Source organism: Streptomyces sp. NRRL B-1347 (assembly GCF_000720325.1).
Classification (GTDB): domain Bacteria; phylum Actinomycetota; class Actinomycetes; order Streptomycetales; family Streptomycetaceae; genus Streptomyces.
Genome location: NZ_JOJM01000004.1, coordinates 1 through 223,075, shown reverse-complemented (window position 1 = coordinate 223,075; position 223,075 = coordinate 1). Strand labels below are relative to the sequence as shown.

Below are 223,075 nucleotides of genomic sequence, written 5' to 3'. Positions count from 1 at the left end.
CGGCGAACGCCACGCCGCCGCCGAACGCACACAGGGCGGCCGCCGCCACACCCACTGCCACACGCTTGATCACGAAATCCTCCATGGTCCCGATGGGGTCGACGCACGCAGTGAACCGGCCAGTGATCAACGGGTGCTCTACACCGGCTCTACGAAGTGCCGCCCGCGATGTGCAGCCCTGGGCGAGGCCGTGGGACGAAGGGCGCGACGGCGTCCGGACGCGCGGCGCCTAGATCGGCGGGTAGCCGGCGCAGCCGGCGTCGGCGAGGCGCCGTACCGAAGAGATCTTGTCTCCGAAGGACAGCCACTGCACGTGGAGGTCGTGGACGCGCTTGTTGGGGTAGAGGCAGTAGGCACGCCCCCGGTGGTTCTTGTGCTCGAAGATCACCCAGGCGTATCCGCTGTCGTTCCACACCGAGCTCGCCTTGTCCTCGGCGCGACCGACCGAGGTCTCCGTCTTGTCGAAGTACCACTTCGCGCCGCCGAGGTTCTGGTGCTCCCCCAGGTACAGGCCGATGGCCTTGGTGTCGGCCGCCGCCTGAGGTGCGGTGACGAGCGCGGTCGCGGCGATGGCCACGGCCGCCAGCACGATGCTTCTCGCTCCAGGTCGCACAGGTACCTCCCGAGCCGGGATGTCCGATGGGGCCGCCATCGTGCCGTGGAGGTGCCGGGTCCGTGGATGGCGGAGCCAGCCATTCCCTCCGGGGACGTGGCCAGTTCGGGGCATGCCGGCCGGGACCTCGCGGTTCGGCGCGGTCGTGGCAGGCGGTCCTCGCGCGGGTGCCGTCAGGGCCGGATCGCGCCCGGTGTCACGCCGAAGTAGCGCTTGCAGACGCGGGTCAGATGGGCCTGGTCGGCGAAGCCGGTGGCGGCGGCGACCTCGGCGGGGCGGCGGCCGGTCAGGAGCAGGCGGCGGGCGCGGTTGGCGCGCAGGCGCAGCAGGTAGGCGTGCGGCGGCAGTCCGTACGCCTGGCGGAAGGCGGCGATGAGGGAGGCGCGCGGCATGCCCGACGCGGCGCTGAGTTCGGCGATGGTGACGGGCTCGGTCCAGCGGTCGTGGAGCAGCTGCCGGGCCAGGTCGGGGCCCCGGCGCGGGTCCCGTCGGGGCCCGGGGGCGATCGTCCGGCCGGTGCTCGCGTGTCGGCGCAGCACCGTCGTCAACGCCCCGAGCAGCAGGGACTCGGCGGTGAGGGGGTCGCCGGCGCGTTCCTGTTCGCGGTGCACGCGGCGCAGCCCGGCGAAGAGCTCGGGGTCGGGCACCGCCGTCTGCCCGAACCAGACGTCCCGGACGCCCAAGTGCTCCTCGGCGAGTTCGTCGACCATGGCGGTGTCGAAGTAGAACATCCGGTACCGCCAGCCGGACTCCTCGGCGGCGAAGCCGGTGTGCACCTGCCCGGGGTTGAGGATCACCAGCTGCCCGGCGGGGACCACGACCTTGCCCCCGGCCAGGTGCAGTCCCTCCGCGCCTTCCTCGATGACGCCGACGGAGAGCTGTTCGTGGCTGTGCCGGTCGAAGGCGAAGCGCTCGAAGCGCGCGGACAGCAGCTCCACCTGCGCGCTGCCGGGCGCGGCCCAGAGCCGTGCGTGTTCGCCTTCCTCAGCCATCGGCGCATGCTCGCAGACGGGGCCGCGCGGGCCTAGGGCCTTGATCACAGTCGGCCCGGCGGGCCTCGGACCGCGGGTGGCCGTGGCCTCCGTGCCGTCGTCCGGGAATGAACCTGGACCTCCGTTTCGTTGCAGAACACCAGTACAGATACCCCCACCCGTATTTTTTCATACCCCTGGGGGTATGGTGAGAGTGATCGTGCCAGGAGGAAACATGAAGGTCGTCATCGTCGGTGGCGTCGCGGGCGGGATGTCGGCCGCGACGCGGCTGCGACGGCTGGAGGAGGACGCGGAGATCGTGGTCGTCGAGCGCGGCGCCCACGTCAGCTACGCCAACTGCGGGCTGCCCTACTACCTGGGCGGCGTCATCGAGGAGCGCGACGCGCTCCTGCTGCAGACGCCGGAGGCCCTGCGCGCCCGGTTCGGCCTGGACGTGCGCGTACGCAGCGAGGCCGTCGCGATCGACCTCGCGGCCCGCACCGTACGCGTACGCGACCTGGTCGGCGGCGGCGAGTACGAGGAGGCGTACGACCGGCTCGTCCTCAGCCCCGGCGCCCGGCCCTTCGTGCCCGACCTGCCCGGTATCGAGCGGGCCCGCACCCTGCGGGACGTGGCCGACGTGGACCGCGTCGCCGCTGATCTCGACGCGGGCGCCCGTACCGCCGTGGTGGTCGGGGCAGGCTTCATCGGTGTGGAGGCCGCGGAGAACCTGCGCGAGCGCGGGCTGACGGTGACGCTGGTCGAGCTGGCCGACCAGGTGCTGCCGCCGCTCGACGCGGAGATGGCCGCGCCGCTCACCACCGAGCTGCGCGCCCACGGCGTACGGGTCGAACTCGGCGCCCAGCTGGCCGCCGTGGGGCCGGACCGCGTCACGCTGGCCGACGGCCGCACCCTGGCCGCCGATCTCGTGGTGCTCGCGATCGGCGTACGCCCCGAGACGGCGCTGGCCCGGGCCGCGGGTCTGGCCGTCGGGCCGCGCGGCGGCATCGCCGTCGACGCGTACCAGCGCACCAGCGACCCGCAGGTGTACGCGGTCGGCGACGCGGCGGAGAAGCGCGACGCGCTGACCGGCGAGCCGGCCCTGGTCCCGCTGGCCAACCTGGCCAATAGACACGGACGCCTGGTAGCCGACGTGATCGCCGGGCGGCCGGTGCGGGCCCGGGAAGCGACCGGTACGGCCGTCGTGAAGGTCTTCGGCCGCACCGCCGCCGCCACCGGCTGGAACGAGAAGCGACTGCGCGCCGCAGGCCGTCCGCACCAGGCCGTGCACCTGCACCCCGGCTCCCACGCCGGCTACTACCCGGGGGCCTCCCCGATCGCCCTCAAGGTCCTGTACGACCCCGACGACCTGCGGATCCTGGGTGCCCAGGCGGTCGGCACCGAGGGCGTGGAGAAGCGCATCGACGTGATCGCCACCGCGATGGCGGGCGGTCTCACCGCCCCGGACCTGGCCGATCTGGAGCTCGCCTACGCCCCGCCCTACGGCTCGGCCAAGGACCCGGTGAACATGGCCGGGATGATCGCCGAGAACCTGGCCACCGGGACCGGCCGGGCGGTGCAGTGGCACGAGCTGGACGCCGCGCTCGCCGACGGCGCCGCCCTGATCGACGTCCGCACCGCGGCCGAGCACGCCCGCGGCGCGATCCCCGGCGCGCTCAACATCCCGGTCGACCAGCTGCGCGCCCGCCTTGACGAGATCCCCGCGGGACAGCAGCTGATCGTCCACTGCCAGGTCGGACTGCGCGGCCACACCGCGGCCCGCCTCCTGACCCAGCTCACCGGCCGCCTCACCGCCAACCTCGACGGCGGCTACGCCACCTGGGCCGCCGCACGGACCACCTGTCCGGACGCGGCCGACCCGGGGCGCTCCACTCCCCTGGCCGCCTGATCCACGACCCCTCCGACCAGCCCCGGAACGAAGAAGGAACCCCTGTGAACACCCCTCTCACCCCGCCCCAGCTGGAGTCCCGCATCGCCGACGGCGTCCTCGTCGTGGATGTCCGCTCCGCCTGCGAGTACGCCCAGGGCCACGTCCCCGGCGCCGTCAACGTCCCCCTCGACTCCGTGCGCGAGCTGCTGCCCGACCTGCGCGAGACGGCGCGACGCCGTGGACTGGCCGTCGTCTGCGCCTCGGGAGCCCGTTCCCGTACGGCCTGCGCACGGCTGGAGCAGGCCGGGATCGAGGCGGCCGAACTGGCGGGCGGCACCGACGCCTGGCGGTCCGCCGGTCTGCCCCTCGCCGTCTCCGACCGGCCCGAGCAGCGCCAGGTCTGGGCGATGGACCGGCAGGTGCGCTTCACCGCCGGCGCCCTCGTCCTGACCGGCCTCGCCGTGGGCCTGCGCGTCCCCCGCGCCCGGCTGCTGTCCGCCGGGATCGCCGCGGGCCTGGTCTACTCGGGTGTCAGCGGCACCTGCGGCATGGCCGCGGTCCTGGCCAAGCTGCCGCACAACCAGCCGCGCCCGCAGACCCTCGACGCCGCACGCGCGGGCCTGCGCGGCTGATCCACCCCGGGCGGGCGGCACCGCGACCGCCGCCCGCCCACCCCTACGACAGAACGGAAGCGGCCCCCATGACCGCCCACAACGAAGAGACGATGACCGCCGTCCTGAACCGGCTGCGCCGCGCCCAGGGCCAGCTCTCCGGCGTCATCGCGATGATCGAGGCAGGCCGCGACTGCAAGGACGTGGTCACCCAGCTCGCCGCGGTCTCCCGCGCCCTCGACCGGGCCGGATTCAAGATCATCGCCAGTGGGATGCGCGAGTGTCTCGCCGCCACCGACGGCGAGCGCCCGCCGCTGACCGAGGAGGAACTGGAGAAGCTGTTCCTGAGCCTGGCCTGACGCTCGCGGGCACCCGGCCCCGCCAGGGCCTGATGCTCGCGGGCACCCGGCACCGCCGGGGGCCGGGTGTCTCAGACTCCGATCAGGGTCAGCGAGAGCCGCGAGGGGGCGAGTGCCTCGACGGCGTGCGGCTCCGAGGCCGGCAGGTACAGGAGCCCGCCCGGACGCAGGTCGGCGCTCCGATCGCCCGCGGTCACGCGCAGCTGCCCGTCGATCGCCTGGAGCAGCACGGGGCACGGCGCGCGGTGCTCCTTGAGCACGTGCCCGGCCTCGAAGGCCAGCACGACCACCCGCGCACCGCCCGCGTTGAGCAGGGTGTGGTGACCGAGCTTTCCCTCCTCGACCGGCGCCAGCTCCCGCAGGTCCTCGAACAGCGTGATCTCGTCATCGCTCATGGTCAGACATTCTTCCCCGTAACCAACGATCTTGCCCCGCGTTGGTCCGCCCGGGAGTCCGTGGCAGCTGGTCACGGGCGCTGCGATTCATGTGAGGGCGGCTCACCATGCTCGACATCACCAGGAAGATCGCCGCGGGGATCGGTGCGGCGGCGGCCGCGCTCGGCTGCGTCGTCGCCACCGGGCCCTCGGCGGTCGCCGACGGCAAGTGGTGCAACCACTCGGTCTGCATCGAGACGTACGACACCGGGACCTACCTGGGCCGCGTCGAGGTGTCGGTGACCAACACCAACCAGCCGAACCGCATCAGCGCGCGCGTGTGGACCACCAACGGCTGGAGCGCGCACACGAAGGTGGAGGACGTCGCCAAGTTCCGCACCTACCGGGACCAGGCCTACCCCCAGCGGCACTTCCCCGCGGGCACGCGGCTGTGCGCGGAGGGCTTCCGCGGCGGTGCGAGCGTCGGTCTGCCCTGTGTGACCATCACGAACTGACCGCGCCCGACCCGAGAAGACACCGGCTCACGCCGGCCCCTGCCCGGACCTGCTCGTCCATGCGAGCAGGTCCTCGGCGTTCCAGGTGGTGACGGTGCGTTCGGCCGGTACCCCGCACTCCTCGGCGCGGGCGCAGCCGATGCCCTGCCAGTCGAGCTGACCGGGCGCGTGGGCGTCGGTGTCGATGGCGAACAGGACCCCGGCGTCGACCGCGCGGCGCAGCAGGCGTCTGGGCGGGTCCTTGCGCTCGGGCCTGCTGTTGATCTCCACGGCGGTGCCGGACTCGGCGCAGGCGGCGAAGACCGCGTCGGCGTCGAAGGTGGATTCGGGGCGGCCGCGCCCGGTGACGAGACGGCCGGTGCAGTGGCCGAGGACGTCCGCGTGCGGATTGCGTACGGCCTTCACCATGCGGCGGGTCATCGCCGCCGCGTCCATGCGCAGCTTGGAGTGCACGGAGACGACCACGACGTCGAGCTCGGCGAGGAGTTCGGGCTCCTGGTCGAGGCCGCCGTCCTCCAGGATGTCGCACTCGATTCCGGTGAGCAGGCGGAACGGGGCCCACTTCTCGTTGAGCCCGGCCACCACCCGCAGTTGTTCGCGCAGCCGGTCGGGCGACAGACCGCGCGCGATGGTCAGCCGGGGCGAGTGGTCGGTGAGGACGGCCCACTCGTGGCCGAGCGCGGCGGCGGCCCGGCCCATCTCCTCGATGGGGCTGCCGCCGTCGGACCAGTCGGAGTGCAGATGGCAGTCGCCGCGCAGCAGGGACCGCAGCTCGGCGCCGCCTGAGACCAACGGCTCGTCCGCCTCCTGCTCCAGGCGGGCGAGGTAGCCGGGCACCTCGCCGTCGAGCGCCTCGCGCACGACCGCGCCCGTCTTGGGTCCGATGCCCTTGAGGGCTTCCAGGGTGCCCGTGCGGACCCGCTCGGCCAGCTCCTGCTCCGACAGGGCGGCGACGGTGGCCGCGGCGGTGCGGAAGGCGCGTACCCGGTAGGTGGGCGCCTGGCCGCGTTCGAGCAGGAAGGCGATGCGGTTCAGTGCCTCGACGGGCTCCATCGGTGCCACCTGCCGGTCCCCCGGACGCTCACGCCCCGTGCCACACGGTGGTGGCGTTGCAGAACTCCTTGATGCCGTGGCCCGACAGCTCGCGGCCGTACCCGGAGCGTTTGACGCCGCCGAAGGGGAAGGCCGGGTGCGAGGCGGTCATCCCGTTGAAGTAGACGCCACCCGCCCGCAGATCGCGTACGAAGCGCTCCTGCTCGGCCGGGTCGGTGGTCCAGGCGTTGGAGCTGAGGCCGAACGAGGTGTCGTTGGCCACGGAGACGGCCTCCTCCAGGTCGGCCACGCGATAGACCGTGGCGACCGGGCCGAAGGTCTCCTCCTGGTGGATGCGCATCTCGGGGGTGATGCCGGTCAGGACGGTCGGCTCGTAGTAGAAGCCCCGTTCCAGGTCCTTGGGCCGCCCGCCGCCGCAGACGGCGGTGGCGCCCCGGCGTACGGCGTCGTCGACGAGTTCCTCCAGGTCGGCGCGGCCCTGCTCGCTGGCGAGCGGGCCGACGTCGGTGGCGTCGTCCGTCGGATCGCCGACGGTCAGCTCCCGCATGCCCGCGGCGAACCGCTCCAGGAAGGCGTCGTACACGTCGGCGTGCACGACGAACCGTTTGGCGGCGATGCAGGACTGGCCCGCGTTCTGCGTCCGCGCGGTGACGGCGGTGCGGGCGGCGGCGTCCACGTCGGCCGACGGCATCACGACGAAGGGGTCGCTGCCGCCCAGTTCGAGGACCGTCTTCTTGATCTCGTCCCCGGCGATCGCGGCGACCGAGCGGCCCGCGCCCTCGCTGCCGGTGAGCGTGGCGGCCGCCACCCGGGGGTCGCGCAGGATCCCCTCGATGGCGCCGGAGCCGACGAGCAGCGTCTGGAAGCAGCCTTCGTCGAAGCCCGCGCGGAGGAAGAGGTCCTCCAGGTACAGGGCGGTCTGCGGCACGTTCGACGCGTGCTTGAGCAGCCCCACGTTGCCCGCCATCAGGGCGGGCGCGGCGAACCGCACCACCTGCCACAGCGGGAAGTTCCACGGCATCACGGCGAGCACCGCCCCCAGGGGGCGGTAGCGGACGTAGGCCCGGGACGCACCGGAGTCGCGTACGTCGCCGTCGTCGGGCCGCTCGTCGGCGAGCAGGGCCTCGGCGTGCTCGGCGTACCAGCGCATGGTCTTGGCGCACTTGGCGGCCTCCGCGCGGGCCGCCTTCACCGGCTTGCCCATCTCGGAGGTCATGGTGAGCGCGATGTCGGGCGTGTCCTCGTCGAGGAGGTCGGCGGCGCGGCGCAGCAGGTCCGCGCGGTCGGCGAAGCCGGTGGTGCGGTAGCGGTCGAAGGCCGCCGCGGCGCGCCTGAGCCGCTCCTCGATCTCCTCGGCGCCGAGCGGCTCGAAGGTCAGCTCGGTCCAGCCGGTCGCCGGGTTCACCGTTGCGATGGGCATGTCTGTGGCCTCCTAGTACGCCTTCCTCGACCTTGGCGCGTCCCCCGCCGGGGCGCAACGCAGGACCGCCGCGTACCCGGCCGGGGCGGACCCATGCTCGTCGGGGCCGACGCCGGGGGCTCCGCCGCGCCCGGCGCACTGGCGCGCGCCATCTCGACCGAAGGGAACGCATTCGTACACTTCCGGCAAGCCCTGCCGGGAACGGACTGACCGGTCAGCCGGGGCCCGCCGGGGTGTGGCGCAGATAGGCGAGGACGGCGCTGACCCGGCGGTGGAGTTGCGGTATTTCGGCGAGGCCGAGCTTGGCGAAGGTGGAGTTGACGTGCTTCTCGATGGTCGACTCCGAGAGCATCAGGGAGTCGGCGATCGCCCGGTTGGTCTTGCCCTCGGCCATCTGTCTGAGGACGTCCAGCTCCCTGCGGGTGAGGTGTGACAGGGGCGCGTCGGCGGCCCGTGCGTGGCTCCCTATGAGGACTTCCACGATGCGGGGGTCGACGACGGAACGCCCGGCGGTCACCTCCCGCAGGGCGCGCAGGAGTTCGTCGACCTCGCCGATGCGTTCCTTGAGGAGGTAGGCGAGGCCGTCGGTGCCGCGCCGGAAGAGGTCGAAGGCGTAGTTCTCGTTGGCGTGCTGGGACAGGACGACGACGCCGATGCCGGGGTGGGCGGCGCGGATGGCGTGCGCGGCGGTGATGCCCTCGGTGTGGTGGCCGGGCGGCATCCGGATGTCGGCGATGACGACGTCCGGCAGCAGCCGTCCGACCGCGTCGAGGAGCTCGGTGGCGGTGCCGACGGCGGCGAGGACGTCCACCTCGCCGGTGTCCTCCAGGAGCCGCCGGGTGCCCTCGCGCACCAGGTAGTGGTCCTCGGCGATGACGACGCGCAGCGGTGCGGTGCCCGGCGGCTCAGGCACGGGCCTCCTCCCGTACGCGTTCCGGGAGGCGGGCGCGGATGACGGTGCCGGTGCCGACGCGGCTGGTGACGGTGAGCTCGCCGCCCACGGCCTCGGTGCGGTCGCGCATGCCCGTGAGGCCGGAGCCGCGGGTGGTGGCGGTGGGGAAGCCGGTGCCGTCGTCGGCCACCTCGACCTGGAGGCGGCCGCCCCCGCGCGTGATGCGGACGGTGACGTGTCCGGCGGCCGCGTGCTTGAGGACGTTGGTCAGCGCTTCGGAGACCAGGTAGAAGGCGGACTCCTCGATGTCGAGGGCGAAGCGCACGCCGGTCAGCGCCTCCTCGCTGTGGACGGTGACCGGGACGGGCATGCGGCGGGCGCAGGAGGTGACGGCGGCGACCAGGCCCTGGTCGGTGAGGACGGGCGGGTGGATGCCGTGGGCGAGCTCCCGCAGGTCGTCGATGACGCGGTAGGCGTCGTCCTGCATCTCGGTGAGGGCGGCGTCGATGTCGCCGCCGCGGTGCAGACGGTTGCGGGCGAGGGCCAGTTTGGCGACGAGCACCACGAGTTCCTGCTGGATGCCGTCGTGCAGACGGCGCTCGATGCGGCGGCGCTCGGTGTCCTGGGCGTGCACGATGCGGGCGCGGGACGCGGCCAGTTCGGTGGCCTGGCGCTGGGTCTCGCGGGCGTGCGCGGACAGTTCGGCGGCCAGGCGTACGTTGTGCACGGCCAGGGCCGCGGACCGGGCGAGGGTCTGGCCGATGTCGTGGTCCTCGGGGGCGCAGCGGCCCTCGGCCTTGGGGCCGTACTCGATCAGGCCGAGGACGTCGTCCCCGTACAGGAGCGGGAATCTGACGAGGGACCGCTCGCCGGGCGGCGGTTCGCCCGCCTCCGCAGTCGAGAGGGGCAGCCCCACTCCCCCGAGCCGGACCCGGACCCAGCGCAGGTCGAGGCCTTCGCGCAGCCCCGTGGCGAGCTGCGGGGCGAGCCGGTCGAGGTCGTAGGCGTGCTCCAGGGTGGTGCCGAACTGGACGAGGAGCTCGAACCTGCTCAGCCTCTTGCCGAACACGCGGCGCTCCACCAGGGCGTTGAGCTGGGCGCGCAGCGGCTGGAAGAGGGCGGTGACGACGACCGCGACCAGCAGGGACAGGCCGAGTGGGAAGACCAGGCCCGCGGTGAGCCCGAGGGTCAGGGCCATGCCGACGTACCAGCTGTTGATGATGAGCCACAGGGAGCCGTACACGGCGGAGCGGCGCAGCGCGATGTCGACTCCGAACAGCCGGTGGCGGAAGGCGGCGTAGAGCAGGGTCACGGAGATCGACACGTACGGCAGGGCGCCGAGGAGGGAGCCGATGAGGTAGAGGGCGCCCTGCTCGGCCTGCCAGGCGCGGAAGAGCCGGGAGGAGCCGCGGGCCAGGAAGACGACGGCGGCCACGGCGGCGAAGGGCAGCAGCGCGGCCACGTCGCGCAGCCCGGCGGCCCGGGCGCGCAGACAGCGCAGCACGAGCAGGGCGGCGCCGACGCCGGGCAGGAAGGCCTCGGGGTGGTAGAAGACGATGTAGTAGACGGTGTGGTCCGACAGGCCGGTGAGGGGCAGCAGGACCGGCAGCGCGAGCAGGCCCCACAGGGCGTCCAGGACGCGGCGTTCGTAGCGGAAGCGGTAGCCACCGTCGGGGAGCAGGGCCAGCAGGCGGACGACGAGGATGCTCACCACCAGGTGGCACAGCTGGCTGGCGGTCTGGAGACCGCGCTCAAGGGGCAGCAGCACGCCGACGGCCTCGGGGCGCAGGTACCATCCGAGTTCGCGGCTCAGCATCGAGGTCGTGTGGCGGACGGCGACGGAGACGCATAGCCAGGTGCCGAGCAGCAACAGGCGCCGGGCCACGGGGCTTGCCGGGGCGTGCCACCAGGTGAAGAGACCGGCGAAATAGCACGGGAGTACGGAACCCAGGATCCAGGGAAGAACGTAGCGGTTCTCCAACTGCGTTGTCCCGATGAGCGTTGCCCAGAGCAAGCACGCTCCGCCGCACGCGGCGACGAGGTGCATCCCCCCGCTTCTGCCTGCCACGGGCGACATTATCGGGGCCGGTCGTGACGGTCGTCCAGAGAAGAAATCCACCGACCGCGCCTGGCGGAAAACCTCCAAGGATTTTGGGGGGTGCCCTGGTGCCCCCCAATGCCGTCCGTGAGAACACTCGAAGGGAATCGCGAGGGCGGATTCAGAGGGTCCGACGCCGCGCAGGGACGAGAGAACGGGTGGCTGTCATGAGTCGTTGTTCCGGTCCGGAAGTCGTCGTCTGGGACACTACGTACGCCTGCCCCTTGCGTTGCTCGCACTGCTATTCGGAATCGGGCAGACGGCCCTCGCGACAGCTCGGCCCCGAGGCCATGCTGCGGGTCGCCGACGCGCTGAGCGCGCTCGGTCCCCGGGTCGTGGCCCTCTCCGGAGGCGAACCGCTCGTCGTGCGGGGCGTGTTCGAGGTCGCCCAGCGGCTGCGTGCCGGCGGGGCGAAGCTGTCGATCAACACCAGCGGGTGGGTGATGAACCGGACCCTGGCCGAGCGGCTCGCGGACCACTTCGACGAGGTGGTCGTGAGCCTGGACGGGGCGACGCCCGAGGTGCACGACCGCATCCGGGGGCGCGAGGGCTCCTTCGAGCGGGTGCTCGCGGCCCTCACCCTGCTCGACGAGGTGGCGGGCGAGCGGCGCGCGGCCGGCCGGGGGCGGCTGCGCTTCGGCATCGACTGCGTGGTGGTCCGCAGCAACTTCGGGCAGCTGGAGGACATCGCGGGCGACATCGCCCACCGCTTCCCGCGCCTGACCACGCTGGGGTTCAACGTCGCCGTGCCGCAAGGCCTCGCCAGCCGCCCCGAGTTCGAGGAGCACGAGCTCCTCGGCGACGACCAGGTCGCGCGCCTCACGAGTGCGGCCTTCCGCTCCCGCCTGCGCGAGCTGACGCCGCCGTCGGTGGCCGTCTTCACCACGGACAACTTCAACCTGGCGATGAAGCCGCAGCGGGTGGCCCAGGACATCGACACCAAGGTCATGCAGGTGGAGCCGGACGGCCTGGTGCGGGCGTTCCCCGTGTACGAGGGGACGGTCGGCAACCTCCTGGAGGAGCCGGCGGCGGTGCTGTGGGACCGCGCGCTGGCCCGGCTCCAGGACCCCTTCGTCGTGCAGACGCTGTCCGCCGTGGACTCCATGCGGACGTGGGCGGAGGCCGCCCGGCGCATGGACCGGCGCTTCGGCTCCGCCGACGACATCGCGCGCATCGACCGGCGTTCGGTGCGTACGCGGCCGCCGGAGTTCGTCGCGGTGGCGGACGCCGGGCGGCCGGAGCTCCACCGGTCCGCTTGACGGTGGCGGGCCGCATCCGCTTGACGGTGGTGGGCCGGGCCGCGCATCCGCTTGACAGTGGGGGCCGCGCCCACGCCCGCGCCGCTTGATGAGGCCGGGTCGCCGCCCCCGACTGCCCCGGGTGTTCGGCTCCGGCCGCCCCACCCCACGACCGCCGCCCCTTCTCTCGCACCACATTCCGCGGACACGAATTCCGCCGGAAGGCGTTCGTTCGAATGCCGCGCGATTCCCTGTCGGGGTTCCGCTCGATTCCCCGGAATCCCTTTCTGCCCGGTTCTCATCGGAGAGGCCGCACCGTGATGAAACTCCAGGACTACGACCGCTTCTACCGCGCGGACGCGGTCTTGTTCGAATTCCCGGAGCGCCTTGCCGACACCGCGGAAAGGCTCACGGCGGCCCTGCGGCCCCTGCCCCGGGGCTGGGAGCGCACCGATTGCGGATGGTGGACGCGGCTGCGGCCGTCGTCCGCGTGGCGGGCGGGCCAGGGCTGGCGGATCCACGTCTCCGTGACGCCGCCCCAGCTGGAGCGCGCGGCGGAGACCGTCGTGGAGTACTGCCTCCGGCAGGGCATCCCCGTGGACGTGGTACGCGGTACGGCCGCCGCCCGGGCCCTCGGCGACCTCCGCGCCGACCGGCTCACCAGCGCCGATCTGCTGGTCCTGCACCCGGCGGACGAGACCGTGCTCGGCACCGCGCTCGGTGACCTCACCGCGCTGCTCGAACCGCTGCCGGGCCCGTACGTGCCGGGCTGTCTGCGCCACCGCTCGGGCCCGCTGTACGTGCGCTACGCCGCGGCGGAGGACCGGCGATGTCCCGCCGCCGGGCACCTGGCCGCCCCCGGCGACGAGGACGCCCTGGTCCCTGCGCTCGAACGGCCCGACGGCACCCTCGTGCCCGAGGACCGCCGCCCGGTGTTCCGCTGCCCGGAGTGGGTCGCGCTGCCCGACGTCCTGCGCGCCGACCTCAAGGCCCTGCGCGCCCCGCCGGAGGCCCCCTTCCCCTTCCGCGGGGTGCGCGCCCTGCGCCTGACCACCGGCGGCGGCACCTATCTGGCCACCGACACCGCCACGGACACGCCCGTCCTGCTGCACGAGGCCCGGCCCCACGCCGGGCTCGACGCGCACGGCACGGACGCCGTCACCCGGCTCACGCGCGAACGAGCGGTCCTGGAGCGGCTCGCGGACCTGGACTGCGTGCCCCGCGTCGTGCGCCACCACGTCCAGGCGGGACACCACTTCCTGGCCGTCGAACTGCCCGAGGGCCGGAGCCTGGCCGAGGCGGCGGCCGCCGCCTTCCCGCTGGCCACCGAGGACCGCGCGGAGAAGGAGGCCCCGGGCTACGCGGAGTGGGCCCTCGGCGTCGTCGGCCGGGTCGCCGCAGCCCTGGACGCGCTCCGGCACCGCGGGTTCCGCCTCGGCGAACTCAACCCGGAGCACCTCGTCCTCGGCCCGGACGACCGCGTCGTGCTCAGCCGTCTGGACACGGTCACGGACCTCACGGACGACCGGGCCCCGGCCGTCGGCGAGGAGGGCTTCACGGCACCGGCCGGGCTGAGCGGCCGGGCCGCCACCGCCCATCTGCTCGACGTGCTGCGGCTGTGGCTGCTGCTTCCGGTGCCGCACCGCGACCGGACGACCCTGCGCGTCCTCACCCGCGCCGTCGACCAGCACTACCCCGTCCCGCCGGGCTTCGGCGCCACCCTCCTGTCCCGCCTGTCCCGGGCGACAGGGCCGGAGACGGAGGCGGCCGACCACGCCGGGCGGCTCGCCGCGGAGCGCCCCGACTGGCCCGCCCTGCGCGACTCCCTGGTGGCGGGCCTGCACGCGATGGCCACGCCCGAGCGCGCCGACCGGCTCTTCCCCGGCACCCCCTTCGGGCCCGCGGCCCTCGGCGGACCGTCGTTCGCCCACGGCGCCGCCGGGGTCCTGTACGCCCTGCACCGGGTGGGCGCGGCCGTCCCCGCCGACTACGTCACGTGGCTCGCGGACGCCGCCGAGCGCGACCCGGACCCACGGCCGGGCCTGTACGACGGGCTGCACGGCGTGGCCCTCACGCTCGATCTGCTCGGCCACCGCGACCGCGCCCTCGCCGTCCTCGACCGCGCCCGGCCCCTTGACGCCCGCGTGATCCGCCCGGACCTGGCGGGCGGCAGCGCCGGAATCGCCCTGAACCAGCTGCGGTTCGCCCGCGCCACCGGGGACACCGCGCTCCACGACGCGGCCCTGCGCACCGCCGTCGACCTGGCCGGGCTCGTCACGCGGGGACCGGCCGCGCCGCGCCCCGGCACTCCCCCGCCGTACGGCCTGCTGCACGGCGGATCCGGCATCGCGCTGCTGTTCCTGCACCTGTACGAGGAGACCGGGGTCGCCCGCTACCTGGGGCTCGCCGAGCGCGCGCTCGGCTTCGACATCGCGCGGTGCAGCACCGCGGCGGACGGCTCCCTCACGCTCTTCGACGGCACCCACCAGCTGCCCTACCTGCACGGCGGGAGCTGCGGACTCGCCTTCCCCCTGCGGGCGTTGCTGCGGCACCGGCCCGAGGAGGGCAGGGCCGCGCTGCTCGCCGCCGTCCGGCACACCTGCGGCGCGCTGTACGTGCGCAACGCCGGGCTGCTGCGCGGCCGGGCGGGCGCGATCGCGGTGCTCGCCGCGCTCGAAGGACCCGGGGACCGCGAGGCCCTGCGCACCCAGGTGCGCCGGATGGCCTGGTACGCGCACTCCTACCGCGGCCACCTGGCCTTCCCGGGCTTCCGGATGCTGCGGCTCTCCGCCGACCTGGCCACCGGCGCCGCGGGCGTACTGCTCGCTCTGGACTCCGCGTTCGGGGGTGGCGGGCCCGTCCTGCCGTACCTCGACCCGCGGCCCTCGTACCCACAAGTCCGCGAAGGGAGGTGATTCACATGGCGGAGATCCTCGAACTGCAGGAGCTGGAGGAGGAGACCCCCTCCCTGTGGCCCTGCGCCAACAGCTACCACAGCACCTTCACCATGAGCTGATCCGGGACGCCCGTACCCGCTCCTTCTTTGCCACCGAGAACCGCACGAAGGAGGTGACACACATGGCGGAGATCCTCGAACTGCAGGAGCTGGAGGAGGAGACCCTCTCCCTCTGGCCCTGCGTCAACAGCTACCACAGCACGTTCGGGATGGGCTGACGCCCTGTCTCATTCCGTGACGCCTGCCGGCCGTGGCCACCCACGGCCGGCAGGCCTCGACCACCGACCGGGACCGGCACCAGGAGACTCACACCATGCTCGCTCAGGGCCATCTCGTCGCGGACCCCTGCTTCATGGACGCGCTCGACCGCGTGGACGACGCCGGGAGCCGCTTCGCCCGCACGGCAAGCCCGCCGCCCTCGGGCTGGCTGCGCGCGGAGCGCGGCGGCTGGGTCAACCTGCGCCGCCGTGACACCTTGCTGCCCCGCCAGGGCTGGAAGATCCACATCTCGGCCACGGAGGACCGGGCCGAGCACGTCGTCGACACCGCCTGGGACTACTGCGTCGAGCACGGCGCCACCTTCAAGTTCCTGCGCAGCGCGGTCGTGCACCGCCAGGTCAACGCCAAGCAGGCGCCGCGCCCCGCGGGCGGCAAGCTCGTGACCGTCTACCCCGTCGACGAGCCGGACCTGGAGCGCGTCCTGACCGGCCTCGCGGCGCGGCTTCACGGCGTCGAGGGGCCGTACGTGCTCAGCGACCTGCGGTGGGGCGAAGGCCCGCTGTACGTGCGCTACGGCGGGTTCGACCCGGTGTACTGCTTCGCGCCCGACGGCGAGTACGTCCCGGCGGTCGCGGGCCCCGGCGGCGCCCTGGTGCCCGACGTGCGCAGCGCGTCGTTCCGGGTGCCGCCGTGGGTGGAGCCGCCGGGTTTCCTCGCCCCGCACATCGCCGCGTTCCGCTCGGCCGCGCCGGGCGGCTTCCCCTACCGGGTGGAGAAGGCGCTGCACTTCTCCAACGGCGGCGGGGTCTACCGGGCCGTGGAGAAGGACACCGGCCGCCGCGTGGTCCTGCGCGAGGCGCGCCCCCACGCGGGCCTCGACGACCGGGGCACGGACGCCGTGGCCCGCCTGGCCAACGAGGAGGCGATGCTGGCGCGGCTCGCCGGGCTCGACTGCGTGCCGCGCCTCCACGGCCGCACCCGCCACTGGGAACACCAGTTCCTCGTCCAGGAGTTGATCCCCGGCGAGACCCTGCAGGAGGCGATCGGGCGCCGCCATCCGCTGTTCCGCGTCGGCGCGGACGCGGCGGAGCTCGACGCGTACGCCCGCTGGGCGTGCGACGTCCTCGACCGGATCGAGCGGGCCGTGGCGGAACTGCACGCCCGTGGCGTCGTCTTCGGTGACCTCCAGCCCGGCAACGTCATGGTGCGCCCGGACGGCAGCGTGTGCCTGGTCGACTTCGAGACGGCGCACGCGGACGGCGACGCGGGTGCGCCCGCGCTCGGCACGCCCGGGTTCACCGCGCGGTGGGCACGGTCGGGGCGCTCCGTGGACACGTACGGGCTCGCGGCCCTGGCCCTCGCGCTGTTCTGCCCGCTGACGCCGCTCCTGCGCTTCGACCCGGACAAGCTCGCCCAGCTGACCGCCTGGAGCGAGCTGCGCTTCCCGGTGCCGCCGGGGTTCGGCGCGCGGCTGCGGCAGCGGCTCTCCCCGCCGCCCGGCCGGCTGCCGCCGGTCGAGGACGCCGACGAGCCGGACGGCTCCCGCTGGCCCGAGGACCCGGAGGCCGACGGTGTGGCCGCCCTCGATTCGATGACCGAGGCAATCCTGCTCAGCGCGACGCCGGAGCGCGACGACCGGCTCTTCCCCGGTGACGTGCGGCAGTTCGACAACCAGGGCGCGGCCCTCGCCTTCGGCGCGGCGGGCGTCCTGTACGCCCTGCACGCCACCGGCCGCTCGGGGCACCCGGCCTTCGCCGACCACGTCGAGTGGCTGGTGCGGGCGGCGCGGCGGACCCGCTGGCCGCGGCCCGGACTGTACGACGGCCTCGCCGGAGTCGCGTACGTCCTGGACGTGTTGGGGCGCGGTGACGAGGCCCGCGAGACGCTCGACCGGCTCGACGGCGTCGACCTCGGCGGCTGCGGGGCGGGTCTGTTCGGCGGACTCGCGGGCATCGGCCTCGCCCGGCTGCACTTCGCCACCGGCACCGGCCGCGACGAGGACGTCAGTGCGGCCGAGGCCCTGGGCGAGCGGCTCGCCCGCGTCATCGAGGACGGCGGCCGGCTGCGGGGCCCCGCGGATGCCGTGGGCCTCATGCACGGCTGGTCGGGCCCGGCCCTGCTGTTCACCCGGCTGCACGGGACGACCGGTGACGACCGGTGGCTGCGCCTCGCCCAGCTCGCGCTGGCCCGTGACCTCGGCCGCTGCGGGGAGCCGCGCGCAGGCCTCCTCCAGGTCAGGGACGGGCAGCGGTGGCTGCCGACCCTCGACCGGGGCGGCGCGGGGATCGGCCTCGCCCTGGACGCGTACCTCCGGCACCACGACGACCCGCACTACGCGCGCGTACGCGATCGCTTGCGCGCGGGCCTGGGGACGGAACTCCTCCTGTCCCCCGGCCTCCTCGACGGTCAGGCGGGCTTGCTCCACGCCGCCTCCCGCCTGGCCGGCCCGGGCTCCGCAGCGGCTGTACACCTGCGGAGCCTGGGCCTCCACTGCGTGCGCTTCCGGGGACGGCGGGCCTTCGCGCTCGACGGCCTCCTGAAGCTCTCCATGGACCTGGCCACCGGCACGGCCGGAGTGCTGCTGGCCGTGCACGGCGCGCTGACCGGCGGGCCGGGCGCACCGCTGCCCCTGTTTGAGGCCGCGCCCGTGGGATCACCGGCGTGAAGCGCGGGGCGCCCGCGACGGACAGCCTGCGCCGCAACCGGGACTTCCAGCTCCTGTGCGCCGGGCAGGGCCTGTCCATGCTCGGCTCGGGCGCCGCCGCCGTGGCCCTGCCCCTGCTCGTCCTCCAGGTCACCGGTTCGCCGCTGCGCGTCGGCCTGGTGGAGGCGGTGTGGACGGGCTCGCTCGCCCTCGCCTGTCTGCCGTCGGGCCCGCTCGCCGACCGGTTCGACCGCCGCGCGGTGCTCCTCGTGTGCGAGGCGGGCCGCGCGGCGGCGAGCGCGGCCCTCGCGGCGGCGGTCGTCGCCGGTCTCGCGTCGCTCCCGGTGCTGCTGGCCGCGGGCGCGGTGCTGGGCTTCCTCACCGCGCCGTTCAACGCCGCCGCCCTGCCCCTGGTGCGCGAGGTCGTGCCGGAGGCCAAGCTGGCCACGGCGCTCACCGTCAACCAGGTGCGCGGGCAGGCCGCGTACCTCCTGGGCCCGGTGGTCGGGGGCGCGTTGTTCGGCGCGGGGGCGAGCCTTCCGTTCTGGCTCGACTGCGCGTCCTACACGGTGTCGGCCTGCTGTCTGCTCGCCCTCGGCGTGCGCCCCGGCGTCCCCGCCGGGCCGCGCGAGGGCTGGTGGCCGTCCTTCACGACCGGGCTCCGCTTCCTGTGGCGGGAGCGGCTGCTGCGTCGGCTGACCCTGGTGGCGTCGGCGCAGAACTTAGCCCTCGACGGGGTGTACCTGGCGGTCGTGGTCACCGTCGCGCGCGAGGGCGCGTCCGGCCTGTCCGTCGGGATGGTCACGGCGACGTCGGCGGCGGGCGCCATGGTGGGCGTCGTCCTCGTACCGCTGGCGAGCCGGCATCTCGACTCGTCGACGATCGTGCTGTCCACCGGCGTGGTGTGCGCGGCCCTGGTGGGCGCGATGGCCCTGGCACCTGAGTCGGCGGTACTCGCGGCCCTGCTCGCGGGGTGCGCCCTCGCGGTGGCCGTGTCGGGCTCCGTGATGACGCTGGCGCGCCTGCTGCACACGCCCGCGCGGCTGCAGGGCCGCGTGAACAGTGCGATCGGGCTGCTGTTCATGGCCACGCCGCCCCTGGGAGCGACGCTCGCCGGGGCGCTCCTGGACGAACTCCCCGCCGCCACGGTCTTCCTGGTCTTCGCCGCGCTCCTCGCGGCGTGCGCGGCGGCGTCGCCGGGCCGGGGGGTGTTCCGGCCACCGGGGCCCGGCGACGCCGAGGCGGACCGCACGCCCGAGACGGGACGCGCGGAGGTGTCGGCGGCGGACTGAGGGCCCGTCACAGCACGCGCCCACGGCTGCGGCGCGGGCCGGGGCCGTCCAGGTCGACGTGGCGCAGCAGGGCGAGCAGGAGCAGTGTGACGGCGGCACCGGCTCCGGCGGCCAGGGCGTGTCCGGACTCGTAGGCCAGCCGGGGCACGGCGGGGTCGCGGGCGTCCAGCCGGAACATGGAGTCGAGCAGCAGGATCGTGCCGGTCACCAGGCCGGTGAGGGCGAAGAAGGTCAGGGGGAGGACGACGAGCAGGGCGCGCAGGGGGAAGCGGCGCCCACCCGCCCGGCGTACCCGGCCGGTGCGGGCGAGGGCTGCGGTGAGGCCGCAGACGACGGCCAGGACGAGCAGGTCGGCGCCGAGCATGTCGCTGGGCCGGTGCCAGCCCGCGGCCACGGTGTAGGCGCCGACGAAGGCCGCCCACAGGTAGCAGATTCCGGCGGCCAGGCCGCGCAGCCGGTAGGGCACGACGAGGATCAGGCCGAACATCACGCTCATCGCGATGGTGGTGTGCCCGCTGGGGAAGCTGTTGTGCGTGAGGCCGTCCGGCGCGTCGACGAGGTCGGGCCGGGGCAGGACGTACCGCTTGAGGATCTCGGCGGCCAGCAGCGACCCGCACACCGTGCCGACGGCCGCCGCGGTGAGCGCGTACCGCCTGCGCAGCAGCCCGATCGCGGCCAGCACCAGGACGGCCGCGGCCAGCGAGGAGACCGTGATGTGGTCCAGGAGGCGGCTCGCGTCGTGGGCCGCGGCGAGGGATTCGTCGAGGTGCCGTCCGGCCAGCGCGGCGTTCTCCCACCGCTGGCCGGTCCCGGTCAGGACGAAGGCGGCGTAGACGGCCGCCAGGAGCAGCACGGCGGCGGCCGTCGCGCAGCGCAGTCGCTTCCGTACGCGCTCCCCGAACGCGTCCCGCGCTCCCCCGACGGCATCGAGCTCGATCCTTGGATCCATGATCCGATTCGGACCCGCCGCGTGCCCGCCGGCCCGCCGGGAGGTCCGAACGCCCGAAGGGGGCCGCCGGGCCCGCACCGCGCGGCGGGCGTTCCCGCCGGTTCCCCGTGCCTGTCCGGTTCGGCGTCCGTCGCGCTCGGCCTCTCGCGCGTCAGTCCGGCAGCCAGTGCTGCTCGTGCGCCAGGGTTTTGGCGGCGGCACGGACGCGGCGGTGCAGCGGCGACTGCTCGCGCGGGAGGACCAGGTGGATCGTCATGCTGGGCGCGCCTCGTAGCGGTCGCCAGGTGAGACCGGCCGGTTGTGCCGTGGCCGCGGCTTCTCCGGCCGGGGCGAGGGTGACCCCGTCGCGCAGGTCGCGCTGAGACATGTCGAAAGAGACTGCGGGCGTGTGGAACCGGGGGTGGGGTCGGGTGTCCCGGAACAGTGCGGACAGCTGATCGTGGATCACGGGGTTGGCCGCACGGTCCGGGAGTCGCAGCGGATACGCGGCCGCGTCGGCGATCTCGATCTCCGGGTGTTCGGCCAGCGGATGGTGCCGCGCCAGCTGGACCCCGATGCGCGCACGCCGCAGCAGGAACCGGCGCACGCCACGGCCCGGCTGTTCACCGCGGGTGATCCCGGCATCGATGCGGCCGTCGGCGACCGCCGGGGAGATCTCCGGTGTCGCCATCGGGACCGCGCCGACCTCGAGTCCGCTGTTGCCGCGCATCAGCCTGTCCACCAGGGCCGGTGTCGTCTCGGCCCCGGTGCTGAGGCTGTATCCGATGCGCAGCGTGCCCAGTTCACCGGCCGCCGCGCTCCGGGCGGTGTCCCATGCCCGGTCCAGCGCCGCCAGCGCGGGCGGCGCGGACTCCGCCAAAGCCGCACCGGCCGTGGTCAGTACGACGCTACGCGTGTTGCGGACCAGCAGGGCCGTACCGAGTTCCGCCTCCAGTCGGCGCATCCGGGCGCTGAGTGCGGGCTGTGCGATACCGATCCGTGCGGCCGCGCGGGTGAAGTTCAACTCCTGCGCCAGCACCAGGAAGTACCGCAGGCTCACCGTATCCGGCGCCACGCGCCCTCCCCGCCGATTGATAACGATCCGTTCTGAGTCTATCCCGTACCGGTCTTTCCCTCGGCCGCAGATCAAGCTCTAACCTGCGCATATGAAGTGCCCATTCGAAGTCGGACCCGTCCGGCCGGACACAGGAGGTTTCCATGCCTAAGGGCTACTGGGTCAGTGTCTACCCCGCCCTTTCCGACCCCGAGGGGCTGGCCGCCTACGACAAGCTGGCCGGTCCGGCTGTCCAGGCCGGGGGCGGGCGCACCCTGTCCCGGATTCCGTCCCGTGGCGGTCGAGTCGTCGCCCACGAGGCCGGAATCACGCAGCGCGTCGTTCTGATCGAGTTCGACAGCTTTGAACAGGCCGTCGCGGCATACGAGAGCGAGGCGTACCAGAAGGCGCTGGTGGCCCTCCCCGACGGCGTCGAGCGCGACTTCCGCATCATCGACGGCATCGACTGACCGGCGAGGCCCAGCCGGCGCTGGGCATCCGCAGGCCTCCCACGTGCGAAACGACTCCCGCAGTCACCGCTGCAACCAGTCAGGCGCGGGTCAGTTCGGCGGCGCCGAAGGACACGTCGAAGCGGTCGCACCAGATGGAGACGCTGCGGTACCGGTTCAGGTCGAGGTCGGCGGGCAGCGGGTAGTTCTGGTCGCCCTTGTTGCCCTTGAGCGCGCCCAGGCTGACGTGTCGGCCGTCGTCGAACACGTGCCAGCCGTCCTTGCCCGGCTTCACTTCCGCGTCGGTGAGCCAGACCCGCAGGGCGGGTCCGTTGCTCGTGTCCAGGTCCGTGAGGCGGAGGACGCGGGTGCCGTCCGCGAGGCGCAGGACCCGGATCGAGCCGCTGGTCTCGTGCTCGTGGCTGATCAGCTCCCCGTCGGCCAGGCCCTCGGGCGCGTCGTCCCCGGCCGCCGCCACGGGCAGCGGGTCCCGTACGGTCTCGTCCACCCACAGCTTCCACGGCTGGAACCAGTACAGCCCCGCTCCCACCAGCACGACCCCGGTGACCAGCACCGTGATGAACCACGGCCTGCCGAGCGTGCGCCGTACGCGTCCCATGTCATGCCTCCGCGAAGTGATCGGGTGTGCTCCTGCCCAGTACGACGTGCGCGGGGTCCCCGACACTCCCTGAATCTCATGACGAAAGTCTTACGTGCCCCCGCTGACGCGTCGCGCCGCCCGGGGCGGGTCCGTGCCAGGCTGGGCGGGCCGCGGCGCCCGCACTCCAGGAGGACAGCTGCATGTCGAGGGAATCCGACGACCGGCGCATGCTGCGCACCGCTCTTGAGGAGGCGCGCGCCGGTCTGGCCGAGGGCGGCATCCCGATCGGCGCCGCCCTGTACGCGCCGGACGGAACCACCCTGCTCGGCCGCGGCCACAACCGCCGCGTCCAGGACGGCGATCCGTCGGCCCACGCGGAGACCGCCGCGTTCCGCGCGGCGGGACGGCAGCGCTCGTACCGCGGTACGACGATGGTCACGACGCTCTCGCCCTGCTGGTACTGCAGCGGCCTGGTCCGGCAGTTCGGCATCTCCCGCGTCGTCGTCGGGGAGGCCCGGACGTTCCACGGCGGGCACGACTGGCTGGCCGAGCACGGCGTGGAGGTCGTGGTCCTGGACGACCCCGATTGCGTCACCCTGATGACCGCCTTCACGAAGGCCCACCCGGAGCTGTGGAACGAGGACATCGGGGCGTAGCCGACCACCCGTCCGCCCGCGACCGCGGCGCTCGGGGTCACGCCGGACGCGCCTTCGAGGCCGACCGCTACCGCGCTATCCCGCGGTGGGGGGCGGCAGCCGCCGTGTGACGCGGTCGAGCAGGTCCGTCAGGGACTCACCGATGTCCTGGCCGAACTCGGTCAGCCCGTAGGTGACTTGGGGCGGTGTCGTCGGCTCGACCTCCCGCCGGACCAGGCCGTCCCGCACCAGGGCGCGCAGGGTCTGGGCGAGCATCTTCTCGCTGACGCCCTGGATGCTGTCGCGCAGCTCGTAGAACCGAAGGTCGTTGCTGCGCAAGGAGATCAGCACCCAGACGCCCCACCTGCTGGTCACGTGGTCGACCACGTCACGCGCGGGGCAGTCGGTGTGAAACACCTCATACCGCCGACCCGCCTCGGCCCGTCTCAGCTGCGCGCCTTCCTTCATGTCCGGAGCTTACCTCTGGGTACGTCCTTACGGAGAGTAAGCCCGACTTCTAGCGTCAAGGGCCGTAGCGCAAACGGACTAGGAGCTGAACATGATCGTGGTGACCGGAGCCACCGGGAACATCGGGCGGCCTTTGACGCAGGCCCTGGCGAAGGCGGGCGAGCAGGTGACGGCGGTGTCGCGGCACGCGGCGCCGATGCCGGACGGGGTCCGGCACGTGACGGCCGACCTGGCCGAGCCGGCGAGCCTCGCGCCCGCGCTTGAGGGGGCGAAGGCGCTGTTCCTTTTGCTCTCCGGCGACCTGCACGCCCCCGAAGCCAGGCCGGCCGACCTCATCGACCTGGCCGCGGCCAGCGGGATCAGCCGGGTCGTCCTGCTCTCCTCGCAGGGCGTGTCGACCAGGCCGCTCGGCCCGACGCGGGTCGCGATGCGTGCGCTGGAGGACGCGTTGCGGGAGTCCGGCCTCGGCTGGGCCGTGCTGCGCCCGGGCGGCTTCGCCTCCAACGCCCTGGCCTGGGCGGAGTCCGTCCGTACCCAGGGGATGGTTGCCGCACCCTTCGGCGACGCGGGGGTGCCGGTCATCGACCCGGCGGACATCGCCGAGGTCGCGGCGGCCTGCCTGCTGGACGACCGTCACAACGGCGGAGTGTACGAGCTGACCGGGCCGCAGGTGATCACACCGCGCCAGCAGGCGGAGGTCATCGCCACCGCGCTCGGCTCGCCGGTGCGGTTCCACGAACTCACCCGCGCCGAGGCCAAGTCCATGATGACCCGGTTCGTACCGTCCGAACTCGCCGACGACACCCTGGACATCATCTCCGCCCCGAACCCGGCCGAACTACGGATCAGCCCGGACGTGGAACGGGTGCTCGGCCGCGCCCCGCGCCCCTTCCACGACTGGGTCGCCCGCAATGTCGCCGCCTTCCGCTGAGGCCGGGTCCTCGCTCCTGACAGGATGTCGGCTCCAGTGTCTGACCTGGTGGAACCTTCCGCACCGGCCCCACGTCTTCCCGTGCGACCGTCAGCACATGCACTATGCACACAGCCGGGAGAACAGACCGTGGTCGACAAGGACGTTGAGCGCACCGACGAGCGGGGTTACGCCCCGGAGCCCTGGTGGGCGGACCTCGGGACGTGGGGGGCCGTCGCACTGATGGTCTTCGGGGGTCTCGCGGCGCTGGTCCTCTTCCGACTGCCCGGCACCCCGCAGGAGCTGGCGTCCGGCTACCACGGCGCCGCGAAGGTCATTGCCATCGGCGTGGTGATCGTGGGGTCCACCTTGCTGAGCCGCCGCACCCGCACCGCGGCCACCGAGGAGACCAACTAGCCGGTACGCGCCCGGACTTCAGGGCGCGACCGGCGTCTACGGCTCGCATCCGGTGCCCGGCTCCGCGCACTCCTCGCTCGGGTGGCCTTGTCTGTTGAGCGCGTGGGCCGCGCGCAGCAGGCGGTGGGCGAGCCTTTCCAGGTGAGGGGCGAGTTCGGGGGTGCCGTGGATGGTGTGGCTGGGGCCGAGGTCGGTGCCGAGGAGCTGTCCGGCGATGTGGTGAGGGTCGTCGGCGGCGAGGTCGAGGGTGCTGGTCGTCTCGTCGACGCGGCGTACGCGGTCGGGGAGGGCGTGGGTGCGGGCGCGGACCGTGGCGGGGTCGGCGGGGACGACGGCGTGGAAGGCGTAGCGGGCGGGGGCGGCGGCCAGGCGGGCGGCGACGTAGGCGGCCGCGTCGGTGGCGGGCAGTTCGCGGGCGGCGGCTCGGTGGCCGGTGGGGGTGGGGTCGGTGAGGCGGTCGATGCGGAAGAGCCGCCATTCGTCGTGTTCGGTGTCGTAGGCGACGAGGTACCAGACGGGGGCGGCGGCGACCAGGGCGTGCGGTTCGGCCCGGCGCCGGCCGGTGACCCCTTTGCCGGTCCGGTAGGTGAAGGTGACGGTCTCGTGGTCGCGGCAGGCCGTGGCCAGGGTGGCGAGGACGGTGGGGTCGGCCTCGGGTCCTGTGCTCCAGGGCACGGGGAGCGGGGCGGCGGTGGCCTGGATCGCGGTCACTTGGCGGCGCAGCCGTTGCGGTAGCACTTGCTCGAGTTTGGCCAGGGCGCGCACCGCGGTCTCCTCGATGCCGGTGACGCCGCTGGTGGCGGTGCGCAGGGCGACGGCGATGGCGACGGCTTCCTCGTCGTCCAGGAGCAGCGGGGGCAGGTCGGTTCCGGCGGCCAGGCGGTAGCCGCCCGCGGTGCCGGTGGTGCCCTGGACCGGGTAGCCGAGATCGCGGAGCCGGTCGATGTCACGGCGGACGGTGCGCAGGGTGACACCGAGCCGCTCGGCGAGTTCGGTGCCGGACCAGGTGCGGCGCGTCTGGAGCAGGGAGAGCAGGCGCAGCATCCGGGCGGGCAGGTCCTGGGTCATGCCTTCCAGACTGCCAGGCATTAGTGACGTGAGCTGTCCTAAAGGGCCCCTAGCGTGGGAATCGTCCGCAAGCTCCGCACAGACAGGAAAGATCATGATTACTGGAGTGAACACGGCCGTCGTCTGGGTGCTGGACCAGGACGCGGCCAAGACGTTCTTCACCGACAAGCTCGGCCTGCGGCCGCGCACCGACGTGCCGTTCGGGGACGGCATGCGCTGGGTCACCGTGGGGGCCGAGGCCCAGCCGGAGGTGCAGGTCTCCCTGATGGTCCCGGGGCCGCAGGTGATGGACCCCGAGTCCGCCGGGCAACTCACCGCGCTGCTCGCCAAGGGCGTCCTGATCGGCTGCACGTTCACCGTCGAGGACTGCCACGCCGCTTTCGCCGACCTGTCCGCGCGGGGCGTGACCTTCGTCCAGGAGCCGCAGCCCAGGCCGTGGGGCATCTCCGCGACCCTGCGCGACGACTCCGGAACCGTGCACGAGCTCCTCCAGCCGCACCACCAGGGCCGGTGAGCAGCCGGTCGGTCGGCACGGCAGGGCACCGCCCTGCCCACGGGTGGCCGCACCCACGCCCGACGGAAACGATGACCACAGCACGCCCTCCCGGGCCGTCCGACGACGAGGTGGAGTCATGGCTTACGACGAAGTGCTCGCGGAACGCATCAGGGAACGGCTGGAGCCGGAGGGGGTGGCCGCGAAGAGGATGTTCAGCGGCCTGACCTTCCTCCTCCAGGGAAACGCGCTGGCCAACCTGTACGACGAGGGCCTCATGGTCCGCGTCGGCAAGGACAGGACCGCCGAAGCCCTGGCGCGCCCCGGCGCCGCACCCCTGGTGATCCGGGGCAAGGACCAGAAGGGCTGGGTCCTGCTGGCGGAGGAGACCCTCGACGACGACGTCCTGGACGAGTGGCTGGCCTGGGCCATGGACGTCACCGCCGAGCTCCCGCCCAAGTAGCGACCCCGATGGGTCCTCTGGCTCCTCAGCGTCCGACCGGTGTCACATGGGGGTGCTCGCCCTGCGGGCCGACCAGGACGAGCACTTCCGCGGGCCGGCTCTCGGCGCTGCCGATCCAGTGCGGTACGCGGGCGTCGAACTCCACGGCCTCGCCCGCGCCGAGGAGGTACTCCTCCTCGGCGAGTACGAACCTGACGTGTCCGTCGAGGACGTAGAACCACCCGTAGCCCTCGTGGGTCTGCCGCTTCGTGGTGGATACCTGCCCCGCGGGCGGATAGATGACCTTGTAGGCCTGGATGCCGCCCGGCCGCCTGGTCAGGGGCACCAGCACGAGCCCGGACCGCCGCACCGGCCGCAGGTGCACGCGCGGGTCGCCGGTGGGTGGCGCGGCGACGAGGTCGTCGAGCGGGACGCCGTGCGCACGGGCCAGGGGCAGCAACTGCTCAAGGGTGGGGCGCAGCTTGCCGTTCTCCAGGCGGGAGAGGGTGCTCGCGGTGAGGCCGGTCTCCGTCGCCAGGGCGGCGAGCGTGGCGTTGCGCGCCCGGCGCAGGGCGCGCAGCCTCGGCCCGACTCCGGCCAGCACGTCTTCAGCGGGGGTGTCCATGCCGCTCGATTTTGCGTATCCGCAACTTTCCTTGCAAGTGCGGAACGGCCGTGACGATCCTGTCGGCACATCGACGGATCCGAGTCGAGCCGGGGCCCACCCAGCGGAGCAGCCTCGCCCCAAGGCGGTGGCGCACGGCCGCACCCCCTCCGGCGCGGCGGCGACCGGCGAAGACCAAGACGAACACGAAGGGCACCCCAGATGCGTCCCACCGACCAGTCACAGCCCACCGACGAGACCGTAAGCGAGCACGGCGCGGCGGAGGAGGAGAGCGCCGCCCAGTTCTGGGAGCGGATCCACCGCGCCCGCGGCGGCTGGGGCACGCGCGTCAACCCGCTGCTCGCCGAGGTCGCCGCGCCGCTGCGCCCCGGCGCCGCCCTGGACCTGGGCTGCGGCCCCGGCGGCGACTCGATCTGGCTGGCCCAGCAGGGCTGGCACGTGACCGCCGTGGACATCTCCGCCACCGCCGTCCAGCGGGTACGGGCGCGCGCCCGCGAGCTCGGCGTCGGGGAGCTGGTGAACGCCGAGCGGCACGACCTGGCCGACAGCTTCCCGGCGGGTCGATTCGACCTGGTCTCCGCCCAGTACTTCCAGACGCCGTTCGAGCTGCCCCGCGCCGACATCCTGCGCACCGCCGCACGGGCCCTGCGGCCCGGTGGTCTGCTGCTGGTCGTCGACCACGGCTCCACCGCGCCCTGGTCGTGGAACCAGGACCCCGACATCCACTACCCCACGCCCGACGAGACCGCCGCCGAGCTCGCTCTCGACCCGGCGCGCTGGTCCGTCCTGCGCGCCGACATGCCCCGCCGCCGGGCCACCGGACCCGCCGGTGAGACCGCGACCGTCGTCGACAACGTCCTACTCGTCCAGCGGGCCGCCGTATGACCGCGGACACGGGCAACGACGAGAAGGCGACCCTGCTGGGCATCCTCGATCAGCTGCGTGACTCGGTCGCGGGCAAGGTGAGCGGAGTGCCGGAGCCGCACGTCCGGAGGGGCGGCGTGCCCTCGGGCACGAGCCTCCTCGGGCTGCTCAGGCATCTGGCGATCGTCGAGCGGTTCTACTTCCTCGGTGAGGAGGTCGGCCCCTGGCACGCGACCATGCGGCCGTCGGCCGAGGACACCGTCGACAGCCTGCTCGCCGACTACCGCAGGACCGTCGAGCGGGCGAACCAAGTCATCGACGCCTGCCCCGATCTGGCGCTTCCCGCCCCGCGGCCCCCGCGCCGGGGGGCGGGCCCCTCGATGCGATGGGTCCTGGCGCACATGATCGAAGAGACCGGCCGGCACGCGGGCCACGCCGACATCCTGCGCGAGCAGATCGACGGATCCACCGGCCGCTGACGGGCCGTCCGCCGCTGCGGACCTGAGCGCACGCCGGTACGGGCCTCGGCACCTCCCGGCACGGGCCTCAGCACCTGTCGGCTCGGGTGCGCCGCGCGTAGGCGCGGGCCGCCCGGGCCCGGTCGCCGCAGCGGGTGGAGCACCAGTGGCGGCGGCCGTGGCGCAGCAGGTAGCGGTTGCAGGGCGTGGAGCCGCAGGCGGTGAGGCGGTCGGCGTCGGGCCCGGTCAGGAGGTCGGCGGCGTCGGCAGCGAGGGCCGCGAGGGCGTGCTCGACGATCTGGGTGGTGGGGTGCGAGGCGGCCCGGTACAGGCCGCGGGTGGGGTCCCAGTGCAGCAGGGAGGCCGCGGGCGCCCGGGTCAGGGCCTCGTTGACCGCCGCGAGCGCGCTCGCGGGTGCGGGGTGGCCGTCGACGTGGGCGGCGAGCAGGGCCCTGATCTGTTCGCGCAGCGCCCGCAGTTGCGCGGCGCACATCTCCTGGAGTCCGGCGTCGACGGGGGCGAGCCCGCGTGCGACGAGCCATCGGTTCGTCGCCGCGGGGCTGCCGAGCAGATCGAGGAACTGGCCGCCGGGCAGCGCGATCGCGCTGTTGGCGAAGTCGAGGGCGGGGTGCTCGTCGGCGCCCGGCGCGGGCGGCAGATCCGGCTCGGCGGTCGCGCTGTCCTTCATGACTCTCATGTTATGGCTTGCGTTCATCCATGAGAAACAACTAGCTTCCTCTCACGGATACACCCCTACTCATCCGTGAGGTGTTCTTCTCGTGACCTCCCCGCTGCCCTCTTCCGGCGAACCCCGGCCCCCGTCCGGCACACCCGGCGAGCAGATTCCCGTACGCGTCTTCGGCGGACCGACCGCGCTCTTCGAGTACGGCGGTCTGACGTTCCTCACCGACCCCACCTTCGACACCCCCCGCACCTACCAGGTGCCGGGCGGCGAGCTGGTCAAGACGGCGCCCGCCGCGGCCGCGCCCGCCGACCTCGGCCGCGTCGACGTCGTGCTGCTCTCGCACGACGAGCACCCCGACAACCTCGACGTCTCGGGCCGGGCCCTGCTCGCCGAGATACCGCTCACCCTCACCACTCCCAGCGGTGCCCGCCGTCTGGGCGGTGCCGCGCAGGGCCTGGCGCCGTGGGCGTCGGTCGACCTTGACCGCCCCGACGGCAGGACGGTGACCGTGACCGGCGTGCCCGCGCTGCACGGCCCGGAGGAGCTCGGCGTCGAGGAGGTCGAGGCGACCATCGGCGAGGTCGTCGGCTTCGTCCTGACGTCGTCCGACCTGCCCACGGTGTACGTGAGCGGGGACAACGCCTCGCTCGACCGGGTCCGCGAGATCGCCGCGCGCTTCGGCCCCGTCGACACCGCCGTCCTCTTCGCCGGAGCGCCCCGCGTGCCCGTCTTCGACGGTGCCCTCCTCGTCCTCGACAGCGCCCAGGCCGCCCAGGCCGCCGTGATCCTCGGGGCGCGCCGGGTCGTGCCCGTCCACTGCGACAGCTGGGCGCACTTCACCGAGGGCCACGACGACCTCGTGGCCGCCTTCAAGGCCGCGGGGCTCGACGACCGCCTCCAGGCGCGCTGAACGACCGCCCGGACCCGGGCCGTTCCGCCCGATGAGACGCAGGTGAGGCGCAGCCGCGACGCAGTCGTCCGCGCCTGCGTCACCAAATCTCTCCAACTCCAGCACGGCACGGGTAAATTGACCTTGCCGCCCACAGCGGGCGCGCCTCGTCGGGGGGTTGGGGTAGGAAATGCGCGGCACGGTCCTGGACGGGCGGTACACGCTCACGGAGCGAATAGGCGCGGGAGGCATGGGCGCCGTCTGGCGGGCCCGCGACGCGCGCCTCGACCGGGACGTGGCCGTGAAGCTGCTCGGCCTGCCCCGGCACACGTCGGGACCCGAGCGGGAGCGGATGCTCGCGCTCTTCGTACGGGAGGCGCGGGCCGCCGCGGCCCTCGACAGCTCGTACATCGTGCCGGTCTTCGACCACGGCGCGGACGGCGACGTCCCGTACCTCGTCATGCCGCTCCTGACGGGCCGTACGGTGAACGCGCTGCTCGCCGACGGGAACGGGCTCGCGCCGGAGCGGGTGGCGGACATCGCGGGGCAGGTGTGCCGGGCGCTCGACGTCGCCCACCGGGCGGGCATCGTGCACCGGGACATCAAGCCCGCCAACGTGATCGTCACCGACGAGGGCACGGTGAAGGTCCTCGACTTCGGCATCGCCAAGTTCCTCGACGCGACCGGGGCGACCGGCGGCTACCTCACCCGCACCTCCGACTCCCCCATCGGCACGCTGCACTACATGGCCCCCGAGCGGTTCACGCGCGGGCCCGCCGACGGCCGCACCGACGTGTACTCGCTGGGCTGCATGGTCCACGAGATGCTCACCGGCTCACCGCCCTTCGACGCACCGTCGGAGGCCGCCCTGATGCACTGCCACGTGTACGAGACCCCGGTCGCGCCGTCCGTACGGCGTCCGGGCCTCGCGCCCGGGTGGGACGAGCTGGTCGGCAGGCTGCTGGCGAAGGACCCCGCGGGCCGGCCGAACGCCGACGGGGCGCGCGTGGCCCTGGAGGGCTTGGCGCGCACGGCCGCCGCCCGGCCCGAACCGGTGCCTCCGGCCGCGCCGCCGGAGCCGGTCGGCGCGACCTCCTACCCGCTCGCCCCACCCAGACCCCAGGGCCCGCCGACGCCGTGGCCCGCGCCCCAGCCGCTGGTCCTGGCGGGCAACGGCCCGCGTCCGTGGTGGCGCAGATGGTGGCTTCCCGCCGGGGCGGCCGTCGCCGTCGCCGCGATCGTCGCCACGTTCACCATCGTCCAGCCCTTCGGCAAGGGCGGCGGTGACGACGACTCCGGCAAGCGGCGGACGGACAGCTCCGAGCGGCCCGTGACCGGCGGCAAGTCCGGCGCCGTGGCCGAGGTGGCCAAGACCGAGACGCTGACCACCGGCACGGCGGCGGACTCGAAGGGGCCCGCGCCCGCCGTCGCCGGGGCCACCAAAGGCGGCACGGTCACCGTCGTCGAACCCGGCGACATCACCACCGTCGACCCCGGCAAGATGTGGTCGGGCACCGACCGGCTCGTCTCCCGCCTGGTCTACCGCAGCCTGACGGGCCTCAAGACGCAGTCCGACGGCTCCGTCAAGCTGGTCGGCGACCTGGCCACCGACACGGGGCGCCTCTCGTCCGGCGGCCGGACCTGGACGTTCACCCTCAAGGAAGGGCTGACGTACAACGACGGCTCCCGAGTGCGGGCCCAGGACTTCGCCTACGCCGTCGAGCGCACGCTCGACCCGGCGTTCGCCTCCGGCGACAGGACCGTACGCAACTGGATCATGGGCCCGGGCAACACCGGCGACCGCACGCTGGCTCCGGGCACCATCGAGACCCCCGACGACCGCACCGTCGTCTTCCACCTCGACCGCGCCCACCCGGACTTCAACGTCGCCCTCGCCGGGCCCTCCGGCGCCCCCGTGCCCAGGGGCGCGAAGGAGGCCAGCTCCGGGGCCACGCCGTCGACCGGCCCGTACCAGATCACCACCTACACGGGCGCGAAGAACGTCACCCTGGCCCGCAACCCCGAGTGGAAGCCGGACACCGACCCGCTGCGCACCGCGTACCCGGACCTCTACCGCGTCGAGGGCGGTCTCACCGTCGACGAGATCAAGTCCCGTACGACGGCGGCGGGTCCGGGCGACGCCGTGATGTCCTTCACCGGTTCGGTGCGCCAGGACTCCCTCGGCAAGGCCTCCGGCACCGGGCGGCTCTCGGCGCCCGCCTCGTACGTGCACGCGTACGTCGTCAACACCGCCCGGGTGAAGGACCGCAAGGTCCGCAAGGCCATCGCCACCGCACTGCCCGCGGGCGACATCCTCGCGGCGAGCGGCGAGGACGGCACCGTGCAGCACAGTCTGCTGCCGCCCGGCATCCGCGGGGCCGACACCTTCGACCTGTACGGCGCCGGGGAGCGCGGCGACCCGGCCAAGGCGCGGAAGCTCCTGAAGGAGGCGGACGAGAGCGGCTACCGGATCACCCTCGGGTACGGCTCGGACACGGACGCCAAGCGGGCCGACGTGATCGAGGCCGCCCTGGAGCGGGCCGGTTTCCGGGTCAAGGTCGAGCGGGCCGACATCTCCGCCTATTACAAGAACGCGGGCGACGGCAAGTACGACCTGTTCCGCTTCCCCGTGGGCGGTGGGCTGCCCGTCGCCTCCACGTTCATGCCGGACTACTTCGACGGCGAGTTCACCTACCCCGCCTCGTCGAACTACTCGCGCCTGAAGAGCGCCGACGTCGACGCGGCGATCGAGGCGGCCGACTCCGCGAGCTCCCTGCCCGCCGCGGGCGAGCTGTGGTCCAAGGTGGACCGGCGCGTGATGGAGGAGGCGGCGGTCGTGCCGGTGTACGTGCCGGTGCGCACGTTCCTGTACTCGAAGGCGCTGCGCGGGCTCCAGGTCGACCTGGACGGGGTGTCACCGCTCAACGCGTACGTGCACCGCTGACCCGGCCCGGCGCTCTCGGACCTCGGACGTAGGTCCGCTGCCCCATGCGCGCTCCCCCGGCACTGGCTACGGTCGGTCACCATGCAGAACACTGACAACACGCGCCGCGACCTGCGCGAACGCGTCCGCGACACGCTTTCGCGGCTCGGCCGCGAACGGGACGTCTGGGTGTCCACCGCGCACCCGGACCGCGGCCCGCACCAAGTACCACTGTGGTTCTGGTGGGACGGGCGGGCGCTGTGGCTGTGCACCGGCGAGGCCACGGCGACCGCGCGCAACCTGCGGGCGGATCCCCGCGTACGCCTGTCCCTGCCGGACACGTTCGACGTGGTACAGCTGCGCGGCCGCGCGGACTGCTTCCCGGCGAGCGAGGTGCCCGGGGAGGGCGCGGCCGGATTCGCGACGAAGTTCGGCTGGGACCCGCGGGCGGACGAGGGCGCCTTCGTCTACGTGCGGGTGACCCCGGAGAGCGTCCTTGCCTGGCGCGGTGAGCCTGAACTGACCGGCCGCGTGCTCATGCGCAAGGGGGCGTGGCTCGGCTAGCGGCCCCGCCCCGCGACGGCGCTGGGGAAGCCCGCCTCCCCCGCGCCGCCAACGCCGCGTGCGCGGAGGCCCGCCCCGGTCATGCGTGCCCGAGCGCCGTGCAAGCGAGGCGGGCGAGTTTGTCGGGCAGGTCCTGCGGGTCGAGGCGCAGGGTGTGCAGCCAGGAAAGGGCCGTGCCGCCGAGCAGGGCGTGGAGCAGGTCGAGGTCGGGCAGCTCCGCCAGTTCGCCGCGGTCCACGGCGCGTTCGACGAGCATGGTGATCACGGCTCGCTGCGAGTCGATGAAGGCGGGGGTGAACCGCTCGACGAGGGCGGGGTTGTTGGACGCCTCGGCCATCAGGTTGAGCACCACGCTGGCTCCTGCCGGGTCCGCCAGCTGGCCGACGACAACGTGCGCCAGGGCGGTCAGATCACCTCTCAGGGAGCCGGTGTCGGGCAGGGTCGCCGCGGGGGTGTCGTGCACGACTGCCGCGAAGAGCATCTCCTGCTTGGTCGCGTACCGCCGGTAGATCGCTGCCTTGCCCACCCCGGCACGGGCGGCCACCGCGTCCACCGTCACCCGTCCATACCCCACCTCGGCCAGCAGCTCGCGGACGGCGGCGGCGACCGCCAGATCCACACGGCTCTCACGAGGGCGCCCAGTTGGTTGCGCTGCTTTCTCCACTGTGACAGCATACGGCACTAGCAGTTCCGATAATCTTCGTTCCGTAAGTCCTTCTTCGTTCGAACAAAGGGCGCCATGCGAAAGCTCAAGAAGTACATCGCCGCACTGGGCGTGACTGCGGCAGCCGTCATCGGATCCGCTCCCACTGCCGGTGCGGCGGACTACCCCTGGTACCCCTTCGACGGGATAAAGAGCAACTGGCACTGCTCCACGACGGAGAAACAAGGAAGCGCCTACATCCAGCAGTGCGTGATCGTCAATGGGATCGCCTACCAGGGGGCGACCATCATCACCACCAACACCTCGGTGAACGCGCAGTCCTATACCTCCGCGATCCGGAATCGCGTATCGGACGGCCGCGTTGCCTGCGCCGGAGCCATTTCAGACGAAACGGTTCTGTGCCTCAGTGAAACGCTCCGCGCCGCCCGCGGGTCCTACGTCCAAGGGGCGGCAGAAGTCATCGTCGGCGCTACGGTCCCCACATGGCACATGTCGCCCACGGTGCCCATCAAGTAGGCGCCTCCCGCCCCACCTTGCTCGCACGACCGTCAGAAAGATCAGGCCCGCACTACCTACGAGGGGATCGCCATGCCCATTTTCAAGAGGTCCGTCGCCGTGCTCGGCGCGACTGCGGCAGCAGTCATCGGATTCAGCTCGAATGCCAGTGCCGCCGACAACCCCTGGTTCAAGTTCACGGGAATCAAGGACAACTGGCACTGCTCCGACACGGTGAAGCAGGACCGTGTCTACGTCCAGCAGTGCGTCATCATCAACGGCAGGGCTTTCCAAGGCGCGACCATCGTGAAAGTCAACGCCCCGGCGGACCTGTCAGCGCAGGCCTCCGTTGTCGAAGACCGCTACCAACGCGGTTTCCAGGCGTGCTACGACGGGATTCAGGAAAATACGACCGTGCTGTGCCTGAGCAAGACGGAGCAAGCGAACCCTGGAGCATATGTACAAGGAGTTGGCTCGGTCCACACTTCGGGAGTCGGCAGTAAGGTGCACTTCTCCCCCACGAAGCGCATCAGCTAGAAGAAACGTCGCCCTCTTTCCCGGTGACGCAGGAACTCACCGACGGCTCTGAGAGGGTGCGCGTATGGATGTCCGGCAGTTGGAGTACTTCCTCGCGATCGTCGACCGGGGCGGGTTCAACCGGGCGGCTGCGGCGCTCTACGTGTCGCAGCCGTCGCTCTCGCAGGCCGTCCGGGCCCTGGAGCGTGACTTCGGCACGGAGCTCTTCCACCGCATCGGGCGCCGGGCGGTCCTCACCGAGGCGGGCAAGGCGCTCATCGAACCGGCGCGCGCGGCCGTGCGGAGCCTGGAGACCGCGCGGGCGAGCGTCGCGGCCGTGCACGAGCTGCGCGAGGGCCGCCTCGACATCGCCTCCATGCCGTCGCAGGCGGTGGAGCCGCTCACCACGCTGATCCGGGCGTTCAGCGACGACCATCCGGGCGTCTCGGTGGCCGTCAAGGCGGCCTTCACCGCGCGGGACGTGATCGACATGGTGCGTACCGGCGCGGTCGAGCTGGGGCTGCTCGCGACCGCCGGAGCCGTGTCCGAGAAGGAGGTCGCCGCGCACGTGCTCGGGCGGCAGCGGTTCGTGCTCGTGGTGCCGCCCGGCGGTCCCTTCGCCGGGCGGTCCGCGCTGGCCTGCGAGGAGCTGGCCGGGCAGCGCCTCATCGTCGGACAGCCGGGCACCGGCATGCGCGCCTACGTCGACGCGCTGCGCGAGCGGGGCGTCGACTTCACCGTGGCCGCGGAGACCGAGCACCGGGTGGCCCTCCTTCCGCTCGTCCTGGCCGGGGTCGGGCTCGCCGTCGTCACGGACTCCTGGCGGGAGTTCGCACAGCAGGCGGGCACCCGCGTCCTGGACATCGAGCCCGCGACCACGCTGGACATCGCCCTGGTCAGCAGGCGGGGCGTGCTGTCCCCTGCGGCCGGTGCGTTCGCCGCGGCCGCCGTCGAATCGCGCGAGCCGGGCAAGGCCCTGTGACAGGCCGCTGATAAGGCCTGCCTATAAGGCAGATCCAGTTTGCGTCTTGGACGCCGCCGCCGGCGCGTTGCTGGAATCGACGGCATGACGAACCACCGCATCGCCCTGATCCCCGGCGACGGCATCGGCACCGAAGTGCTGCCCGCCGCGCAGCAGGTCCTCGACGTCCTCGGCCGTCGGCACGGCTTCGGTCTCACCTACACCTCGTACGACGACTGGTCCTGCGAGCGCTATCTGCGCGAGGGCGCGATGATGCCCGCCGACGGCCTGGACCAGCTGCGCGACAAGGACGCCATCCTGCTCGGCGCGGTGGGCCACCCCGAGGTGCCCGACCACGTCTCGCTGTGGGGTCTCCTCATCCCGATCCGGCGGGGCTTTCGCCAGTACGTCAACCTGCGGCCCATCCGCGTCTTCGAGGGCATCGAGAGCCCGGTGCGGGCCGCGCGCGCGGGCGACGTCGACTTCGTGGTCGTCCGCGAGAACGTGGAGGGCGAGTACAGCCAGGTCGGCGGCCGCTTCAACACCGGCTTCCCCGACGAACTCGCCGTCCAGGAGGCCGTGTTCACCCGGGCCGGTGTCAGCCGCGTCCTGGACTACGCCTTCGGCCTCGCGGCGCGGCGCGGCGGCCGGCTGACGTCGGCCACGAAGTCGAACGGCATCGTGCACACCATGCCGTTCTGGGACGAGCTCGTCGCCGAGCGCGCGACCGACTTCCCTCAGGTGACCTGGGACCAGGAGCACATCGACGCGCTCGCGGCGAAGTTCGTCCTCGCCCCGGGCCGGTTCGACGTGGTGGTCGCCTCCAACCTCTTCGGCGACATCCTCAGCGACCTCGCGGCCGCGATCGCCGGGTCCATCGGCATCGCACCGGCCGCCAACCTCAACCCCGAGCGGGAGTTCCCCTCGATGTTCGAGCCGGTGCACGGTTCGGCGCCCGACATCGCGGGCCGGGGCGTCGCCAACCCGCTGGGCGCGATCTGGTCGGCCGCCATGATGCTCGACCACCTGGGCCATCCGGCGGCGGCCAAGGACGTCACCGACGCCGTCGCGGGCCTCCTCGCCAAGACCGACGTGCGCACCCGCGACCTGGGCGGCACCGCCACGACCGCCGAGTTCACCGACAAGGTCCTCGAACTCCTCTGACCCCCGCCCCGTGAGCCGCCCGCGGCCGCCGCGAGCAGCCCACAGGCCGGTTGCGCCCGTTCCCCGACGAGGAGAAACGCCATGGCAGCACCCGCGTCCTCCGCACCGGCGCCCGCCCCCGCGCCCAAGCGGCCCTGGTACCGGCAGCTCTACTTCTGGGTCCTGACCGCCATCGTCACCGGGGTGCTCACCGGCTGGCTGTGGCCCTCGGTCGGCACCGCCCTGGAGCCGGTGGGCACCACGTTCGTCTCCGCCATCAAGATGCTCATCGCGCCGATCGTCTTCCTGACGGTCGTGGCGGGCATCGGCGGCGTCGACAGCCTCGGCCGCGTCGGCCGCGTCGGCCTGAAGTCACTGCTCTACTTCCAGGCGGGAACGCTCGCCGCCCTGCTCGTGGGCCTGCTCGCCGTCAACGTCTTCCAGCCGGGGGCGGGCGTCCACGCCGACCCGGGCGCGCTCCGCCTTGAAGGCGACGCGCGTCAGTACGTCAAGGACGGGGAGGACCAGGACTGGTGGCACTTCCTCACCGACATCGTGCCCAACAGCGCCGTCGGCGCCTTCGCCGAGGGCAACATCCTCCAGGTCATCTTCCTCTCGGTGCTCTTCGGCGTCGCCCTCAAGGCCGTCGGGCCGGTCGGCGAACCGCTCGTCGAGGGCATCCACCGTCTCAGCGCCGTCGCCTTCAAGATCCTGCACTACGTGATGCTGGCCGCTCCGGTGGGTGCCTTCGGCGCGATGGCCTACACCATCGGCGCGTACGGGATCTCCACGCTCACCAGCCTCGGACAGCTCATCGGGCTCTTCTACGGCACGTCCGCGTTCTTCGTGATCGTGGTGCTCGGCACGGTCACCGCCGCGCTCCGGATCAACATCTTCCGGCTGCTCCGCCATCTGCGCGAGGAGTTCGTCCTCGTCCTCGGCACCTCGTCGTCCGAGAGCGCCCTGCCGCGTCTGATGCAGAAGCTCGAAGGACTCGGCATCCGGCGTGACATCGTCGGCCTGACGGTGCCCACGGGGTACTCCTTCAACCTGGACGGCAGCTCCATCTACCTCTCCCTGGCCGCCGTGTACATCGCCCAGGCGACCGACACCCCCTTGAGCCTCGGCCAGCAGCTCGGTCTGCTCGCCGTCATGATCCTGACGTCGAAGGGGTCCGGCGGGATCACCGGGGCCGGGTTCATCGCCCTGGCCGCGACGCTGTCCACGGTGGGCACCGTCCCGGCGGCGGGCATCATGCTCATCTTCGGCATCGACAAGTTCATGTCCGAGTGCCGTGCCCTGACCAACCTCGCGGGCAACAGCGTGGCCACGCTCGTCGTCGCCCGCTGGGAGAACGACCTCGATGCGGAGCGCGTCAACAAGGTACTGAGAGCCCGTGGCCCGCATCCCGCCCCGGCCGAGGGCGCCGATGACCAGGGCGAGGTCCCGGTGGAGGTGCCGACCAAGGCCTGAGCCGCCTGGCGGCGGGCGCCATCAGGCCTTCCTCTAGAGTGCTTGCGTCCCCTGTGACGCGCGCGGCCCCGGCCGACGGCGCGTGCCGCCCCCGACCGAGGAACGACCGTGACCGACTTGGCGCCCATATCCCTGCAGCAGGAGATCGCCCGCGACCTCCAGGTGAGCCCGTCCTTCGAGGTGGAGCAGGAGATCGAGCGCCGGGTGGCGTTCCTCGCCGACCAGCTGACCTCCACGGGGCTTCGCTCGCTGGTGCTCGGCATCAGCGGCGGCGTGGACTCCACGACGGCGGGCCGGCTGTGCCAGCTCGCGGTCGAGCGGGTCCGCGCCACCGGGCGCGACGCCACCTTCTTCGCGATGCGGCTGCCGTACGGCACCCAGGCCGACGAGCACGACGCGCAGCTGGCGCTCGACTTCATCCGGCCCGACCAGGTCCTGACCGTCGACGTGCGGCCCGCGAGCGACGCCGCCCTCGACGCCGTCCTCGCCGCGGGCACGGCCTTCCGCGACGCGCACCACCAGGACTTCGTCCACGGCAACATCAAGGCCCGGCAGCGCATGATGGCCCAGTACGCGGTCGCGGGCGCGCAGGAGGGCCTGGTCGTGGGCACCGACCACGCCGCCGAGGCGGTCTCCGGCTTCTTCACCAAGTTCGGCGACGGCGCGGCCGACGTGGTGCCGCTCACCGGCCTCACCAAGCGGCGCGTCCGCGCCCTGGCCGACGCCTTGGGAGCGCCGGCCGCACTCGTGTGGAAGACCCCGACCGCGGACCTGGAGACGCTGAGCCCGGGCAAGCCCGACGAGGACGCGCTCGGCGTGACGTACGACGACATCGACGACCTCCTCGAAGGCAAGCCGGTCGACGAGCCCGCCTTCACGGCCATCGTCCGCCGCTACCGCCTCACCGAACACAAGCGCCAGCTCCCGATCGCCCCCTGAGCCGCTGCCGCGGCGGTCGCCCGCTGCCTCCCCTGCGAGCGGGCGGCTCCGGCGGAATCCGGTCATGAGCATGGCGGGTTCCGTCGTGTTGCTGTGCGGGAAGTTTCCACAGTCTTGCCTGAGCGGCAAGGACTTCGTGGCCGCACCACCGACAGCAGGAGGGGACCATGCGACTCAGACAGCTGCGTCCGGTACTCGGACGCCTCACCACGGGCACGGCCGCGCTCGCGCTCGTGGCGACCTCGACCCTGGTCGGCGTGACGGCCCTCGCGGGCCCCGCCGCCGCGGCGGGTGGCCCGCAGGCCGGTGAGGCCTGTACCTCCGCCGATCTGGGCAAGCGGTACCCGTTCATCAAGAGCGTCAAGGTCGAGCCGACCATCACGCACTTCAAGAGCTACTTCGTCACGGCGGGCTCGACGGGCAGCCAGTCGGTCAAGCTCAGCACGCAGACGCAGGTCACGGTGGAGGTCGGCACGTCCACCACCGTGACCGTCGGGTTCGCCCACGCGGTGCTGGTCAAGGCCGAGACCGCGGTGAACCGGACCGTCAAGAAGACCACCGCCACCACCAGCGCCGAAGAACAGACGATCACCTGGAACTTCACGCAGCCCGGCTACTACGGTCTCTACCAGGGCACGCGCAAGGTCACCGGCGAGTACGGCAGCCTGAACTGCGACCGGGTCGACCGCGGTGACGGCACGTACGCCACGCAGTGGACCGAGCGGCCCGGCGGGCAGTACACGACCTTCTCCACGATCGAGGAGGGCGCGATCCGCTGCGAGGACCACGTGCCCGCCGGCACCATCATGAAGAAGGCGCAGGAGATCCTCGGCTGCGAGGGCACGGCGGCGAAGAAGCAGACCGGCAAGGCCCCCGCGCCGGACACGGCGCACAAGGGCCGGAAGGCGTCCGTGAACAGCGAGCGCGGGACCAGCTCCGTGCCGCCCGGCTTCACCTGCCTGCCGGGCAAGTACCGCATCGGCACCCCGGACCGCAAACTCTTCTGGGTGACCTTCGGCGCCGGTGACTACTTCCGCCTGCGGCCCGGGCCCCGGCTGCCCGAGGGCGGAACGTGGAGCATGTGCGAGGGGCCGCAGAGCAACGGCAAGACCGAGTACGCCCTGGTCAACAGCTACAAGGGCCGGTGCGCGACGATGACGGACCACAGCAACGCCGAAGGCGCGCAGTTCCGCATGGACCCCTGCCGCACCGCCGATGACTTCCAGCGCTTCTACCTCTACCGGGACGTCCCCGGCAGCGACCTGGTCGGCATCCAGCTCAAGGCCAACGGATACATGGTCGGCCAGGAGCGCGTGGTGGACGACACGGCGATGCGCCAGTACAGCCAAGGCAATGCCGACGGCACCGGAACCTACGTACTGGAAAAGATCTGACCTTCCGCCGGGCAACTGCGCCCGGGCAGAGCCCCCGTACCGCTGCGGACACGCCCGGCCCCTTCCTGCGGGCCGGGCGTGGTCCGGCTAGGTGGTGAGCGGGTCCGGCTGCGGCACCGCCATGGGTGCGGTGCGCAGGGCCACCCCGTCGGCGCCGAGGTGGAAGCTGAGCCGGGACAGGTCCGTCGCCAGCAGGTCCGCGGTGAGGCTGTCGGGGGCGTCGTCGTGGGTCAGGCCCAGGGTGGTGCAGCCCGCCGCGCGGGCCGAGGCGAGTCCCGTGGCCGAGTCCTCGACGGCGAGGCAGCGGGCGGGGTCGAGGCCCAGGCGTTCGGCGGCGAGGAGGTAGGGGTCGGGGGCGGGTTTGCCGCGGGCGCTGTCCTCGGCGGTGATCATCAGGTCGGGCTCGTCAAGACCGGCCGCCGCGAGCCGGGCCCGTGCCACGGCGCGGGTGGAGGAGGTGACGATCGCGGTGCGGGGGCGGGCCGAGGCGAGCGCGTCCCCCGCGCCGGGCAGGACGGCGACGCCCTCCACGTCGCTGGAGGCGATGCGCAGATAGGCGGCGAGGGACTCCTGGACCCGGTCGGCGGGCACCAGGTCGGCGACGATCTCCTTGGCGGGGCGGCCGGTGGAGCGGCTGACCAGTTCGGGCGGTACGCCTTCGGAGACGGCCCACTGGCGCCAGGCACGCACCACGGCGGCGCGCGAGTCGAGGAGGGTGCCGTCCATGTCGAACAGGACCGCGTCGAAGTGCCGTTCGGTGGGCGGAAGTGAAGGCGCGGCCGTCCGCGAGGTGGTGCCTGCCGTGCTCGCCATGTTCGTGTCCTCTCTCTGTCCTGTGTCCTGTCCTGTGTCCTGTCGTGCGATCTGCCGCAGGCCCTCGCGTTCGCCCTGTCGGGGGCGGCGGCGTGCGACGAGCGCGGCCACGAATGCCGTGGCGATCACGGCGAGCGCGGCGCCGAGGAGCACGACCGCGCTGAGCCCGCCGGTGTCGAGCGCGACGCCGCCGAGCCCTGCGCCCGCGACGATGCCCACGTTGAACCCGGAGATGGCGAACGACACGGCCAGGTCACCGCCGGGTCCGGCGGCCTGGTAGAGCACCGACTGCACGGCCGGCACGAAGGACCAGGCGGCGAGCTGCCAGACGGCGATCAGCGCGATCGCGGCCGCGGGCGTCGTCGTGGCCGGGAGGGCGGCGAACAGCGCGAGCGTGGTCACTCCCGTGGTGACGATCAGCGTGCGGCGCGGCTGGGCGTCCGCGCTGCGGCCGCCGATCAGGTTGCCTCCCACCGCGCCGAGCCCGGCCAGGAAGAGGGTCAGGGTCACCAGCGCGCCGTGGATGCCCGCGCGGTCCTCGAGCAGCGGCACCACGTACGTGTACACGGTGAAGGACGCGGCCCAGAACGTCATGATCGCGCCGAGGCCGACGAGGACCGTGCGGTTGCGCAGGGCCGTGAACCTGACCCGGAGCGAAGGCCCGTCGTCCGTACCGGACTTCGTGACGGCGGTGGCGACGAGGCCCAGGGCGAGCAGGGCGAGCGCGCTGATGCCGAGCATGGGCACGCGCCATCCGGCACCGTGGCCGAGGACCGTGCTCACCGGGACGCCGAGCGCCGTCGCGGTGCTCACGCCCGCCACGATGGTGGCCATGGAGCGGGCCCGTCGCTCGGGGGCCGCGAGGCGGGCGGCGACCGTGAGCGCGGTGGCGAGGTAGAGGCCCATCATGGCGCCGGAGAGCACCCGGGAGAGCATCAGGACGGCGAAGTTCGGCGCGAGGCCCGCCATGAGGTGGCTGACCGCGAACAGGCTGAGCGTGGCGAGCAGCACGCGGCGGCGGTCCGTCTTGGCGAAGACGGCGGCCAGCAGCGGCGCGCCGATGGCGAACGCGATGGCGTTGGTGGTGACCAGCTGGCCCGCGGCGGACTCGGAGACCGACAGGTCGTCCGCGATCTGCGGGAGCAGCCCGACCGGGACGAACTCGGTGCAGGACACCGCGAAGGCGCCCGTGAACAGCGCGATCAGCCAGGACGCCGTCGCGCGTGGCGGGCGTGGCGCGTCCGGCGCGGCTCCGGGCGGGTGCGCCCGCGCCTCGAAGGCCCTCCCCGCCTCCGTCGACTCATCGGTAGCCATGGGATTCCTCTCACTAGCTGCTGCGGATCGATCGGTGCCGGGGACGGCGGAAGCCGCCGGATCCCCCATCCGTAACCATCATAGAGCTGATGCCGGTTACCTACCAGCCATAGCCAATAGTTGGTTACAGTGACCTGAACGTTCCGACCGCAGGGGAAAGGGTGGTGGCCATGGCCGGACATGGCGCACAGGCGGCCTCGTTCGTCGAGGAGGCGGGCACCGCTCCCCTCCCGCTGCGCTGGGTCGAGGAGCTGATCAACACCCACAGCCTGGTGTACCGGGTCGATCTGCTGCGCACCCCGGACGACCTGCTGGACTGGCTCCGGGCCCGGGACCTCGTACCGGCCGGTGCGAACTGCGCTCCGACCGAGTTCGACCAGGTCATCCGCGCACGCGAGGGGCTGAGGGCCCTGGTCGCCGCCAACAACGCGGCCGCCGCGCCCGCGCCCGTCCGTCTGGCCGATGACACCCCGGACGGCGTCGTCACGCAGATGCGCGACGAGCTCGCGGACATCGCCCGCGCGGCCCCGCTCGTCCTGGACGTGGCCAGTACGCCGCCGCGCCTCGTGCCCCTGGCACCCGCGACCGTCGGCGGCGCCGTCGCCGCGCTGCTCGGCATGGTCGCCGAGTCCGTGGCGAGCGGGACGTGGAGCCGCCTCAAGGTGTGCCGCAAGCCCGGCTGCCGCTGGGCCTACTACGACCACTCGCGCAACCGGGCCCGCACCTGGTGCTCCATGGAGACCTGCGGCAACCAGGCCAAGGCACACGCCTTCCGCCAGCGCCGCACGGTCGGCTGACACCGCCGCCGCGGGGCCGTTCTCCGCACTCAGCCGCCAGCGCGGCGGCGCGGGCCCCTACCGCCGCACGCCTCCCACCAGCGGCAGCGGATCCCGTGCCCGCGGCGCCGCGAGCATCGCGAGCACCGCGGCCGTGATGGCCGCGGCCTGCCCGCGGATCTCGGGGACCGCGCTGCTCTCGAAGAGCGTGCCGCGACGCAGTGCCCCGAGCGCGAACAGCGCCCGGCTCGCGGCGTGGGCGCCGACGACCCGTCCGTCCCCCGTGGTGTCGATGCCCAGGCGCGTGGCGTCGGGGCGGACCACGTCGTCGGCGAGCATCTGCTGGAGCAGCGGATTGCGCTGGTCCACCAGACGCCGGGAGAAGCCCGCGGCGTTGACGATCCAGTCGGCCCGCACGGTGCGCGGACAGCCGTCGATCACCGCGTCGACGAGGTAGCCCGCCGGTCCGTCGCCACGGACGCCGCGTACGTGTCCCGCGTCGACGCGCAGCCGCTCGGAGCGGATCAGCCGGTCGAGGTCCCGGCCCGCCTCGGGTGCGATGCGGTGGCGGTGCACGTTCCACAGCGGGTTCACATGGGCGAGGAACCGGCGTCGTGCGTCCAGGTCCAACTGCTGCCACAGCTCGGCGACATGGGGGCGCAGGTCGTCGACGTACTCGCGCCAGTGGCCCGGGTTGTCGGTGCGGTGCCGGCGGGCGTGGCGCAGCAGGTCGCCGACGGACCGGGCCCGGGGCGGTGCGGTGGGCGGCGTGGCGCGTGCGGCGGCCGGGCGGTGCGCGTGCGGCACGAGGCCGTGCCGGGACAGCGCGTGCACCGTCAGGCGGGGGTGGTGCCTGCTGAGCGAGAGGGCCACGTCCACCATGGTCAGTCCGGTGCCGAGGACCAGGACCCGCTGGCCGTCCTCGATGCGGTGCAGCGCCCCGTCGCTCCACGGGTTCGCGAGATAGCGGTCCGGTGCGGCGGGCATCAGGGCTGCCAGCGGGTCGTCCGTCCCCACGCCGAGGGCCAGGATCACCGCGTCGGCCCGCAGCGGTGCGCCGTCGGCGAAGGTCAGGTGCACGCCGGTGCTGTCCGGCCGGACCTCGTCGACCGCGTCCGTCAGGTGCTCGACGGTGACGAGCCCGGCCGCGCGGTCCTCCTCGGCGAGCAGCGTCCCGGTGAGGTAGCGGCCGTAGTCGTCGCGCGGCAGGAACGTGCCGGGCGTGACGTCGCGGCCCTGGGCCGCCGCCCACCGGACGAAGTGGTCCGGGTCGTCGGCGAGCGCGCTCATGGCTCTGGCGGGCGCGTTGAGCAGGTGGTGGGGGTCGCGGGTGCGGTAGGCGACGCCCGGGCCGAACTCGCCGGTGCGGTCGATCAGGAGCAGGTGCAGACGGCGTCCGCCGTCCGTGCACCGGCGCAGCAGCTGCACGGCGGCGAGGGTGCCGCTCGCGCCCGCCCCGATCACGGCGACGACGGGCGCGCGCGGCGGGCGGTCCCCCGCGCCCGGGGTCGTGTCGAAGGTCGAAGTCCAGGTCGTGTCGCCGGTCATGGGGTCACCGGCTCGGGCCGCGCGGACGGCGTCGCCAGACCGACGAACGCCGACATCGGGTCGCCGATCAGGCCCGCCCCGACCGTGTTGCCGTCGGAGCGGTTGATCAGGATGAAGGTGCCGGTGGAGCGGCACTCGGTGTAGCCGTCCACCGGCAGGCCCTTGGCGACCTGCACACGGACCCGCCCGGTGTCGTTCAGGTTCAGAGCCGAGGGGCGGGCCACGACGCTCAGACTCTGTTCGTCGAACCGGGAGATCAGCTCGGTGACCTGGGCGGCGGTGGTACGGGTGCCGTGCTTGAGCAGCAGCCGCGCACCGGCCTCCAGGGGGGTGTCGCCCAGCCAGCACACCGTCGCGTCGAGCTGGTCGGTGACCTCGGGAGGCCGGGCGACCGAGGCGATCAGATCGCCTCGCCCGATGTCCACCTGGTCGCGCAGCACCAGACTCACCGTGCTGCCCGCGGCCGCCTCGGGCACGTCGCCGTCGGGTGTGTCGACCCGGTCGACGACGGTGCGTACGCCGTCGGGCAGGACGACGACCTCGTCGCCCGCGCGCACGGACCCGGCGGCGATCCGGCCCGCGTAGCCGCGGTAGCCGTCGCGCTGGTCGCGCAGCACGTACTGCACGGGCATCCGTAAGGCTGCCCCGGCCGCCGGGCGGTCCACCTCGACGGTCTCCAGGCGCTCCAGGAGCGTCGGTCCCTCGTACCAGGGCGTGCGCGGTGACGTGGTGACCACGTTGTCGCCGGTGAGCGCGGACACGGGGACCGCAAGGACGCGGTCGGCGGCGTAGCCGAGGTCGAGGGCCTGGCGTACGAACGCGTCGCGGATCTCCAGGAAGGTGTCCTCGGCGAAGTCGACCAGGTCCATCTTGTTGACGGCGAGGGTCAGGCCCGGCACGTCGAGCATCGCCATCACCGCGAGGTGCCTGCGGGTCTGCGGCAGCATCCCCTTGCTCGCGTCGCACAGCAGCGCGGCGTGGTCGGCGGTGGACGCGCCGGTCACGGTGTTGCGCGTGTACTGCACGTGGCCCGGCGTGTCGGCGAGGATGAACGTGCGGCGCGCGGTGCTGAAGTAGCGGTAGGCGACGTCGATGGTGATGCCCTGTTCGCGTTCGGCCCGCAGCCCGTCGACGAGCAGGGCCAGGTCCGGGGTGTCGAGCCCGCGCTGGACGCTGGCGCGCAGCACCGCGTCGATCTGGTCGCCGAGCACCGACTTGGTGTCGTACAGCAGACGGCCGACCACCGTGGACTTGCCGTCGTCCACGCTGCCCGCCGTCACCAGTCGCAGCAGATCCCGTGTCATCAGAAGTACCCCTCCCGCTTGCGGTCCTCCATGGCGGCCTCGGACATCTGGTCGTCGGCCCTGCTGGCGCCCCGCTCGCTGAGCCGGGAGGCCTGGATCTCCCGGATGATGTCCGTGGTGGTGCGCGCCGCGGACTCCACGGCGCCGGTGCACGAGCCGTCGCCGACGGTGCGGTAGCGGACCAGTCGCTCGGTGAGCGGCTCGTCGGGCCGCGGTCCGCCCCACGGGCCCGGCGTCAGGAGCATGCCGTCGCGCCGGTACACGGGGCGCGTGTGGGCGTAGTACAGGGATGGCAGCGGCACGTCGTGCCGGTCGATGTAGCGCCATACGTCGAGTTCGGTCCAGTTGGACAGGGGGAAGACCCGCACGTGCTCGCCGGGGCGGTGCCGCCCGTTGTAGAGGTTCCACAGCTCGACGCGCTGACGGCGCGGGTCCCAGTGGCCGAACGCGTTGCGGACGCTGAAGACGCGTTCCTTGGCCCGCGCGCGTTCCTCGTCGCGGCGTCCCCCGCCGATGGCGGCGTCGTAGCGCCCGTTCTCGATGGTCTTGAGCAGCGGCACGGTCTGCAGCGGGTTGCGCAGCCCGTCGGGCCGCTCTTCGAGCTCGCCGCTGTCGATCCAGTCCTGCACGGCGGCCACCGTCATCCGCAGCCCGTGCTCGCGCGCCAACCGGTCGCGGAAGGAGAGGACTTCGGGGAAGTTGTGCCCGGTGTCCACGTGCAGCAGCTCGAAGGGGACCGGCGCGGGGGCGAACGCCCGGACGGCGAGGTGGACGAGGACGGTCGAGTCCTTGCCGCCGGAGAACAGCACGACGGGCCGGTCGAACTCCCCGGCCACCTCGCGCAGGATGTGGATGGCCTCGGCTTCCAGCGCCGTCGTACTCGTGTCGGCGGCGACCAGGGTGGTCACGCTCATACCAGTGCCTCCTTGCCTCGCCGCTCGGTGGCGGCGAGGGCCTGTTCGATGGTCAGCACGCACTCCTCGACGCCGCGCTCGGCCGTGCGCACCTGGACGTCCGGTGCGCTGGGCACCTCGTAGACGTCGCCCGCCCCGGTGAGCCCGGACAGCGCGCCGCTCGCGGCCCGCGCGTACAGGCCCTTGACGTCGCGGGCGGCGCACACCGTCTGCGGCGCGTGCACGTGCACCTCGACGAAGTGCAGGCCCTGCGCGCGGTGGGCTGCGCGCACGGCGTCACGCGCCTGCTGGTACGGCGCGATGACGGAGACGACGACCAGCACGTCGTGGCGGGCGAGGAGCACCGCCAGGTCTCCGATGCGCCGGATGTTCTCCATCCGGTCGTCCCTGCTGAAGCCGAGCTCGGGGAACATCTCACGGCGCAGGACGTCGCCGTCGAGGTGTTCCACGGCCCGCCGCGCGGACTGGCGCGCCGTCAGTTCGCGGGCCAGTGTGGTCTTCCCGGAGCTGGGCAGTCCGGTCAGCCATATCGTCGTCACTTCTCACTCCTCACCCTGAGCACCTCACCGTGAGCACCTCACCCTGAGCTTCGGCACGCGCACGCGGCCCGGTGGCTTTCACGGCGCGTACGCGCGGCCGAGGAGCTCCCGCGCGACCGCCAGCTTGGTGGCGTTGGCCGTGCCGTCCGCCAGCTGGAGTCCGATGGCGTCCCGCAGCCGGCGCTCCATCGGGCGGTCCACCGACCAGCCCAGGTGCCCGAGCGTGAGCAGCGCCTGGTGGATGGCGTCCACGGCCGCCTTGGGCGCCCACGACTTGACCATGTTGGCCTCGACGCGGTGTTCGAGGCCCTGGTCCTTGCGCCACAGCGCCTCGTACGCCAGCAGCCGGGCCGCCTTGAGATAGGTGGCGTGCTCGACCAGCGGGAACGTGACGCCCTGGAAGGTGCCGAGCGGCTTGCCGAAGGCGTGGCGCTCGCGGGCGTGGGCGAACGCCTCGTCGAGGGCGACCTGCGCGGCGGCGATCGCGTTGAGGGCGATGAGCGCCCGCGAGTAGCTGAACCCGGAGAGGACCTTGGCCAGGCCCTCGCCTGCGGCGCCGATCCGGTGCTCCGGGCCGACGGCGACGTCGTCGAAGACGAGGGTGGCGCGGCCCCCGGCCCGGTGCCCGAGGTCACGCAGCCGCTCGCGTCGGACGCCCGGCTGGTCCAGGGGCACGAAGAAGGCCGTGATGCCCCGGCTGCCCGTGTCCTCGGTGCGGGCGAAGACCAGGCCGTGGGTGGCGTACGCGCCGACCATGATGGACGTCTTCGTGCCCGAGAGGCGCCAGCCGTCCCCGTCGGGGGCGGCCTCGAACTCGATGCCCCCGGCGTCCGTGCCGTGGTCGGGCTCGGTGAGGCACAGCGCGACGATGGCCTCGCCGCGGGCGATGAGCGGCAGGTACGCGGCCTGCTGGGCCTCCGTGCCGTTCTGGCTCAGGATCGAGCCGATCAGGGTGGCGTTCAGGACGGGGTGGCAGGCCGCGGGCTCGCCGCGGGCGACCTCTTCGAGAGCCACGCCGACGCTCACCGCGTCCAGGCCCTGTCCGTCGTACTCGACCGGGATGCCCAGGCCGAACAGGCCCTCGTCGGCGAAGCGGGCGAAGTAGCCCGCGGGGAAGGTCTCGGTCCGGTCGTGCTCGGTGGCGAAGGGCGCCACCTGGCCGGAGATGAAGGCACGCACCCGCTTGGCGAGGGCGTGTTGGTCGTCGGAGAACTGAAAGTGCATGGCTACACCCCTCATGAGTGGGCGAGTTGCGCCCTGAGCTTGAACTTCTGCACCTTGCCTGTGGGGGTCTTGGGCAGCGCCGCGCTGCGTTCGACGCGCTCGGGCCAGTACTGCTTGGCCATGCCCAGGACCCGCAGGTGCTCTTGCAGCGCGGCAAGGGCGGGCGGTTCGCCGTCCTCGGGGACGATGACGGCGCAGGCCCGCTCGCCGAGCCGGTCGTCGGGGTAGCCGACGACGGCGACGTCCTTGACCTCCGGGTGGCGCAGGAGGGCGGCCTCGACCTCGACCACCGGGATCTTCTCGCCGCCGCGGGAGATCAGGTCCTTGTCCCGGCCGACGATCCGGATGCCGCCGTGGCCGTCGTCGCGGGCGAGGTCGCCGGTGTCGAACCAGCCGTCGTCGCTCAGCGACTCGCGGTAGGTGTCGGGGCGGCGGTAGTAGCCCAGGCACTGGTGGGCGCCGCGCACCTGGAGGCGGCCGGTGGCGCCCGGCACCACCGGGGAGCCGTTCGGCGCGTCGACGACGCGGATCTCCATGCCCGTGAGGACCGTGCCGTCGCTCTCGGCGGCGCGCATCAGGGGATCCGTGGGACGGGTCACCGTCACGCAGCCGTTCTCGGTCATGCCCCACAGCGCGTAGAGGCGGCACCCCAGCACGTCGTGCGCCTGCTCCACCAGGACCGGCGGGATCGGCGCGCTGCCCGTGGCGAAGGTCCTGAGCCTGCTGAGGTCGCGGCGGTCGGCCCGCTGCTGGGCGACGAGGTCGACGATGAACGGCGGGGCGCCCATGAAGAAGGTGACCTGTTCCTCCTCCAGGGCGCGCAGCATCACCGCCGGATCCCAGTGGTCGATGTGCACACAGGTGGCGCCGTGCAGCAGCGGCATCACGAAGTTCCAGGTGTAGCCCGCGTTGTGGGTGGTCGGCGACCCCATCGCGGTGACGTCCTCGCCCGTCACCCCGAGCGCCTCGGCCTGCGTGCGGTTGGTGGCGTAGAGCGTGTTGTGGCTGTGCACCACGCCCTTGGGCTCGCCGGTGGTGCCCGAGGTGAACATGATGTACGCGATGTCGTCGGGCCCGGCCTCGCGCATCGGCACGTCGCCCGCGGCGCCGGGGCCGGTGGCGCCGAGGAGGGTGTCGTCGAAGTCGAGCGCGCCCCGCAGGCCGGGCCCGTCCGGGTCCAGGTCCGCGGCGCCGAGCAGCACCCGGTGGCGCAGCGTGGGGGTCCGCTCGGCCAGGTCTCCGCTCATCTCGGCGAAGGAGAAGCCCCGGTGCGTCGCGGGGGCGATGTAGACGGGGGACTCCGTGAGTTCCAGGATGAAGCCCACCTCGCGCCGCCGCATGATCGGCAGCACGGGCCCGGCCACCGCGCCGATGCGCGCACAGGCCAGGGACAGGGCCATGAGCTGCCAGGAGTTGGGCAGTTGGAGCGTGACGACGTCGCCGTGGCGCACGCCGAGCCCGGCGAGTCCGGCGGCGAGCCGCTCGACGGCCGCGACGAGCTGCGCGTACGTCAGGCTCTCGGTGGGGCGGCCGTCGGTGTGCCGGCAGACGATCGCCTTGCGCTGGGGGTGGGCCAGGGCGTGCCGGCGCACGTCGTCCAGGAGGGTCGCGTCGCGACGCCACCATCCTTCGGCTCGGAACTTCTCGGCGAGGTCGGCCGGGACGCGCCCGGCGAGGTCTTCGGTCTGGGGCATGCTTCACTTCCGTGTGCCGTGGTCTGCGGGGAGTGGAGGGGCCGGGCAGGGCTACACCGGCGCGCGCGTGTTGCCGCCGTCGACCAGCAGCTGGGCGCCGGTGACGAACGCGGCCCGCGCGCTGACGAGGAAGGCGGCGAGCGCCCCGAAGTCGTCGGGGTCGCCCACCCGGCCGAGGGGCACCTCGCGGGCGGCCCGGTCCGGGTCCGTGCCGCCGGGCCCGCGCAGTGCCGGGGTGCGGTGGTAGCCGGGCACGAGCACGTTGACCGTGACGCCGGTGCGCCCGAAGTCGTCCGCGAGGTTGCGGGCGTAGGCGTGCAGTCCGGTGCGGGCCACGCCGGAGAGCACGTTGTGGGGCATGGGCTGGTGCACCGACTCCGAGGTGATCAGCACGAGCCGGCCCCAGCCGTTCTCCTTCAGGTACGGGGTGGCCGCGACGACCAGGGCCATGTGCGGCAGCATGGTCGTGCCGACGGCGGTGCGGTAGTCGTCGACGCCGAACTCCCCCACCGTGCCCTGCTGGACGCCGCCGGTGTGGCTGATCACGATGTCGACGGCGCCGAACTCCTCGCGGGTGTTCTCCACCCATCGCGCGACCGCCGCGGAATCGCTCATGTCCACGCTCTCGCTGCGGACTTTTCCCTGTCCGAGGGAGTCGAGCTCACGGTGTGCCGCGGCGAGGCGTTCGCCCCCGCGGGCGCAGATCGACACGTGCGCGCCTTCCGCCGCGAGGGCGCGGGCGACGCCGAGGCCGAGGCCGCTGCTGGCGCAGGCGACGAGGGCGGCCTTGCCTTGAATCCCTAAGTCCATTGTTCTTTCCCTGTCTCCGCGGTCGGTACGGTGGTTGCGCGTCGGCCGGGTCGCGGGCTAGCGGATCCCGGCGTAGCCGTAGCGGTACATCTGCAGTCCGGCTCCGGCCACGGCGCAGGCCCGGGGCCAGAAGTCCAGTTCGGTGCGCCAGCGGTCGCTGGCGGTGATGGTGACCTGGCCGCGGTTGAGACGGTCGGGGTTGCCGGTGACGGTGTGGTTGTCGCCGAGGGTGACGCGGCCCTTCTCGTCGAGCGGGTTGGGCTCGGTCAGGCCCGCGAAGCGCATCACCTCGCCGAGGACGTGCTGCGGGCGGCGCGCGAAGTCCTCGTGGCGCACGCGCAGATAGCGGTCTCCGGCGGCGACGCCGATGAGGTCCGACGCGGCGTTGATCGCGGACCAGTACCCGGTGCTGCGCACGGGGTCCATCTCGGCGACGTAGCTCTTGCCCCGCTGGTACGAGTACGCCGTCGCCCGCGGGTCGCGCACCATGTGCAGGACGCGTACGTCGAGGTCGCGGCGGCCGAGCAGGGCGGCGGCCTCCGCCGGGTACTTGGAGCTGTCGACGACGAGCCGGACGCCGAGCTGCCTGCCGAGCTCCTGGTAGAGCGACCGGATGGCGCCGGTCGCCTCGGTGACGGGGGCGGGGGGCGTGCGCAGCCCGCGTGCCTCGGCGAGGCGCAGCGCGGTGTGCCGGGCCCGCAGGTAGCCGGACTGCACGGCGATCATCAGGCGGGCGTAGTCGGCGGTGTCGGGCACGTTGCCGGAGCCGAGCACCGCGGACCACAGCGGGCAGGCGGTGATCTCCTCGCCGCAGCCGCAGGTGGAGTTGGTCCCCGAGCGCAGCAGCCCGTTGCGCCACAGGTAGTACAGCTCGCCGACGTGGACGACGCCGGGCACCTCGTTGAGGACGTTGCCCAGCATGGTGCTGCCGCAGCGCATCATGCCGGTGATGTAGAGAACCCTGGGGCGCGTCTCGCTCATGCCGTCGCCGTCCCCGGGCCGACGAGCACGAAGTGCTGCGGGAGGTGCACGGCGAGGGCCAGGCGGCAGCGGGCCTCGATGAGGTCCGCGCCGTCGCGTCCTGCGCCCCGGCGCAGGGTCAGGGTCGAGTCCTGCGGGTCGAGGAGGGTGGCGGCCGCGCGGAAGTCCGCGAGCAGCATGTGGTCGCGGGGCATCATCCGGGTGCGGGCGATGCGCAGGCCCGCGGTGGCGACCCGGTCCAGGAGGCCGGATTCGACGGCTTTCCAGTACAGCGAGGGGTGGGCGACGACGCCGTCGCAGGAACCGCCGGTCTCCTCGACGAGGGCCGCGGCCTCGGTCAGCTGGCCGAGCAGGTCGTGGTCGGTGCTGACGCGGCGCAGTCCGGGCAGGTTGAGCAGGCCCGGGACGACGCCGTCGGCGCTGCCGTGCAGCAGCGTCTGGTTCTCGCGGACGCCGACGCGCACCAGCAGGCGCCGGTCGATGAAGGCGGCGAGCAGCCGGGGGTGGGCGAGCAGGCCGTCGGGGACGGGCAGGGACACGGTCAGGTCGGTGAAGTCCGTCGCGGCGAGGCCCGGGCCGAACGCCGCCTCCAGGGTCGCTTCGTAGCTGGTGCCGGAGGCGGCGTGGGCCACGGCGTTCGGGCGGGTCTCTTCTATGTAGGGCACGGCCTTGCCGCGGTCGCGGACCGTCGCCGCGTTGAGCAGTTGGCGCACGGTGTAGCGGGGCCGCTCGGCGAACAGGGGGAACGCGGTGGGGAGATAGCTCCGGAAGGAGAGCGCGAAGTCGTCGCCGCCGCCGTCGAGCGAGGCGGCCTGGGCGAACTCCTCTCCGGGCGAGTGTGCGTGCAGCGAGGGATCGTCGAGCAGCTGACGGGTGTCTCGGGCGGCGGCCATGCTCTGGGCGGTCCTCATGGCGAGTCCTTCCGTGGAGCCGGTGGTTCGCGGGCGGGGTGCGCGGGCCGGCGTGGCGTCGTGCCGGACCCGGCGTCGGCAGCGGCGGCGCGGTCGCGGGGAGCAGCGGCGCGGCGTCGCGAGGGGACGGGGCGGCGCGAGGAGGCGGGGCGGCGCGGGGCGCCTCAGCCCGCGGAGAGCGTGCTGCTCAGCGCCGGGATGATCGCGGGGCGTTCGTGCACGCGCGCGGCGATCTGCCGGGCGAGCACGCCGGGCCGGGGCGCCTGGAAGACGTTGCGGCCCATGGCGACTCCGGCCGCGCCGGCGCGCATCGTCGACGCCACGTGCTCCAGGAGTTCGCCGGTGTCGCTGCGGGCCGGGCCGCCCGCCACGACGACGGGGATGGGGCAGCAGCCGACGAGCTCGGCCATGAGTTCCTCGGTGCCCGGGTGCGGGACCTTCACGATGTCGGCGCCCAGGTCGGCGGCGAGGGTCGCGACGTGTCGGAGCAGGACCGGGTCGAGGGGGTTCTCGACGAACGGGCCGCGGGCGTACATCATCGCGAGCAGCGGGACGTTCCAGCGGCCGCAGGCCTCGGCGACGCGGGCGAGGTCGGCGACCTGTTCGCGTTCGGTGGTCGAGCCGACGTTGACGTGCACGCTCACCGCGTCGGCGCCGAGCCGCAGCGCGTCCTCGACGCTGGCGACCAGGTACTTCGCGTCCGGGTCCGGGGCGTGCGCGGTGCTGGCACTGAGGTGGACGATCAGTGAGGTCTTCGCGAACCAGCGCGGATCCAGGTGCCGGGCGGTGCCCTTGTGGACGACGATGCCGTCGACGCCGTTCGCGGACAGTTCACCGACGAGCTCGTCGAGGGAGGTCTCGACGGCGATCGTGCGGGGAGGTGCCGGGGGATGCGGGGGGCACCGGATTCAGGCGACGGCCAGCTCTTCGGTGTGCTCGTCGTTGCCGTCCAGGCCGAAGCGGCGGTGGAGGATCACCACGGCTTCCTTCACGCGGTCCTCGGGCACCAGCAGGGACACGCGCATGGGCGTGCAGAACACGCCCGCGCTGAGGATGCCGTGCCGGGTGAGTTCGCTGATCGCGGTGGCCGCGGTGCTCGGGTCGCTGAGCAGGCCGACGCCGACCACGGAGACCTTCCCGAGCGGCTGGTGCACGCGCAGTGTGCCGCTGCCGAGGCCGACGATCGAGGTCAGTGCCGTACGTACCTGGTCGAGTTCCTGAAGGGGGACGCAGAAGCTCATGAGCACGCCGTCGTCGGCCGGCGACCACCGCCCGACCGAGTCGATGGCGATGTGGTGTCCGGCGAGCGCCGTGAAGACGTCGGCTTCCGAAAGCGGCGGCAGACCCGATTCGCAGTCCGCGCGCAGGACGACCTGGGCGGCTCCGGCTTCGTGCGTGATGGCCGTGATGGTGGCCTTTCCGTCGTGTGTCGGCACACGTGGCACTTCGCTGCTCCTTCCGATGATGAGGCTTCCCTTTCCCTGGCCGTGGGCGTGCCGGACCACGATGTCCATGCCGTGGGTGGCGGCCAGTTCGACGGCGCGGGAGTGCATGACGCGGGCGCCCGAGGCCGCCATCTCGATCATCACGGCGGCCTCGACGGCGGGCAGGACCCCGGCCGCGGCGACGAGCCGGGGGTCGGCGCTGTGGATGCCGTTGACGTCCGTGTAGATCTCGCAGACTTCCGCTCCGTGGGCGACGGCGAGCGCCACCGCCGAGGTGTCGGAACCGCCGCGGCCGAGCGTGATCACACCGCCGTCGGCGCCGCGGGCCTGGAATCCGGCGACCACCACGACGTGCTGGCGGTGCAGCAGGTCCCGTACCGCCCCGGTGTCGACCGCGGTGACGGTGCCCGCGCCGGGCCGGCCGTCGGCCCGCAGTCCGGCCTCCGGGCCGGACAGGGAGACGCTGGGCACGCCTCGTTCGCGCAGCGCGATGGCGAGCAGGGCGGCCGACGCCAGCTCGCCCGTGGCGAGGAGTTTGTCGGTCTCCTTCGGGCAGGGGCGGGAGCTGACCGCGCCCGCCGTGCGGATCAGGGCGTCCGTGGTGTCCCCGCGTGCGGACACCACGACGATCACGGACCGGCCCTGCCGGTGGCTCCGGGCGACCCGGTCGGCAACGGCGCACACGTGCTCATCCGTTGCCAGTGAACTTCCACCGAACTTCTGAATGGTGATATTCATGCGGCTTCCTGACGTCTCAACGCTCTGGTCGAAGCAATCACCGTTACCAGGTGCATTGAATCCCGGATCGCCCTGCCGAATCATCCCGTGAATACGGGGTCTGCGGGACCCGGAAACCAATCGGCCCGACATCACATGGATACGTGATGGACACCGGCCTGACCTGCGGCTTGCCACTCCGGGAGTCGGGCCGCCCCACCGTCGGGGCGGTAGCGGTGATCCGCGCGCAAGAGATCGGTTCCGAGCCCATGAAAAAGGCCGGGGCCGCCCTCCCACAAGGGAGAGGGCAGCCCCGGCCGAAATCACCGCGGAATTCTACGCAATGCGCACGATGTGACCTTTGCGTTCAGCCAGTGGGCGTCAGGTCGTGGCGCAATTCGCCGCCTTTGACGATCCTGCTGCCGGGGCAGACGCCGGAGACGATGTCGCAGACCGTCCGCACGAGGACGCGGCCGATCATGGGGTCGATGGCACCGGCCAGATGCGCCACGCTCGTGCCGTACGAGACCTGGAAGCGCACGAGGGACGCGCTGCTGCTGCGGGCCTCCACCCGCCACGATCCGGCGAGGGTGACGAAGTCGCCATCGGTCTGCTCGAATTCCCTGGTGCGCTGGTGCAGCAGCCCCTGGTCGGCCTGGGTCCAGGAGACCCTGTTGCCGCGGAAGGCGAGCACCCAGTGGCTGCGGTCCTTCTCCACCTCGACGGAGATCAGGTCCGGCGCGTACCGCGGGAACTCCTCGTACCGGCACAGCGCCGCGTAGACGTCCCCGGCACTGCGCGTTGTTTCGATCTCGACGGTCTGGAATGACATCGGCGGAACTCCTCTTCGGTCAGCTGGGCGTGTGACCGCTGGGGCGGACGAAGTCGACGCCCTGGAGGCGTGAGGTGCGCAGCATCAGGTAGTTGGCCTCGCCGAAGGCGCCGCCGGTGAGGCCCGTGCCTCCGTGGGTGGGCAGGAAGGGCAGGAAGCCGGAGTGCGAGTCGTTCAGGTTGAGCACGCCGCAGTTGGTCACCGTGCTGGCGGCGCGCTCCAGCACGCTCAGGTCGTCGGACCACAGCGAGTTGCGCAGTCCGTACTTGTTCTCGTTCACGAAGGCCAGGACGTCGTCGAGCAGTTGGTCGTCGGGGCCGGGGGCGGGGACGACGACCGGCAGCAGGGGGGAGAAGGTCTCGTCGCGGACGGCCGTCAGGCTCCGCGCGTGGTGCAGGCCGTCCACCCGGAGCACGGTCGGCTCCAGGAAGAACCCGGTGTCCGACGCCGTCCCGTCGACCTCCAGGCGCCGTCCGCCGTGCACCAGGACCGCGCCCTTGGACACGGCGTCGCTGATGTTGGCGAAGAACGCGTCCGCCATCAGCGCGGGCGTGAGGACCACGCCGGGCTCGTCGGGGTAGCCGGGCCGTACCTCCCGTGCGGCCCGGACGAGCCGGTCCAGGAGCTCGTCGGCGATGGCGGGGTGCGCGACGACCTGGTTGGGGATGTTGCAGATCTGACCGGACTGGCGGAAGGTCTCGGTCAGCGCGCGGACCGCGCCGTCCAGGTCGGCGTCCCGCCACACGACGCAGCAGTCGTTCCCGGCGAGTTCGAGGATGGGCTTCTTCCCCGCGGCGATCGCCTGCTGCTCGAAGGCCAGGCCCTTGGTCGTGCTGCCCACGTACACGATGTCGTTGACGTGCGGGCTGGCGAGCCAGGTGTCCATGGTGGGCGGCGCGCACAGGACGTTGAGGGTGCCGGGCGGCGCCTGGAACTCGTCGAGGACCGGGACCACGATCTCGCGCAGGACGTAGGTGGTGGCCAGCGGCACGCTGCGCGGGGTGCGGACCACGACGGTGTTGCCGGCCAGCATCGCCGTGATCCCGAACAGGGCGTTGGGCGTCGAGGCGTTCTGCGGCGGGTTCACGCACACGACGCCGTCGGGGACCCGCCGGACGATGGATCTGCGGCGGCCGTCGTCGCGCTCGAAGTGCATCTGCTCGGCGCACCACGTCAGCGTCTCGTCGCTGAAGTCGGCGATCCAGTACTCGTCGATGCAGGGGCCCGCGAGCGAGCGCGGCTGGCCCTCGGCGACGAGCACCTCGACGATCTCTTCCCGGTGCGCGCGCAGGCGCTTGCCGATCTGACGGCCCATCTCCACGCGCGTGTCGAGCGGGGTGCGGGCCCAGGCGGGCGCGGCGGCGGCGGCCGCTGCCAGCGCCTGCTCCATCATCTCCTCGTCGGCCAGCGTGCAGCCGCCCGCCACCCGGTCGGCGGCGGAGCGCGGATCCACCACTCCGTCGTCCAGGTCACGCTTGAGACGGAGGCTCGCGAACGTGTCTTCCAGAATTGCGCGGGCCGTCACCGTATGGACATAGCGGCCCGTCGGATGCTCCACGTCCTTTCCGCCGATGTAGGCCGGGTACATCAGGAGGCCGGATTCTTTCGCAGTGGGTAATTCCAGCTCCTCGACAGACCTCTCCCCGTCGTCCACTCAGCACCATCTCCCTACTTGCCCCGTAGCTAAACCCACGTCGGTTGTGGCATAGTCGCATCTTGTACGAGTTAACCAGCGTACGACTAACGATAGTTACAGTAACCGCTGAGAGTCAATAGGTGGTTGCGGCGGCAGGAGGTGGTGCGGCAGCCGGTCCGGCCCAGGTGGGCGCTGTGCCGACTGTCCAGCGTACGCACAACTCCCCCGTACTCAGCGCCAGTTGGGACTGGATGGACCGCTGTGACGCCAGGGGCCACGCCCGGCGGATGTCGGGAATTCACAGGAGGAAGAGCCACGTTCCCCCCACGGGAGAACCTCGTCCCTGAGATTCCGAAACCACTCCGAACTATGCGTACGTCCACGACTGCCCACACCGGGAACCGCACCGGCCGTGGGCCATTCCGACATGAGCAGAACGCCCTGCGGCGGTAAAAAGAAAAGAGGGTTCTTCATGGTGAACGAGTTAGGATTACTGGCGCCCACCCGTCGATCTCTCGTCGGCCGAGGGGAAATACTGGGCGAGTTGGAGAAGGCCGTCGAAGCCCTCGCCGACGGGACCGGCGGCGTCCACGTGTACGAGGGCTCCGCGGGTGTGGGCAAGACGAGCGTGCTGGCCTACGCCGCCGCCGCGGCCACGCAGCACGGCATCCACGTCGCCGCCGGCGGCGCCACCGAGCTGGACCGCCTGGTCCCGCTCTCCAGCCTGCTCGCCTGCCTCGACCGCGGCCGAGCACATCTGCCCCAACTCCGGGACCTGCCGGAGGACATCGGCAAACGGCATCTGCTCGAGGACGTCGCAAGCCACCTGGACCAGACCCTGCGCACCCGCCGCCTGCTGATCAGCATCGACGACGCCCATCACCTGGACGAGCTCAGCGCGCTCGCGCTGCGCACCCTCGTCCCGGCCTTCGCCACGAGACCCGTGCTGTGGCTGCTGGCCCGGCGCCCCTGTTTCGCCCCGAACCCGGCGCACAACGCCGTCGACTCCCTGCTGGCCCACGGCGCCCTCGCCTGCGAACTCGGCACCCTGCACGACGACGACGTCGAGCGGCTGTGCACCGAGGTCCTGGGCACCCGCCCGGCCCCCGACCTGCTCGCCCTGGTGGTCCGCACCGGCGGCAACCCGTTCCTGTGCGACACGCTGCTCCGGTCCCTGCGGGACGCGGGGCGGCTGCGCGTGGCCGACGGACGGGTCCGGCTGGTCACCACGCCCGGCGACCGCGTCGGCACACCGCTGCGCGACGGCTACTTCCGCATGCTCAGCCGGTTGCTCAGCGACGTGTCGGAGGACACCCACCGCCTCTTGCAGGCGGGCGCCGTCCTCGGACGCCCCTTCACCGTGCACGAGGCGGCAGGCCTCACCGGCAGGCCCGCCGCCGAACTCGTCCACGCCGCCACCGAAGCGGTCGCCTCCGGCACGCTGCGCGGCGGCGACTCGACACTCTCGTTCCGCTACGAGGTCATCCAGGACGCGGTCTACGCCCGGCTCAGCGAACCCGTGCGCCTCGCCCTGCACCGCGAGGCCGCCGCCGTCGTCCAGGCCGAGGGCGGCGACCCGAGCGAGGTCGCCGACCACCTGCTGCGCAGCGGACACCACGGCGAGGCCGAAGCGGTCGAGGTGCTGCGCGACGCCGTGCGCCAGCGGGCCGCCTCGGCGCCGGAGGAGGCGGCCGACCTGGCGCTCCAACTCCTCGACCTGCTCGACGACGACACTCCCCCGGTGCACGAGCTCACCGTCGAGGCCATGCACCTGCTCGCCGTCTCCGGCCGCGCCCGGGAAGCCCGCGCGCTCGGCGAACGGGCACTGCACCGGGGGGTGGACGCCGCCACGGAGACCCAGCTGCTGAGTTCGCTGGCCGACGTGCTGCTCCGGCTCGGCGACAACGAGGCGGCGAACGAGTACTCCCGCCGCGCCCTGGCCCGTACCGACCTGCCCCGGTCCGCCCGGGCCGAACTCCTCGCCATGCACGCCTACAGCCTCGCCAGCAGCGGCGACATGGACGAGGCCGACCGCGTGGGCGCGGCGGCCGTCGAGTTCGGCGAGCAGTCCTTCCGGAGCGGGCCGCAGGTCCTCGGCCTGATATCGCGCAGCATCGTGGCCCTCAACCAGGGTGACCTCGGCCAGTCCCTGACGATGGCCCGCTCCGCGGTGCGGACCGCGGACGCGGCGGGCCCCGACGTCCGGCGCTACCACCCCCGGCTGTGGCTCACCGCGGCCCACATGGCGCTCGACCGGTTCGACGAGGCCGAGGCCGTCCTCGCGCTGTACGAGCGGGAGGCCGAGGGGCTCGGCGTCGACTGGGCCAAGCCGCTGTGGCACTACCAGCGCGCCCGCCTGCGGCTTTCGACAGGCCGCATCAAGGAGGCGGAAGCCGAGGCCATGGAAGGCATCCGGCGGGCCGACGAGCCGTCCACGCGCTGGCTCGCCTCTTCCCTGCTCACCCTGTGCAGCGAGGTCGAGCTGCGCAGCGGCGACCTCGACACGGCCCGGCAGACGCTGGCGCGGGCGGAGCAGCTCGCCGGGGTGAGCGGGACGCCCCGGGCCGCGCTCGTCTGGCGCAAGGTCCTCCTCCAGGAGGCCGGCGGCGAGGCGCAGCAGGCCCTGCACACCGTCACCGGGGTGTACGGAAGTCCCCGGCGCATGCGGGCGTTCCTCACCCGGTGCCCGGTGATCGGGCCGACGCTCGTACGACTGGCTCTACGCGCGGGGACGACGGCACAGGTCCCGGAGATCATCACGATGATGGACGAGCTCGTGACGGCCAACCCCGGCGTCACCTCGCTGGCCGCAGCGGCCACGCACGCCCGCGGCCTGGCGGCCAACGACACGTCCCGCCTGGCGGCAGCGGTCCAGCTGTACCGCTGGACGCTCCGTCCCATCGCCCTGGCCATGGCCCTGGAGGACGCGGCCGCGGCCGAACAGCGCGCCGGGAACCTGCCGTCGGCCCAGATCATGCTCGAGGAGGCGGCCCATACATGGACCACGTGCGGTGCCCACCGCGACGCCGACCGGGCCCACGACGCGCTGCGCGCCTGCCGCGCCCGAGGGGGGCACGCCGAGGAATCCCCCAGGACACCGCCCCCGCCGGAGCGGAGCATCACGGTGAAGGGCGACGACCGCTGGTCCAGCCTGACCATGTCCGAGCGCAGGGTGACCCGTCTGGTGGCCCAGGGACTGACCAACCGCAAGATCGCGTCCCGGCTCCACGTGTCCCCGCACACGGTGGACACCCACCTGCGGCGCAGCTTCATGAAGCTCAACGTCAGCAATCGCGTGGAACTCACGCTCAAGGTGATGGCCTACGAGGAGACGCGGCCGTCGGACCTGACGCATACGTGACGCGCACGGGCGCATGGCCGGTCCGGCCCTGTCCGGGGCGCCGCACGATGGTCCCCTCAGCGGAGGGGACCATCGACCGGATCGGGCGGTGTGGCGGAGCCGTCAGCTCCGCGTGCGCGGAGTGACGATCGGGAACCTCGGGTCCGGCAGCGTCAGCGTGCCGAACACGGCGTCCGTCGCCGCCTGGGCGTCCGCGCCCTCCAGCGTGATCTTCTTGTCGTCGACGGCCTGGTTGAAGTTGTTCTTGTAGCCGGGCTTCTCAGCCAGCTCGTTGAGCGCCTCGCGGCTCAGCCTGATGGTGGCGTCCGGCGTCACGACGAAGCGGTCGCCGCCCTCCACGAAGACCAGCACGCCGTTGCGGAGCGTCGTGGTGCACTTCTCCCCCGTCTCGGCTCCGGTTCCGGCGTCGACGAAGACCCAGTCGAGCACGATCGGGGTGCGGTGCCGCTCGGCCGCCGTCGGCCCGTCCACGCTGCGTGCGAGCGCGGAGAAGTACTGCTCCAGCGTCGTGCTGCGGATCAGGTCCACGGAGGACTGGCTGGTGATCAGCGGCTGCGGGCCGTGCACGACCTCCTGGGCGCCGGTGAGGTAGGCGTTGCGCCAGGTGGCGTTCTCCCGGCCGTAGCCGAGCTGGGTGAAGACCTTGGCCTGGAGCTCCTTGGCCCGCGTGACCTGCGGCTCGGCGAGGGGGCTGCCGTTCTCCGCGGCCGCCGCGAAGATGACGTGGTTGAGCAGCTCGGCCGCCCAGCGGAAGCCGTCCGCGGTGTCGCTGTCGTAGGCGTGCTGCGCCTTGTCGACGACGGCCTCGGCGCCGCCCATCGCCTCCACGTAGGCCGCGCCCGCCTGGACCGGCGGGAGCTCCCACAGGTGGGCCGGGTTGCCGTCGTACCAGCCCATGTAGCGCTGGTAGACCGCCTTGAGGTTGTGGCTCATCGAGCCGTAGTAGCCCCGGTTGTACCAGTGGTCGCCCAGGCCCGGGGGGAGTTCCTTGAGCTGTTCGGCGATCTCGATGCCCGTGTGGCCGGAGTTGATGAGCCGCAGGGACTGGTCGTTGAGGTAGCCGTACATGTCGCGCTGCTTGTTGAGGAATTCGAGGATGCGCGCGTTGGACAGCTGCTCGCCCGGCTCCTCGTTCTCGACCTCGGCCCACATCGGCCAGTGGTGCGAGGCGAAGAGGACGTCGGTGTCCTTGCCGAATATCTGGATCGCCTCGGTGAGGTACTTCGACCAGGCGTGCGCGTCCCGCACCTGAGCGCCGCGCAGGCTGAGGATGTTGTGCATGGTGTGCGTGGCGTTCTCCGCGACGCACAGCGTCCGGGCGTCCGGGAGGTAGATGTTCATCTCCGCCGGGGCCTCGGTGCCCGGCGTCAGCTGGAAGACCAGCGGGAAGCCGGAGTCCTTGAACTCGTACACGTACAGCCCCTGCCGCCACGGGATCACGTACGAGCTCTGCCAGTTCTTCTTCTCGACCGGCTGGTGGTCGGGGCCGCCGATGTAGGCGGTCGGCGGGATCAGCGTCACCTCGCCGGTGGAGATCGTGAGGCCCAGGCCCGAACCGCACTGCCCCGTGGGGCTCTTGTCCAGCTGCGCCGCGTACATGTACTGCGCGCGCCGGGCCATAGCCGGGCCCGCGTAGACGTTCTCGCTGACCGCGTGCTCCAGGAAGCCCGCGGGTGCGACGACGGGCACGCCCGGCTCCAGGGGGTCGCCGAGCTCGGCGAAGATGCCGCGGGCGCCGCCGAAGTGGTCGACGTGACAGTGGGTGTAGAGGAGGCCCTTGACCGGCCGCTGCTCCTTGGTGAGCTCCGTCTTGTCACGGAACAGCTTCAGGGCGGCCTGCGCGGTCTCGTAGCAGGCCAGCGGGTCGATGATGATCAGACCCTGGTCGTACTCGATGATGGTCATGTTCGACAGGTCGTAGCCGCGCACCTGGTAGACGCGGTACTCGCGACAGGAGGTGACCTGGAACAGCCCGGAGACGGCCGTCAACTCGCCCTGCCGGTGCAGGCTGCCGTTGATCGTCCGCGCCTGCGACCGCCCGTCCGGCTCGAGGAACTCGTACCCGGCGAAGTCCCAGACCACCTTCTCCGGGTCCTTGCGGGACGTGATGACGGGGACGTCGGGCGGGGCGATCTGGAACCTGCTGGCGTCGGCGAAGTCCTTGCCGTCCTTCTCGTCGGCGGCGTTGGCCGCCTCTGCGGCCTTGCGGTTCGCCTCGGCGACTGCGGCCGAGGGCTCGATCGGCTCGGTGTACTCGGGCTCTACGGGCATGACGACATCCCCTCCACGATGGTGTGCGGAAACCGTTCTGCAAACGATCGTGACGCTAGGTGCATGGACCATCACTCACAAGAGAGGTGATCGGGCCAGCGGGACCGGAGGGGCGGTTGACACACCAGGTGCCCCCCTGAGAACGCGCGGGCGGGCGCGGCCCGGGCGCGGGGTCACTCCGCGTCCGAGCCACGCCCGCCCTGTCACGGCGGGAGCTGTTCCGTCAGATGCCCGTGCGCCGGGTCAGTGCCGCGCTCCCGCGGTCTCCTTGCGCTCGTGGCCGTCCTGGCACTCCGCGGGTTCCTGGGACTCCGTGGGTTCCCGGGACTCCTCGGCTTCCTGGGACTCCTTGGGTTCCTGATGATCCGTCACGCCCGCTATGAGGGGCGTGTCGTCCTCGGACGCCGTCACCTTCGCGTGCCGCTCGGCCCATATGGTGAGCGCCGTCGAGCAGGCGTGGTCCAGGTGGCGCAGGCCGGACAGGTCCAGTTCGGTCCTGCGGTCGGCCGGCAGCGCCTCCAGCTGGTCGAGGATCTTGGGAAGCCGCAGGAACGTGGCGTTGCCGACCACGCGGACGCGGATCGTGCCGGTGCCTTCGAGCCCTTCGACCTCCAGGTGCACGTGGGAGGTGTCCCAGGCCGTCTTCACGATGGCGAGCGCCAGGCCGATGAGGACGCCCTCGAACATGTTGGTCGCCACGATCGCGAGCGCGGTGACCGCGAGGACCAGGGCCTCGCCGCGGTGCTCGCGCCACAGCGGCCCGAACGCCTTGACGGGGATCAGCTTCCAGCCCGCGTGGATCAGGACCCCGGCGAGCGCCGCCACCGGTATGACGCCGAGCGCGGCGGGGAAGGCCGCGGCGAAGGCCAGGAGCCACACGCCGTGCAGCACCCGGGACGCCTTGGTCCTGGCACCGGCCTGGACGTTGGCGGCGCTGCGCACGATCACCGCGGTCATCGGCAGCGCGCCGAGCGCCCCGCACACCGCGTTGCCCGCGCCCTGGGCCATCAGCTCCTTGTCGTAGTCGGTGCGCGGACCGTCGTGCATGCGGTCCACGGCCGCCGCGCTGAACAGCGACTCGGCGGACGCGATCAGGGTGAAGGCGAGCACGGTGCCGAGCGCGCCCGCGAGGGCGCCGCCCTCCACCAGCGCGGAGAACGCGTCTCCGCCGGGCGGCTGCACCGCGTCCACCAAGCCCTGCACCTCGACCTTCGCCACCGGCAGGTCCAGGGCGAAGACGGTGAGCGTGGCCAGGGCGACCGCCGCGAGCGGCGCGGGCAGCACCCGGGCGGCCCGCCGCCACCGCGGCCACAGCACCAGGACGGCGATGGTGCCGGTGCCGACGGCGAACGCGGCCAGGGCGTCGCTGGAGCCGACCGTGTCGGCGGCGAGCCGGGGCAGTTCGGCCAGCTTGTCCAGGCCGGAGGCGGGCGCCTCGGCGTCGACGAGCGCGTACAGCTGCCCGGCGATGAGGACGAGGCCGATGCCCGCGAGCATCCCCTGCACCACCGCCACGGATATCGCCCGGAACCAGCGGCCGAGCCGCAGGGCTCCCATGGCCAGCTGGAGGAGCCCGGCGACCAGCACCAGGGCGCCGAGCGCCGCGATGCCGTACTCCTGCACGGCCTCGTACACGAGGACGGTCAGACCGGCGGCAGGGCCGCTGACCTGGAGGCTGCTGCCGGGCAGCAGACCGGTCAGGAGGCCGCCGACGATGCCGGTGACCAGACCGAGCTCGGCCGGTACGCCGGAGGCGACGGCCACCCCGACGCACAGGGGGACGGCGACGAGGAAGACCACGATCGACGCGGTGAAGTCCGCGCGCAGTGTGGAGAGGTCACGCACTGAGGGCCTTTTCATGGTCGGTACGTCAGCTTTCATGGGTTTCACCGGATTCCCCCGCGCTCACAGCGGGAGGAACAGGTCGGTCGCGGCGTGATGGGCCGCCACCAGGCCGGTGTGGACCTCGTAGTACCAGCCGTGCAGGCGTACGTCGCCGCTCTCCAGGCGGTCGCGGACGCACGGGTACTCGCGCAGGCGTGCCAGCTGTTCGCGCACGTGGCGCTGGACGGCGCCGGCGACCGCGGGCCCGTCGTCGGCGGGCAGTTCGCTGGACAGCTGGCGGTCCAGCCAGTCGCGTACGGCGGGCAGCTCGGCGAGGTCCTCGCCGCGGGCCTTGGCGCCGACGGCGCCGCAGTGCGAGTGCCCGCAGACGACGATGTCGGCGACGCCAAGGACGCACATCGCGTACTCGATGGTGGCGCTCTCCGAGCTGGCCGGGCGGCCCGCTTCGTAGGGGGGCACCGCGTTGCCCGCGGTGCGCAGTTCGAAGAGGTCGCCGGGGCGGGCGCCGGTGATCAGGGAGGGCACAACCCGGGAGTCGGAGCAGGTGATGAAGAGGGCGAGGGGGGACTGCCCGGCGGCGAGCCGTCCGAACGTCTCCTGTTCCTCGCGGCGTTCGGCGATGCGGGCGGTCATGCCGCGGGCATGCGTGATGAAGGTCTCCATGGCGAAGACGTCTCCTGGGGGGTGTCGGTGTGGGGTGTGCGGTCGGCGGGCGGGGCCCGGCTTTCCGCTCAGGAGCGCGAAACGCAGTGCAGGAGGAGCAGTTGGGCGCCCGGTCTGGCGGGCGCGGCCGCGGCGGGCCGGGGACCGGTGGGTCTGCGGGCCGTGCGGGTGTCGGCGGGGTCGGCCGTGTCGGAGCGGGCCCGCGCGGCGGTGGCCCGGAGGGGTGCCGGGGTGGTGTGCGCGCGGCCGCGGACGAAGTGAGGGGGTGGGTAGGGGACTTCGCCGTCCCTGAGCGTGCGTTCCCGCGTGTCCGTGGTGGCCGGGGGCAGATCCGGCGCGGCGAGCCTGGACGGGGCCGCCGTGTGGGAGGCCGCGCCCGCGGCGGCGGGCGCGGTGCCGCCGCACAGCAGGGACAGCAGGACGATCATGGTGGTGACGGCCCAGCGGCGCGCTCGCGCTGCCGGGCCCGCGCGGCCGAGCGGGCGGCCGGTCGTGTGGTGCTTCATCGTCGTCAGGAGGTGTCGGGCGCGTGCGTGCGCGCGGGACGGCAGCTCACGCGGGTCGCGGCCGTGCCGGCGCGCCTGTGCCCGTTCAACTGCCGCCCGCTTCCTGAGGTGCCGCCGCCGGGGCCAGCTCGCTGATCTCGGAAAGGTCCATGCCGAGCTGCTCGTGCAGGAAGCGCACGATCGTCCAGTGCGGCAGCGCGCCCCCGTCGAAGGGGCCGAACTCCCGTACGTACAGCGGGATCCAGCGCAGTGCCTCCTCGATGGCCCGCTCCCTGCCCGGCTCGCGCTGGTAGTCCTCGTACGCGATGCTGCGGTGCTCGATGAAGAACCCGCCGGGCAGCCGCTGGGCGCACAGGGCGCGGTACTCGCGGGTCTGCAGGATCAGGTAGTGCCAGATCTCGTCGATCTCCTGCTCGACGGGGAGGAAGAGACCGCTGAGCCGGTCCGGGTGGCGGGAGACGAGGTAGAGGTAGCGCAGACACTCGGTGACCTGGCGCTCGACGTACTCCCGCGGCGCGTCGGTCGCCGCGGCGAAGTGCGCCACCACTTCGGCGTGCAGGGCGTCGCCGAGGAGGGACGCGAGGTCTGCGGCGGACACGTGGTCGACGGCGGGCGCGAGGGGGGTGGCGGACGCGATCGGCTGCGTGGTCATGGTGCTCCCGGGAGGCGTGGCGTAGCGGAGTGCGGGGGTCAGGTGTCCTTGGCGAGCCAGGTGTACTTGCCCGATCCGCCGATGGGGATGTGGTCCTGGTGTTCCAGGGCGGCGTCCCGTCCGGTGAGCGCGGCGACGCCGTGGCGCAGCGCGTCGGCCTCGACGGGCGCGAGCGGGGCGCCGTCGAAGGTCGTGTAGCGCAGCAGCGCGCGGGACGGGTCGCGGGCGTCGAGCTGGTGGACGAAGACGCGGGGCGAAGCGGCGGTGACCACGTCGTCGAGGTCGCCCTGTGCCACGGGCCCGTGCGGGGTCTTCAGGAGTTCCTTCTCGCGGCCACAGAACCGGGTGATGCGGGCCGGGTCCGGCGAGCCGTCGGCGGTGCGCACGCAGTCGCCTGAGCGGTAGCGCACCAGGGGCATGTGCGGGTTGCGCACGCTGGTCACGATGAGGTGGTGGATGCGGCTGCCCGGCTCCACGGGGATCAGCTCGACGCTCATCCGGTCCAGGTACGGCCGGTAGCGGCCGGTCCGGTCGCTGTAGAAGAGGTAGCCGAGCTCGGTGCTGCCGAACAGGTCGACGACCGGGCAGGAGAAGTGGTGCTGGAGGTAGCGCCGCACGTTGAGCGGCGCGTACTCGTAGGCGTGCACGATGCTCGCGGGCCGGGGGAAGGAGGCCCACAGGCCCCAGTCGACGGCCTTGCGCACCAGGTGTGCGAGATGGGGTCCCGAGCAGTCCAGGTGGTAGCGGCCGCGGGGGTGGGCGGCCTGTGCGGTACGGATCTCCTCGATCATGCGCTCGACGTCCGCGCGGTCCCACAGGGCCGGGTCGCGGCGCAGGTTGACGTAGAACGTCCGCTCGTCCAGGCGCCGTTGCTCCAGGTCCGGCAGCGGGTCGGGCTCGGCCGTCGGCCCGCCGCGCTTGCGGGCGTTGACGCGGGCGACGTGCTCGGTGGCGAGGACGGTGGTGAGGGAGACCCGTCGGCACCCCTCGTGCCAGGTGTCGGCGATGTCGGGGTGCTCGCTCCACAGCCGGTAGTAGGAGTTGAGCAGGAAGTAAGGGGGCCGGATGATCTGCATCCGCGCGTGGTTGGTGCCCGTGGAGAGCACGAACTCCGCTTCGCCCGCCGCGAGGGCGGCCGCCAGGGTGGGGGTCATCCAGTTGTCGGGAAAGCCACGGGCGATCTCCGGCTTCTCCAGAATGGGGAAGTGGCCACGCTCGACGTACGGCCGGTAGATCGGGATGTCCTTGATCTGGGCGATGACGTCGGCACTGGGCTGACCGTTCATGACCACCCTTCGGGGCTGCGGAGGTATGTGGGGGGCTGGCCCGGCACGCCTGGGGCGTGCCGGGCCGGTAGTAGCAGGGGCAACTAACGGGTGTTCAGGAAATACAGCCGGACTTCGCCGACGCGCTGATGCAGCCGGACTTGTCGGCGCTGATGCAGCCTTCCTTTCCGGACACCTTCGGCGAGTTCAGGGCGGTCCACTGGTTCCAGACATCGTCCTTGGCCATCTTCGCGATGAGCTTTTCCACGTCGTACCTCCAGGGAAGGGTGGGGTGGCGCGGCGGGGCCGATGCCCGTTCGCCGCCGCAATCGAAGGTAAAAGAAAGACCAAGTCGAAGTCAAAGGTGAGCAATGCGCCATGGCTCAAAAACCGTCCGGAGCACCGACTTTGGCTTGATCCTTTGGGGCGCGCGGGGCGCTATTCACCTTCTCTTCACCAACGAGACAGGAAATGTGCACGAGTTGAGACAGGACCCAAAAGGGATCAATCAACTGGAGGGAGTCGAACGACTCGATAGAGGGATGATCGACTTGAAGAGCCGCTTCGACGGACTTCATGGGCCGCCCCTACGGCGAGGAATGCACGGCCGAAGAGGGGCGAGCCCTGGCCCTATCGTCCGGCGGGCGCCGTACGCCAGAGGAAGATTTCGGTACTCGGGCGGCGCTCGGCGAAGCGGCCCGCCGGGGAGGACGTCCGCAGCAGGTCGCGCAGGTCCGACTCGAAGGCGTCTCGGCGCGGCCCGAACAGGTGCGGGGCCGAGAACGACATCGAGAACACCCCGGCGACGACGTCGTCGTACGTGCGCTCCAGCACCTGCCCACCAGGAACGACGAGGCGCTCAGGACCGGAGAACCCCGCCCGGGCGAAGACCGCGGCCTCGCCTCCCGGCGTCCCCTGCGGCAGCAGGCCGCGCCCCGCCCGCCTGACCGGCCCCAGATAGCGTCTGACCAGCTCGTCCAGCGCGGCGTAGGGCACCGGCGGATGCGGCAGGCCGACGACGGACCGGTCTTCCGTCTTCAGGTCGGAGAGGTGCGCGAGGGCACCGCCCGGGCGCAGCATGCCCCGCACCGTGCGCGCCACCAGGTCGCGGTCCATCCAGTGGAAGGACTGGGCGAAGGCCGCCACGGTGAAGGTGCCGAGCCCTGCGGGCAGGTCTTCGGCCCGGGCCTGCACCCAGGTGGCCTTTTCGGCCACTCCCTGCTCGGCCGCCCCACGGCGGGCCTCGGCGATCATCTCGCCGTCGGGGTCCAGCCCCACGATCTCGCCGAAGGCGTGCGCGAGCCGCAGCGCGATGCTGCCCGGGCCGCACCCCACGTCGAGCAGGCGCCCCCGCCCGTCGAGCCCCAGCGCCTCGGTGAGCGCGTCCGCGAGTCCGGGAGCGTACGGGAGCCGCCCGCGCTCGTAGTACGCGGCCGTACCGGCGAACAAGGTGTCGTCCCACTGCCATCCAGCAGCCAAGCCGGCGCACCGCCCTTCGCGGGAGATCCGAGCGCGGAGCGGTCGATGATTCCACGGCAGGGGACGGGCGGCGACCTCATTTCCGCGTAGCGCGTGCCCGGCGTTTTTCGTGTGGCGCGCGCCCGGCGTTGCCGTATGGCGTGCGCCCGGCCGCGGGCGATGCCCGCGGCCGGGCCCTGAGCGGTCACACGAAGGGCGTGATCCGCTCCTCGACGCCGAGGAGCAGCTTGCCGTAGATCTCCATGCCCACCGCGGGCGTGGCGACCGCGTGGCGTCCGGCGGTGCTGGCGTCCCGCCAGATCCGCTGGAGCGGGTTCGAGTCGGCGAAGGAGCCGCCGCCGTGCACGTTGAGCAGGGTGTTGATGGCCTCCAGGACGTTCTTGATGGCGTGCCCGCTGTCCGCGCGGACCCGGGCGCGGATCAGCACGTCGAGGTCGGCCCCGCGGGCGGCGGCCTCGTCGATGTCCGCGGCCGCGCGGTGCACGTGCAGCTGCGCCGTGTCGATCTTCGTGGCGGCCTCCGCGACCTCCAGCTGCACGGCCACCGAGTCCGCCTGCGTCTCGTAGTACGTGTACGAGATCGGTTTGGTCGCGGCCTTCTCGGTGACGAGCTTCAACGCGGCGCGCCCCAGGCCGATCTGGGGCCCGGCGAGGCCCAGGGCGAGCAGCGGCGAGAGCGAGGAGCGGAACAGGCCCGTGTCCCCGTGCACCGTCGGCAGCTCGCCCTCGATCGCCCTCGGCACGGAGATGACGCGGTGCTCGGGTATGAAGACGTCCTCGGCGATCAGGCAGTTGCTCCCGGTGCCGCGCATCCCGGCGACGTGCCAGACGTCCTGGATCTCCACGTCCGCGCTCGGCACCAGGGCCATCGCCTGGTCGACCACCTCGCCGTGCTCATCGGTCAGCGGCAGGGCGAGGACGGCCCAGGTGGAGTGCCAGGCGCCGGAGTTGTAGTACCAGCGGCCGGACACCCGCCAGCCGCCCTCGGTCTTGCGGCTGGTGGCGGTGGGGCCGAAGACGCCGGTGACCCGGGCGTCGGGGTCGGCGCCGAAGACCTCCTCCTGGGCCCGGAGGGGGAAGAGGGCGGCCAGCCAGTTGCAGGTGTTGACCACGGCCACCACCCAGGAGGTGGAGCCGTCGCCCTCGGCGAGTTCGGCCGACACGTCCACCAGGGTGCGCATGTCGGTCTCGTAGCCGCCGAAGCGCCGCGGCACGGTCAGTTTGAAGAGTCCCGCGGCCGTCAGCGCGTCGATCACCTCGTCGGTGACCTTGCGCTCCGCCTCGATCCTGGGGGCGTGCTCGCGCAGCAGGGGTCGCAGGGCGGCGGCCCGCGCGAGGATCTCGGCGGTGGTCGGGGTGTCGGTGGTGGTGGTCATGTCTGTCTCCATGGCTTGAACACGCGAGAAGGAAGCGGGGGAAGAAGGCGGGGGTCAGGCGACCGGGGCGAACGCGGAGTGCGTGCCGAAGGTCCGGTGGCCGTAGACCAGCGGCGGCGCCGTGGCCGTGCGGGCGTGGACGACCGTCCCGAGCAGCAGTTGGTGGTCGCCGCCCGCGACGGCCGACGTCAGCTCGCACACGAGCCAGCCCGGCGCGTCCGGCAGCCGGGGCAGTCCGTGGTCGTCCTCCCAGCGGACCTCGGCGAAGCGGTCGGCGGACCGGCCCGCGAAGCGACGCGCCAGCGCTTCCTGGTCCGCGCCGAGCACGTTCACACCGAAGCGCCGGGTCGTCAGGATGCGGGCGAGCAGGCCCGACCCGCGGTCCAGGGCCACGGACACCATCGGCGGGCGCAGCGACAGCGAGGCGAAGGCGCTGACGGTCGATCCGTACGGCGCCCCGCCCTCGGCTGCGGTCACGACGGTCACCGGGGCGCAGACCCCGGCCATCAGATCCCGGAAGTCCTGTTCGGTCATCATGGCGTCCCCTCCAATCCATCATGATGATTACGGTGATCATGATGGAGGCTTTCAAAGAGCGTCAAGGGGTGCGATGCTATTGGCCATAATCAATTCGTTCTGAGGATCGTCGCGAGGATGGGGAGGGCCTGTGGGAGCCGCAGACGACGCCAGAGGGGGCATGGAGCCGCCCGCCCTTCGGCGCGGCGAGTGGGAGCGCCCCGCGGCCTCCCGCGCCGAGGTCGCCGCCCAGCGCATCGCGGCCATGGTCGCGGACGCGGAACCGGGCGAGCGCCTGGGCACCAAGGAGGAGCTCCGCGCCACCTGCGGGGTGTCGGTCGGCACCTTCAACGAGACCCTGCGGCTGCTCCAGTCACGCGGGCTCGTCACCGTCCGCCCCGGCCCGGGCGGCGGCCTCTTCGCCGCCGAGCAGTCCGCCCTGCGGCGCCTGGGCAACTCCGTGCTCGCCCTCGACACCGGCACCGACACCGGCCAGGCGGACGGCAAGCGCGCGGAGGAGGCCCGGCGCATCCGGGACGCGCTGGTTCCGCTCCTGGTCGAGGACGCCCTCTGGCACGCCTCACCGGCCGATGTCGCCGCGCTCCGGCAGGAGTTGGCGGAGCTGGCCGGGGCCGCGCGGCAGGCCGACGCGGTCGCGTTCGCCGCCGCCGATCACCGGCTGCGCACCCGGCTCGCGGCCGTCAGCCCCAACTCGCTGCTGCGCTCGCTGTACGCGACCCTGCTGCCGGTCGCCGAGCCCGACGCCGCCGAGCGGCTCCAGGGCCGGTACGAGCACCACGTCGCGCTCGTCGACGCCCTCGAAGCCCGTGACCGCGCCCGGGCGCTCGACCTGGCGCGCTCCACCTGAGGAAGACTCACAGAGCCCACTCGTCCTGGGCACAGGTCTTTCACATTTTCCGGTCATTGAGGGACGGCAAACCGCCAACCCCACGCGGAGCCGATCCTTCCGCAACCTCGTCGGTGCCAGAGTCCCGGTGCGGCGCCCAACAGGGCGCCCGTGGCTGAACTACCTGACACCAAGGAGTTCTCTTCGTGGGGAAGAAAACCGCGACGCTGCTCGCCACCGCCGCTCTGGCCACCCTCACCCTCGTCGGCCAGGCGAACGCCGCCCCCGCACACCACGCCTCAGCCCCTTCCGCCGGCGCGACCACGCCGGGGCCGCTCGCGAACCAGGTCCGGTACGCACCGTTCACCCTCAACCACAACGAATCCGTGAGCTCCGACACGGCCCGCCTCGTCATGCAGTCCGACGGAAACCTCGTCATCTACGACGAGTTCAACCGGGCCAGATGGGCCACCCGGACCGTCGGCCAGGGCTGGACCACCCGCTTCCAGGAGGACGGCAACCTCGTCGTCTACACCCGCAGCGGCCGCGCCGTCTGGGCGTCCAACACCGCGGGTCACCCCGGCTCCCGCCTCGTCGTGCAGGACGACGGCAACGTCGTCATCTACGACGGCAGCCGGGCCATCTGGGCCTCCGGCACCAACCACTAGCTCCTCCGCGCACCGCCACCAGCACGTCTGGCGGCTGGCGGCTGGCGGCGTCACCGGCCGGGCCCTCGCGGGTCCGGCCGGTTCCGTGCGGGGGCCGCGCCGGGTCCGTGCAGGGGCCCGCGCCGGGTGGCGGCGGTCACCGGTCCTCATCGGCGCCGGTGCCCATGGGCTCCTGGGCTCCTGGGCTCCTGGGTGATCCAGCCCCCGTAGGAGACGGGCAGGCGACCTCCCATCGAACACCCCGCATACGCGCCATGCACTCTCCGCGCCGCCTACAACCACAGCCGCCGCTCCCCGCGTCGAACTCCGTGCCGGTGCGCCGGTCCCGCCGGTGACACCGATCCCGCACCCACCGAACCCACGGAGTTCACGTGCACTCGCGTTCCCACTTCACGGTCGTCCGGCTGGCCGCCACCGCCGCGCTCGCACTGGCCACCCTCACCGTCGGCGTGCCCTCCGCCCAGGCCGCGGACACCGCCCCGGCGTCGCGCCAGGCGCCGGACGACCCCTTCGTAGTGACCCTCTCCTCCAACGTCTCCACGACCGACTTCACCCACCGCAAGGTCAAGCTCAGCGGCACCGTGACCCGCGCCGACGGCACCCCGGTGGCGGGCGCGCCGGTCAAGCTGCTCAAGACCGTCCTGTACAACACCTGGAACCCGTGGGGCGACCCCATCGACCCCATCGAGCGGGAGACCCTACCGCTGGGCACCCTCCGCACCGACGCCGAGGGGAAGTTCGCGGTCTCCAACGTCCCGGCGGACCGTTGGCTGGACCGCCCCAGCGTCCATCTGTTCCCGCGCCACCAGGTCGAGTTCCAGGCCTCGTACGACCCGGGCGACCCCTCCGACGGCCACTTCTACTTCGCCGACACCACGGTCAACGTCAAGGCGGTCGCCAGCACCCTCACCTACAAGGTCAACAAGACCAAGGTGCGCGCCGGTGACACCCTCGTCGTCACCGGCAAGGTCACCTGGCCCGCCGGACACGGCCCGGTCAAGGGCACCCGCGTCCTGCTCCGGACCTACTACGAGTCCGCGTACGACGCGAAGACCACCACCGACGCGCGGGGCAACTTCACCGTCCGCGCCAAGATCCGGGGCTACGACCGCGACTTCGCGCTCTTCTCCGCGCCCAAGGACTACTACGTCGCGGGCGCGAGCAAGAAGCTGCCGGTCAAGAACATCACGCCGCGCCCGACGCCCGCGCCCTGAGGCACGGGACCGGGCCGGGGCCCACCGCCGTGGACACGGTGGCGGGCCCCGCACCACCCTCTCCGAACCGTGAGCCCGTGTCAGGGTTTGACATGGATCACACGGATCCGTACGGGCGGATTCCGATTGCCGACGGCGGCAGAGAGCAGGAGAAAGGACGAGGAGAGACCGAGAACGAGACCCACAAGCGTCAGGAGCGGCCGCGTGCCGCACCCCTGCCCCGAGAACGTACGGAGGTCACATGACCCGCGCCATCGCCGTCGGAGTGGACGGATCCGCCGAGAGCCTGGCCGCAGCCGACTGGGCGGCGGCCGAAGCCGCGCTGCGCGGCGCGCCCCTGCGGATCGTGCACGCCTGGCTCCTGCAGTCGACCGACGTGACCATCGCTCAGAGCAGGGACGAGCAGGCCACCGCCGCCGACGCCTTCGTGCGGGAGGCCGTGACGCGTGTGTCCGGGCGCCACCCGAACCTCACGATCACCTCCGAGGTCGTCCAGGCCACCCCCGTCGACACGCTCCTGGCGGAGGCCGAGCGTTCCGAGATGCTGGTGCTCGGCTCGCGCGGGCACGGGGCGCTGCTCGGCTTCCTGCTCGGCTCGTACGGGCAACAGGTGATCGCCGACGCGGCAGGGCCCGTGGTGTCCGTGCGCGCCGGTACGGGGACAGGGGCGGCCCGGCCCGACGGCGCGAGTGAGGTCGTCGTGGGGCAGCACGGGGAGCCCGAGGACAGCGAGGCCGTGCTGCGGTTCGCCTTCGAGGCCGCGGCCGCCCGCGGCGCGTCCGTGCGCGCGGTGCGGGCTTGGACCCTGCCGCCGCTGTACGCCTACAACACCGGCGTACTGGACGTCGCGGACCAGGCCGGCGGCCTCGAACCCCTCGAACAGCAGGCGCTGACGCGGGCGCTCGCCCCGTGGCGCGAGCGCTACCCCGACGTGCCCGTGACCGAGCACGTCGAGATCGGCAGTGCGGGCCAGGTCCTCCTCGCGGCCACCGCCGACGCCGGCCTCCTCGTGGTCGGCCGCAAGACGCACCGCTCCCCCATCGGCACCCGCATCGGCTCCGTGGCCCACGCGGCACTGCACCACGCGGGCTGCCCGGTCGCGGTCGTTCCCCCGGCCTGAGCTGCGGCCGGACGCGGCCCGGCGGGCCGCGCATGCTCAGCAGGTCGTGCCGTCAGGCACCTCGCGCAGGCCGACCAGGTAGTCGTCCACGCGCTGGGTGACGCACGCGCCGCCCCGGCCGTAGGCGGTGTGCCCCGGGGCCTCGTACGTCAGGAGCATGCCGCCGGGGAACTGGTCCGCCAGGCTCTCGGCCTCCTCGTACGGGGTGGCCGGGTCGCCGGTGGTGCCGATCACGAGGACCGGCGGCACCCCCTCCGCCTCCACCCGGCGCGGCTGCTGCGTGCCCGACGGCAGGTCCTTGCACGCCAGGACGCTCACCACGCTCGACACGCCGTACAGGCCCGCCTTCCTCTCCGCTCGCTCCAGGGCGTCCCAGTACGGCTCGGCGGTGCGGGGGTAGGCGGTGTCGGCACAGGAGACGGCGAGGATGGCGGCGTCGCTGTTGTCGACGGGGGCCTTGGACGCGCGGTTGTCGACGGGGGCCTTGGACGCGCGCTTGCCCTTGCCGCGGGAGCGGGCCGCGGGCTCCGGCGCATCGGCCTCCGAGAGCTCTGCCAGTTTCGTGCCGTCGCCGCGGGCCGCCGCGCGCAGCGCCGCGGAGAGCGGCTTCCACTCGTCCTCGGGCGTGTACATCGCCAGGGAGACCGCGTCGACGACGTCCGTCGTGCCGAGGCCCTCCTCGTCGCCGTCGACGGGCAGCGGGTCGTGCTCCGTGCTCTCGTACAGGCCCTGGATCAATCGGCGGATCTCGCCGGGGCTGTCACCGGGGCAGCCCCGGCCGACGACGTCCGCGCACCGCGTCGCGTAGTCGTCGACGGCCCTGCGGAAGCCGGTCGCCTCGCTGAGGGCGCGCCGCTCCCAGCCGAGGGAGGGGTCCACCGCGCCGTCGAGGACCATGGCGCGCACCCGGCGCGGGAACTGCTCGGCGTACCGCGTACCCAAGTGCGTGCCGTACGACCAGCCGACATAGGTCAGCTTTCGCTCGCCGAGAGCCGCGCGCAGCACGTCCAGGTCACGGGCCACGTCCTGGGTGCCGACGTGGCGCAGGAGGCCGTGGCTGCCCTTGCGGCACGCGGTGGCCTCGGCGCGGGCGTCGGCGAGCGCGCGGGCTCGCGCGGCGGCGGTGCGCGGAACGGGAGGCTGTTCTCCCGAACCCGACCCGGCACCGTCCCCGGCGGTGTCTTCCTCTTCCTCCGGGCAGTCGAGCGCAGGCCGGCTGCCCGCGACACCTCTCGGGTCGAAGGAGACGATGTCGAAGCGGGCCCGCGCCTTCGCACCGAACGACTCGACCCCGCCCTCCTTCAGGTCGGCCACACCGGACTCGCCCGGGCCGCCCGGGTTGTACACGAGGGTGCCGACGCGCCGCTCCTCGTCGTCGGTCACGGCCCTGGCCACCGGCAGGACGAAGGTCTTCCCGTCACCCGGGTGCGCGTAGTCCCTGGGCACGGTGAGCCGGGCGCACTGGACGTCGCCACAGTCCCTCCACTTCAGCCGCTGTCCGTAGAAGCGCTGGAGTTCGGGCCGGGTGGCGGGGTCGGCGTCCGCCCGCTGCTGCGCACGACCGTCCTCCGTGGTGCAGCCCGCGAGGGACAGGGCCGTGAGAACCGCGAGGGGCAGGGCGAGCACGCGCATCCGCGCGGTGTGCCGCAAGGACTTCGGGGACTTCAAGGGGGTGCTCCTGTGTTTCGGTACACCACAGGGTCCCTGATCACGGCTGACGGTGCCGCATCCGGGCCGGGCTGCGTCAGGGTCAGCGGCCACTCCTTGTCGTCCTCGGGCAGTGTCGTCCTCGGTCAGCGGCCACAGAGCTCCCCGCGCACCGCCGCGTCCTCCAGGGCCTGCTCGCCCCAGTCGCCGTTCCTGTTCATGGTCATCGCGTGCCGTCCGTCGGCCGACACCACCGTCCGGGTGGCGGAGCCCGGGATCATGCCGCCGTGGCCCCAGGCCCAGCAGCCCGGCGCGAGCTTGAAGTGCCGGATGCCGAGGCCGTAGACGTCCTCCGGGCCGCCGTGCCCCTTGTCGCCGTCGACGGGCACGGCGTCGAGCAACTCGCGCCGCTGGGCGGCCGGGAGCAGTTCGCCGCCCAGCAGCTCGGCCATGAAGGTGTTGACGTCCCCGACGGTCGATATCAGCTGTCCTGCCGAGAACGCCACCGTGGGGCTGAACTCGGTGACGTCGCGCACCCTCGCCTGCGGCCCGTCCTCGAACAGCGTGGAGTAGTGCGTCGCGTGCGGGGCGGGCAGCCGGGGCGAGGTGCCGGGCACGCTGGTGTCGCGCAGGCCGAGCGGCTCGATCACGAACCGCTCGACCGCCTTCTTGTACGAGAGTCCGGAGGCCCTCTCGACGATCATTCCGGCGAGGACGTAGTTGGTGTCCGAGTAGTCCCACTTCCCAGGCCTGCCGGGGCTGCTGCCCTGCTCCGGCTGGAAGTTGGGCCGGTGGGCGAGTGCGATGTCCACCAGTTGCTCGGGCGTCCACGTCCGGTAGCGGTTCCGGTCGAACGCGTCGCCCGCGTACCGGGCGCGGAAGGCTGTGTCCATGTTGTAGTCGAAGATGCCGCTCGTGTGGTTGAGCAGGTGCCGGACGGTGATGTGCCGGGGGCGGTAGCCCTTGCCGCGCACCACCTTCGGCAGCCACCGCTCGACGCTGTCGTCGAGCGAGAGCCGCCCTCGCGCCGCGAGCTTGAGCAGGACCACGGCGGTGAACGGCTTGGTCACGCTGGCGACGCGGAACTTGTCGTGGACGCTCCGCGGCCGCCCCGTCGCGATGTCGCCCACGCCCGCCCGGCCGCTCCACCCGCCGTGCGCATCTCTGACCTGGGCCACGACACCCGGCGTGCCCTCCTCGACGATCCGGTCGAGGGCTGCCTGGAGCCGGGCGTGGGTGCGCGAGGGCGGAGGGCGCTCGTCGGCGAGGGCCGGGGGTGCCGCCGCGAGGCAGAGCAGCCCCACGAGGACCCCAAGTGCGGTCAGCGCACACGGAGATGGCGAACACAGTGGGATTCGGCGCATGGCTCAAGCTCATCACCGGCCCGGCCGCCCCGGCATCGGGGTTGCCCCTGAAATGCCTCAGGGACAACCCCGGAAGCCCCTCAGGACAGACAGCCCTCAGCTCCCGCTCAGCATCGGCAGCAGCACGGCCGCCGACCAGCTGAAGTTGGGCGAGTTGAGCGGCGCCCCGGTCAGCGGGTCGTAGTTCTCCATCACCGGGCCCCGGTCCGAGAGGCCACCCGCCTGGGCGAGCAGCCGGTCGGTCAGGGCGCGGGCCTCGGCGGTGTGCCCGTACCGCCGCAGTCCGGCCTCGGCGAAGTACGCCTGGTCCAGCCAGACCGGGCCGCGCCAGTAGCGCTGCGGGGCGAAGTGGGGCGAGCTGCGGGCCACCGTCGGGAAGGGCACGGGCGTGGCGAACTCGCCCGGGTCCGTCAGCTTGTCGCGCACGGCCGCGGCCTGCGCGGGTGACGCCGTGCCGGTCCACAGCGGGACGGCGCCCTCGATGCCCCGCCCGCGCGCGGTGAGCAGGGAGCCGTCGGCCAGGTCCGTGTCGTGGAACCAGCCGCTCTTGGGATCGTACATCCGCTCGCGCACCGCCGCGTGCGTGGCCCGGGCGCGGGCCCGCCAGTGCCGCGCCCCCGCCCGGTCCCCCAACTCGCGCGCGATGGCGGCGAGATGGGTCTGGTCGGCGGCGAGGTACGCGTTGAGGTCGACGGACTCCTGGGTGAGCGAGTAGCCGGTCACGCGGCCCGAGGCATCTCGGTTGGTGACGACGGAGGTGCCCAGGGCGGCGTCGAAGCGCGGCGCGTTGTCCATGCCGCTCTCCCAGGCGGCGGCGAGCCTGCGCTGCTCCGCGCTGTCGTTGGCGGGGTCGACGGTCGCCCCGTACTCGGCGAGGCCGTCGCGGTCGTGGTCGCGGTTGCGGTACCACCACGCCTGGTACGCGGCCAGCTTCGGGTACATCTCGCGCAGGAAGGCCCGGTCGCCGCTGTGCCGGTAGACCTCCCGCACCGCCCACGCGGCCAGCGGGGGCTTGCTGTTGCGCTCGTTCCAGTTGCCGCCGCCGTCGGCGGGGTCGTTGTAGAAGACGGCGTCCGGGATCATCCCGGCGTCCTGCGCCCTGCTCGCGGAGCCGGGGCGTATCTGGTGGTCGAACATGGCGCGGATCTGCGACTGGGCGAGCCGGGGGGCGAACCGCGCGGTGCCGACGGCCTGCTTCCAGGTGTCCCAGGCCCAGACGCCGCCGGCGAACCACTTGTACGACAGCGAGGGGCTGATGGCGTCGTGCCGGATCTTCCCGGCGGCCGAACGCCAGTTGGTGACCAGGGTCTGCAGCGCCTTCACGGCGAGGCGGCGGCGCGCGGGCGGGACGGGCCCCGTGACGTCGGCGACGTAGCGGCGCCAGCGCGCGTCCCCGGCCGCCGCGACGGCGGCTGGGCGGGCCAGGGCGCGGCGCGCGGCGGCGCCTTCGCGCGCCCGCTCGGGCCCGGTGAAGGTGTAGCTCTCCGTCCAGTCCAGGGTGCGGGCCGCGCCGGGGGCGAGGCGGAGCGGCGCGGCCAGTTCGGTGCGGTAGGTGTCGTGGGCGAGCGTGGAGCGGACGGGCTCGCGGTGGGTGATCTGGAAGCGCTCGGTGCCGTCGGTGAGGTAGTCCCACTTCTCGCGCACGCGCGCGAAGTCGACGGCGACCCCGCGCGCGGTGGTGGTCAGCGACGGCGCGTCGCGCTGCGGTTCTTCCTCGGGCCGCAGCAGGCTGCCGGACCAGTCGGCGGCGAGCGTGCGCGTCGTTCGGCCGCTGTTGTGGACACGGGCGCGGACCAGCGCGGTGCGGTCGGTGGCGAACCGCAGCTCCAGGGTGAGATCGAGGCCGTCGAGGCGGTAGCGCTGGCGCAGCAGCCCCGGCAGCGACGTGAAGCGCGGCGCGCCTCCGGCGGCGAGGTCGAGCGTTCTCCCCGCCTCCTTCAGGCGCATCCTGCTGAAGGATCTGCTCAGCCACCAGGGGTACTCCTGGGCTATGTAGAGCGGCCCGCTGAAGCCTCCGTACGTCGTCGGGTCGTCCGCCTCCGGCAGGGCGTACGCGTGCCACGCGCCCCGGTCGGCGAACACGTTGACCGGGTTGAACTCCCCCGGGGATGCGGACTTGGGGACACCTTCAAGGTCGAGGACGTTCTCGTAGGCGGCCGGGCCGCCGGTCGTGCGGGCGGCGTTCGCGGTGTCGTACGACGCCGGGGAGTCGTCGGCTCCTGAGGGGGACGTCGTGCCCACGGCGAGGCCGAGGGCGAGGGCGAGCACGGGCAGGGCGCGGGTGGGAGAGCGCATCGTGGCCTCCGGAGGTGTGGATTCTGCGGGTGCGTCGGAACGGCTGTGGCATCAGGACGGCGAAAGTGATCGACCTTCAGCGGTCTAGCCGGACAGGCGCGAACCCAAACACCTCACGTGTAACCGCAGTTCACCCAGCTCACCGTGGGCTCACCAGCATGGGGATGTCGTCGGCCGCCCACAGCACGAAGCGTTCGATCGGCGTGACCTGATGGCCGGGCACCGGCCGGAACGTGAGGCGTTTGAGGAGAACGGCCAGGACCAGCTGCGCCTCGACGGTGGCCAGTTGGGCGCCCTCGCAGCTGCGGGGGCCGAGGCCGAAAGGGATGTAGGCGAACCGCGGCCGCTTGGCCGCCTCCTCCGGGGTGAATCGCTCGGGGAGGAACTTCTCGGGATCGGGCCAGTGGTCGGGGTTCAGATGGACGGCCCAGAAGGGGTAGAAGACGGTCGTCCCCGCGGGGATCTCGTATTCCCCCAGGACAAGGGGCTCGGTCGTCTCCCGCGCGCCGTACGGGCCCGGCGGGTAGAGCCGCATCGCCTCCTTCAGGGTCATGTCCAGGTACGTCAGTCGACGCAGGTCCGCGTAGGTGGGCGCGGGGCGCTCCCCGAGCACCCGGTCCAGTTCCTCGGTGACGCGTGCGGCCGCCTCGGGGTGGCGGCCCAGCAGGTGCAGGGTCCAGGAGACGGCCACGCCGGTGGTGTGGTGGGCGGCGAGCAGCGTCACCATGACGGTGTCGCGGATCCGTGCCGGGCTCTGACCGGCCTCGACGAGCGCGCCGATCAGATCGCTGCGATCCGCGCGGCCGCCGGAGCGGTGTGCCGCGACCACCTGGTCGACCGTCGCCCGAAGGTAGGCGAGGGCCTCGTCCGCCCGTCGGGCACGCTCGTCCTCGGAGCCCGGGACGGGCACCTGGTAGAGCCGTCCCAGGTATTCGGTGAGGACCGTCTCGAACGCGTGGGTCACCCGGTCCGGGGCGGCCGCGTCGCCGCCCAAGGAGTACTCGCAGATCATCCGCAGCGTCAGTGCGGTGAGGTCCTTCTGCAGCTCGACGGGGCCGCCCCCGGACCGCGCCGCCCAGCGGTCCGCGAGACCCGTCGCGAGCTCGGTGAACCGTGCGAAGTGCCGTTCGTGGGAGGGGCGTCCGGCGAAGACGGAGAGCAGCAGCCGTCGCCACGGGGCGTGCTGGTCGGCCGCGAGGACCTGGAGGTTGTCCGCCTCGCACAGCGGGGCCAGGAACTCGAAGAGCCGCTCCGGCCGTTTGTCGATATGGGCCGTGGCTTCCAGGAGCACGGGGTCGGCGACCGAAACGGCCTCCTCCGCCCCGGGGAGCTGGAACCGCACGACGGGTCCGTAGTCGGCGTGCAGCCGCAGTTGATAGGTGTGCAGTCCGCCCGCATCGGCGATGGCGCCCACGCCGCCGTCCGGTCGGGGCTCGGGGCCCGGGATCTCCATGGCCGCGCTCTTTCCCGGTCGGCGGGCCGGACACACACTGGTGTACGAGTTTTCCTCGGGGCGGCGGCGGTCCGCGCCACCCCGAGGCCCCGAGCCGCCGGGCGTGCTGAACTACCGCTTCCGGTCCGGTAGTTGGACGTCGCGCGCGTCGCGCAGCAGGTCGGGGGCCAGGCTCCGGTGCTTCTTCGCCAGCGGCGGCCACACGCGTGCCGCCAAGGGGCGGTCGTAGCGCAGGAACGTGGCGAGGGACACGCGGTCGCCGTCGGCCTGGACGACGAGGTGACCGGTCAGGAACCACGACCTGGCCTCCAGCCTGATCCAGTCCGCGCCCCGGTCGCCTATCTCCCATCCGGCCACGCACCCCGGTGCCGACTTGAGCCGCAGCCCGAGCAGCACCCGCCAGACGAACTGCCCCATGCGGCCCGCTGTGTCCTCGAACAGGGCCTTCGCCCACTGCTCCGGCGACCGTCCGGGCACCCCTCCGGTCAGCGTGAACAGGTCCACGTAGTCGGGCTCCGCCATCGTGCTCAGGGCCAGGATCCGCGCGGGCACCGGCTGCTCCTGGCGGACCTCACCGGCTGTTCCTGGTGCGACGTCCATACGTGCTCCCCCTTCAGGTCAGTCCACGGAGTGGCATGCCACGGGTAAAGTAACCTACATACATGTCTGTATGTAACTGGGGACGGCAATGACACGGCAGAAGACAGCGGACGGCCGGCGCAGCCAGGCCGACCGGCGCGCACAGACCCGCAGCGCCTTGCTGGAGGCGGCGGCCCGCGGCCTCTCGACGTACGGGTACGCCAACTTGGCGCTGGAGCGCGTGGCGGCCGAAGCCGGGTACACACGCGGTGCGCTCTATCACCTCTTCGCCAACAAGGAGGCCCTGGCGCTCGCCGTGGTCGAGTGGGTCGAGGAGACCTGGAACGCCGAGGTCGGCCGGGCGGCCATGGAGGAGCCCGACCCCGTCGACGCGCTCGTCGCGCTCGCGCGGGGGCACGCCGTCTACTGCCGCCGCGACGTCGCCCAGGTCATGACGGTGCTGCGCGTGGAGTTCGCCGGGCAGGACCACCCCGTCGGCCGGGCCCTCACGGAGATCCTCGAACGGCTCGGCGCCGACTGCGCGGGACTGGTCGCCGCCGGACGCGCCAGTGGCGCCATCCCTCCCGGGCCGCCGCCCGAGGTGATGGCCTCCGTCTTCCTGGGGGTCGTGGAAGCGGTCGGGATCGAACTGGCCGGACAGGTCCCATACGACACGCAACTCGCCGAGCGGGCGGTCCGGGGCGTGCTCGGACTGCCGCCCCGGACGGAGGCTGCCCGGTAGATCATGCTTTGTCACCTGGCGGCCGTACCGGTGGTGCGGACTACGATCCGGTATGCGAGCCTCCGGAACCTTCAAAGTCGCCGACTTCACCCCGGTCTCCGTGCCGAGCCCGGGGATCGAGACCGCCGTGCCAGTGGCCGTCGCCACGATGGCCAAGCAGTACGAGGGCGAGGTCGTCGGCCACTCCACGACCTTGTTCACCGCCGCGGCCGACCAGTCCACCGGCACCGGCACCTACGTCGCCCTCGAGTCCTTCGAGGGGACCCTCCACGCACGCAGCGGCACGTTCAACTTCGCGCACTCCGGGACCACCGTCGACAGCCGCAAGGAGGGCGAGTTCTTCGTCATCGTCCCGGGCAGCGGGACGGGCGACCTGGCGGGGATCAGCGGGACCGGAGGCATCGCGGTCGACGAGGACGGCACGCACCGGCTCTGGTTCGACTACGAACTCGCCCCGTAGGGCGGGCGGATCACCGGCCCCGGCTCAGACCTTTCGCCACCGAGCGCTCGCCCACGAAAAGGCACCGAAGGCCATCAGCGCCAGGGCGAGCGCGATGAGCAGCCACGGTCCCGCCGCGGTGTGGCTGAAGGAGCGCAGGGTGTCGTCCATCCCCTTGGCCTCGCCGGGCTCGTGCCGCACGGCGGCCACGACGAGGAACGCGCCGGCCGCCGCGAAGGCGCATCCCCGGCCGCAGCCGCCGACCACCCCGAGCACGTCCACGACCCGGCGCACCGGGGCGGGCATCTCCCCCATCCGCAACCGGCGGCGGTACTTGCGCAGCGCGGCCCTGCCGATCATCCACAGCCCGGCCGCCACCACGCCGAGCCCCACGGCGCCGACGATCCACTGCCCGCCCCGCCAGTCGAGGACGGTCGCGGTGACGTCGTCGACCTGACGGTCGGACGAGCCGCTGCCGCTGCCCTTGTCGCCCGTGACGTAGGCCAGGACCAGATAGCTGACCACTCCGTAGAACACGAACCGGCCCGCTGACAGGAGGCGTTTGCCCGGCTTGCGCCCCTCGGGGCCGACCTGCCCGAACAGCGCCTCCGAAAGCCGCCACAGCGCCATCCCCACGAGGCCGAGCCCGAGGAGCCACAACAGGGCCTCCCCGAAGGGCTTCTGGGCGAGTTCTGTCAGCGCCCCGCCCCGGTCGGCCTGCTTCCCGTCGTCGTCGGAGAGCGCGATGCGCAGCGCCACCACGCCGACCAGCACATAGATCGCGCCGCGCGCCACGAATCCGGCCCGCGCCGCGACCTCCACCACACGGCCACGAGCCATCTGTCGCGCCCGGCCTGCCCCATTTCGCACTGCCCCATCAAAGCCCATGGTGGCCGAATCCCCCGGGACGTCCCGCTCATGCCCCGGTCGCGTCAGAGAGGGACGCGGGTCACCAAGGAGCAGGGCGACCTTTCACCACAGAATGGTCCAGACCAGCAGATTTCGCTTGACTATGCATGCGCTCGCAATTCTACGCGAGTAGCCATGCCCCGCCTCTTGCGACGGTCATGACCCATCTGCCAGATTCACCACAGCCTTTGATGGCATGCACGCGACAGGATTACCCACCTGTCGCGTGTACTCGTAGTCGCATACCTATGCGGCTCAGTCCTCGTGAAGGACGCCCAACCCCCACACAATGGAGACGAACGTGCGAATATCCAGACTTCTCCCCGCACTCGCGGCCGTCGCACTGACCGTACTGGGGCTCGCCCCCACCGCCGCCGCGCACGCCTCGGCGGCCGAGCGCGCACCCGCCGCCCCGTCCACCACGTCGGTCCAGCCGATCATCGGCGGCGGCTACGCGAGCAACGCCCCCTGGGCGGCCCGGCTCTTCTCCAACGGGCGGCAGACGTGCACCGCCACGATCATCGCCCCGACCTGGATCCTCACCGCCAAGCACTGCGTCAGCGGCGGCGGCCTCTCCTTCCGCATCGGCAGCCTCGACCAGACCACCGGCGGCACCACGGCCAACGGCGTCAGCGTCACGAACCACTCGTCGTCGGACCTGTCCCTGGTCAAGCTCGACCGCTCCGTGTCGGCCACCTACTCGCCGCTCGGCCAGCCGGGTTCGGTGACCGTGGGCCAGTCCGTGCAGGTATACGGCTGGGGCGCGACCTCCCAGTGCGGCCAGGAGATCAACTGCCAGTCCCGGCTCCTGAAGGTCGCCAACGTCACCGTCACCGGCGGCTGCCGCGACGCCTACCAGGGCCAGGCCATCTGCGCCCGCCGGGGCAACGGCATCACCGCGGGCGGCGACTCGGGCGGCCCCATGATGGCGGGCGGCGTCCAGGTCGGCGTGGCCTCCACGAGTGACCGCCAGACCACCACCGCGTACACGAACGTGACGGCGTACCGCTCCTGGATCCAGAGCGTGGCCGGCGTCTGAGCGAACCCTCCCCTCCGCGCGGCGCCCGCGCGGAGGGGGCACGGGCCCGTCACCGACCCGGGTCAGCGACGGAAGTAGAGGCGTACGACCGAGCCGTCCGGGCCGAGCCGCTCCGTCATCAGATCGCTCAACTGCCGTACGACCCACAGGCCGTGGCCGCTGACCGTGCGCGGGGCAGGGGGCAGATGCCCAGGGAAGGCGGGCACCCGCGGGAGGCGGCCGTAGCCCACGTCGGCGATCTCGCAGATCAGGTACTCGGGCTCGCTCCACAGCCGCAGCACCCCGCTCCCGCCGCCGAAGCGGATGGCGTTGAGCACCGTCTCGTGCACGGCGACGACCAGGTCCTGGACGCGGCCCTCGGCGAGCGCGCGGCCGCGGGCGAACTCGGTGGCGGCGGCGCGGACCACGGCCGTCCGGCCCCGCTCGAAGGCGACCTCGGTGGCCGCGCGGCGGGTCCGCGCACCCGGCTCGACCAGCTCGCGCTCCGCCTCGTCGCACTCGGCGTAGAAGTCGGCAGGGGCCTCGTAGCGATCGCTGTGGAGCAGTCCGCTCTCGCCGACGGCGAGTTCGGGGTGGGTGCGGCGGGCGGTGCTGATGACCTCGTCGGGCAGGGCCCGGGTGTCGTACGGGCACAGGATCCAGTGGCCCGATTCGGCGAACGCGATGTTCAGGAGCGACTCGTAGCGCATCCACTCCCGGACCTCGAAGGTGGTGCGCCCCGTCCAGACGGGCTCGCCGATCACGCGGACGCGGCGGGCGCCGTCCTGCTCGCGGGCGGTGCAGTACGCGTGGTACTGGCCGAGGGTGCGCGACGGGTAGTGGTACCAGTCGAGGCAGTCGATGAACTCCACCTCGCGGGCCACGCCGCCGAGCGCGTCCCGCAGCAGGCCGATGTTGTCGCCCGCGATGACGGCGAGGAGCGCGTCACCCGCTTCCAGGCCCTCGTGCACGTACCCGAGGGTGCCCTCCAGGAATTCCTCGTCCGCGCCGTAGCACAGCGCCTGATGGACGAAGCCGGTTCGCGTCATAGCTCCTCAACCCCCCTGTCGACCTCCAGGCCGGGGACGGCGTCCCAGCCCGTGACCCGCATGACCCGGTGGACGTGCGGGGCGACCCCGGTGAGGAGCAGGCCGCCGCCCCGCTCCCGCAGCCGCAGGCCCGTGTGGACCAGCAGCCGCAGGGCGCCCACGTCGATGAACGACACCTCGCGCAGGCAGAGCCGGGTGCGCCGGCCGTCGGCACGGCCCGCGGCGCGCGCCGCCTCGCCGCGCAGGGCCCGCGCCACGGCCGTGACGTTGGTGTCGTCCACCTCCCCGGACAGTGCGAGACCGGGCGGGGCGAACGTACGGGTGATGCTGAGCAGTTCGTCCCGCCAGACGTGGTCGGCCACGGCCCGGCCGTGGTGCAGCCCCTCCACCGGCGCCCATTCGTGGACGTCGAAGACGCGACGGTCGTACTGACAGACCGCGAGCACGGGCAGGGCCTGGAAGACCGGGTCGAGCATGCGCTCGGCGTCCTGGAGCTCCTTGAACGCGTCGTCGCCCGGGCCGCGGACGACCTCCAGGGCGACGCGCAGCCCGAGGAAGCCGTCCGCCACGGCGTCCTCCGCCTCCCGGCGCACCCGCTCGTCGAGGTCCCACAGCGACTCCGGTGTCCCGAAGCGGGCGTCGAACCGCAGTGACCCCGTGCCCAACGCGTGTGCCACGTCGCACCCGTGACCGCGCAGGAACCCGAGCGCCACCCCGGGCGACCCGCCCCCGGAGGTGAGGACGAGACCCCGGTGCCCGCTCGCCAGGCCGTCCAGGAGGAACGCGGCGAGCATCACCTCGCGCTCCTCCTCCGTGTCGTAGCCGAGGAGGAGGTGGTCACCGCACCTCATCTGCCCGACGGCTCTGAGTACCGGTTCCATGTCCATCCGACCCACCCCCTTGCGCCGCACCCCCACCGCAACTACGCGGTGTGCCGGGACGGTTACACGCTACGCCGGAAGCGGAGCCGCCGTAGCGGATATGGTGATCCACACCTCACAAGGGGAAGGTATGTCCGCCTCAGTGCGCAACGGCAACGACCGCCTCGGCAATCTGCCCGTGGAACCCAATGTCTTCGTCGGCCGGAAGGGCGAACTTGCCCGCATCGAGCACCTGTTGGGCCGCGCGCGCCTGGTGACCCTGACCGGGCCCGGCGGGGTGGGCAAGTCCCGGCTCGCGATGCGCGCGGCCGCCGGGGCCGGGGGCCGCTTCCCCGGCGGGGTGTGGCTGGTGGAGCTGTCCGCGCTCACCGATCCCGCGCTCGTGCCCGTCGCGATCGCGCAGGCGCTCGGCCTCGCCGACGAGCCGGCCCGACCCGCACTCGCGGCCGCCGCCGGGCACCTGGGCGACAAGGCGGCACTCCTGCTCCTGGACACGTGCGAGCACCTGCTGCCCGCCTGCGCCCGCGTGGCCGCCGCGCTGCTCGCCCGCGTGCCGCGGTTACGGATCCTCGCGACCAGCAGGCAGCCGCTCGCCGCGCACGGCGAGCACGTCCTGGCAGTCGAGCCCCTGCCGGTCGGCGGGCCCGCCGCAGGCGGGGACGCGGTGGCGCTGTTCGCGGCCCGGGCCGCCGCGGCGGTGCCTTCCTTCACCCTCACCGACGCCAACCGCCCCCAGGTCACCGCGGTCTGCGAGCGCCTCGACGGCATCCCGTTGGCGCTGGAACTGGCGGCCGTCCGCCTGCGCGGCATTCCCCTGGACCGTCTCCTCGCGGGCCTCGACGCCCGCTTCGAGATGCTCACCACCAGGCCCCCGACCCGCCCCGCCCGCCATCAGGCGCTGCGGACGGCCATCGGCTGGAGCCACGAACTGTGCACCCCGCTGGAGCGGCTGCTGTGGGCCAGGCTCTCGGTGTTCGCGGCGAACTGGGACCTGGAGGCCGCCGAATTCGTGTGCCACGGCGGCCCGTTGGGCGCCGAGCGCGTCCTGGAGCACCTGACCGGGCTCACCGACAAGTCGATCGTGGCGCAGGAACCCGACGGGGGCGGCCCGCGCTACCGGATGCTCGACACCCTCCGCGAGTTCGGCGCCCAGTGGCTGGCCGAGCTCGGCGAGACCGACGACATCCGGCGCCGCCACCGCGACTACTACCGCTGGCTCGTCCGGCGCGCCGAGGCCGAATGGCTCGGCCCCGGCCAGCGCGCCTGGGCCGACCACATGAGCACCGAGCACGCCAACCTCCGCCTCGCCCTCGACACCGCCCTGACCGATCCCGACCCCACGCTCGCCCTCGAACTCGCGGGCACGCTGTGGTTCTTCTGGTTCGCCGCGGGGCACGCCGAGGAGGGCCGCGCGTACCTGGCGCGCGCCCTCGGCCGCGGCAGCGGCACCAGCGCCGAGCGGACCCTCGCCACCTGGGCGCACCGCCTCATCACCCTCACCCCTGACGACCTGGACGCCGCCGAGGACGTCGCCGCTCAGTACGTACGTCTCGCCGCGGCGCGGGGCCTGCCCCCGGCGGCGCGGATCCTGCCGCTGAACGGGGCCAGCCTGGCCGCGCGCGGCGAGTCCGCCCGCTCGGCCGTCCTGCACGGCGTGCCGGGACCGGGCCCCGCGGGCGGCGGCGGTGCCACCTTCTTCAAGCTGACCAGCCATGCGGTGCAGGCGTATCTGCTGGCCGGACAGGGGGCCCTGGCCCGCGCCGTCACGGCCGCCGAGCGTTTGAGCGCCGAGTGCGACAAGCGCGGCGAGCTGTGGATGCGGGCGTGGGGCGACTACTACCTGGGCCTGGCCCGGCTCGGCCTCGGGGACACCGAGTCCGCCGCCGACTGCGCGCGGGCCGCCCTGGCCGGCAAGTGGCGCATCCACGACCGCCTCGGCACCGCCGCGGCCGTCGACCTCCTGGTGTGCGTCGAGGCCGCGCGGGGGCGGCCCGAGCGCGCCGCCCGGCTGCTCGGGGCCGCCACCGAGCTGTGGCGCCGAGTGGGGCTCGCGCGGTTCGGGGACGCCGAGGCCACCGTCTTCCAGCGGGAGCAGCGGCGCAGGCTGCGCGGGGAGCTGGGGGACGCGCGGTTCGCCCTGCTCCTCGCCGAGGGCCTGGCCCTGGACACCCGGCAGACCGTGGAGTTCGCCCTCGCCGAGGTGCCGGAGGCCCGGTCCTGAGCCCGCCCCGGCGCGGGCCGCCACCGGTGCGGGCCCGCGTGCGCCCCGGGTCGCGCGCGCTCCCGACGCTCACCCGATCGAGCGACACCCTTTCCCCTGACGGGGCTGTTGACCGGGCTGTACCGTCCCATCGTGCAACCGCGAGGCTCGGCACCGCCCAAGCAACCACGACGACCGCACACGACTGCCGAGGTGAGCAGCCGCCATGAGTGAGCCATGGCAACGGGAAATCCTGCGCCGACCACCCCTGTTGGCCGCGCCGGGCCGCACGGGGTGGTCCTCCCGCAGCCGGGCCCTCGCCGGACACACCGTCGTGGAACTCCGCGGCGAGATCGACCTCGACGCCGACGCCGAACTCCGCCTCTACCTGGACGGGATGACCTGCCGCCCGTTCGCCCGCGTCGTGGTCGACCTGCGCCCGGTGACGTTCATCGACTGCGTCGGCCTCTCCCTGCTCGTCCGGGCGCAGCGGCGGGTGCGGGAGCGCGAGGGCAGGCTCCTGCTGGTGGGCACCGACCCGTTGCTGCTGCGGATGCTGCACATCACCGGCCTCGACCGGCCGCTGCCGGCCCACCCCACCCTCGACCACGCGCTGGCCGCGGGTGACGCGCCGCCGCCCGCCGTCAAGGACGTCATGACCGCCGCCGCGGACGAGGGTCCGTCCGCGCTGTCCCCGGGATACGACGAGGCACCTCAGGAGCCGACCGTGTGATCCCGCGCAGAACGCGATCGTCTGATCCCGCGTCATGACTCCGCTGATCCCGCGTCATGACTCCGCCCGCATCACCCGCATCAATTCCCCCCTCGCGAAACCGACGGCACGGTGGGCACCTCCGGCACTCCAGAAATCGCACAAGGAATCGCCTTGATTCCCGGGAATAAGGCGGTACAAGAAAAGGCTTTCGCCGCTACACTCGCTCACCTGGATATCCGGCTGGGGGATTTCGGGGGAGGATCACACATGGCCGATGATCCACGCTCGCATGATTCAACCGCACGGCACGGACGCCGTCGCCTATGGACGCGGGAAGCGCCGCCGGAGGCCGCGGAAGCCATCCTGGGAGTTCTCCAACTCCTCGGCGGCGTCGCGATCAAAATCGCTCAGGTACCGCGCCCGTTGCAACTGAAGAAGCTCACCTTCGACGAGGTCGTCCGCTATTTCGTGGAGGAGCGTCCGGACGTGCCTCAGGTGCACCACGGCGCTCTCCTCACCCGGCAGGGGCTTTCCTACGGATTCCCCTGTCTCCAGCTGTTCGTCGACCGCGACAACAAGCCCTGTCTGCGGCCCTCCGGGGAGCCGTACGGCCGGTTCCTGGTGACGAAGGAGCTGGACGGTGAACTCCTGGGGATGTTCGGCGGGCGGGAACTCATCATCTTCGAGTAGCGCCGGGACCGGGGGCGGGACAGTACGGGAGGAATCGATGGGGAAATGGGCGGCCGCGGCCGCCGGATTGGCCGTCGCGGTGCCGTTGCTCGTCGCGGCGTTCCGCGCGCGCAGGAGGAGGAACCGTCAGGACACGGAGATCGACCAAGCGGAACTGAACCGCTGGTTCCGGCGCCATCGCTGATACCACGGCGGCCGCACACGACGAGTCCGTAGCCACATCCGAACGACAGCAGAAGAGAAACGAACAGTATCGGGGGGAAAGACACCAATGGATCCACTCTCCCTCATCGCCGCGATCGCCTTCTTCGGCTATATCGCGGTGGTGATCGTCTCCATCACCGTGGAAATCATCACGGAATGGTTCCGGGCGCGCGGCAGGATCAAGGCGGACAACGCCAACGCGATCGCCTTCTCGCTCGCCGAGCGCATCGCCAACAAGGACTACGCGAAGGTGGGCGGGGTGTTCGACAAGACCCCGGCGGCCGCGTCCACGCGCATCGTCCAGGGCTTCTTCGACGAGCGGAGCGGCCGTGTCCTCGAAGCCCGCGCGCTGGCCAGTGCCCGCCAGCCCGGCGCCGACGTGATGCGCCACCACGCGGCGGGCCGCGGGCTCGTCGTCTACACCTGAGGGGCGGCGGTGGAACCCATCAGCCTCCTCCTGCTCCTGCTGGCGGGGGGCTTCGCCGCCGGGGCCGTCATCGCCCTGGTGACCTGGGACATGGTGGACGGCTGGATCTCCGCGCGTGCCGTCCGCGGCGGCTACGCGGAGATCCTGTCCGAGCGCCTCACCACCGGCGACTACCACGTCGTCGGCGGCATCTTCAGCCCGTACGGCGTCAGGACGGCGACCCAGGTCTGGGACGCCCACGCCATCGACCCCGAACTCGCCCGCAGGCTCCGCACGTCGAGGGGTGTGATCCGTGTCCAGACATGAGCGCGGCCTCGAAGAGCACGGCACGGACAACGGCTCCTGGTCCACGCCCCGCCTCTTTCTGAGCGGATTCCCCGCGGACGTTCCGGACCGGGAGCTGGTGAAGTTCAGGGTGCGGCTCTTCGCGATGCTCGGCGAGATCGTCAACCACTACCGGCCCGACCCGTTCGTCCTGAGCGCCGGATACGGCACGCTGCCGCCGCGTCCCGGCCAGGAGCCGCGGTGGCCCGCGCCCGCGGAGGAAAAGGAGCCGCAGCCACCCGCCTTCTCCACGATCGAGCCGCTGTACACCTTCGACCAGCTGGTCCTGCCCGAGGAGACGGTCAGCAGGCTGCTCGACTGCGTCTCGCTCGTCGAGGTGGCCCCGCTCGTCTTCGACACCTGGAACCTGCGGTCGATCGAGCCCCATCCGTCCACGGCGGTCAACTTCCGGGGCCCGCCCGGCACCGGCAAGACCATGGCCGCCCACGCCATCGCGCACCGGCTCGGCCGGCGCATCCTGACCTGCCGCCTCTCGGACCTGGAGAGCAAGTACCACGGCGACGGGCCGAAGAACCTGGCCGCGCTGTTCGCCGCGGCCAAGGAGCAGCACGCGGTCCTCTTCGTCGACGAGGCCGAGTCGCTGCTGTCGCGCCGCTTCGCCCAGCCCCAGCAGGCCGCCGAGAGCGCCATCAACTCCATGCGGACCGAGCTCCTCATGGCGCTCGACACCTTCCAGGGCCTGGTGATCTTCGCGAGCAATCTGCCGCACAGCTACGACGCGGCGGTCGAATCCCGGTTGCTGCACGTCGACTTCGCCCTGCCCGACCACGCCGCCCGGCGCCGGATCTGGCAGACCCATCTGCCCGCCGAACTGCCCGTGCACGACGACGTCTCGGTGGAGGAGCTGGCCGACGTCGGCGACGTATCGGGCAGGGACATCAAACTCGCGGTCATCCTCGCGGCGGTCGGCACCGCCCGCCGCCACCAGCCCGCCGTCACCCGGGACACCCTGCTCGCCGCCCTCGAGGAACAGCGCACTGCCCCGCCCGCGCCAGCGGTGCCGGACGAGTCGGGGGCCGAACTCTCCGACGAGGGCAAGCAGTCGATCGCCGAACAGCTGCGCCGACGCCTCGCCGACGCGAAGGCCGAAGCGGGCGCCGAAGCAGACATCGAGGCCAAGACCGTCAGCGGCACGGACGGAGGTGACCTGAACACCCCGGCCTGAGCCGCGGCAGGGCACCTGCGCACGACAGCCCGTGGGCCCGGACGGGCCCACGGGCTCAGCCGTTGTCCTCCTCGGGGTCGTCCGGGGTGAGGGAGGGGCCGAGGTACAGCAGGCGGTTGCGCGAGCTCGGGCTGACCGTCAGGACGTCCGGCGTGGCCGCGTCGATGATCCGCTGCTTGAGGACGGCCGGGGTGCCCTCCGCGTCGTCGTCCAGGGCGAGCAGCACGGCCCCGGTGGTGTACGGAGCGGCGAAGGACGTGCCGCTGACCGTGGCGGAGCCGCCGCCCATCTGCGCGGCGAGGACCTGGTGCCCGGGGGCGTAGAGGCTCACGCAGCGGCCGTAGTTGCTGGTGGCGGACTGGACGTCGCTCCGCGTGACGTTGCCGACGGCCAGGACGCTCGCCGCCCGCGCGGGCGAGCGGGTGCAGGCGCTGCGGCCCTGGTTGCCCGCGGCGGCGACGGTGAGGATGCCGTGGTCCTTCGCGAGCGTGTCGACGGCCGCGTCGGTGGTCGGGAACAGCGGTGAGCTCAGCGAAGAGTTCACCACCGCCGACGGGACCGCGTTCTTCGCGACCCACTCGTAGCCCGCGAGCAGACCCTCGCTGGTGCCCTTGTTCTGGCAGTTGAGGACGCGCACCGACACCAGCTTCGCCTTCCGCGCCACCCCGTAGGTGGCCCCGCCCGCGAGGGAGGCGACGCTGGTGCCGTGGCCGTAGCAGTCCCTGCCGTCGCCGCCGAAGGCGTCGTAGCCCAGCGTCGCCCGGCCCTCGAAGGCGACGTGGTCGAAGTCGATGCCGCTGTCGAGGATGTACGCGGTCGTGCCCTCGCCGTCCTCGCCGGGCGTGAAAGTGCCGTCGAGCGGCAGCCCGCGCTGGTCGATGCGGTCCAGACCCCACGACTCCGTGGCCTCCCGGTGGCGCCGCCAGGTCGTGCTGCGCGGGCCGGAGATGACGCCGACCTGTTCCACCGCCACCACCCCCGGAAGGCGCCGTAGGGTGTTCAGCTGGCGCGGGGTCAGATCGGCGGAGAAGCCGTTGAGCACCTCGCGGAAGGTCTGCCGCACCGGCAGTCGCCACTGTTTGGCCGCGCGGTCGGACGGCACGCTCGGGGCCAGGGTGACGATGTACCGGCCCGGCAGGGCGTGGGCCGCCTTGTGCAGGGGGGCGGGCGCCCGGTCCTCCGCCGTGGCTCCGGGGGCGGTGACGAGTCCGGTCGCGAGGGCGGCGGTGGCGGCGGCGAGGGCGGTGACGGCGCGCCGGGGTGGTCGGGGCATGTGGTGCTCCAGATGAGGTGGGGGCTGGTGCGTACCGCACGGCCGACAGGCCGCTCTGTATCTCTCACCGGGCCGCGCTCGCGTCTACCCGTCGTCCCCCCGATGGCGCACGCCCCCTTGGGCCACAGGGCGGCAGCGGACCGGCCGAGGAGCGGGGCAGGCACCCGTGCGGCCGGGGCGGGATCCGGCCTTGCTGGCACGGGTCGTCGGCAGTGGTGCCGCACACGACGGCGAGCGGGCGGCGGCCCTCCTCGGCCCCCGTACCGCCGACGATCGCGGGCGCGCCGCCGACAGAGGTGGCACACGCGGCGCCTCCTGCCGTCGGACCGCCCCGTTCCGCACGGCCGGAACCCGGCTCCCACCACCTCCAGCCCTCTTCTCGCCACGGGCATCACCTCGTACGTTCCCCTGCGGAGGTGGCGATGACGGCAGTGCCCGGTGCGCCAGGTCCGCTGTCGCGGCGCGGGCTGCTGCGCGCCGGTGGTGCCGGGGCGCTCGCGGCGGCCGGTGGCGCGGCGTCGGGCTGTACGGCGGGGGCAGGCGGCGGGGTCGGACCCGACGGGCGCGTCACCATCCAGCTGTGGCACGGGCAGACCGAGATCGCCGCGCAGGTCGTCAAGGGCCTGGTCGCCGACTTCGAGCGCGGCCATCCGGACATCCGCGTGGACATGGGTGGCGGCGTCGTCTCCGACGCGATGCTCCAGAAGGTCACCGCTGCCCTGGCCGCCGGTTCCTACCCCGACATGGCCTACGTCTTCGGCTCCGACCTGGCCAGCGTGGCCCGCAGCCCGAAGGTCGTCGACCTGACCGCACACGTCCGGCGCGGCCCGACGCCGTGGCGGAACTACTGGGCGGCGGCCCGGGACGCCGTCACCGTCAACGGCCGGGTGCGGGCGGTGCCCGCGCTCCTGGACTGCCTGGCCGTGATCTGCAACAAGAAGGTGTTCGCCGCTGCCGGGCTCGACCTGCCCGAGCCGGGCTGGACCTGGCGGGAGTTCACCGACACCGCGCGCCGCCTCACCGACGCGGACGAGGGACGGTTCGGCACCGGCTGGCCCGGCACGGGCGACGAGGACACGGTGTGGCGGCTGTGGCCGCTGGTGTGGGACCTGGGCGGCGACGTGATCGCCGACGACGGGCGGAGCATCGGCTTCGCCACGGCGGGCGTGCGCGCCCTGGAGGTCGTACGGGACCTGGCGCGCGACAAGAGCGTCTACGTCGACCCCAAGCCGGGCAGCGGGCAGATGTACCAGGTGTTCCTGTCCGGGCGGATGGGCATGGTGGTCACCGGCCCGTGGCAGCTCCCGGACCTGCGCCAGGCCGGGCTCGACTACCACGTCGTGCCGCTGCCCACCTTCAGCCGCCGCCCCGTGACCGTCTCCGGCCCCGACACCTGGGTCCTCTTCGACAACGGCGAGGCCCGCGCGCGGGCCGCCCGGACCTTCGTCACCTGGCTGATCCAGCCCGCCCAGGACAGCCGGTGGGACGTGCGCGCGGGCAGCCTGCCGCTGAGCCGCCGCAGCCAGGAGCGCCCGGCCTGGCGCGAGCACGCCGCCGACACGCCCGGCCTCAACGTGTTCACCGAGGCGCTCACCGCCGCGCGCGTACGCCCTGTGCACCCCGCCTACCCCCGGGTGTCCCGCGCCCTGGGGCAGGCCGTCGTCTCCGTGCTGCTGGGCCGGGCAAGCCCTGCCGACGCGGTGCGCTCCTGCGCCGAGGAGTCCAACGCCGCCCTGCTGATACCGCGTTGAGGACGTGACATGCCCCCGCATCCCGCACCGCTGACCCTGCCTTCGGACCGGTCGGGGTCGCGCGCCCGGCGCCGGAGGCGCCGCCGCGAGACCGCCACCGCCTGGGCGTTCGTCTCCCCCGCCGTGCTCGTCGTGCTCGGCCTGAGCATCGTGCCCGTCGGCTGGTCGCTGCTGCTGTCCTTCCAGGCCAACGACCTCGTCACGCCGAGCCGTTGGGTGGGTCTGGACAACTACCGCGCCCTGCGCCACGACCCGAACTTCCACGAGGCCGTGCGGAACACCGTGGTCTACGCCGTCCTCTACGTGCCGCTGAGCATCGCCCTGGGCCTTGCCCTCGCCCTGGTCCTCAACCGACGCGTCCGCTGCGCCGGCCTGTACCGCACCTTGTTCTTCGTGCCGTTCGTCGTCTCCGCCACGGCGCAAGGCGTGCTGTTCTCCTTCATCCTCGACCCGGAGTTCGGCGCGGCCAACTCGGTCCTGCACCGCCTGGGCGTCTCGTCGCAGGGGTTCCTCACCGACCCCTCGCAGGCGCTGTTCGTCCTGGTCGCCATCACCTTGTGGAGCGGCACGGGCCTGTGCACCGTCATCTATCTGGCCGCGCTCCAGGACGTACCGCAGTCGCTGATCGAGGCCGCCCGCCTGGACGGGGCGGGGCCGGTGCGCCTGCTGCGGCATGTGACGCTGCCCGCGCTCGCGCCGGTGAGCGTGTTCCTGCTGCTGTGGCAGACCATCCAGGCCCTCCAGGTCTTCGACCTCGTCTACGTGACCACCAAGGGCGGTCCGCTGGGCTCCACCACCGTGATCGTGTACTTCATCTGGGAGCAGGCCTTCAAGGAGTTCACCGCGGGGTACGGGGCCGCGGCCGCCTATGTCCTGGCGGTGACGCTGCTCGTCGTCGCGGTGGCGCTGCGGGTGGTGCGCGGCCGCGCACGCGCCCCGCGCACGCCGCGCGCCTCACGTGCGCCTCGTACGCCGCGTGGACCTCGTACGCCGCCTTCACGTCGTACGTCTCGTACGAAGGCGGCCGCCTCATGACCGTGACCACGAGCCGCCCGTCCCGCGCCGGGGCCCGGCCCGCACCGGCGGCTGCCCGGCGGTGGCGGCCGCGGCTGCCGTTCAGCGCCTGGCATCTGCTGCTCGCGCCACTGGCGGCGCTGTTCGCGGTGCCGCTGGTGTGGCTGCTGCTCAGCTCGGTGATGAGCGACGCCGAGATCAACCGCTTCCCGCCCGCGCTGTGGCCGTCCGCGATCGACCTGGGCGGATACCGCTACGTCCTCGGCAACGCCATGTTCCCGCGGTGGCTGCTGAACTCGACGGTCGTCGCCGCCGCCGCGGTGGCCTCGAACCTCGTGTTCGGGGCGCTCGGCGGCTACGCCTTCGCACGGATGCGGTTCGCCGGTTCGCGGCTGCTGCTCGTGCTGATGCTGGCGACGATGGCGGTCCCGTTCCAGCTGACGATGATCCCGACCTTTCTGGTGATGAAGAAGCTCGGCCTCATCGACACCCTCGGCGCGCTGATCGTGCCGTCGCTGGTCACGCCGTTCGCGGTGTTCCTGTTCCGGCAGTTCTTCCTGTCCCTGCCGAGGGAGCTGGAGGAGGCCGCCTGGATCGACGGCTGCTCACGGCTCCGGGTGCTCGGCTCGATCGTGCTGCCGCTCGCCCGGCCCGCCCTCGCCACCGTCGCCGTGCTGACCTTCCTCACCACGTGGAACGACCTGACCTGGCCGTTGATCGCCATCAACCACGACACCCAGTACACGCTGCAACTGGGCCTGACCACCTTCCAGGGCCAGCACCACACCCAGTGGTCCGCCGTGATGGCGGGCAACGTGATCACGGTCCTGCCGGTGCTGCTCGCCTTCCTCCTCGCCCAGAAGACCTTCATCCGCTCGATCACCTCCAGCGGCATCAAGGGCTGACCGCACACCCCCTCCCCCGCCCCCAACGCCCTCAGCATCGGAGTGAACACCTCATGGCTCATCCCAAGATCGCCTTCATCGGTGCGGGCAGCGTGGAATTCACCCAGGGCCTGCTCGCCGACCTCCTCGCCTTCCCCGAGCTGAAGAGCGCCCACATCGCCCTGCACGACATCGACGCCGAACGGCTCGACACCGCCGAGGCCGCCGCCCGGCACATCGCGGCGGAGCGCGGCGCCGACGCGCGCGTCACCGCCCACGCCGACCGCCGCGCGTCCCTGGCCGGTGCCGGCTTCGTCATCAACACCGTGCAGATCGGCATGGCCGAGGCGACCCGCACCGACTTCCACGTGCCCGCCCGCTACGGCCTGCGCCAGACCATCGGCGACACCCTCGGCATCGGCGGCGTCTTCCGCGCCCTGCGCACCTTCCCGTTCCTCAAGCTGCTCGGCGAGGACATCGCCGACCTGTGCCCCGACGCCTGGCTGCTGAACTACACCAACCCCATGGCCATGAACGTCCAGTACCTCACCCAGGCCACCGGCCTGACGCGGGTCGTCGGCCTGTGCCACTCCGTGTACTGGACCCTGCGGGACCTGGCCGAGCTGCTCGACGTTCCGTACGACGAGATCACGTACCGGGCCGCGGGCGTCAACCACCAGGCGTGGGTGCTGCGCTTCGAGCGCGGCGGCGAAGACCTCTACCCCCGCCTCGACGAACTGATCGCCCGGGAACCACAGTTGCGGCGGCGGGTCCGCATGGACATGTACCGGCGCCTGGGCTACTACCCGACCGAGACCAGCGAGCACTCGTCCGAGTACGTCCCCTGGTATCTGCACCACGACAGCGAGGTCGACCGGCTGCGGCTGCCGGTCGGCGCGTACCTCGACATGACCGACGAGAACGTCGCCTCGTACCACCGCACGCGTGACGCCCTGGCCAAGGGGGAGCCGCTCGCCGTCGAGGGCACCATGGAGTACGCGCCGCAGGTCATCCACAGCGTGGTCACCGGCACCCCGCGCACGGTCTACGGGAACGTGCCCAACCACGGCCTCATCGACAACCTCCCGGCCCACGGCGTCGTCGAGGTGCCCTGTCTCGTGGACGCGTCCGGGGTCCAGCCGACCCGCGCCGGGTCCCTGCCCCCGCAGCTCGCCGCCCTCAACCGCACCTACCTCAGCACGAACGACCTGGTCGTCCGCGCCGCCCTGCACGACGAGCCGCGCCACGTCCGGCACGCGGCGATGACCGACCCGGCCACGGCCGCCACCCTGACCGTGCGGGACGTCTGGCGCCTGTGCGACGACATGGTCCGTGCCCATGGGGAGCTGCTCCAGCCGTCCCTGCGGGTGCTCCTCGCCGACCCGGCCGACGGCTGACCGTCCCGCCGCGCCTCCGCGACGCTCGGTGCCTTTGGGGTGACCGCCCCCGGGATCCCGCCCTTCGAGGGTCCCGTCCGTTTAGGATTCCACCGTTCCGCCGCACAGCCAGGAGGTGCAGATGTCCGCACCGGAGAAGCCCCGCCTACTGGTCTCCTTCGACCAGTACCTGCCGTACGTGTCCTCCGCGCAGACCGGGGCGCTGTGGAAGCTGGCGGAGGAGCGACGGCAGCTCGACGCCAACCTGATCAGACTGCCCCCGGACAGCGGCGTGGCGGCCCATGTGGAGAACTCCCTCGACGTGCTCCTCCTCGTCGTCGCGGGCGACGGCCGGCTGGACTCCGACGACGAGCAGCTCGCCCTCGCCGCCGGATCCGTGGCGTGGCTGCCGCGCTCCTCCCGGCGCGCGCTGACCGCGGGGGCGCACGGCCTGGTCTATCTGACCGTGCACGCACGCCGCCCCGGCCTGAGCATCGCCGGCACCGCGGCCGTCGATCCGCAGGAGGGCGGCGAGGCACCGTGTTCCCTGGACCGGGTCTGCCCGGAGTGCGGCACGATGCGGGCCGAGTCGGGGGCGCCGTTCTGCGCGTGGTGCGGCGAGCGGGTGTCCGCCGCGAGCGAGGCCTGACTTCGGGGGCGGCCTCACGCTCCGCCGCGCGCTCTACGACTGATCGGGCAGGTCGGCCGTGGTGCGGCCGAGGACGATGTGGTCGAAGAGGGCGCCGCCGCCGATGGTGCGGAGGCTGAGGCTGCGGACGCGGAAATCGGCCTGGGTGCGGGTGAGTTCCCACAGGTCGAGGCGGACGGTCGACCAGGTGCGCGGTGGGGTGGGGAAGTTGACCTGGGCCAGGACCGCGGCGTCCGGCCAGGTGGAGGTGCCGGCGAGGACCACCACCGCGGGGGCGTTCCAGGCGAGGCCGAGCCGCAGGCCCATGACGCTGGTGGCGGGCCCGGTCGCCTTCCAGGCGAACTGGAAGTACCGGTACTGGCCCGGCTCGGGGTGCTCCGCGATCCGGAAGTCCCACTCGGGGATCACATGGCCGAACGGCGCGAAGAACTGCGGGTGCGCGACGGCTTCCGAGACGCCGTCCGTGACGTCGAGGCGGATGCAGGTGCCTCCCTGGGGGCGGGCGTCACCGCGCTGGTAGGAGAGCGCGCCGTGGACGAGGGTGCGCAGGTCGCTCTCCCGGTCGTCGAAGAGGGTCGCCCGGCCCTGCTTGTCGATGACGTCCCGGTGGGAGTTGCCCAGGACCTCGCCGTGGAAGGCCAGTTCCCCCATGCGGAGGTTGCCCACGGGCCAGGCGCCGCCGCCGGTGGTGACGAACCGGAACCAGGACGCCACCAGCGGCGTGCTGAACACGTGCGTGTGCACGGCCCGGTCGGACAGCAGCATCGGCCCGTCGGCCCAGCGCCCGGCGTGGGTGTCCCACCACTGGAGCCGGACGTCGCGCAGCCACGACTCGGGGTGCGCGGGGTCCTCGGCGATGGTGACGCCGTCCAGGCGCAGCAAGTGCCGGTAGGTGTCGACGGTCAGCTCGAACTTGCCGTGCCAGCCGCTGTCCACGGAGTTGATCACCCACCAGGGCAGCCACGGCCGCGCGGGCGGCTTGGCGCTGCCGTCGAGCAGGATGCCGGTGTCGTTCTGCTGCGAGAGGTAGATCTCCTGGTCCCGGTCGAGGAGCTTCGTGCGGAAGACGACGCCCGTCTGTTTGAGCACGTTGTCCGTGAGGTCCTTCGGGGTGGCGGCGGCGTTGCCCCAGGTGCGGCGCACCAGCGGGGTCAGGTCGGGGGACCGCAGCTTGGGTCGGACGTCCTGTTCGGTCGGGGTGAGCCTGCTCTGCCAGCGGGGCCGCAGGTCGGGGCGGTAGCGGACCACCGTGCCCATCCAGGTCGCGGCCAGCAGGTCGCCGTCGGGCAGCCAGGCCGTCACCGGCAGCGCCTTCAGGTCGACGGTGCCGACGACGGCGCCGTCGCGGGTCAGGACGGCCAGGGTGCCCAGCTCGCTGCCGACGGCGACGCGGGTCCCGTCGGGCGAGACGCGGGGGCGGCGCAGCAGGTCGTCGCCGGTGTACGTCCACAGCAGCCCGCCGTCGGCGCCGAAGACCTTCAGCTGGCGGTGCTCGGTGACGGCGATGAGGGTGCCGTCGCCGGAGACGGAGACCTCGTCGGCGGCGGCCGGGATGGTGTTGCGCAGGGCACCGCCGCGGATGACGTACAGTCGGCCGCCCTCGGTGTCCGACCAGATGACGACGGTGCTCCGGTCGCGGCTGACCACGCCGCCGCCGAAGGCGCCGATGTCGGCGACGGGCAGCGTCCACAGCGTCGCCCCGGTCGCCGCCGCGAGGCCGGTGATCCGGCCGGACGCGAAGGTGATCAGGGTGGCGTTGTCGACGGCGAGGAGCCGCAGCGGCGTGCGCCGGTGGTCCGCCCACCATTGGTGCGCCCAGCGCTCGGCGCCGGTGCTGTCCCAGAGGGCCAGGCCGAGGTCGCCGCAGGTGGCGACCCAGGTGCCGTCGGGGGCCACGGCGAAGTTGTTCAGGCCGAGGTCGTAGCCCCAGTCGCCGCGCGCCCAGTTGGTGGCCCGCTTGGGCAGTCCGAACAGGGCGAAGCGGCGGCGGGCCGTGCCGGCCGGGTCGAGCAGGTACAGGTGGTAGCCCTCGGCGCTGAGCACGTCGAAGCCCTGCGCGGCGAACCCGCCCGCGTGGGCGACGGGTGCGTAGGCGAAGTGGTGCCCGAGCCGCTGCCGCCAGGTGGTGCGGCCGGTGGCGAGGTCGATGCCGTGGACGTTGTGGTCCCAGTTGAACGTGGTGAGTGCCGCGCTCTTGCCGTCCGCCGAGACGGCGACGTCGCGGACGTGCGGGCCGAAGGCGTCCTCGGAGGCCGTCGGCAGCGGGCCGTGCACCGCCGGTACGACGGCGTAGAGCCTGCCGGGCACGGAGCGCAGGTCGGCGGTGAACTCGTCGCCGAGGAGCGTGGTGACGGGTGCGCCGGTGAGCAGGTCGACGACCTGGTGCAGCAGCGGCAGGCGCACCTTGATCCTGGCCATGACAGGGATGCGGTGGGCACAGAGCAGGCCGACGCGCCAGGCGAGGCCCGGTTCCCAGTCGAGCAGGGTGTTGTTGACGGCCCACAGGTAGCGGACGCCGCCCGCGGTCCACTCGCTGAGGTGCACTTCCGGGTTGTCGACGCACTCGGCGAAGGGTGTGACGGCGCTCAGTGCGGTGCGCAGCTTCGTGGCGTGGTCCAGGAAGAGGGTGCGCAGGGCGGCGTAGGCGGCGTCGTTGTTCTGGATGGGCTGCTGGTAGTCGTCCTTGTTCTGCTGCTGGGTCTTCTCGACGTGGTCGAAGCCGATGGTGAGCCGGGTGAAGCCGGTGACCCGGTCGGGGTGGCAGGTGGCGTCGGCGAACACCGGTACGCCCGCCGCGGCCAGGGCCGCCGCGAGCGGCGGGTCGAGCTCCACGGTCTGGCCCACGACGAGCACCGCCTGGTAGCGGCGCAGCACCTCGGCGCTGACGTCCTCGGCGCACACGAAGGACGCCGGGCGCTGTGCGTACAGGCACGCGTTGTACGCCTCGTAGAGCCGCTGGAAGTAGACGCCCGCGAACTGCCCTTCGTTGAACTCGATGCGCTGCATGCGTGTGGAGACGACGATGGCGACGGGGTCGGCGCTCCGCGCCCCGGCGGTGACCGGGCCGAGGCGGGCGCACAGGTCGAACAGGGCGCGCAGCACCGACGTCTTGCCCGCGCTGCCGCTGCGCGGGTCGCCGGGGACGCCGCCGCTGCCACCGGCACGCTCGTCCTGGGCGTCGGCTCCCTCCACGTGCTCGGCCCCGATGTCGGTGACCATGCCCGTGCCGTGCGCGCCGCGCATCACCTGCTGGAGGAGCGTCGGCATGATCATCCCGCCGGTGCCGTCGTCGTTCCCCAGTTCGGGGTGGCCCCAGGCGGGCCGGCCCGGCCTGCGGTAGAAGTCGACCATGTGCCGGGTGACCTGCGGCGGCTGGATCTGCTCCGCCTGGAAGTGCAGGTCGACCTCGTCGGTGCCGGTGAAGACGAGCTGGGGCGGGGCCTGCCGCTCGCGGTAGGGGCCGGTGATCGCGCCGATGCCGTTCGGCATGAGTGACTTCAGGACGGTGCGGAAGTGGTTCGCGGTCTCGCGCTTGTGGGCGAAGGTCCGGTCGCTGACGGTGTCCAGGACGGCCAGCCAGGCCCCGTTCGCCGCCTCCGCCTGTGTCAGGGCCTTGCGGTAGGCGTCCCGCTCGGTGGGGTCCTTCGTGGCGGCCTCGCCGATGGCGCCCTTCCACTGCCACCAGTTGGCGGCCCAGGTCCAGCCCCGGAAGGCGGCGTAGGGCAGGAACTTCTTGGTGACCGCCGTCAGGTCGGCGTCGAGCTGTGCCAGGGTCCGGCGCTCGAAGTTCTTCGGTGTCCCCTGGGGGAGGAAGGGCACGTAGGCGTCGTTCGCCAGCAGGACGGCCTGGGTCTCCATCCCGTACGCGCCGTAGGCGGCGACGGCTCGGCGGCGCGGGTCCTCGACCAGGGCCTTGGCGGGGGCGACGCCGTCCCGCGCCTGCGTCAGACGGGCCACCAGGTCCAGGCCGATGTCCTGGTGGATGCCCTGGTCGGCGCGGACGTCCTCGTAGGCGCCGGGTTCGGCGCGGTCCACGAAGAGGTTGATGCCGAGCGTGCGCGCCCGCGTCACGTACGCCTCGGTCGTCTCGGGCATGTCCCTGAGCTCGGGCAGGTCGGTGCCGCCTCGGACCTGGTGGGCCGTCCGGGGGTCCGCGGGGTAGCCCTGGGCGTAGATGTCGCCGTACTGCGTGATGTGGTAGCCGGGGCGCGTGGCGAGGCCCGGTCCGATCTCCAGGTGCTGCGGGGCGACGGTGAAGCCCCGCACGCTCGCGTCGAGCACGTACCGGCCCGGTTCCAGGCCACGGGTGACGTCCGCGCCGAAGGCCAGTGTGCCGGTGCCGTCCGCTGCCAGGGTGACGTCCCGGGCAGCCGTCTCCTGGGCGCCGTGCAGCAGCCGGACGCGGACGGACGTGGGCAGTTGTGTCCCGGCCGCCGCGCGGGCGCAGACCGTGATCTTGTCAGCCGGTGTGCCGTCGGCGTTGCCGAGCGGTTCGCCCCGGCCGTAGTGGAAGCGGTTCGACGGCGTCCAGATCGACACCGTGCCGCGTGTGTCCGGCTGACGTACCTCGACGATGCCGTCGACGGCGTACTCGCTGTAGCGGCCGTCGGTGTCGGCCGTCACCCGCACCTGGTACAGGCCCCGGGCGTCGGCGGGCGGGGTGACTCCTCCGGCGGTGAGCGGGAGTTCGGTGAACTCCGGTACGCCGAGGGGCCGCAGCCACACCTTCAGGCGCGGCCTGCTGGGCCAGCGTCCCGGGTCGTGGGCGATGGTCAGCGGCATGCGCACCCCGGCCGTCCAGACGTCCGCGTCGTACGTCACCGTCAGCCGCTCGACGTCGGCGGTGACCCGGGCGATCAGTGCCCCCGTGGCCAGGTCGTAGCGCTCGAACAGGGTCACGTGGTCCCGGCGCGCGAGCGGGGTCACCTGATCCGAGCGGCGGACGAGGAACTCCCTGCCGCTGACCCTGAGGTCCGTGACGTCGTGGTCGGTGTCGGGCAGGGCGAGGACGCGGGTGCCGGTCCTGTTCCCGTTCAGGTCGTAGATCTGCACCTCGCGGCCGCCGGTCAGGACGTAGAGGTGGCCGTCGTCGGACACGTCGTAGCCGCTGAGGACGAAGCCGACGGGCTTGGCCTGCACCGGGTTTCCCACCGGTGTCCCGTCGAACGTGCACATCCGGATCACTCCGGACTGCCACGCGGTGACGAGCAGACCGCGCTCCTCCGCCACGCGCAGGCCGACCGTCTGCCTGCGGTCCTTGGGGTCGCTGCTCAACCGGCTCAGGTCGGTGGTGCCGACCACGATCCTGTCCGGTCTGTCGGGATTCAGCCGCAGCACCCGCAGGGCGTGCTGGTCCATCGCGTAGAAGTCGCCGGACGGGCCCGCTTCGACGGCCGGCGGGGCGAAGTAGCCGTCCGTGTCGTTGACGGTGAACTCGTCGAAGGAGCCCAGCGGCCGGAAGTCCTCGTCCCAGAACGCCACCCGGTGGCTGAAGTGGTGCTCCGCGGTGGCGATCCTGCCCGCGCGGTTGGCCGTCACCGCGAGCAGCGCGCTGCCCACCTTGCCCACGCGCGTGGTCGATCCGTCCGGGGCGAGCCGCAGGACGACGCTGGCCGGGGCGGCCGAGCGGGCCACGTACACCTTCCCGTCCCTGCCGATGCCCAGGCGTGCCGCCCAGGGCTCGAACTCCGGGTCGTGCCGGGGAATGATCTGCTGCAGCGTCCTCGTGGTTCCCACGCGGCCTACCCCCTTGTGGTCGCCCCGCATGCGGCACCCCTGGGTGTTGCCGGGGATATCGATCAGGCTCGCATGGGGCGATCGGGGCCGTTGTCACCCGATGGGGTGATGTTGCAAGTTGGCTGATATTGCGCGCGGCGGGTCCTCAGGGACGCGGCGCGGGAGGAGATCTGCCCCGGATACGACGGCCCGGAGGCGGCCCCGGTGGGCCGCCTCCGGGCGTGGTCGCGTGGACCGCGGGGTCAGGGTGTCGGGGCGAGTGCCGTCAGGGTGTCGGGGCGGGTGTCGCCGGGCAGGTGGTGTCGCGCGTCGGCAGCTTGCCGGTGAGCAGATAGCGGCTGCCGTGCTTGTCGACGCAGGAGTTGGCGTCGAACAGGAACTGGCCGTGGTTGCCGCCGCCCGCGACGACCAGGCGCGAACCCTTCAGGGTCGCGTGCATCCGGCGTGCCCCTGCCAGCGGCGTCGCCGCGTCGTCCTTGGCCTGGAGCAGCAGCGGCGGCGGCACCCGCACCGAACCGATCTTCACCGGGGTGGTGGGCTTGGCCTTCCAGAACGCGCACGGGGCGCTGTACCAGCTGTTCAGCCAGCCGAACAGCGGCGCCTTGCGGGCCGAGGCGCGCGTGTCGGCGCGCCAGGTCTTCCAGTCCCGGGGCCAGGGGTCGTCCACGCACGAGTAGGCGAGCATGGCCGGGTTGACGCCGCCTTCGGCGAGCTGGTCGGTGGCCGAGAGCAGCGCGCCCGAGTCGCCGCGCCGGTAGTCGGACACGGACCGCGCCAGTTCGCTCCAGCTCAGGTCGGTGTACATGGCGGAGGCCAGCAGGTCGTCGAGCTCGGCGCTCCCGGCCCGGCCGCCGGCCGGGCGCGCGGTCAGCTTCTTGCGGGTGGCCTCCCAGGCGGCGGCCACCTTCGCGCGGCTGGTCCCCAGGTGGTAGGTGCGGTCGTGCTTGGCGGTCCAGGCGAAGAACTGCTCGGCCCGGTGCTGCAGCGCGGTGTTCTGCTGGAACTGGGAGGTGTAGGAGCTCGCCGTGGGGTCCATCACGCTGTCCAGGACCATCCGGCCGGTGCGCTTCGGGAAGAGCGTCGCGTAGGTGGCACCGAGGCGGGTGCCGTACGAGTACCCGAGGTAGTCGAGCTTCGGCTTGCCGAGCGCGGCCCGGATGCGGTCCATGTCCCGGGCGGCGTTCTCGGTGGTCATGTGCGGCAGCAGGTCGCGGGAGTGCTTCTGGCACTGCTCGGCGACCTTGCGGGCGACGGTGAGCCGCTTCTTCTCCTCGCCCGCGTTGCGGGGCGTGTACGGGAGGGCGGGGTGCTTGGTGAGCTTGCTGGTGTCGCCGCAGGAGACCGGGGTGCTGGCGCCGACGCCGCGCGGGTCGAAGCTGACGACGTTGTACTTCTCCGAGACCTTCTGGGGCAGCGCGCTCCACACCATCTTGGCGACGCCGATGCCGGACTCGCCGGGGCCTCCCGGATTGACCACGAGGGTGCGCGGGGCGTCGCCCATGCCCGCGACGGACAGCGTCAGCTTGATCTGGCGGCCGTCCGGCTTCTTGTAGTCCAGCGGCACCTTGAGCGTGGAGCAGTAGGTGCCGCGCGGCGCGTCGGTCCCGGCGGGGCAGGTGCCCCAGCGCGGTCCGGCCGCCGGGGCCGCGGCGTGCGCCGTCGCGGGCATCCCCACGGCGAGCAGGCTCAGGGCCCCGGCGACGGCGGCGGTGCCGCCGACGATGCGCTTCGGTCTCATGTGCTGTCTTCCCGTCAACTCGATGGCTCTCGGCAGGGAGGACGGTGGAAGCGGGCACCGGGTTTCCTCACCGGCCACATGGGGCTCGCGAGTTCGCGCCGGTCAAGGGGCCGCGCCTCGCGGCGCCGTGAGCTCGGCGGCTCAGGGGCGCGGCGGCAGCCGTGGTCTCGGCCGCAGCCGCAGCCGCAGCCGCAGCCGCAGCCGTCCGGAGAACGTTCGCGAAAAAGTGTTGTTCCCAGTCCTTCCGCCCGGTCTCCCTTACGTCGGACCGACCGACGATCACCACAGAGTGGAGCGGACATGCACCTGGGCAAGGACACGCGGCTGGGCAACGACAGTGCCGACGAGGGGCGCGGCGGGCACGGACGGAGCCGTCGCGGGCTGAAGGTCCGCGTCCTGGCGGGCGGGGCCGTGGCGGCCGCCGCCCTCGCGTCGGTGGGTACGTTCGCGCTGGCGGACACCTCCGGCGGCGACGAGCCGGGCGCCGCCCCGCAGGCCGAGAAGCCGTCGAAGCGCCCGGCGCTGAGCAAGACCGCGCGGTACCAGAAGCAGCTCCTGGTCCTCGTCAACGCCGAGCGGGCGAAGGCGGGTTGCAGGCCGCTGCGCCTGGACCGCCGGGTCCAGGCCGCCGCGCAGGCCCACGCCAAGGACATGGCGGCGCGCAACTACTACGACCACACCAGCCCCGAGGGCAAGAGCGCGGGCGACCGCATGCGGAAGGCTGGCTACCGGGCCGGAGCGTGGGGCGAGAACATACACAAGGGTCCCAAGGGCCCCAAGACCGCCATGCGTGACTGGATGCGCAGCTCCGGGCACCGCGCCAACATCCTCAACTGCGCGTACAAGGACTTCGGCGCCGGTGTCAGCCTGAAGGCCAACGGCCCCTGGTGGGTGCAGAACTTCGCCACCAAGCTCTGACGCCGGGGCACCCGGGCCCGGTGCGGGTTCAGGGCCGCGTGGACAGGTCCTGAACCCGTGCCGGGCCGCCCGATCCCGGCCGCGGTCCCGCCTCGCTCGCGGTCCCACCCCTGGCGTCCCGTGTCGGTGTGCCACCCCGCCACCCGCCCTCGGACCCCGGGATTCGTCGCCGCGCTCATCTGAGGTGCGGTATGGCCCGTGTGCCCTGGTCGTCTCCTCCAACCCGCACCTCAACACCGGCAGCACCGAACGCACTTCGCTGACCCACACCATCGGCATCCACGCCCTGCCGGAGCCCCTGCGGGACACTTCCCGCAGGGGCTCACGTGCACGGCTGAGGGCAGGCCGGGTCAGATCGTCGTCAGGTAACCCGGGGCCGGGAGGCGCGTGGCCCACGTCGGCTCGTGCACCTCGGCCAGGGTCATGAAGAGCAGGGCGACGGCGAGCGCGCCCGGGTCCGGGACGCCGAGGGCGTGGTCGCCGACGTAGCTCGCGCGACCGCGCCGGGGGCGCAGCGACGCCGTCGAGAGGGCACCGCGGATCGCGGCCTGTGCCGCGGTGGTCAGCGGGGCCTCCGCGAGCTCGCCCGTCGACTCCCCTGCCGCCACGACGGCGAGGGACTCGGCGGCGGGCACCAGCGCGTCGACCAGCGTGCAGTCGCCGACGCGCGCGCCGCCCACGCGGTTGATGGCCGCGCTCGCGGCCGCAGCGGCCTCCGCGAGGGCCGCGACGGAGGGCGCCTGCCCGTCGCCCGGCTCGGCGACCGCCAGGTCCTTGAAGAGCAGCCCGAAGAGCGGGCCGCTCGTACCGCCGACGTCGTTGAGGAACGCGTCGGCGAGCGCGGCCGTGCCCTCGACGCCCGTCTCGTCGGCAAGGCGCACCGCGCGCCGTACGCCGCCGGTGAGGTTGTCGCCGAAGTCGCCGTCGCCGACGAGCTGGTCGAGCTTGGTGAGATTGTCCCGGACCTGCCCCACGACCTCCGCGTACCGGTCGAGCACGATCCGGCTGCCCGGCGTACCGGCGGAAGCGGTCGTCGACTCGGGCCGCTGCTCCGTGGCGTCCTCGGCCGGGGCGGCCTCGGCACCCTTGGCGCGCACGGTCCGGGGCAGCGTGAGCGGGGTCTCGGTCGGCGCCGTCCACAGGTCGACCCAGCCCTCGTCGAGGCGGGTGAGGGTGAGCGAGAACCCGGCCATGTCCAGGGCGGCGGTGTACGTGCCGGCGACGGTCACGGCCGGGCGCAGGCCGCGCTCGACGAGCCGGTCGTGCAGCAGCGAGCTGATGGCGTGCAGTTCGAGCTCGGTGGTGGCGCCGAGGCCGTTGACGAGGGCGAGCACGTCCTCGGAGCCCTCGGGCAGCGAGTCGAGCAGGTCGTCGGTCATCCGCCGCACCAGGTCGTCGACGGAGGGCCGGGCGATGGTGCGGATGCCGCGCTCGCCGTGGATGCCGACGCCGTAGTCGAGGTCGCCGGGCTCCAGGGTGAAGGCGGGAGCGGTCGTCGTCGGCGAGGTCTGGGCGCGGGCCGCGACGGCGACGCTGCGCGACTGCGCCACGACGCGGGTGCCCAGCTCCTGGAGCTCCTCGAGCGAGGCGCCCCGGTCGGCGGCGGCGCCGAGGAGCTTCTCCACGACCACCGTGGCGGCCGTCCCCCGGCGGCCCGTGGCACTGTCGGCGCTGTCGGTGGCCAGGTCGTCATCGACCAGCACGGTCGCGACCGGGATGCCGTCGTGGCGCAGGCGCTCCGCCGCGATCTGGAAGTTGATCACGTCGCCCGTGTAGTTCTTGACGATCAGCAGCACGCCCGCGCTCTTGGCGACGGCCGCGCCCGCCTCGTAGATCTGCCGGTTGTGCGGGGAGGCGAACACCTCGCCGGGGCAGACCGCGTCCAGGCCGCCGCGCCCGAGAAGGCCGGTGTGCAGCGGCTCGTGCCCGGAGCCGCCGCCGGACACCAGGGCGACACGACGGCCGGGGTCGGCGGCGCGGGCCCGCAGGTACAGCGGCGCGCCGTTGACCTCGACGATGCCGGGGTGGGCCAGGGCGAGACCGCGCGCGGCGGTCAGCACGGGGGCGGATTCCGGCAGGAAGTAGCTCATCGGTCGGTTCTCCGTAGGTCGGCTCGGCTCGGGGTCCGCGTAGGGCGACCGAAGCCGGCGCGACGGCCGCACAGGCCACCGCTTCGACCACGCCCCGCTCTGGACGTGCGCCCACCCTGGACGCCGGACGACGTCCAAGGCCGGAACTTCCAGGTTCCGGAACTCAAAAGTTCCGGTACGCGTTCCACCATGCGATCCTGCCACCAGCGCCGAAGGGGCTCCACGGCACCCGCTGCGCCGGAAAACCCCTGATCAGCCCCACCTTCTTTGCGAGATCTTTACCATGACCGACGCCCGGACCGACACCCGAACCGCCGCCGGGACCGCCGACGGGGCCGCCACTGGGACCGCCACCGGGACGACTGCCCGCCGCGAGGACCTCGGCCGCATGCTCCGCACCTGGCGCAGGGCGCGCGGTCCCGCACCGGCGCTCGGCTCCCTGCCCGCGCGCGGGCACCGCACCTACCTCACCCAGCTCGACATGGCCCTGCAGCTCGGCGTCTCCGAGCGCTGGTACCGGGCGCTGGAGAAGGGCGAGGACCGCCGGTACAGCCGCGAGATGATCGCCGGGGTCTGCCGGATCCTGGACCTCTCCCCGCAGCAGGCCGCCGCCCTCCACCGGAGCACCGGACACGAGCCCCCGGCCCCGGAGCCGGAGGCGCGCGACGGCCTCGACCCGGCGCTCGTCCAGCTCATGCGCCAGCAGCGATACGTCAGCTACCTCTGCGACCAGGCGTGGGACGTGATCGAGGCCAACACGGTCGCGGCCCGGCACTGCCCGTGGCTCGTCCGCCCCGGTGCCAACGTCATGACCTGGGCGTTCTCCCCCGAGGCCCGCTATCAGCTCCGCGACTGGGAGGACCGCTGGGCCGTGCCCCTGCTCACCCGGCTCCGCCTGGCCTGGCAGCGCTGGCCGGAGAACGCGCGCCTCGACGAGGTCGTCCGGGAGGTGCGCGCGCAGCCGGGCGTCGCGGCACTCTGGGACTCCCCCGCCCCCGCCGCCCCGGAGCCGCCTCCGGGCGAGGACGTCCGGCCGATGTTCTTCCCCCTGGTCGCCCCGGACCCCGTCGGCGTACGGATCCTGACCTGCGGCCCGTACGACGACGTGACGGTCCGCTGGCACCTGGTGATGCCGGTGGACACGACGCTCGTCTTCCCGTGAGCGCTGAGCACCGGATGCTGCTGAGCACCGGGCACTGCTGAGCACTGGGCGCTGAGCGCTGAGCACTGAGCACTGACCGCGCGGCTGATCAATAGCCTCATCAGCGTGCATATATGCACATTCACACGGTCCCGTGCGGCCGAAAACCCACCCCGCCTGCTAGGTTAGGGTGACCTTAGTTTACGGTTGCCGTCGAGTCAGTCGTCACCGCTCGAAGGGAACCTGAGCATGCACCGCCCCCTGCGGGTAGCCATCGTCGGAGCCGGACCCGCTGGGATCTACGCCGCCGACGCGCTGCTGAAGTCCGACGTGGCCGCCGACCCCGGCGTGTCCATCGACCTCTTCGAGCGGATGCCCGCCCCGTTCGGCCTGATCCGTTACGGCGTGGCCCCCGACCACCCGCGGATCAAGGGCATCATCACGGCCCTGCACCAGGTGCTCGACAAGCCGCAGATCCGCCTCTTCGGCAACGTCGACTACCCGCGCGACATCAACCTGGACGACCTCCGCGCCTTCTACGACGCGGTGATCTTCTCCACCGGCGCCACGGCCGACCGCACTCTCGACATCCCGGGCATCGAACTCGACGGCTCCTACGGCGCGGCCGACTTCGTCTCCTGGTACGACGGCCACCCCGACGTCCCGCGGACCTGGCCGCTGGACGCGGAGAAGGTCGCCGTCCTCGGCGTCGGCAACGTGGCCCTGGACGTGGCACGCGTCCTGGCCAAGACCGCCGAGGAACTGCTGCCGACGGAGATCCCGGCGAACGTCCACGACGGCCTGAAGGCCAACAAGGCGCGCGAGATCCACGTCTTCGGCCGCCGCGGCCCCGCGCAGGCCAAGTTCAGCCCGATGGAGCTGCGGGAGCTGGACCATTCCCCCAACATCGAGGTCATCGTCGACCCCGAGGACATCGACTACGACGACGGCTCCATCGCGACCCGCCGCGGCAACAAGCAGGCCGACATGGTCGCCAAGACCCTGGAGAACTGGGCGATCCGCGACGTCGGCGACCGCCCGCACAAGCTCTTCCTGCACTTCTTCGAGTCGCCCGCCGAGATCCTGGGCGAGGACGGCAAGGTCGTCGGCCTGCGCACCGAGCGCACCGAGCTCGACGGCACCGGCAACGTCAAGGGCACCGGCGCCTTCAAGGACTGGGACGTCACCGCGGTCTACCGCGCCGTGGGCTACCTGTCCGACGCGCTGCCCAAGCTCCCCTGGGACGTCGAGTCCGGCACGGTGCCGGACGACGGCGGCCGTGTGATCGAGGAGTCCGGGGCGCACCTGACGTCCACGTACGTCACGGGCTGGATCCGGCGCGGCCCCGTCGGCCTCATCGGCCACACCAAGGGCGACGCCAACGAGACGGTCGCCAACCTCCTGGACGACCACGCGAACGGCCGTCTGCCGGAGCCTTCCGCGCCCGCCCCGGAGGCCGTGGATGCCTTCCTCAGCGAGCGGAACATCCGCTTCACGACGTGGGAGGGCTGGTACCGCCTCGACGCCGCCGAGAAGGCGCTCGGCGAGCCGCAGGGCCGGGAGCGCGTGAAGATCGTCGAGCGCGAGGACATGCTCCGCGAGAGCGGCGCCTGACATCGCTGCCGCCCGCCGCCTCAAGCCGTCTCAAGGGGCGGCGGGCAGCAGTGCCGAGGAGTCCGGTTCCAGCTGGGTGCCGAAGCCGCCGACGACGGTGAGCCGTTCCAGGTCGACGACGGCGACGCGGTTGGTGCCCAGCAGGGACACATAGGCCAGCGGTTCGGTGGGGTGGAGTGACACGGCGGCCGGTTTTCCGTCGAGCTGCAGGGAGCGGATCGGCCGCAGGTCGGTGCTCCAGACGGTGAGGGTGTCGGCCGCGATGTCCGTCACCAACAGCCGGTCGTCGTCGAGGGGGTAGACCCGCAGCGGATCGCCGCCCGTCTTCCTGCTCTCCCGCACCTTCATGGTCCGCGCGTCGACGGCGACCAGCGCCGAGCTCTTGCGGGCCCCGACGAACAGCGTCTTCTCGTCCCGGCTCAGACAACTGCTCTCGGGCAGCTGGCCGGGGGTCACCAGGAGCGGCGGAACGGCGGCGTCGTGGGGGCGCACGAGGCTCACCGTGTGCGACAACAGGCCGGTCACGTAGGCGCGTTCGCCATCGCGGCTGAGCGTGAACAAATGGGTCTTCACCCCGTGCGTGGGCACCGCCCTGGACGGCGCCTCGTCGGTGGCCGGCGCGTCGAAACCCAGCAGGACTGCCTTCTCCTCACTCAGCGCGTACAGCCGGCCGTCCCGGTCCATCCCCATGCCGTGGATGCGGCGGAACGGCCGCGTGTCGATGGTCCGCGCCAGCGACCGCGCGACGAGGTCGATGACGAAGACCGCGGCCCCGCCCTCGCCCACGCTGGAGGACATGCGGACCCCGTAGTGCCCGACGTACGCGAACCGTCTGCGCGAGTCGACGACCATCTCGTGCGGGTAGTCGGGCAGTCGGACCGTCTCCAGGCGCCGCCCCGACGCGACGTCGTAGAAGCTGACCGCGTGGCTGCTCTTCTCCACCACCACGAGCGTGTCGCCGCCCTCAGCCTCCCGGGAAGCACCCCAGGCCGACGTGGTCAGCCCGCTCGCCAGCGTCCCCGCACCCGCCGCCTTGATCACCGTACGACGCGTCACCACGGACCCTCACCCCTCACCTCGCTCGCCCGACAGCGGCCATGCGCTACGGACGAGCCTGGTGGACGAGGCACGGGGCGTCCAGTTCCACGACAGCCCCAGGCGTCACCCGCGCCGGGAGCCAGGGCGATGCCGCCGAGGCCGACAGCGGCGGTGAGGGCGAGGGCGGGTGAACCTCTTGACTGGCGGCACAGCCCGTGCAAGCGCGCATGCCCCGCCGTTCGAGGTACGCAACCCTGGGGCGGTCTGCCCGGGTGGGTCCCGGGCAGACCGTCAGCGGTGTCCGTCAGATGCCGAAGGGTGCGGCGTAGCGGACGGTGCCGCTGGGCAGCGGGTGGTCGGTGTCGAGGGTGAGGGCCATCAGGGCCTCGTCCGGGACGTCGATGGTCAGCCCGATGCCGTGGGTGGAGGCGCGGGTGAAGCCGAACCGCGGGTAGTAGGCCGGGTGTCCGAGGACGACGACGAAGTGCTCGCCCATGTCCTCGGCGGCCTTGAGCGCGGCGCGGATGGCGGCGGAGCCCGCGCCGGTGTTCTGGTACTCGGGCCACACGGCGACGGGGGCCAGGCACAGGGCCGGGGTCTCGCCGATGTGGCAGCGGGTCAGCAGCGCGTACCCGATGAGCTTGCCGTCCTCGTCGGTGGCGACGATGGACAGGCCCTCGATCCAGGAGGAGTCGGCGCGCAGGGCGTCGACGAGGTCGGCCTCCATCGGGGTGTCGAAGGCTGCGGCGTTGATGGCGTGGATGGTGGGGATGTCGGCGTTGGTCTCGGCTCGGGTGAGCCACTGGCGACGGATGCTCATGGTGAGATCACGTTCCGTTTCAGGTGAGTTGTTGTCTTTGATCAGGGGCTTCCCGTACGGCGATGCGTACGGGAAGCGGCGTGCGAGTGGTGGAGCCGGGGTGGCGGTCCCCTGGCTCGGGGCGCCGGTGGCACCGGTTTACTGCTGCTGGTCGAAGAAGCGCCGGGTGGCCCGCTGATGACGGGTGATCGACTTGTGGAATTCCGATCGTTTGCCGGTGGGCCGCGCCGTTTCACGGGCGGCGGCCCAGGCGCTCTCGCGCTGCAGCTTGCGGTAGCCCGCCAGGCGGCGTTCACTCAACTGTCCGCTGGCGATGGCGTCTTGGACGGCACACCCCGGCTCGGAGGCATGGGTGCAGTCGCGGAAGGCGCAGCCCTGCGCGAGCTCGTGGATCTCGGCGAACACCTGCTCCACGCCGTCGGCGGCGCCCTGGAGGCCGATGCCGCGCAGACCGGGGGTGTCGATCAGGACGCCCCCGCCGGGCAGGACCAGCAGCTCGCGGTGGACGGTGGTGTGCCGCCCCTTGCCGTCCGCCGCCCGCACCGCGCCGGTGTCCATGCGGTCCTGACCCAACAGGGCGTTGGCCAGCGTGGACTTGCCCGCGCCGGAGGGGCCCAGCAGGACCGTCGTACCGGTGACGGTGGCGGCCAGGACGTCCAGGCCCTCGCCCGTCGCGGAACTGGTGGCGACGATGTCGACGCCCGGCGCGAGGCCGGTGACCTCGGCATGGGCGGCGGCGCTGTCGTCGGCCAGGTCCAGCTTGGTGAGGGCGACGACGGGGCGCGCGCCGCTGTCCCAGGCGAGGGCGAGCAGGCGCTCGATCCGGCCCGCCTTGAGGACGTCGGCCAGGGAGACCGCGACCACGACGGTGTCGACGTTCGCGGCGAGGACCTGCCCGCGGGAGGTGCGGTCGGCGCCTGCCCGGGTGATCGCGCCGCGCCGGGGCAGCAGTGCGATCAGATCGGGCTCCGGGCCCGGACGCAAGGCCGCCCAGTCACCGGTGCACACGGTGTGCGCCGCATCGCTGTGCGGCAGGCCGCGGCTCGCGGCCCGTACGGGACCGGAGGCGGTCAGGACGTCACAGCGGCCGCGGTCCACGCGCACCACACGGGCCGGGACCAGACCGGCCGCGGCGTGCTCGGTGAACAGCGCGTCGAACGAGGCGTCCCAGCCCAGCGCGGACAGCGCCGACGACGGGGACGGAAAAGAGGATGAAATCAGGGAATGCACGTGGAACCCTTGCGAGAAGGGACCCCATCAGAACGCGGGAACATCCACCGTGCGAGCGGGATCGCTCACAGCACGGATGGAAGGAATACGACGGTCAGACCGGGGCCCGGGACGTGAGGATGGTCCGGCGGGCGCTGCGCACGGCAGCGGTCTTCACCGCAGTCATCAACCTCACCCCCCTCTCACTCAAACCGGGTCAAACGCGAACGAAAATAATCTTAGCACACCGCCTTTGCGGCCCCGAAGTGCCCGGCGGCGGGTGGGTCACTGCGAGAGCGGTCCGGGGCGGGTTGCGTCCCGGCTGGGTTGCGTCCCGGCTGAACCCGTTCGAGTGGCGGCGGCGTTCGTGCGGGTGTCGTGACGGCCCGTCCGCGAAGGACTCTGCCGGAGTGATGAGATGGAACTCGACCGTCTGCTTCCCGCCTACGACCTTCGCTCCCGGTTCGCCCGGCGGATCGCGGCGGACCCGGCGACCGTGTGGCGGGCACTGACCGAGGTCACCGTCGGGGAACTGCCTGTGTACCGGACGCTGATGCGGCTGCGCCTGGGTGGCAGGGGCCGGGTCGAGGGGCCGTTCGTCGACAGTTTCCCCACGCCCACCTTGGTCACGGTGGACGGTGAGGAACTGGTCAAGGGCATGGTCGCCCGCTTCTGGAAGGCCCGCCCCCAGCCCGCCCCGGTCACCCCGGGGGACGCGGCGGCCTTCATCGCGTTCGACGAGCCTGGCTGGGCCAAAGCGGCGCTGAGCCTGCGCGTCGTCCCCGACGCCGGGGGCTCCCTCCTGTCGTTCGAGACCCGGGTGCACTCCACCCACGCCCGTGCCCGACGCGCCTTCCGGGTCTACTGGCTGCTCATCCAGCTGGGCGGGGCGGCGTACATCAGGATCGAGGTACTGCGCGCGGTGGCCCGTCGCGCCGAACGCGCCACCACCTCAAGCCGCCCGTAGACGGTGGGGGTACGCGCACCACGTACGTTCTCAAGGGGTTCCCTCCACCGTCTGCTCCTCCTGGACGGTCGTCGTGGCGATCGCCGTCGCGCCGCCCATGCACAGGGCAGCCGTCACCACGCCGACGGCCGCGAGCCGCAAGCGCGGTCGGCGTCGCCGTACGGGCCGCTCCGGGACAGGTGCGGCGGGTGGCCGTGCGCCCATCGCGAGTTCCCGGCGGGCGGTCACCCACCGCCGGGTGTCGTCGGCGTCGAGGCCGCACGCGACGACGAAGGCGACGAGAACGGCTTCACGGGGCAGGCGGTCCCGGCGGAGCATGGTCGCCGCCGTTGAGTACGGCAGCACTTCACCCGCCGCGGCCGCCGCGCGCTCCAACTCCCGGTAGCTGAGGCCCGACCAGGCCTTGAGGCGTCGCAACTCGCTCATGAACGCGGCCTCTCCTGCGGTGTGGGTCGGCACGGGCGGTGACGTCATGGGGGTATCCCTCCGGTTCTGGTGTGCGCCGCTGACCTGCGCGTACAGCAACTCGCACAAGCTCGAACAGCCCATCTGTTGAATGAGCCCGGGAGCGGCGGTCAGCCTCGGCCTCACATCTGTCGTCGATGCCTTGGAGGCATGCGTGGGTCGCCTCGGTTCCCTCGTGCTGTTGCTCGTACTCGCACTCGTCGGGTGCTCGGACGTCCACACCGTGGCCGGAACAGGGACCGGCGGCGGGAAGACGGGAAAGGCGTCGGCGCGGGGAGAGCCGATCGACCCGGCCGTCGACCGTTACCTCGACGGGGCGCTCCCCAAGGGGACGGGCAAGGGGCCGGGCATCACCATGGCCGCCGCCCGTGGGGGCAAGCTAACCCACTGTGCAGGGCGCGGACTGTCCGACCGCGCGGAGAAGACCCCTGCGGCCTGCGACACCGTGTACGACGTCATGTCGATCACGAAGCAGTTCACCGCCGCCGCGATCCTGAAGCTGGAGATGAGCGGCAAGCTCCGGGTGAGCGACCCGATCGGCATGCATCTCGGGCGCATACCCGAGGACAAGAGGGCCATCACCGTGCACCATCTCCTGACGCACACGGCGGGCCTGCCCGATTCGCTCGGCGACGACTACGACCCGCTGTCGCGCGCGGAGTTGCTGACCGGGGCGATGAAGGCCCGCCTGCGGTCGGCTCCCGGCAAGGAGTTCCGCTACTCGAACGTCGGCTACGGCCTGCTGGCCGCGATCATCGAGAAGGTCTCCGGCCAGAGCTACGAACGCTTCCTGGCCGAGCGCTTGTTCCGCCCTGCCGGGATGACCCGCACCGGCTACGTGCTGCCCGACTGGGAGCGCGCGCAGGTCGCCGTCGAGTACGACCGGCACGGGCGCCCGCAGGGGCGGCCGACCGACCACCCGTGGGCGGCCGACGGGCCGCACTGGAACCTGCGCGGCAACGGCGGGATGCTCTCCACCGCCCGGGACATGTTCCGCTGGCACCGCGCCCTCACCGGTGAGAGCGTCCTGTCCGCCGCCGCGAAGCGGAAGCTGTTCGCGCCACACGTACGAGTGCCCGAGCTGGACGGGGCCTACGGCTACGGCTGGGTCATCATCGACTCCGATGACGGCCGGGTCGCCTGGCACGACGGGGGCAACGACTGGTCACTGGCGACGGTCACGGAGTTCCGCCGCGACGCGACCTGGGTGTTCTGGGTGAGCAACCACGCCTACCGGCAGGGGAAGTGGAATCTTCAGGACGATCAGCTGAAGGTGACCAAGGGCATCGCCGAGCGGGTGCGGCACCCTGCCTGACGGGACCGGGCTGCCTGCGCGGCGCTGGTGGCGGCCGGGCCGTTCGGGGTCCGCGGAGTCCGGCCGCCACCGGGGGTGTGCGTGGCCGGGTCAGGGGACGGTCGGGCCGGTGGTGCCGTCGAGGGCGGTGATGTCGCCGGTGATGGTTCCGTTGTTGCCCAGGCCGGCGGCGCCGCCGGGGCGTCCCGGGCCGCCGTTGCCTCCCTGGACGGTACCGGCGGCAAGGGTGGGGCCGGTGACGACGAGCTGATCGTTGGTGCCGTGGCCTCCGTCGCCGCCCTCCGAGCCCTGGTGGCCGGCCCTGCCGCCGTTGCCGCCGCGGATGTCCACGGTCCCGGTGACCTCGGTGCCTCCGTCGATGCCGTGGCCGCCGTTACCACCTTCGCCGGAGGCGCTGGCGTGCCCGCCCGACCCGCCGGTGATCACTGCCCGGTTGTCCGGGTTGCCGAGCAGGTAGATGCCGCTGTTGTTCCCGTCACCACCCGCTCCGCCGTCGGCGTCCCAGTTGCCGGGCGACATTCCATTGCCGCCGCGACCGCCGCCGGCGGTGACGGTGCCCTGGGCGGTGATTGTGCCGTCGTTGCCGATGCCGCCGGCGCCGCCGTCTCCCCTGCGGAGTCCTCCCTCGCCTCCGCTGCCGCCGATGACGGTGATGGTGTCGGTGCCGCCTCCGCCGATGATGGTCCGGTTGTTGCCGTCCCCGCCGTTGCCGCCGTCGTCGGTCACGGCTCCGCTGTCACCGCTGCCGCCTCTGACGAAGATGTTGTCGTCGCCGGGGCCGCCGTCGATGGTCCCGTTGTTGCCGATCTGGCCGTTGCCACCCACGGTGCCCGACGCGGGCTCTCCCTGGACGATGATGGTGTCGTTCCCGGCCCCGGTCTCGATGGCAGTGCCGCGGGCGACGCCTTCGTAGCAGCGGATCGTGTCGTCCCCGCTGGTGCCGCTGATCGTCGACCCCGACACCTCGACGGAGTTGACGATGCAGCTGATCGATGCGGCCGATGCCTGGCCGGGTGAGGCAATGACCAGGCCGCATGCGGCAGCCAGGGCGGCGGTGGCGGAAAGCGCGGCTCTCCACGACACAGAGCTGACGGACGGACGGTGTACGGACATCGGATCCTCCCCGAGACGGCAGACCTGCGGGCAGGATCACCAGGAGTACCGCCCGCGCGACCGGGTTCACCCCGAGCGCGCGATGATCTCTCCCCTGTGAGCGTCCGCCTACTCCGGCGGTGAGCACACTGGCTGGAGGCGACCGGCTCCTTGGTGGCGCCTGGCCCGCGGGTCTGCTGTGGGCGCGCCGAAGCGCGATCTAGATTCTTCGGAGATCGGCTGTCCGCGGATGTCGAAAAGGTGACACCGGCTCCGTCCCAGGGACAGCGGCCGCCACCGACCGCACGAGGAAGAGGGAGAGATCAGCATGGCGATTCAGCGGATGGACAACGTCGGCATCGTCGTCGAGGACATGGACGCCGCCATCGCGTTCTTCGTGGAACTCGGCATGGAGCTGGAGGGCAGGGGGGAGGTCGAGGGCCTCTTCGCCGACCGGTGCACCGGACTCGACGGCGTCCGCTGTGACATCGCGATGCTCCGGACCCCGGACGGGCACAGCCGGCTCGAGCTGGCGAAATACCACAGCCCCGCGGCGATCAGCGCCGGGCCGCGCAACCGGCCGCACAACGTCCTGGGCACGCACCGCGTCATGTTCGCCGTCGACGACATCGAGGACACCGTGGCCCGCCTCCGCCCGCACGGTGCCGAACTAGTCGGCGAGATCGCCCGGTTCGAGGACAGCTACCTGCTCTGCTACCTCCGCGGCCCGGCGGGCATCGTCGTCGGACTCGCCGAGCAACTGCACTGAGACTCATCGAAGCCCTCAGAGTCCCTGCACGGACACCTCCTCGGCCGTGGGCACACACCATGTGTGCTGATTCGGGACCAAGGTCCCGAGAGAAGGGACCTTCAGCGACAGTTGATCAAATCCGACCCGGGAAGAAGCGGATTGATCGATGATCAACTGTCATGGCGTCAAAGAGCTCTCGGGAAAAGCGCTTTGGGCGCCGCTGGGAGGTTGCTGTGCCTGTACCGGAACCCAAAGCCACCGAGAAGCAGCCCGTGGCCGAGACAGGGATCTGTCCGGACGGGACGGCCGCGGAGGCCAGAAGAGCGGCCGGTGTGGGCGGCAGGTCCGCAAAGATCGACGCGCTCGTCGTGCGGAAGCACCACAACTCGATCCCCATGGACCTCCTCTTCCGGGACGCCGAACCGGCGAAACAGCCCCCGCGACAGAAGCCCACTCCGGCCCCGCCTCCGGTCGGCACCACCAAGACGCGCCGACTCGTACCTCCTCCTCGGCTCGAAAGGGAGCTCTTCGAGCGGTGCGGGTCCGCTTGTTCCGGATGGTGGGCAGTGCTCGTCGCGCTCCTCGCGGTCGCCGGGGCAGGCGTGTTGCTCTGGTCCGGCGGGCTCCTGCCGGTACGCCTTACCGAGTTGCTGCGGCTGCCCGAGCACTCTGCGGACGGGCTCGCCGACTGGCAGTGGGCCGCCGTCGGCGGCTGCGGAGCCATCGCGCTGCTCGCTCTCGGCGGGCTCACCCAGGGCCGGGTCGGCTCCGCCTGGGTCCTGTCACTGTTCGGACGCTACCGGGGCACCGTCCGGCGCACCGGCCTGATGTGGATCAGCCCGCTGATGCCGCGCCGCCGCATCGACGTACGGCTGCGGCACTGGCGCAGCGACCTGACGCTCGGGGTCGTGGCGACCGTGCTCAGCGAGACCACGCTGTCGTTCCTCGGCTTCGGCGTCCAGACCCCGGACGTCTCCCTCGGCACGATGCTCGCCGACGGGGCGGCCACCATCACCAGCGCTCCCTGGCTCTTCGCCTTTCCCGCGGGTCTCGTCGTCCTGCTCACCGTGTCGATGACCTTCATCGGCGACGGCCTTCGCGACGCCCTCGACCCCACCTCTGTGACCGGCGCGGCGGGAGGCCGACGATGACACTCACCACTCCCCTGCGCGACAGGGTCTCCTCCACCGGCGCCACCCCCGTGCTCTCCGTACGGGACCTGCGGGTCTCCTTCCCCTCGGAGGCCGGGCCCGTCGAAGCGGTGCGCGGCGTCAGCTTCGACCTGCTGCCGGGCCGGACCCTCGGCATCGTCGGCGAGTCCGGCTCGGGCAAGTCGGCCACCGCGATGGGCGTCATGGGCCTGCTGCCGCCCACCGCCGACCTCGGCGGTCAGGTCCTGCTCGGCGGTCAGGACCTGACCGGCCTCGACGACCGGGCGCTCTCGCGCGTACGGGGCAACTCCATCGGCATGGTCTTCCAGGACCCCCTGTCCGCGCTCACCCCCATCTTCTCCGTGGGCAGGCTGCTCTCCGACGCGCTGCGGGTCCATCAGGACCTGTCCAAGAAGGCGGCCTGGGAGCAGGCCGTCGAACTGCTCGACCTCGTCGGCATCCCCGAGCCCCGCAGCCGGGCCTCGGCCTTCCCCCACCAGTTCTCCGGCGGCATGCGCCAGCGCGTGGTCATCGCCCTGGCGATCGCCAACCGGCCGAGCGTGCTCGTCGCCGACGAGCCCACCACCGCGCTCGACGTCACCATGCAGGCGCAGATCCTCGACGTCCTGCGCCTCGCGCAGCGGGAGACCGGCGCCGGGCTCGTACTCATCACTCATGACCTCGGCGTCGTGGCAGGCCACGCGGACGACGTCGCCGTCATGTACGCGGGCCGCTTCGTGGAGAAGACGGACGTGCACGCGCTGTTCCGGCGGCCGACGATGCCGTACACCGCGCGGCTCCTGGCCGCGGTGCCGACCGTGGACGGCGGGGTCCGCCGCCCCCTCGTCCCCATCGGCGGCGAGCCGCCCGCCCTGTCGGGTCTGCCGGACGGCTGCCCCTTCGCGAGCCGGTGCGCCGTCGCGCTCGACGCGTGCCGCTCCGAGGAGCCGGAGCTGCGCCATGTCACGGGGCACGGAGACGTGGCCTGCCTGCGCGCGGCCGAGATGGCCGAGGGGACGCTGGATCCCGCCGGTGACGCCGCGCCCGTCGCCCCCATCGCCGCCCCCGTCGACCCCGCCACCCCGGGCGTCGTGCCCGTCGACCGGCAGGTGGACACGGGCCGCTCCGAGGGCGGCGAGGTGGTGCTGCGCGTCGAGGACCTCGTCAAGACCTTCCCCGTCACCAAGGGCGCGTTCATCAAGCGCCGGGTCGGCACGCTGCACGCGGTCAACCGGGTCAGCTTCGAGCTGCGTACCGGAGACACCCTCGGCCTGGTCGGCGAGTCGGGCAGCGGCAAGACGACGACGCTGATGGAGATCCTGCGGCTCCGACGGCCGGAGGGCGGCCGCATCGAGATCGCGGGAAGGGAGATCGGGGCGACGGGCACGGATGCCAACGCCTCGGTCGACACCACCGCCACGGGCTCCCGCAGGCGCGTACGCACCCTGCGGCACGACGTACAGATCGTCATGCAGGACCCCATGGGCGCCCTGGACCCGCGGCTTCCCGTCCACCAGCTGCTCGCCGAACCCCTGCAAGCCGTCGGCACATGCGTGCCAAACTCGCCCTGTCCGCCGCTCTGGTGACCGCCATCTCCGTCACCGCCACCGCGTGCCAGTCCTCGTCCGGAGACGGCGCCGCGGGCACGAAGAACACGCCGTCCTCCGCTTCGGGAGCCGCCGACTACAACCCGACGGCGTACGACAAGCTCAAGGACGGCGGAACCTACACGACGGCGGGGACCTTTGACGACCAGGGCAACCCGTTCAACGTCACCTCCACGCTGACGGCGACCCGGGTGTGGAGCTGGTACAACGCGAACGCGATCACGTTCTCGCCGACCGGTGAGGTGCAGTACAACCCGGACTACTTCAGCGATGTGAAGGTGTCCGTCAAGGGCGGCAACCAGAAGGTCGTCCTGACGATCAACAAGAAGGCCGCCTTCAACGACGGCACGCCGATCGACTGGACCGCGATCCAGGCCACATGGAAGGCCAACAACGGTGCCGACAAGGCCTACGCGGCCACCACCACGGCCGGCTACGACCAGATCACCGACGTCGCACGGGGCAAGGACGACAAGCAGGCCGTCATCACCTTCAAGGGCGTCTACGCCTCCTGGCCGAGCCTGTTCTACACGTTCCTGCACCCCAAGGCCGCGAAGGTCGACGTCTTCAACAAGGGCTACGTGAAGAAGGCGCACCCCGAGTGGGGCGCGGGCCCGTACACGGTCGGCAAGTGGGACACCCACTCGGGCAACCTCACCTTCGTCCGCAACCCGAAGTGGTGGGGCAAGAAGGGCAAGCTCGACAAGCGCGTCTACGTGAACCTGGAGTCGACGGCGGCGGTCAACGCCTTCAAGAACGGTCAGCTCGACTACGTCTCCGCGGTCGACGCGGAGAGCCTGAAGCAGGTCAAGGGGCTCAAGGGCACGGAGATCCGCAGCGGCGGCAGCCCGTTCGAGTACTCGCTCCGTTTCAACACCAAGTCGTCGGTCCTCGGCGACAAGGCGGTGCGCAAGGCGATCCAGGAGAGCATCGACCGCAGCCAGCTCGCGAAGATCCAGTTCCAGGGCCTGGACCACAAGGAACCGCTGCCCGGCTCGGCCCTGTTCTACAGCTTCCAGAAGAGCTATGAGGACAACGTCTCGGCCGTCCTGAAGTACAGCCCCGACCAGGCGAAGAAGGAGCTCGACGCGGCGGGCTGGAAGCCCGGGAGCGACGGGGTCCGGGAGAAGGGCGGCAAGAGGCTCGAGGTCGGTTACCCGCTGATGGGCGACGAACCGCTGGCCAAGGCCACCGCCGGGGCCCTTGCCGCGATGCTGAAGCCGGTCGGTGTGCGTCTCGTCATCAAGAAGGCCGCCGACTCGGACTTCTCCAGCATCCTCAACGAGCGGAAGTTCGACCTCGTCGTCTCGGGCAACCGCTCCATGGACCCCTTCGGGGCCCGTTCCCTGTGCGAGATCTACTGCTCGGACCGTGAGTCCAACCTCACCGGAGCCGGGTCCCCGGCCCTGGACAAGGAGATCCGCGCGACGGCCGACATCCCCGGCCTGGACGAGCAGGCGACGGCAGCGAACAAGGTCGAGCAGAAGGCCCTCCGGAACTACGCCCTGCTCCCGCTGTTCAGCGGCCCGTCGACGTACAGCGTCAAGAAGGACCTGGCGAACGTGGGCGCGACCATGTTCTACAGCCCGCTGCCGGAGACGGTGGGCTGGGAGAAGTAGCCTCCCCCAGACCCGCGGGGGCGCAGCGGCCTGCGGCACCACTGTCAAGAAGTGATCTTGAGCCTTCGTTCCTGGTAAATCAGCCGCTGCCGGTCATGCGTGCAGTTCCGTTGCTACGTTCTGCCCGTCGTGACAGCGGCATGAGCCGCCGTCCTTGCAGGGAGGGTATGCAATGAGCATCGGAGAACGGCAGTCGAGGCCGCGTGGTGTGCCAGGGCGGGCGCAGAGCTGTGAACCGGCCGACGCCTTCCGCGGGGTGCGGAGAAGACGTACCGGACTGGCGGTCGCCAGAAGCAGAATCGCGGCGGTGATCGGAGCGATCGCGCTGATCGCCGCCGCGATGCTCGCCGGTACGGCGGGCACGGCCGCCGCTACGGAACGGGGGCCGCAGGCCGCGGCAGCCGTGTGGGCCTGCTCCGGGACGCCCGTTCCGGCCGGGTACGTCATCACCGACTTCAACCGCGACCTCTGCGACGGCCGGGGTGCGTGGTACCACCAGCCCGCCAGTGACGGCATATGGGCCTGCTCGGGCTCACCCATCGTGCCCGGGTACGTCCTCACCAACTACAACAGGGACCTCTGCAACGGCAAGAGCGCCTGGTACCACGAACTGGCCAGTGACGGCGTATGGGCCTGCTCCGGGTCACCCGTCGCGCCCGGGTACGTCCTCACCAACTACAACAACGACCTCTGCAACGGCAAGAGTGCCTGGTACCACTCACGGGCCTATTCCGGCGCATGGGTCTGCACGGGCTCACCCATCCCGCCCGGCTACCGCACCACCACCAGCAACAACCGGGACCTCTGCAACGGCAAGGGCGCGTGGTACCTGGTGCGCGTCTGACCGACCCCGACCGCGTGGGCCGGAGGCACCGCGCACCCCGCGGCGCCTCCGGTGCGTGAACCGGGCAGGTGGCCTGCCGCCTCGGCTGCCGCGACGCAACCGGTGTCTGTGCTGAGCCGCCGCAAGGGGGATCACCACGCGGAAGCCGTGCTTGCGCAGGTGTTCACGGATCGCGCGGGACGGGTACGCCTTGTCAGCCCGTACTGCCTCCGGACGGGTGCGGGGCCGACCGCAGCGGCGTGCGACACGCGGGCGGGCCCCGCCGGCCGGTGGGACTCCCCTCGCTCACCCGGTGTCGTGCGGCTGTCGCCAGAAGATGCAGGCGCCGGGGCGGTCGGGGCAGTCGGGTATGCGCATGACGTTCTCGTCGACGCTGTCCCGCATGGCGAGGACGACGGTGAGTGCGCTGAGGACCACGAACGCGGCGGTGGTGAGGATCAGGCTCCACCGGTTGAAGCGCCGCACCCAGCCCTCCGTCGCGCCCTGGGTGATCCGCACCCAGGTCAGGGCGGCGACCCCGGCGGACGCGCAGGCGTACAGGAGCCCGATGATCTGGAGGGTGTCGATGGTGACGGTCATGATGTTCCAGCGGACTTCGGTGCCGGGCTTGTAGGCCGGGTTGCCCTCGGCGAAGTCCGTGGACAGATAGCCCGGTCGTACGGTGAACCCGCGCACGTGCAGGCCCTCGGCGGCCAGGTCCGGGACGATGCCGGAGTGCGCGGCGTCCACGGTGGCCGTGGTGTCGTCGGGGCTGGTGTACCCGGCACCGATGACCAGCTGCAGGGTCTGGTGGTCGAAGGGGTACCGGGCCATCGACCAGGTCTTGTTGAAGGTGCCGGTCACCTTGACCGCCCGCCAGTGACCGGCGGGTGTGGTCTCCTTGCGTACCAGGGACTTCTTCAGCTCGGTGCCGTTGACGGTCCACAGGAAGTCGGCGGGGCCGACACGGCGGTTCTCGTCGCACAGCGACCACAGGACGAACGTGGCCGTGAAGTTGTCACGCGAAAGGTCGATGTCCCTCAACTCGCGTACGTGGATGCCGTACCGGCAGCGTTGACGGCCCGGGTCCGAGGCGGCCGGTTGCGCCGACAGGAACAGCGTGCCCAAGGGCAGCAGGACCAGGACTCCCAACGCGACGGCGATCCGGGTGGCCTGCCGCCGGGGGAACCTCACAGCCACCATCCCCCGTAGACGAAGACCGCGGCGTTGAACAGCACGTAGAGGGCGACGGCTGCGAGGCCGAGCTTTCGGTTGAGCTGCTTCAGGCGCAGTACGTGTTCCATCCGCGTGACCTTCTGCCAGCAGGCGACGGTGGCGGCGACCGCGACGATGACGAAGGCGAGGCCCGCGATGTGCAGCACGTCGGACAGGCCGAGGCCGGACGTGCCGAGCTGGGAGTGGGTCACCTGCATGTTGATGACGACGGCGAACAGGCCCGAGCCCGCGAGCCCCAGGCGGGCAAGCATCACATCGCTGTCGCGCGAGGTCGTCAGGAAGGTGATGGCGGTGAAGGCCACCGCGATGTAGAGCGGCGAGATGGCCGTGAGGAACCCCGCGTAGTGGGCTCGTCGGAGGTGGACGGAGGCGAGGAGACCGGAGTGGCGCCGACCGGCCGCGGAGTCGTCGGCAGGGTTGCCCAGGGCGGTGGGGTAGGTCACCGCGGCCGGAGCGACCTCGAACCCGGTCATGGCGTAGTCACCCAGGTTGATGTCGGGCAGGACGAGCGAGCCCTCGCGGTCCACGGTGAAGGCCTGCTCGCGCTCGGGGCGGACCAGGTGGAAGCGGATGTCGAGCCGGTGGCGGTCGAAGGGGAAGTCGTCGACCTCCCAGCCGTGGTGGAAGGTGGCGGTCGCGGTGAGGATGGTCCAGCGCTCCCCGTCGACCGTCCGGGACTCCAGGGCCTCCTCCGCCACCTCCTCCGTGTCGCTGAAGTCCAGGGAGGTGAGCGGGTCGAGCCCGTGCTCGCCGCGGCAGGTCGTCCACAGGTCGAACTTGGCGGAGAAGGACTCGTTGCCGGGGCTGAGGTTGTACAGGTTGGAGACGAGGATCCCGACCGTGCGCCGGGGCCGCGGCGCCGCGGCCCGTGCCCCGCCCGCCCCGAGGAGCGGGAGCAGCGCGGCGGCCAGCACGACGGTCAGCACGGCGGCCGCCCGAAACCGGCGCACCCGGCCCTCTCCTCCTGCTCGGCCCGAGGCGCGTCAGTCCGCATCGGCGTCCCGGTGCCGCTCTTCCGCGGGCTCGCTCCAAGGGGGCGGCCCCAGCAGCCAGTTTGGGCGACCCGGACAAGGCCGCGGTCGCGGTGCTGCGCATCGTAGCGGCCGACCAGCCGCCGACGCGCCTGCTGCTCGGCAACGACGCGCTTCGGCTCGTCCGGGCCGGACGCGACGCCTTCGAGCGCGACATGCTGGCGTGGGCCGAGCTCTCGGCCTCCACCGACTTCGACGACGTCGGCCGGACCGCCTGACGTCACCCGCTGTCGGGGCCCCGGCGCGGGGACCCGACAGCGGCGGTCATCTCGAACTGGCCCGCGCCGAGGGCGGGTCCTCTTCCACGGCCCGCGGCTGGCATTCCTGGTGAGTGCCAGCCTGCGCGGCGGCCGGGTGGGACGGATTCCACAGCCGATCGGCTTCGCCGCGGGCGACATGATCCTCGTAGATCCGTACCTTGAACCGCATCACGTCCAGGGCGTCCTGCAACTCGCGGATCTGCGCCTCCACGTGGCTCTCGTGTCGGCGCAGGAGGTCAAGGCGCTGGTGTTCGTTGCCCGGGCCCTGGCGGACCAGCTCGATGTACTCCCGGATCATCGCGAGGGACATGCCGGACGAGCGCAGCTTCGTGCAGATGGCCAGCCACTCCAGGTCTTCCTCGTGGTAGATCCGGCGGCCGTTGGACAGGCGGCGCACCGGGTTGGCGAACAGGCCCTCCCGCTCGTAGAACCGCAGCGCGTGCACGCTCAACCCGCTGCGTTGTGCCACCTCGCCGATGCTCAGGTCCATGAACGTCCCTCCCCCAGGTCGTTGATCTAGACACGACTCTAGGTTCTAGCGTCGAGCTGTGGGCCCGTCGGGCCACCTGAAGAGGGGGAGAACATGAGCGTTTGGTTCGTCACCGGGGCATCGCGTGGGCTCGGCGCGGAGATCACCCGGGAGGCGCTGGACCGAGGACACCGCGTGATCGCCACGGCGAGGGACGCGTCGGCGGTGCTCCGGGTGCATCCGCAGGAGCCGGACGGACTCCTCGCGGTGCAGGCGGACGTGACCGAGCCGCAGCAGCTGACGGCCGCGGTGGAGGCCGGTCTGGCGGAGTTCGGCCGGATCGACGTCGTGGCCAACAACGCCGGCTACGGCCTCGTGGGCGCGATCGAGGAGGTCCCCGACAAGGCCGCCCGCGCCCTGTTCGACGTCAACGTCTTCGGCGTACTCAACACGCTGCGGGCTACCCTGCCGACCTTGCGCGCCCAACGCTCCGGGCACGTCCTGAACATCGGCTCCGTGGGCGGCTTCGCCACCGCACCGGCGGTGGGCCTGTACGGGGCGTCGAAGTTCGCCCTCGAAGGCATCACCGAGGCACTGCACGGCGAGCTGGCCCCGCTCGGCGTCCGCGTCACCATCGTCGAACCGGGCGGCTTCCGCACCGACTTCCTCAGCAGCCTGAGCATCCACACCGAACCGGCCTCCATCACCGACTACGCCATCGGCGCCGGGCCGGTACGAGAGGCAATGGCCCAGAACGACGGCCGCCAGCAAGGCGACCCTGCGAAGGCGGCCAAGGCCATCGTCGACATCACCGAGGCCCCCGAGCCCCCGCTGCGCCTGCAACTGGGCGCGGACGCGGTCGAACGCATCGAGGCCAAGCTGGACCTGGTACGACGCGAACTCGACCAATGGCGCCACGTGGCACTCTCCACCGGGGCCTGAGCGGCCGCCAGCGTGCCGCAGCGGTCCCGAGGTCCCGGTCGGCTGCGGGCTACTGCGGGCCACTCAGGACGATCCAGGCACTTGCCCCCAAGCGCAGCACGGTGCGTGCTGTACTGAACGCACAAGCATCTGCCGCTGATCGCGAGCGTGGTGGACAGAGCGGTACCGGTCCGGCGCCATCTCCTGCTCTTCCCCACCGGCGACGAGATCCCCGGCTTGCCGAGCACCTACTACGACAGTGTCGTCCAGGTCTGGTTCGATGACCTCTCCGACGCGACCAGCTGGTTCACGTCCGAGGTCTTCACCACGACCGTCGCCGTCGACGAGGAGAACTTCCTCGACCGCTCCCAGACCCGCTTCCTCTACACCACCGAAACCCCGATCACAGGCTGAGCGGAGCAGTCCCGCGGGGTGCGGATGTCCGCCACCGGAAGGGCAGGGGAGGTCAGGTCAGGTCAGCTCTGGGCGGTGGGCCGGACGACGATCAAGTTCACGCCGACCGCGACAGGCTGTTCGATCGCGAAGGCGATGGCCCGGGCGATCGCGTCGGGCGGGATCGCGATGCGGTCCCTCATCTTCGTGATCTCTGCTCTGACCTGGCTGTTGGTTGACACCTTGGCGAAGTCGGTCGCAGTCGCACCGGGTGAGACGGTGGTCACCCGCGGGGAGTCACCGGCCTCCTGGCGCAGTCCTTCACAGATGGCCCGGACCGCGAACTTGATGTCGGCGTAGACCGCCATGGTCGGCACGATGCGAAACGCGGCCGTGGAAGCGGTGGTGATGAAGTGGCCGGTGCCCCGCGCCCGGAAGACCGGCGGCGCGGCGCCGATCCCGTGCAGCACGCCCTTCACGTTGACGTCGACCATTTGGCTCCACTCGTCGACACGGAGATCATCGAGAGGCGAGAGGCGAGATCGTGCCGACTCCGGCGTTGCTGACGAGTACGTCGAGTCGGCCGCATCGCTCTCCGGCCAGCGCGAACAGGGCCTGTAGGTCGTCCCGTCGGGTCACGTCGGTGCGGATCTGCACGGCAGCGCCACCCGCCTTCTCGATCCGGGCCACCAGCTCCGCGAGCCGCTCCGACCTTCAGCTTGCCGGTCACGCGCCCGCGGCCGAAGCCAAGGAAGGCGATCTGCTCACGGCCGAGGTGTGTGCCGTCCCCCTGCTGCTCCAGCCGAACCCGGCGTACATCATCGGCAGCAACTACGACGATGTGACCGGTGAGTGAAGGAGGAGGTCGCTGGCAGCATCGGCGCTCACGGCACGGCGGAGGAGTGCCGCCGAGGGCGATAGCCGTCGTGAATGTCGACCGGGGCACCGGCATCGGAGGCAGGCGGTGCCAGCGGTCGCGCGCGGTGTCGTACGCCTCCGTGTCGGGGAAGACGCCGTGCGACCGGTCAGCCGGGTTGCCCTCGCCACCGAAGGTGTAGATCACCGAGCCGACAGCGGCCGCGGCAATCCCACCACGTGGCGTCGGCATCGGAGCCCGGTGGCCCCAGCTGCGGGTACGCAGGTCGAGGGCGAAGACGTCGCCGCGGATGTGATCCTGTCCCCGATCGCGGCCGCCCACCACGTACAGGACGGATCCGACGACGGCGCCGCCCGCGTGGTCGCGGGCCCCGGGCAGACGAGGCAGCAGTTCCCAGCAGCCGGTGGTGAGGTCGTACGACGACACGGGGTCCACGGTGTCCTGTACGCCGCCGGGCCCGGCGGGGAGAGGAGTGAGCGGCGTCCACCGGTCGGCGCGCGGGTCGTACGCGTACGTGTCGCCCAGGGCCTGCCAGGGCGTGCCACCGGTCAGGCCGCCTCGGCGGTCGGGTGGATGCCGCCGATCACGTACGCCTTGCCCTCCAGAGCCGCGGCGCCGGGCGTGGCCGGGCTCGTAGTGGAGCGCGGCAGCTGGGGGAGCCAGGGGCAGCGCGGCCAGGAGTGCCGCGCCCCCGCTCAGGACAGCGCGTCTGCGCATGTCGCTGTCTCCTAGCGGGCGTCAACCGGTGGCCGTCTGCTGGAGCTTGGCGAGCGTGAGGACCTCGCCGCCGACGCCCCAGCCACCGTCGGGTACCTCCTCGACCAGGACCATGGTGGTGGCGCGGGCACGTTCGCCGTAGAGGTCGACGTACAGCTCGGTGGCGGCGGTGACGATCCGCTCCATCTGCTCGGTGGTCAAGGTCCCGGCGGGGACCTTGAAGTTCGCGAACGGCATGACGTGCTCCCTGACGCAGGATTCGGAAGTTCGGAAGTGCTGGCTACGTGAACCACGGTCGGCGAACGCCGCACCGCGAGCCAGGGCTGTGTCCACCCTGGGGTTGCCGGCCCCTGGCACGGCCGGTGCCACACGGTTGAGGATGGGCGGCGTGGACCTTCCCGAACTCGCCGCGTTCCTCAAGTCCCGGCGCGCCCGCATCCGGCCGCGCGACGTGGGCCTGCCTGACGGGCCACGGCGCCGCGTGCCCGGCCTGCGCCGCGAAGAGGTGGCCCAGCTGGCCGGGCTCTCCGCCGACTACTACACGGAGTTGGAACGCGGCAGTGGCGTCCAGCCCTCCGACCAGACCCTGGCCTCGCTCGCCCGCGCGCTGCGGCTCAGCGGCGACGAGCGTGACCACCTGTTCCACCTCGCCGACCGACGCATACCACCCGCCGCGCACGGCCCGACCGCCCATGTACAGCCCGGTCTGCTCAGCCTCCTCGACCGGCTCACCACCACACCCGCCCTGGTCATCACCGACCTGCACGAGACCCTGGTGCAGAACGAGTTGGCCACCGCCCTGTTCGGTCCGCCCCCGGCGGCCCGTGGCCCTGCGGCCAGCTTCTTGTACCGCTGGTTCACCGATCCCGCGTCGCGCACGATCTATCCGCACGAGGACCACCCGCACCACTCCGAGGTCTTCGTCGCCGACCTGCGGGCCGTCGCCGCCCGCCGCGGGCGTGACGTCGAGGTCACCCGGATGGTGGCCGAACTGCGCCGCCGCAGTGCCGAGTTCACCGCCCTGTGGGACACCCGGGACGTCGCCTTGCGCAGGGCCGACCACAAACGCATCGTGCACCCCGGCCTCGGCGTGATCGAGCTGGACTGCCACAGCCTGTTCAGCGAGGACGGCCACCAGCGGATGCTCTGGCTCACCGCTCCCCCCGGCACGGACGGCGCCGCCCGCCTTGAGCTGCTGTCCGTCATCGGAGCGCAGGACATGACACCAACCGCCCGGCCGCGCACGGACGGATACGTTTGATCAGCAGGTGCTGGGCGGCTTCCCTGCTGTCCCGTCATCCCGCACAGCGCCTCGGCGAGGGACGGCGCGTCCACAGGGGCTGCGGCGGCGTTGTTCACTCGGGTGACCGGTCGATGGCCGCCGGGCCCGCCGTGCCGGGCCTGTGCGGCGAAGCCGTCGTCGTCCAGCAGTTTCTCCCGCAGCCGCCAGGCCTCCAGGAAGGTCAGCGAGACCACGTCCTCGGCCTGGCCCGGATCACCGAGCCACCGTGCGGCGTGAGCGTGCATGGCCTGCGCATGCTGCCGGAAGAGATGGGCGAACGCCTGGGCGTCACCGGCTCGTACGGCTCGCCGCCGCCACGGCTGCCCTGCGACAGCTGCGTCCCCGCGAGCGCGAGGTCTTCGCGCTGTGCGTCTGGTCCGAGCTGAGCTACGCCGACGCCGCCGCGGCCCTGCGGGTGCCGGTCAGCACGGTGCGCTCCCGGCTCGCCCGCGCCCGGCAGCGCCTGCGGCGGCTGGCCGAGAGCGAACTGACGCGCCGTACCGGAGCACCGGCCGGAGGGAACACGACCGTGATCGAAGGAAGAACGAGACGCCTCCCCGCCCGCGGACAGGAACCGGATGACCGAGCCGCGACGGCCCGGTCAGCACAGGAGAGAGACCGATGAATCCCACAGAACGCCAGGAGCTGGCCGGGCTGCTGCCCAACCCGGGCGCCCCGGTCCTGTCGAGCGACCGGATGACGCTGATGGAGGCCCATCTCATGCAGGAGATCACCGAGGAAGCCCCCGCCTCCACCCCAGGCCCGGCCGGATCCGGCCGGGTCCCGCCCCGGCGGCTGCGGCGGTCGATGGTGGCCCTGCTGGCCGTACCCGTCACCGCCGCCGCGGTTCTCGCCACCGTCCTCACCGTCGGCGGCGACGGCCCGGCCAGGCCCGCCACCGACTCGGAAGCCGTCGCGCTCCTTGACCGCATCGCCACCGTCACCGCCGCCAAGAACGCTCCCTCCGTACGGGACGACCAGTACGTCTACACCCTCATCCAGGGCACCGACGACCTGACGGACAAGGGACTGGACACCTTCCGTCGCGCGGACTGGCGCGCCGTCGACGGCCGGCGTGAGGGGCTCGCCCGTACCACCGTCCTGTCCGGCCCCTCCGGAAAGGGCACCACGGACATGCGGCTCCAGGCCGACCCGAACGCCACCACTTACCGTGAGCTGCAGGCCCTGCCCACCGACCCCGGCGCGCTGTACGACAAGGTCTGGTCGGAGACCGAGGGCCAGGGGCCCACCCATGAGGAAGCTGCCCTGGAAATGATCGGCAGCATGCTCGAGGGGGCCACCCTGCTGCCCGACGTGGGCGCCACCCTCTACCGTGCCGCCGCCCGGATCCCGGGCATCACCGTGGTCGGCGACGCCGAGGACGCGTCCGGCCGTTCCGGCGTGGGACTCGCCTTCGGCGACGGCGAGGACCGGCAGGTCTGGGTCTTCGAAGACAAGCGCCTCGCCTACCTCGGCTCGAACGACGTCGCCCTCCTCGACGTCGGCGTGGTCGACCGGCTGGGGCAGACTCCGGCCGGCTGATCGCCCGTACGGCGCCGTGGTCGCGCCGCCGGGATCTCACGGACGAGCAGCGGGCGGTGCTGGAGCCGTTGCTGCCGAAGAGGTTGAAGGCGGGGCGGCCGCCCGTCCGGTCCCGGCGGCAGTTGACCGACGGCGTACGGTTCCGAGTCCGGACCGGCGTTCCGTGGCGGGACGTGCCCGTCGAGTACGGACCGTGGGGACGGGCCCACGATCTCTTCCGCAGGTGGTCTTCCGCCGGTGGCAGCGGCACGGAACCTAGCACCGGATCCTCACCCGGCTCCCGTCCCTGGCCGACGCGGCGGGTGCGATCGTCTGGGACCTGAGCGTCGACTCCACGGTCTGCCGTGCCCACCAGCACGCGGCCGGAGCCCGAAGGAAGGGCGACCTGCAGAAGGACCCACCAGGCGGTGTCCATGAAGAGCCCGGAGATCACGGACTGGGACGGTCGCGCGGCGGGTTCACCACCAAACTGCACCTGGCCGTCGAACGGGGCCAGAAGCCCATGTCGATCGTGGTGACCGCCGGGCAGCGCGGGGACTCGCCGCAGTTCGCACCCGTCCTGGCAAAGGTCCGTGTGCCCCGCATCGGCCCGGTCCGGCCCCGCGTCCGCCCCGACCGCGTACGGACTGACAAGGCGTACGCCTCCCCCCCCAAGAACCGTGCCTATCTGCGCCGCCGCAGAAGCCGACTACCGCAAGCGTCACGCGGTCGAACGCACCATCAACGCGCTCAAGAACTCCCGGGCGGTCGCGCCGAGATACGACAAGAGGGCCCACATCCTTCACGGCACCGTCACCGTCGCAGCCATTCGGCTCTGGCTCCGGCCCCTATCGGAGTGAAGGAGCTGGCACCCGTCACGAGAAGATCGCGTGCACCTGATCGACCGCTTCGGGTCCGTAGCCAACCGTGCCCACGGGGACTGCCCCGTTGATCGCCTCGATCACACGCCCGGCCCATACCGGCCCGAATCCCCCGCACAGTTCAATCAGTTGCACACCCTCGTCCACCAGGCGGCGCGCGGCCTCGATGCCCTCCTCGGGCTTCTCCACCCCGACGAACACACTGCGGCACGTACCCGTGTCCACGACGCTGACGTCGCCACCTGCCGCGCTGCCGTCCGCCGTGTAGATGAACCCCCAGTGTGTGAGCGCCATACGTATCGACCTCCTGTGATCGTCAGAGCCACCAGCCAAGCAGAGCCAGGGCCAGAATGGCCTGAAACGGAGACAAGCCGTGAGTGATCTACGCCGCACTCCGGATGCCCGCACCGTCCGAGTACAGCAACACGGCCCGCTGACGCTTGATCCGCCGGACAGCTCCTAGAGCTCGTAGTCCTGGGCCAGCTCCTCCCAGCGAATGCTGCCCAGCACAAGGTCGGCGTCCTCGCCCGACGGGACGTCCAAGCCGGTCTGGAACCAGACCACGGTGAGAGCGGAACGGTGCAGCACCGGGTCCAGTTCAGAGGCGACCACTGCCGAGCGGAAGGCGCCGATGCAGGCCACGGGCGGCAGCACCTCAACGGGGCCGAAGGCGCCGGCAGTCTGGTCCGGGTACTCGCGGGAGGGGAAAACCAGATGGACCGGCGTGGCGGGAAACGCACGTTCAGCCTGCCGCTGGAGGCTCCTGACCTTCATGTCATTGAGGGGCTTGCACGGGTAGCCCTCCAGCATCCCCGCATAGGTCGAAGACATTCGCAGCTCGGTGAGCTCGAGCGAACGTCCGGACGAGAGGGCTATGTGACTCAATGACATGCCGACACCCTATGTACAAGATCTACTTTCGATGCACGGCCTAGGTACTCGCCCCCAAGCGGAGCGCGGAGTGCTCGGAGCTGGTGTTCACCGTCAACCACGCCCTATACGACGGCTGGTCGCTCGCGCACCTCATGCGGGACCTGGTCCTCCAGTACGAGGCCGAGGGCGACGCCTCCGCGCTGCCGCACGTGCGCTCCTACCGCGACTTTGATCCCGCTCGACGTGGCGACCGCCCGCGCCCTGTCCGACCGGGCGCGCGAGCTGGGCATCACTTCGGCACCACCGTCACCGGCCGTCCGCCGGAACTCACGGGAGCCGACGACATGGTCGGCCTGTTCATCAGCAGCCTGCCAGTGCGCGTGCGGTACTCCGCGCGCGAGCCCCTGGCGCAGGTGCTCACTCGGCTCCAGAAGCACGTCAACCACGACCCGAAGCAGTTCAGTGACCCGCAGAGGCTCGACGTCGCCCGCGACCTCGGCCCCGGCGTCCGCCACCTGGCCTTCGGCAGCGGCTCGCACTACTGCACCGGCGCAGGTCTCGCCGAGCTCGAGACGGAGATCGTCATCGACACGTTCCTGCTCAAGAACCAGAGGCTGGAGCTGGCGGTCGAGCCCGATCAGTTCCAGTACTTCGACCTGCCGGGCAAGGGCACCTTGCTCAGCTGCCTGCCGGTGCGCTTCTGACATCACCGACGTCTCGAACGCCCACGGGCAGCGAGGCCGTCCTGACTCCGCACCAGGGGTCCGGACGGCCTCGTCGCCGCCTCGACGCTCCTTGCCCCACGGGTCCCCTGCCGAGGTCACCTGTGTCACGAGGAACTTCGCGAGCTGGGTCGCACCCTGTTGTGCGGCCCCGAGCAGGTCGAGCATCTCGGGCGTCACGAACTCGTCCGACGGGCAGGCGCCCGCTGCGCGTGGAACCTGGCGAGTGCGTCACCGAGCCGCCGTGGGTCGGATCGGCGTCGGTGAACGATGCGGGGATCGTGCACGGGCGGAACGGCCCCGGCTCCCGAGACGGCCTCCCGGCCTGCACGGTTCCACCGCTTGCGGGCTTCCCTGAGCAGAGGGCCCGGCCCCGGCGTCCAGCGTGCGGGCGACGGAGCCGGGACCCGACGCTTCGGCTGGTTGCGCCGGTTACGCCGGTTACGCCCACGGGTATGAGCGCCTCTCTCAACGGAAGTCCGCCGCGTGGTCCACCGCCCACTCCCGGAAGGACCGGGCCGGGGTGCCCGTGATGCGCTCCACCTCGTCGTTGACCGGCTCCGGATGGTCGATCATCTTCGCCTGCGCCGGCAACACGGCCTCCACCAGCTCCGCCGGGTAGCCCGCGGCCTTCATCTGCTCCACGGCCTCCTCCAGCGTGACCTCGTCAAACCGTACCGGCCGCCCGATCGCCTCCCCGATCAGCGCCACCTGCCGTTCCTGGGTGACCAGTTCCGGACCGGTGATCACAGGGCGGGCACCGAGCAGGGCATCGGTCGTCAGCGCCTGGACGGCGACCGCGGCCATGTCCGCCTCGTGGATCAGCGGACGGGCAAGCCCCGCCAGCGGCGCCCGCACCGCACCGGTGGCACGGACCTCCTGCGCCCAGCCCAGCGTGTTGCCCGCGAACCCGGTGGGCCGCAGCGCCGTCCACTCCAGCCCCGATGCCTCGACCAGCCGCTCCAGCTCCGTGTGGAACATGGTGATCGCCTCACCCGCCTCCTCCTTCCCGCCCCCGTCCTGAACCCCGGCGGACGACAGGTACACCACCCGCCGAGCATGCTTCCCGATCACGTCGATCACGTCCGACGCACCGTCAGCGCTCAGGAACGGCCACACCAGGAAGACCGCATCGACACCCTCCAGAGCCGCACCCAGCGACGCGGGATCACCGAGATCGCCACGCACCGCCTGCACACCCTCCGGGAACTCCGCCTCCCCACGCACCAGCGCCCGCACCGGCACCCCCGCCGCACGCAACTGGGCCACCACCGCACCGCCGACCTTCCCCGTCGCGCCGGTCACCAGGATCCTGGGCTGTGTCATCGCAAACTCCTCGTCTCGCCGTTCGATGACACGACTCTCATACATCAACCAAGGTTCAGGTCAAACCCCAGCCGGAGGGGCCCGCAGATGCCGCTCCAACCAGCGATCTGCCCGCGGCAGCGGACCGTAGATCCCCCGCGTGACGGCCGAACGCCACAGCCACCGGATTTTCCGCTCCGCCTGTCCTGGGGCCCGCACGACGCTAGCGTCAAGCCCATGATCGTATGGCTCAACGGCACCCACGGCGCAGGCAAGACGACGACCGGCGCGCTCGTGCAGCAACTGATCCCGGACTCCCGCGTGTTCGACGCCGAGAAAGTCGGCGAGACACTCATGGACATCAAGCCAGGGCTGCCCGCGACGGACAACTTCCAGCACTGGCCGCCGTGGCGGCCGCTCGTGGTCGAGACCGCCCGACGCGTCCTCGACTACACCGGCGGCACCCTGGTGATGCCCATGACGGTCCTGGTCGAGCAGTACTGGCGCGAGATCAGCTCAGGCTTTGCCCAGCACGCCATTCCGGTGCGCCACTTCGTGCTCCATGCCGACCAGGACACCCTTCGCGGGCGCATCGCGGGCGACATGGTGCTCGGCCCCAACTCCCCGTTCCGCCTCCAATACCTGGAGCCCTACGCCGAGGCGGCCCGCACGTGGCTGCACGCCGAGGCCGAGGTCGTGGACACCACGCACCTCGCACCCGCCCAGGCCGCCCAGCAGATCGCAGAGGCCGTCAAGGGGTGAGAGCACCGCTTCCCCGCGCCGGAACGCCCGGCCCGGGTCAGGCCTTCTTGACCACGCTGGACTTGAGTTGCATCGAGCCGAATCCGTCGATCTTGCAGTCGATGTCGTGGCCGTCCACGCCGTCGACGAGGCGGATGTTCCGCACCTTGGTGCCCGCCTTGATGCCGGCGGGACTGCCCTTGACCTTCAGGGCCTTGACCACCGTGACCGTGTCGCCGTCGGCGAGCACGTTCCCGACCGCGTCCCTGATCGCCGTGTCCGCGGCGGTCTGCGCCGGTTCGGCGGACGCGGGTGACCATTCGTGCCCGCATTCGGGGCAGACCAGGAGCGCGCCCATCTCGTAGGTGTACGCGCTGGAACAGGTGGGGCAGGGCGGCAGGTTCTCGGACATCGGCGCGGTCCTTTTCAGCTGGGGAGCCGCGCTCGATCGGCCGAGACGGGCACTGATGCCGCGACCTCGGCCTCGTCGTCGGACCGCTCCGGCGGTCGTGGCGCTGCTCTGGTGGATCTTGGGGTTGCCCGGCCAGGATAGACCGACTAGCTGAATTGCGAAATTTTGCAATTCGTTAGATGGTGTGGTGGCCGTGCCCACAGGTAGCCGTGGGCACGGCTTCGCCGCTTGGGGAGTTCCAGGGAGAGGGTTCGTGTCCGTTCCGCTGTATCAGGCCAAGGCCGAGTTCTTCCGGATGCTCGGTCATCCCGTACGGATACGGGTGCTGGAGTTGCTGCAGGACGGGCCGATGCCCGTGCGTGACCTGCTGGCCGCGATAGAGGTGGAGCCGTCGACGCTGTCGCAGCAGCTGGCGGTGTTGCGCCGCTCGGGAATCGTGAGCTCCCAGCGCGAGGGTTCGACGGTGGTGTACGCCCTGTCCGGCGGGGATGTCGCCGAGCTGCTGCGGGCCGCGCGCCGGATCCTGACGCAGCTGCTGGCCGGGCGGCACGACCTGCTGGAGGAGTTGCGGGAAGCCGAGGTCGCCGCTCGGTGAGCGCTCCGCTGACCAAGGTCCGGGTACTGGTCCGCTCGCTTCTGCCCGCGCGCGCGGATGTCGCCGAGATGGGCCGCAGCCCGCGCCGGGACCTGCTCGCAGGCCTGACGGTGGCGATCGTGGCGCTGCCGCTCGCCCTCGGTTTCGGGGTCTCCTCCGGGCTCGGCGCGCAGGCGGGGCTCGCCACCGCGGTGGTCGCCGGTGCGCTGGCCGCGCTGTTCGGCGGCTCGCGGCTGCAGGTGTCCGGGCCGACCGGGGCGATGACCGTGGTCCTGGTGCCGATCGCCGCCCAGCACGGGCCCGGCGGAGTCCTCACCGTCGGGCTGCTCGCGGGCGTGATGCTGGTGGCCCTCGCGCTCCTGCGGGCCGGCAAGTACATGCGGTACGTACCCGCGCCGGTAGTGGAGGGCTTCACACTCGGTATCGCGTGCGTGATCGGCCTGCAGCAGATCCCTAACGCGCTGGGGGTGCCCGCACCGGAGGGCGACCGGGTCCTGATGGTGACCTGGCGAGCGCTTGAGGCGTTCGCCAAGGCACCGAACTGGACGGCCGTCGCCCTTGCCGCAGCGGTGGCCGTGGTCATGCTGGCCGGGGCGCGGCTGCGGCCCGCCATCCCCTTCTCGATCGTCGCCGTTCTCGCCGCGACGCTGGTCGCGCAGCTCTTCCATCTGGAGGGGGCCAGGCCCATCGGGGAGCTGCCCTCCGCTCTGCCCGCCCCGTCGCTGGGCTTCCTCGATGCGTCGGCGCTCGGCTCCCTGCTCGCGCCCGCGATCGCGGTCGCCGCCCTGGCCGCGCTGGAGTCCTTGCTGTCCGCCTCGGTCGCCGACGGCATGACGGCGGGCTCCCGGCACGACCCGGACAAGGAGCTGTTCGGGCAGGGCCTTGCCAACATGGCCGCCCCGCTGTTCGGCGGCGTGCCCGCGACCGGTGCCATCGCCCGGACCGCGGTCAATGTCCGCAGCGGCGCCTCCTCGCGCCTGGCCGCACTCACCCATGCCGCCGTCCTCGCCGTGATCGTGTTCGCCGCCGCCCCGCTGGTGTCGAAGATCCCGCTCGCGGCACTGGCCGGAGTGCTGATCGCAACCGCCCTGCGCATGGTCGACGTCGCCTCGCTGAAGGCGATGGCGAAGGCGACCCGCTCCGATGCGCTGACCCTCGTCCTGACCGCCGCCGCCACGCTCGCACTCGACCTGGTGTACGCGGTCGTCATCGGCCTCGCCGTCGCCGGCGTCCTCGCGCTGCGTGCCGTGGCCCGCCAGGCCCGCATGGACGCCGTGCCGCTGGAGCGGGCGGAGCACAGTGCCGAGGAGCACACGCTGCTGGCCGAGCACATCGTCGCCTATCGCATCGACGGGCCGCTGTTCTTCGCCGCCGCCCACCACTTGCTGCACGACCTGCACCAGGCGGCCGACGTACGCGTGGTCATCCTGCACATGTCGAGAGTGTCCACCATGGACGCCACCGGCGCGCTCGCGCTCAAGGACGCGGTACGGACGCTGAACCGGCGCGGCATCACCGTGTTGGCCTGCGGGATCCGCTCCGAGCACCGGCAGGTCCTGAAGGCGGTCGGTGCCCTGGACCTGCTGCGGCCCGAGGGCCATGAGTACGCCACCGCCCACGAGGCCCTCGCCGGTGCCCGCACCCGCCTGCAGCGCGCCGGGGTGCTGCCCGCCGTCCCCGTCCAGAACGCCCGCCCCGACCGCTCCACTCGTGAGGGATCCGTCCGATGAGCACAGCTCCCGCCCCGCGCCGTCTGGTCGAGGTCTCCGGCGCCGAGGCCCTCTACTTGCTGGAGGGCAGCCGCACCGGCCGCCTCGTCTACGTGCGCGACGGCGCCCCCGTCCTGCGTCCGGCGGCTCATGTGCTGGAGTACGGCCGCCTGGTCGTCCGCACGCCCGTGCCGCGACCGGCGCTGCCCGCCGGTGCCACGGTGACGTACCACGTGGACGAGATCCGCACCGCGATCGGCACCGGCTGGAGCATGAGCGCCAGCGGCCCCGTGGAGTACGTCTCCGATCCCGACGAGCTGGCCCACTACCGGCGCACCCTGCCCGGCTGGACGCACGGCCCGCACGACTCGCTCCTGCGCCTCAACCCGCAGACGGTGAGCGGGTTCCGGCTCGCCCGCGCGGAGGCGTGATGACCCTGGCGATGCTGCCCCACCGGCACGTGCTGACCCTGCCGACGGTTCCGTCCGCGGTGCGTGTGGCCCGGGAGACGGCCGAGCAGGTCCTGGTCGAGTGGGGCATCAGCCGCCGCCACCCGGCCGTCGACCCAGCCCTGCTCATCCTCAGCGAACTCGTCGCCAACGCGGTGCGGCACGCCGCCGTGGCCTCGCCCCACGTCACCGTCATCTACGCGGCCGCCAAGGACACCTTCGCCTTCGCCGTCCACGACCGTCACCCCTATCAGCCCGCCCTCCACGGCGCGCTCACCGGCAACCGGAGCAGCGGCCTGGCCACCGTCGTCGAACTCACCCTCGCCCTGGCGGGCACAGCAGTCGTACGCCAGGACGCCGACGCAGGCGGCAAGAGCATCTGGATCACCCTGCCCCTGTGATCCGTACCCGTCACCCGCACCCGCGGCAGCGCACGAAAGGCAGTTGACGACGACCATGACCATCGAGTGGCGCTACACCATCGAGCCGGACCTCGGCATCCTGTCCGTCGCAGGCCACCTCGGGCAGGACGCCGCACACCGTTTCACCGGCGCGGTCGGCTGGGTGCTGGCCCGCGGCACGGGACCGGTCATCGTCGACTGCACCGAACTGCGCGGCTGGTCCGTCCAGGGCCAGCTCGCCCTGGCCGAGGCGGCCCGTCGCCTCGCCGCGCACGGGCGCCGACTGGAACTGGCGGCCATCCCCGCCGACGGCTCCCTGGTCCCGGTCGGCGACTGCCCGCCCATCCCCGTCCACGGCGACCTGACCGCCGCGCTCGCCGCGCACCAAACGAAGCGGCAGTCGGTGATCGACGGACCGGAGGGGCCGCGGCAGGAGTGGCGCACCGGCGGCTGGTCCGGCTGAGCACGGGCAGCGAACCGGGCCGGACGACTGCCCGGCAGCATCCCGCATGGCCTCCCTCCTCCATCAGCTGTGGCGAGCCGACGGCCATGTCCCAGGAACCGTTGGCAGCGAGCTGCTGGTGTCCGCAACACCCGTCCGGTCCGAGGGCTGCCCGAAGGCACTCGCGGCAGGAGCCGGGGCGTTTGAGTACGTTCTGTTCGCGCTGTGCGTCCTCGGGATCCGAAAGGATCCCGCTTCCCCCAGCCTTCCGACTTGCTAATGTTGGCAATTCCTGAGGTCATCACCCTGGCGGTCAGGGGCCAGGATGGTCCCATGCTGATGATTTTGGGGCGGAAGCGATGCGCGGAGCACTCACGGCGACGGCCCGGCCAGCCGGCCGTCGGCGGGCAGAACGGGAGGCCGGTTCGATGAGCAGGCCGCTGTATCAACTCAAGGCCGAGTTCTTCAAGACACTCGGGCACCCCGTGCGGATCAGGGTGCTCGAGCTGCTGAGCATGCGCGAGCACGCGGTCGCGGAGATGCTGCCGGAGGTGGGCGTCGAGCCCGCGCACCTCTCCCAGCAGCTGGCCGTCCTGCGGCGCGCGAATCTGGTCGTGACCCGCAAGGAGGGCTCGACCGTCTACTACTCGCTGACGAGCCCGCACGTCGCGGAGCTGCTGAGGGTGGCACGCACCATCCTGTCGGGGGTGCTGGCCAGCCAGGCCGGGCTCCTCGCCGACCTGCAGACCGCCGCAGCGGAAACGAAACCGCCGTCGTAGCCGACCCTTTGACCGGCGGCCGCCCGGCGTGATGGCCAGCGCGCTGATGCCACACGGCGGCCGCCTTCCGTCACGACCGACGGCCGGTTCCGCGCAACCCCACCGCCGTAGGTGGTGGCCAGCTCGGCCACCATGGCGAGCCCTCCGTCCTACCCCTTGCACCACGAGAGAAACCGGCCCGAGCCAGTCACGAGGCCGCCTCCGGCCTGCTCCGTTCCGACTGGTGCGTCTGCTCCGACAGCTCGCTGCGGCCCGACAGCCGTACGGACGAGACGCGGCGCGCCACCGCGAGCAGCTCTGCCACATCCCCGCCCGCCACCTCGTACACCGCTGTCGCCCCGCTGCGGCTCACCGTGACGACCCCGCCGCCGAGCAACACCGCCAGTTGCTGCGACAACTCCGAAGGCTCGATCTCCAGGTCGAGAGCGGTCAAGAGCTCCCGCACCGGTATGGGCCCGCTCTGGAGCGCCTCCAGCACGCGGATGCGCACCGGGTGCCCCAGCACGTGGAACAACTCGGCCTGCGCCTCGTACAGCGAAGCACGAGTGCAACGAACCTGCTCCCGCACCTCTTCAGCGAACGCGTTCAGACCGGACCACCCCCTCCAGGACTTACCAGACAAGGAAACTAACCAATTGCAGACTTCTGCAAGTCCACGCAATGGTATCTCCTGCGGTCACCACGGCGATGAACTGCAGCCTTCCAACCAGGGGACACCTGGCCGAGGTTGTCCACCCTGAGGCACGGGGGCGGTGGCGGCCGACTGCGCTCACGCCGTCAGCGTTCGGGCCAGGCCGTGCCGCGGCGGACCCTCCGGACGAACCGCCAGGTCCGCGGGTCAGGTCCCACGGATTGTTCGTGGTCCCGTAGACCTCGTCGTAGGTCTGCCAGTCGCCCGACTCGGTCGTCCACGGCCGTCAAGCTCGGCATCCGCGGCTACGGGTGAAAGCTGGCCCGGCCCGCCACGCGGATGCCCGTTTCCTGCCCCGGGCGGATGCGCAGGGGGCCCGTGACCCGGATGCGGACCGGGGCGGCGTGGCCCTCGATGGTCACGGTGAGCAGGGCGTCGTGGCCGTAGTAGGCGACGTCGGTCACCGTGCCCCTGGCCGAGCCGTCGGCGTCCGCGTCGGTCAGCAGGAGTTGTTCCGGGCGGAGCAGGACCTTGCCGGTGCGGAGGCCGTCGGCGGGGGCGGCCAGGGGCACGGCGCCCAGGGCGGTCCGGGCCATGCCGTCGCCGTCGGCGGTGCCGGGGAGCAGGACGGCGTCGCCGACGAAGGAGGCGATCCAGGGATCCGCGGGGAACCGGTAGAGATCCTGCGGGGCGGCGCACTGGGCGACCCTGCCGTCCCGTACGACGGCGACGAGGTCGGCGGTGGACAGGGCCTCCTGCTGGTCGTGGGTGACGAGGACCGCCGTGGCCCCGGTCGCCCGCAGCGTGGCCCGCACGTCCGAGCGCACTCCGGCCCGCAGCCCGCTGTCCAGCGCGTTGAACGGCTCGTCGAGCAGGACGAGTCGGGGCCGCGGGGCGAGCGCGCGGGCGAGGGCGACGCGTTGTTGCTGGCCGCCGGACAGCTCGTGCGGCATGCGGCCGCCGTAACCGGCGAGGCCGACCAGGTCGAGCGTCTCCTCGGTGACGCGTCGCCGTTCGGCCCGGTGGGCGCCGGTGAGTCCGAAGGCGACGTTGCGGGCCACGCTCAGGTGCGGGAAGAGGGCGCCTTCCTGGGGCACGATGCCGACGCGGCGCCGCTCCGGCGGGAGGTGGGTGCCAGGCCCGTTCAGGAGCCGGTCGCCGAGCCGGACGGCGCCCGCGTCGGCGCGCAGGAATCCGGCGACGACCCGCAGCAGGGTGGTCTTGCCGCAGCCGGAGGGGCCGAGGACCGCCGTCAACGCGCCTGCGGGGACGGTGAGTTCGAGGCCTCGCAGGACCGGCTCCCCGGCTCCGTAGGACTTGGTGAGCCCTTCGACGCGCAGTTCGTTCATGTCCGGTGCCTGCCCAGGAGGTAGGAGGGGACGGCGGCCAGGAGGATCAGCGCGGCAGCGTAGGGGGCGGCGGCCGCGAAGGATCCGGCGCTGGTCTCGGTCCACAGCCGGGTGGCGAGCGTGTCCATTCCGGTGGGCCGCAGGAGGAGGGTGGCGGGCAGTTCCTTCATGCAGACCACGAAGGTGAGTGCCGCCCCGGCGGCCACACCGGGCGCGGCCAGCGGCACGGTGACCTCGCGCAGCACCTGCCACGGCCGTCGCCCCAGCGAGCGGGCCACGTCCTCCAGGGCGGGTGGCGCCTGGAGCACGGCCGCGCGCGTGGCGGCCACCGCGATCGGCAGGAACAGTACGGCGTAGGCGCCTACCAGCAGCGGGAGTTGCTGGTACAGCGGGTACGCGTAGCGGACGGCGAAGAACACCAGGGCGAGCGCCACCGTGATGCCGGGCAGCGCGTGCCCCGCGTACGCGGCCTGCTCAAGGAGCCGGGCGCCGCGGCCCCGGCGCCGGGCGGCGATCACCCCGACGGGCAGGGCGAGGGCCGTGGTGAGGCCGGCACCGGCCGCCGCGGCCCCGAGGGTGGCCCAGGCCGTCTCCGCGAGTCCGCCGAGGTCCCAGGTGGCCGAGCTGCCCGCGGCGAGCCAGTACCCGAGGGTGCCCAGGGGGAAGGCGACGGCTACGGTCACCACCGCCCCGCACCACAGCAGGGCGAGCGGCCGCCAACGGCCGAGGGGGGTCCGGTCGGCCGGGCGGGCGGTGCCCGTGCCGGTCCTGGCGTGCCCGGCGCGTCCTCGGGTGCGGGCCTCGGCGGCCACCAGCGCGATCGTCATCACGACGAGGACCAGGCTGAGGGCGGCGGCCGGGGTCCGGTCGAAGGAGGCGCGGTAGGAGGTGTGGATGGCCCGGGTGAAGGTGTCGTACCGCATGAGGGACACCGCGCCGAAGTCGGAGAGCACGTACAGGGCGACGAGCAGCGCCCCGCCCGTGGCCGCCGGTCGCAGCTGCGGGAGCGTGACCCTGGCGAACGTCCGCAGCGGCCCGTGCCCGAGGGAGCGTGCGGCCTCCTCCTGCGCGGGGTCGATGCCCCGCAGCGCGGCGGCGACCGGCAGTGTGACGTAGGGGAAGCTGACCAGTGTCAGGGCGAGTGCGGCGCCGCCGAACCCGGCGAGGTCCGGCTCGGCCGACAGCCAGGCGAAGGCGGCGACGTAGCTGGGCACGGCCAGGGGCAGCGCGGCGAGGACCGACCAGGCACGGGCTCCGGGCAGTGCGGCGCGCACGGTCAGCCAGGCCAGCGAGACGCCGAGGACCAGGCAGGCCGCCACGACCACGGCGGTCAGGCCGAGGCTGCGGGAGAGCAGTTCCAGGGTGCGTTCGTCGGCGATGACGTCCCAGGCGAAGGCCGGGCCGCGTTCCAAGGCGCGGACGGCGAGGTAGCCGAGGGGCAACAGGGCGAACAGGGCGGCCACGCAGGCGGGGACGAGCAGGATCAGGGGGGCAGGGGACCGGGCCGGGCGGGAGGCGGGCGGCGGCGTGCGCACGGCGGGTCAGACCAGTCCGACGTCCTGGAGCATGGCCAGCGTCTCCTGGAGGGACTCCAGCTCGCCGAGGTCGATGTCGGGTGACTGGAGCGAATCGAACGGCGGCAGGCCCTCCACGGTGCTGGTCACGCCCGCGGCCAGCGGGTACTCCTTGGTCGTCTCGGCGAAGTAGGTCTGCGCCTCCTTCGACAGGAGGTAGTCCATGGCCTTCTGGGCGGTCGCGCTCTGGCCGCTGTCCTTGAGGATGCCCGCGCCTGCGACGTTGATCAGTGCGCCGGGGTCCTCGCCGGGCAGGAAGTGCAGCTTGGAGTCGACCTTGTCCTCACCCTTCTCGGCGACGCGCTCGTACCAGTAGTAGTGGTTGACCAGGCCGAGGGAGACCTCGCCGTCCTCGACGGCGTCCAGGGTGGCGAGGTTGTGGGCGTACGTCTTGGCGCCGTTCGCCTTCAGGTCCTCCAGCCACTCACGGGTGACGGCGTCGCCCTTCAGGACGCGCATGCCGGTGACGAAGGCCTGGAAGGAGGCGTTGGTCGGGGCGAAGCCGACCTTGTCCTGCCACTCCGGCTCGACCACGTCGAAGACGCTGTCCGGGACGTCGCCCTCGTCGACCTGGTCCGGGTTGTACGCGATGACGCGGACGCGTCCCGAGAGACCGGCCCAGTCGCCGTCGGAGCCGCGGTACGCCTCGTCGACCTTGTCGAGGGTGGCGGTGGGCAGCTTCCGCAACATGCCCTCCTTGGACAGGGCGCCCAGCGCTCCGGCGTCCTGGGAGAAGAAGAGCCCGGCCTTGGTGCGTTCGCCCTCCTCCAGGATCTGGGCGGCGAGTTCGGCGCTTTCGCCGTACCGCACCTCGACCTCGGCGCCGATGGCCTTCTCCAACTTGTCCAGAAGTGGCTTGACCAGCTTCTCGTTGCGGCCGGAGTAGATGACGAGGGAGGAGCTGCCGTTCCCCTCCCCGCTGCCCTTCCCTTCGGATCCGCACGCCACGAGGACGGACAGCAGGAGAACTGCCGTGACCAGCACGTTCGTTCGGTTGACCGAGACACGTCGCATGGCGTGCGCCTTCCTGCGGGGCTCGCCCTCACGCCCTCGCCGATCATGTAGGCGGAGAGCGATGGGCGAAGTGTGCCTGTGGCTGCCTGTGGCTTCGCGATGGCTTGATTGCGACCTTTCCAGGAATAAGGTAATGCTTGCCTAATCGTCAAGGGTTCCGCGTCGAGCGCGGACGTACCCGAGGAAAGGGCGCGCGCCGTGCTCTACCCCTCCGAATCCCACCCGGCCCCCGCCCCCGGCCCCTCATCGGCCTCAACTCCCCATGCCGCGCCTTCACTTCGCACGCCTTCGGCCGTCCCGGACTCGCCTCCGATGCGGCATGTACGGACCGGGCCGCCGCAGGGTGTGCCGTTCGCGCATGGACTCGCGGCGCACAGCGAGCACGTCGCCCTCATCACGCCTCAAGGACAGGTGTCGTACAGCGAGTTGGCCGAGAGGGTCACCGCGACCGCCGAGATCCTCGGGCCCGTACGGCGCCTTGTGCTGCTGACCGGCGCCCATCGGGCCGACGCGCTCGTCACGTATCTGGCCGCCCTGTCCGCCGGTCACCCCGTGCTGCTCGTCCCGGGCGACAGCGAGAGCACCATCCGCTCACTGACACAGGCGTACGCCCCCGACGTCGTGGCCCGCCCGGAGGCCGACGGGACGTGGACCCTCGACGAGAGGCACCGGGGCAGCACCCACGCCCTCCACCCTGACCTCGCTCTGCTCCTGAGCACCTCCGGCTCGACCGGCTCGCCCAAGCTGGTCCGGCTCTCCCACAACAACCTCCAGGCCAACGCCGAGTCCATAGCCGCCTACCTCGGCCTCGACGACACGGACCGGGCGGCCACCACGCTGCCCATGCACTACTGCTACGGCCTGTCCGTCATCCACAGCCATCTGCTGTGCGGCGCCGGGCTGATCCTCACCGAGCGGTCGGTGTCCGACGCGGCCTTCTGGGAGGAGTTCCGCGCGGGCCGCGGCACCTCGCTGGCAGGCGTGCCGTACACCTTCGACCTGCTCGACCGGGTCGGCTTCGAGCGGATGGACCTGCCGCGGCTGCGTCGCGTCACCCAGGCCGGGGGCCGCCTCGCGCCCGAACGCGTCGCCCGGTACGCCGAGTTGGGGCACCGTGCGGGCTGGCAGCTGTTCGTGATGTACGGCCAGACCGAGGCCACGGCCCGCATGGCCTACCTCCCGCCCCAGCTCGCGGCCGAGCGCCCGGAAGCCGTCGGGGTGCCGATACCCGGCGGCTCCTTCCGGCTGCGGCCGGTCGAGGGCCACGGTCAGGACGTGGGCGAACTGGTCTACTCGGGGCCGAACGTGATGCTCGGTTACGCCGAGCGCCCGGCCGACCTCGCCCTCGGCCGGGCCGTGGAGGAGCTGCTGACCGGGGACATCGCCCGGCGCGCACCCGACGGGCTGTACGAGATCGTGGGCCGCCGCAGCCGCTTCACGAAGATCCTCGGGCTGCGGATCGACCCGCAGCGCGTCGAGTCCCTGCTGGAGCGGCACGGGGTCACCGCGTACTGCGCGGGCGACGGCGAGGTCCTCGCGGTGGCCGCGCTCGCCAGCGCCGGTGAGCAGGCACGGATCCGGCGGCTCGTCGCGAAGGAGTGCGGGCTGCCGTCCCGCGCCGTACGGGTCAGGGTCCTGGATCGGCTCCCCCGGCTGGCCACGGGCAAGCCCGACTACACGGCCGTACGGCAATGGACACGCCCCGCGGAGGACGAGACACCCGCCGACCCCGCGCAGGACCTCCGCCGTCTCTACGCGGACGTCCTCGACCACACCGATGTCACGGAGGACAGCAGCTTCGTCAGTCTGGGCGGAGACTCGCTGTGCTACGTGGAGATGTCCCTGCGCCTGGAGGAAGCACTCGGCCATCTGCCCACCGACTGGCACCGGCGGCCGATCCGCGAACTGCGCGCCACGGCGGCGCCCCCGGCTGATGCAGGGGATGGGCGGGAGCCGCGCCACGACCGGCCGACTCCGGCACTCCACAGGGTGCTGAGCTCCTGGGTCACCCCAGGGTGCTGGCGAACCCGCCGCACTCTGGAAACCGGCATCGCCCTGCGCGCCGTCGGGATCGTCCTCATCGTCGGCTCACACATCCGGCTCTTCGACATCAAGGGCTTCGCCCACGTCCTCATCTGCGTCGCCGGCTACAACTTCGCCCGCTTCCAACTCACCGACGCCACGCGCCGCGAGCGCCAGCGGCACGTGTGGCGCACCATCGCCCGCATCGCGGTGCCGAGCATGGTGTGGATCTCCGGGGCGGTGCTCCTGACCGACCTCTACGACCCGGCCAACGCCGTGCTGCTCAACAGCCTGCTCGACGCGGGGAACGACCGCTTCGACTGGGCCTACTGGTTCGTGGAGGCCCTGGTCTACTTCCTCGTCGTCCTCGCCGCGCTCATGGCCGTGCCCCTCCTGGACCGGATGGAGCGGCGCTACGAGTTCGGTGTACCGCTGGCACTCACGGCCGTCGGCCTGGTGGGCCGCTACGACCTCCTGGACCTGGCATCGCTGCGCCCCCAGCTGAGCCCGACCGTGGTCTTCTGGCTGTTCACGCTCGGGTGGGCGGCCGCGCGGGCCCGCACCGCGCGGCACCGGGCGCTCCTGACAGCCGTGCTGCTGCTCACCGTGCCCGGCGTGTTCCAGGACCAGCCCCTGCGCACGACCATCGTGATCGTCGGCCTGTGCCTGCTGATCTGGGTACCGACCCTGCCCAGCCTCGGCCCCCTCAGCACCCTCGCGGGCCTCCTGGCGAGCAGTTCCCTCTACATCTACCTGACGCACTACCAGATATACCCCTGCCTCCAGGAGGACTTCCCCGTCACCGCCCTGACCGCCTCGCTCGCGGTCGGCGTGGGCTATGCGGCGGTGGTGACCCGGGTGACACGGACGGTCCGCTGGCTGTGACCGGCGTCGCCGCGCTGGGCCCACCCGGAACGCCCCCGCTGAGACCTCCGTTTCAGCGGGCTGCAAGTCGGGGGTGTCATGGTCTTCGTGTCGGCCGCGGAGGTCGGCGAGGAGAGATACCCATAGCGGCCCAATGGGGGCCGGAGTCCGTCTTCGGCCAGGGGTGCATGCCTCACGCAGGTTCGAATCCTGCTCTCTCCGCCCTCGGCGGCGCCATGCCCGCCGCTCCCCCGGGGCGCCTCCCGGCGTCGGAGCGCCCGTTCGGCCATTCCTGACTCGGACAAGGAAGCAAGCATGAGCCACTGGGCAGGCACCGCAGTGATCGTGGCGAACGACAGGGCGGGCGGGGCGGCCTCGCTTCCGGTCGGCGACGTCGCCGCCGCGTGCCGTCGGCTCGTCGCGGAGGTGAGTGTGGTCCGGACCGCGTATCCGGGGCACGCCCGCACGCTCGCCGCGAAGGCCGCGCAGGACGGCGCGGACGCCGTGCTCGCGGTCGGCGGCGACGGCACGGCGAGCGAGGTGGCGCACGGCCTCGTGACCGCGGCGGACGCCGGGCCGGGGCACGGCGGCCCGGCGCTCTTCTGCGTCCCGGCGGGTACGGGCAACTCCTTCTACAAGGAGGTGTGGCAGGACCGCTCCTGGCAGGAGTCCCTCGCTCTCGCCTTCGGCACCGCGCGGCCTCCGGTGCGGCGCCTCGACGTGGCGCGCATCGCGGAGACCCGGGAGACCGTGCTGCTCGGCGCCTGCTCCGGTCTCGTCGCCGAGGCCCTGGAGACGGCCGCGGGGCTCACCCGGCTCACCGGCCGCGCCCGCTACCAGGAGGCGGTGGCCGCCACCCTGCGGGACTTCGTACCGCACCCGGCACGCGTCGTCGTCGACGGTGAGGTGATCCACGACGGCGGCGTGGTCCTCGCCAACGTCGGCGGAGGCCGCTACCGGGGCGGCGGGTTCCTCGTCCTCCCCCACTCCGTCCTCGACGACGGCCTGCTCGACGTCTGCGTGGTCACCAGCGCCCTCGACGCCAGGGAGCTGCCCGGCCTGACCCGCGAGGGGCGCCACGTCGAACGGCCCGAAGTGCTCTACCGGCGCGGCCGCCGCATCGAGATCGCCCGCACCGACGGCGCTCCGCTGCCCTTCGAACGCGACGGCGAGGTACTGCGCGGCCACCCGCGCCTGGTCCTCGACGTCCTGCCGGGAGTGCTGCCGGTCCTCTCCCCGCCCGGGCATTCCTGACCGTCGGCCATCGTCCACACCACGTAAGGGGACTGCTCATGAGCGGTACCGCCGAAAGCCCGCACGTGGACACCAGCACCGCCTGGTCGTTCCCGATGCAGGGGCGGAACACGTTCACCTGGGAGTACGGCACGGATCGCGAGCGATTGCTGAACCTCTACCAGAAGGGCAAGGACAAGCAGTGGGACAGCACGAAGCGGATCGACTGGTCCCTGGACGTGGACCCCTATGACGTCCTCGGCACCCCGGAGAACACCCTCGCGCTGTACGGATCACGGCAGTACGCACGGCTGAACCGCAAGGAGAAGCAGGAGCTGCGACAGCACATGGCCGCCTGGGAGTTCAGCCAGTTCCTGCACGGCGAGCAGGGGGCGATGATCTGCTCCGCCCGGATCGTCGAGTCGGTGCCGGACATCGACTCCAAGTTCTACGCGGCGACGCAGGTGATGGACGAGGCGCGGCACGCGGAGCTGTTCACCCGCTTCGTCCACGACAAGATCGGGATGAGCTATCCCATCAGTCCGCACCTCAAGTCCCTGCTGGGACAGGCCCTCAACGACTCCCGCTGGGACATGCCGTACCTCGGGATGCAGGTGCTCATCGAGGGCCTCGCCCTCGCGGCCTTCGGCATTCTGCGCGACCGGACGGACAAGCCGCTGCCGAAGCAGATCCTCTCCTACGTCATGCAGGACGAGGCGCGCCACGTGGCCTTCGGCCGGCTCGCGCTGCGGGACTACTACCAGGGCCTGACCAGCCGGGAGATCGCCGACCGCGAGGACTTCGTCGTCGAGGGCTGCTATCTGATGCGTGACCGGCTGCGCATGCAGGAGGTGTGGGAGACGCTCGGCTTCGACATGAAGGAGTGCATGGAGTACATGCACCGCGGTCCGCGCATGCGGGCCTTCCGTTCGCGGCTCTTCACCCGGATCGTGCCCTGCGTCAAGGACATCGGCCTGTGGGGGCCGAAGGTCCAGCAGGCCTACGCCGCCATGGGCGTGCTGGAGATGGCGGACCGTGACCTGCTCAAGCTCATGGAGGCGGACGAGGCGCAGGCCGAGGCGCTGGACATCGAGCGCCGCGAACTCGAGGCGCGCACGCGCGAGGTCGACCACGCGATCGCCGAGGGGCGGCTGAGCACGGGCGACGAGGACTGAGCGGCGGACAGCGCTACTGCGCCGGGCCCGTCGGGTCCGGCGCAGTAGCGCTGCCGCAGGTGACTCAGTGCTGCCGCACGTGTCTCAGCGCTGCCGCAGGTGTCTCAGGCGCGGGTCAGCAGCACCACGGCGTTCTGCCCGCCGAATCCGAAGGAGTTGCTGACGGCGACCCGTACGTCGGCGGGCCGCGCGGCCTTGGTGACGACGTCCAGATCGATCTCCGGATCCTGGCTGGTGAGGTTCGCGGTCGGTGGTACGAGGCCCTTCTCCAGGGTGAGGGCGGTGACGGCCACCTCGATCGCCCCTGCGGCGCCCAGGGAGTGGCCCGTCACCCCCTTCACGGAGGTCACCGACGGCCGGTCGCCGAACATCCGCCGGATCAGGCGGGCCTCCATCAGGTCGTTGAGCGGTGTGGAGGTGCCGTGCGCGTTGACGTGGTCCACCGCGTCCGGGGTGAGCCCGGCGTCGTCGAGGGCCGCCCGCAGCGCCAGCTCCGCTCCGGCGCCGCCGGGTTCCGGCGCGGTGGCGTTGTGGGCGTCGGCCGATGCCCCGTAGCCGCTGACACGGGCGCGGACCCGGGCCCCGCGGGCCCGTGCGCTCTCCGGGCGCTCCAGGACCAGGACGGCGGCGCCCTCGGCGGGCACGAAGCCGTCCCGGTCCACATCGAACGGCCGGGACGCGGCGGTGGGTTGGTCGCGGCGTGCGGAGAGCGCGCCCATCTGCTGGAAGCCGGAGATGATCGAGGGGATGAGGCAGGCCTCGGTGCCGCCCGTGATCACCACGTCGCAGCGCCCGCCGCGCAGGAGTTCACGCGCCTGGCCGATCGCCGTGGCGCCGGAGGCGCAAGCCGTGGCGGTCACGAAGTTGGGCCCCCGGGCGCCGGTCTCGATGGCGATGTAGCCGGCCGCCATGTTGACCGCGAGCATCGGGATCAACAGGGCGGAGACCTTCTCGGCGCCGTGGTCCCGCAGGACGTGGTGCTGTCGCTCCCAGGCCGACGCCCCGCCGATGCCGCTGCCGAGCACCACGCCGACCCTGGCGCCGTCCCAGCTCGCGGGGTCGAGACCGGCGTCGGCGAGGGCTTCGGCCGCCGCCGCGAGCGCGAGCTGGCTGCTGCGGTCCAGGCGCCAGGCCTTGCGCCTGCCCACCGCGGCCACCGGGTCGAAGCCGGGTATCCAGCAGCCGAAGTCGGCGCGGATCCCGGCGAGGGCGGGCACGCTCGCCGCGGCGGTGCCGTCCGCCGCGGCGATGCGGTCCCAGGACGCGGCGGTGCCGAGACCGGCGGGGGTCACCATGCCGATGCCCGTGACCGCCGCGTCGAACCGGCCATCGGCCCAGGTCATCGCAGCGCCACCAGCTTCGCGTCCAGGACCTCGGCGGCGTCCGCCAGGGTGTTCTTGGCCTGGAGGTCGTCGTCGGTGAGGGTGACGCCGAACTCCTCCTGCACGGCGAGCGTCAGCTCCACCAGGGCCAGTGAGTCCAGTTCAAGGCCCTCGAAGGTGTCGTCGGCGGCGACCTCGCCCGGCTCGACGCCGAAGCCCTTGGCCAGCAGGCCCACAAGACGGTCGTACGTGCTGCTCATGTCGTGCTCCTCAACGGATGAGTGCGGGTGGGTACGGAGACGGGTGCTTGGCTCATGCCGGGGTGATCTCGGGCCAGCGCACGGCGCAGGCACCCCAGGTGAGGCCGCCTCCGAACGCGGTGAGCACCGTGCGGTGCCCGGACTCCAGGCGGCCCGTCGCCACGGCGTGCGCGAGGGCCAGGGGGACGGAGGCGGCCGCGGTGTTGCCGACCTGGTCGAGGTGGACGGGGCACCGCTCCCGCGGCACCCGCATGCGGTCCGCGACCGCGTGCAGGATCCGCAGGTTCGCCTGGTGCGCGACGAGCCGGTCGATGTCGTCCGCCGCCCAGCCGGCCCGGCGCGCCGCGGTGAGCGAGGCGTCGGCCATGCGCTCCACGGCGTTGCGGAAGACGGCCTTGCCCGCCATCCGGAAGTAGGGGTCCCCGCGGCCTGCGGCGAGCGTGTGCAGCGGCTCGCGGGAGCCTCCCGCGCGGACGATGATGAGTGCGCTGCCGGAGCCGTCGCTGCCGAGCACCGGAGGAACGAGCGCGCCCGGCTCGTCGGCCCGTCCCGCGCGCAGCACCACGGCACCTGCGCCGTCGCCGAAGATGGCGCGGGTCGAGCGGTCGGCCGGGTCGAGGATGCTGGAGTACACGTCCGCGCCGATGACCAGCACGCTGCCGGCCGCCCCGGCGGCGATCAGTCCGGCCCCCGCGGCCAGGGCGTACAGGAAGCCGGTGCAGACGGCGCCCACGTCGAAGGCGGCCACCGTGCCGAGGCCGAGCCGGTCGGCCACCAGCGGGGCGGTGGCCGGGCAGGGGTGGTCCGGCGTGGTGGTGGCCAGCACGACGGCGTCCACGGCCTCGCGCCCGGCGGACTTCAGCGCCCGCTGCCCCGCCTCCACGGCGAGGTCCGACGTCGCCATGGACGGGTCGGCGACGTGCCGGGTGCCGATGCCCGTACGACTGCGGATCCAGTCGTCCGACGTGTCGAGTTCGCGGGCCAGGTCGGCGTTGGTGACGGCGTGCGGCGGAAGCCAGGTGCCGAGGCCGCACAGCACGGCGGCGTCGGCGCTCACCGGGCCCCCTGGACCGGGGCGTCGCGCTCCAGCGCGGCCACTTCGTCGCTGACCCCGCCGAGGTGGTCGGCGACGTTCAGGTACGACCGCAGCAGCCGCTCCTCCGCGTACGGCAGGCCGTTGCGCACCAGATAGTCCTTCACCAGGGGCTGGGCCCTGCGCAGGCTGCGCCGGGGCATGGACGGGAACAGGTGGTGCTCGATCTGGTAGTTGAGGCCGCCGTAGAAGAAGTCCGTGATCCGGTTGGGCAGCAGGTTGCGCGAGGTGATCACCTGGCGGGTGAGCCAGTCCAGCTCCTCCTGCTCGCCGTCGCGCACCGGAAGGCCCTTGTGGTTGGGCGCGAACATCAGGCCCATGTAGAAGCCGAAGGCCGCCTGGTGGACGACGAGGAAGGCGATCGCGACGCCCGGCGACAGAACCGTGAACACGGCTGTCAGGTAGGCCGCCAGATGGAGCGTCAGCAGGGCGAGGTCGAGGAGCACGTAGCGCTTGAGGGCGCCCTTGCGCGCCGCCACGTAGCCCGAGGCGTGCAGGCGCAGCCCCTCCATCAGGATCAGTACGTAGAACATCCAGGCCTGGTGGCGGACGATGAACCGGCCCGCGGCACCTGTGCGTTTGGTCCGGTCCCCCGCGTCGAAGATCACCTGTCGGCGGAGGATGTCCGGGTCGAGCGAGAGGTGGTTCGGGTAGTTGTGGTGCTTGGTGTGGTGGCCGACCCACCAGCCGAAGCTCACCCCCGTGAGCAGGTTGCCGTGGGTGTAGCCGATCACGTCGCCGGGGCGCCGGGTGCGGAAGATCTGCCGGTGGCCCGCGTCGTGTCCGATGAGGTCGGTCTGGCCGAAGCAGACCGCGAGGAACACGGCGACGGCCAGCTGCCACCAGCTGTCGCCGATCAGCGCGAACAGGGTCCAGCCCGCGGCGAGGAGCAGCAGATTCGTGACGATCTTGAAGGTGTAGTAGCCCGGCTGGGACTTCATGAGTCCGGCCTGCCGGACCAGTTCGGTGAGCTCCTGCAGGCTCGCGGTGTCCGGGCCCGGCGGAGCCGTGGGGCCGGGCGTCCCGTCCAGGGCGCTCATGTCGCCTCCTCCAGGCCCATGTGGGCCAGCCTGGTGCGCTGCATGCGGGCGGCCCAGGCGTGACCGGTCTCCAGGCGCTCCACCGCGGTGGTGTCGGCCAGGCGGCGGCCGGGCCAGATCTCGTAGTCGCCCAGCAGGTCGCGATGCTCGTCGACGCCCTGCTGGAAGAGCTCCTCGCGGCGCATCAGCTGCTCGGTCGTCGGCAGCTTGTCCCACAGCGCGTAGCCCTCCCGGATCAGCTCCAGGAGGCGCTCCTTGTCGTGCGGGTTCCGGCGCAGGTGGTCACGGACGACGGCGCTGCCGACCGTGAGGTGCCGGATCTCGTCGATTACGGCGCCCCGTTCGATGTCGGCTGCGGCCGGGTCGAAGACCCGCCACTTGCGCTCGCTGAGTTCGGCGGCCGGTGCCAGCACTCCTTCGACCAGGACGGTCAGGACCAGGACGCCGCCGACGAAGTCGCGCTCGTCGCGCAGCACCCGCAGCCCCAGGTTCTCCAGGGGGACGAGGATGCGCTCCCGGTCGGTGGCCGAAAGGCGCTCCACCGTGGCGAACAGCTCCTCCTGGGGCACGCCGAGGTCGAGCAGGTGGCTGCGGAACACCATGGCGTGCCGGGCCTCGTCGATGAGCTGGGTGGCGTAGAACTCCATGGTGTCGGTGTCCGGCGCGAGTGCCGTCATGTAGCCGATGGCCCGGGTGGCCTTGTCCTCGGCGACCGAGCGGTAGGCGAGTTCCTGGGTGAGCGCGCTGTTGAGCGGGCCGGGCCTGGTGACCGCGTCCAGCGGTCGTACGTCGTCGTCGTGGCCGAGGTCGCGGCCGCGCAGCGTGCCCTGCGGCACGGCGTTGAGCCAGTACCGCAAATTGCAGCGGGCCGGGGTGAGTTCAAGGGTCTCGGCGCCCTCCAGGAGTGAGGGTGCCCTGTCCCAGTCGGCCTCGGCCGGGATGCCGCCCGGCGGTGCCGTCGGAGGCGTCGATGTCGGCGATGTTGTTGATGCCGTCGATGTCGTCATGGGGGGTCCTTTCAGTCCCTTTCCCGGGGTCAGTCCCTTTCCCGGGGGCGGAAGGCGGGCGTGGAGGGGCCGGAGTGCAGCTCGCCCGCGAAGGTGACCAGTGGGGTGCCGCCGCGGTGGACCGCCGAGACGACACGCGCGATCAGCAGCTCGTGATCGCTCAGGACGACCGTGCGCTCAGGGCGGCACTCCAGCCACGCGACCGCGCCGCTGAGCCGCGGCACGCCGTCGGCCGGGTCGTCGAGCCAGGCCTTCGGCGGCAGCTGGCTCAGGCCGCTGGGCCGTGTGCGGCGGGCGAAGTGCCGTGCCAGCGCCTCTTGTCCGGCCGCGAGCCCGTTGGCGACGAAGGCCGGGCTCTGCGCCACGGCGCGCAGTGCGCGGCTGCCGCTGCGCAGCGCCACGCAGGCCATCGGGGGGTGCCCCGGAACCGCGCTGAAGGTGCTGACCGTCACGCCCTCGGCGTCCTCGCCCACGCCGCAGGTGAGGACCGTCACCCCGGTGGCGAAGTGCCGCATCGCGGAGACGACGTCGGCGGCGGCGCACGCCGCGGCGTGCGGGGCCGGGCGTCGGGTGGCTAGGGCCATGACAGCGAGCCCACGCCCTTCGGGTCCGGTGCCACGGCGGCGGCCTCGTACTCGCTGCGGAAGCGGCGGTAGGCCCGGTGCGCCTCCGGCTCGAAGTGCACGCCGAACGGCTTGAGGAAGTTGCCGAACAGCGCCCGGTCGCCGCAGAGATGGACGGCCAGCGCGAGCAGCGCCCACTCGAAGCCCCACAGCCAGATCCAGGCGAGGGCCACCAGGCCCTGGGTGACCATGGAGTGCATGACGTTGTAGAGGACGTAGTAGACCTTGGGCAGCTCCCCCTTGTGCCGGTGGTACTGGACCGCTCCGGGGACGTAGCCGATCAGGTCGATGTAGACGAACAGGACCACGGCGGGCACCCATCGCACCTGCCCCAGGTGGGTGAAGAAGAGCACGACGGCCACGACGAGGCCGAGCGCGTACTCCGCGCGGACAAGGCGGGCGGTCACCGGCGTCATGAACAGGTTCTTCGTGTCCATCACACCACCTGAGTCGCGGCGGCGGCCACGGGCCTGGGCGGCTCGGCGACGATGACGGCCAGCGCCTCGTCGCCCACCACCCACCCCTGGGGGAAGAGACCGAGCACCACACGGGCGATGGTCTCCCGCATGACCCGCTCGGCGATCGGATCCAGGATCCCGGCGAGGCTGGGGATGCCGAAGTCGAACTCAGCGCGGAAGCCGACGCGCACCTCGCTGCCCGACGCGGTGATCCGCCACGTCCCGGTGAACACCTCGAAGTCGCCGTCGAGCTGGGCGAACGTGATGGTGAGCGCCTGCCGGTCGAAGCGGTCGCACTCGGTCCAGCGCAGGATGCCGTTGCGGAAGTACACCTCCCAGTCGCTGGTCTCCTCCGCGTCACTGATGTCGTGCACGGTGACCGCGCGCACCACGGGTGCGAGCTCCGGGTACCGGGCGAACTCCCGCACCCGGTCGTACACCGCGTCCGGAGCGATGCCGGGCACGCCGATGATCACGTCAATGCTGCGCATGGGATGCGCCACCTCCGAGGGTCGGGACATAGCGAGCTGCCTGCGCCCGGCAGGCACGGTCGAACGCGGTGAAGAGGAACGCCACGTCCGAGGGGCTGAGGACGGCGGGCGGGGTGAGCCGCAGCACGAGGTGGGAGTTGAGCGAGTGGTTGGCCACCACACCTTGCTGGATCAGCTCCACCAGCAGGTCGCCCGCCGGGCCCGGCTCGGCGAACTCGATGCCGATGAGCAGCCCCCGGCCGCGCACCTCCCGCACGACGTCGCCGAAGTGCTCCCGCGCGATCCGGCCGATCCCGTCGAGGAGCTGGACCCCGAGGTCGCGGGCCCGGGTCACCAGGTCCTCCTCCTCGATCGCGGTGAGCGCGCCCCGCACGGCGGCCATCGCCAGGGGCATCCCGGAGAAGGTGGAGGTGTGCAGATACGGGTCCTTGTCGAAGGCCGCGAAGGCCGCAGGGGTCGCGACGACCGCGGAGACCGGCATGACGCCGCCGCCCAGTCCCTTGCCGGTGAGGAGCACGTCCGGGGTCAGCCCCTCCAGGTCCGCGCCCCACCAGGCGCCGAGGCGGCCGAGGCCGGTCTGGATCTCGTCGAGGACGAAGAGCGCGTCGTGGGCGCGGCACAGCTCCTGGACCGTCCGCAGGTGGCCGGGCGGCGGAAGGACCACGCCCGCTTCGCCCTGGACCGGCTCGATCACCACGCAGGCGCGGCCGGAGGCCGCCGCGAGCTGCTCCTCAAGGGCCGCGGCGTCACCGTAGGCGACGTGGCTGGTGGAAGGCAGCAGCGGGCGGAAGGGCTCCTGGAACAGCTCCTTGCCGGTGAGGCTGAGCGCGCCCATGGTCTTGCCGTGGTAGCCGCCGTGCGTGGCGATCAGCCGGTCCTTGCCGAGGGTGCGGGCGATCTTGATGGCTGTCTCGACGGCCTCGGCTCCGGAGCAGGCGAAGTGGACCCGCTCCAGCCCGTTGGGCACCGTGGCCACCAGCGCGTCGGCGGCGAGCGCCGCCTGGGGTTCCAGCAGGACCCGGGTGGCGACGGGGTTCCGGTGCAGCTGTTCGATGACGTGGCGTACGACGGTGGGGTGTCGCGCGCCCATCAGGAGCACGCCGTATCCGCTGCAGTTGAGCAGTCCGCGGCCCGCTGCCGTGGTCACCCAGGCGCCCCGGGACTCCGCCTCCAGTTCACCGCCGAGCAGCTCGCCGAGGGTGGCCCGGCCCTTGCTCAGACGCGTCCGGTACAGGCGGCCGATCTCGGCGCGACCGGGTGCGGGCGCCTGCCTGACAGTGGTCATGTCGCTCCTCATGCCAGGCGCAGCGGCCGGCCGTCGGCGTGGTCGAGGAAGGGCTCGGCGCAGCCGGAACGGGACGGCGGGTGGAAGGACAGGCCGTGCGAGGCGGCCGCCAGATAGGCGATGTCGCCCGAGCCGATGAACGCCATGCCGCCGAGCAGTTCCACGGCGCGGCCCACGGCGGCCCGGATGGCGTCCTGTGCCCCGTAGCGCGCCACCAGGGCCCGGGCGAGGCCGTCGTTGCCCACCGCCCCGTCCATGATCATGCGGGCCGTGCCCTCGGTGAGGAGGGAGGCCGTCTCGTACCGGGTCAGCAGCTCCGCCCGCTCGCTGGCCGTGCCGCGGCCGCGTTCGAGGACGCGCTCGACCAGTGCGCCCGCCATCCCCACGTACGAGGCGGTGATGAGCAGTTCGAACCAGATGAAGCCGACGGTCTGGAGCTCGTCCAGCTCGCCCTGCTCGCCGAGTTCGGTGCGCATGACCTGCTGTTCGTCGACGAGGACGTCCTTGAGCCGCACCTCGTCGCTCTCGGCGCCCGCCAGGGCCCAGCTCGACCAGAACGGCTCCACGCTCAGGCCCTCGGCCTGCCGGGGCACCAGGAGGACGGCCATGTCACTGGTGCCGTCGGCGTTGGGCAGGGCGGCGCTCGCGGTGAGCAGGTCCATGGAGCGGGACAGGCTGCAGGGCTTCTTGGAGCCGTTGATCACGTAGCCCTTCTCGGCGGGTGCGGCCTCGACCGTGGGGCTGAGGATGCCCCGGTCCGGGCGCCCTTCCGCGAAGCCCGACGCGACCAGGAGCCGTTGCTCGACGATCCCCTCCAGCAGGGCCCACTCCACACCGCCGCTCTGCAGGCTGTCGGCGAGCGAGAACAGGGTGGCGACGGAGAAGTGGTGCATCGTGGTGGCCACCGCGAGCGAGGGGGCAGTGGCGGCCAGCGCGCGGGTGACGGCCACCGCCTGCAGGGGCGTGGCGCCGCTTCCCGAGTAGGTCTTGGGGATGACGAGCCCCGGGCCCGCGTGCGCACGGAAGAGGTCGATGGCCGGGCTGCCCGGCTTCTCCAGGTCGGCCAGCGCGACCCGGGTCAGCTCGCCGAGCAGGCCGGGCAAGAACTCCTCGCAGGTGCGCCGGTCCAAGTCCATGGAACGCATGACGTCGTCTCCTTGTGGGCGTCCTTGAGTGCACGGCCGGTTCAGGTGCGGGTGTCGATCAGGTGCTGCCAGGCCCCGAAGACCGCGTCCCGGGGCCGGGAGCCGGAACTGACGCTCACGCCCTGGAGGTGCGAGGTGCGCAGGATGGGGTAGTTGGCCTCGCCGAAGACACCGCCGGTCAGCCCGGTGCCGCCGTGCGTGGGCAGATAGGGGAGGAATCCGATGTGCGAGTCGTTCACCTTGAGCAGTCCGCCGGTGCGGACCCGGGTGACGAACTCGTCGACGACCGCGGAGTCCTTGGCCCACAGCGAGTTGCGCAGGCCGTAGTGGCTGGAGTTGACGAAGTCGACGAACGTGTCGAGGAGTTCGGCGTCCGGCGCGGGATCGGCGACGATCAGGGGAAGCAGCGGGAAGAACGTCTCGTGGCGTACGGCGTCGAGGTCGCGCGCGTCGTCGACGCCGCGCACCACGATCACGGTCGGTTCGAGGAAGATGCCGTGGGGGTCGCGGGCCCCGTCGAGTTGCATGGCGGAGCCGCCGCAGACCACCTCGGCGCCCTTGTCACGGGCGTCCTTCAGGCAGCTGAAGAACTTCTCGTTGCGCAGCACGGGCGTGAGCAGCACCTCAGGCTCCCACGGGTGGCCGGGCCGTATGCGCCCGGCCTGGCGGACGAGGCGGCGCACCAGGGCGTCGGCCACGTCGGGGTGCACGAGCACCTGGTTGGGGATCATGCACAGCTGCCCTGAGCCGTAGAAGCTCTCCGTGAGGGCCTCGGCCGCGAGCTCGACGTCGGCGTCCTTCCACACGGCGACGACGTCGTTGCCCGCCAGCTCCAGGATCGGCTTCTTGCCCGCCTCGATGCAGCGGGCCTCGAACTTCAGCCCGTTGTCGCTGCTGCCGAAGTAGATGATGTCGTTCACCGCCGGGTGGGCCAGCCAGCAGTTGAGCATCGGGGCCGGGTCGCCGCAGACGACGTTCAGTGTTCCGGGCGGGGCGCCGACCTCCGCGAGCACGGGGGCCACGAGCTCCTGCATGACGTACATGACGCCGAGCGGTGCGCTGCGCGGTGCCCGCACCACCAGCGCGTTGCCGCCCATGAGGGCCGTGACACCGAGCAGGGCGCTGGACAGGGGCGCGTTCTGCGGCGGGTTGAGGCAGACCACGCCGTCGGGCTTGCGCCGCACCTGGAGCAGGCGCTCGCCGCGGTGGAACTCCTGGAGCATCTGGCCGCGGTAGAAGCCGATCGACTCCTGGCCGAAGCACTCCAGCATTCCCGACACCTGCCAGCGGGCCAGCGCCAGCGGGTGCCCCTCCTCGACCAGGATGGCGGCGATGTCCTCGGCGTGCTCGGACAGGCGTGCGTGCAGCAGCCGGCCCACCGCGTCGATACGGGTGGGCAGGGGCACGGCGCCCCACGCGGGGGCGGCGGCGGCCGCTGCCTCGACGGCCCGCTCCACCGTCGCCCGGTCGGCCTTGGCGACGCGTCCGACGACCGTGGCGGGCAGATCGTCCGGTGCGATGCGCCGCTGTTCGAGTTTCCGTTTGAGGGTGAGGTTCGCGAACACGTCGTCCAGCAGGGAATCCGCGTCGAGTACGTAGACCCAGTCCTCACTGGGCACTTCCTCTCCGCCGACGTGGGACCGGTAGGTGCGCAGGCGCGCGGGAACCCGGTGCGTGCCGTGCTGAAGCGGCCGCCGGGAATACGTACGGGACAACTGCGTACTGCCCACGCTCACTCCTTCGGTGTGCAACCGGACCAGCGGCCGAGGGCCGCGTCGCGATCCTCACAGGGGTTTCTGACAGGCCACTGAAAGTCCGCTGAGACTGCGGCATCAGCCGGATGCCGCAGGCACCGGCCTACGTTGTACGAGGTGTGCCGGGTCGAACGGGAGGGTGCGACGCATGAGTCAGGTGTCAGACAAGTCTCCGGCGAGCGAGGAGATCTCTCAGGCCGCGTTGGCCGCCGTTCAGAAGTACGCGGAGAACCCGAGCGCTTTCCTGGCGCTGAACGCGGACAATCAGTGGTTCATCGGCGACGGGGGCGAACTCGTCGCCTATCGGGAAGCCGGTCGGTTCTTCGTCCAGTTCGGCGGCGTCTTCGGTCCCCGGGACCGGCAGGCGGTGGTTCTGCGGGATTTCAAACGGCATGCGCGGGACCGGAAGCGGCGTGTTGTCGCCATCCAATTGCAGCGCGCGGACGCCGAGTTGTACGCGGCGGAGGGGTTCACCCTGAATCAGGTGGGTTCTTCGTACGCGGTGCATCTCCCCCACTTCACGCTGCGCGGCTCACGGTTCATGAAGCTCCGCAACAAGATCTCCCGGGCCAGGCGCGGCGGTTTCGAGGTCGCCGAGGTCTCCTTCGATGAGCACCGTGACAGCGTCCGTGCGATCGACGCGGCCTGGCTGCGCGGCAAGGGCAGGCACGTCAAGGAGATCGAGTTCCTGATCGGCGAGACCGGCGGCCCGGTGCAGCAGTACCGGCGCCTGTTCCTGGGGACACTGGCGGGCCGGGCGGTGGCGTACGTTTCCTACGCGCCGGCGTACGGCTCGCGTTCCGGCTGGCTGCACGACCTCAGCCGGCGGCTGCCGGACGCTCCGCCGGGGGTGATGGAGGCCATCAACGCCACAGCTCTGGAGACCTTCTCGCGCGAGCAGGCCGAGTGGCTGCACTTCGGCTTCACGCCGTTCACCGGGCTCGAAGCAGCACTCGAACTGACACCGAGCAGCGCGCTGACCGGACGGTTCCTCAGGCTCCTGGCCGACAAGGGAGGAGCCGTCTATCCCGCCGCCAGCCAGTTGGCGTACAAGAAGAAGTGGGGACCGCAGCTGGTGCTGCCGGAGTACCTGGCCTTCGAGGGCGGGGCGAGCCTGGGCGCCGTGTGGCACATTCTGCGGGTGACGAAATCCGTGTGAGCCGACCCCGCCCGCGGATTTCTCACAGCGCTCGGCTCCGCTCCTGCTTCACGTCAGCAGGTTCTCCTCCTGCTGAAGCACCTCCTTGAGTTTCCTGCGCAGACCGGGGCCCGGGTCGATGCCCAGTTCCGCGGCGAGGTTGCGCTGGACGCGGCGATAGGTGCTGATGGCGTCGGCCTGCCGTCCGGACCGGTAAAGGGCCGTCATCAGCTGCTCGCAGAAGCGCTCACGGAGCGGGTGCTGGGTGAGGAGCTGTTCGAGTTCCGGTATCACCTGCTGGTGCCGCCCGAGTTTCAGGTGTGCCGCGATGAACAGCTCTCGCCCGATGAGCTTTGTCTCCTCCAGGCGCGCATAGGCGATACGACAGGTCATGCCGTTTCCCGCGTCCAGCAGGGCCGGGCCGCGCCAGGCGGCGAATGCCGTGGAGAGCAGCCCGATGACGCGTTCGGGATCCTCGTGCACGCACTGGCTCGCCGCGTCCACGACCCAGGTGAACCAGAGCGCGTCGACGTCACCGGGGTCCACGTCGAGCACGTATCCGCAATGCGTGGTGCGGATGAGATCCCGCGCACTCGGCTTGCCGGTCTGCCGGGCGAGAATGCGGCGCAGTCGCGCGACATGCGATTGAAGGGAGTTCTCTGCCGTCTTCGGGAGCCGGTCGCCCCAGAGCTCGTCCAGCAGATCAACGGCGAGTACCGGAGTTCCGGGGGTGAGGGCCAGGGCCGCCGTGATGGCCCTGAGTTTCTCGCCCGGTATCTCTATGGGGATGCCCTCTTCGATCACCTGCAAGGGCCCGAGAAGCTTGATTTGCATATGCTTGTTCCCCCGTATCTGCGATGTTCGGCGAAATCCCCTGCTCCGAACGCTCATTCGCTTTCAGGGAGCATAAAGGATCAATGTTCTCAACTCAACTGCACTGGGTAATTCTTGTGCGTGCGCAAATTGATCATGGCGAGAAACAGTGCAGCGAATTGAAGGACCCGTCGGGTCGATCATCCGGGTCGGCCAACCTGCCAGGTCAGCCTCGCACGACGGAAGGATGCGACCGCGACCGACGGAATACGGCTGTCTGGATGCTTTCGATTCCGGGAAAGCCGTGGATCAACGGCACTTTGCGATCACGTCGATGGCATTCCGTGCCGGTGCCGAAGCAGCGACGCGAGCCTGCCCCGAGCATGTCCAGGGAACGAATCGGCGCCGCCCGTGGTTTCCGCGATCACGCGCCGGTGGATCACTTTGACGGCCCCCTCCGTGCCAATGACCGCGATCCCGCCCGTCGGCCGGTCCAGCGGAACGTCGACCCCGGTGGACCGGAAGTCCCGCACGAGGTACGCACCGCCGTGGGCCTTGCGGGGAATCGACAGGACCCGGGGAACAGAGGCCTCGCGGTGAGCATGAAGAAGCTTCGCGCCGCGCCGAATGACGCCCGCGTTCGCCTCCCCCGGTGCTCCGCCGAAGACGCGGAAGTCGTAGACGTACACGAAGGCCTCGCGGCCGCGCACCGGGCCCCGATCGAATATGATCGATCGAGGTCTGCACGATGCTTCGATCTCGGTGAATGCCCCCGCGTCCGGGAAGGCGTCCATGCGCTCGCGTGCCGTGCGCTTTCCCTTGCCCTGCTGTACCTGGGACGCGATTTCGTCGGGACCACGCCTCAAGCGTTTTGGCATTTCGCGGAGTTCGGCTAGCTTTCCGCTGAAATCGTTGCTCTCTACGGCTTCACCAGCAGAGGTTCCCATGTGGATCCGTCCGACCTTCGGCAGTAGTGGTCGGAGTATCGCGGAGCTTCCTGGTAGCCCGCTGAAATGCGCGTTTCAGCGGTCGGGAACCGGGCCGTGCGACACCTTGAGTTCCGTCCGGCCCCCTAGGAGGCACCGGAGCACACAATGACCGCCTCCGCCCTGTGGTCGCCCCACATGCCCATGGCCCCCAGCGCCCGCCCCTGCCGTCCGACGGTGCGCGCCAGGAGCAGGACCATGCGCATCCCGGCGGTGTCGAAGACGCGTCGCGGAGCGGGCTCGTGGCCCGTGCCGCTCCCGGGTGGCGTCCGACGCACGTGGACGAGGCGGGGATCCGACGGGGTCGCGGGCACCCGGCGCAGCGCCCGGCCCACGGCACGGGCGGCGTCCTCGTACGACGACGGGGTCGGTCCGCCCGCCGTGCAGTGCGCGCTCACCCGCGCCAGCCAGGGCAGTCCGAGGCCTTCGGCCCTGGCGCGCCGCATGAGGACGACGGCCACCGCGCGGTCCGCGCGCTCCGCGAGCGCCGACAGGGCCTCCGGACCCAGGGCCAGGGCGATGTCCCGGGTCAGGACGACTCCGCTCGACGGCGCGTTCCCGTACGGCCGGGTGTGCTCCTCGTGGTCCGGCCGGGTGCGCTCCTCCTGGTCCGGCCGGGAGACTGCGGGGTCCACACCGCTGACGACCACGACCTCCCGCTCCCCGCTGCGGATGAGCCGGTCCGCGAGGCCGATGGTGTGCAGGCTGCACGGACCGGACTCGCTCACCGAGATCACCGGAATCCGGTCGGGCAGGCAGGCGCGGTGCGCCGTCCGGCGGGCGTACGCGTGTCCGGTGATCAGGCAGTCCACATCGGCGACGCACAGACCGGCCCGGTCGAGAGCGCTCTCGATGGCGATCGCTTCGAGGACGTTGGTGCACACCGTCCCAAGCCCGGCGAAGATGTCTCCGCCGGGCGTGCACGCTCCCGCGAGGATCACTGACTCGTGCATGCGCGCTCACCGTTCGGCCGGGGCGAGGGGTGCAGGGACCTCGGCTGGTTCCGGCGCCGGTCGCCCGCGGGCCAGGACCGAGGCCGGGCCAGGACCAGGGCCATCGCGCCTACGCGGCGACCCGGCCGGAAGCGAGATGGGTGACCAGGCGGCGGATGACCGCCGCGGCGACCTCGTGGTCGTCGGCGTCGGTGCGCCGGCCGCCGCCGTCGGACAGCACGTCCACATGGAACGCGCCGTGCCGCAGGGCGAGTTCACCGGTGCGCTCGGCGAGCAGCCGCAGCCGCTGCTGGAGTCCGCCCGCGCGGTCCGCGGCCGCCCCCAGCAGACGCGGGCCGTACAGCCCCACGGTGATCACATCGGCGCCGGTGTCCCGGAGCGGGCCCACGATCCGGTGCAGTTCCGCCTCGACGGCATCGACGTCGAAGGAGTCGGCCACGGCCTCGTGACCGCCCGCGACGACCGCGGCCAGGTCGCTGCGGAAGGCCAGCGCCTGGGCCAGTTGACGGGCGCGGACCTGGGCCGCCGAGTGGCCGTGGCGCCCGAGGTTGAGGTAGGCGAGGTCGGGCCGGGTCGACCTGAGCGTCTCGGCGACGCGGTCGGCCCAGGGCTTGTCGGCGCCGCGGCCGCGGACGCGCCCCAGGCCCCCGGCGCCGATGTCACCGAGAACGATGAACCGCCGCCAGGGCACGCGGTCGAGGGGTCTGGTCTCCTCCTTCCCGGTGCGCTGGTCCGGTGGGCGGCTGTCGTGCGAGGAGGTGCCGGTCACGGTGTTCTCCTGGAAGTGGGGGGGGAGCCTGATGGCGGCGCCGAACGGTCCGGGCGTGTGGGTGGGGCCCGCGCCGACCGGGCACACGGCTGGTCGCCGCGGCCGGGGGCTGCGCCGCGGTGCCGGTGCGCGGTCGGGTCACCGAGGGCCTCCCTGCTGCTCGGCGGCGTGTCTGATGCGGTGCAAGGTGGTGCGCATCCCGGCCCGGTTGACGCCGGCGCGCTCCTGCGGTGGTGTCCCGGTGAAGGCCCTGCCGAGGAACTCGGCGGCCTTCGCACCGCGTCCGCGGCGCAGGTCCTCCCAGTACTCGACGAGCTCCACGCCTTCGTTCCGGGGCTCCACACGGTAGCCCCACAGGGCGATGGGCAGGCCGAAAGAGGCCACTTTGAAGGCGAACTCCCGGCCGGGTTCGGCGCGTACGACCCGGCAGGAGGTGAACCACACCCAGGGGCCACGGCGGTTGAAGCCCACGAAGCGGTCGCCCGTGCGCGGCATCGCGCGCCGGGAGACGACGGCCCAGCACTCGGGGCTCCACCGGCGCATGTCGCGGATGCGGGCCACGGTGGCGTAGACGCGGGCGGCCGGGGCGTTCACGACGACGCGTTCCTCGACGGTCCACTCCCGTCGGGACCCCCGTCGGAACCCCCGTCGGGACTCCCGTCTGGTCTCCCGTCGGGACTCCCGTCGGGCCTGCGCCGCGTCGTCCGCCGTCACCGCTCCGCTCCCTTGCCGCCGCCGGGCTCGGTGGTGGCGCTCGCCGTCGTGGCGGCCCGCGCGGCCTCCGCCTGCGGGCGGCCGCGCCGTCGGGTCAGACCGAGTCCGAGCAGGCCCGCGACCGTCGCCGTGGCGCAGCTGAAGAACACCACGTGGCTGTAGCGGTCGGCTTCCGTGGAGGCGTGGGCGGACAGGATGGCGGCCAGTGCCGCGATGCCCAGGGCGCCGCCGATCTGCCGTACCGCCATGTTGAGCCCGGTGGCACCCGCGAAGTCCGCCGGTTCCACGGACAGCGCCGCCGCGCTGGACACCCCGGTGCTGACCGCGCCGATGCCGACACCGGCGAGGAGGCCGACCGGGAACCACATGGTCCACAGGGCCGCGTGCGAGGAGAGCGTCAGGCCCAGCCACAGGCCGGCCGCCACCCACGTCAACGAGCCGAAGAGGACCACCAGATGGGGACTGCGCCTGCTCAGGGAGCGTCCGACCCACGCCGCGACCACGGCGGACAGCACGGCCCCCGGGCTCATCGACAGACCCGCCGCGATCCTTGAGTAGTCCCAGAGGTCCACCAGGAACAGCGCCCCGATCAGGAGCCAGGCGTAGAGGGCCGCGCCGAAGAACAGCGAGACGAGATTGGCAAGGGCGAAGACCCTGTTGCCCCACAGCCTGGTCTGGAGGGCGGGCCGGGGGTGGCGTCGCGCCCGTAGCAGCGCCAGGGCCAGCAGGACGAGGCCGACGGCGAGACAGCCGAGCACGCGCGGGTCGTCCCAGTTCCACTCCGGCCCCTGGGTGACCCCGAGCACCACGAGGCCGGTGCCCGCCGCGAGGAGCACGGTGCCCAGCACGTCGGGGAGCCCCTGCTCGGTCGGCGCCGACGCGCGCACCGCCCTGACCCCGACGAGCAGCGCGATGCCCAGCGGGACGTTGATGAAGAACACCGAGCGCCAGCCGACGGTGTCGATGAGGATCCCGCCGAGGCTCGGCCCGGCCGCCGCGGCGGCCGAAGCGGCCGCGCTCCACAGCCCGATCGCGGCGGCCCTGCGCTGCGGCGCCACGTCGGCGAGGAGCAGGGCGAGGGACGCCGGGACCATCGCCGCCGCGCCCATGCCCTGCAGCGCGCGGGCGAGCAGGAGCAGCGGGAGGCCCGGCGCCACGGCGCACAACAAGGACGTGACGGTGAACAGACCCATGCCGACGGTGTAGAGCCGCCGTCGCCCCAGCACGTCCGCGAGGCGTCCCGCGGGCGCGAGGAACGCGGCGAACACGATGGCGTACAGCGAGATGACCCAGGTCAGATCGGCCACCGAGGCGTCGGGGAAGCTGCCGTGCATGTCCGTCACCGCGAGGTTCGCCACGGTGGCGTCGAGGATCGAGAGGAAGATGGCACCCGCTGCCAGCGTCACCACCACCGGGTAGGTCGGGCGCGCCGCGGCCGCATCCGGACTCCGGTCCATGAGTCGTCAGCCCTTCGTCGTTTCGATGGACGACCTTCACTCTCACCACCATTCGGAGCGGGACGCTGGCAGGATTGCGACGTGGCCGCCGGAGTGCGGCACGACGTCCGGAAAACATCGCTGCCTGGGCTGTGCGCGGGTCAGGGCGGAAGGGCGCCGGGCAGCCGCCGCCAGGTGCCGGACTCGGCGTACCGGCGAAGGACAGGGTCCGTACCCACCATGACGGGATGGCCGACGGCGAGCAGCATCGGCAGGTCGGACGCGTGGTCGCCGTACGCGTGACAGTCCTCGCCGCGGATCCCGAGGTCCTTGAGCAGGGCGCGCACCGCGACGGCCTTCTCCTCGCCGATCATGGTGGTGCCGAGCCCGCCGGTGTGGATGCCGTCGACCGTCTCGGGCCGCGCGGACAGGACGGCGTCGGAGCCGAGCCGCTGCGCGACGGGGTCAAGGCACGGGGCGAAGGACCCCGAGACCAGGACGACCCGCTCGCCCCGGTGCTGGTGCGCGCGCAGCGCCGCCACCGTTCCGTCGAGGAACAGGTCCCCGGAGCGCAGTTCGGCGGCGAACCAGTCGCGGCCCTGGGCGGCCAGCTCCCCGGCGTCGCGACCGGCGTACAGGCGGTAGTACGCGCGCGCCACGGCGGTCCGCGGCGCACCGCGCGCGGCCAGGGCCCGCAGGCCGCGCACCGCCTCGTCGAAGGCGGCGCGCGGCCGGTGGGAGACCCGGTAGTGGTGGCGCAGGAACCGGAGCATGCTGTTGACCGAGATCAGCGTCTCGTCGACGTCGAAGAACGCGGCCGCGGGCGGGGCCATGACGTGCTCAGTCCCAGGCGACGGGAAGCTCTTCCCAGCCGCCGAGGGCCGCGAAGTCCTTCCACCGCAACCGGTGCGTGGGCACCGCGAGCCGCAGCAGGGGGAACCGGTCGAACAACGCGCGCAGTCCGACGGCCAGTTCGGCCCGGGCCAGGCCCGCGCCGATGCAGAAGTGCGGCCCCGGCCCGAAGGCCACCTGGGTGCGGTTCTCCCGCTGGATAAGGCAGCGGTCGGGCTCGGGGTACACCTCGGGATCCCGGCTCGCGGTGCCGACCGACGCGAGGACCGCGGAGCCCTCGGGGATGACGGTGTCGCCGAGCTTCACGTCGCTGGTGGTGATGCGGATGGAGGTTCCGCCGCCGGGGCCGTTGAGGCGGATGACCTCTTCGACGGCGTCGGGGTAGAGGTCCGGGTCGGCGCGCAGCAGGGCCAGTTGGCCGGGGTTGCCCAGCAGGGTCGCGGTGCCGCCGCACAGCACCGTCACCGTGGTGTCGTGGCCCGCGAGCAGCAGCAGCGCGCCCAGGCCGACGATCTCGTCCTCGGTGGGCTCGCCCTCCTCGTCGTGGATCCGCACCAGGGCGCTGATCAGGTCGTCGCCGGGATCCTCGCGCCGGATTCCGATCAGCCGGGCGAAGTACTCCCGCATCTCCTCGTTCGCCCGGTTGATCTCCTCGGGCGGGTACTTGGTGAGCGACATGAACCGGTCCGTCCAGGCGCCGAACCTGTCGTAGTCCTCGAACGGCACCCCGAGGGTGCGGCAGATCACGCGCAGGGCCAGCGGGCGCGCGTACACCGCGGCGAGGTCGACCTCGGCGGGACCGGCCTCCATGGCGTCGAGGAGGGCCGCGGCGACGGACGCGATGTAGGGCCGCAGCCGGTCCACGCGCTGCGCGGTGAAGGCCCGGTTGGCCAGCCTGCGCAGGCGCGTGTGCCGGGGCGGGTCCATGGTGAGCATGCTGTTCGGGTCGGGCTCGACCACCTGGGCGCGGGCGGCGCCCGGGCGGAACAGCGCCTCCCTGCTGAAGCGCCGGTCCGAAAGGGCGGTCCGGACGTCCTCGTGGCGGGCCACGAACCAGGCGGGGTCGCCGGTGGCGAGGGTGATCGGGCAGACCGGCTGCTCGCGCAGCGCCCGCGCGTACTCGTCCGGGGGCACGAGCGGGTCGGTCCGTTTGGTGGGGTAGGTGAACCTGGGCGTGTGCTCGGACATGGTGCGGTACTCCTTCTGTCGGGCTGCCCCGCGTCCGGCGCGGGGCGGGACGGGGCGGGACCGGGGCGGGTCCCGGCTCTTCACCGGCCGTGCCGCAGGCCGGACTCGACCGGTGCGCCGGAGGCGGGCAGCGGTTCGGACAGTGCGGTGCCGACGAGTTCGTCCACCTCGGGCGCGTCCAGTGAGGCGAGCCTTTCGAGGGCTTTCACCACGTCGGCGGAGGAGCCGGTGGACGTGAGTTTCTCGCGGACGAGTTCGCGGTGGGTGGCCCGCGTCGCGGGTCCGGCCGAGCCGCGCGGCCGCTCGCAGGCCGCGGTGACCGTCCGGCCGTCGCCGAGCGTGACCCGCAGCCGGGCGCCCACCGCCTTGCCGGCCTCCCGGAACGTGCCGCTGGGCGGTCCCGCGATCTCCGGGCCCGCCGCCAGAGCGGCCCCCATGAAGTCCGCGAGCCACTCCCTGCCGCGGTCACCGGCCTGGCGCAGCGCCTCGCCCAGCGGGGCGGTCGTGCGCAGGACCCGGCGGCTGAGCCCGGCGTCGTACTCCAGCCGGACCCGGTCGGCGAGCGACCAGCGCGAGGGGTCCGCGAGCGCCGGTTCGGCGAGATCGCCGGGGACCACGGAGCCGGTGGTCAGCGCGGTCGCCACGTTGTAGGCGACGCACACGTTGAGCGCCATGACGGCCGACCGCTCCCGGTCGAGGTACGGAGCGCCCTCCTGGTCCATGACGATGGTCAGCCGGGCCGCCGAGACCACGATCTCCCGGATGTCGCGGATCTCGTCCGCGGAGAGCCTGGCGTGCAGGTGTGCCGCGCACTCGACGGCGGCGTCCACGTAGGCGCCCGCCGGGTACATCTTGAAGGTCAGCGTCTCGGTGTGCCAGCGCGTGCCGAGGCCGGCCGTGACCACATCGGGCGAGGGCACGTGGGCGAACTTGGCGAGCAGGCCGCCCGGGTGCTCCAGGATGTCGTCCGCGCCCCGCAGCCCCGCGGCCGCGGCGTCGCAGGCGTCCAGGGCGGTGCGCACCGGGGCGGCCGCCGAGAGGACCTTGGCGTCGCTGCCCACCAGCGCGCGCCGCAGCGGCCACGGGGGCATGGCGAGGGCGAGGCCCCAGGCGTCCGTCCACCGCGGGGCGGGCTCGCCGGCGCCGTGCAGCCGGGCCGCCACCGCGCCGACGAGCTGGGTGTACGAGGTCCCCTGTCCGCGCAGCGGGCCCAGTACGGCGGCGGCGGTGACCCGGGCGGCGCACTCGTTCGCGGCGACGACCGCGGTCAACAGGGCCTGCCCGTCGAGCCGTTGGACCCGGCGGTGGGCCAGCGGGACCCCTACGGAGGAGTGCGTGACGTGACCGGCGTACATGCTGTCCTCGTAGTAGAGGCACGAGGACAGCGCGGCCAGCACCTGGGCCGCCCTGCCCGGGTCTGCGGACAGCGGCGTGCCGAAGGCCTTGACCAGCTTGCGCCCCAGGGGGTGCCCCAGGCTCGCCCGCACCACCGCGAGATGGGACATGACCTGGCTCGTCGCGTACTCCTGGACGCGTACGGGCACGTCGGCGTGGCACAGGTCCGCGGCCCACTCGGCGAGGCGGCGGGCGAGCGGCACCGCCGCCTCCCGGCCGCGGCCCGCCGGGTCGTGGGCGCTCACCTCTCGCGCCAGGGGAGGCCGCGCCGCCGGTCCTCTATGGACCGGACCGCGCAGGTGGCGGCGAGGACGGAGGCACGCGCGGCGGCCAGCGCCTCGCGGGCTTCGCGGCCGAGGCCTTCGTCGTCCGGTGCCCGCTCGGCCCGCTCGGCGGTCGCCGCGAGTTGCAGCGCGCACTCCACGGAGGCGATGCAGGCCTCCTCCAGCGGTGCCGTCCGGCCCGTGCCGCGGGTCAGCGCGGTCAGCGCCGCCGTCAGGAGCGGGCCGACCGACTGCCGCTCCAGTCGCTTCGGCTGTGCCATGCCGACGTCCGTCACTTCTTGACGACCAGGAAGCGCCCGAGGACCAGGTAGTCGATCTCGGTGTGGAGGAAGCAGTCGAGCGCGTCGCCGGGCGAGCAGACGATCGGCTCCCCTGCGACGTTGAACGACGTGTTCACCAGGCACGGCACATCGGTCAACTCGGTGAAGACACCGAGCAGTTCGGCGAGCTTGGGATTCGATTCCGCGGTGACGGTCTGCACCCTGGAGGTGCCGTCGACGTGCATGGCGCCGGGGATGACGTCGTGGAACTCGGGCCGTACCGGGAAGACGAACGTCATGTAGGGAGAGGCGGCCTTCTTGCCCAGGTCGAAGACCCGGGCCGCGTCGGACTCCAGGACGACCGGCGCGAAGGGGCGGAAGGGCTCCCGGTGCTTGACCCGGGTGTTGATGATGTCCTTGATGTCGGCGAACCCGGGATTGGCGAGGATGCTGCGGTTGCCCAGGGCCCGCGGGCCGTACTCGGTGCGTCCCTGGAACCAGCCGACGACCGTCTTCTCGGTGAGCAGTTTGGCGGTCTGTTCGGCCACCGCCTCCTCGTCGAGCTCGGTCCAGTCGACCTGGTCGGCGCGTTCCCGCAGCGCGCGGAGCATGTGCTCGTCGCTGTAGGAGGGGCCGAGGTACGGGGTGGCGGGCAGGGCCCGGGAGTGCCCCGTGAGCCGGCCCGCGTAGACGGCGGCGCCGATGGCCACGCCCGGGTCGCTCGCGCCGAAGCTGACGTGGATGTCGGTGAAGCGGGAGTTCTCCAGGAGCTTGGAGTTGTTCACGCAGTTGAGGGCGAGGCCGCCTTCGTAGATCAGGCGGTGCAGGTCGGTGCCTGCCTCCAGGGTGCGCAGCTGGTGTTCGGTGACGACCTCGACCATCTGCTGTGCCGCCGCGGCCACCGTGGCGCGGAACTCCGTCTCCTCACGGCGCTTCTCGTCGCCGCCGAACAGCCGGTCCAGCAGGGGGTAGTAGCCGCGGGTGCCGCTCGGGTCGTTGGCGAGGGCGAGGGTGTAGCGGCCGTCCTCGTGCAGTTGGGCCACGTGCCGCAGCAGCGGGTTGTCCGTCGGGGGCTCGGCGAAGGCGGCAAGGCCCATCACCTTGTACTCGTCGTTGTTGGGCATGAAGCCGAGGTAGCGGGTGATCTCCCCGTAGAGCAGGGCGAGGGAGTGGTTGACGCTGATGGACGACTTCTCGAAGAGCCGGATCTCGCCGTCGCGCACCTCCCCCATGACGGAGGACAGCCGTTCGGCGCGGCCGTCGCTCACCAGGAACGCCGCGTCCTGCTCACCGGAGAGGTAGTAGCCGCACATCAGGTGGGCGAAGTGGTGCGGCACGGGGACGAGTTTGTCCGCGGGCAGGTCGTATCCCGTGCGCTGCTCGAAGTCGGCGTGCAGCGCTTCCTGGCAGACCAGGCCGCCGTAGAGCTCGCCGAACCGCCTGAGCCGGTCGAACTTCTGCTCGACGGTGAGGCCGCTGGCGCTGATGTCCTGGATCATCGTGTCGACGAGGTCCGGGGAGAACGACCACGGGAACGCGATGGCGTCGACCTGGTCCAGGCGCACGTCGGCGGTGTTCAGGCACCACCGCAGGGAGTCGGCCGGGAAGTCGGAGGTCTTCTTCTCCCGGTTCATCCGCTCCTCTTCGACGGCGGCCACCAGCTCGCCGTCCACGAAGAGCGATACGGCCGCGTCGTGTCCGAGGATGCTGTGCCGGTCGATGCCGGTCGCCCCGTACAGCCGCCCGAAGGTGTCGGCACCGTGGGTAAAGCCGTTGTAGCCAAGGACAATCACACCGGGCTCCTTCGATGACTGGGTGATGCACCATCAGTGCGACGGGGAACTGCCTGGCGCTCATCGTTCAAGTTCCGGCTTGAACGCCCCTGAGATCCGGCTGAGACGGGCGCCTCAGCCGTCAGGTCCACGTGCCGAACCCGATGCCGGACGTGCCCGCGAGCAACTGCTCGCGGAGCTTGACGCGCCGCACCTTCCAGGTCGCCGTACGGGGGAACTCGTCCCACCGGATGTGGAGCGGCTCGGCGAGGTCCGGCAGTCCTGCCGTCGCGGCCCGCCACCGGGCGGCCTCGACGGGGGTGTCGTCGCGCGTGCTGTACACCGGCTGCGGGAGGCCGTCCCGCACGGAAAGCACGATGACTTCCGTGGTGCCGGGCAGCCGGTCCAGGAGCACGTCCTCGATCTCCAGGGCGCTGGCCCCGGGAATGCGGTCCACTTCACGGTCGATGAGGCGTACGGCACCCCACCGGTTGACGACCGCCATGTCGCCCAGGTTCCACCAGTCGCCCTCGCGCTTGCGGTCGTGCCGTGCCCGCTCTCCGACGTAGGTGAGGCACCGCCCGGGAGCCGAGAACTGGATCAGGCCGACCTCGCCGGGCGGCACCGCCTCACCGGTCGCCGGATCCACCGCGCGCAGCCTGCCGAACCCGGGCACCGGCCAGCCCAGCAGCTGGGTGGGGGGCGGACGGTGTCCGCGGCGCCGTACCGAGCGGCGGACGTAGGGCCGGATCGCCACCGCCCCGGCCTCGGTCTGGCTCCACGCCTGGACCCACACGGGGAACCTGCGGTCGGTGGCGGCCAGGAAGGTGCGGATCGTCCGCGTGTGGATGGCGTCGAAGGAGTTCACGAACACGCGCACCCTGCGGAACGGCCTGCCGGGGTCCCTGGCGAGGTCCTCCCAGGCGAGGAAGGCGTTGGGCAGGGTCTCCACCAGGGTGGGAGCGTGCGCCACCAGCAGCTCGCGCAGCCTGGGGCCCTGCGGGTCCGACAGCATCAGGAGTTTCGGCCCCACCGTCGTGAGCGGCAGCAGGCCGGTGATGACGCGCTGGTGGGAGTAGGGCTGGCAGAACGCCACGGTGTCGTCCGCGCGCAGCCGGAACACCGGCCACCGCTCGGCCTCCACGAGCCCCAGCGAGTACAGGGACGCGGCCGAGTGCAGTACGAGTTTGGGCACGCCTGTGGTGCCCGATGTGTGGGTGATGACCATGGGTTCGTCGTACGCGCGCAGCCGCCGCACCGGCACGGGCGCGCCCCGCAGCGCGCCGAAGTCGAGCACGTCCGGCCGCCCCGCGGGCACGCCGTCGACGCACGCGGCCCCCTCGGTCAGCGAGGCCACGGCCCGGGCGTCGAGTTCCATCGCGGCCAGGGCAGGGCGGTCGGTCACCAAGTACGGGCGCTCCAGGCGTTCGAGGAGCACGGCGACCGTGTCCGGCGCGTGGTTGTCGGAGATCAGCGCCGGTACGGCGCCGATGCGCGCCGCGGCGGAGGCGAGCAGCGAGACGTCCAGGTGGTTGCGCTTGACGACGGCGACGCGGTCCCATTCCCGTACGCCCATCGCGTACAGCCGTCCCGCCAGGTCGTCCACGAGTGCGGCCCACTCGGGAAAGGCGGCCTGCAAGGGGGCCTCCGGGGCGACGTCCGGGGCCCGGTCGACGATCACCACTTGCTCCGGATGGTTGCGTGCCGCCAGGTGCCACACCTCTCCGATGCGTCCGGTGGCGGGAACCCGGGAGAAGGGCGTGAGCCTGCGCCGGTAACGCGTGGGCGCGTAGTCGGTGAGGAAGTCGGGACGGGTGCTTGTCGCGTACGTGGTCATGCGCATCCCCGCAGGTCGGTGGCCGGACGCTGCCGACCGGTCAGGCGCCGGGCCCGTCGGGCGGGCCGGCAGCGGCGTGCCGGATGCGCGGAACCGTAGGGCACGGCGCTGAGACCGCGCTGGCGCGCTCATGTCAGCGGTCCGCCGCGCGGTGCTGCGCCACATGGGGGCTTGTGCGCGGTGATGTCGTTTTCTCGCCAGCAGGGAGCGTCGGCCGGGTGCCACGGTTGATCGGGAGGGCACCGGACGCACGGGAGGACTTGGTCATGGCAACGGTCGACCTGACGGAGAGCAACGATCCGCATGTGCTCTCACCCGAGCAGGGCGGTGTCCTGCTCCGGGGCGCCCCCTGGACCAGGCTCGCGATCGTCGGGGACAGCGTCGCCAAGGGCATCAGCGAGCCACGCCGCGGCTACCGCCTGGAGAGCTGGTCCGACCTCGTGGTCGCCGCGCTCCGCGAGGTGCGCCCCGAACTGGCGCACGTCAATCTGGCAGAGCGCGACCTGGTGACCGCCCAGGTCCAGGAGAGCCAACTGCAGCCCGCGCTGGACTTCAAGCCGGACCTGGTGATCGCGCTCTGCGGAGGCAACGACGGCCTGCGCAAGGTCTTCGACCCGGACGCCGCGGAGCGCGCTCTGGAAGCCCTCTTCACACCCCTGCGCGAGACCGCGGGCACGCTCGTGACCTCCGGCTTCTTCGACATCATCGGCAACCCCCACTTCGATCCGCGCTACCGCGACGTGGCCCGCGAGCGCCTCGCCGTCCTCTCCCGGCGCATGCAGGCGGTGTCCGGTCGCCTCGACGCGGTCTACGTCGACATGCAGACCCACCCGACCGGCCGCGAGGAGTCGGTGTGGAGCACCGACGGCATCCACCTCAACGCCCGCGGCCAGGCCGTCCTCGGCACGGAGATCATCCGCGCCCTGGGCGCGCGCCTCGGCAACGTCTGAGCACACCTCGGCACCGGCCCCGGCCCCAGCCCCAGCCCCGGCCCCGGCTCCGGCCCCGGCCCCGGCCCCGGCCCAAAAGGCCTACCGTCCGGCACGATTGGTCCTACGGTTGGTCTGTGCGACGTCACCTGTGGTGGATTGGCGTACTGGCTCTGGTGACGGTGGTCCTTGCCTCGGTCATCGGGACAGAGGTCCGCAACCGGGCCGCAAAGCCGGTGAAGGCCGCGACCTCGGCTGCGGCTCTTGAGCGTCACATGGCGCGGTTCGGATACCGGCGTGTGCAAGCGGACGAGGACGATCCCGTGCACAGCGGGCTCGCCTCCGTCCGCTTCGCCTACTGCCCGAGCCCGCAGGAGTGCAACACGCGGGCCGGCAACTTCGCGCATCCTCCAGTCGACGTCTGGTTCTGGTCGGTGATCCAGGTATCGGTTTGGCCGACGCCGTCCGCAGCCGACGGCCGCACAGCGACGACAAGGAGCAACGGTGCCTGCCGGTTCGGGCAGAAGAGCATGATCATGGTGGCGGTGAAGGACAAGCGGTGGCCCCGGATCGTGGCAGATCTCGCCAAGAGGGCCCGTCTCTATGCGAGTTACTCCAGCGACCCTGTGCTGTCCTTCAAGGACTCGGTTCTCGGCTCGCATTGCGTGATCCGTCCCGAATCGCTCCGCCAGACACAACTGCCCGTGACACCCGCAGCACTGCTCCGGCCAGCGGAACTCCGACGGCGAGGGCTCCGAGAGCCAGGGCCGGGCCGCCGGTCGGCCACAGCGCCGTCACGTACTGGCGCAAGGCGTCGGACGGGCCGGTCGTCGACGGGTCCTTGGCCAAGAACCAGTAGAGGATGCGACGGGCGGCGGTGAGCGGCAGCCATGCCGTCAGCAGTACGGCGGCCGCCGTCGCGCCGAGGTACGGTCCGGTCCTGCCGGACGGCCAAGCGACGGCACACAGCAGGAGCCAGAGCGTCAGCAGGCCAAAGCCCAGGACGAGCACACCGGCATAACCGAGACGGATGTCGGAGGGCAGTTGGCCGGTCAGCTCCTGGGATGCCTTCTGGGGCACCATGAGTTCACCGATGGCAAGTCCCGCGCCGCAGGCCGAGCCCGCCGCGAGGGTCCGCAGAACCGCGGCGGTTCCCCAGGTGGCCGACAGCTTGCTCCACAGCGTGTACGCCAGCGTGAACCCCAAAGGAACGGTGACGACGGCGAGCCCGGGAACCGCGAGCGCAGGCATCAAGAGGGACTTCGGCACGAGGTGCGCCGTCCGGAGCAGATCGGCCGTCATCAGGGTCATGGGCGTGAGGGCGAGCCCCACTATCAGCCCGGTGGCAAGCTCCTGCGACGGCCGCTGCCGCAGCAGCACGACGGGCTCGGCCAGCACGCGGGCGCGGTAGGACGGTGACGGATGCAGGGCGAAGACGCGCCGCAGCCGCCGCCAGGTGTGAGTGTCGGCGGCGTCGTCCCGCCCGTCCAGGACGCGCGCCAGATCTTTTGCCGCCTCCCGCAGAGCGACGAAGCTCCGCAGCCGCCCCCCGGTGACGGTGTCGGCGGTCTCGCCCCGCCCCTCCAGGACGCGTGCCAGATCCGCTGCCGCGCCCCATTGCGCGCAGCGGGCGTCGGCCAGCAGCTCCCGCTCGCGGGCGATGGCGTGGTGGTTGAGGAGGACCAGCGCGGCCAGGATGCCGAGCTGGATCCAGGGCCCGGCGGAGCCTTGGTGGTGCCCCAGCTGGTCCGACACCAGCAGGAGGGCCGGGATGACGACCATGGCGAGGTAGACCCGCCACACGATCACGGTCATGTGGGCGATGTCCACGTCCTTGTTGCGCACGTGCGCCAGCTCGTGCAGCACGACCGCCCGGAAGGCACCGCGGTCCGTCCCGAAGAGCTGAACGAGCCCCCGTTCGAGCAGGACGTACCGGCGGCCCACATGCCCGAACGCCAACCCGCCCGCCCGCGGGTGCACCGGATCGATGAGGAACCGCACACGGACACCGGCCAGGCGGCGCAGTTCCTCGAGCTCGGCGCCGATGCCGGGCAGCGGTTCGGCCCGGACGAGGCGCCGCAGCCGAATCCGCACGTACGGGCCGGCGACGTAGGCGGCCAGGCAGATGCCCAGCAGCACCAGGACAACGAACAGCTCGACCGGCATCGGCAGCGGGGTCGCCGGGCGGAAGCACTCCGGGTGCTCCCGCATGCCTCGCGTGTACCTCTCGGCCCACTCAGTCATGGTCATCGACCGCAGGTCGAGCCAGGGGCCGCCGAAGAGGTTCCAGCACACGCTGCCCGGCACAGCCTCTTCGACGGGCTTGGGCAACGACTGGAACCAGAGCGTCACCAGTTCGCTGACACTGGCCATCACCGCCATGAGCGTGACGACGAACCTCAGCCACAACCCCGACGACACCACCGGCGGCCGACCGGCCTCGTCCGTCGGCCGCGCCGCGCCGGTGATCACTGCGCCAAGCGGCCGACGATCGCGTCGGCGATCAGCTCCGCCTGCTCGGCACTCACCCCCGCAGCCCGTGCCCGGTCATGGGAAACACGCCTGATCTCCCGCAGCTGCTCACGGGACAACGCCTGCGCAGCCGACTCACCGTTCCCCGGCGGCGTCGCACCGGGTGCCGCGCCGTCCGGCGCAGCTTCACTCCGGCGAGACCTCCTGTCGAGCCACCGCCGCATCCCGGAGGACGCCTCGTCCCGCGCGGTGTCCACGACGGCCGACCCCATCACCTGCACCACCGCCTCCGCGGCGGCGATCGCACCGACGGACACCACGGCGACGACGGCCTCCGCCCCGAAGCCCAGCAGCTCGTCCTCGCCCCGGCGCACCCGGCCCGTCCACGCTGCGGCCGTGGCCTCCAGCAACGGCAGCTCCTGCGGAGCCACCGCCTCCACAGCCGGACGAGCCAACGCCAGCACCGCGGCCCGTTGTTGACGCACCACCACAGGGGTCCCCCTTCAACGTGCAGAACGGCTGAGCCAGCACGCCCTGTACCGGTGGCCAACCGCCTGCAGTCATACTGCCAGCCGCATCGGGGGGCCCGTGGTGGAAGTCCCGCACGAACCCTGTCGCCGCCAGGCCGTCGGTGGCTCGGCGCTGGACATGCCCGATTGGCCCCCGGCCCGCACGTGTTCACGTTCCGGCCGGCATCGAGCCCCTCGCCCCCACCGCCCCCACCGGATCCACCGGATCCACCGGATCCACCGGTTCAATTTCCCGTTCCAATCCGGTCCCCCCTCGCGGTCCGAATGCCTAATGCCTACGTGTTGTCTGCGTGAGGGCGCCTTCGTGGCGCGCTTGGGGGGAAGCAATGACGGGGAATTGTCCAATCATGTCCGACTGGCCCCTGCTCGGCCGGGCACGGGAGCTGGTCGCGATCGGGGCGGCGATCGGTACGAGTACGGCCACCGGTTCAGGGGGCAACGCCGGTGGAGGGGTGGTACTGGCGGGCGAGGCCGGGGTGGGCAGGACCCGCCTGGCGCGAGCGGTCCTGACGCGGGCCCGGAGGGCGGGCCGGGCCACCTGCTGGCTGTCCGCCACGCGCGCGTGCGCGGCCATCCCGTTCGGCGCCTTGCTGCCGCTGATCGCGGGCGACGAGCCATCCGGCACTGATCCGATGGCCGTGCTGCACCACGCGGTGCGACGTGCGGCACGGCACCGGCCGCCGCTCGTGGTGGGTGTCGACGACGCCCATCTGCTGGACGAGGAGTCGGCATGGGTGATCCACCAACTCGCCTTGCGCGGCCTCGTATCCGTGGTGGCGACGGTGCGGACGGGAGAGTCCACGCCGGACGCGGTGACCGCGCTCTGGAAGGGCGGGCTGGTCCGCCGGATGCTCGTCCAACCGCTGGCACCGGGGGCGATGGACGAACTGCTGACGCGCTCCCTGGGGCCGCTGGTGGAAGGGGTGACCCGGCTGGCGATCACCCGGACGGCGGCGGGCAGGCCCCGGGTGCTGAGGGACCTCCTGGTCGAGGCGTACGAGGACGGTGCGCTGGTGTGCCGGGAGGGAGTGTGGCTGTGGGACCGGGCCGCCGACCGAACGGCGGGCTCCGGACAACCCGCCTCGATGCTGTGGGAGGAGGCCGTGCTCGGCTGGACGCACTGCCTCGGTCTGGTGCTTGCCGGACGGTTGCACGAGGCGAGGAGCCTGGCGGAAGCGGGCTACAGCGACGCCGTCGACCAGGGAATCAGGGAGGTGGCCATCGGCTGGGCCGGATGCCGGGGCTCGATCGCCAAGAGCCAGGGGCAGGTGGCCACCGCCCAGACGATGCTGCGGGAGGCGGTGGCCGCGCTGCACGGGCGCGGTGCCGAGCAGCTCGCCCGCTGGCTCCTGGCCGATCTGGGCGGAGCCGCGGCCCTCGCCGGTGACGCCGCCGGGGCGGGGCGTTGGATGCGGCGCGCCGACGCCCTGGGCACGGACGGCCCGCAGGGGGAGGTCCGGCGGCTGTTGGACCCGTGGATCGAGCTCGACCGCGCATGGGTCATCGCGGCCGAGGGGAACCTGGAGCGCGCCGCCCGGCAGGCCCGGTGGGCGGCCGATCTGGCCGACGACACCAAGCAGTACGCCGCCGAGGCCATCGCGCTCTACGACGTCGCCCGCCTGGGTGCGCCCTCCTCCGTCACGCCCCAGATCGCCGACCGGCGGCACGCGGCCTTTCGTCCGGCGCCCCGTCGCTCTCCGAAAGCGAGACGTCGACAGCGCAGAACCTCTCTGCGGAGAGCTTCACACGCTCACAACGGGACTCCCGGGTACGCGCGGTGTTCACCCAGTGGGCGCGGTGCATGAAAGCGAAGGGGCACGACTACGCCACACCGCTCGACCCGCCGGGAGACCCTCGCTTCACCGAGCGCGTGACGGCACAGCAGATCGAGACGGCGAGCGCCGATATCGCCTGCAAGAAGAAGACCAACCTCGTCGGCGTGTGGTTCGCGGTGGAATCGCGCTACCAGAAGGACCTGGTCGCGGAGAATCGGAGCACGCTGGAGAAGCTGAGGCGGACCAACCAAGCCCAGCTCGCCGAAGCCGCGCGCGTCGCGGGCAGGACAAATCCGAGGTAGCACCACTCTGCCGAACCATCAAATGTGCATCAGGGAGGTCGAGTTGACATTCCCGTCCGGGACGACAAGCCGAAGGCGAGAAAAGTACCTCGATCGCATCGATGAGTGACATGACATCAGAACTCAGCGTTCATACGTTGGTTGCGCCCCACGCATGCCACTCTCGCGCCACGGACACCCAAGCGGCCACAAGCATCCTCGGGAGCCTCCAGTGAGAAGTGCAAGAATCGCGCTCTGCGCTCTGCTCATCACCGGGGCCGCCGGCCTCGCGCCGGCCACCGCTTCGTCGACCTCGTCGGCGCCGTCGGCACCCCGGAGCGCTTTCGCCCTGTCCAGCACCGCGTTCGCCAACGGCGGCGTCATCCCCAAGGTCCACGAGTGCACCAGCGGCGGAGGAAGCGACCCCGCCAAGAGGAACGAGTCACCTCCCCTGGCCTGGTCGGGTGCTCCGACCGCCGCCAAGAGCTACGCGATCGTCATGCGCGATCTCGACAACGCCAACCTCATCCACTGGGTCATCTACGACATCCCGGCGACCACGGCCTCGCTCCCCCAGAACGTCGCCCATGAATACCGGCCCTCGACCCCCGCGGGAGCCAGGCAGGTCTACTACCGCGGCAGTGCCAGCCTCTACGGCTACCAAGGGCCCTGCTCGCCCTCGACGGTGAACACCTACGAGTTCGTCGTCCACGCGCTCAACCAGGCATCGCTGACCAACCTGAACGCCAACTCGTCGACCCGGACCGCCGCCAGGGAGATCGCCGCGGCGACGATCGGCTCGGCCAGGATCACCGGCGAGTCGTAGCGTTTCCGCAGACCAGCACAGGCGCCGCCACGGGGCACGGCGGTCCTGCGAGACTGCGGCCATGACTGGCGTGATCATGGTCGGCGACCACGACCCCCTGTGGGCTGAGCAATTTGAGGAACTGCGGCGACGACTCGTACCACACCTCGCGGATCTGGCGGTGCGCATCGAGCACGTCGGCAGCACTGCGGTGCCCGGATGTGCTGCCAAGCCGATCATCGACCTCGACATCGTGGTGGCCGAGGCCACCGCGGTGCCCGAAGTGATCTCCCGGCTCTCCGGCCTTGGCTACCGCCACGAAGGTGACCTGGGAATCCCTGGCCGGGAGGCGTTCCAGGCTCCTCCCGGAACTCCCGTTCACCACCTCTACTGCGTGGTCGCGGGCACCAAGCCCCACCTCGATCACATCGTGCTCCGCGACTACCTGCGTCAGCGGCCCGACGAAGTGCGGCGCTACAGCGCCCTGAAGGTCGCTCTCGCACGGGAGTTCCGTGCCGACGGCGACGGCAGACGGCGTTACGCGACGGCGAAGAGCGCACTGGTGGAGGAGCTGGCCGCGAGCGCCTACGCGGCCCGGGCTGGCGGCCACGCAGCATCCGGGCCGGCTCGGCCCCACCGATCGGGCGGAGCGCGGCGCCGTCGGGAGTCGGCTTGAGCACAGCGGTGGTGGGCCGTGACGCCAACTCCTCCGGCGAAGGGCACCGTTCGGTGCCAGGCCGCAGGACGGTTTCCACGCCAGGCATACGCGATGTTCCGCGGCACTGGCGATTCCCGCCTGAACAACACGGAGATGACGCGGTGTCAGGTGGGCTGCGGCAAGGCCGTCGGGGATCCTGAGTCAGCAGATTCCGTACGCATCAGGACGCATCAGGGCAGGCCAATGACGGCCGAGCACTGAGAACGGATGCGTCCAGCTGCGCTCGCACTGGAGAAACAGCGGCAATGCATGGCGAAAGACTCCCCCGACGTTTCGGCGCCATCCTCGTGGGCCTCATCGTTAACCCGCGGACGGCGATCTGACTTCCGGGAGCCGAGGCTCATCCGGTCACAGTGGCGGGACCGCGCCGGATTCTCACCGGCTTCCCCGTGCCGCGGGAGTTGGCACCACATATGCAGCCGCTGACTTCGCACCCGTCACCCCCTACCGACCCCCACTCACCTGTCAATCCCCTTGCGAACCAAGGAGGAAGGACGCCCCTGAATGCATGGCCTCTCGACACATCTTCGCCGAACGCCTTCGCCGAACACATTCCTCGTACGTCTTCGCGTACGTCTTCCTCGTACGTCTTCCTCGTACGTCTTCGTCGCCGAACGCCTTCGCCGATGCGTCCGTGCCGGACTCCGCTGCCGTGAGACCTTCCGGATCCTGGACGGTGCTGTTCTGCGCGGGCGACACCCCGTAAGGTGGCCGATGCAGCTGGTTCGCCCCGCCCGCCAGGCGGGAGCGTCGCAAGAGGGAACCCGGTGGGAATCCGGGACTGCCCCGCAGCGGTGAGTGGGAACGACCGCCGTCATAGCACTGGATCCGGTACGGATCTGGGAAGCGACGGCCAGTAGGTGTCCTCCTTGAGGACGTGCCCGCGAGTCCGAAGACCTGCCAACTGCCCGTGTGCGGACCACTCCGCGCGCGGAAATCCCGGTGACCTCGAGGGCGGGTCGGCGTACATACCAGGCGGACGACCGCGCTGTGCCGCGCGAGGTTGTTTCCGTCCGGTTCGTCACCCCTTCGCGCTCTCGTTCCCTCGCCGGGACGTCATGGATCCGTCTCGCGAAGGAGATCTACGTGACCAGCAAGCCCGCAGCCGCGGCAGCACAGGCCACTGTGTACGGCTACCCCCGCCAGGGCGCGAACCGAGAGCTGAAGAAGGCAATCGAGGGCTATTGGAAGGGCCGCGTCACCGCCGACGCCCTCCGTGCCACCGCCGCCGAGCTGCGCACCGCCAACTGGCGGCAGCTCGCCACCGCCGGCGTCCACGAGGTACCGACCGGCGACTTCTCGTACTACGACCACGTCCTCGACACCACCGTCATGGTCGGCGCGGTGCCCGCACGCCACCGGGCCGCCGTCGCGGCCGACGCCCTGGACGGCTACTTCGCCATGGCGCGCGGCACCCAGGACGTGGCGCCGCTGGAGATGACCAAGTGGTTCGACACCAACTACCACTACCTGGTGCCCGAGCTGGGCCCGGACACGGTCTTCACCGCGAACTCCGCCAAGCAGGTCGCCGAGCTGAAGGAAGCCCTGGCGCTCGGCATCGCCGCCCGCCCGGTCCTGGTCGGCCCCGTCACCTATCTGCTGCTCGCCAAGCCCGCGCCCGGCGTGGCCGCCGACTTCGAGCCGCTGACCCTCCTGGACCGGCTCCTTCCCGTGTACGCCGAGGTGCTCGCCGACCTGCGCGCGGCGGGCGCGGAGTGGGTTCAGCTGGACGAGCCCGCTCTGGTGCAGGACCGCACCCCGGCCGAACTCAACGCCGCCGCCCGCGCCTACCGCGACCTCGGCTCCCTCACCGACCGGCCCAAGCTCCTGGCCGCCTCCTACTTCGACCGGCTCGGCGACGCCCTGCCCGTCCTGGCGAAGGCCCCGATCGACGGCCTGGCCCTGGACTTCACCGATGCCGCAGCCGCCAACCTCGACGCGCTTGCCGCGGCGGGCGGCCTGCCCGGCAAGCGCCTGATCGCCGGTGTGGTCAACGGCCGCAACATCTGGATCAACGACTTCGAGAAGTCCCTCGCCACCCTGGGCACCCTCCTCGGCCTGGCCGACCGGGTCGACGTGGCCGCCTCCTGCTCCCTCCTGCACGTGCCGATCGACGCCACGGCCGAGCGGGACATCGACCCGCAGATCCTGCGCTGGCTGGCCTTCGCCAAGCAGAAGACCACCGAGATCGCCACCCTGGCCAAGGGGCTGTCCCAGGGCACGGACACCATCAGCGCCGAACTCGCGGCCAACCGGGCCGACCTGGCCTCCCGCGCCGGATCGGCGATCACCCACGACCCGGCGGTACGAGCGCGGGCCGCCGCCGTCACCGACGCCGACGGCCGTCGCTCGCAGCCGTACGCCGACCGGGCCGTCGCCCAGCGCTCCCACCTCAAGCTGCCCCTGCTTCCGACGACCACCATCGGCTCGTTCCCGCAGACCACCGAGTTGCGCACGGCCCGTGCCGACCTGCGCGCCGGGCGCATCGACACCGCCGGGTACGAGCAGCGCATCGAGAACGAGATCCGCGAGGTCATCTCCTTCCAGGAGAAGACCGGGATCGACGTCCTGGTGCACGGCGAGCCCGAGCGCAACGACATGGTCCAGTACTTCGCCGAACAGCTCACCGGCTACCTCGCCACCCAGCACGGCTGGGTCCAGTCCTACGGCACCCGCTACGTGCGCCCGCCGGTCCTCGCAGGCGACATCTCACGCCCCGAGCCGATGACCGTGCGCTGGACCTCGTACGCCAACTCCCTCACCGAACGCCCCGTCAAGGGCATGCTGACCGGCCCGGTGACCATGCTCGCCTGGTCCTTCGTCCGCGACGACCAGCCCCTCGGCGACACCGCGCGACAGGTGGCCCTCGCCCTGCGCGACGAGGTCAACGACCTGGAGGCGGCGGGCACTTCGGTCATCCAGGTCGACGAGCCCGCCCTGCGCGAGACGCTGCCGCTGCGCGCCGCCGACCACGCGGCCTATCTGAACTGGGCCACCGAGTCGTTCCGCCTCACCACCAGCGGCGTCCGCCCGGAAACCCAGATCCACACCCACATGTGCTACGCCGAATTCGGCGACATCGTCCAGGCCATCGACGACCTCGACGCCGACGTCATCAGCCTGGAGGCCGCCCGCTCCCACATGCAGGTCGCCCGCGAACTCGCCGCACACGGCTACCCGCGCGAGGCGGGCCCCGGCGTGTACGACATCCACTCGCCGCGCGTCCCGAGCGCCGAAGAGGCCGCCGAGCTGCTGCGCACCGGCCTCGACGCCATCCCCGCGGAGCGGCTGTGGGTCAACCCCGACTGCGGCCTGAAGACCCGCGGCTGGCCGGAGACCCAGACCTCCCTGGAGAACCTGGTCGCCGCCGCCCGCACGGTCCGGGGTGAATTGCCCGCGTCCTGACCGTAGACGCCCTGGGGCCGGGACGCCGTCGGCGTCCCGGCCCCGTGCGTGCGACGTCGGTGATCTGCGAACCCAAGTGGCCGTGCAGGCCCGTCAGTTCGAGCTGCGGCTGGTCGAGAATGCGGGCGACGGCGTCCTGGGCGTGGCCGCCGGAGATCGACAGGCCGAACTTCTGGTCGTCCGTGCCGGTGCGGATCTTCTCGTGGGCTCCGGCGCTGACGCCGGGCACCACGCGGACCATCACCTTCTGCCGTCCTCCGGTGCCGACCGCCGCGGCGAGCCGGGCGATCTCCGACGGGCTGTCGATGACGATCCGGCCGACGCCGAACCGCAGGGCCTTCTTCAGGTCGTGCGGCGTCTTGGCGTTGCCGTGCAGGAGGATCCGCTCCGGCGGGAACCCGGCGGCGACCGCGAGTTCCAGTTCGCCCGCGGAGCAGACGTCGAGTCCGAGTCCCTCTTCCTCCACCCAGCCGGCCATGGCCCGGCACAGGAAGGCCTTGGCGGCGTAGTGGACCTCGGCCTCGGGGAAGGCGTCGCGGTAGGTGCGGCAGCGGCGGCGGACCTCGCCCTCGTCGAGGACGTACGCCGGTGTCCCGAAGCGGTCGGCGACCTCGGCGAGCGGTACGCCGCCGACGCTCAGGTCGCCCGGCTGCGGCTCGGTGGTGGAGGCGGGCCACACCGAAAGATCGTCGGCCGGGGTGGTGACGGCGGGTTCGTGAACGATGGTCATCGCGGCGCCCCGCTCAGTCGAGCCGGAACGACAGCGACCAGCGGCAGTGGCCTCCGCCGTGCGGCCAGGGCTCGTCGTCATCGTCGTCGTCCGCCGGTTCCATGGCGTCCGTACACGGCGTACGGACGGGGGCCGGCTGCTCCTCGCGAGCCGGAGCCAGGTGCTCTTCGCGGGACAGCTGCTCCTCGCGGATCGGCTGCTCCTCGCGGGTCGGCGCGGGTGCGGTGAGCCGGGGGTCCACCGTGAGGGCGGCGGCGCCGAGCGGCTCGGTCATGGCACGCAGCGCGGGCTCGGCGAGCCTGATCCACAGGTGGTCGGGGCCGAACGTGGCTGCCAGCTGCCGCTCGGTGGTGAACCCGACGGCCGTACGAGCACCGAGCGGGGTGCGGAACAGCCGGGTCGCGTACCCGGAGGGACCCGGCCGGACGGGGACGTACAGCAGCCCGGCCGGGAACCGATCAGACGGTTCCGGGTCTTCGCCGCACAGAAGTTCTGCCATGGGGTGCCTCCTGGAGGAGCCGAGGTGGTTCGAGGTGGTCCCGCGTTCCGGGACCGGTCCCGGACGGGGTGGCCGAGACCTGACGAGGACGCTATGCCCGCCCGCCCCTGCCCTCGGCCCGTCCCTGACGGGATGTTGACGCGGAACGCGGTGACCCTGACGGGACGGTGACGGGGCTCCTCACCGGCAGGAGGACCGCCGTCAGGAGTGTGCCAAGAAGTGCCGCGGACCCTGGGCGGAATATCTGGTGCCGACGTCAGATGGGGACAGTCTCGGCCAGAGCCAGCGCGACAGGACGCCCCGCAGCGGCACGCGATGGACACGATGATGGACACGATGGAGGGGGAAGCGATGCCCGGACCTGAAGCGGCCCCGACGGCCACCCGTGTGGTCGTCGGGGTGAGCGGCACCCCCGGCAGCCTCACGGCCCTGTGCCGGGCCGCCGCCGAAGCCCGCCACCGGGGAGCCGAGCTCTGGCCCGTCCTGGCCTGGCAGCAGCCCGGTGGCGACCTGTGCGCCCGACGGGCCGTGGACGCGCCCCTCACGGCCGACGCCTGGGAACGCCTCGCCCGGAACACGCTCGTCGCCACGCTCCGCGAGGTGTTCCCCGAAGGCCCCGGTGTTCCGATGCGTGCCCTCCTGGCCCGTGGCACTCCGGGCCGGGCCCTGGTGGAGACCGCGGACCAGGAGGACGACATCCTCGTCATCGGGGCCGGAAACCGCGGCCACCTCCACCGTGCCCTGCACCCCTCGGTCAGCCGCTACTGCCTGGCCCACGCCACCTGCCTCGTCCTCGCGGTGCCACCGTCCCCGCTGGAGGCCGAACTCGCCGCGGTCCACCGCCGCAATCTGTGGCGACTGCGCCTGGACACACGGCACGTCAGCCGCGAGCTGACACCGACGCCGCCCGCCGCGTAGCGGGCACCCGGCACCACTGTTCCCACCGACGTACGCTGCTGGTACCCACCCCTCATGGGCCCTTCAGCGGAGGATGCGTTGCTGTTCAAGCAGGACGTGCTGGCGAAGATCGCGTCCGGCCGGGTCGACCTGGCCTTCCGCAGCTGGCGCCGTCCCGGCGTGCGCCCGGGCACCCGGCTCCGTACGGCGGCCGGGGTGCTGGAGGTCGGTGAGGTGACGGGGGTGACGGAGGCGGACGTATCCGAGCGGGACGCGCACCGCGCGGGCTTCAGGGACCGGGCCGACCTCCTCGCCGACCTGCGCCCGGGCACGGACCGACAGCTGTACCGGATCGGCGTCCGGCTCGTCGGCGAGGACCCACGGGCCCAGTTGCGCGAGACCACCGCCTTGTCGGCGGCGGAACTCGACGACGCCGTCGCCGACCTGCGAGGCATCGACGCCCGCAGCAGACGCGGGCCGTGGACCCGCGAGGCACTGGCCCTCATCCATGACCACCCCGGGACACGGGCCGCCGAGCTGGCGGCCCGCGCGGGCCGCGAGACCAGCCGCTTCAAGGCGGACGTCCGCACCCTCAAGGAACGCGGCCTGACCGAAAGCCTCGCCGTCGGATACCGGCTCTCCCCACGGGGTCGACTTGTCTACGCACGGCTGCGGGAGAGCGACAACGACTGAAACGTCCGGCGGCCCACCCGGCGTGCCGACGCATGACCACCGTGTCGGCTTAGCCACACAACTCGTCGCACTGGATTGCCCTTTCCTGGGCACTCTAACTACATGAAGATCCTCTTTCTCTTGGCACTCGTCGGCATCGCGGTCACGCTCTGGTCCATGCGTCAGAGCAAGCGCAAGCAGCGGTGAGTGGGGTACGGCGGCGTAAGGTGACCGGTGCGCGGCGGGGGCCTGCGGGGCGGGGCTGGTCCGCGGTGGTTCAGGCCGGGCGGTGAACGCCTCCCCGCCCGGATCACTCAGCCGTCGAGAGACCCGGCCCGCCAGCGTCAGCGCCTCCTCGAGGCCCACGACGAGTGCCCCCGCAACCGTCAGACCGCGGGGGGCACTCGTACAGGGTTCACTCCGGCCGGCTGCGCCGTCGCAAGTCGTACTCCGCCCAGTCCGCGGGCGGATACGTCGCCTGCGGCGCCGCCAGAGCCACATCGACCCTGAGCCCGAGGTCCTTCTCGAAGAACTCGTCGAGATCGCGCAGCCGCTCCAGGGCAGTCACGACGTCCTCGCCGAGCGGGCGCGCCATACGGTCGGCACCTGACGGCACAGCGATCATGCCCTTGCGCGCCATCCGCACCGCGTGGTCGGCCTCCCCGTCCAGGCCCAACGAGACGTACCCGACGCCCAGAGCGACGTCCTTCAGCGTCTTGCGCACGCCCTCACACAGATCCCTGATCCCATGCATCGTCTGCATCGGACCACCTGCGGAATGATCTCCACCCGGAGTCGGCCCGTACCGCTCCTCCAGACGGCGCCGCTCCCTCTCCAACAAGCCGAGCACCTCACTCAACGAGCGGCCGACACGTCCGAGTTCGCCAGGGTCGTGTTTCACGATGCCCCTCCCAACGCAGCCTCACAGGACAGCCTGGACCCCACGACCACCATCCCGCAGCCGATGCGCAACACCAACACCTGGACAGGGGCGCGGCCGCCTGCGCTCCAGCTCGCCGCGGGCCCGCCTCGCCCCGTGATGCACCATGCTCGAATGAACGCCCACCTCACCTAGAGGTGCCCCGGGTGGCCGTGGCAGGATCCGCCGATATGGAGTTCTCCGAAGTCGTCCGGCGTCGGCGCATGGTCCGGTACTACTCCGACAAGCCGTTGGAGCCCACAGTGGTCGAGCGGGTGCTCGCTTCCGCGCTGCGGGCGCCTTCGGCGGGGTTCTCGCAGGGCTGGGCGTTCCTCGCGCTCACCGATCCCGCCGACCGCGCCCGGTTCTGGCCGTTCGTGCCCACGCGGGTCGAGCAGACGCCGTCGATGCAGAACGCTCCGCTGGTCGTGGTCCCGCTGGCCCACAAGGCGGCGTACCTCGAACGCTACGCGGAGCCCGACAAGGGGTGGGAGGACCGTGCCGAAGCCCGCTGGCCCGCCCCGTACTGGCACATCGACACGGGCATGGCCGCGCTGCTGATGCTCCTGACCGCTGTCGACGAGGGCCTCGGCGCGTGCTTCTTCGGCATCATGCCCGAGCATCTGCGGCCCTTCCGGGCCGAGTTCGGGATCCCCGACGCGTACGCCCCCATCGGCGGGGTCACGGTGGGCCACCGCGCCGACGACCTGCCCGCGCAGAGTTCCCGCATCGACGCGCGGCGGCGTACCGCGGAGGAAGTCGTCCACCGCGGGCACTGGGGCCGGCGCGCGCGGCCCTCGACGGATTCCTGACCCGAACGCTGGGGTCAGGCCGCGGGGCAGTCGAAGCGGTCGCCCCACTTCTTGGGGCTCAGGGTCTTCGTCATCGCGCCGCAGACCGCCTTCGTACGCCCTTCTCCGCTCAGGACGAACACGAGCTTGTCGGGGGTGAAACGGCCGCCGCCCGCCGCGCCGGACGAGTCGATGCGGCCGGTGGCGCCGTTGAAGCCGCCGCCGCCCAGGCCCTGGTAGAGGACGGACTGCACCTGGCTCGCGCCGAGGCGGTCCTCGTTGCCGCCGAGGGTGGCGCGGGCCTCGTCCACGGCCTCGGACAGATAGCGCAGGGCGTCCCAGGCGAGCACCGGGTGGCCGTCCGCGCGCATGGCCTCGCCCCACTGGTGCCGCTGGTTCTCGCGGTCGTACGCGCGCAGGAACTCCTGGGCCTCGATGGCCGAACGGCCCGCGGTCCGCAGGAGTTCGGGGGCGCTGCCGTGCGCGATGTAGTACAGGGTCAGGCCGGGGAAGCGGCGCTGCGGGTGCTGGCCCTGGAGCAGGGAGTTGGTGACGTCGTCGCCGCCGAGCACGGTCAGGCGGGGGCATTCGCCGCTGAGGCGGTTCATCTCGTCGAGGAAGGCCGTGAACTCGTTCGCGCGCGCCGTCCACACCACCGCCGTGCGCGGGGTCTTCACGACGGCCCGGCACACCTGCCGGGCGAGGTCGGGGGCGCTGGTGGCGAGCGAGCCGCGCACGGCGTTGGGCACGCGGGCGCCGCCGGTGTCGTCCTGCGGGGTGTGCTCCCACACGGTCGTCGGCTTCCGGCCGACGGACTTCAGGAACTCCCTGGCCAGGTCGTTGCTGTAGACGTCGGTGGGGTCGGCGACCAGCTCGATCCGCTCGGCCGTGCCCGGCCCGGCGGCCACCGTTCTCGCCTGCCGCATGAAGGCGGCCATGACCTGGGCGAGGCGGGCGTTGGTGGGCGCCAGCTGGAAGTAGTAGGGGCGGCCGGTGCGCAGCAGTTCCGCGGCGGTGCCGGAGGTGCCCACCATGGGGATGCCCGCCTTGTTGAGCACCTTGATGGCGTCCAGGGTGCCCGGCCTGCTCTGCCCGAAGCCGACGACGCCCACGACGGACGGGTCGCGCCCGGCGAGCTGGGCGATCTGCTGGGCCACCTTCTCGGCGTCCTGGAAGCGGTCCCCCGCGTTGGCGGTCAGGACGCGCAGGGGCACGCGGTCGTGGCTGGCGCGGGCGAGCTGGTTGATCCGGGCCTGGGCGAGGGCGAGGCCGCGCAGCTCGGGCAGGGTGCCGCCGCGCACCGGGTCCTGGGCTCCTTGGCCGCCGCTGAGCGGGCCGAGGTAGACGACGGTGCGCGGCCGCGCGCCGCCGTTCCCCGCGGCCTCCTTGTCGCGGGTCGCCGCGTCGACCTCGCTGTTCTGCGTCTCGATCATCCGCAGGGCGTCGCGCACGCCCTGGTCGTCCTTGCTGTGGCCGAAGCCCTTGGCGCCCTCGGCCACGCCCACGCAGGTGCCGTCGGTCCCCAGGAAGGTCTTCCCCGCGCAGTCGTCCCGCTCCTCCCGGTCGAGCGGCCGCCAGGCGAAGAGCCCGGCGAGGACGACGAGGACCAGGGCCAGGCTCCCCGCCGTGCTCACGACTTCGAGGCCCGGCGAGAAGCGGTGTGCGGGCGGCACGAGCCGGGGCTGGTGCCGCAGCCAGTACGCGGCCCGCTCGTCCGGCGGCTCGTCCTCCGCCGGGGCCGGCACGGTCATGCCGCTCGGCCGCCCCGTCCGCATCCCGCTCTCCAGGATGAGGTCCAGCTCGGCGCCCGCGTGGGCCAGGTCGGACGGTTCGATGTCCGGGACGCGCGCGGCGAGCGACCGCACTCCGGCCGCCACCACGAACACGGACGTGGTGCCGAGGTCCGCCGACGCCGTCCGCAGCTCCCGCACGAAGCGCTGGGTGCGCGAGTCGGCCGGTCCCAGCTCCTCGAAGAGGACCACGAACCGTGTCGTACGGCGCCGCCTCCAGGGGTTGTACCGGCGCGGCCGGGCGGCCGCGTCCAGGTCGGCGAGCAGCGCGTGCATCAGGACGCGGTCGACCTGTTCGGGGTCGGGCGCGTCCGGGTCGTCCTGGTCGTGCGGTACGAGGTCGAGCGCGGAGCGGAAGAAGTCCGTGGGCGGGCTGCCGTGCTGCTGCCGGTACCACTGCGCGTACCAGCGGCGGTTGCGGCCGTGGCCCAGGATCCGGCGCGTGGCGCGCATCCCGAACAGCGCGCAGGGCAGCTGCTGGAAGAGGGGGCCCGAGAAGAAGTTCCACAGCAGCTCGATGAAGCCGGCGCCGCTGGTCTGGTCACCGCCGCCGAGGCGCCACAGGGCCGCGGACAGCGGTGACCACTGGCGGTGGTCGGCGTAGCAGTGGTCGCGCAGGGCTCGGTGGCGCCGCTCCACGGGCCCCTCGAAGCGGGGGGCGCTGAGGACGGCGTGCAGCAGCCGGTAGCCGGGCAGCTTCAGACGTCCGGCGCCGCGCGGCATGGAGTCCGTCAGCTGCTGGGTGATCTGCTCGAACAGCTCCAGGTGCGGCGCGTCGTGGCCCTCCGGGGCCGGGGTGACGTAGGCGTGCGGCGCCAGCATGACGTTGTCCCCGCGCAGTCGCGCGCGCAGCCCCGCCACGATCCGCCGCCCGGCGAACCCGCCGCCGGACTCGGTGAGCAGCACGGCCGGGAGGCGGCTGCGGCCGCGCCTGGGCTGCACCACGAGCTTGTCGAACGCTCCGATGAAGCGGTCCATGCCTGCATACGGTGGAATGCGGTCCATCGATCCCCCATGACGCGCCGTCTACTGCTGCGGCCCCCGTGTAGCCAGCACGTGTCAATTGTAGTTGAACTGCCGTGCGCACAGGGGTGGTTGGGGCCTCACGAAGCGGTATCGACGGGCGGGGCCGCTGGGCGTCCCGGCGGCCTTCAGGACGTTCGTCGCACCGCCGTCACGTCGAACTCCAGCTTCACCTTCGGCCTCACCATGACGGCGGTCAGGGCGTTCCAGTTCACGCCCCAGTCGCGGCGGTCGATCGTGGCACTGCCCGTGAAGCCGACCCGGAAGTCGCCATCGGGGCCGGTCGCGGCGGTGGTCAGCTCTACGTCCAGGGTGACCGGCACGGTCACGCCCCGGACGGTCAGATCGCCCGCGACCTTGTAGCGGGCGCCGTCGACGTGCCGTACGTGGGCCGAGGTGAACGTGATGGCCGGGTGGTTGTCCACGTCCAGGAACTTGCCGCACAGCAGGTCGTCGCGCTGCTGGTTGCGGGTCTGGATGCTCCTCGCGTGGAGGGTCAACTGGCCGCTGGACCGCGACGGTTCGCCGCCGTCGAGGCGCGCGCCGCCGCCGAACTCGGCGAACTGCCCGCGTACCCGGGTGGACATCGTGTGCCGGGCGACGAATCCGATCCGGGTGTGCGCGGGGTCGATGACGTAGTCGCCGGTCAGCTCGCTGAGTTCGGTGCTGGTGGTCATGGCGGGACTCCTGAGGAGGCGAGGGGGCATGGAGGGGCGAGCCCTCCGCGGGCTCGCTGTCGGCGGGGATGTGCCGCTCCCAGGAGTACGACGAAACGGCCCGGCGGAACGTGAGGTCGCGGCCTCACCTTCCGCCGGGCCGTGCGGTCGGCCGGGCTTCGGCGCCCTACGTGCGGCTCCCCCGGGCGCTCAGTGCGCGGATCGGCCTGATCAGCCCCCGGTAGACCGGCCGCACCACCCGGCCGGGCAGGTAGCGGTGCCGTTCCTCCTTCCAGACCCTGCCGCGGATGTGTGCCGCGATGGGGTTCCACCGGTCGGGGTCCGGCGGTGCGGAGGTGTGGAACGCGATGCGCCGGAGGTGCTTGGTGCTGATGAAGCCGTACTGGCTGGGGCTGACCAGGCGCACCGGTGCGCCGTGGTCGCCGTCGAGCGGCCGCCCGTCGAGGCGGTCGGCGATGAGCACGTCCTCGGCCAGGGCGTCCTCCAGCAGCACGACCGACCGGTAGCCGTCGAAGCCTTCGAAGACGACGTGGCTGATCGAAGTGCCCTCCGCGAGCAGCGGTTCGACCCGGGTGCGGTAGAGGCCCTCGAACGCGACGCCCTCCCACCGCAGGCCGGTCGCCGACCAGCCGGCGACGCAGTGGAAGTCGGCTCCCAGCTCCTGGCGCGGCAGCTTGGCGAGGTCGCCCCCGGTCAGGGTCACGGTTTCGGTGAGGGCTCCGCCGATCTCGATCACCGGGTCCACGGGGACGGGCGGCGGCGGGCGGTGGAGGTGCGAACCAAAGCGCGGGAATCCGTCGACGGCACGTTGGCCTGGGGGAAGCGTCATATCGGTCCTCCTCTGAGCGCGGATCACGTGGTGTCGCCTGAGAGGTGCGGCCACCGCAGGTTACGCGTACGGGTCGCCGGCCACAGTCTTCCCGTCGCGGTCGAGTGCGTCGATGGTGCGGTACTCGAACTCTCCGCTCGGGCCCATGACCGAGTGGCGGGAGAAGGTGAGGTAGTAGCCGTCGGCGTTGAGCCGCACGGTCTCCTTCGCCCCGTCGGGCCAGGTGATGCGCACGGCCACGGCGGGCTTCGCGGCGTACCCGCATGTGGTGCAGTAGCCGTCCACGTGCGTGTCCCCGCCGCTGGACCACAGCGGGATCCGCTCCCACGGGTCCGCTCCCTCGCCCTCCCCCGCATCCCGTCTCCTCCCGCCGGGGCCTGTCCGCCTTTCGTGTCCTTCTATGTCCGGCGGGCGGCCCAGGGCAACGCCATGCTCAGAGGCCCAGGTCGGCGGCCAGGCAGTTGAAGGTCTTCCACGAGCCTTCGGGGTGGTAGGTGTGGCGTGCCGGGTCGTCCGGCGTGGCTGCCTCTTCCTCGACCATGTCCTCGAAGCGGATGCGCTCGGGCAGTGTGCCGAAGCGCTCCTGCCGTGCGGCGGCGGCACTGTCGATGGCGTTCTGGCCTTCCATGGTGGAACTCCGTTCGGGCAGGCGTACCAGCGTGGGTGATGACTGTCCCACGAGCATTCGTCACCGGTCAAGGGGGTGACATTCAAGCGAGGCGCCCTGCCCCTCGCTCCGGCCCGGTTCGGTCCGGTTCGGCCCGCGCCATAAAGTGGCCGGTCGGCCGTGGTCCGTGTGCCGCGGGCGGTTGTCGCAGATTTCTCAGCCAGGAGTACTTCTTGTCCATACGTACAGGCGTGCCGTCGTACGCCACCTCCGTCAGACCCTCCCTCGTGGTGGCCGGTCTCGCCGTCGCGGCCTCGCTGGTGGCCGGGGCTCCGGCCCACGCGGGCGACGGCGGGGCGCGGGCCGCCGCTCCGGTCGCGTCGCCGGTGTCCGCCCCCGCGCGGACCGTGGTCACGGAGGGGCAGGTGAAGGAGGCCGGGCCCGGCGGCACGCTCCTGTACCCGAGCGTCACCAGCTGTCTGACCCTCACGGTCCAGCTGCGCTCAGGCGGCGCGGTGGGCGCGCACGCGAGCCTGTTCCAGGTGCCGGGCGAGTTGCGCTCGGACCGGATCCTGGACCGGATCAAGGCCGTGGCCGGCGGCCGCGCGGTGGCCTCCGTGGACGTCCGGGGCGCGGTCGGCGCCTGGCACCCGGCCTACTTCACCAAGGCCATCGAGAGCTACGGCGAGGGCGAGGAGGTGCCCGTGCCCACGGGGCAGGACGCCGCCGGGATCGCGGCCGTCGTGGCGCGGGGGCTCGGAGTGCCGAAGGGCCTGGTGACGGTCACGGACGTGCCCGACGGCGACCAGACCGTCGACGTCCCGCGGAGCTGACGACGCCGAGCGACCGTCAGTCGGCCGCCACCGCCTGACGGTCGCTCAGGGCGCGGGCCTTCGCGTTCTCGATGTGCTGGCGCATCCGCTTCGCCACGCCCTCCGCGTCCCCCGACGCCATCGCCTCGTGGACGGCCGCGTGCTCGCGCGCCGGTGACTCGGCCTCGGAGGAGCCCAGTTCCGCGAAGAGGCGGAAGCGCTGGACGTGGCCGCCCAGGGAGCGGTACGCGCTCTCCAGGAACGGGTTGTCGCACTGGGCGGCGATGCGCAGATGGAAGCGTTCGTCGGCGGCCCAGTAGGAGCGGACCGAGGCCGAACGGGGCCCGGCCGCACAGCGCTTGAGCTCGTCGATGCTCTCCTCGAGCTCCGCCAGGAACTCCGGCGTGGTGCGGCGCGCGGCCTCGTGCACCATCGCGGGTTCCAGGACGAGCCGCGCGTCCATCAGCTTGATCAGCTCGCGCTCGGTGAAGAGCGGGGCGACGCGGTAGCCCTTGAGCGCCTCGCGCCGTACGAGGCCCGTGTGTTCCAGGCGGGCGAGGGCCTCGCGGTCCTCGGCGGCCTCACCGTGGTGGCGGGCCAGACCGTCGCCCTCGCCTCCGGCGACCGCCACCTCATGGAGCTCTTCGGCACGGACGTCACCGAGGTGGTGTGCGTCGTCGCGGGGGCCGCGGGGATCTGCTCGTTCCTCCACTCGTACGTACGGGAGGGAGGTCCGGCCCCCGACGGCGACGCAGTACCGTGACCGCATGATCGTTGAAGCGGGTGACGACGGGATCGTCGAGCGGGTACGGGAGTGGGCGCGGCGCCAGGAGGACGTCCGGGCCGTGCTGCGGACGGGGTCGCGGGCGCGGCGCGACGGGACGGTCGACGCCTTCTCCGACCACGACATCGAGGTCTACACCACCGACCCCGAGCGCTACGAAGACGGCGACTGGGTCGAGGAGTTGGGCCCGGTCGTGGTGCAGGTGGGCCTGGAAGGGCCGTGGGACAACCCGGCGCGCCTGGTGTTCTTCGAAGGCGGCGTCAAGGTCGACTTCCAGGTCGTGCCGGTGGACCTCCTCGCGAAGATGGCCGCGGACGGCCTCGACGACCTGCACGAGCGCGGCTACGAGGTGCTGTGGGACCCCGACGGCACGGCCGCCCGGCTGCCCGCCGCCAGCGGCGAGGTGGCTGCGGAGCTGCCCGACGCCGAGGAGTTCGAGGAGCTCTGCGCGGAGTTCTGGTTCGAGATGGCGCACCTGCCGCGCTACCTCGCCCGGGGCGAGCTGTGGGTGGCCAAGTCCCGGGACTGGACCACGAAGGAGCTCCTGGAGTCCGTCGTCGAGTGGCACGCGCTCACGCGCGAGGGCACCGGCCACGACGTCTGGTACGGCGGCACGCGCATGCGGCGCTGGGCGGCGCCCGGGGTGTGGGAGCGCCTGCACGACACCTTCGGCGGCTTCGCCGAGGACGACGCCCTGCGCGCCGCGCGCGCGACCGCCGACCTCTTCTCCCAGCTGGCCAAGGAGGTGGCCGAGGCCCACGGCTTCCCCTACCCGCACAAGGCCGAGCAGGCGATCCGCCCGACGCTCGACGCGCTGCCGCGGGGCTAGGCGGAAGAACACCGAACGGGAGCCCGCTCCGCGGGGGCGGTGCCTCTGGGGCGCGGGCCCACTGACGTGGCGCGACGGCTGTGGGTGGCGCCTGGGAGGCGGTCAGGAACGCTCGTAACGGCGCAACTTCTGTCATGTGCTGCGCGAAGTCGCCAATGGCTGGATGATGACCCCGCGAGTATCAGGGGGCGCGTTCCGGGGGGTCGCGATGGTTGAGGGCGGGCAGCCATTCGGTGGCAGGTTCCAGCTGATCGAGGAGCTGGGACGGGGTGGCATGGGTGTGGTGTGGCGGGCCGTCGACACCCTGCTCGGGCGCGAGGTCGCCGTGAAACACGTGCGCGGTCCCGGGCAGGGGGCGGCGCCCCTGGACACCAAGGCCACCGCGCGCCTGCTGCGGGAGGCCCGCGCGGCCGCGAAGCTCAACCACCCCGGGGCCGTCACCGTCTACGACGTGGTGCGCGCGGGCTCCGAGGTCGTCATCGTCATGGAGCTCGTCCGGGGCACCACCCTGGCCGCGCTCGTGGCCCGGGAGGGCCCCCTGCCGCCGGCCCGGGTGGCGTCGATCGGCGCGCAGCTCGCCGAGGTCCTCGGCGCCGCCCACGCGATGGGCGTGATCCACCGCGACGTCAAGCCCGAGAACGTGATGCTCCTCGCGGGCGGCCGGGTCAAGCTGGCCGACTTCGGGATCGCCCGGCTCTCCAGCGAGGTCACCAGCACGACGAGCGTCTTCGGCACCCCGGCCTACATGGCGCCCGAGCAGATCCGCGGGGCGCCCGTGCCCGCCACGGACCTCTGGGCCCTCGGCGTCACGCTCTTCCACGCCCTGGAGGGCGCGTCGCCCTTCGCCCGGCCCGCCGCTGTGGAGTCCATCGCGGCGGTGCTCTCCGACCCGCCGCCCGTGTCGCGCCGCGCCGGGCCCGCCCTGGGGGCCGTGCTGTACGCCCTGCTGGCCAAGAACCCGGAGGAACGGCCGCACGTCGCGCAGGCCGCCGCGGAGCTGCGGCAGATCGCGGAGGGCCGCGTCACCACCATGATGGCCGCGGCCCCGATGGCACCGCGGCGCCCGCCGCCCGCGCCTGCTGTGCCGCCGCCCACGCTGCCGTGGCGGCAGGCCGCGCGGCCCGCGTCCCTCGTGAACCCCGTCCTGCCGGGGCTCCTCGGCCTCGGCACGGTCGGCCTCTGGGTCCTGTCCTGGTTCCAGCTCAACTGGCACGCCGTGCTCACCGGGCCGGGACTCCTCGTCTTCCGTGCGCGCCCCTTCGAGACGTGGTGGATCGACGCGGGGCACACCGCCGACGCCTCGGGACCCGACGCCCCCTGGGCCACCGTCGCGGCCGGTTACCCCTTCGGGGCGGACGGGGTGCTCAACGCCCTCCTGGTCCTCGCCCACCTCCCCTTCCTGGGGCTGCTCATCGGCTCCTGGGCGAGTCTTGTCTCACCGAGCCGGCGCACCTGGGCCGGACTCCTGGCCGGCAGTGGCGTCCTCGCCCTGACCAGCGGATTCGTCATCAACAGCTTCCATCAGAGCCAGCGCGAACTCGACCAGGACGCATGGCTCAACAGCGGGCCCTACCTGCTTGCGGGAGCCGTCGGACTGCTCGCCGTCGTGCATCTGGCGCGGCACGGCGGGAGGCGGGCCCGTTCCCTCGACCGCCGCCGGCTGATCCGGGCGGCGGCGGGCGCCGCCACGGGCGCCACGGCCGCGGGAATCGCCGTTCCCGGGCTCATGAGCTGCGCGGTGGCCGTCCTTGGCACCCTCGCCGTGCTGCTCTGGGCGGGTCTCGTGCTTCCGCACCGCCTCGCCTCGTCCGTGCTCGGCGGCTGGGCCCTCGCGATGGCCGTACCGCTGGCCCTCGGGATCACCGTCGCCGCGCACCCGGAGGGCAGCTCGATCCAGGCCACGGTCTCCACCTGGCACCTGGTCGTCCTCGCCATCGGGGTGGCGGCGGTGGGCTGCTGGGCCCTGGTCCACTCCCACCGGGCGCGGGAGGCGGAGTCGGCGCGCTCCGGCGCGTTCCTGCCGAACCAGCCCTGGTGACGCGCGGAGCGGGACCGCGGGACGCTACGGCCTGCGGCGCGGCTTGCCGCCCTTGACGCCCTTCGGGCCGCCGGAGCCCCGGCGCGCGTTCTTGGCGGACGGCTTGCCGGTGCCCCGGCCGCCGCCGCCCTTGCCCCCGGCGGGCTGCTGCCGTCGGGCGCCGCCCTTCTCCGGGCGCTTGGCCTTCGGCTCGGGCTCGGCGCGGCGGCCCCGGGTGCTGTTGACGGTGCGGCCGCGGACGATGCCGATGAAGTCGTCCACCAGGTCGGTCGTGGCCTCCTGGGGCCACGAGAGCGCCACGCGGGACGTGGGGACGTCCGTGATCGTGCGGTACGTGAGGTCCTTGCGGTGGTGCAGCCGCGCCAGGGACTGGGGGACGATCAGCAGGCCGATGCCCGCCGCCACCAGCTCGACGGCGTCGGCGGTCGTGGCGGGGCGCTCGAGGGCGGGGCGGCCCGGCGGACGCTCCCACTCCAGGGGGTCGTCCAGGGGGTGCAGCACCAGCTCGTCGGCGAGGTCCGCCACGGCCACCTCGTCGGCCGCCGCGAAGAGGTGGTCCTTGGGGACCACGACCACCGTCGTCTCCTCGTAGAGAGGGATCGCGCTGAGGTCCTCCCCGTCGACCGGAAGCCGTACGAATCCCGCGTCGGCATCGCCCTTCCGCAGGACCTCGCAGACCTCGGTGGCGGGCACCTGGGCGAGGGTCAGGGGGACGTCGGGCAGCCGCTCGTTCCAGATGCGCACCCACTTCGAGGGCGTCACGCCTGGCACGTAGGCGAGCCGGAACGCGGGAGAGTCTTCCGAGCCTGTCACCTCGCCAGACTACCGCCCGTAGTCGGCGGCCGACCCGCCGGAGGGTGCGGGCGGCGACGGGCCCGCCGTGGTCAGCGGTCGCGCATTCGCTCGATACCCTGGTCCTATGACGTCGCACCACTCCACCCAGACCATGAAGCCCGCCACCGCGGCGAAGAAGCTGGGTGTGTACCTCGAGGCCACCCCCGCCGAGTTCCAGGAGGGTGTCGTCTCGCGGACCGAGCTCAACGCCCTGCAGGCCGACCCGCCCCAGTGGCTGCGCGACCTGCGCCAGAACGGCCCGCACCCCCGCCCGGTCGTCGCCGCGAAGCTGGGCGTCTCCGTGTCGGGCCTCGCCCGCGGCGGCATCACGGAGCCCCTCACCACGCAGCAGATCGACGCGCTGAAGGAAGAGCGCCCCGAGTGGCTGGAGCGCGAGCGCGCCACGCAGGCCGAGGTCCGCAAGGAGACGGTCCGCCTCAAGGCGAAGAAGGCGGAGCAGGCCGAGAAGGCGGCGAAGGCCGCGCAGGCCTGAGCACGGGACCGGGGCGCCCCGCGCCCCCGTCCGTGACCTGACCGGCCCTCCCGTCCCGAGTGCGCCCCCTTGGGCCCTCGTACCGTCGCGGTCGACGTACGAGGGACAATGGAGGCGTACGACCACCGCACGCCGCCGCACGCCCCTCAGGAGCCACCGTCTTGTCCGAGCGCACCTCGCACGCCGCCCAGCCCGACCTGCAGGCCGACTGCGGGAGCTGCTTCGGTCTGTGCTGCGTGGCGCTGCCCTTCTCGCGCTCGTCGGACTTCCCGGTGAACAAGTCCGCCGGCACGCCGTGCGGAAACCTCCAGGAGGACTTCCGCTGCGGGATCCACGAGCGGCTGCGCGACAAGGGCTACAACGGCTGTACGGTCTTCGACTGCTTCGGCGCGGGCCAGAAGGTCTCCCAGGTCACGTTCAAGGGCGTCAGCTGGCGCGAGGAGCCGGACTCGGCCCGCGCGATGTACGAGGTCTTCCCCGTCGTACGACAGCTCCAGGAGCTCCTGAAGTACACCGCGCAGGCCCTGGACCTGTCCGCGGCCCGGCCCGTCCACCGGGAGCTGCGCGGCGCGTACGAGCGGATCGACGCGCTCACCCGGGACACGGTCGAGACGCTGCTCGCCGTCGACGTGGACGCGCTGCGCGGTGAGGTGAACCCGCTGCTGCTCCGCGCCAGCGAACTGGCCCGGGCGGCGGTCCCGGGCCGCAAGAAGAACCACCGCGGCGCCAACCTCATGGGCTCCCGGCTGCGCGGCGCGAAGCTGCGCGGCGCCAGCATGCGCGGCGCCCTGCTCATCGCGGCCGACCTGTCGGACGCCGACCTGCGCGACGCCGACCTGATCGGCGCGGACATGCGGGACACGAACCTGTGCGGCGCGGATCTGCGCGGCGCGCTGTTCCTCACCCAGCCCCAGCTGAACGCCGCGCGGGGCGACGCCCGGACGAAGGTCCCCCACCCGCTGGAGCGCCCCTCCCACTGGACGGCCTAGTGTCGGCCCGGCTACGCCGGGTACTCTCCTGCTCTCATCCTGGTCACGTGTCACCGGTCCTCCCGGCGTCACTACTGTGACCTGCGAACTCTCATCCAGCCGGGGCCGAGGGCCGAGGCGGTGGATCCGCATGGACCACCGTCGGGGGGTCCCTCCAGCCGGTGCCACCACAAGGAGCACGAGATGACCGGGGGCGCTCTCCCTCAGGAACAGCAGATACCGCTGTTCAACCCCTTCGCCGAGGGGTTCACCGACAATCCGTACCCGCAGTACGCGACGCTCCGCGAAGTCGCCCCGGTCTATCCGCACCCCCTGGGGTTCTGGGTGGTCACCCGGTACGAGGACGTGTTCGGGCTGCTGCGCTCGGGCGCGTCGGTCGAACTGCGCAACGTGAACTCCGGCGCGCTGGAGAACCTGCGGCAGAAGGACGAGTCGCGCAAGACTCCGCTCATCGACGGCTTCTCGATGATCGACCGGGACGCCCCGGACCACACCCGGCTGCGCCGCCTGGTGCAGAAGGCGTTCACGCCGAAGTCGATCCAGGCGCTCGCGCCGCGCATCGGCGAGCTCGTCGACGGCATGCTCGACAAGATCGCCGCGGCGGGCGGCGCGGACCTGGTGCCCGCGCTCGCGTCGCCGCTGCCGTTCACGGTGATCGCGGAGATGCTGGGCGCCCCGCCCACCGACCACGAGCGGATCCAGGAGCTGAGCGGCACGATCGTCCGCTCCCTTGAGCCCGTCGCCGACCCGGCCGTCATGCAGGAGATCGAGAACGCGGACGCCGAACTGGCCGTCCTCACCTCCGAGATGATCGCCTGGAAGCGGCGCAACCCCGCCGACGACCTCATGACGGCCCTCATCGAGGCCGAGGAGGACGGCGACAAGCTCAGCGACGACGAGCTGGTCGCGCAGATCCAGCTGCTGTACATCGCGGGCCACGAGACGACCGTGAACCTGCTCGCCAACGGCACCCACGCGCTGCTTCGCCACCCCGAGCAGCTCGCCGCGCTGCGCGCGGACGCGGACCTGATGCCCAACGCCGTCGACGAACTGCTGCGCTACGACAGCCCGTTGCAGTCGAGCCGCCGCATCACCCTCGAACCGACCGTGCTCAGCGGCGTCGAGATCCCCCCGGGCTCGATGGTGGTCGCCGCCCTCGCCTCCGCGAACCGCGACCCCGCGCGCTGGGGCGAGGACGCGGACACGCTGCGCCTCGACCGCGAAGGCGCGCGCGCCCACCTGGCGTTCGGCTCCGGCTCGCACCACTGCCTGGGTGCGGCCCTGGCGCGCCTGGAGGCGAGCGTCACCTTCGAGCGGATGCTGAAGCGGTTCCCGGACCTGTCCCTCGCGGGCGACGTGACCTGGAACGGCCGCATCAACGTGCGCGGCGTGGCCTCGCTGCCGGTGTCGGTCGGCTGACCGGCCTGATCCGAGTGCCCGCCTGAGAAGGCGTCAGGGGGCTCACTGCCGCGGCGGTGAGCCCCCTTTGCCGTTCCCGGGGTCAGACGAGGGCGGGCTGGACGGCCTGCTCCAGGCCCTCGCGCAGACGGCGCATCGACGCCGTGTTGTTGCCGAACTGGTTGATCGCGAACGCGCCCCGGTAGTCGGGGCCGTAGCCGTGCTTGAGGAAGTTGACGAAGGAGCCGCTGGCGCTCAGGTCGACGAAGTAGTGGCGCGCCGGGTCGCGGAACGCGGTGGCCATCAGCTCGTCGAAGCGCACGCGGCCCCGGACGACGTCCCACGCGTAGTCGTCCCAGCCGGTCAGCGCCGCGCCGTCCAGCTCTGCCGCGTACGCGCACGAATACACCGGCAGGGTGGGCGAGTTCACCGCGACCGCGCGTCCCAGGCTCCGGCACTCCTGCCGGATGTCGTCGAGGAGGCCGGAGTGGAAGCCGTGGCGCACCGGGAGGCGGACGGCGATCACCCCTTCCCGGTCGAGCGCGGCGCGGGCCTCGGTGACGCGCTCGGCCTCGCCGCTGACGACGAAGTTGCCGGTGGTGTCGCCGGTGAAGTTGACGCCCGCCAGGGCGAGTCCGGCGAACAGGTCGCGCCGCCGCTGGTAGAGCGAGGGCGGGGCGAGGACGCTCAGCATGCCGCCGGGACGGCAGCGCAGGTCGAGGAGGTGGGCCTGCTTCATCACGAGGTCGAGGCCGTCCTCGAAGGACATCGCCCCGGCGACGGTGGCCGCGACGTACTCGCCGAGGCTGTGGCCGAGGACCGCGTCGGGGTGGAAGCCCTCCGCGCGCAGGGCCTCGGTGAGGCTCCAGCCGACGCTGTAGAGCGCCGCGTGCGTGTGCAGGACGTCGTCGAAGTCCTGGCCGCGCCGGGTGCTGTCGTGCATCGCGGCGACGAGGGAGGTGCCCTGTGCCGCCTCGTACAGCGCGCTGCACCGGTCCATGGCGTCCCGGAACGCCGGGTGGGTGTCGTACAGCTCCTGCCCCATGCGGTAGTACTGCGTGCCCTGGCCGCCGTACATGAAGACGACCTCGGGGCGCCGCAGGGTCCGGTGCGGGGCCGGGCGGGGCGCGGCGGGGGCCGGGGGCGCCTGGGGCGCGGCGGGCGCCTCGGCGGCCGGCGGTTCCTCGACGGCCAGCGGCTCCTCGCGGATCTTGGCGGTGAGCTTGGTGAGTACGTCGCCGGGGCCGATCTCGCGGAACTCGTCGTGGCCGCGCGCAAGGAGCAGGGAGAGGGACTCGTACCACCGCACGGGGCTCGATATCTGCCGCACCAGCAGGTCGGAGTAGCCGGTCGTCGGGTACGGCCGGGCCGTGCAGTTGGCGATCACGGGGATCCGCAGCGGGCGGAACGCGACGCCCGACAGATGGCGCGCGAACTCCTCCTGGACCTCGGTCATGCAGCGCGAGTGGAAGGCCGCGCTCACGTTGAGCGGGATGAACCTGGCTCCCGCCGCGGTGTAGGCCTCGCGGACGTCCGGGGCGTGGACCTCGTCGTAGGTGCCGGAGAGGATGCACTGCTGCCGGGAGTTGATGTTGGCGATGTCGATGCCGGAGTGCGGCAGCGCGGCCAGGATCTCCGCGACGCGCTCTTGGTCGAGGTTGACCACGGCGGCCATCGCGCCCTTGGGGGCGCGGCTCATCAGCTCGCCGCGCCTGCGCACGAGGTCGAGCCCGGTGACGAAGTCGAAGGCGCCCGCGGCGAACAGGGCGCTGTACTCCCCCAGACTGTGCCCGGCGACGACGGCGGGCGGGGCGCCGCCGGAGTCGATGTGGTCGAGGTACTGCAGGGCGCTGACCGCGTAGAGCGCGGGCTGGGTGTACTCGGTGCGGTTGAGGACCCGGTCGGGGTCGTCGACGCACAGGTCGCGCAGCGAGTAGCCGAGCAGCCGGTCCGCGCGGGCCACGAGGTCGGGGTACTTCTCGAACAGGTCCTTGCCCATGCCCTTGCGCTGGGAGCCCTGCCCGGGGAATACGTACACGGAAGTCATGTGATCACTCAGCCGTCGCGAGAGGTGCCGGTCCGCCGGGGGCGGTGGCGGAGGTGGGGTCGGAGGAGGGCGGTGTGCTGTCGGCGGCCAGGGCGGCGTAAGCGGCCAGGCGCTCGGTGAGCAGGGCAGCGGTCTCCCGCAGCAGCCGTTCGGCGATGACGTCGACCCTGCGGCCGCGCCAGGGCTCCAGGTCGGTGCCGCGCACCCAGGTGTTGAACGCGCCGAGGGCGGGTCCGCAGTGGATCTGGTAGTCGACGCGCTGGTCGGCGCCGCGCAGCGCCAGGCGCGTGGAGTGCACGAAGTACCAGCGGAAGACGTGGGCCATCTTCTGCTTGGGGCTGCGCTCGACCTCGGCGAGCCGGGCGGGGTGGCGCCGTGCCAGGTGGGCGCGGGTCTCCTCCCACACCTCGTCGAGGGAGCGCTTGAAGTACTTGTTCTCCAGGGTCGCCCGGGTGCGCGGGTCGAGGTCGTCGAGGGAGTCGTGCCGTACGTAGAGGTCGTACAGCTTCTGGGCGCGGGCGGGGAAGAACGTGCTCTTCCTGACCGCCTGGACGCGGGCGCCGACCTCGAACATGTCGCCCGCGGGCGCGTACTCGGTGTCGTGCACGCCGAGGCCCTGGAGGAGGTCCTTGACCGCGTCGCTGGTCCCGGCCTCCACGGTGCACTGGTTGATGGAGCCGGTGACGAGGAAGTCGGCGCCCAGGGTCAGGGCCGCGAGGGCCGCTTCGGGGGTGCCGATGCCGCCCGCGGCGCCGATGCGCACGGCGGCCTCGCCGCCCTCTTCGGAGTAGCCCTGCTCGCGCGTCACGCGGTCGCGCAGGGCGCGCATGGCGGGCATCAGGACGTAGGCGTTGCCGCCGTCGGTGTGGCCCGCGGAGTCCGCCTCGACGCACAGGTCCTGCGCCAGCGGGAGGCGGGCGCCGAGTTCGGCCTGCTCGGGGGTGATGAGTCCGTCGTCCAGGAGCCGGCGGACCAGCGGGGCCGGGGCCGGGCGCAGGAAGTGCTCGGCGACCTCGGTGCGCGACACCTTGGCGATGATGTGGTGGTCCTGGCGGAGGCGTCCTTCGGCGTCGGTGCCGAGGCCCGCGAGGCGGTAGTGGACCAGCGCGGGGGTGGGCCGCAGATAGGCGGACGCCTCGACGGAGCGCACGCCGTGGCGCAGGTAGAGCTCGACGGTGCGGGCCTCCTGGCCGGGGTCGTCCGGGTTGTTCAGGAGGTTCATGCCGAAGGCGCGGCCGGGGTCGAGGCCCTTCTTGATGCGGATGATCGCGTCCTCGACCTCGTCGAGGGCGAGCCCGCCGGTGCCGAAGAAGCCGAGCATGCCCGCGTTGCCGAGCGCGGTGACCAGGTCGACGGAGGCGATGCCCTTGTACATCGCCCCGGCCGCGTAGGCGTAGTCGACGCCGTGCGCCGCGCGGAAGCGCGGGCTGCCGAGGGCGCGGGGCGAGAGGGCGGGCGGCGGGGCGGTGGCCCGCTGGTGCTGTGGTTCCACGGTGGTCTCGCTCGGGGACGGCTGCGGGGACTGCGGCGGGGAAGGCTGCGGGGACGGGTTCGGCGTCGCGGTGACGTCCGGCGTCGCGGTGGCGTCCGGCGTCGCGGTGGCGTCCGGCGTCGCGGTCTCCCAGGGGAAGACGCCCTCTTCGGCGTAGCGCCGGATGGCCCGCACGTTGTCGGGGTCGCCGAAGACCTGGCGGTTGGTGGCGAGCGCGACGTCCTTGGTGTGCTCGGTGAGCGGGGACAGCTCGCGCAGGTACGCCTTGTAGCGCGTGACGCCCTTCTTCGAGAGCCGTCCCAGGCGCTGGAGGTGGCGCTTCAGGAGCGCCTCGCTGGGGGTGCCGAGCGCGTCGACGAGCCCCCACTCGTGGGCCTGCCGGGCGTCGACGGTCTGGGTGGTGGCGGCGAGGTAGTGGGCGCGCTGGAAGCCGGTCCTGCGGATCAGGAAGGGCAGCACGACGGCCGGGATCAGGCCGAAGAGCAGCTCGGAGAGGCTGAAGGTGGCGCTGTCGTCGGCGATCACCACGTCGCACGCGGCCACGAGCCCGACGCCGCCCGCGTTGGCCTTGCCGCGCACGTGCGCGACGGTAAGCACGTCGGCGTAGGCCATGCGCCGGAACAGCTCGAACATCGGCTCGGGGTCGAAGGACGTGTCCTGGCCCGTGCGCGCCGCGTCGCTGATCACGCCGAAGTCGGCGCCGAAGCAGAACACCTCGGGCAGTCCTTCGAGGACGACGACGGTGGTGTGCTCCGCGCGGGCGGCGCGCGCGAAGACGTCGTCGAGCTCGTGGACGAGCGTGGCGTTGATGGCGTTGCCCGCCTCGGGCCGGTGGATCTGCGCGAAGAGGACACTGCCCTGTTCGCGGACGCGCAGGGTGGAGTAGGCGGAGCGGGTCAGTCGATCCATGCGTACTCCCGGTGGAACTCCTTGATCGCGCGCAGGACGAGGCGCGGCGAGCCGCCCCCGGCGCCCGGTGCGCCCTGTGCGGTCCGGGCGGCCGGGGCGGTCCTGGCGACGAAGTCCTGGTTCACGACGGTGTCGCGGGTGCCGACGCGGACGAACGCGCTCTCCCGAAGCAGCTGGTCGTACTCGTCCAGGGAGAGCTGGTAGCGCGCGTCGAGGTGGTCCTCGATGCCCATGGCCCGCAGCCGCTCCGCGCCGTCCGGGGTGACGACGCCGCTGTAGAACTCCGAGCAGCAGCCGGATCCGTACGAGAACAGTCCGATGCGCCGCGGGTCGGGGTAGTCGCCGTTGCAGATGGTGCCGGCGAGGGAGAGGAAGACCGTCGCGCCCATGATGTTGCCGACGCGGCCGCAGTAGCCGAGCCCTGGCGCGACGCGGCGCTCGAAGTCCTCGGCGATCTCGGCGCCCTTGGCCTTGGCGACCTTGCGCATCATGGTGCGGTGGGCGCCCTTGACCATGCCGCCGAAGGGGGTGTGGAAGGCGAGGTACTGGAAGGTGTCGCGGTAGTCCGCGCCCTCCACCTTGGCCTCGTAGGCGCGGTAGGCCTGCTCGCAGCAGTCCAGGTACGACATCAGGGACAGGTCGACGTCGCCCGCCTCGCTGTCCGGGGCGGGGCGGCAGGTGTCCATCACCTCGTAGCCGTACGTGCCGCTGGCTCCGACGTCGAGCTGGAAGACGTGCGGCTCGGCGCTGATCAGCAGGGCCACCGCGCCCGCGCCACCGCTGGGCTCGGCGTAGGCCCAGTCCTGCGTGGCCACGTCGTCGCCGTCCTCCAGGATGTAGCGCGAGATGTCGGTGGCGATCACCAGGGCCTTGGCGCCGGGCGAGGTGCCCGAGAGGATGAAGTTGCAGGCCATCTGGAGCCCCGCGGTGCCCGCGTAGCAGGCCTGCTTGAGCTCGAACATGCGGCAGTTGCGGCTCAGGCCCAGCTGGTCGTGGAGGTAGGTGCTCGCCGACTTGGAGAAGTCGAAGCCCGACTCGGTGCAGGTGATGAGGAGTTCGATGCGGCCCTTCTCCTCCTCGCTCATGCGGTCGAGGAGCGGCCGGGCCGCGTTGGCCCCGAAGGTGACCGGGTCCTCGAAGGGCAGCGCGACCGTCTTCTCCTTCATCAGGAGGTTGTTCAGGCGCGCGAGGTCGAGCTCGCGGTGCCGCGCCAACTGCATGACGTCGAGCACGGCCGAGCCGCCGAACACGTTCATCGCTTCGATACCGACGCGGGACATGGGGTTCGCTGTTCTGCTCTCTATGCGGCGCACGCGCTCAGGCACAGTGCGGTGTTGATGCCGCCGAAGCCCATGCTCAGGCTCAGGCAGTGCTGGATGTCGGCCTCGACGGCCGCCTCGCGCACCCAGCGCGGGGCGTCGTCGACCGGCGCGGTGAGGTTGCGTGTCGGGTGCAGCCGCCCGTGCCGCATCTGCAGCAGGGATGCGGCCGCCTCGACGGCTCCGGCGGCCGTCAGACCGTGGCCGGTGATCGACTTGGTGGCGTTGACGGCCGCGTGGGTGAGGCCGCAGGCCTTGAGCGCGGCCACTTCGGTCTCGTCGCCCGTCGGGGACGCGGTGCCGTGCGGGTTGACGTAGTCGATGTCCCGGGCGCTCAGCCCGGCGCGGTCCAGGGCCTGGCGGATCGCGTCGGTCTCGCCCGCCAGGGACGGGTTGGGGTTGCGGTTGCCGTCCAGGCGCACGGACCAGCCGCTGAGCCGCGCGTAGGGGGCGGGGGCGTCCGGGCGGGCGCCCCCGCGCTCGATGACCAGGGCGGCGCAGGCCTCGCCGTAGACGAAGCCGGACCGTGCCTTGTCGAAGGGACGGCAGGCCTCGGCGGGCGCGTCGGCGTGGTCCTCGCCCGCCATGGCGCCCATCGCGTGCAGGCCGAGCAGCTCCCAGTACGACAGGTCGGCGAGCGCGCCCAGGGCGACGCACACGTCGACGCGGCCCGAGGCCACGGCCTCGGCCGCCTCGATGACCGCGAGCTGCCCGCTGGCCGACGCGCCGCCCACGGTGTGCGCGAAGCCGCGGATCCCGAAGGCGCTCGTGCACAGGCCGCACAGGTCGGTGTCCAGGAACGACAGGCCGTAGCTGGGCCGCAGGAAGTGCGGCTTGGCCCGGTGCCGGTCCTGGGCCCGGACGAGTTCGCGCTGCTGGAGGTTGCTGCCGCCGATGACGAGCCCGACCCGGTCCGGGTCGTAGCCGTCGAGGCCCGCCTCGGTCCACGCCTCTTCGAGGGTGGCGAGGGCGACCTGCCCGGTGAGGGACGCGGTGCGCAGCTCACGGGCGCCGAGCCGGGCAGGTGGCGGCGGGGCGGGCAGCTCGGCGCCCACGAAGCGGGTGCCGGACTGCCGCCCCGGCCGGTCCATGACGGCGAAGCGGTGCTCTCCCGCGAACAGTGCCCGGGTGAAGTCGGCCTTGCCCCGGCCCACGGCGGTGGTGACGCCGAGACCGGTGACGACGAGCCCTGCGGAGTCGCTCACGTCACCCGGCCTTGACCGCTGCCGTGTCGCTGAGGTGCCGCGCGAGCTCGCCCAGGTTCTGCGGCCCGTGGGTGTCGACCAGGGGGATGTCCAGGTCCATCTCCTCCAGGACGGTCATCACGATCTCCGCGCGGTCCATGGAGTTGGCGCCCAGCGCGTCCAGGGTGTCGGTCTCGGCGAAGTCGTGGTCCGCGAGTTCCGGGAGGATCTCGCGGACGGCGTCGACGATCAGGGTGAAGGTCTTTTCCTTGGTCATGTGCGCGCTTTCGCTGGATGGGGTGGGACGGGTGGGGTGGTCGGGGTCGGCCGCGGCGTGGGTGGTGCTCATCCGGCACCGCCGTCCGCCGCCGCCTCGCGCAGCTGTGCGAGGCTCGCGCCGGGCTGCGTGACGATCTTGAGCAGCAACCTCTCATAGGTGGCCGCCATGGCCCGGACCGTGCTCCTGGCGTAGAGGTCGGTGCTGTACTCCAGGTAGCCGCGCAGGCCGTCGGGGGTCTCGCGGACGACGAGGTTGAGGTCGAACTTCGCCGTGCCGCTGTCGGTGGGCAGGGGCACGAAGCCGAGCGCGCCGGGCTCCGCGGCGCCGGGCAGCGCGGCCTCGACGGCGGGCACCAGGTTGAACATCACCTGGAACAGCGGCGAGTGCGCCGGGTCCGGCTCGGGCACCAGGTCCCGCACGAGATCGGCGAACGGGACGTCCTTGTGCTCGTGGGCGGCCGCGGTGACCCGCTGCGCCTGGGCGATGAGGTCGTCGAAGGCCTGCTCGGGCCGCACGTCCAGACGCATGACCAGGACGTTGATGAAGTAGCCGACGAGGCGTTCGAGCTCCGGCCGCGGCCGGTTGGTCACCGGCGAGCCGATGGCGAGCTCCCGGTCGTCGGTGTGGGCGCCGAGCAGCGTCGCGAAGGCCGAAAGGAGCGTCATGTAGAGCGTGCCGCCGCGCTCCTTGCTGACCCGCTTGAGCTGGTCGAGCACCGCGGCGGGGACGTTCACCTCGACCGAGGAGCCCTGGTACGACTTCGCCTCGGGCCGCCGGTAGTCGGTGCGCAGCGCGGTGCACGACGGCAGGTCGGCGAGCTGGGCGCGCCAGTAGGCCTGCTGCCGCGCGCGGGCGTCGGCGTCGAAGGTGCGGCGCTGCCAGTGCGCGAAGTCCGCGTACTGGACGGGCAGTTCGGGAAGGGACGGCTCGTCGCCGCGGCTCAGCGCCTGGTAGAGGGCGTTGAGCTCGGCGATGAACACGCCGGTCGACCAGCCGTCGAAGATGCCCCAGGGCCGGGTCACCACGGCGACGTGCTCGTACGGCGTGAGGGTCAGGATGTGCACGCGCAGCGTGTGCCGGTCCGCGGGGTCGAACGGTCGCGGCCGTTCGGCGCGGAGGAACTCGGTGACCGCGCTGTCACCCGTGACGTCCTCGAAGGCGACGGCGAAGCCGGTGGTGTCGTTCACCTTCTGGACGTAGGTGTCGCCGCGCCGCAGGTAGCTGGTGCGCAGCACGGCGTGCCGGGCCACGAGCCCTTCGAAGGCGCGGGCGTATGCCTGCCGGTCGAGCGGGCCGATGACGCGGTAGGCCATCTGCACGTTGTCGTACGACGAGCCGAGGTGCGCGCGCTGGTTGAGGAACCACAGCTCGCTCTGCTGGCAGGAGAGCGGGCTCTCCTCGCCGGGCCCGGTGACGGGCACCAGCGGGACGGCCCCGTCGGACGTGCCGCCGTCCGCCGCGTCGAGTGCGGCGGCCAGTTCGCCGAGGGTCGCGCCGGCGAGGATCGACTGGAGCGGAAGCTCCTTGCCGGTCTCCTGCTTGACGCGGATGGTGAGCCGGGTGGCGAGCAGGGAGTGCCCGCCGAGGTCGAAGAAGCCGTCCTGGAGCCCGACGCGGTCGAGGTCGAGGACGTCCTGGACGAGGCGGCACAGCACGCGCTCGGTGGCGGTGCGCGGCGCGACGTAGACCTCCTTGTGCACGTCGGCCTCGTCGGGCGCGGGCAGGGACCGCTTGTCGACCTTGCCGTTGGGGGTGAGCGGCAGCTCTTCGAGGGCGACGAAGACGCTGGGGACCATGTACTCGGGGATCCTGCCCGCCAGGTGGTCCTTCAGGGTGCGGGTCAGGGCCTGCCCGGTGGTGGCGATCTGCGGCACGTTCGCCAGGTGGGTCGCGCCGTACGCGGCCCGGGCGCGGGCGGTCGGCCGCGTCCCCTTGGCGAGGACCAGGTCCAGGCCGTCGAGGCGGTCCTGGGACCAGGTCGCGGCGACCTGGTAGCCGAGCTTCTCGGCGTACGTGAGGACGTCCTCCAGGTCGCGCACCCGCTGGACCGCGGCGTCCGTGAGGCGGCTCGCGCCGAGCGGCTCGACGTGCTGCTGTCCGGTGGTGCCGCGCAGGCTCGCGGCGGCCCGGACGTCGTCGGCGACGCGCGGGTTGTCCAGGCCCGTGACGCCGAACCGCGGGCGGCCGCCGTCGGCGAGCAGGGCGCGCAGCTCGTCGGGCGTGGTGGCGGTCAGCCACGGCAGGTCGTCCTCGTCGGCGGCGGCCGGGCCCTTGGTGAGGACGACGTCGTAGCGGTAGCTGAGCATTTCGTTGCCGCCGGTGCCGCGCTTGACGGCGATGTCGACCGAGCCGATGTCCGCGAACCGCCGGGGCAGTCCGGCGAAGTAGCTCGGGCTGACGAGGAGTTCGGTCTCCTGCTGGCGGCGGCGCTGCACCTGGCGGGCCAGGGCGGCGACGGCGGTGCGCGCGGACAGGCGGCTGCGCTCGACGGCCGTGACGTGCGCGGAGAACAGGTCGAGGTTCCTGACGTCGCCGACGAGGATCCGGCCGCCGTCGGCGACGAGCGGCAGCAGCCGCTCGATGACCTCTTCCAGGTAGAGCCGGTTCGGGAAGTACTGGGCCACGGAGTTGATGACGACGGTGTCGAACTTCTCCGTGCCGTCGGTGCCTTCGGGCAGCGTCACGGACCGGGCGTCGCCCTGGGCGAGGGTGACGTGCGACCAGCCGCGGCGGTCGGCGCCGCGCCGCACTCCGGCCAGGGCCGAGGCGGAGATGTCGACGGCGTGCACGGCCTCGCAGGCTCCGGCGTAGCGGAACAGCAGCAGACCCGTGCCGCAGCCGACCTCCAGGAGCCTGCGGGGCCGCAGCTCCTCGATCCGCTGGACGGTGCCGTCGATCCACTCGCGCATCTCGTGCTCGGGGATGGCGTCGCCGGTGTAGCTGCAGTTCCAGCCGACCAGGTTGAGGTCGTCCCCGGAGTCCCCGGAGCCGGAACTGGTGCCGGTGCCGGTCCCGGTGCCGGTGCCGGTGGCGTTCGCCTGCTCGTCCGCGTCGGTGCCGTACTGGTCCTCGAAGAGGTCCTGCCACTGCTCCAGGCGGTCGGCGTTCTGCTCGCGCGCGGCCGTGTCCAGCCAGTCGGTCGTGGGCCGTACGTAGGCGACGAGCTTCTTCGTCTCGCCGCTGGCCCGGGTGGTGACGACGGCGCCGCGCACGGCCGGGTGGGAGTGCAGCGCGTTCTCGATCTCGCCGAGTTCGACGCGGAAGCCGCGGACCTTCACCTGGTCGTCGACGCGGCCGACGAACTCCAGGGTGCCGTCGGGCAGTCGGCGCACCAGGTCGCCGGTGCGGTACAGGCGGGCCCCGGGCCGCGCGGCGAAGGGGTCGGCGACGAACCGCTCCTTCGTCAGCTCGGGGTTGCCGAGGTAGCCGCGGCCGACGCCCGCGCCGCCCACGCACAGCTCGCCGACGACGCCGAGCGGCACGGGCCGCAGATGCGCGTCGAGCACGTGCGCGGTGGACTGCGCGATGGGCCTGCCGATGGGGATGACCGCGTCCTCGGCGATGTCCCGGGGGATCACGTGGCAGGTGGAGGCGATGCTGTTCTCGGTCGGCCCGTAGGCGTTGACGACGGTCAGGCCGGGGTGGGCCGCGTACAGGCGGCGCACGTCCTTGGCGGAGAAGGCCTCTCCGCCGACGCCCAGGTACGTCAGCGGCAGCCGCCGCCCCTGCGCGGCCTCGGCGAACGCGGGCAGGAAGGCCGCGGACAGGGCCATCATCGTGACGCCGGAGCGCTCGGCGCGGTCCAGGAGGGCGCCCACGTCCTTGGAGTCGCCGTCGTGCAGGACGAGCCGTCCGCCGCACAGCAGCGGGCCGAGGACCTCCTGGGAGCCGACGTCGAACGAGATCGAGGAGTGGTGCAGCACGACGGTGCCGGGGTCCGTCGGGAAGTAGTCCGGGTTGCGCACCAGGCGGACGACGCCGCGCTGTTCCACGAGGACGCCCTTGGGGACGCCGGTGGAGCCCGAGGTGAAGATGGCGTAGGCCAGGTGCTCGGGCGTGAGGCCGAGTTCGGCGCGCGTCAGGTCGTGCTCGGGGCGGCCGGCGAGCAGCTGCGTGCCGTCCCCGGCGCGTTCGCCGGTGTCCAGGTGGACGACCAGGGGTCCCTTGCCCCCGTCCGCGCCTTCGAGCGGCTCGGACGGCAGGTGGGACTGGCTGAGCACGATGCCGACGCCGGAGTTGGCCACCAGGGTGCGGATGCGCTCCTGGGGGTAGTCCGGGTCGATGGGGACGTACGCGCCGCCGGCCTTGAGGATGCCGAGCAGGCCGGTCACGAGCTCCGGGGAGCGGCGGGCGCACAGGCCGACCAGGGTGTCGGGGCCGACGCCCTGCTCGCGCAGCCAGTGCGCGACGCGGTTGGCGCGGGCGTTGGTCTCGGCGTAGGTCAGCCGCTGCTCGCCGTGCTCGACGGCGACGGCGTCGGGGCGCAGCCGGACGTGCTCCTCGAAGAGTTCGAAGAGGCAGTGGTCGTCCGGGTAGGGCTTGTCCGTGTCGTTCCACTCGGTCAGCAGGCGGCCGCGTTCCGCGGCCGGGAGCACGTCGATGTCGAGCGCCCGGGTGCCGGCGCCGTCGTCGGCGGCGAGCGCGTCCACGAGGCCGGACACCGCCGCCTCGACGTAGCCGAGGACGGCGTCCGGCGAGAGGGTGGCGTCGACCTGGGCGTTCAGGGACAGTTCGGTGCCGGTGTCGTCGACGGACACGCCCACCGGGTAGTTGGTGCGGTCCAGGGAGCCCAGCCAGCGGATGCCCAGGTCCTCCAGGGTGGCCGGGCCCAGGTCGCCCTGGCGCGGCTCGAAGTACCGGAAGTTGATCATCGAGCTGAACAGGGTGGCGTCGCCGTCCAGGCCGCTGGAGCGCTGGGCCAGGGTCAGGGCGCTCTGCTCGTACGAGATGAGTTCCTTGAGGGAGGCGTCCACGGCGGACACCAGGTCCTTGACGCTGCGGTCGGCGAGGCGGACCCGCAGGGGCAGGGTGTTGATGAAGTTGCCGAGCATCCGCTCGACGCCGGGCACGCCCTGGAGGCGGCCGGACAGGACGGTGCCGAACACCACGTCGTCGCGCCCGCCGGTGGCCGCGGTGACCAGGGCCCAGGCGGCGTGGAAGAGCGCGGCGGGGCTGATCCGCAGCCGCTGGGCCTGCTCGCGCAGGCGGCTGGTGAGGCCGGGCGGCAGGGAGCGGCGCAGGTCGCGCACGCGGCTGCCGTCGCCGTGCACGTCGACGAGCTGGAACGGCGTGGTGGGCTCGGTGACGTCGCCCAGCTCGCGGCGGAAGTACGCCTCGGCGTCGTTCGCGGCGAGCTGGTGCAGGGTGTGGCCGACGAAGTCGCGGTAGGCCGGGGCCGGGGGCAGTTCGTCGGCGCGGCCCGCCATGTGGGCGGCGAGCTCTTCGAGGATGATGCGCAGCGAGGTCGCGTCCTCGATGAGGTGGTGGACGCGCAGGAGCAGGAAGTGCCGTGCGGAGTGCGGGTCGGCGGCGACGGCGAGCCGCAGCAGCGGTGCCCGGTCGAGCGTGATCGTCCCCGGGTCCGCGAGCCAGGCGCGGGCCTGCTCCGCCGCGGCGTCGGAGTCGGCGGCGTCGAGGGTGCGCCGCTCCACGTCGAGGCGGACGTCCCGCAGGACCACCTGTACGGGCTCGCCGAGGCCTTCGGTGACGACGGCCGTGCGCATCACGTCGTGCCGGTCCACCACGGCCTGCAGGGCGTCCACGAAGGCGTCGCACGTCCGCCGGTCGGGGGCGGTGAGCAGGATGGGGATGACGTACGGGTCGTTGGCGGGGTCCATCAGGTGATGGAAGAGGATGCCCTCCTGCGACGGCACGAGCGGGTAGACGTCCTGCACGTTGGCGGCGCCGCCGGGCACGCGGGCGGCGACGGCGTCGACGGCGGCCTGGTCAAGGCGGACCAGCGGCAGCATCTCGGGGGTGAGCCGCTCGCAGCCCTCCGGGACCGCCGGTGCGGGCACGGCGTAGCCGGTGGCGGCCGGTCCCGCGCGGTCGATGTCGGCGGCGAGGTCGGCGAGCGTGGGGCTGCTGAAGACGCTGCGCACGGCGACGTCCAGGCCGCGCTCCTTGAGGCGGGCGATGAGGACGGTGATGAGCAGGGAGTGACCGCCGAGCGCGAAGAAGTTGTCGTGCGCGCTGATGCGGTCCTCGTCGAAGCCGAGGAGTTCGGCCCAGGCGGCGGCGAGCGTCCGCTCGGTGGCGGTGGTGGGCGCCGTGTAGGCGCGCTGCGCGAAGGCCTCGATGCCGGGTGCGGGCAGGGCCTTGCGGTCGAGCTTGCCGTTGCCGGTGATGGGCCCAGGGAGCCGTCGGGCAGCCAGCGCGCCAGGTCGCCCGAGCGGTACATGCGCGCGCCCGGCTCCTCGCGGAACGGATCGTCCAGGAACCGCTCGGCGGACAGCTCCGGCCGGTTCAAGTAGCCGCGGGCCACACCCGCGCCGCCGACGTACAACTCCCCGACGACGCCCACCGGTACCGGCTGGCCGTGTCCGTCGAGGACGTAGGTGCACAGGTCGGGGATGCGCTCGCCGATGGGGCTCACGGTGCGGTCCGCGTCGGCCTCGGTGATCAGCCGGTAGGTGACGTGCACGGTGGTCTCGGTGATGCCGTACATGTTGACCAGCTGGGTGCCCTGGTTCACCGGGCGGCGCAGCCAGGGCTTGAGCGAGGCGACCTCCAGAGCCTCGCCGCCGAAGACGACCACGCGCACCGTGTGCGGCTCGGGGTCCTCGCCCTGGGCTGCGATCAGCTGCCGGAAGGCGCTCGGGGTCTGGTTGAGGACCGTCACGCCCGACTCGCACAGCAACCGGTAGAAGTCCTCCGGGCTGCGCGTGACGGCCTGCGGTACGACCACGAGGCGGCCGCCGTGCAGGAGCGCACCCCAGATCTCCCACACCGAGAAGTC

The 223,075-nt window shown here is 72.3% G+C and carries 201 protein-coding genes, 1 tRNA gene, 10 pseudogenes and 2 riboswitches (1 of these 214 cut by a window edge); of the genes and pseudogenes, 95 read left to right on the top strand and 117 right to left on the bottom strand.

Features of this window, described 5'->3' with window-relative positions; all coding sequences use genetic code 11:
- From IG74_RS0106410 to IG74_RS0106400, 3 genes are all read right to left on the bottom strand, one after another.
- A protein-coding gene (locus IG74_RS0106410) for a hypothetical protein (RefSeq protein WP_158857491.1) crosses the window boundary here: on the bottom strand, nt 1-85 show its start. It extends 170 nt beyond the left edge of the window; only the first 85 of its 255 coding nucleotides appear in the window; the start codon lies at nt 83-85; the stop codon falls past the left edge of the window.
- A gap of 144 nt (nt 86-229) precedes the next feature.
- The gene (locus tag IG74_RS0106405; RefSeq protein ID WP_030671016.1) at nt 230-589 is read right to left on the bottom strand and encodes a peptidase inhibitor family I36 protein; all 360 of its coding nucleotides are present in this window, start codon (nt 587-589) and stop codon (nt 230-232) included.
- A 197-nt stretch (nt 590-786) separates the two neighbouring features.
- Nucleotides 787-1,605 carry an AraC family transcriptional regulator gene (locus tag IG74_RS0106400; protein ID WP_030671013.1) on the bottom strand — a complete coding sequence of 273 codons (819 nt, stop codon included), beginning with the start codon at nt 1,603-1,605 and terminating at the stop codon, nt 787-789.
- Between the two features lie 214 nt (nt 1,606-1,819).
- On the opposite strand from IG74_RS0106400, the gene IG74_RS0106395 reads away from it, so the two are divergent.
- The 3 genes from IG74_RS0106395 to IG74_RS0106385 all read left to right on the top strand — a co-directional run bounded on the left by IG74_RS0106395 (nt 1,820) and on the right by IG74_RS0106385 (nt 4,445).
- Nucleotides 1,820-3,493, top strand: a complete 1,674-nt coding sequence (locus IG74_RS0106395) for an FAD-dependent oxidoreductase (RefSeq protein ID WP_051854626.1) — start codon at nt 1,820-1,822, stop codon at nt 3,491-3,493.
- 44 nt (nt 3,494-3,537) lie between these two features.
- The gene (locus IG74_RS0106390) at nt 3,538-4,107 is read left to right on the top strand and encodes a rhodanese-like domain-containing protein (protein WP_030671007.1); all 570 of its coding nucleotides are present in this window, start codon (nt 3,538-3,540) and stop codon (nt 4,105-4,107) included.
- 68 nt (nt 4,108-4,175) lie between these two features.
- Entirely contained in the window at nt 4,176-4,445 is a 270-nt protein-coding gene (locus IG74_RS0106385; protein WP_030671004.1) for a metal-sensitive transcriptional regulator, read from the top strand.
- Nucleotides 4,446-4,516: 71 nt separating this feature from the next.
- On the opposite strand, the gene IG74_RS0106380 is transcribed toward IG74_RS0106385, so the two are convergent.
- Complete coding sequence (locus IG74_RS0106380; RefSeq protein WP_051854625.1) at nt 4,517-4,840, bottom strand: cupin domain-containing protein; 324 nt, start codon at nt 4,838-4,840, stop codon at nt 4,517-4,519.
- Between the two features lie 107 nt (nt 4,841-4,947).
- Between IG74_RS0106380 and IG74_RS0106375 the strand changes: the two genes are divergently transcribed.
- A complete protein-coding gene (locus IG74_RS0106375) occupies nt 4,948-5,334 on the top strand; it encodes a hypothetical protein (RefSeq protein WP_030670999.1) in 387 nt (128 codons plus the stop codon).
- A gap of 27 nt (nt 5,335-5,361) precedes the next feature.
- On the opposite strand, the gene IG74_RS0106370 is transcribed toward IG74_RS0106375, so the two are convergent.
- The 4 genes from IG74_RS0106370 to IG74_RS47740 form a co-directional block, all read right to left on the bottom strand.
- The gene (locus tag IG74_RS0106370; protein ID WP_030670997.1) at nt 5,362-6,387 is read right to left on the bottom strand and encodes a PHP domain-containing protein; all 1,026 of its coding nucleotides are present in this window, start codon (nt 6,385-6,387) and stop codon (nt 5,362-5,364) included.
- Between the two features lie 28 nt (nt 6,388-6,415).
- The gene (locus tag IG74_RS0106365) at nt 6,416-7,807 is read right to left on the bottom strand and encodes an NADP-dependent succinic semialdehyde dehydrogenase (protein WP_030670994.1); all 1,392 of its coding nucleotides are present in this window, start codon (nt 7,805-7,807) and stop codon (nt 6,416-6,418) included.
- Nucleotides 7,808-8,021: 214 nt separating this feature from the next.
- On the bottom strand, nt 8,022-8,720 hold the full coding sequence (locus IG74_RS0106355; RefSeq protein ID WP_234334239.1) for a LuxR C-terminal-related transcriptional regulator: 699 nt from the start codon (nt 8,718-8,720) through the stop codon (nt 8,022-8,024).
- Nucleotides 8,713-10,713 (bottom strand): sensor histidine kinase, encoded by a 2,001-nt coding sequence (locus IG74_RS47740; protein ID WP_158857489.1) that lies wholly within the window; start codon nt 10,711-10,713, stop codon nt 8,713-8,715. The genes IG74_RS0106355 and IG74_RS47740 overlap by 8 nt, the downstream gene beginning before the upstream one ends.
- Before the next feature lie 251 nt (nt 10,714-10,964).
- On the opposite strand from IG74_RS47740, the gene IG74_RS0106345 reads away from it, so the two are divergent.
- From IG74_RS0106345 to IG74_RS0106320, 4 genes are all read left to right on the top strand, one after another.
- Nucleotides 10,965-12,056, top strand: coding sequence for a radical SAM protein (locus IG74_RS0106345; protein ID WP_051854623.1), 1,092 nt, complete (start codon nt 10,965-10,967; stop codon nt 12,054-12,056).
- 299 nt (nt 12,057-12,355) lie between these two features.
- Nucleotides 12,356-14,950 carry a class III lanthionine synthetase LanKC gene (lanKC, locus tag IG74_RS0106340; RefSeq protein ID WP_051854622.1) on the top strand — a complete coding sequence of 865 codons (2,595 nt, stop codon included), beginning with the start codon at nt 12,356-12,358 and terminating at the stop codon, nt 14,948-14,950.
- A 354-nt stretch (nt 14,951-15,304) separates the two neighbouring features.
- Complete coding sequence (gene lanKC / locus IG74_RS0106325; RefSeq protein ID WP_063761222.1) at nt 15,305-17,875, top strand: class III lanthionine synthetase LanKC; 2,571 nt, start codon at nt 15,305-15,307, stop codon at nt 17,873-17,875.
- Nucleotides 17,872-19,146 (top strand): MFS transporter, encoded by a 1,275-nt coding sequence (locus IG74_RS0106320; protein ID WP_030670975.1) that lies wholly within the window; start codon nt 17,872-17,874, stop codon nt 19,144-19,146. The genes lanKC (IG74_RS0106325) and IG74_RS0106320 overlap by 4 nt, the downstream gene beginning before the upstream one ends.
- A 7-nt stretch (nt 19,147-19,153) precedes the next feature.
- Here the strand turns inward: IG74_RS0106320 and IG74_RS0106315 are convergent, their stop codons facing one another.
- Nucleotides 19,154-20,095: a phosphatase PAP2 family protein gene (locus IG74_RS0106315; RefSeq protein WP_051854620.1), complete on the bottom strand. Its 942-nt coding sequence runs from the start codon at nt 20,093-20,095 to the stop codon at nt 19,154-19,156.
- A 151-nt stretch (nt 20,096-20,246) separates the two neighbouring features.
- Nucleotides 20,247-21,149, bottom strand: a complete 903-nt coding sequence (locus tag IG74_RS0106310; protein ID WP_030670969.1) for a LysR family transcriptional regulator — start codon at nt 21,147-21,149, stop codon at nt 20,247-20,249.
- Nucleotides 21,150-21,292: 143 nt separating this feature from the next.
- Between IG74_RS0106310 and IG74_RS0106305 the strand changes: the two genes are divergently transcribed.
- Entirely contained in the window at nt 21,293-21,598 is a 306-nt protein-coding gene (locus IG74_RS0106305) for a DUF1330 domain-containing protein (protein ID WP_030670966.1), read from the top strand.
- A gap of 79 nt (nt 21,599-21,677) precedes the next feature.
- Here IG74_RS0106305 and IG74_RS0106300 read toward each other — a convergent pair whose 3' ends face one another.
- Nucleotides 21,678-22,196, bottom strand: a complete 519-nt coding sequence (locus IG74_RS0106300) for a DM13 domain-containing protein (RefSeq protein WP_030670963.1) — start codon at nt 22,194-22,196, stop codon at nt 21,678-21,680.
- A gap of 182 nt (nt 22,197-22,378) precedes the next feature.
- Here IG74_RS0106300 and IG74_RS0106295 point away from each other — a divergent pair, with 182 nt between their 5' ends.
- On the top strand, nt 22,379-22,834 hold the full coding sequence (locus tag IG74_RS0106295; protein WP_030670960.1) for a nucleoside deaminase: 456 nt from the start codon (nt 22,379-22,381) through the stop codon (nt 22,832-22,834).
- 75 nt (nt 22,835-22,909) lie between these two features.
- Here IG74_RS0106295 and IG74_RS0106290 read toward each other — a convergent pair whose 3' ends face one another.
- A complete protein-coding gene (locus IG74_RS0106290; protein ID WP_030670957.1) occupies nt 22,910-23,281 on the bottom strand; it encodes a winged helix-turn-helix transcriptional regulator in 372 nt (123 codons plus the stop codon).
- Nucleotides 23,282-23,372: 91 nt separating this feature from the next.
- On the opposite strand from IG74_RS0106290, the gene IG74_RS0106285 reads away from it, so the two are divergent.
- Together IG74_RS0106285 and IG74_RS0106280 are read left to right on the top strand one after the other, a co-directional pair.
- On the top strand, nt 23,373-24,212 hold the full coding sequence (locus IG74_RS0106285) for an SDR family oxidoreductase (RefSeq protein ID WP_030670953.1): 840 nt from the start codon (nt 23,373-23,375) through the stop codon (nt 24,210-24,212).
- A 129-nt stretch (nt 24,213-24,341) separates the two neighbouring features.
- Nucleotides 24,342-24,608, top strand: coding sequence for a hypothetical protein (locus IG74_RS0106280; RefSeq protein WP_030670951.1), 267 nt, complete (start codon nt 24,342-24,344; stop codon nt 24,606-24,608).
- Between the two features lie 36 nt (nt 24,609-24,644).
- On the opposite strand, the gene IG74_RS0106275 is transcribed toward IG74_RS0106280, so the two are convergent.
- Nucleotides 24,645-25,676: a helix-turn-helix transcriptional regulator gene (locus IG74_RS0106275; RefSeq protein WP_051854619.1), complete on the bottom strand. Its 1,032-nt coding sequence runs from the start codon at nt 25,674-25,676 to the stop codon at nt 24,645-24,647.
- 94 nt (nt 25,677-25,770) lie between these two features.
- Between IG74_RS0106275 and IG74_RS0106270 the strand changes: the two genes are divergently transcribed.
- Both IG74_RS0106270 and IG74_RS0106265 read left to right on the top strand, forming a co-directional pair.
- Complete coding sequence (locus IG74_RS0106270; RefSeq protein WP_051854618.1) at nt 25,771-26,190, top strand: VOC family protein; 420 nt, start codon at nt 25,771-25,773, stop codon at nt 26,188-26,190.
- A gap of 118 nt (nt 26,191-26,308) precedes the next feature.
- A complete protein-coding gene (locus tag IG74_RS0106265) occupies nt 26,309-26,632 on the top strand; it encodes a TfoX/Sxy family protein (RefSeq protein WP_030670941.1) in 324 nt (107 codons plus the stop codon).
- A 25-nt stretch (nt 26,633-26,657) separates the two neighbouring features.
- Here IG74_RS0106265 and IG74_RS0106260 read toward each other — a convergent pair whose 3' ends face one another.
- Nucleotides 26,658-27,236, bottom strand: coding sequence for a helix-turn-helix domain-containing protein (locus tag IG74_RS0106260; protein ID WP_030670938.1), 579 nt, complete (start codon nt 27,234-27,236; stop codon nt 26,658-26,660).
- Nucleotides 27,237-27,437: 201 nt separating this feature from the next.
- Between IG74_RS0106260 and IG74_RS0106255 the strand changes: the two genes are divergently transcribed.
- Nucleotides 27,438-28,121, top strand: a complete 684-nt coding sequence (locus IG74_RS0106255) for a class I SAM-dependent methyltransferase (RefSeq protein ID WP_030670935.1) — start codon at nt 27,438-27,440, stop codon at nt 28,119-28,121.
- The gene (locus IG74_RS0106250) at nt 28,118-28,579 is read left to right on the top strand and encodes a DinB family protein (protein WP_030670932.1); all 462 of its coding nucleotides are present in this window, start codon (nt 28,118-28,120) and stop codon (nt 28,577-28,579) included. Before IG74_RS0106255 ends, IG74_RS0106250 begins: the two co-directional genes overlap by 4 nt.
- A 67-nt stretch (nt 28,580-28,646) precedes the next feature.
- Here the strand turns inward: IG74_RS0106250 and IG74_RS0106245 are convergent, their stop codons facing one another.
- Nucleotides 28,647-29,246 carry an ABATE domain-containing protein gene (locus IG74_RS0106245; RefSeq protein WP_030670929.1) on the bottom strand — a complete coding sequence of 200 codons (600 nt, stop codon included), beginning with the start codon at nt 29,244-29,246 and terminating at the stop codon, nt 28,647-28,649.
- 103 nt (nt 29,247-29,349) lie between these two features.
- On the opposite strand from IG74_RS0106245, the gene IG74_RS0106240 reads away from it, so the two are divergent.
- The 3 genes from IG74_RS0106240 to IG74_RS0106230 all read left to right on the top strand — a co-directional run bounded on the left by IG74_RS0106240 (nt 29,350) and on the right by IG74_RS0106230 (nt 33,619).
- Nucleotides 29,350-30,153 carry an MBL fold metallo-hydrolase gene (locus IG74_RS0106240; protein ID WP_051854665.1) on the top strand — a complete coding sequence of 268 codons (804 nt, stop codon included), beginning with the start codon at nt 29,350-29,352 and terminating at the stop codon, nt 30,151-30,153.
- A 169-nt stretch (nt 30,154-30,322) separates the two neighbouring features.
- Nucleotides 30,323-33,076, top strand: coding sequence for an ABC transporter substrate-binding protein (locus tag IG74_RS45630; protein WP_037824591.1), 2,754 nt, complete (start codon nt 30,323-30,325; stop codon nt 33,074-33,076).
- An 81-nt stretch (nt 33,077-33,157) separates the two neighbouring features.
- On the top strand, nt 33,158-33,619 hold the full coding sequence (locus IG74_RS0106230; protein ID WP_030670924.1) for a pyridoxamine 5'-phosphate oxidase family protein: 462 nt from the start codon (nt 33,158-33,160) through the stop codon (nt 33,617-33,619).
- Between the two features lie 79 nt (nt 33,620-33,698).
- Here the strand turns inward: IG74_RS0106230 and IG74_RS0106225 are convergent, their stop codons facing one another.
- Nucleotides 33,699-34,238: a TetR/AcrR family transcriptional regulator gene (locus IG74_RS0106225; protein WP_051854617.1), complete on the bottom strand. Its 540-nt coding sequence runs from the start codon at nt 34,236-34,238 to the stop codon at nt 33,699-33,701.
- 120 nt (nt 34,239-34,358) lie between these two features.
- Here IG74_RS0106225 and IG74_RS51960 point away from each other — a divergent pair, with 120 nt between their 5' ends.
- From IG74_RS51960 to IG74_RS0106190, 7 genes are all read left to right on the top strand, one after another.
- Complete coding sequence (locus IG74_RS51960) at nt 34,359-34,799, top strand: hypothetical protein (RefSeq protein WP_030670916.1); 441 nt, start codon at nt 34,359-34,361, stop codon at nt 34,797-34,799.
- 72 nt (nt 34,800-34,871) lie between these two features.
- Nucleotides 34,872-35,315, top strand: a complete 444-nt coding sequence (locus IG74_RS0106215) for a hypothetical protein (protein ID WP_030670914.1) — start codon at nt 34,872-34,874, stop codon at nt 35,313-35,315.
- Nucleotides 35,316-35,379: 64 nt separating this feature from the next.
- Complete coding sequence (locus IG74_RS0106210; protein ID WP_030670911.1) at nt 35,380-36,276, top strand: LysR family transcriptional regulator; 897 nt, start codon at nt 35,380-35,382, stop codon at nt 36,274-36,276.
- A gap of 84 nt (nt 36,277-36,360) precedes the next feature.
- Entirely contained in the window at nt 36,361-37,419 is a 1,059-nt protein-coding gene (locus IG74_RS0106205; RefSeq protein ID WP_030670908.1) for a tartrate dehydrogenase, read from the top strand.
- An 81-nt stretch (nt 37,420-37,500) separates the two neighbouring features.
- Nucleotides 37,501-38,871: a C4-dicarboxylate transporter DctA gene (gene dctA / locus IG74_RS0106200; protein ID WP_051854616.1), complete on the top strand. Its 1,371-nt coding sequence runs from the start codon at nt 37,501-37,503 to the stop codon at nt 38,869-38,871.
- A 108-nt stretch (nt 38,872-38,979) separates the two neighbouring features.
- Nucleotides 38,980-39,810, top strand: a complete 831-nt coding sequence (gene nadE, locus IG74_RS0106195; protein ID WP_030670897.1) for an ammonia-dependent NAD(+) synthetase — start codon at nt 38,980-38,982, stop codon at nt 39,808-39,810.
- Nucleotides 39,811-39,977: 167 nt separating this feature from the next.
- Nucleotides 39,978-41,204 carry a hypothetical protein gene (locus IG74_RS0106190; protein WP_051854615.1) on the top strand — a complete coding sequence of 409 codons (1,227 nt, stop codon included), beginning with the start codon at nt 39,978-39,980 and terminating at the stop codon, nt 41,202-41,204.
- A gap of 87 nt (nt 41,205-41,291) precedes the next feature.
- On the opposite strand, the gene IG74_RS47735 is transcribed toward IG74_RS0106190, so the two are convergent.
- Nucleotides 41,292-43,331 carry an MFS transporter gene (locus IG74_RS47735; RefSeq protein ID WP_051854614.1) on the bottom strand — a complete coding sequence of 680 codons (2,040 nt, stop codon included), beginning with the start codon at nt 43,329-43,331 and terminating at the stop codon, nt 41,292-41,294.
- 170 nt (nt 43,332-43,501) lie between these two features.
- On the opposite strand from IG74_RS47735, the gene IG74_RS0106180 reads away from it, so the two are divergent.
- Nucleotides 43,502-44,128 carry a CGNR zinc finger domain-containing protein gene (locus tag IG74_RS0106180; RefSeq protein WP_051854664.1) on the top strand — a complete coding sequence of 209 codons (627 nt, stop codon included), beginning with the start codon at nt 43,502-43,504 and terminating at the stop codon, nt 44,126-44,128.
- Nucleotides 44,129-44,185: 57 nt separating this feature from the next.
- On the opposite strand, the gene IG74_RS0106175 is transcribed toward IG74_RS0106180, so the two are convergent.
- The 13 genes from IG74_RS0106175 to IG74_RS0106115 form a co-directional block, all read right to left on the bottom strand.
- On the bottom strand, nt 44,186-45,655 hold the full coding sequence (locus IG74_RS0106175; protein ID WP_051854613.1) for an FAD/NAD(P)-binding protein: 1,470 nt from the start codon (nt 45,653-45,655) through the stop codon (nt 44,186-44,188).
- Entirely contained in the window at nt 45,652-46,959 is a 1,308-nt protein-coding gene (locus IG74_RS0106170; RefSeq protein ID WP_051854612.1) for a sulfate adenylyltransferase subunit 1, read from the bottom strand. The genes IG74_RS0106175 and IG74_RS0106170 overlap by 4 nt, the downstream gene beginning before the upstream one ends.
- On the bottom strand, nt 46,959-47,873 hold the full coding sequence (cysD, locus tag IG74_RS0106165) for a sulfate adenylyltransferase subunit CysD (protein ID WP_199818786.1): 915 nt from the start codon (nt 47,871-47,873) through the stop codon (nt 46,959-46,961). Before cysD ends, IG74_RS0106170 begins: the two co-directional genes overlap by 1 nt.
- Nucleotides 47,870-48,412, bottom strand: coding sequence for an adenylyl-sulfate kinase (gene cysC, locus IG74_RS0106160; protein ID WP_051854611.1), 543 nt, complete (start codon nt 48,410-48,412; stop codon nt 47,870-47,872). Before cysC ends, cysD begins: the two co-directional genes overlap by 4 nt.
- Nucleotides 48,413-48,490: 78 nt before the next feature.
- Nucleotides 48,491-49,636 carry an acyl-CoA dehydrogenase family protein gene (locus tag IG74_RS0106155; RefSeq protein WP_030670875.1) on the bottom strand — a complete coding sequence of 382 codons (1,146 nt, stop codon included), beginning with the start codon at nt 49,634-49,636 and terminating at the stop codon, nt 48,491-48,493.
- 11 nt (nt 49,637-49,647) lie between these two features.
- On the bottom strand, nt 49,648-51,330 hold the full coding sequence (locus tag IG74_RS0106150; RefSeq protein ID WP_030670872.1) for an AMP-binding protein: 1,683 nt from the start codon (nt 51,328-51,330) through the stop codon (nt 49,648-49,650).
- 51 nt (nt 51,331-51,381) lie between these two features.
- Nucleotides 51,382-52,140 carry an SDR family oxidoreductase gene (locus IG74_RS0106145; protein WP_030670870.1) on the bottom strand — a complete coding sequence of 253 codons (759 nt, stop codon included), beginning with the start codon at nt 52,138-52,140 and terminating at the stop codon, nt 51,382-51,384.
- Nucleotides 52,141-52,197: 57 nt separating this feature from the next.
- Nucleotides 52,198-53,121: a sulfotransferase domain-containing protein gene (locus IG74_RS0106140; protein ID WP_037824588.1), complete on the bottom strand. Its 924-nt coding sequence runs from the start codon at nt 53,119-53,121 to the stop codon at nt 52,198-52,200.
- Nucleotides 53,118-54,032: a family 3 encapsulin nanocompartment shell protein gene (locus IG74_RS0106135; protein WP_030670866.1), complete on the bottom strand. Its 915-nt coding sequence runs from the start codon at nt 54,030-54,032 to the stop codon at nt 53,118-53,120. The genes IG74_RS0106140 and IG74_RS0106135 overlap by 4 nt, the downstream gene beginning before the upstream one ends.
- 164 nt (nt 54,033-54,196) lie before the next feature.
- Nucleotides 54,197-54,901 carry a 2-amino-3,7-dideoxy-D-threo-hept-6-ulosonate synthase gene (locus IG74_RS0106130; RefSeq protein WP_420709864.1) on the bottom strand — a complete coding sequence of 235 codons (705 nt, stop codon included), beginning with the start codon at nt 54,899-54,901 and terminating at the stop codon, nt 54,197-54,199.
- A gap of 39 nt (nt 54,902-54,940) precedes the next feature.
- Nucleotides 54,941-56,215: an aspartate kinase gene (locus IG74_RS0106125; RefSeq protein WP_078868620.1), complete on the bottom strand. Its 1,275-nt coding sequence runs from the start codon at nt 56,213-56,215 to the stop codon at nt 54,941-54,943.
- A gap of 346 nt (nt 56,216-56,561) precedes the next feature.
- Entirely contained in the window at nt 56,562-57,026 is a 465-nt protein-coding gene (locus IG74_RS0106120) for a type II toxin-antitoxin system RatA family toxin (RefSeq protein WP_030670857.1), read from the bottom strand.
- A 19-nt stretch (nt 57,027-57,045) separates the two neighbouring features.
- A complete protein-coding gene (locus IG74_RS0106115; protein WP_037824586.1) occupies nt 57,046-58,614 on the bottom strand; it encodes an aldehyde dehydrogenase family protein in 1,569 nt (522 codons plus the stop codon).
- Nucleotides 58,615-59,089: 475 nt separating this feature from the next.
- Between IG74_RS0106115 and IG74_RS0106110 the strand changes: the two genes are divergently transcribed.
- Nucleotides 59,090-62,023, top strand: a complete 2,934-nt coding sequence (locus tag IG74_RS0106110) for a helix-turn-helix transcriptional regulator (protein WP_078868619.1) — start codon at nt 59,090-59,092, stop codon at nt 62,021-62,023.
- Between the two features lie 102 nt (nt 62,024-62,125).
- Here the strand turns inward: IG74_RS0106110 and IG74_RS0106105 are convergent, their stop codons facing one another.
- The 11 genes from IG74_RS0106105 to IG74_RS0106060 form a co-directional block, all read right to left on the bottom strand.
- The gene (locus IG74_RS0106105; RefSeq protein ID WP_037824584.1) at nt 62,126-64,294 is read right to left on the bottom strand and encodes an alkyl/aryl-sulfatase; all 2,169 of its coding nucleotides are present in this window, start codon (nt 64,292-64,294) and stop codon (nt 62,126-62,128) included.
- A 243-nt stretch (nt 64,295-64,537) separates the two neighbouring features.
- Nucleotides 64,538-66,154, bottom strand: coding sequence for a SulP family inorganic anion transporter (locus tag IG74_RS0106100; RefSeq protein ID WP_107058885.1), 1,617 nt, complete (start codon nt 66,152-66,154; stop codon nt 64,538-64,540).
- A 45-nt stretch (nt 66,155-66,199) separates the two neighbouring features.
- The gene (locus tag IG74_RS0106095; RefSeq protein WP_030670841.1) at nt 66,200-66,802 is read right to left on the bottom strand and encodes a carbonic anhydrase; all 603 of its coding nucleotides are present in this window, start codon (nt 66,800-66,802) and stop codon (nt 66,200-66,202) included.
- 68 nt (nt 66,803-66,870) lie between these two features.
- The gene (locus tag IG74_RS0106090) at nt 66,871-67,308 is read right to left on the bottom strand and encodes a hypothetical protein (protein WP_030670838.1); all 438 of its coding nucleotides are present in this window, start codon (nt 67,306-67,308) and stop codon (nt 66,871-66,873) included.
- 85 nt (nt 67,309-67,393) lie between these two features.
- Nucleotides 67,394-67,960: a hypothetical protein gene (locus IG74_RS0106085; RefSeq protein WP_051854608.1), complete on the bottom strand. Its 567-nt coding sequence runs from the start codon at nt 67,958-67,960 to the stop codon at nt 67,394-67,396.
- A 38-nt stretch (nt 67,961-67,998) separates the two neighbouring features.
- Nucleotides 67,999-69,246, bottom strand: a complete 1,248-nt coding sequence (locus tag IG74_RS0106080; protein WP_030670831.1) for a hypothetical protein — start codon at nt 69,244-69,246, stop codon at nt 67,999-68,001.
- Between the two features lie 94 nt (nt 69,247-69,340).
- Nucleotides 69,341-69,493: a hypothetical protein gene (locus tag IG74_RS52710; RefSeq protein ID WP_199818785.1), complete on the bottom strand. Its 153-nt coding sequence runs from the start codon at nt 69,491-69,493 to the stop codon at nt 69,341-69,343.
- 115 nt (nt 69,494-69,608) lie between these two features.
- On the bottom strand, nt 69,609-69,803 hold the full coding sequence (locus IG74_RS51955) for a hypothetical protein (protein ID WP_158857485.1): 195 nt from the start codon (nt 69,801-69,803) through the stop codon (nt 69,609-69,611).
- 52 nt (nt 69,804-69,855) lie between these two features.
- Complete coding sequence (locus tag IG74_RS0106070) at nt 69,856-70,704, bottom strand: class I SAM-dependent methyltransferase (RefSeq protein WP_030670828.1); 849 nt, start codon at nt 70,702-70,704, stop codon at nt 69,856-69,858.
- A gap of 184 nt (nt 70,705-70,888) precedes the next feature.
- A complete protein-coding gene (locus tag IG74_RS0106065) occupies nt 70,889-72,079 on the bottom strand; it encodes an acyl-CoA dehydrogenase family protein (RefSeq protein ID WP_030670826.1) in 1,191 nt (396 codons plus the stop codon).
- A gap of 54 nt (nt 72,080-72,133) precedes the next feature.
- Nucleotides 72,134-72,616 (bottom strand): flavin reductase family protein, encoded by a 483-nt coding sequence (locus IG74_RS0106060; protein WP_324607489.1) that lies wholly within the window; start codon nt 72,614-72,616, stop codon nt 72,134-72,136.
- Between the two features lie 130 nt (nt 72,617-72,746).
- Between IG74_RS0106060 and IG74_RS0106055 the strand changes: the two genes are divergently transcribed.
- From IG74_RS0106055 to IG74_RS0106040, 4 genes are all read left to right on the top strand, one after another.
- Nucleotides 72,747-73,463, top strand: coding sequence for a FadR/GntR family transcriptional regulator (locus IG74_RS0106055; RefSeq protein ID WP_234334238.1), 717 nt, complete (start codon nt 72,747-72,749; stop codon nt 73,461-73,463).
- A gap of 185 nt (nt 73,464-73,648) precedes the next feature.
- Entirely contained in the window at nt 73,649-74,110 is a 462-nt protein-coding gene (locus tag IG74_RS0106050) for a hypothetical protein (RefSeq protein ID WP_078868617.1), read from the top strand.
- A gap of 371 nt (nt 74,111-74,481) precedes the next feature.
- Nucleotides 74,482-75,324 carry a hypothetical protein gene (locus tag IG74_RS0106045; RefSeq protein ID WP_030670813.1) on the top strand — a complete coding sequence of 281 codons (843 nt, stop codon included), beginning with the start codon at nt 74,482-74,484 and terminating at the stop codon, nt 75,322-75,324.
- 241 nt (nt 75,325-75,565) lie between these two features.
- On the top strand, nt 75,566-76,444 hold the full coding sequence (locus tag IG74_RS0106040; protein WP_030670810.1) for a universal stress protein: 879 nt from the start codon (nt 75,566-75,568) through the stop codon (nt 76,442-76,444).
- Nucleotides 76,445-76,480: 36 nt separating this feature from the next.
- On the opposite strand, the gene IG74_RS0106035 is transcribed toward IG74_RS0106040, so the two are convergent.
- From IG74_RS0106035 to IG74_RS0106015, 5 genes are all read right to left on the bottom strand, one after another.
- Nucleotides 76,481-78,112 (bottom strand): alpha/beta hydrolase, encoded by a 1,632-nt coding sequence (locus IG74_RS0106035; RefSeq protein ID WP_234334237.1) that lies wholly within the window; start codon nt 78,110-78,112, stop codon nt 76,481-76,483.
- A gap of 125 nt (nt 78,113-78,237) precedes the next feature.
- On the bottom strand, nt 78,238-79,395 hold the full coding sequence (locus IG74_RS0106030; RefSeq protein ID WP_037824582.1) for a serine hydrolase domain-containing protein: 1,158 nt from the start codon (nt 79,393-79,395) through the stop codon (nt 78,238-78,240).
- 156 nt (nt 79,396-79,551) lie between these two features.
- Nucleotides 79,552-81,750, bottom strand: a complete 2,199-nt coding sequence (locus IG74_RS0106025) for an MGH1-like glycoside hydrolase domain-containing protein (protein WP_030670801.1) — start codon at nt 81,748-81,750, stop codon at nt 79,552-79,554.
- Between the two features lie 139 nt (nt 81,751-81,889).
- Nucleotides 81,890-83,203 carry a cytochrome P450 gene (locus tag IG74_RS0106020; RefSeq protein ID WP_030670798.1) on the bottom strand — a complete coding sequence of 438 codons (1,314 nt, stop codon included), beginning with the start codon at nt 83,201-83,203 and terminating at the stop codon, nt 81,890-81,892.
- Nucleotides 83,204-83,314: 111 nt separating this feature from the next.
- The gene (locus tag IG74_RS0106015) at nt 83,315-83,803 is read right to left on the bottom strand and encodes a hypothetical protein (protein ID WP_234334236.1); all 489 of its coding nucleotides are present in this window, start codon (nt 83,801-83,803) and stop codon (nt 83,315-83,317) included.
- Nucleotides 83,804-83,891: 88 nt separating this feature from the next.
- Between IG74_RS0106015 and IG74_RS0106010 the strand changes: the two genes are divergently transcribed.
- Both IG74_RS0106010 and IG74_RS0106005 read left to right on the top strand, forming a co-directional pair.
- Nucleotides 83,892-84,524, top strand: coding sequence for a TetR/AcrR family transcriptional regulator (locus tag IG74_RS0106010; protein ID WP_037824580.1), 633 nt, complete (start codon nt 83,892-83,894; stop codon nt 84,522-84,524).
- Nucleotides 84,525-84,576: 52 nt separating this feature from the next.
- A complete protein-coding gene (locus IG74_RS0106005; protein WP_030670789.1) occupies nt 84,577-84,984 on the top strand; it encodes a DUF3224 domain-containing protein in 408 nt (135 codons plus the stop codon).
- Between the two features lie 24 nt (nt 84,985-85,008).
- Here the strand turns inward: IG74_RS0106005 and IG74_RS0106000 are convergent, their stop codons facing one another.
- Complete coding sequence (locus IG74_RS0106000; RefSeq protein WP_051854607.1) at nt 85,009-85,803, bottom strand: DUF1206 domain-containing protein; 795 nt, start codon at nt 85,801-85,803, stop codon at nt 85,009-85,011.
- A 370-nt stretch (nt 85,804-86,173) separates the two neighbouring features.
- On the opposite strand from IG74_RS0106000, the gene IG74_RS0105995 reads away from it, so the two are divergent.
- A complete protein-coding gene (locus IG74_RS0105995; RefSeq protein WP_030670785.1) occupies nt 86,174-86,911 on the top strand; it encodes a S1 family peptidase in 738 nt (245 codons plus the stop codon).
- A 62-nt stretch (nt 86,912-86,973) separates the two neighbouring features.
- On the opposite strand, the gene IG74_RS0105990 is transcribed toward IG74_RS0105995, so the two are convergent.
- Together IG74_RS0105990 and IG74_RS0105985 are read right to left on the bottom strand one after the other, a co-directional pair.
- Nucleotides 86,974-87,939, bottom strand: coding sequence for a sensor histidine kinase (locus IG74_RS0105990; protein WP_030670781.1), 966 nt, complete (start codon nt 87,937-87,939; stop codon nt 86,974-86,976).
- Complete coding sequence (locus IG74_RS0105985) at nt 87,936-88,826, bottom strand: MEDS domain-containing protein (protein ID WP_030670778.1); 891 nt, start codon at nt 88,824-88,826, stop codon at nt 87,936-87,938. Before IG74_RS0105985 ends, IG74_RS0105990 begins: the two co-directional genes overlap by 4 nt.
- A gap of 124 nt (nt 88,827-88,950) precedes the next feature.
- On the opposite strand from IG74_RS0105985, the gene IG74_RS0105980 reads away from it, so the two are divergent.
- The 7 genes from IG74_RS0105980 to IG74_RS47730 all read left to right on the top strand — a co-directional run bounded on the left by IG74_RS0105980 (nt 88,951) and on the right by IG74_RS47730 (nt 94,566).
- A complete protein-coding gene (locus IG74_RS0105980; RefSeq protein ID WP_158857483.1) occupies nt 88,951-91,041 on the top strand; it encodes an ATP-binding protein in 2,091 nt (696 codons plus the stop codon).
- A 205-nt stretch (nt 91,042-91,246) separates the two neighbouring features.
- The gene (locus IG74_RS45625; protein ID WP_078868613.1) at nt 91,247-91,753 is read left to right on the top strand and encodes an STAS domain-containing protein; all 507 of its coding nucleotides are present in this window, start codon (nt 91,247-91,249) and stop codon (nt 91,751-91,753) included.
- Nucleotides 91,754-92,158: 405 nt separating this feature from the next.
- Nucleotides 92,159-92,425, top strand: coding sequence for a hypothetical protein (locus IG74_RS0105965; protein WP_158857481.1), 267 nt, complete (start codon nt 92,159-92,161; stop codon nt 92,423-92,425).
- A 37-nt stretch (nt 92,426-92,462) separates the two neighbouring features.
- Nucleotides 92,463-92,609: a hypothetical protein gene (locus IG74_RS51950; RefSeq protein ID WP_158857479.1), complete on the top strand. Its 147-nt coding sequence runs from the start codon at nt 92,463-92,465 to the stop codon at nt 92,607-92,609.
- 87 nt (nt 92,610-92,696) lie between these two features.
- Nucleotides 92,697-93,056: a hypothetical protein gene (locus IG74_RS0105955; protein ID WP_030670762.1), complete on the top strand. Its 360-nt coding sequence runs from the start codon at nt 92,697-92,699 to the stop codon at nt 93,054-93,056.
- Nucleotides 93,057-93,065: 9 nt separating this feature from the next.
- On the top strand, nt 93,066-93,362 hold the full coding sequence (locus tag IG74_RS0105950; protein WP_030670759.1) for a hypothetical protein: 297 nt from the start codon (nt 93,066-93,068) through the stop codon (nt 93,360-93,362).
- Nucleotides 93,349-94,566, top strand: a complete 1,218-nt coding sequence (locus tag IG74_RS47730) for an ATP-binding protein (RefSeq protein WP_051854605.1) — start codon at nt 93,349-93,351, stop codon at nt 94,564-94,566. Before IG74_RS0105950 ends, IG74_RS47730 begins: the two co-directional genes overlap by 14 nt.
- A gap of 55 nt (nt 94,567-94,621) precedes the next feature.
- On the opposite strand, the gene IG74_RS0105940 is transcribed toward IG74_RS47730, so the two are convergent.
- Nucleotides 94,622-95,839 (bottom strand): S8 family peptidase, encoded by a 1,218-nt coding sequence (locus IG74_RS0105940; RefSeq protein ID WP_051854604.1) that lies wholly within the window; start codon nt 95,837-95,839, stop codon nt 94,622-94,624.
- A 422-nt stretch (nt 95,840-96,261) separates the two neighbouring features.
- Here IG74_RS0105940 and IG74_RS0105935 point away from each other — a divergent pair, with 422 nt between their 5' ends.
- The 5 genes from IG74_RS0105935 to IG74_RS0105915 all read left to right on the top strand — a co-directional run bounded on the left by IG74_RS0105935 (nt 96,262) and on the right by IG74_RS0105915 (nt 101,513).
- Nucleotides 96,262-97,590, top strand: a complete 1,329-nt coding sequence (locus tag IG74_RS0105935) for an ABC transporter substrate-binding protein (RefSeq protein ID WP_030670752.1) — start codon at nt 96,262-96,264, stop codon at nt 97,588-97,590.
- Between the two features lie 9 nt (nt 97,591-97,599).
- Complete coding sequence (locus IG74_RS0105930) at nt 97,600-98,625, top strand: carbohydrate ABC transporter permease (protein ID WP_030670736.1); 1,026 nt, start codon at nt 97,600-97,602, stop codon at nt 98,623-98,625.
- Entirely contained in the window at nt 98,622-99,509 is an 888-nt protein-coding gene (locus tag IG74_RS0105925) for a carbohydrate ABC transporter permease (protein WP_030670731.1), read from the top strand. Before IG74_RS0105930 ends, IG74_RS0105925 begins: the two co-directional genes overlap by 4 nt.
- Before the next feature lie 53 nt (nt 99,510-99,562).
- A complete protein-coding gene (locus IG74_RS0105920; RefSeq protein ID WP_030670728.1) occupies nt 99,563-100,885 on the top strand; it encodes an alpha-glucosidase/alpha-galactosidase in 1,323 nt (440 codons plus the stop codon).
- A 121-nt stretch (nt 100,886-101,006) separates the two neighbouring features.
- A complete protein-coding gene (locus IG74_RS0105915) occupies nt 101,007-101,513 on the top strand; it encodes a hypothetical protein (RefSeq protein WP_030670726.1) in 507 nt (168 codons plus the stop codon).
- Nucleotides 101,514-101,546: 33 nt separating this feature from the next.
- Here IG74_RS0105915 and IG74_RS0105910 read toward each other — a convergent pair whose 3' ends face one another.
- Both IG74_RS0105910 and IG74_RS0105905 read right to left on the bottom strand, forming a co-directional pair.
- Nucleotides 101,547-107,249, bottom strand: a complete 5,703-nt coding sequence (locus IG74_RS0105910; RefSeq protein ID WP_158857477.1) for a PQQ-binding-like beta-propeller repeat protein — start codon at nt 107,247-107,249, stop codon at nt 101,547-101,549.
- Nucleotides 107,250-107,514: 265 nt separating this feature from the next.
- Nucleotides 107,515-108,987, bottom strand: a complete 1,473-nt coding sequence (locus IG74_RS0105905) for an alpha/beta hydrolase (protein ID WP_051854603.1) — start codon at nt 108,985-108,987, stop codon at nt 107,515-107,517.
- Between the two features lie 300 nt (nt 108,988-109,287).
- Between IG74_RS0105905 and IG74_RS0105900 the strand changes: the two genes are divergently transcribed.
- Entirely contained in the window at nt 109,288-109,905 is a 618-nt protein-coding gene (locus IG74_RS0105900; RefSeq protein WP_078868612.1) for a CAP domain-containing protein, read from the top strand.
- Between the two features lie 350 nt (nt 109,906-110,255).
- Here the strand turns inward: IG74_RS0105900 and IG74_RS0105895 are convergent, their stop codons facing one another.
- Nucleotides 110,256-111,995, bottom strand: a complete 1,740-nt coding sequence (locus tag IG74_RS0105895) for a dihydroxyacetone kinase family protein (protein ID WP_030670713.1) — start codon at nt 111,993-111,995, stop codon at nt 110,256-110,258.
- 283 nt (nt 111,996-112,278) lie between these two features.
- Here IG74_RS0105895 and IG74_RS0105890 point away from each other — a divergent pair, with 283 nt between their 5' ends.
- Together IG74_RS0105890 and IG74_RS0105885 are read left to right on the top strand one after the other, a co-directional pair.
- The gene (locus IG74_RS0105890; RefSeq protein WP_051854602.1) at nt 112,279-113,157 is read left to right on the top strand and encodes a helix-turn-helix domain-containing protein; all 879 of its coding nucleotides are present in this window, start codon (nt 112,279-112,281) and stop codon (nt 113,155-113,157) included.
- A 228-nt stretch (nt 113,158-113,385) separates the two neighbouring features.
- Nucleotides 113,386-114,750 carry an FAD-dependent oxidoreductase gene (locus IG74_RS0105885; RefSeq protein WP_030670707.1) on the top strand — a complete coding sequence of 455 codons (1,365 nt, stop codon included), beginning with the start codon at nt 113,386-113,388 and terminating at the stop codon, nt 114,748-114,750.
- Nucleotides 114,751-114,780: 30 nt separating this feature from the next.
- Here the strand turns inward: IG74_RS0105885 and IG74_RS0105880 are convergent, their stop codons facing one another.
- From IG74_RS0105880 to rsgA, 3 genes are all read right to left on the bottom strand, one after another.
- Complete coding sequence (locus IG74_RS0105880) at nt 114,781-115,806, bottom strand: YncE family protein (RefSeq protein WP_234334235.1); 1,026 nt, start codon at nt 115,804-115,806, stop codon at nt 114,781-114,783.
- A 286-nt stretch (nt 115,807-116,092) separates the two neighbouring features.
- Nucleotides 116,093-116,608, bottom strand: a complete 516-nt coding sequence (locus tag IG74_RS0105875; protein WP_030670703.1) for a GNAT family N-acetyltransferase — start codon at nt 116,606-116,608, stop codon at nt 116,093-116,095.
- Between the two features lie 138 nt (nt 116,609-116,746).
- The gene (rsgA, locus tag IG74_RS0105870; protein WP_199818791.1) at nt 116,747-117,829 is read right to left on the bottom strand and encodes a ribosome small subunit-dependent GTPase A; all 1,083 of its coding nucleotides are present in this window, start codon (nt 117,827-117,829) and stop codon (nt 116,747-116,749) included.
- Between the two features lie 406 nt (nt 117,830-118,235).
- Between rsgA and IG74_RS45615 the strand changes: the two genes are divergently transcribed.
- A complete protein-coding gene (locus IG74_RS45615; RefSeq protein WP_051854600.1) occupies nt 118,236-118,784 on the top strand; it encodes a hypothetical protein in 549 nt (182 codons plus the stop codon).
- A gap of 30 nt (nt 118,785-118,814) precedes the next feature.
- Here IG74_RS45615 and IG74_RS0105860 read toward each other — a convergent pair whose 3' ends face one another.
- The gene (locus IG74_RS0105860; RefSeq protein WP_030670692.1) at nt 118,815-119,258 is read right to left on the bottom strand and encodes a hypothetical protein; all 444 of its coding nucleotides are present in this window, start codon (nt 119,256-119,258) and stop codon (nt 118,815-118,817) included.
- Nucleotides 119,259-119,403: 145 nt separating this feature from the next.
- Here IG74_RS0105860 and IG74_RS0105855 point away from each other — a divergent pair, with 145 nt between their 5' ends.
- Nucleotides 119,404-120,564: a serine hydrolase domain-containing protein gene (locus IG74_RS0105855; protein ID WP_234334234.1), complete on the top strand. Its 1,161-nt coding sequence runs from the start codon at nt 119,404-119,406 to the stop codon at nt 120,562-120,564.
- 90 nt (nt 120,565-120,654) lie between these two features.
- Here IG74_RS0105855 and IG74_RS50855 read toward each other — a convergent pair whose 3' ends face one another.
- Nucleotides 120,655-121,677, bottom strand: coding sequence for a hypothetical protein (locus tag IG74_RS50855; RefSeq protein WP_158857475.1), 1,023 nt, complete (start codon nt 121,675-121,677; stop codon nt 120,655-120,657).
- 307 nt (nt 121,678-121,984) lie between these two features.
- Between IG74_RS50855 and IG74_RS0105840 the strand changes: the two genes are divergently transcribed.
- From IG74_RS0105840 to IG74_RS0105820, 5 genes and pseudogenes are all read left to right on the top strand, one after another.
- Nucleotides 121,985-122,425: a VOC family protein gene (locus IG74_RS0105840; RefSeq protein WP_030670681.1), complete on the top strand. Its 441-nt coding sequence runs from the start codon at nt 121,985-121,987 to the stop codon at nt 122,423-122,425.
- 548 nt (nt 122,426-122,973) lie between these two features.
- Complete coding sequence (locus IG74_RS54650; RefSeq protein ID WP_420709859.1) at nt 122,974-123,558, top strand: hypothetical protein; 585 nt, start codon at nt 122,974-122,976, stop codon at nt 123,556-123,558.
- Nucleotides 123,555-125,105, top strand: a pseudogene (locus tag IG74_RS0105830) (oligopeptide/dipeptide ABC transporter ATP-binding protein); the annotation flags it as partial. The gene IG74_RS54650 and the pseudogene IG74_RS0105830, both read left to right, overlap by 4 nt.
- Before the next feature lie 2 nt (nt 125,106-125,107).
- Nucleotides 125,108-126,784 (top strand): ABC transporter family substrate-binding protein, encoded by a 1,677-nt coding sequence (locus IG74_RS0105825; RefSeq protein WP_030670673.1) that lies wholly within the window; start codon nt 125,108-125,110, stop codon nt 126,782-126,784.
- 307 nt (nt 126,785-127,091) lie between these two features.
- Nucleotides 127,092-127,628, top strand: coding sequence for a hypothetical protein (locus IG74_RS0105820; RefSeq protein ID WP_234334233.1), 537 nt, complete (start codon nt 127,092-127,094; stop codon nt 127,626-127,628).
- A gap of 63 nt (nt 127,629-127,691) precedes the next feature.
- Here the strand turns inward: IG74_RS0105820 and IG74_RS53240 are convergent.
- The 3 genes and pseudogenes from IG74_RS53240 to IG74_RS0105810 all read right to left on the bottom strand — a co-directional run.
- A pseudogene (locus IG74_RS53240) lies at nt 127,692-127,898 on the bottom strand (IS5/IS1182 family transposase); the annotation flags it as partial.
- Between the two features lie 15 nt (nt 127,899-127,913).
- Entirely contained in the window at nt 127,914-128,810 is an 897-nt protein-coding gene (locus IG74_RS0105815) for a hypothetical protein (RefSeq protein WP_158857473.1), read from the bottom strand.
- The gene (locus IG74_RS0105810; protein ID WP_158857471.1) at nt 128,798-129,793 is read right to left on the bottom strand and encodes a hypothetical protein; all 996 of its coding nucleotides are present in this window, start codon (nt 129,791-129,793) and stop codon (nt 128,798-128,800) included. Before IG74_RS0105810 ends, IG74_RS0105815 begins: the two co-directional genes overlap by 13 nt.
- 134 nt (nt 129,794-129,927) lie before the next feature.
- Here IG74_RS0105810 and IG74_RS0105805 point away from each other — a divergent pair, with 134 nt between their 5' ends.
- Nucleotides 129,928-130,092, top strand: a complete 165-nt coding sequence (locus tag IG74_RS0105805) for a hypothetical protein (RefSeq protein WP_199818784.1) — start codon at nt 129,928-129,930, stop codon at nt 130,090-130,092.
- A 46-nt stretch (nt 130,093-130,138) separates the two neighbouring features.
- Here the strand turns inward: IG74_RS0105805 and IG74_RS0105800 are convergent, their stop codons facing one another.
- Nucleotides 130,139-130,624, bottom strand: coding sequence for a MerR family transcriptional regulator (locus tag IG74_RS0105800; RefSeq protein WP_051854598.1), 486 nt, complete (start codon nt 130,622-130,624; stop codon nt 130,139-130,141).
- Nucleotides 130,625-130,717: 93 nt separating this feature from the next.
- On the opposite strand from IG74_RS0105800, the gene IG74_RS0105795 reads away from it, so the two are divergent.
- Together IG74_RS0105795 and IG74_RS0105790 are read left to right on the top strand one after the other, a co-directional pair.
- Nucleotides 130,718-131,545 (top strand): oxidoreductase, encoded by an 828-nt coding sequence (locus IG74_RS0105795; RefSeq protein WP_030670650.1) that lies wholly within the window; start codon nt 130,718-130,720, stop codon nt 131,543-131,545.
- Between the two features lie 129 nt (nt 131,546-131,674).
- Complete coding sequence (locus IG74_RS0105790; RefSeq protein ID WP_078868610.1) at nt 131,675-131,938, top strand: EthD domain-containing protein; 264 nt, start codon at nt 131,675-131,677, stop codon at nt 131,936-131,938.
- Between the two features lie 62 nt (nt 131,939-132,000).
- On the opposite strand, the pseudogene IG74_RS45600 reads toward IG74_RS0105790, so the two are convergent.
- Nucleotides 132,001-132,631, bottom strand: a pseudogene (locus IG74_RS45600) (SDR family oxidoreductase); the annotation flags it as partial.
- On the opposite strand from IG74_RS45600, the pseudogene IG74_RS49165 reads away from it, so the two are divergent.
- Nucleotides 132,630-132,755: pseudogene (locus tag IG74_RS49165) on the top strand (transcriptional regulator); the annotation flags it as partial. The pseudogenes IG74_RS45600 and IG74_RS49165 sit on opposite strands and share 2 nt — an antisense overlap.
- A 120-nt stretch (nt 132,756-132,875) precedes the next feature.
- On the opposite strand, the pseudogene IG74_RS54645 reads toward IG74_RS49165, so the two are convergent.
- A pseudogene (locus tag IG74_RS54645) lies at nt 132,876-133,511 on the bottom strand (Kelch repeat-containing protein); the annotation flags it as partial.
- 21 nt (nt 133,512-133,532) lie between these two features.
- Nucleotides 133,533-133,748, bottom strand: coding sequence for a tautomerase family protein (locus IG74_RS0105770; RefSeq protein ID WP_030670641.1), 216 nt, complete (start codon nt 133,746-133,748; stop codon nt 133,533-133,535).
- 151 nt (nt 133,749-133,899) lie between these two features.
- Here IG74_RS0105770 and IG74_RS0105765 point away from each other — a divergent pair, with 151 nt between their 5' ends.
- Nucleotides 133,900-134,772, top strand: a complete 873-nt coding sequence (locus IG74_RS0105765) for a helix-turn-helix transcriptional regulator (RefSeq protein ID WP_030670638.1) — start codon at nt 133,900-133,902, stop codon at nt 134,770-134,772.
- Nucleotides 134,773-134,930: 158 nt separating this feature from the next.
- Here the strand turns inward: IG74_RS0105765 and IG74_RS53230 are convergent.
- A pseudogene (locus tag IG74_RS53230) lies at nt 134,931-135,050 on the bottom strand (sigma factor); the annotation flags it as partial.
- Between IG74_RS53230 and IG74_RS53225 the strand changes: the two are divergent.
- From IG74_RS53225 to IG74_RS49150, 3 genes and pseudogenes are all read left to right on the top strand, one after another.
- Complete coding sequence (locus IG74_RS53225) at nt 135,020-135,418, top strand: sigma factor-like helix-turn-helix DNA-binding protein (RefSeq protein ID WP_420709858.1); 399 nt, start codon at nt 135,020-135,022, stop codon at nt 135,416-135,418. The pseudogene IG74_RS53230 and the gene IG74_RS53225 sit on opposite strands and share 31 nt — an antisense overlap.
- Nucleotides 135,415-136,335: a CU044_5270 family protein gene (locus IG74_RS0105760; RefSeq protein WP_030670634.1), complete on the top strand. Its 921-nt coding sequence runs from the start codon at nt 135,415-135,417 to the stop codon at nt 136,333-136,335. The genes IG74_RS53225 and IG74_RS0105760 overlap by 4 nt, the downstream gene beginning before the upstream one ends.
- Nucleotides 136,335-137,174, top strand: a pseudogene (locus IG74_RS49150) (IS5 family transposase). Before IG74_RS0105760 ends, IG74_RS49150 begins: the two are co-directional and overlap by 1 nt.
- Before the next feature lie 15 nt (nt 137,175-137,189).
- On the opposite strand, the gene IG74_RS0105755 reads toward IG74_RS49150, so the two are convergent.
- Both IG74_RS0105755 and IG74_RS0105750 read right to left on the bottom strand, forming a co-directional pair.
- Nucleotides 137,190-137,489: a DUF6506 family protein gene (locus IG74_RS0105755; RefSeq protein WP_030670632.1), complete on the bottom strand. Its 300-nt coding sequence runs from the start codon at nt 137,487-137,489 to the stop codon at nt 137,190-137,192.
- A 165-nt stretch (nt 137,490-137,654) separates the two neighbouring features.
- The gene (locus tag IG74_RS0105750) at nt 137,655-138,086 is read right to left on the bottom strand and encodes a hypothetical protein (RefSeq protein ID WP_030670630.1); all 432 of its coding nucleotides are present in this window, start codon (nt 138,084-138,086) and stop codon (nt 137,655-137,657) included.
- 83 nt (nt 138,087-138,169) lie between these two features.
- Between IG74_RS0105750 and IG74_RS0105745 the strand changes: the two genes are divergently transcribed.
- Nucleotides 138,170-138,772 carry a cytochrome P450 gene (locus IG74_RS0105745; protein WP_030670628.1) on the top strand — a complete coding sequence of 201 codons (603 nt, stop codon included), beginning with the start codon at nt 138,170-138,172 and terminating at the stop codon, nt 138,770-138,772.
- A 486-nt stretch (nt 138,773-139,258) separates the two neighbouring features.
- On the opposite strand, the gene IG74_RS0105740 is transcribed toward IG74_RS0105745, so the two are convergent.
- Nucleotides 139,259-140,116: an NAD(P)H-binding protein gene (locus tag IG74_RS0105740; RefSeq protein WP_030670626.1), complete on the bottom strand. Its 858-nt coding sequence runs from the start codon at nt 140,114-140,116 to the stop codon at nt 139,259-139,261.
- A gap of 216 nt (nt 140,117-140,332) precedes the next feature.
- Between IG74_RS0105740 and IG74_RS0105735 the strand changes: the two genes are divergently transcribed.
- Complete coding sequence (locus tag IG74_RS0105735) at nt 140,333-140,857, top strand: ATP-binding protein (protein WP_030670625.1); 525 nt, start codon at nt 140,333-140,335, stop codon at nt 140,855-140,857.
- Between the two features lie 37 nt (nt 140,858-140,894).
- On the opposite strand, the gene IG74_RS0105730 is transcribed toward IG74_RS0105735, so the two are convergent.
- The gene (locus IG74_RS0105730) at nt 140,895-141,248 is read right to left on the bottom strand and encodes a zinc ribbon domain-containing protein YjdM (protein ID WP_030670623.1); all 354 of its coding nucleotides are present in this window, start codon (nt 141,246-141,248) and stop codon (nt 140,895-140,897) included.
- A 253-nt stretch (nt 141,249-141,501) separates the two neighbouring features.
- Here IG74_RS0105730 and IG74_RS0105725 point away from each other — a divergent pair, with 253 nt between their 5' ends.
- The 6 genes from IG74_RS0105725 to IG74_RS0105700 all read left to right on the top strand — a co-directional run bounded on the left by IG74_RS0105725 (nt 141,502) and on the right by IG74_RS0105700 (nt 145,623).
- Nucleotides 141,502-141,843 (top strand): ArsR/SmtB family transcription factor, encoded by a 342-nt coding sequence (locus tag IG74_RS0105725; protein WP_030670620.1) that lies wholly within the window; start codon nt 141,502-141,504, stop codon nt 141,841-141,843.
- Between the two features lie 68 nt (nt 141,844-141,911).
- Entirely contained in the window at nt 141,912-143,573 is a 1,662-nt protein-coding gene (locus IG74_RS0105720; protein ID WP_199818790.1) for a SulP family inorganic anion transporter, read from the top strand.
- Nucleotides 143,570-143,983, top strand: coding sequence for a pyridoxamine 5'-phosphate oxidase family protein (locus tag IG74_RS0105715; RefSeq protein WP_030670610.1), 414 nt, complete (start codon nt 143,570-143,572; stop codon nt 143,981-143,983). The genes IG74_RS0105720 and IG74_RS0105715 overlap by 4 nt, the downstream gene beginning before the upstream one ends.
- Entirely contained in the window at nt 143,983-144,402 is a 420-nt protein-coding gene (locus IG74_RS0105710; protein WP_107058882.1) for an ATP-binding protein, read from the top strand. The genes IG74_RS0105715 and IG74_RS0105710 overlap by 1 nt, the downstream gene beginning before the upstream one ends.
- Nucleotides 144,403-144,457: 55 nt before the next feature.
- On the top strand, nt 144,458-144,865 hold the full coding sequence (locus IG74_RS0105705; RefSeq protein WP_030670603.1) for an STAS domain-containing protein: 408 nt from the start codon (nt 144,458-144,460) through the stop codon (nt 144,863-144,865).
- A 407-nt stretch (nt 144,866-145,272) separates the two neighbouring features.
- Nucleotides 145,273-145,623: an ArsR/SmtB family transcription factor gene (locus IG74_RS0105700; protein WP_030670601.1), complete on the top strand. Its 351-nt coding sequence runs from the start codon at nt 145,273-145,275 to the stop codon at nt 145,621-145,623.
- A gap of 187 nt (nt 145,624-145,810) precedes the next feature.
- On the opposite strand, the gene IG74_RS0105695 is transcribed toward IG74_RS0105700, so the two are convergent.
- From IG74_RS0105695 to IG74_RS0105680, 5 genes and pseudogenes are all read right to left on the bottom strand, one after another.
- Entirely contained in the window at nt 145,811-146,191 is a 381-nt protein-coding gene (locus IG74_RS0105695; RefSeq protein WP_234334232.1) for an ArsR/SmtB family transcription factor, read from the bottom strand.
- A 229-nt stretch (nt 146,192-146,420) separates the two neighbouring features.
- Nucleotides 146,421-146,501, bottom strand: a pseudogene (locus tag IG74_RS50840) (amidase family protein); the annotation flags it as partial.
- A gap of 58 nt (nt 146,502-146,559) precedes the next feature.
- Entirely contained in the window at nt 146,560-147,603 is a 1,044-nt protein-coding gene (locus IG74_RS0105690; RefSeq protein WP_030670597.1) for an ABC transporter ATP-binding protein, read from the bottom strand.
- Nucleotides 147,600-149,138 (bottom strand): ABC transporter permease, encoded by a 1,539-nt coding sequence (locus IG74_RS0105685; protein WP_030670595.1) that lies wholly within the window; start codon nt 149,136-149,138, stop codon nt 147,600-147,602. The genes IG74_RS0105690 and IG74_RS0105685 overlap by 4 nt, the downstream gene beginning before the upstream one ends.
- Nucleotides 149,139-149,144: 6 nt before the next feature.
- Nucleotides 149,145-150,191, bottom strand: coding sequence for an iron ABC transporter substrate-binding protein (locus IG74_RS0105680; RefSeq protein ID WP_030670593.1), 1,047 nt, complete (start codon nt 150,189-150,191; stop codon nt 149,145-149,147).
- Nucleotides 150,192-150,503: 312 nt separating this feature from the next.
- On the opposite strand from IG74_RS0105680, the gene IG74_RS0105675 reads away from it, so the two are divergent.
- The 4 genes from IG74_RS0105675 (at nt 150,504) to IG74_RS0105665 (ending at nt 155,485) form a co-directional block, all read left to right on the top strand.
- A complete protein-coding gene (locus IG74_RS0105675; RefSeq protein WP_030670590.1) occupies nt 150,504-153,098 on the top strand; it encodes an AMP-binding protein in 2,595 nt (864 codons plus the stop codon).
- A 110-nt stretch (nt 153,099-153,208) separates the two neighbouring features.
- Nucleotides 153,209-153,299, top strand: a tRNA-Arg gene (locus tag IG74_RS51945).
- A gap of 93 nt (nt 153,300-153,392) precedes the next feature.
- Nucleotides 153,393-154,331: a diacylglycerol/lipid kinase family protein gene (locus IG74_RS0105670; protein ID WP_030670588.1), complete on the top strand. Its 939-nt coding sequence runs from the start codon at nt 153,393-153,395 to the stop codon at nt 154,329-154,331.
- Between the two features lie 38 nt (nt 154,332-154,369).
- Complete coding sequence (locus IG74_RS0105665; RefSeq protein ID WP_051854597.1) at nt 154,370-155,485, top strand: ferritin-like domain-containing protein; 1,116 nt, start codon at nt 154,370-154,372, stop codon at nt 155,483-155,485.
- A 104-nt stretch (nt 155,486-155,589) separates the two neighbouring features.
- Here the strand turns inward: IG74_RS0105665 and IG74_RS0105660 are convergent, their stop codons facing one another.
- From IG74_RS0105660 to IG74_RS0105610, 11 genes are read right to left on the bottom strand one after another with little or no spacing between them, the layout of a single operon-like run.
- Entirely contained in the window at nt 155,590-156,828 is a 1,239-nt protein-coding gene (locus IG74_RS0105660) for a beta-ketoacyl-[acyl-carrier-protein] synthase family protein (protein WP_030670583.1), read from the bottom strand.
- On the bottom strand, nt 156,825-157,067 hold the full coding sequence (locus IG74_RS0105655) for an acyl carrier protein (protein ID WP_030670581.1): 243 nt from the start codon (nt 157,065-157,067) through the stop codon (nt 156,825-156,827). The genes IG74_RS0105660 and IG74_RS0105655 overlap by 4 nt, the downstream gene beginning before the upstream one ends.
- A 52-nt stretch (nt 157,068-157,119) precedes the next feature.
- Nucleotides 157,120-158,124: a beta-ketoacyl-ACP synthase III gene (locus IG74_RS0105650; protein ID WP_030670579.1), complete on the bottom strand. Its 1,005-nt coding sequence runs from the start codon at nt 158,122-158,124 to the stop codon at nt 157,120-157,122.
- Entirely contained in the window at nt 158,121-159,200 is a 1,080-nt protein-coding gene (locus IG74_RS0105645) for a fatty acid desaturase family protein (RefSeq protein WP_051854596.1), read from the bottom strand. The genes IG74_RS0105650 and IG74_RS0105645 overlap by 4 nt, the downstream gene beginning before the upstream one ends.
- Nucleotides 159,197-160,207 (bottom strand): VlmB-like protein, encoded by a 1,011-nt coding sequence (locus tag IG74_RS0105640; RefSeq protein WP_234334231.1) that lies wholly within the window; start codon nt 160,205-160,207, stop codon nt 159,197-159,199. The genes IG74_RS0105645 and IG74_RS0105640 overlap by 4 nt, the downstream gene beginning before the upstream one ends.
- Nucleotides 160,208-160,236: 29 nt before the next feature.
- Complete coding sequence (locus IG74_RS0105635) at nt 160,237-160,791, bottom strand: flavin reductase family protein (RefSeq protein ID WP_051854595.1); 555 nt, start codon at nt 160,789-160,791, stop codon at nt 160,237-160,239.
- On the bottom strand, nt 160,782-161,267 hold the full coding sequence (locus tag IG74_RS0105630; protein ID WP_030670570.1) for a membrane protein: 486 nt from the start codon (nt 161,265-161,267) through the stop codon (nt 160,782-160,784). The genes IG74_RS0105635 and IG74_RS0105630 overlap by 10 nt, the downstream gene beginning before the upstream one ends.
- Nucleotides 161,267-161,779, bottom strand: coding sequence for a type II toxin-antitoxin system RatA family toxin (locus IG74_RS0105625; protein ID WP_030670568.1), 513 nt, complete (start codon nt 161,777-161,779; stop codon nt 161,267-161,269). The genes IG74_RS0105630 and IG74_RS0105625 overlap by 1 nt, the downstream gene beginning before the upstream one ends.
- On the bottom strand, nt 161,766-163,064 hold the full coding sequence (locus IG74_RS0105620) for an aspartate aminotransferase family protein (protein WP_051854594.1): 1,299 nt from the start codon (nt 163,062-163,064) through the stop codon (nt 161,766-161,768). The genes IG74_RS0105625 and IG74_RS0105620 overlap by 14 nt, the downstream gene beginning before the upstream one ends.
- Before the next feature lie 8 nt (nt 163,065-163,072).
- Nucleotides 163,073-164,209 (bottom strand): acyl-CoA dehydrogenase family protein, encoded by a 1,137-nt coding sequence (locus tag IG74_RS0105615; RefSeq protein ID WP_037824576.1) that lies wholly within the window; start codon nt 164,207-164,209, stop codon nt 163,073-163,075.
- A 41-nt stretch (nt 164,210-164,250) separates the two neighbouring features.
- A complete protein-coding gene (locus IG74_RS0105610; RefSeq protein ID WP_420709857.1) occupies nt 164,251-165,939 on the bottom strand; it encodes an aldehyde dehydrogenase family protein in 1,689 nt (562 codons plus the stop codon).
- Nucleotides 165,940-166,111: 172 nt separating this feature from the next.
- Between IG74_RS0105610 and IG74_RS0105605 the strand changes: the two genes are divergently transcribed.
- Nucleotides 166,112-167,122, top strand: a complete 1,011-nt coding sequence (locus tag IG74_RS0105605; protein WP_078868607.1) for a bifunctional lysylphosphatidylglycerol flippase/synthetase MprF — start codon at nt 166,112-166,114, stop codon at nt 167,120-167,122.
- A 48-nt stretch (nt 167,123-167,170) separates the two neighbouring features.
- Here IG74_RS0105605 and IG74_RS0105600 read toward each other — a convergent pair whose 3' ends face one another.
- The 12 genes from IG74_RS0105600 to IG74_RS0105550 form a co-directional block, all read right to left on the bottom strand.
- A complete protein-coding gene (locus tag IG74_RS0105600; protein WP_234334230.1) occupies nt 167,171-167,905 on the bottom strand; it encodes an AfsR/SARP family transcriptional regulator in 735 nt (244 codons plus the stop codon).
- 335 nt (nt 167,906-168,240) lie between these two features.
- Nucleotides 168,241-168,861 (bottom strand): carboxyl transferase domain-containing protein, encoded by a 621-nt coding sequence (locus tag IG74_RS0105595; protein WP_078868606.1) that lies wholly within the window; start codon nt 168,859-168,861, stop codon nt 168,241-168,243.
- A 125-nt stretch (nt 168,862-168,986) separates the two neighbouring features.
- Nucleotides 168,987-169,853 (bottom strand): hypothetical protein, encoded by an 867-nt coding sequence (locus IG74_RS54155; protein WP_030670552.1) that lies wholly within the window; start codon nt 169,851-169,853, stop codon nt 168,987-168,989.
- A 109-nt stretch (nt 169,854-169,962) separates the two neighbouring features.
- Nucleotides 169,963-170,622, bottom strand: coding sequence for a GDSL-type esterase/lipase family protein (locus tag IG74_RS45595; protein ID WP_063761219.1), 660 nt, complete (start codon nt 170,620-170,622; stop codon nt 169,963-169,965).
- 138 nt (nt 170,623-170,760) lie between these two features.
- Nucleotides 170,761-171,336, bottom strand: a complete 576-nt coding sequence (locus IG74_RS0105580) for an SRPBCC family protein (RefSeq protein WP_078868605.1) — start codon at nt 171,334-171,336, stop codon at nt 170,761-170,763.
- The gene (locus IG74_RS0105575) at nt 171,333-172,793 is read right to left on the bottom strand and encodes an MFS transporter (protein ID WP_051854589.1); all 1,461 of its coding nucleotides are present in this window, start codon (nt 172,791-172,793) and stop codon (nt 171,333-171,335) included. Before IG74_RS0105575 ends, IG74_RS0105580 begins: the two co-directional genes overlap by 4 nt.
- A gap of 140 nt (nt 172,794-172,933) precedes the next feature.
- Complete coding sequence (locus IG74_RS0105570; RefSeq protein WP_037824573.1) at nt 172,934-173,605, bottom strand: HAD family hydrolase; 672 nt, start codon at nt 173,603-173,605, stop codon at nt 172,934-172,936.
- A 7-nt stretch (nt 173,606-173,612) separates the two neighbouring features.
- On the bottom strand, nt 173,613-174,812 hold the full coding sequence (locus tag IG74_RS0105565; RefSeq protein ID WP_030670540.1) for a cytochrome P450: 1,200 nt from the start codon (nt 174,810-174,812) through the stop codon (nt 173,613-173,615).
- An 80-nt stretch (nt 174,813-174,892) separates the two neighbouring features.
- A complete protein-coding gene (locus IG74_RS0105560; RefSeq protein WP_234334229.1) occupies nt 174,893-176,452 on the bottom strand; it encodes an MmgE/PrpD family protein in 1,560 nt (519 codons plus the stop codon).
- Complete coding sequence (locus tag IG74_RS45590; RefSeq protein ID WP_158857469.1) at nt 176,449-176,751, bottom strand: hypothetical protein; 303 nt, start codon at nt 176,749-176,751, stop codon at nt 176,449-176,451. Before IG74_RS45590 ends, IG74_RS0105560 begins: the two co-directional genes overlap by 4 nt.
- Before the next feature lie 11 nt (nt 176,752-176,762).
- Nucleotides 176,763-178,544: a carbamoyltransferase gene (locus IG74_RS0105555; RefSeq protein WP_030670536.1), complete on the bottom strand. Its 1,782-nt coding sequence runs from the start codon at nt 178,542-178,544 to the stop codon at nt 176,763-176,765.
- 121 nt (nt 178,545-178,665) lie between these two features.
- A complete protein-coding gene (locus tag IG74_RS0105550) occupies nt 178,666-180,360 on the bottom strand; it encodes a class I adenylate-forming enzyme family protein (protein WP_234334228.1) in 1,695 nt (564 codons plus the stop codon).
- A 266-nt stretch (nt 180,361-180,626) separates the two neighbouring features.
- On the opposite strand from IG74_RS0105550, the gene IG74_RS0105545 reads away from it, so the two are divergent.
- Entirely contained in the window at nt 180,627-181,310 is a 684-nt protein-coding gene (locus IG74_RS0105545; protein WP_030670533.1) for an SGNH/GDSL hydrolase family protein, read from the top strand.
- 615 nt (nt 181,311-181,925) lie between these two features.
- Here the strand turns inward: IG74_RS0105545 and IG74_RS0105535 are convergent.
- Together IG74_RS0105535 and IG74_RS0105530 are read right to left on the bottom strand one after the other, a co-directional pair.
- On the bottom strand, nt 181,926-183,761 hold the full coding sequence (locus tag IG74_RS0105535) for a M48 family metalloprotease (protein ID WP_030670524.1): 1,836 nt from the start codon (nt 183,759-183,761) through the stop codon (nt 181,926-181,928).
- Nucleotides 183,758-184,252: a hypothetical protein gene (locus IG74_RS0105530; RefSeq protein WP_030670521.1), complete on the bottom strand. Its 495-nt coding sequence runs from the start codon at nt 184,250-184,252 to the stop codon at nt 183,758-183,760. Before IG74_RS0105530 ends, IG74_RS0105535 begins: the two co-directional genes overlap by 4 nt.
- 386 nt (nt 184,253-184,638) lie before the next feature.
- Between IG74_RS0105530 and IG74_RS47720 the strand changes: the two genes are divergently transcribed.
- The 6 genes from IG74_RS47720 to metE all read left to right on the top strand — a co-directional run bounded on the left by IG74_RS47720 (nt 184,639) and on the right by metE (nt 191,275).
- Complete coding sequence (locus IG74_RS47720; protein WP_030670518.1) at nt 184,639-186,096, top strand: ATP-binding protein; 1,458 nt, start codon at nt 184,639-184,641, stop codon at nt 186,094-186,096.
- Nucleotides 186,093-186,368 (top strand): hypothetical protein, encoded by a 276-nt coding sequence (locus IG74_RS45585; protein ID WP_158857467.1) that lies wholly within the window; start codon nt 186,093-186,095, stop codon nt 186,366-186,368. Before IG74_RS47720 ends, IG74_RS45585 begins: the two co-directional genes overlap by 4 nt.
- 211 nt (nt 186,369-186,579) lie before the next feature.
- Entirely contained in the window at nt 186,580-187,173 is a 594-nt protein-coding gene (locus tag IG74_RS0105515) for a YbhB/YbcL family Raf kinase inhibitor-like protein (RefSeq protein WP_030670513.1), read from the top strand.
- Nucleotides 187,174-187,234: 61 nt separating this feature from the next.
- On the top strand, nt 187,235-187,828 hold the full coding sequence (locus tag IG74_RS0105510; protein ID WP_078868602.1) for a GrpB family protein: 594 nt from the start codon (nt 187,235-187,237) through the stop codon (nt 187,826-187,828).
- Nucleotides 187,829-188,161: 333 nt separating this feature from the next.
- Nucleotides 188,162-188,297: riboswitch (cobalamin riboswitch) on the bottom strand.
- Nucleotides 188,298-188,378: 81 nt separating this feature from the next.
- Entirely contained in the window at nt 188,379-188,576 is a 198-nt protein-coding gene (locus IG74_RS51940; RefSeq protein WP_158857465.1) for a hypothetical protein, read from the top strand.
- Nucleotides 188,575-188,790, top strand: a riboswitch (cobalamin riboswitch). It overlaps the preceding gene by 2 nt.
- A 166-nt stretch (nt 188,791-188,956) precedes the next feature.
- On the top strand, nt 188,957-191,275 hold the full coding sequence (gene metE, locus IG74_RS0105505; protein WP_030670507.1) for a 5-methyltetrahydropteroyltriglutamate--homocysteine S-methyltransferase: 2,319 nt from the start codon (nt 188,957-188,959) through the stop codon (nt 191,273-191,275).
- A gap of 52 nt (nt 191,276-191,327) precedes the next feature.
- On the opposite strand, the pseudogene IG74_RS0105500 reads toward metE, so the two are convergent.
- Both IG74_RS0105500 and IG74_RS53215 read right to left on the bottom strand, forming a co-directional pair.
- A pseudogene (locus tag IG74_RS0105500) lies at nt 191,328-192,005 on the bottom strand (diaminopimelate decarboxylase family protein); the annotation flags it as partial.
- 13 nt (nt 192,006-192,018) lie between these two features.
- Complete coding sequence (locus tag IG74_RS53215) at nt 192,019-192,504, bottom strand: SAV_915 family protein (protein WP_234334227.1); 486 nt, start codon at nt 192,502-192,504, stop codon at nt 192,019-192,021.
- A gap of 351 nt (nt 192,505-192,855) precedes the next feature.
- Between IG74_RS53215 and IG74_RS0105490 the strand changes: the two genes are divergently transcribed.
- Nucleotides 192,856-193,422: a universal stress protein gene (locus tag IG74_RS0105490; RefSeq protein WP_030670499.1), complete on the top strand. Its 567-nt coding sequence runs from the start codon at nt 192,856-192,858 to the stop codon at nt 193,420-193,422.
- Between the two features lie 78 nt (nt 193,423-193,500).
- Entirely contained in the window at nt 193,501-194,094 is a 594-nt protein-coding gene (locus IG74_RS52700; RefSeq protein WP_030670496.1) for a hypothetical protein, read from the top strand.
- 394 nt (nt 194,095-194,488) lie between these two features.
- Here the strand turns inward: IG74_RS52700 and IG74_RS53210 are convergent, their stop codons facing one another.
- Entirely contained in the window at nt 194,489-194,797 is a 309-nt protein-coding gene (locus IG74_RS53210; protein ID WP_234334226.1) for a hypothetical protein, read from the bottom strand.
- A gap of 386 nt (nt 194,798-195,183) precedes the next feature.
- Between IG74_RS53210 and IG74_RS0105470 the strand changes: the two genes are divergently transcribed.
- Nucleotides 195,184-195,804: a nitroreductase family protein gene (locus IG74_RS0105470; RefSeq protein ID WP_030670491.1), complete on the top strand. Its 621-nt coding sequence runs from the start codon at nt 195,184-195,186 to the stop codon at nt 195,802-195,804.
- 14 nt (nt 195,805-195,818) lie between these two features.
- Here the strand turns inward: IG74_RS0105470 and IG74_RS0105465 are convergent, their stop codons facing one another.
- The 5 genes from IG74_RS0105465 to IG74_RS0105445 all read right to left on the bottom strand — a co-directional run bounded on the left by IG74_RS0105465 (nt 195,819) and on the right by IG74_RS0105445 (nt 200,730).
- On the bottom strand, nt 195,819-198,551 hold the full coding sequence (locus tag IG74_RS0105465) for an ABC transporter substrate-binding protein (protein WP_234334225.1): 2,733 nt from the start codon (nt 198,549-198,551) through the stop codon (nt 195,819-195,821).
- Nucleotides 198,552-198,724: 173 nt separating this feature from the next.
- Nucleotides 198,725-199,273 carry a YceI family protein gene (locus IG74_RS0105460; protein WP_030670486.1) on the bottom strand — a complete coding sequence of 183 codons (549 nt, stop codon included), beginning with the start codon at nt 199,271-199,273 and terminating at the stop codon, nt 198,725-198,727.
- 166 nt (nt 199,274-199,439) lie between these two features.
- Nucleotides 199,440-200,102, bottom strand: a complete 663-nt coding sequence (locus IG74_RS0105455; protein WP_030670483.1) for a molybdopterin-dependent oxidoreductase — start codon at nt 200,100-200,102, stop codon at nt 199,440-199,442.
- Nucleotides 200,103-200,162: 60 nt separating this feature from the next.
- Nucleotides 200,163-200,387 (bottom strand): hypothetical protein, encoded by a 225-nt coding sequence (locus IG74_RS0105450; protein WP_030670480.1) that lies wholly within the window; start codon nt 200,385-200,387, stop codon nt 200,163-200,165.
- A 148-nt stretch (nt 200,388-200,535) separates the two neighbouring features.
- Nucleotides 200,536-200,730, bottom strand: coding sequence for a hypothetical protein (locus tag IG74_RS0105445; RefSeq protein ID WP_030670478.1), 195 nt, complete (start codon nt 200,728-200,730; stop codon nt 200,536-200,538).
- A 212-nt stretch (nt 200,731-200,942) separates the two neighbouring features.
- Here IG74_RS0105445 and IG74_RS0105440 point away from each other — a divergent pair, with 212 nt between their 5' ends.
- Nucleotides 200,943-201,542 (top strand): hypothetical protein, encoded by a 600-nt coding sequence (locus IG74_RS0105440; RefSeq protein ID WP_234334224.1) that lies wholly within the window; start codon nt 200,943-200,945, stop codon nt 201,540-201,542.
- 16 nt (nt 201,543-201,558) lie between these two features.
- Here the strand turns inward: IG74_RS0105440 and IG74_RS0105435 are convergent, their stop codons facing one another.
- The gene (locus IG74_RS0105435; RefSeq protein ID WP_234334223.1) at nt 201,559-202,152 is read right to left on the bottom strand and encodes a GntR family transcriptional regulator; all 594 of its coding nucleotides are present in this window, start codon (nt 202,150-202,152) and stop codon (nt 201,559-201,561) included.
- 3 nt (nt 202,153-202,155) lie between these two features.
- Here IG74_RS0105435 and IG74_RS54150 point away from each other — a divergent pair, with 3 nt between their 5' ends.
- From IG74_RS54150 to IG74_RS47715, 3 genes are all read left to right on the top strand, one after another.
- A complete protein-coding gene (locus tag IG74_RS54150; protein ID WP_267885542.1) occupies nt 202,156-202,284 on the top strand; it encodes a hypothetical protein in 129 nt (42 codons plus the stop codon).
- A 4-nt stretch (nt 202,285-202,288) separates the two neighbouring features.
- On the top strand, nt 202,289-203,134 hold the full coding sequence (locus IG74_RS0105425; protein ID WP_030670466.1) for an aminoglycoside 6-adenylyltransferase: 846 nt from the start codon (nt 202,289-202,291) through the stop codon (nt 203,132-203,134).
- A 163-nt stretch (nt 203,135-203,297) separates the two neighbouring features.
- Nucleotides 203,298-205,172 carry a serine/threonine-protein kinase gene (locus IG74_RS47715; protein ID WP_324607488.1) on the top strand — a complete coding sequence of 625 codons (1,875 nt, stop codon included), beginning with the start codon at nt 203,298-203,300 and terminating at the stop codon, nt 205,170-205,172.
- A gap of 24 nt (nt 205,173-205,196) precedes the next feature.
- Here the strand turns inward: IG74_RS47715 and IG74_RS0105415 are convergent, their stop codons facing one another.
- Nucleotides 205,197-205,985, bottom strand: a complete 789-nt coding sequence (locus IG74_RS0105415; protein WP_030670459.1) for a LysR family substrate-binding domain-containing protein — start codon at nt 205,983-205,985, stop codon at nt 205,197-205,199.
- Nucleotides 205,986-206,091: 106 nt separating this feature from the next.
- Between IG74_RS0105415 and IG74_RS0105410 the strand changes: the two genes are divergently transcribed.
- The 3 genes from IG74_RS0105410 (at nt 206,092) to IG74_RS0105400 (ending at nt 208,907) form a co-directional block, all read left to right on the top strand.
- Nucleotides 206,092-206,499 (top strand): DUF5997 family protein, encoded by a 408-nt coding sequence (locus tag IG74_RS0105410; RefSeq protein WP_030670456.1) that lies wholly within the window; start codon nt 206,092-206,094, stop codon nt 206,497-206,499.
- 161 nt (nt 206,500-206,660) lie between these two features.
- Nucleotides 206,661-207,488, top strand: a complete 828-nt coding sequence (locus tag IG74_RS0105405; RefSeq protein ID WP_030670451.1) for a pentapeptide repeat-containing protein — start codon at nt 206,661-206,663, stop codon at nt 207,486-207,488.
- A gap of 183 nt (nt 207,489-207,671) precedes the next feature.
- Nucleotides 207,672-208,907, top strand: a complete 1,236-nt coding sequence (locus tag IG74_RS0105400; protein WP_030670448.1) for a cytochrome P450 — start codon at nt 207,672-207,674, stop codon at nt 208,905-208,907.
- Nucleotides 208,908-208,989: 82 nt separating this feature from the next.
- Here the strand turns inward: IG74_RS0105400 and fabD are convergent, their stop codons facing one another.
- The 7 genes and pseudogenes from fabD to IG74_RS53205 form a co-directional block, all read right to left on the bottom strand.
- Entirely contained in the window at nt 208,990-210,933 is a 1,944-nt protein-coding gene (fabD, locus tag IG74_RS0105395; protein WP_030670444.1) for an ACP S-malonyltransferase, read from the bottom strand.
- 4 nt (nt 210,934-210,937) lie between these two features.
- On the bottom strand, nt 210,938-213,334 hold the full coding sequence (locus IG74_RS0105390; RefSeq protein WP_030670441.1) for an enoyl-CoA hydratase/isomerase: 2,397 nt from the start codon (nt 213,332-213,334) through the stop codon (nt 210,938-210,940).
- Entirely contained in the window at nt 213,322-214,614 is a 1,293-nt protein-coding gene (locus IG74_RS0105385) for a hydroxymethylglutaryl-CoA synthase family protein (protein WP_030670438.1), read from the bottom strand. The genes IG74_RS0105390 and IG74_RS0105385 overlap by 13 nt, the downstream gene beginning before the upstream one ends.
- A gap of 20 nt (nt 214,615-214,634) precedes the next feature.
- Nucleotides 214,635-215,858 (bottom strand): beta-ketoacyl synthase N-terminal-like domain-containing protein, encoded by a 1,224-nt coding sequence (locus tag IG74_RS0105380; protein ID WP_030670435.1) that lies wholly within the window; start codon nt 215,856-215,858, stop codon nt 214,635-214,637.
- Nucleotide 215,859: 1 nt separating this feature from the next.
- Nucleotides 215,860-216,186, bottom strand: coding sequence for an acyl carrier protein (locus IG74_RS0105375; RefSeq protein ID WP_234334222.1), 327 nt, complete (start codon nt 216,184-216,186; stop codon nt 215,860-215,862).
- Nucleotides 216,183-222,680 carry a non-ribosomal peptide synthetase gene (locus IG74_RS45580; protein WP_324607487.1) on the bottom strand — a complete coding sequence of 2,166 codons (6,498 nt, stop codon included), beginning with the start codon at nt 222,678-222,680 and terminating at the stop codon, nt 216,183-216,185. Before IG74_RS45580 ends, IG74_RS0105375 begins: the two co-directional genes overlap by 4 nt.
- Nucleotides 222,644-223,024, bottom strand: a pseudogene (locus IG74_RS53205) (AMP-binding protein); the annotation flags it as partial. The gene IG74_RS45580 and the pseudogene IG74_RS53205, both read right to left, overlap by 37 nt.
- Nucleotides 223,025-223,075: the final 51 nt, after the last annotated feature.

What these genes read in the sequence shown, in the direction of transcription:
- IG74_RS0106400 (WP_030671013.1), bottom strand. Translation starts at nt 1,605, where the DNA reads ATGGCTGAGGAAGGCGAACACGCACGGCTCTGGGCCGCGCCCGGCAGC.
- IG74_RS0106395 (WP_051854626.1), top strand. Translation starts at nt 1,820, where the DNA reads ATGAAGGTCGTCATCGTCGGTGGCGTCGCGGGCGGGATGTCGGCCGCG.
- IG74_RS0106385 (WP_030671004.1), top strand. Translation starts at nt 4,176, where the DNA reads ATGACCGCCCACAACGAAGAGACGATGACCGCCGTCCTGAACCGGCTG.
- IG74_RS0106380 (WP_051854625.1), bottom strand. Translation starts at nt 4,840, where the DNA reads ATGAGCGATGACGAGATCACGCTGTTCGAGGACCTGCGGGAGCTGGCG.
- IG74_RS0106375 (WP_030670999.1), top strand. Translation starts at nt 4,948, where the DNA reads ATGCTCGACATCACCAGGAAGATCGCCGCGGGGATCGGTGCGGCGGCG.
- IG74_RS0106370 (WP_030670997.1), bottom strand. Translation starts at nt 6,387, where the DNA reads ATGGAGCCCGTCGAGGCACTGAACCGCATCGCCTTCCTGCTCGAACGC.
- IG74_RS0106365 (WP_030670994.1), bottom strand. Translation starts at nt 7,807, where the DNA reads ATGCCCATCGCAACGGTGAACCCGGCGACCGGCTGGACCGAGCTGACC.
- IG74_RS0106345 (WP_051854623.1), top strand. Translation starts at nt 10,965, where the DNA reads ATGAGTCGTTGTTCCGGTCCGGAAGTCGTCGTCTGGGACACTACGTAC.
- lanKC (WP_051854622.1), top strand. Translation starts at nt 12,356, where the DNA reads ATGAAACTCCAGGACTACGACCGCTTCTACCGCGCGGACGCGGTCTTG.
- lanKC (WP_063761222.1), top strand. Translation starts at nt 15,305, where the DNA reads ATGCTCGCTCAGGGCCATCTCGTCGCGGACCCCTGCTTCATGGACGCG.
- IG74_RS0106315 (WP_051854620.1), bottom strand. Translation starts at nt 20,095, where the DNA reads ATGGATCCAAGGATCGAGCTCGATGCCGTCGGGGGAGCGCGGGACGCG.
- IG74_RS0106305 (WP_030670966.1), top strand. Translation starts at nt 21,293, where the DNA reads ATGCCTAAGGGCTACTGGGTCAGTGTCTACCCCGCCCTTTCCGACCCC.
- IG74_RS0106300 (WP_030670963.1), bottom strand. Translation starts at nt 22,196, where the DNA reads ATGGGACGCGTACGGCGCACGCTCGGCAGGCCGTGGTTCATCACGGTG.
- IG74_RS0106295 (WP_030670960.1), top strand. Translation starts at nt 22,379, where the DNA reads ATGTCGAGGGAATCCGACGACCGGCGCATGCTGCGCACCGCTCTTGAG.
- IG74_RS0106290 (WP_030670957.1), bottom strand. Translation starts at nt 23,281, where the DNA reads ATGAAGGAAGGCGCGCAGCTGAGACGGGCCGAGGCGGGTCGGCGGTAT.
- IG74_RS0106285 (WP_030670953.1), top strand. Translation starts at nt 23,373, where the DNA reads ATGATCGTGGTGACCGGAGCCACCGGGAACATCGGGCGGCCTTTGACG.
- IG74_RS0106275 (WP_051854619.1), bottom strand. Translation starts at nt 25,676, where the DNA reads ATGACCCAGGACCTGCCCGCCCGGATGCTGCGCCTGCTCTCCCTGCTC.
- IG74_RS0106270 (WP_051854618.1), top strand. Translation starts at nt 25,771, where the DNA reads ATGATTACTGGAGTGAACACGGCCGTCGTCTGGGTGCTGGACCAGGAC.
- IG74_RS0106265 (WP_030670941.1), top strand. Translation starts at nt 26,309, where the DNA reads ATGGCTTACGACGAAGTGCTCGCGGAACGCATCAGGGAACGGCTGGAG.
- IG74_RS0106260 (WP_030670938.1), bottom strand. Translation starts at nt 27,236, where the DNA reads ATGGACACCCCCGCTGAAGACGTGCTGGCCGGAGTCGGGCCGAGGCTG.
- IG74_RS0106255 (WP_030670935.1), top strand. Translation starts at nt 27,438, where the DNA reads ATGCGTCCCACCGACCAGTCACAGCCCACCGACGAGACCGTAAGCGAG.
- IG74_RS0106250 (WP_030670932.1), top strand. Translation starts at nt 28,118, where the DNA reads ATGACCGCGGACACGGGCAACGACGAGAAGGCGACCCTGCTGGGCATC.
- IG74_RS0106245 (WP_030670929.1), bottom strand. Translation starts at nt 29,246, where the DNA reads ATGAAGGACAGCGCGACCGCCGAGCCGGATCTGCCGCCCGCGCCGGGC.
- IG74_RS45630 (WP_037824591.1), top strand. Translation starts at nt 30,323, where the DNA reads ATGCGCGGCACGGTCCTGGACGGGCGGTACACGCTCACGGAGCGAATA.
- IG74_RS0106230 (WP_030670924.1), top strand. Translation starts at nt 33,158, where the DNA reads ATGCAGAACACTGACAACACGCGCCGCGACCTGCGCGAACGCGTCCGC.
- IG74_RS51960 (WP_030670916.1), top strand. Translation starts at nt 34,359, where the DNA reads ATGCGAAAGCTCAAGAAGTACATCGCCGCACTGGGCGTGACTGCGGCA.
- IG74_RS0106215 (WP_030670914.1), top strand. Translation starts at nt 34,872, where the DNA reads ATGCCCATTTTCAAGAGGTCCGTCGCCGTGCTCGGCGCGACTGCGGCA.
- IG74_RS0106210 (WP_030670911.1), top strand. Translation starts at nt 35,380, where the DNA reads ATGGATGTCCGGCAGTTGGAGTACTTCCTCGCGATCGTCGACCGGGGC.
- IG74_RS0106205 (WP_030670908.1), top strand. Translation starts at nt 36,361, where the DNA reads ATGACGAACCACCGCATCGCCCTGATCCCCGGCGACGGCATCGGCACC.
- dctA (WP_051854616.1), top strand. Translation starts at nt 37,501, where the DNA reads ATGGCAGCACCCGCGTCCTCCGCACCGGCGCCCGCCCCCGCGCCCAAG.
- IG74_RS0106190 (WP_051854615.1), top strand. Translation starts at nt 39,978, where the DNA reads ATGCGACTCAGACAGCTGCGTCCGGTACTCGGACGCCTCACCACGGGC.
- IG74_RS47735 (WP_051854614.1), bottom strand. Translation starts at nt 43,331, where the DNA reads ATGGCTACCGATGAGTCGACGGAGGCGGGGAGGGCCTTCGAGGCGCGG.
- IG74_RS0106180 (WP_051854664.1), top strand. Translation starts at nt 43,502, where the DNA reads ATGGCCGGACATGGCGCACAGGCGGCCTCGTTCGTCGAGGAGGCGGGC.
- IG74_RS0106175 (WP_051854613.1), bottom strand. Translation starts at nt 45,655, where the DNA reads ATGACCGGCGACACGACCTGGACTTCGACCTTCGACACGACCCCGGGC.
- IG74_RS0106170 (WP_051854612.1), bottom strand. Translation starts at nt 46,959, where the DNA reads ATGACACGGGATCTGCTGCGACTGGTGACGGCGGGCAGCGTGGACGAC.
- cysD (WP_199818786.1), bottom strand. Translation starts at nt 47,873, where the DNA reads ATGAGCGTGACCACCCTGGTCGCCGCCGACACGAGTACGACGGCGCTG.
- IG74_RS0106155 (WP_030670875.1), bottom strand. Translation starts at nt 49,636, where the DNA reads ATGCACTTTCAGTTCTCCGACGACCAACACGCCCTCGCCAAGCGGGTG.
- IG74_RS0106150 (WP_030670872.1), bottom strand. Translation starts at nt 51,330, where the DNA reads ATGCCCCAGACCGAAGACCTCGCCGGGCGCGTCCCGGCCGACCTCGCC.
- IG74_RS0106145 (WP_030670870.1), bottom strand. Translation starts at nt 52,140, where the DNA reads ATGGACTTAGGGATTCAAGGCAAGGCCGCCCTCGTCGCCTGCGCCAGC.
- IG74_RS0106140 (WP_037824588.1), bottom strand. Translation starts at nt 53,121, where the DNA reads ATGAGCGAGACGCGCCCCAGGGTTCTCTACATCACCGGCATGATGCGC.
- IG74_RS0106135 (WP_030670866.1), bottom strand. Translation starts at nt 54,032, where the DNA reads ATGAGGACCGCCCAGAGCATGGCCGCCGCCCGAGACACCCGTCAGCTG.
- IG74_RS0106125 (WP_078868620.1), bottom strand. Translation starts at nt 56,215, where the DNA reads ATGAATATCACCATTCAGAAGTTCGGTGGAAGTTCACTGGCAACGGAT.
- IG74_RS0106120 (WP_030670857.1), bottom strand. Translation starts at nt 57,026, where the DNA reads ATGTCATTCCAGACCGTCGAGATCGAAACAACGCGCAGTGCCGGGGAC.
- IG74_RS0106115 (WP_037824586.1), bottom strand. Translation starts at nt 58,614, where the DNA reads ATGTACCCGGCCTACATCGGCGGAAAGGACGTGGAGCATCCGACGGGC.
- IG74_RS0106110 (WP_078868619.1), top strand. Translation starts at nt 59,090, where the DNA reads ATGAGCAGAACGCCCTGCGGCGGTAAAAAGAAAAGAGGGTTCTTCATG.
- IG74_RS0106105 (WP_037824584.1), bottom strand. Translation starts at nt 64,294, where the DNA reads ATGCCCGTAGAGCCCGAGTACACCGAGCCGATCGAGCCCTCGGCCGCA.
- IG74_RS0106100 (WP_107058885.1), bottom strand. Translation starts at nt 66,154, where the DNA reads ATGAAAAGGCCCTCAGTGCGTGACCTCTCCACACTGCGCGCGGACTTC.
- IG74_RS0106095 (WP_030670841.1), bottom strand. Translation starts at nt 66,802, where the DNA reads ATGGAGACCTTCATCACGCATGCCCGCGGCATGACCGCCCGCATCGCC.
- IG74_RS0106090 (WP_030670838.1), bottom strand. Translation starts at nt 67,308, where the DNA reads ATGAAGCACCACACGACCGGCCGCCCGCTCGGCCGCGCGGGCCCGGCA.
- IG74_RS0106085 (WP_051854608.1), bottom strand. Translation starts at nt 67,960, where the DNA reads ATGACCACGCAGCCGATCGCGTCCGCCACCCCCCTCGCGCCCGCCGTC.
- IG74_RS0106080 (WP_030670831.1), bottom strand. Translation starts at nt 69,246, where the DNA reads ATGAACGGTCAGCCCAGTGCCGACGTCATCGCCCAGATCAAGGACATC.
- IG74_RS51955 (WP_158857485.1), bottom strand. Translation starts at nt 69,803, where the DNA reads ATGAAGTCCGTCGAAGCGGCTCTTCAAGTCGATCATCCCTCTATCGAG.
- IG74_RS0106065 (WP_030670826.1), bottom strand. Translation starts at nt 72,079, where the DNA reads ATGACCACCACCACCGACACCCCGACCACCGCCGAGATCCTCGCGCGG.
- IG74_RS0106060 (WP_324607489.1), bottom strand. Translation starts at nt 72,616, where the DNA reads ATGATGACCGAACAGGACTTCCGGGATCTGATGGCCGGGGTCTGCGCC.
- IG74_RS0106040 (WP_030670810.1), top strand. Translation starts at nt 75,566, where the DNA reads ATGACCCGCGCCATCGCCGTCGGAGTGGACGGATCCGCCGAGAGCCTG.
- IG74_RS0106025 (WP_030670801.1), bottom strand. Translation starts at nt 81,750, where the DNA reads ATGCGCTCTCCCACCCGCGCCCTGCCCGTGCTCGCCCTCGCCCTCGGC.
- IG74_RS0106020 (WP_030670798.1), bottom strand. Translation starts at nt 83,203, where the DNA reads ATGGAGATCCCGGGCCCCGAGCCCCGACCGGACGGCGGCGTGGGCGCC.
- IG74_RS0106015 (WP_234334236.1), bottom strand. Translation starts at nt 83,803, where the DNA reads ATGGACGTCGCACCAGGAACAGCCGGTGAGGTCCGCCAGGAGCAGCCG.
- IG74_RS0106010 (WP_037824580.1), top strand. Translation starts at nt 83,892, where the DNA reads ATGACACGGCAGAAGACAGCGGACGGCCGGCGCAGCCAGGCCGACCGG.
- IG74_RS0106005 (WP_030670789.1), top strand. Translation starts at nt 84,577, where the DNA reads ATGCGAGCCTCCGGAACCTTCAAAGTCGCCGACTTCACCCCGGTCTCC.
- IG74_RS0106000 (WP_051854607.1), bottom strand. Translation starts at nt 85,803, where the DNA reads ATGGCTCGTGGCCGTGTGGTGGAGGTCGCGGCGCGGGCCGGATTCGTG.
- IG74_RS0105990 (WP_030670781.1), bottom strand. Translation starts at nt 87,939, where the DNA reads ATGACGCGAACCGGCTTCGTCCATCAGGCGCTGTGCTACGGCGCGGAC.
- IG74_RS0105985 (WP_030670778.1), bottom strand. Translation starts at nt 88,826, where the DNA reads ATGGACATGGAACCGGTACTCAGAGCCGTCGGGCAGATGAGGTGCGGT.
- IG74_RS0105980 (WP_158857483.1), top strand. Translation starts at nt 88,951, where the DNA reads ATGTCCGCCTCAGTGCGCAACGGCAACGACCGCCTCGGCAATCTGCCC.
- IG74_RS45625 (WP_078868613.1), top strand. Translation starts at nt 91,247, where the DNA reads ATGAGTGAGCCATGGCAACGGGAAATCCTGCGCCGACCACCCCTGTTG.
- IG74_RS51950 (WP_158857479.1), top strand. Translation starts at nt 92,463, where the DNA reads ATGGGGAAATGGGCGGCCGCGGCCGCCGGATTGGCCGTCGCGGTGCCG.
- IG74_RS0105955 (WP_030670762.1), top strand. Translation starts at nt 92,697, where the DNA reads ATGGATCCACTCTCCCTCATCGCCGCGATCGCCTTCTTCGGCTATATC.
- IG74_RS0105940 (WP_051854604.1), bottom strand. Translation starts at nt 95,839, where the DNA reads ATGCCCCGACCACCCCGGCGCGCCGTCACCGCCCTCGCCGCCGCCACC.
- IG74_RS0105935 (WP_030670752.1), top strand. Translation starts at nt 96,262, where the DNA reads ATGACGGCAGTGCCCGGTGCGCCAGGTCCGCTGTCGCGGCGCGGGCTG.
- IG74_RS0105930 (WP_030670736.1), top strand. Translation starts at nt 97,600, where the DNA reads ATGCCCCCGCATCCCGCACCGCTGACCCTGCCTTCGGACCGGTCGGGG.
- IG74_RS0105925 (WP_030670731.1), top strand. Translation starts at nt 98,622, where the DNA reads ATGACCGTGACCACGAGCCGCCCGTCCCGCGCCGGGGCCCGGCCCGCA.
- IG74_RS0105920 (WP_030670728.1), top strand. Translation starts at nt 99,563, where the DNA reads ATGGCTCATCCCAAGATCGCCTTCATCGGTGCGGGCAGCGTGGAATTC.
- IG74_RS0105915 (WP_030670726.1), top strand. Translation starts at nt 101,007, where the DNA reads ATGTCCGCACCGGAGAAGCCCCGCCTACTGGTCTCCTTCGACCAGTAC.
- IG74_RS0105905 (WP_051854603.1), bottom strand. Translation starts at nt 108,987, where the DNA reads ATGAGACCGAAGCGCATCGTCGGCGGCACCGCCGCCGTCGCCGGGGCC.
- IG74_RS0105900 (WP_078868612.1), top strand. Translation starts at nt 109,288, where the DNA reads ATGCACCTGGGCAAGGACACGCGGCTGGGCAACGACAGTGCCGACGAG.
- IG74_RS0105895 (WP_030670713.1), bottom strand. Translation starts at nt 111,995, where the DNA reads ATGAGCTACTTCCTGCCGGAATCCGCCCCCGTGCTGACCGCCGCGCGC.
- IG74_RS0105890 (WP_051854602.1), top strand. Translation starts at nt 112,279, where the DNA reads ATGACCGACGCCCGGACCGACACCCGAACCGCCGCCGGGACCGCCGAC.
- IG74_RS0105885 (WP_030670707.1), top strand. Translation starts at nt 113,386, where the DNA reads ATGCACCGCCCCCTGCGGGTAGCCATCGTCGGAGCCGGACCCGCTGGG.
- IG74_RS0105875 (WP_030670703.1), bottom strand. Translation starts at nt 116,608, where the DNA reads ATGAGCATCCGTCGCCAGTGGCTCACCCGAGCCGAGACCAACGCCGAC.
- IG74_RS45615 (WP_051854600.1), top strand. Translation starts at nt 118,236, where the DNA reads ATGGAACTCGACCGTCTGCTTCCCGCCTACGACCTTCGCTCCCGGTTC.
- IG74_RS0105860 (WP_030670692.1), bottom strand. Translation starts at nt 119,258, where the DNA reads ATGACGTCACCGCCCGTGCCGACCCACACCGCAGGAGAGGCCGCGTTC.
- IG74_RS50855 (WP_158857475.1), bottom strand. Translation starts at nt 121,677, where the DNA reads ATGTCCGTACACCGTCCGTCCGTCAGCTCTGTGTCGTGGAGAGCCGCG.
- IG74_RS0105840 (WP_030670681.1), top strand. Translation starts at nt 121,985, where the DNA reads ATGGCGATTCAGCGGATGGACAACGTCGGCATCGTCGTCGAGGACATG.
- IG74_RS0105825 (WP_030670673.1), top strand. Translation starts at nt 125,108, where the DNA reads ATGCGTGCCAAACTCGCCCTGTCCGCCGCTCTGGTGACCGCCATCTCC.
- IG74_RS0105815 (WP_158857473.1), bottom strand. Translation starts at nt 128,810, where the DNA reads ATGGTGGCTGTGAGGTTCCCCCGGCGGCAGGCCACCCGGATCGCCGTC.
- IG74_RS0105800 (WP_051854598.1), bottom strand. Translation starts at nt 130,624, where the DNA reads ATGGACCTGAGCATCGGCGAGGTGGCACAACGCAGCGGGTTGAGCGTG.
- IG74_RS0105795 (WP_030670650.1), top strand. Translation starts at nt 130,718, where the DNA reads ATGAGCGTTTGGTTCGTCACCGGGGCATCGCGTGGGCTCGGCGCGGAG.
- IG74_RS0105770 (WP_030670641.1), bottom strand. Translation starts at nt 133,748, where the DNA reads ATGCCGTTCGCGAACTTCAAGGTCCCCGCCGGGACCTTGACCACCGAG.
- IG74_RS0105760 (WP_030670634.1), top strand. Translation starts at nt 135,415, where the DNA reads ATGAATCCCACAGAACGCCAGGAGCTGGCCGGGCTGCTGCCCAACCCG.
- IG74_RS0105755 (WP_030670632.1), bottom strand. Translation starts at nt 137,489, where the DNA reads ATGGCGCTCACACACTGGGGGTTCATCTACACGGCGGACGGCAGCGCG.
- IG74_RS0105750 (WP_030670630.1), bottom strand. Translation starts at nt 138,086, where the DNA reads ATGTCATTGAGTCACATAGCCCTCTCGTCCGGACGTTCGCTCGAGCTC.
- IG74_RS0105740 (WP_030670626.1), bottom strand. Translation starts at nt 140,116, where the DNA reads ATGACACAGCCCAGGATCCTGGTGACCGGCGCGACGGGGAAGGTCGGC.
- IG74_RS0105735 (WP_030670625.1), top strand. Translation starts at nt 140,333, where the DNA reads ATGATCGTATGGCTCAACGGCACCCACGGCGCAGGCAAGACGACGACC.
- IG74_RS0105730 (WP_030670623.1), bottom strand. Translation starts at nt 141,248, where the DNA reads ATGTCCGAGAACCTGCCGCCCTGCCCCACCTGTTCCAGCGCGTACACC.
- IG74_RS0105720 (WP_199818790.1), top strand. Translation starts at nt 141,912, where the DNA reads ATGGGCCGCAGCCCGCGCCGGGACCTGCTCGCAGGCCTGACGGTGGCG.
- IG74_RS0105715 (WP_030670610.1), top strand. Translation starts at nt 143,570, where the DNA reads ATGAGCACAGCTCCCGCCCCGCGCCGTCTGGTCGAGGTCTCCGGCGCC.
- IG74_RS0105710 (WP_107058882.1), top strand. Translation starts at nt 143,983, where the DNA reads ATGACCCTGGCGATGCTGCCCCACCGGCACGTGCTGACCCTGCCGACG.
- IG74_RS0105705 (WP_030670603.1), top strand. Translation starts at nt 144,458, where the DNA reads ATGACCATCGAGTGGCGCTACACCATCGAGCCGGACCTCGGCATCCTG.
- IG74_RS0105700 (WP_030670601.1), top strand. Translation starts at nt 145,273, where the DNA reads ATGAGCAGGCCGCTGTATCAACTCAAGGCCGAGTTCTTCAAGACACTC.
- IG74_RS0105690 (WP_030670597.1), bottom strand. Translation starts at nt 147,603, where the DNA reads ATGAACGAACTGCGCGTCGAAGGGCTCACCAAGTCCTACGGAGCCGGG.
- IG74_RS0105680 (WP_030670593.1), bottom strand. Translation starts at nt 150,191, where the DNA reads ATGCGACGTGTCTCGGTCAACCGAACGAACGTGCTGGTCACGGCAGTT.
- IG74_RS0105675 (WP_030670590.1), top strand. Translation starts at nt 150,504, where the DNA reads ATGCGGCATGTACGGACCGGGCCGCCGCAGGGTGTGCCGTTCGCGCAT.
- IG74_RS0105670 (WP_030670588.1), top strand. Translation starts at nt 153,393, where the DNA reads ATGAGCCACTGGGCAGGCACCGCAGTGATCGTGGCGAACGACAGGGCG.
- IG74_RS0105665 (WP_051854597.1), top strand. Translation starts at nt 154,370, where the DNA reads ATGAGCGGTACCGCCGAAAGCCCGCACGTGGACACCAGCACCGCCTGG.
- IG74_RS0105660 (WP_030670583.1), bottom strand. Translation starts at nt 156,828, where the DNA reads ATGACCTGGGCCGATGGCCGGTTCGACGCGGCGGTCACGGGCATCGGC.
- IG74_RS0105655 (WP_030670581.1), bottom strand. Translation starts at nt 157,067, where the DNA reads ATGAGCAGCACGTACGACCGTCTTGTGGGCCTGCTGGCCAAGGGCTTC.
- IG74_RS0105645 (WP_051854596.1), bottom strand. Translation starts at nt 159,200, where the DNA reads ATGAGCGCCCTGGACGGGACGCCCGGCCCCACGGCTCCGCCGGGCCCG.
- IG74_RS0105640 (WP_234334231.1), bottom strand. Translation starts at nt 160,207, where the DNA reads ATGACGACATCGACGGCATCAACAACATCGCCGACATCGACGCCTCCG.
- IG74_RS0105635 (WP_051854595.1), bottom strand. Translation starts at nt 160,791, where the DNA reads ATGGCCCTAGCCACCCGACGCCCGGCCCCGCACGCCGCGGCGTGCGCC.
- IG74_RS0105630 (WP_030670570.1), bottom strand. Translation starts at nt 161,267, where the DNA reads ATGGACACGAAGAACCTGTTCATGACGCCGGTGACCGCCCGCCTTGTC.
- IG74_RS0105625 (WP_030670568.1), bottom strand. Translation starts at nt 161,779, where the DNA reads ATGCGCAGCATTGACGTGATCATCGGCGTGCCCGGCATCGCTCCGGAC.
- IG74_RS0105620 (WP_051854594.1), bottom strand. Translation starts at nt 163,064, where the DNA reads ATGACCACTGTCAGGCAGGCGCCCGCACCCGGTCGCGCCGAGATCGGC.
- IG74_RS0105615 (WP_037824576.1), bottom strand. Translation starts at nt 164,209, where the DNA reads ATGCGTTCCATGGACTTGGACCGGCGCACCTGCGAGGAGTTCTTGCCC.
- IG74_RS0105605 (WP_078868607.1), top strand. Translation starts at nt 166,112, where the DNA reads ATGAGTCAGGTGTCAGACAAGTCTCCGGCGAGCGAGGAGATCTCTCAG.
- IG74_RS0105595 (WP_078868606.1), bottom strand. Translation starts at nt 168,861, where the DNA reads ATGGGAACCTCTGCTGGTGAAGCCGTAGAGAGCAACGATTTCAGCGGA.
- IG74_RS54155 (WP_030670552.1), bottom strand. Translation starts at nt 169,853, where the DNA reads ATGCACGAGTCAGTGATCCTCGCGGGAGCGTGCACGCCCGGCGGAGAC.
- IG74_RS0105575 (WP_051854589.1), bottom strand. Translation starts at nt 172,793, where the DNA reads ATGGACCGGAGTCCGGATGCGGCCGCGGCGCGCCCGACCTACCCGGTG.
- IG74_RS0105570 (WP_037824573.1), bottom strand. Translation starts at nt 173,605, where the DNA reads ATGGCCCCGCCCGCGGCCGCGTTCTTCGACGTCGACGAGACGCTGATC.
- IG74_RS0105565 (WP_030670540.1), bottom strand. Translation starts at nt 174,812, where the DNA reads ATGTCCGAGCACACGCCCAGGTTCACCTACCCCACCAAACGGACCGAC.
- IG74_RS45590 (WP_158857469.1), bottom strand. Translation starts at nt 176,751, where the DNA reads ATGGCACAGCCGAAGCGACTGGAGCGGCAGTCGGTCGGCCCGCTCCTG.
- IG74_RS0105550 (WP_234334228.1), bottom strand. Translation starts at nt 180,360, where the DNA reads ATGACCACGTACGCGACAAGCACCCGTCCCGACTTCCTCACCGACTAC.
- IG74_RS0105545 (WP_030670533.1), top strand. Translation starts at nt 180,627, where the DNA reads ATGGCAACGGTCGACCTGACGGAGAGCAACGATCCGCATGTGCTCTCA.
- IG74_RS47720 (WP_030670518.1), top strand. Translation starts at nt 184,639, where the DNA reads ATGTCCGACTGGCCCCTGCTCGGCCGGGCACGGGAGCTGGTCGCGATC.
- IG74_RS45585 (WP_158857467.1), top strand. Translation starts at nt 186,093, where the DNA reads ATGAAAGCGAAGGGGCACGACTACGCCACACCGCTCGACCCGCCGGGA.
- IG74_RS0105510 (WP_078868602.1), top strand. Translation starts at nt 187,235, where the DNA reads ATGACTGGCGTGATCATGGTCGGCGACCACGACCCCCTGTGGGCTGAG.
- IG74_RS51940 (WP_158857465.1), top strand. Translation starts at nt 188,379, where the DNA reads ATGGCCTCTCGACACATCTTCGCCGAACGCCTTCGCCGAACACATTCC.
- IG74_RS53215 (WP_234334227.1), bottom strand. Translation starts at nt 192,504, where the DNA reads ATGGCAGAACTTCTGTGCGGCGAAGACCCGGAACCGTCTGATCGGTTC.
- IG74_RS0105490 (WP_030670499.1), top strand. Translation starts at nt 192,856, where the DNA reads ATGCCCGGACCTGAAGCGGCCCCGACGGCCACCCGTGTGGTCGTCGGG.
- IG74_RS0105470 (WP_030670491.1), top strand. Translation starts at nt 195,184, where the DNA reads ATGGAGTTCTCCGAAGTCGTCCGGCGTCGGCGCATGGTCCGGTACTAC.
- IG74_RS0105465 (WP_234334225.1), bottom strand. Translation starts at nt 198,551, where the DNA reads ATGGACCGCTTCATCGGAGCGTTCGACAAGCTCGTGGTGCAGCCCAGG.
- IG74_RS0105460 (WP_030670486.1), bottom strand. Translation starts at nt 199,273, where the DNA reads ATGACCACCAGCACCGAACTCAGCGAGCTGACCGGCGACTACGTCATC.
- IG74_RS0105455 (WP_030670483.1), bottom strand. Translation starts at nt 200,102, where the DNA reads ATGACGCTTCCCCCAGGCCAACGTGCCGTCGACGGATTCCCGCGCTTT.
- IG74_RS0105445 (WP_030670478.1), bottom strand. Translation starts at nt 200,730, where the DNA reads ATGGAAGGCCAGAACGCCATCGACAGTGCCGCCGCCGCACGGCAGGAG.
- IG74_RS54150 (WP_267885542.1), top strand. Translation starts at nt 202,156, where the DNA reads ATGGAGCTCTTCGGCACGGACGTCACCGAGGTGGTGTGCGTCGTCGCG.
- IG74_RS0105425 (WP_030670466.1), top strand. Translation starts at nt 202,289, where the DNA reads ATGATCGTTGAAGCGGGTGACGACGGGATCGTCGAGCGGGTACGGGAG.
- IG74_RS47715 (WP_324607488.1), top strand. Translation starts at nt 203,298, where the DNA reads ATGATGACCCCGCGAGTATCAGGGGGCGCGTTCCGGGGGGTCGCGATG.
- IG74_RS0105410 (WP_030670456.1), top strand. Translation starts at nt 206,092, where the DNA reads ATGACGTCGCACCACTCCACCCAGACCATGAAGCCCGCCACCGCGGCG.
- IG74_RS0105400 (WP_030670448.1), top strand. Translation starts at nt 207,672, where the DNA reads ATGACCGGGGGCGCTCTCCCTCAGGAACAGCAGATACCGCTGTTCAAC.
- fabD (WP_030670444.1), bottom strand. Translation starts at nt 210,933, where the DNA reads ATGACTTCCGTGTACGTATTCCCCGGGCAGGGCTCCCAGCGCAAGGGC.
- IG74_RS0105390 (WP_030670441.1), bottom strand. Translation starts at nt 213,334, where the DNA reads ATGGATCGACTGACCCGCTCCGCCTACTCCACCCTGCGCGTCCGCGAA.
- IG74_RS0105385 (WP_030670438.1), bottom strand. Translation starts at nt 214,614, where the DNA reads ATGTCCCGCGTCGGTATCGAAGCGATGAACGTGTTCGGCGGCTCGGCC.
- IG74_RS0105375 (WP_234334222.1), bottom strand. Translation starts at nt 216,186, where the DNA reads ATGAGCACCACCCACGCCGCGGCCGACCCCGACCACCCCACCCGTCCC.